229 protein-coding genes, 5 tRNA genes and 1 other annotated feature (2 of these 235 only partly in view) are annotated in these 228,786 nt (G+C 56.0%); of the genes, 98 read left to right on the plus strand and 136 right to left on the minus strand.

Annotation, left to right across the window (positions count from 1 at the left end):
- From pheT to B3041_RS09550, 8 genes are all read right to left on the minus strand, one after another.
- Positions 1-765 carry the start of a phenylalanine--tRNA ligase subunit beta gene (gene pheT, locus B3041_RS09515; protein WP_292971758.1) on the minus strand. The gene continues 1,623 nt to the left of window position 1, outside the view, so the window shows 765 of its 2,388 coding nt (coding positions 1-765); the start codon lies at positions 763-765; its stop codon lies beyond the left edge, outside the window.
- A 14-nt stretch (positions 766-779) separates the two neighbouring features.
- Positions 780-1,763: a phenylalanine--tRNA ligase subunit alpha gene (pheS, locus tag B3041_RS09520; RefSeq protein WP_065649489.1), complete on the minus strand. Its 984-nt coding sequence runs from the start codon at positions 1,761-1,763 to the stop codon at positions 780-782.
- Positions 1,764-1,833: 70 nt separating this feature from the next.
- Positions 1,834-1,959 (minus strand) — a sequence feature (Phe leader region).
- Entirely contained in the window at positions 1,910-1,954 is a 45-nt protein-coding gene (gene pheM / locus B3041_RS09525; protein ID WP_139074214.1) for a pheST operon leader peptide PheM, read from the minus strand. (Overlaps the previous feature by 45 nt.)
- A gap of 116 nt (positions 1,960-2,075) precedes the next feature.
- Entirely contained in the window at positions 2,076-2,432 is a 357-nt protein-coding gene (gene rplT / locus B3041_RS09530) for a 50S ribosomal protein L20 (protein WP_039384062.1), read from the minus strand.
- Positions 2,433-2,518: 86 nt separating this feature from the next.
- Positions 2,519-2,716, minus strand: coding sequence for a 50S ribosomal protein L35 (gene rpmI, locus B3041_RS09535; protein ID WP_010275699.1), 198 nt, complete (start codon positions 2,714-2,716; stop codon positions 2,519-2,521).
- Positions 2,717-2,814: 98 nt separating this feature from the next.
- On the minus strand, positions 2,815-3,366 hold the full coding sequence (gene infC / locus B3041_RS09540) for a translation initiation factor IF-3 (RefSeq protein WP_039384061.1): 552 nt from the start codon (positions 3,364-3,366) through the stop codon (positions 2,815-2,817).
- Between the two features lie 4 nt (positions 3,367-3,370).
- A complete protein-coding gene (thrS, locus tag B3041_RS09545; protein ID WP_065649490.1) occupies positions 3,371-5,299 on the minus strand; it encodes a threonine--tRNA ligase in 1,929 nt (642 codons plus the stop codon).
- A 241-nt stretch (positions 5,300-5,540) separates the two neighbouring features.
- Positions 5,541-6,302: a DUF481 domain-containing protein gene (locus B3041_RS09550; RefSeq protein WP_065649491.1), complete on the minus strand. Its 762-nt coding sequence runs from the start codon at positions 6,300-6,302 to the stop codon at positions 5,541-5,543.
- Between the two features lie 318 nt (positions 6,303-6,620).
- On the opposite strand from B3041_RS09550, the gene ghoS reads away from it, so the two are divergent.
- Together ghoS and B3041_RS09560 are read left to right on the plus strand one after the other, a co-directional pair.
- Positions 6,621-6,911, plus strand: coding sequence for a type V toxin-antitoxin system endoribonuclease antitoxin GhoS (ghoS, locus tag B3041_RS09555; protein WP_065649492.1), 291 nt, complete (start codon positions 6,621-6,623; stop codon positions 6,909-6,911).
- Between the two features lie 77 nt (positions 6,912-6,988).
- Positions 6,989-7,882 (plus strand): fructosamine kinase family protein, encoded by an 894-nt coding sequence (locus tag B3041_RS09560; protein ID WP_065649493.1) that lies wholly within the window; start codon positions 6,989-6,991, stop codon positions 7,880-7,882.
- A gap of 4 nt (positions 7,883-7,886) precedes the next feature.
- Here the strand turns inward: B3041_RS09560 and B3041_RS09565 are convergent, their stop codons facing one another.
- Positions 7,887-8,423, minus strand: coding sequence for a YniB family protein (locus B3041_RS09565; protein WP_292971898.1), 537 nt, complete (start codon positions 8,421-8,423; stop codon positions 7,887-7,889).
- Between the two features lie 145 nt (positions 8,424-8,568).
- Here B3041_RS09565 and hxpB point away from each other — a divergent pair, with 145 nt between their 5' ends.
- From hxpB to B3041_RS09580, 3 genes are all read left to right on the plus strand, one after another.
- Complete coding sequence (gene hxpB, locus B3041_RS09570; RefSeq protein ID WP_292971901.1) at positions 8,569-9,237, plus strand: hexitol phosphatase HxpB; 669 nt, start codon at positions 8,569-8,571, stop codon at positions 9,235-9,237.
- A gap of 141 nt (positions 9,238-9,378) precedes the next feature.
- The gene (locus B3041_RS09575) at positions 9,379-9,966 is read left to right on the plus strand and encodes a metal-dependent hydrolase (protein WP_065649496.1); all 588 of its coding nucleotides are present in this window, start codon (positions 9,379-9,381) and stop codon (positions 9,964-9,966) included.
- Between the two features lie 157 nt (positions 9,967-10,123).
- Positions 10,124-11,515 (plus strand): L-cystine transporter, encoded by a 1,392-nt coding sequence (locus B3041_RS09580; RefSeq protein WP_065649497.1) that lies wholly within the window; start codon positions 10,124-10,126, stop codon positions 11,513-11,515.
- A 65-nt stretch (positions 11,516-11,580) separates the two neighbouring features.
- Here the strand turns inward: B3041_RS09580 and osmE are convergent, their stop codons facing one another.
- Positions 11,581-11,916, minus strand: a complete 336-nt coding sequence (gene osmE, locus B3041_RS09585; protein ID WP_039384034.1) for an osmotically-inducible lipoprotein OsmE — start codon at positions 11,914-11,916, stop codon at positions 11,581-11,583.
- Between the two features lie 180 nt (positions 11,917-12,096).
- On the opposite strand from osmE, the gene B3041_RS09590 reads away from it, so the two are divergent.
- The 3 genes from B3041_RS09590 to cho all read left to right on the plus strand — a co-directional run bounded on the left by B3041_RS09590 (position 12,097) and on the right by cho (position 15,204).
- Positions 12,097-13,287 (plus strand): multidrug effflux MFS transporter, encoded by a 1,191-nt coding sequence (locus tag B3041_RS09590; protein WP_292971907.1) that lies wholly within the window; start codon positions 12,097-12,099, stop codon positions 13,285-13,287.
- 117 nt (positions 13,288-13,404) lie between these two features.
- Positions 13,405-14,232, plus strand: a complete 828-nt coding sequence (nadE, locus tag B3041_RS09595; protein WP_065649499.1) for an ammonia-dependent NAD(+) synthetase — start codon at positions 13,405-13,407, stop codon at positions 14,230-14,232.
- A gap of 111 nt (positions 14,233-14,343) precedes the next feature.
- Positions 14,344-15,204 carry an excinuclease Cho gene (cho, locus tag B3041_RS09600; protein ID WP_065649500.1) on the plus strand — a complete coding sequence of 287 codons (861 nt, stop codon included), beginning with the start codon at positions 14,344-14,346 and terminating at the stop codon, positions 15,202-15,204.
- A gap of 80 nt (positions 15,205-15,284) precedes the next feature.
- Here the strand turns inward: cho and spy are convergent, their stop codons facing one another.
- The 22 genes from spy to otsB form a co-directional block, all read right to left on the minus strand.
- Positions 15,285-15,776, minus strand: coding sequence for an ATP-independent periplasmic protein-refolding chaperone Spy (spy, locus tag B3041_RS09605; RefSeq protein ID WP_065649501.1), 492 nt, complete (start codon positions 15,774-15,776; stop codon positions 15,285-15,287).
- Positions 15,777-16,085: 309 nt separating this feature from the next.
- Positions 16,086-17,075, minus strand: a complete 990-nt coding sequence (astE, locus tag B3041_RS09610; RefSeq protein WP_292971915.1) for a succinylglutamate desuccinylase — start codon at positions 17,073-17,075, stop codon at positions 16,086-16,088.
- Between the two features lie 26 nt (positions 17,076-17,101).
- The gene (astB, locus tag B3041_RS09615; protein ID WP_065649503.1) at positions 17,102-18,430 is read right to left on the minus strand and encodes an N-succinylarginine dihydrolase; all 1,329 of its coding nucleotides are present in this window, start codon (positions 18,428-18,430) and stop codon (positions 17,102-17,104) included.
- Positions 18,417-19,895: a succinylglutamate-semialdehyde dehydrogenase gene (gene astD, locus B3041_RS09620; protein ID WP_292971919.1), complete on the minus strand. Its 1,479-nt coding sequence runs from the start codon at positions 19,893-19,895 to the stop codon at positions 18,417-18,419. The genes astB and astD overlap by 14 nt, the downstream gene beginning before the upstream one ends.
- Positions 19,892-20,923, minus strand: coding sequence for an arginine N-succinyltransferase (gene astA, locus B3041_RS09625; RefSeq protein ID WP_292971922.1), 1,032 nt, complete (start codon positions 20,921-20,923; stop codon positions 19,892-19,894). Before astA ends, astD begins: the two co-directional genes overlap by 4 nt.
- Positions 20,920-22,140, minus strand: coding sequence for an aspartate aminotransferase family protein (locus tag B3041_RS09630; protein ID WP_065649506.1), 1,221 nt, complete (start codon positions 22,138-22,140; stop codon positions 20,920-20,922). The genes astA and B3041_RS09630 overlap by 4 nt, the downstream gene beginning before the upstream one ends.
- A gap of 371 nt (positions 22,141-22,511) precedes the next feature.
- Positions 22,512-23,933 carry a YchO/YchP family invasin gene (locus B3041_RS09635; protein WP_065650481.1) on the minus strand — a complete coding sequence of 474 codons (1,422 nt, stop codon included), beginning with the start codon at positions 23,931-23,933 and terminating at the stop codon, positions 22,512-22,514.
- 171 nt (positions 23,934-24,104) lie between these two features.
- Positions 24,105-24,746 (minus strand): protein phosphatase CheZ, encoded by a 642-nt coding sequence (gene cheZ / locus B3041_RS09640; protein WP_065649507.1) that lies wholly within the window; start codon positions 24,744-24,746, stop codon positions 24,105-24,107.
- 9 nt (positions 24,747-24,755) lie between these two features.
- Entirely contained in the window at positions 24,756-25,145 is a 390-nt protein-coding gene (gene cheY, locus B3041_RS09645; RefSeq protein ID WP_039384013.1) for a chemotaxis response regulator CheY, read from the minus strand.
- 39 nt (positions 25,146-25,184) lie between these two features.
- Positions 25,185-26,234: a protein-glutamate methylesterase/protein-glutamine glutaminase gene (locus tag B3041_RS09650; protein WP_065649508.1), complete on the minus strand. Its 1,050-nt coding sequence runs from the start codon at positions 26,232-26,234 to the stop codon at positions 25,185-25,187.
- Positions 26,231-27,106, minus strand: coding sequence for a protein-glutamate O-methyltransferase CheR (gene cheR, locus B3041_RS09655; protein WP_065649509.1), 876 nt, complete (start codon positions 27,104-27,106; stop codon positions 26,231-26,233). Before cheR ends, B3041_RS09650 begins: the two co-directional genes overlap by 4 nt.
- A gap of 103 nt (positions 27,107-27,209) precedes the next feature.
- Entirely contained in the window at positions 27,210-28,889 is a 1,680-nt protein-coding gene (locus B3041_RS09660) for a methyl-accepting chemotaxis protein (RefSeq protein ID WP_292971930.1), read from the minus strand.
- Positions 28,890-29,006: 117 nt separating this feature from the next.
- A complete protein-coding gene (locus B3041_RS09665) occupies positions 29,007-30,686 on the minus strand; it encodes a methyl-accepting chemotaxis protein (RefSeq protein ID WP_292971933.1) in 1,680 nt (559 codons plus the stop codon).
- Positions 30,687-30,851: 165 nt separating this feature from the next.
- The gene (locus B3041_RS09670; RefSeq protein WP_065649512.1) at positions 30,852-32,522 is read right to left on the minus strand and encodes a methyl-accepting chemotaxis protein; all 1,671 of its coding nucleotides are present in this window, start codon (positions 32,520-32,522) and stop codon (positions 30,852-30,854) included.
- A 69-nt stretch (positions 32,523-32,591) separates the two neighbouring features.
- Positions 32,592-33,089 (minus strand): chemotaxis protein CheW, encoded by a 498-nt coding sequence (gene cheW, locus B3041_RS09675; RefSeq protein ID WP_065649513.1) that lies wholly within the window; start codon positions 33,087-33,089, stop codon positions 32,592-32,594.
- Between the two features lie 22 nt (positions 33,090-33,111).
- The gene (gene cheA / locus B3041_RS09680) at positions 33,112-35,097 is read right to left on the minus strand and encodes a chemotaxis protein CheA (protein WP_206099912.1); all 1,986 of its coding nucleotides are present in this window, start codon (positions 35,095-35,097) and stop codon (positions 33,112-33,114) included.
- Between the two features lie 10 nt (positions 35,098-35,107).
- Entirely contained in the window at positions 35,108-36,124 is a 1,017-nt protein-coding gene (gene motB / locus B3041_RS09685) for a flagellar motor protein MotB (protein WP_065649515.1), read from the minus strand.
- A complete protein-coding gene (motA, locus tag B3041_RS09690) occupies positions 36,121-37,008 on the minus strand; it encodes a flagellar motor stator protein MotA (protein ID WP_065649516.1) in 888 nt (295 codons plus the stop codon). Before motA ends, motB begins: the two co-directional genes overlap by 4 nt.
- A gap of 133 nt (positions 37,009-37,141) precedes the next feature.
- A complete protein-coding gene (gene flhC, locus B3041_RS09695) occupies positions 37,142-37,720 on the minus strand; it encodes a flagellar transcriptional regulator FlhC (RefSeq protein ID WP_065649517.1) in 579 nt (192 codons plus the stop codon).
- Complete coding sequence (gene flhD, locus B3041_RS09700) at positions 37,720-38,070, minus strand: flagellar transcriptional regulator FlhD (protein ID WP_065649518.1); 351 nt, start codon at positions 38,068-38,070, stop codon at positions 37,720-37,722. Before flhD ends, flhC begins: the two co-directional genes overlap by 1 nt.
- A 1,081-nt stretch (positions 38,071-39,151) precedes the next feature.
- Positions 39,152-40,588, minus strand: coding sequence for an alpha,alpha-trehalose-phosphate synthase (gene otsA, locus B3041_RS09705; RefSeq protein WP_065649519.1), 1,437 nt, complete (start codon positions 40,586-40,588; stop codon positions 39,152-39,154).
- Complete coding sequence (otsB, locus tag B3041_RS09710) at positions 40,585-41,373, minus strand: trehalose-phosphatase (RefSeq protein ID WP_065649520.1); 789 nt, start codon at positions 41,371-41,373, stop codon at positions 40,585-40,587. Before otsB ends, otsA begins: the two co-directional genes overlap by 4 nt.
- Before the next feature lie 529 nt (positions 41,374-41,902).
- Here otsB and B3041_RS09715 point away from each other — a divergent pair.
- The 5 genes from B3041_RS09715 to B3041_RS09735 all read left to right on the plus strand — a co-directional run bounded on the left by B3041_RS09715 (position 41,903) and on the right by B3041_RS09735 (position 44,770).
- On the plus strand, positions 41,903-42,193 hold the full coding sequence (locus tag B3041_RS09715; protein ID WP_065649522.1) for a DUF2913 family protein: 291 nt from the start codon (positions 41,903-41,905) through the stop codon (positions 42,191-42,193).
- Positions 42,194-42,563: 370 nt separating this feature from the next.
- Complete coding sequence (locus B3041_RS09720; RefSeq protein WP_292971944.1) at positions 42,564-43,076, plus strand: GNAT family N-acetyltransferase; 513 nt, start codon at positions 42,564-42,566, stop codon at positions 43,074-43,076.
- A 347-nt stretch (positions 43,077-43,423) separates the two neighbouring features.
- Complete coding sequence (locus B3041_RS09725) at positions 43,424-43,603, plus strand: KGG domain-containing protein (protein WP_039383978.1); 180 nt, start codon at positions 43,424-43,426, stop codon at positions 43,601-43,603.
- Positions 43,604-43,780: 177 nt separating this feature from the next.
- Positions 43,781-43,978, plus strand: coding sequence for a hypothetical protein (locus B3041_RS09730; RefSeq protein WP_065649524.1), 198 nt, complete (start codon positions 43,781-43,783; stop codon positions 43,976-43,978).
- Positions 43,979-44,770: a hypothetical protein gene (locus B3041_RS09735; RefSeq protein ID WP_065649525.1), complete on the plus strand. Its 792-nt coding sequence runs from the start codon at positions 43,979-43,981 to the stop codon at positions 44,768-44,770.
- Here the strand turns inward: B3041_RS09735 and B3041_RS09740 are convergent.
- Positions 44,757-47,141, minus strand: coding sequence for a phosphoketolase family protein (locus B3041_RS09740; RefSeq protein ID WP_292971949.1), 2,385 nt, complete (start codon positions 47,139-47,141; stop codon positions 44,757-44,759). The genes B3041_RS09735 and B3041_RS09740 overlap by 14 nt on opposite strands.
- Before the next feature lie 326 nt (positions 47,142-47,467).
- On the opposite strand from B3041_RS09740, the gene B3041_RS16905 reads away from it, so the two are divergent.
- The 4 genes from B3041_RS16905 to B3041_RS09760 all read left to right on the plus strand — a co-directional run bounded on the left by B3041_RS16905 (position 47,468) and on the right by B3041_RS09760 (position 49,875).
- Complete coding sequence (locus B3041_RS16905; RefSeq protein WP_414692374.1) at positions 47,468-47,740, plus strand: general stress protein; 273 nt, start codon at positions 47,468-47,470, stop codon at positions 47,738-47,740.
- Between the two features lie 63 nt (positions 47,741-47,803).
- A complete protein-coding gene (locus B3041_RS09750; RefSeq protein ID WP_065649527.1) occupies positions 47,804-48,289 on the plus strand; it encodes a ferritin-like domain-containing protein in 486 nt (161 codons plus the stop codon).
- Positions 48,290-48,332: 43 nt separating this feature from the next.
- Positions 48,333-49,205, plus strand: a complete 873-nt coding sequence (locus B3041_RS09755; protein ID WP_065649528.1) for a manganese catalase family protein — start codon at positions 48,333-48,335, stop codon at positions 49,203-49,205.
- A gap of 376 nt (positions 49,206-49,581) precedes the next feature.
- The gene (locus B3041_RS09760) at positions 49,582-49,875 is read left to right on the plus strand and encodes a hypothetical protein (protein ID WP_292971955.1); all 294 of its coding nucleotides are present in this window, start codon (positions 49,582-49,584) and stop codon (positions 49,873-49,875) included.
- Positions 49,876-50,072: 197 nt separating this feature from the next.
- On the opposite strand, the gene B3041_RS09765 is transcribed toward B3041_RS09760, so the two are convergent.
- From B3041_RS09765 to B3041_RS09780, 4 genes are all read right to left on the minus strand, one after another.
- Positions 50,073-50,339 carry a biofilm development regulator YmgB/AriR family protein gene (locus B3041_RS09765; protein ID WP_065650482.1) on the minus strand — a complete coding sequence of 89 codons (267 nt, stop codon included), beginning with the start codon at positions 50,337-50,339 and terminating at the stop codon, positions 50,073-50,075.
- 53 nt (positions 50,340-50,392) lie between these two features.
- Complete coding sequence (locus B3041_RS09770; protein ID WP_065649530.1) at positions 50,393-50,680, minus strand: hypothetical protein; 288 nt, start codon at positions 50,678-50,680, stop codon at positions 50,393-50,395.
- 156 nt (positions 50,681-50,836) lie between these two features.
- Entirely contained in the window at positions 50,837-51,082 is a 246-nt protein-coding gene (gene ycgZ / locus B3041_RS09775; RefSeq protein ID WP_065649531.1) for a regulatory protein YcgZ, read from the minus strand.
- 212 nt (positions 51,083-51,294) lie between these two features.
- Positions 51,295-51,576, minus strand: coding sequence for a hypothetical protein (locus B3041_RS09780; RefSeq protein ID WP_065649532.1), 282 nt, complete (start codon positions 51,574-51,576; stop codon positions 51,295-51,297).
- 389 nt (positions 51,577-51,965) lie between these two features.
- Here B3041_RS09780 and B3041_RS09785 point away from each other — a divergent pair, with 389 nt between their 5' ends.
- The 4 genes from B3041_RS09785 to dcuR all read left to right on the plus strand — a co-directional run bounded on the left by B3041_RS09785 (position 51,966) and on the right by dcuR (position 55,573).
- A complete protein-coding gene (locus tag B3041_RS09785) occupies positions 51,966-52,481 on the plus strand; it encodes a CinA family protein (RefSeq protein WP_065649533.1) in 516 nt (171 codons plus the stop codon).
- 102 nt (positions 52,482-52,583) lie between these two features.
- Entirely contained in the window at positions 52,584-53,120 is a 537-nt protein-coding gene (gene msrA / locus B3041_RS09790) for a peptide-methionine (S)-S-oxide reductase MsrA (RefSeq protein WP_065649534.1), read from the plus strand.
- 102 nt (positions 53,121-53,222) lie between these two features.
- The gene (locus B3041_RS09795) at positions 53,223-54,848 is read left to right on the plus strand and encodes a sensor histidine kinase (RefSeq protein WP_065649535.1); all 1,626 of its coding nucleotides are present in this window, start codon (positions 53,223-53,225) and stop codon (positions 54,846-54,848) included.
- Between the two features lie 5 nt (positions 54,849-54,853).
- Positions 54,854-55,573 (plus strand): two-component system response regulator DcuR, encoded by a 720-nt coding sequence (gene dcuR, locus B3041_RS09800; RefSeq protein ID WP_065649536.1) that lies wholly within the window; start codon positions 54,854-54,856, stop codon positions 55,571-55,573.
- On the opposite strand, the gene B3041_RS09805 is transcribed toward dcuR, so the two are convergent.
- Together B3041_RS09805 and B3041_RS09810 are read right to left on the minus strand one after the other, a co-directional pair.
- Positions 55,567-56,532 carry an FAD:protein FMN transferase gene (locus B3041_RS09805; RefSeq protein ID WP_292971964.1) on the minus strand — a complete coding sequence of 322 codons (966 nt, stop codon included), beginning with the start codon at positions 56,530-56,532 and terminating at the stop codon, positions 55,567-55,569. The genes dcuR and B3041_RS09805 overlap by 7 nt on opposite strands.
- A 48-nt stretch (positions 56,533-56,580) precedes the next feature.
- Positions 56,581-59,361, minus strand: a complete 2,781-nt coding sequence (locus tag B3041_RS09810) for a flavocytochrome c (protein WP_065649538.1) — start codon at positions 59,359-59,361, stop codon at positions 56,581-56,583.
- A gap of 589 nt (positions 59,362-59,950) precedes the next feature.
- Here B3041_RS09810 and B3041_RS09815 point away from each other — a divergent pair.
- Positions 59,951-61,462, plus strand: a complete 1,512-nt coding sequence (locus tag B3041_RS09815; RefSeq protein ID WP_065649540.1) for an anion permease — start codon at positions 59,951-59,953, stop codon at positions 61,460-61,462.
- 165 nt (positions 61,463-61,627) lie between these two features.
- Positions 61,628-63,271, plus strand: coding sequence for a class I fumarate hydratase FumA (gene fumA / locus B3041_RS09820; RefSeq protein WP_065649541.1), 1,644 nt, complete (start codon positions 61,628-61,630; stop codon positions 63,269-63,271).
- 74 nt (positions 63,272-63,345) lie between these two features.
- Here fumA and B3041_RS09825 read toward each other — a convergent pair whose 3' ends face one another.
- Both B3041_RS09825 and B3041_RS09830 read right to left on the minus strand, forming a co-directional pair.
- On the minus strand, positions 63,346-63,495 hold the full coding sequence (locus tag B3041_RS09825; RefSeq protein WP_292971970.1) for a hypothetical protein: 150 nt from the start codon (positions 63,493-63,495) through the stop codon (positions 63,346-63,348).
- Between the two features lie 97 nt (positions 63,496-63,592).
- Positions 63,593-65,113 (minus strand): aldehyde dehydrogenase family protein, encoded by a 1,521-nt coding sequence (locus B3041_RS09830; protein ID WP_292971973.1) that lies wholly within the window; start codon positions 65,111-65,113, stop codon positions 63,593-63,595.
- Between the two features lie 247 nt (positions 65,114-65,360).
- Here B3041_RS09830 and B3041_RS09835 point away from each other — a divergent pair, with 247 nt between their 5' ends.
- Entirely contained in the window at positions 65,361-65,924 is a 564-nt protein-coding gene (locus B3041_RS09835) for a class I SAM-dependent methyltransferase (protein ID WP_065649543.1), read from the plus strand.
- On the opposite strand, the gene B3041_RS09840 is transcribed toward B3041_RS09835, so the two are convergent.
- Entirely contained in the window at positions 65,903-66,622 is a 720-nt protein-coding gene (locus B3041_RS09840) for a glutamine amidotransferase (RefSeq protein ID WP_292971977.1), read from the minus strand. The genes B3041_RS09835 and B3041_RS09840 overlap by 22 nt on opposite strands.
- A 252-nt stretch (positions 66,623-66,874) precedes the next feature.
- Between B3041_RS09840 and B3041_RS09845 the strand changes: the two genes are divergently transcribed.
- Entirely contained in the window at positions 66,875-67,759 is an 885-nt protein-coding gene (locus tag B3041_RS09845) for a DMT family transporter (protein ID WP_065649545.1), read from the plus strand.
- Positions 67,760-67,888: 129 nt separating this feature from the next.
- On the opposite strand, the gene B3041_RS09850 is transcribed toward B3041_RS09845, so the two are convergent.
- From B3041_RS09850 to ghrA, 3 genes are read right to left on the minus strand one after another with little or no spacing between them, the layout of a single operon-like run.
- A complete protein-coding gene (locus B3041_RS09850; RefSeq protein WP_292971981.1) occupies positions 67,889-68,449 on the minus strand; it encodes a TorD/DmsD family molecular chaperone in 561 nt (186 codons plus the stop codon).
- Between the two features lie 24 nt (positions 68,450-68,473).
- Positions 68,474-69,211 carry a phosphatase gene (locus B3041_RS09855; protein WP_065649547.1) on the minus strand — a complete coding sequence of 246 codons (738 nt, stop codon included), beginning with the start codon at positions 69,209-69,211 and terminating at the stop codon, positions 68,474-68,476.
- A gap of 21 nt (positions 69,212-69,232) precedes the next feature.
- Complete coding sequence (gene ghrA / locus B3041_RS09860) at positions 69,233-70,171, minus strand: glyoxylate/hydroxypyruvate reductase GhrA (RefSeq protein WP_292971987.1); 939 nt, start codon at positions 70,169-70,171, stop codon at positions 69,233-69,235.
- A gap of 204 nt (positions 70,172-70,375) precedes the next feature.
- Here ghrA and treA point away from each other — a divergent pair, with 204 nt between their 5' ends.
- Entirely contained in the window at positions 70,376-72,055 is a 1,680-nt protein-coding gene (gene treA / locus B3041_RS09865) for an alpha,alpha-trehalase TreA (RefSeq protein ID WP_065649549.1), read from the plus strand.
- Positions 72,056-72,122: 67 nt separating this feature from the next.
- Here the strand turns inward: treA and B3041_RS09870 are convergent, their stop codons facing one another.
- Positions 72,123-72,371 carry a GlsB/YeaQ/YmgE family stress response membrane protein gene (locus B3041_RS09870; RefSeq protein ID WP_039383925.1) on the minus strand — a complete coding sequence of 83 codons (249 nt, stop codon included), beginning with the start codon at positions 72,369-72,371 and terminating at the stop codon, positions 72,123-72,125.
- Between the two features lie 171 nt (positions 72,372-72,542).
- Between B3041_RS09870 and B3041_RS09875 the strand changes: the two genes are divergently transcribed.
- Positions 72,543-73,274, plus strand: coding sequence for a flagellar brake protein (locus B3041_RS09875; RefSeq protein WP_292971992.1), 732 nt, complete (start codon positions 72,543-72,545; stop codon positions 73,272-73,274).
- Positions 73,275-73,363: 89 nt separating this feature from the next.
- Positions 73,364-74,491, plus strand: coding sequence for a mechanosensitive ion channel family protein (locus B3041_RS09880; RefSeq protein ID WP_065649551.1), 1,128 nt, complete (start codon positions 73,364-73,366; stop codon positions 74,489-74,491).
- 15 nt (positions 74,492-74,506) lie between these two features.
- On the opposite strand, the gene emtA is transcribed toward B3041_RS09880, so the two are convergent.
- Positions 74,507-75,136, minus strand: a complete 630-nt coding sequence (gene emtA, locus B3041_RS09885; RefSeq protein WP_075050745.1) for a membrane-bound lytic murein transglycosylase EmtA — start codon at positions 75,134-75,136, stop codon at positions 74,507-74,509.
- Between the two features lie 164 nt (positions 75,137-75,300).
- Between emtA and ldcA the strand changes: the two genes are divergently transcribed.
- Positions 75,301-76,224, plus strand: coding sequence for a muramoyltetrapeptide carboxypeptidase (gene ldcA, locus B3041_RS09890; RefSeq protein ID WP_292971997.1), 924 nt, complete (start codon positions 75,301-75,303; stop codon positions 76,222-76,224).
- A gap of 23 nt (positions 76,225-76,247) precedes the next feature.
- Positions 76,248-76,910, plus strand: a complete 663-nt coding sequence (locus B3041_RS09895; RefSeq protein WP_065650483.1) for an MBL fold metallo-hydrolase — start codon at positions 76,248-76,250, stop codon at positions 76,908-76,910.
- On the opposite strand, the gene B3041_RS09900 is transcribed toward B3041_RS09895, so the two are convergent.
- The 3 genes from B3041_RS09900 to B3041_RS09910 all read right to left on the minus strand — a co-directional run bounded on the left by B3041_RS09900 (position 76,911) and on the right by B3041_RS09910 (position 78,060).
- Entirely contained in the window at positions 76,911-77,324 is a 414-nt protein-coding gene (locus tag B3041_RS09900) for a GNAT family N-acetyltransferase (RefSeq protein ID WP_292971999.1), read from the minus strand.
- 20 nt (positions 77,325-77,344) lie between these two features.
- Entirely contained in the window at positions 77,345-77,728 is a 384-nt protein-coding gene (locus B3041_RS09905; protein ID WP_065649555.1) for a hypothetical protein, read from the minus strand.
- A 152-nt stretch (positions 77,729-77,880) separates the two neighbouring features.
- Positions 77,881-78,060, minus strand: coding sequence for a hypothetical protein (locus tag B3041_RS09910; protein WP_065649556.1), 180 nt, complete (start codon positions 78,058-78,060; stop codon positions 77,881-77,883).
- 205 nt (positions 78,061-78,265) lie between these two features.
- Here B3041_RS09910 and B3041_RS09915 point away from each other — a divergent pair, with 205 nt between their 5' ends.
- The 3 genes from B3041_RS09915 to B3041_RS09925 all read left to right on the plus strand — a co-directional run bounded on the left by B3041_RS09915 (position 78,266) and on the right by B3041_RS09925 (position 79,580).
- Positions 78,266-78,595 carry a hypothetical protein gene (locus B3041_RS09915; RefSeq protein ID WP_292972003.1) on the plus strand — a complete coding sequence of 110 codons (330 nt, stop codon included), beginning with the start codon at positions 78,266-78,268 and terminating at the stop codon, positions 78,593-78,595.
- A gap of 62 nt (positions 78,596-78,657) precedes the next feature.
- Positions 78,658-79,209 carry a hypothetical protein gene (locus tag B3041_RS09920; RefSeq protein WP_065649558.1) on the plus strand — a complete coding sequence of 184 codons (552 nt, stop codon included), beginning with the start codon at positions 78,658-78,660 and terminating at the stop codon, positions 79,207-79,209.
- A gap of 122 nt (positions 79,210-79,331) precedes the next feature.
- A complete protein-coding gene (locus B3041_RS09925; RefSeq protein ID WP_065649559.1) occupies positions 79,332-79,580 on the plus strand; it encodes a DUF883 family protein in 249 nt (82 codons plus the stop codon).
- Positions 79,581-79,617: 37 nt separating this feature from the next.
- Here the strand turns inward: B3041_RS09925 and B3041_RS09930 are convergent, their stop codons facing one another.
- Positions 79,618-79,815 (minus strand): DUF6404 family protein, encoded by a 198-nt coding sequence (locus B3041_RS09930; protein WP_065649560.1) that lies wholly within the window; start codon positions 79,813-79,815, stop codon positions 79,618-79,620.
- Positions 79,816-80,108: 293 nt separating this feature from the next.
- On the opposite strand from B3041_RS09930, the gene B3041_RS09935 reads away from it, so the two are divergent.
- A complete protein-coding gene (locus tag B3041_RS09935) occupies positions 80,109-81,365 on the plus strand; it encodes a mechanosensitive ion channel family protein (RefSeq protein ID WP_065649561.1) in 1,257 nt (418 codons plus the stop codon).
- Positions 81,366-81,412: 47 nt separating this feature from the next.
- Here the strand turns inward: B3041_RS09935 and icd are convergent, their stop codons facing one another.
- A complete protein-coding gene (gene icd, locus B3041_RS09940; RefSeq protein ID WP_039383903.1) occupies positions 81,413-82,663 on the minus strand; it encodes an NADP-dependent isocitrate dehydrogenase in 1,251 nt (416 codons plus the stop codon).
- A 131-nt stretch (positions 82,664-82,794) separates the two neighbouring features.
- Between icd and rluE the strand changes: the two genes are divergently transcribed.
- From rluE to B3041_RS09980, 8 genes are all read left to right on the plus strand, one after another.
- Entirely contained in the window at positions 82,795-83,433 is a 639-nt protein-coding gene (rluE, locus tag B3041_RS09945) for a 23S rRNA pseudouridine(2457) synthase RluE (RefSeq protein WP_412159128.1), read from the plus strand.
- Positions 83,434-83,460: 27 nt separating this feature from the next.
- Positions 83,461-83,934: an NUDIX domain-containing protein gene (locus tag B3041_RS09950; protein ID WP_065649563.1), complete on the plus strand. Its 474-nt coding sequence runs from the start codon at positions 83,461-83,463 to the stop codon at positions 83,932-83,934.
- Between the two features lie 40 nt (positions 83,935-83,974).
- Positions 83,975-85,087 (plus strand): tRNA 2-thiouridine(34) synthase MnmA, encoded by a 1,113-nt coding sequence (mnmA, locus tag B3041_RS09955; RefSeq protein ID WP_292972011.1) that lies wholly within the window; start codon positions 83,975-83,977, stop codon positions 85,085-85,087.
- A gap of 34 nt (positions 85,088-85,121) precedes the next feature.
- Positions 85,122-85,763, plus strand: a complete 642-nt coding sequence (gene hflD, locus B3041_RS09960) for a high frequency lysogenization protein HflD (protein WP_065649565.1) — start codon at positions 85,122-85,124, stop codon at positions 85,761-85,763.
- A gap of 44 nt (positions 85,764-85,807) precedes the next feature.
- Complete coding sequence (gene purB, locus B3041_RS09965) at positions 85,808-87,178, plus strand: adenylosuccinate lyase (protein ID WP_065649566.1); 1,371 nt, start codon at positions 85,808-85,810, stop codon at positions 87,176-87,178.
- Positions 87,179-87,286: 108 nt separating this feature from the next.
- Entirely contained in the window at positions 87,287-87,955 is a 669-nt protein-coding gene (phoP, locus tag B3041_RS09970; RefSeq protein WP_065649567.1) for a two-component system response regulator PhoP, read from the plus strand.
- A gap of 4 nt (positions 87,956-87,959) precedes the next feature.
- The gene (gene phoQ / locus B3041_RS09975; protein WP_065649568.1) at positions 87,960-89,420 is read left to right on the plus strand and encodes a two-component system sensor histidine kinase PhoQ; all 1,461 of its coding nucleotides are present in this window, start codon (positions 87,960-87,962) and stop codon (positions 89,418-89,420) included.
- 58 nt (positions 89,421-89,478) lie between these two features.
- Positions 89,479-90,600: a cupin domain-containing protein gene (locus B3041_RS09980; RefSeq protein ID WP_292972016.1), complete on the plus strand. Its 1,122-nt coding sequence runs from the start codon at positions 89,479-89,481 to the stop codon at positions 90,598-90,600.
- Between the two features lie 51 nt (positions 90,601-90,651).
- Here B3041_RS09980 and pepT read toward each other — a convergent pair whose 3' ends face one another.
- Positions 90,652-91,881 (minus strand): peptidase T, encoded by a 1,230-nt coding sequence (pepT, locus tag B3041_RS09985; protein WP_065649570.1) that lies wholly within the window; start codon positions 91,879-91,881, stop codon positions 90,652-90,654.
- A gap of 286 nt (positions 91,882-92,167) precedes the next feature.
- On the opposite strand from pepT, the gene potA reads away from it, so the two are divergent.
- Genes potA through potD form a run of 4 tightly spaced genes read left to right on the plus strand, consistent with a single transcriptional unit; the run spans position 92,168 to position 95,948 of the window.
- On the plus strand, positions 92,168-93,283 hold the full coding sequence (gene potA, locus B3041_RS09990) for a spermidine/putrescine ABC transporter ATP-binding protein PotA (RefSeq protein ID WP_065649571.1): 1,116 nt from the start codon (positions 92,168-92,170) through the stop codon (positions 93,281-93,283).
- A complete protein-coding gene (potB, locus tag B3041_RS09995; protein WP_167350687.1) occupies positions 93,276-94,127 on the plus strand; it encodes a spermidine/putrescine ABC transporter permease PotB in 852 nt (283 codons plus the stop codon). Before potA ends, potB begins: the two co-directional genes overlap by 8 nt.
- The gene (gene potC / locus B3041_RS10000) at positions 94,124-94,897 is read left to right on the plus strand and encodes a spermidine/putrescine ABC transporter permease PotC (RefSeq protein WP_065649573.1); all 774 of its coding nucleotides are present in this window, start codon (positions 94,124-94,126) and stop codon (positions 94,895-94,897) included. Before potB ends, potC begins: the two co-directional genes overlap by 4 nt.
- 10 nt (positions 94,898-94,907) lie before the next feature.
- Positions 94,908-95,948, plus strand: a complete 1,041-nt coding sequence (gene potD, locus B3041_RS10005) for a spermidine/putrescine ABC transporter substrate-binding protein PotD (RefSeq protein WP_065649574.1) — start codon at positions 94,908-94,910, stop codon at positions 95,946-95,948.
- Positions 95,949-95,980: 32 nt separating this feature from the next.
- On the opposite strand, the gene cobB is transcribed toward potD, so the two are convergent.
- From cobB to lolC, 4 genes are all read right to left on the minus strand, one after another.
- Positions 95,981-96,814: a Sir2 family NAD+-dependent deacetylase gene (gene cobB / locus B3041_RS10010; RefSeq protein WP_065649575.1), complete on the minus strand. Its 834-nt coding sequence runs from the start codon at positions 96,812-96,814 to the stop codon at positions 95,981-95,983.
- A 145-nt stretch (positions 96,815-96,959) separates the two neighbouring features.
- Positions 96,960-98,204: a lipoprotein-releasing ABC transporter permease subunit LolE gene (gene lolE / locus B3041_RS10015; RefSeq protein WP_292972022.1), complete on the minus strand. Its 1,245-nt coding sequence runs from the start codon at positions 98,202-98,204 to the stop codon at positions 96,960-96,962.
- Positions 98,201-98,905 carry a lipoprotein-releasing ABC transporter ATP-binding protein LolD gene (gene lolD, locus B3041_RS10020; RefSeq protein WP_292972025.1) on the minus strand — a complete coding sequence of 235 codons (705 nt, stop codon included), beginning with the start codon at positions 98,903-98,905 and terminating at the stop codon, positions 98,201-98,203. Before lolD ends, lolE begins: the two co-directional genes overlap by 4 nt.
- Positions 98,898-100,097 (minus strand): lipoprotein-releasing ABC transporter permease subunit LolC, encoded by a 1,200-nt coding sequence (lolC, locus tag B3041_RS10025; RefSeq protein WP_065649578.1) that lies wholly within the window; start codon positions 100,095-100,097, stop codon positions 98,898-98,900. The genes lolD and lolC overlap by 8 nt, the downstream gene beginning before the upstream one ends.
- 378 nt (positions 100,098-100,475) lie before the next feature.
- Between lolC and mfd the strand changes: the two genes are divergently transcribed.
- Entirely contained in the window at positions 100,476-103,928 is a 3,453-nt protein-coding gene (gene mfd / locus B3041_RS10030; protein WP_292972028.1) for a transcription-repair coupling factor, read from the plus strand.
- Between the two features lie 66 nt (positions 103,929-103,994).
- Here the strand turns inward: mfd and B3041_RS10035 are convergent, their stop codons facing one another.
- The 21 genes from B3041_RS10035 to yceD all read right to left on the minus strand — a co-directional run bounded on the left by B3041_RS10035 (position 103,995) and on the right by yceD (position 121,975).
- Positions 103,995-104,537, minus strand: a complete 543-nt coding sequence (locus B3041_RS10035; RefSeq protein ID WP_039383872.1) for a glycine zipper 2TM domain-containing protein — start codon at positions 104,535-104,537, stop codon at positions 103,995-103,997.
- A 289-nt stretch (positions 104,538-104,826) separates the two neighbouring features.
- Positions 104,827-106,131 (minus strand): NAD(P)/FAD-dependent oxidoreductase, encoded by a 1,305-nt coding sequence (locus B3041_RS10040; protein WP_065649580.1) that lies wholly within the window; start codon positions 106,129-106,131, stop codon positions 104,827-104,829.
- Positions 106,132-106,374: 243 nt separating this feature from the next.
- Positions 106,375-107,415 (minus strand): beta-N-acetylhexosaminidase, encoded by a 1,041-nt coding sequence (nagZ, locus tag B3041_RS10045; protein WP_065649581.1) that lies wholly within the window; start codon positions 107,413-107,415, stop codon positions 106,375-106,377.
- A gap of 15 nt (positions 107,416-107,430) precedes the next feature.
- Positions 107,431-108,252 (minus strand): thiamine kinase, encoded by an 822-nt coding sequence (gene thiK, locus B3041_RS10050; protein WP_292972035.1) that lies wholly within the window; start codon positions 108,250-108,252, stop codon positions 107,431-107,433.
- Positions 108,233-108,832 carry a penicillin-binding protein activator LpoB gene (gene lpoB / locus B3041_RS10055; RefSeq protein ID WP_065649583.1) on the minus strand — a complete coding sequence of 200 codons (600 nt, stop codon included), beginning with the start codon at positions 108,830-108,832 and terminating at the stop codon, positions 108,233-108,235. The genes thiK and lpoB overlap by 20 nt, the downstream gene beginning before the upstream one ends.
- Before the next feature lie 11 nt (positions 108,833-108,843).
- Complete coding sequence (locus B3041_RS10060; RefSeq protein WP_065649584.1) at positions 108,844-109,209, minus strand: YcfL family protein; 366 nt, start codon at positions 109,207-109,209, stop codon at positions 108,844-108,846.
- A gap of 17 nt (positions 109,210-109,226) precedes the next feature.
- On the minus strand, positions 109,227-109,577 hold the full coding sequence (gene hinT / locus B3041_RS10065; RefSeq protein ID WP_065649585.1) for a purine nucleoside phosphoramidase: 351 nt from the start codon (positions 109,575-109,577) through the stop codon (positions 109,227-109,229).
- 179 nt (positions 109,578-109,756) lie between these two features.
- The gene (ptsG, locus tag B3041_RS10070; protein WP_065649586.1) at positions 109,757-111,190 is read right to left on the minus strand and encodes a PTS glucose transporter subunit IIBC; all 1,434 of its coding nucleotides are present in this window, start codon (positions 111,188-111,190) and stop codon (positions 109,757-109,759) included.
- A gap of 281 nt (positions 111,191-111,471) precedes the next feature.
- The gene (locus B3041_RS10075; RefSeq protein ID WP_292972040.1) at positions 111,472-112,263 is read right to left on the minus strand and encodes a metal-dependent hydrolase; all 792 of its coding nucleotides are present in this window, start codon (positions 112,261-112,263) and stop codon (positions 111,472-111,474) included.
- Positions 112,264-112,278: 15 nt separating this feature from the next.
- Complete coding sequence (gene holB, locus B3041_RS10080; protein WP_065649588.1) at positions 112,279-113,271, minus strand: DNA polymerase III subunit delta'; 993 nt, start codon at positions 113,269-113,271, stop codon at positions 112,279-112,281.
- Positions 113,268-113,903: a dTMP kinase gene (gene tmk, locus B3041_RS10085; RefSeq protein ID WP_065649589.1), complete on the minus strand. Its 636-nt coding sequence runs from the start codon at positions 113,901-113,903 to the stop codon at positions 113,268-113,270. The genes holB and tmk overlap by 4 nt, the downstream gene beginning before the upstream one ends.
- Positions 113,893-114,912 carry an endolytic transglycosylase MltG gene (mltG, locus tag B3041_RS10090; RefSeq protein ID WP_065649590.1) on the minus strand — a complete coding sequence of 340 codons (1,020 nt, stop codon included), beginning with the start codon at positions 114,910-114,912 and terminating at the stop codon, positions 113,893-113,895. Before mltG ends, tmk begins: the two co-directional genes overlap by 11 nt.
- The gene (pabC, locus tag B3041_RS10095; protein ID WP_065649591.1) at positions 114,909-115,721 is read right to left on the minus strand and encodes an aminodeoxychorismate lyase; all 813 of its coding nucleotides are present in this window, start codon (positions 115,719-115,721) and stop codon (positions 114,909-114,911) included. The genes mltG and pabC overlap by 4 nt, the downstream gene beginning before the upstream one ends.
- A gap of 115 nt (positions 115,722-115,836) precedes the next feature.
- On the minus strand, positions 115,837-117,078 hold the full coding sequence (gene fabF / locus B3041_RS10100) for a beta-ketoacyl-ACP synthase II (protein ID WP_065649592.1): 1,242 nt from the start codon (positions 117,076-117,078) through the stop codon (positions 115,837-115,839).
- A gap of 84 nt (positions 117,079-117,162) precedes the next feature.
- On the minus strand, positions 117,163-117,399 hold the full coding sequence (gene acpP / locus B3041_RS10105) for an acyl carrier protein (RefSeq protein WP_039383843.1): 237 nt from the start codon (positions 117,397-117,399) through the stop codon (positions 117,163-117,165).
- Between the two features lie 153 nt (positions 117,400-117,552).
- Positions 117,553-118,287 (minus strand): 3-oxoacyl-ACP reductase FabG, encoded by a 735-nt coding sequence (gene fabG / locus B3041_RS10110; RefSeq protein WP_065649593.1) that lies wholly within the window; start codon positions 118,285-118,287, stop codon positions 117,553-117,555.
- A 10-nt stretch (positions 118,288-118,297) separates the two neighbouring features.
- On the minus strand, positions 118,298-119,230 hold the full coding sequence (fabD, locus tag B3041_RS10115; protein WP_292972052.1) for an ACP S-malonyltransferase: 933 nt from the start codon (positions 119,228-119,230) through the stop codon (positions 118,298-118,300).
- 16 nt (positions 119,231-119,246) lie between these two features.
- Entirely contained in the window at positions 119,247-120,200 is a 954-nt protein-coding gene (locus B3041_RS10120; RefSeq protein WP_292972055.1) for a beta-ketoacyl-ACP synthase III, read from the minus strand.
- Positions 120,201-121,241, minus strand: coding sequence for a phosphate acyltransferase PlsX (gene plsX, locus B3041_RS10125; RefSeq protein ID WP_065649596.1), 1,041 nt, complete (start codon positions 121,239-121,241; stop codon positions 120,201-120,203).
- 27 nt (positions 121,242-121,268) lie between these two features.
- Positions 121,269-121,439, minus strand: a complete 171-nt coding sequence (gene rpmF / locus B3041_RS10130) for a 50S ribosomal protein L32 (RefSeq protein WP_017348070.1) — start codon at positions 121,437-121,439, stop codon at positions 121,269-121,271.
- A gap of 14 nt (positions 121,440-121,453) precedes the next feature.
- A complete protein-coding gene (gene yceD, locus B3041_RS10135) occupies positions 121,454-121,975 on the minus strand; it encodes a 23S rRNA accumulation protein YceD (RefSeq protein ID WP_065649597.1) in 522 nt (173 codons plus the stop codon).
- A 140-nt stretch (positions 121,976-122,115) separates the two neighbouring features.
- Between yceD and B3041_RS10140 the strand changes: the two genes are divergently transcribed.
- Positions 122,116-122,700, plus strand: a complete 585-nt coding sequence (locus B3041_RS10140; RefSeq protein WP_065649598.1) for a Maf family protein — start codon at positions 122,116-122,118, stop codon at positions 122,698-122,700.
- Between the two features lie 11 nt (positions 122,701-122,711).
- Here the strand turns inward: B3041_RS10140 and rluC are convergent, their stop codons facing one another.
- Positions 122,712-123,668: a 23S rRNA pseudouridine(955/2504/2580) synthase RluC gene (gene rluC / locus B3041_RS10145; RefSeq protein ID WP_065649599.1), complete on the minus strand. Its 957-nt coding sequence runs from the start codon at positions 123,666-123,668 to the stop codon at positions 122,712-122,714.
- A gap of 299 nt (positions 123,669-123,967) precedes the next feature.
- On the opposite strand from rluC, the gene B3041_RS10150 reads away from it, so the two are divergent.
- The gene (locus tag B3041_RS10150) at positions 123,968-124,177 is read left to right on the plus strand and encodes a hypothetical protein (protein WP_139074200.1); all 210 of its coding nucleotides are present in this window, start codon (positions 123,968-123,970) and stop codon (positions 124,175-124,177) included.
- Between the two features lie 64 nt (positions 124,178-124,241).
- Positions 124,242-127,571 (plus strand): ribonuclease E, encoded by a 3,330-nt coding sequence (rne, locus tag B3041_RS10155; RefSeq protein ID WP_292972069.1) that lies wholly within the window; start codon positions 124,242-124,244, stop codon positions 127,569-127,571.
- A 176-nt stretch (positions 127,572-127,747) separates the two neighbouring features.
- Here rne and flgL read toward each other — a convergent pair whose 3' ends face one another.
- From flgL to flgB, 11 genes are all read right to left on the minus strand, one after another.
- Positions 127,748-128,710 carry a flagellar hook-associated protein FlgL gene (flgL, locus tag B3041_RS10160; protein ID WP_292972072.1) on the minus strand — a complete coding sequence of 321 codons (963 nt, stop codon included), beginning with the start codon at positions 128,708-128,710 and terminating at the stop codon, positions 127,748-127,750.
- A 17-nt stretch (positions 128,711-128,727) separates the two neighbouring features.
- A complete protein-coding gene (gene flgK / locus B3041_RS10165; RefSeq protein WP_292972075.1) occupies positions 128,728-130,362 on the minus strand; it encodes a flagellar hook-associated protein FlgK in 1,635 nt (544 codons plus the stop codon).
- A gap of 120 nt (positions 130,363-130,482) precedes the next feature.
- Entirely contained in the window at positions 130,483-131,430 is a 948-nt protein-coding gene (gene flgJ, locus B3041_RS10170) for a flagellar assembly peptidoglycan hydrolase FlgJ (RefSeq protein WP_065649603.1), read from the minus strand.
- Positions 131,430-132,479 (minus strand): flagellar basal body P-ring protein FlgI, encoded by a 1,050-nt coding sequence (locus B3041_RS10175; RefSeq protein WP_240484905.1) that lies wholly within the window; start codon positions 132,477-132,479, stop codon positions 131,430-131,432. Before B3041_RS10175 ends, flgJ begins: the two co-directional genes overlap by 1 nt.
- 69 nt (positions 132,480-132,548) lie before the next feature.
- Complete coding sequence (locus B3041_RS10180) at positions 132,549-133,259, minus strand: flagellar basal body L-ring protein FlgH (RefSeq protein ID WP_065649605.1); 711 nt, start codon at positions 133,257-133,259, stop codon at positions 132,549-132,551.
- 61 nt (positions 133,260-133,320) lie between these two features.
- Positions 133,321-134,103 carry a flagellar basal-body rod protein FlgG gene (flgG, locus tag B3041_RS10185; RefSeq protein WP_039383803.1) on the minus strand — a complete coding sequence of 261 codons (783 nt, stop codon included), beginning with the start codon at positions 134,101-134,103 and terminating at the stop codon, positions 133,321-133,323.
- Between the two features lie 17 nt (positions 134,104-134,120).
- Positions 134,121-134,879, minus strand: a complete 759-nt coding sequence (locus tag B3041_RS10190; RefSeq protein ID WP_065649606.1) for a flagellar basal body rod protein FlgF — start codon at positions 134,877-134,879, stop codon at positions 134,121-134,123.
- 20 nt (positions 134,880-134,899) lie between these two features.
- Positions 134,900-136,102: a flagellar hook protein FlgE gene (gene flgE / locus B3041_RS10195; RefSeq protein WP_292972083.1), complete on the minus strand. Its 1,203-nt coding sequence runs from the start codon at positions 136,100-136,102 to the stop codon at positions 134,900-134,902.
- Positions 136,103-136,127: 25 nt separating this feature from the next.
- On the minus strand, positions 136,128-136,799 hold the full coding sequence (gene flgD / locus B3041_RS10200) for a flagellar hook assembly protein FlgD (RefSeq protein WP_065649608.1): 672 nt from the start codon (positions 136,797-136,799) through the stop codon (positions 136,128-136,130).
- 12 nt (positions 136,800-136,811) lie between these two features.
- Complete coding sequence (gene flgC, locus B3041_RS10205; RefSeq protein WP_292972088.1) at positions 136,812-137,216, minus strand: flagellar basal body rod protein FlgC; 405 nt, start codon at positions 137,214-137,216, stop codon at positions 136,812-136,814.
- Positions 137,217-137,218: 2 nt separating this feature from the next.
- The gene (flgB, locus tag B3041_RS10210) at positions 137,219-137,632 is read right to left on the minus strand and encodes a flagellar basal body rod protein FlgB (RefSeq protein WP_039383791.1); all 414 of its coding nucleotides are present in this window, start codon (positions 137,630-137,632) and stop codon (positions 137,219-137,221) included.
- A 153-nt stretch (positions 137,633-137,785) separates the two neighbouring features.
- On the opposite strand from flgB, the gene flgA reads away from it, so the two are divergent.
- The 3 genes from flgA (at position 137,786) to flgN (ending at position 139,291) form a co-directional block, all read left to right on the plus strand.
- On the plus strand, positions 137,786-138,445 hold the full coding sequence (gene flgA / locus B3041_RS10215) for a flagellar basal body P-ring formation chaperone FlgA (RefSeq protein ID WP_065649609.1): 660 nt from the start codon (positions 137,786-137,788) through the stop codon (positions 138,443-138,445).
- Between the two features lie 103 nt (positions 138,446-138,548).
- On the plus strand, positions 138,549-138,854 hold the full coding sequence (gene flgM, locus B3041_RS10220) for a flagellar biosynthesis anti-sigma factor FlgM (protein ID WP_065649610.1): 306 nt from the start codon (positions 138,549-138,551) through the stop codon (positions 138,852-138,854).
- A 5-nt stretch (positions 138,855-138,859) separates the two neighbouring features.
- Positions 138,860-139,291, plus strand: coding sequence for a flagellar export chaperone FlgN (gene flgN / locus B3041_RS10225; RefSeq protein ID WP_292972095.1), 432 nt, complete (start codon positions 138,860-138,862; stop codon positions 139,289-139,291).
- A 41-nt stretch (positions 139,292-139,332) separates the two neighbouring features.
- Here the strand turns inward: flgN and murJ are convergent, their stop codons facing one another.
- From murJ to rimJ, 4 genes are all read right to left on the minus strand, one after another.
- Positions 139,333-140,871 carry a murein biosynthesis integral membrane protein MurJ gene (murJ, locus tag B3041_RS10230; protein WP_292972098.1) on the minus strand — a complete coding sequence of 513 codons (1,539 nt, stop codon included), beginning with the start codon at positions 140,869-140,871 and terminating at the stop codon, positions 139,333-139,335.
- Positions 140,872-140,989: 118 nt separating this feature from the next.
- Positions 140,990-141,910: a Gfo/Idh/MocA family protein gene (locus B3041_RS10235; RefSeq protein ID WP_065649613.1), complete on the minus strand. Its 921-nt coding sequence runs from the start codon at positions 141,908-141,910 to the stop codon at positions 140,990-140,992.
- 1 nt (position 141,911) lies between these two features.
- On the minus strand, positions 141,912-142,547 hold the full coding sequence (locus B3041_RS10240) for a YceH family protein (protein WP_292972101.1): 636 nt from the start codon (positions 142,545-142,547) through the stop codon (positions 141,912-141,914).
- Between the two features lie 14 nt (positions 142,548-142,561).
- Entirely contained in the window at positions 142,562-143,158 is a 597-nt protein-coding gene (rimJ, locus tag B3041_RS10245; RefSeq protein WP_292972104.1) for a ribosomal protein S5-alanine N-acetyltransferase, read from the minus strand.
- 194 nt (positions 143,159-143,352) lie between these two features.
- Between rimJ and grxB the strand changes: the two genes are divergently transcribed.
- The 9 genes from grxB (at position 143,353) to B3041_RS10290 (ending at position 149,764) form a co-directional block, all read left to right on the plus strand.
- Entirely contained in the window at positions 143,353-144,000 is a 648-nt protein-coding gene (gene grxB / locus B3041_RS10250; protein WP_292972107.1) for a glutaredoxin 2, read from the plus strand.
- A 108-nt stretch (positions 144,001-144,108) separates the two neighbouring features.
- Positions 144,109-144,672, plus strand: coding sequence for a lipoprotein (locus B3041_RS10255; RefSeq protein ID WP_065649617.1), 564 nt, complete (start codon positions 144,109-144,111; stop codon positions 144,670-144,672).
- 147 nt (positions 144,673-144,819) lie between these two features.
- Positions 144,820-145,866, plus strand: a complete 1,047-nt coding sequence (gene pyrC, locus B3041_RS10260; RefSeq protein WP_292972111.1) for a dihydroorotase — start codon at positions 144,820-144,822, stop codon at positions 145,864-145,866.
- Between the two features lie 68 nt (positions 145,867-145,934).
- Positions 145,935-146,180: a DNA damage-inducible protein I gene (dinI, locus tag B3041_RS10265; protein WP_065649619.1), complete on the plus strand. Its 246-nt coding sequence runs from the start codon at positions 145,935-145,937 to the stop codon at positions 146,178-146,180.
- Between the two features lie 142 nt (positions 146,181-146,322).
- Positions 146,323-146,592 (plus strand): hypothetical protein, encoded by a 270-nt coding sequence (locus B3041_RS10270; protein ID WP_292972115.1) that lies wholly within the window; start codon positions 146,323-146,325, stop codon positions 146,590-146,592.
- A gap of 282 nt (positions 146,593-146,874) precedes the next feature.
- On the plus strand, positions 146,875-147,129 hold the full coding sequence (gene bssS, locus B3041_RS10275) for a biofilm formation regulator BssS (protein WP_039383762.1): 255 nt from the start codon (positions 146,875-146,877) through the stop codon (positions 147,127-147,129).
- Between the two features lie 107 nt (positions 147,130-147,236).
- The gene (gene solA, locus B3041_RS10280) at positions 147,237-148,352 is read left to right on the plus strand and encodes an N-methyl-L-tryptophan oxidase (RefSeq protein ID WP_292972120.1); all 1,116 of its coding nucleotides are present in this window, start codon (positions 147,237-147,239) and stop codon (positions 148,350-148,352) included.
- A 264-nt stretch (positions 148,353-148,616) separates the two neighbouring features.
- Complete coding sequence (locus B3041_RS10285) at positions 148,617-149,192, plus strand: cytochrome b (RefSeq protein ID WP_292972122.1); 576 nt, start codon at positions 148,617-148,619, stop codon at positions 149,190-149,192.
- Positions 149,189-149,764, plus strand: a complete 576-nt coding sequence (locus B3041_RS10290) for a YceI family protein (protein WP_292972124.1) — start codon at positions 149,189-149,191, stop codon at positions 149,762-149,764. The genes B3041_RS10285 and B3041_RS10290 overlap by 4 nt, the downstream gene beginning before the upstream one ends.
- A gap of 43 nt (positions 149,765-149,807) precedes the next feature.
- Here B3041_RS10290 and B3041_RS10295 read toward each other — a convergent pair whose 3' ends face one another.
- Positions 149,808-150,863, minus strand: coding sequence for a rhodanese-related sulfurtransferase (locus B3041_RS10295; protein ID WP_065649624.1), 1,056 nt, complete (start codon positions 150,861-150,863; stop codon positions 149,808-149,810).
- A 260-nt stretch (positions 150,864-151,123) separates the two neighbouring features.
- Between B3041_RS10295 and B3041_RS10300 the strand changes: the two genes are divergently transcribed.
- The 3 genes from B3041_RS10300 to B3041_RS10310 all read left to right on the plus strand — a co-directional run bounded on the left by B3041_RS10300 (position 151,124) and on the right by B3041_RS10310 (position 153,333).
- The gene (locus B3041_RS10300; protein WP_065649625.1) at positions 151,124-152,047 is read left to right on the plus strand and encodes a Kdo(2)-lipid IV(A) acyltransferase; all 924 of its coding nucleotides are present in this window, start codon (positions 151,124-151,126) and stop codon (positions 152,045-152,047) included.
- A 501-nt stretch (positions 152,048-152,548) separates the two neighbouring features.
- Positions 152,549-152,815, plus strand: a complete 267-nt coding sequence (locus B3041_RS10305) for a hypothetical protein (RefSeq protein WP_065649626.1) — start codon at positions 152,549-152,551, stop codon at positions 152,813-152,815.
- 119 nt (positions 152,816-152,934) lie between these two features.
- Positions 152,935-153,333, plus strand: a complete 399-nt coding sequence (locus B3041_RS10310; RefSeq protein WP_065649627.1) for a MysB family protein — start codon at positions 152,935-152,937, stop codon at positions 153,331-153,333.
- Between the two features lie 2 nt (positions 153,334-153,335).
- Here B3041_RS10310 and B3041_RS10315 read toward each other — a convergent pair whose 3' ends face one another.
- The 3 genes from B3041_RS10315 to B3041_RS10325 all read right to left on the minus strand — a co-directional run bounded on the left by B3041_RS10315 (position 153,336) and on the right by B3041_RS10325 (position 157,759).
- Positions 153,336-153,572 (minus strand): YceK/YidQ family lipoprotein, encoded by a 237-nt coding sequence (locus tag B3041_RS10315; RefSeq protein WP_065649628.1) that lies wholly within the window; start codon positions 153,570-153,572, stop codon positions 153,336-153,338.
- A 106-nt stretch (positions 153,573-153,678) separates the two neighbouring features.
- Positions 153,679-156,231, minus strand: coding sequence for a glucans biosynthesis glucosyltransferase MdoH (gene mdoH, locus B3041_RS10320; protein WP_065649629.1), 2,553 nt, complete (start codon positions 156,229-156,231; stop codon positions 153,679-153,681).
- Positions 156,224-157,759, minus strand: a complete 1,536-nt coding sequence (locus tag B3041_RS10325; protein ID WP_206099914.1) for a glucan biosynthesis protein G — start codon at positions 157,757-157,759, stop codon at positions 156,224-156,226. The genes mdoH and B3041_RS10325 overlap by 8 nt, the downstream gene beginning before the upstream one ends.
- 277 nt (positions 157,760-158,036) lie before the next feature.
- On the opposite strand from B3041_RS10325, the gene mdoC reads away from it, so the two are divergent.
- On the plus strand, positions 158,037-159,167 hold the full coding sequence (gene mdoC / locus B3041_RS10330; protein ID WP_292972131.1) for a glucans biosynthesis protein MdoC: 1,131 nt from the start codon (positions 158,037-158,039) through the stop codon (positions 159,165-159,167).
- 31 nt (positions 159,168-159,198) lie between these two features.
- Here mdoC and B3041_RS10335 read toward each other — a convergent pair whose 3' ends face one another.
- The gene (locus tag B3041_RS10335) at positions 159,199-160,659 is read right to left on the minus strand and encodes a phospholipase D-like domain-containing protein (protein WP_065649631.1); all 1,461 of its coding nucleotides are present in this window, start codon (positions 160,657-160,659) and stop codon (positions 159,199-159,201) included.
- Positions 160,660-160,806: 147 nt separating this feature from the next.
- On the opposite strand from B3041_RS10335, the gene B3041_RS10340 reads away from it, so the two are divergent.
- Positions 160,807-161,949, plus strand: a complete 1,143-nt coding sequence (locus B3041_RS10340; protein ID WP_292972135.1) for a beta-glucosidase — start codon at positions 160,807-160,809, stop codon at positions 161,947-161,949.
- Here the strand turns inward: B3041_RS10340 and B3041_RS10345 are convergent.
- From B3041_RS10345 to B3041_RS10365, 5 genes are all read right to left on the minus strand, one after another.
- On the minus strand, positions 161,937-162,110 hold the full coding sequence (locus B3041_RS10345; protein WP_167350679.1) for a hypothetical protein: 174 nt from the start codon (positions 162,108-162,110) through the stop codon (positions 161,937-161,939). The two genes, B3041_RS10340 and B3041_RS10345, sit on opposite strands and share 13 nt — an antisense overlap.
- A gap of 326 nt (positions 162,111-162,436) precedes the next feature.
- Positions 162,437-163,810, minus strand: a complete 1,374-nt coding sequence (locus B3041_RS10350; protein WP_292972139.1) for an efflux transporter outer membrane subunit — start codon at positions 163,808-163,810, stop codon at positions 162,437-162,439.
- Positions 163,807-164,898: an HlyD family secretion protein gene (locus B3041_RS10355; protein ID WP_292972142.1), complete on the minus strand. Its 1,092-nt coding sequence runs from the start codon at positions 164,896-164,898 to the stop codon at positions 163,807-163,809. Before B3041_RS10355 ends, B3041_RS10350 begins: the two co-directional genes overlap by 4 nt.
- Positions 164,899-164,909: 11 nt before the next feature.
- Positions 164,910-166,580, minus strand: coding sequence for an MFS transporter (locus tag B3041_RS10360; protein ID WP_065649635.1), 1,671 nt, complete (start codon positions 166,578-166,580; stop codon positions 164,910-164,912).
- 2 nt (positions 166,581-166,582) lie between these two features.
- Positions 166,583-167,014, minus strand: a complete 432-nt coding sequence (locus B3041_RS10365; protein ID WP_065649636.1) for a MarR family winged helix-turn-helix transcriptional regulator — start codon at positions 167,012-167,014, stop codon at positions 166,583-166,585.
- 430 nt (positions 167,015-167,444) lie between these two features.
- Here B3041_RS10365 and B3041_RS10370 point away from each other — a divergent pair, with 430 nt between their 5' ends.
- Together B3041_RS10370 and B3041_RS10375 are read left to right on the plus strand one after the other, a co-directional pair.
- A complete protein-coding gene (locus B3041_RS10370; protein WP_292972147.1) occupies positions 167,445-168,944 on the plus strand; it encodes a SulP family inorganic anion transporter in 1,500 nt (499 codons plus the stop codon).
- A 153-nt stretch (positions 168,945-169,097) separates the two neighbouring features.
- Positions 169,098-169,268, plus strand: a complete 171-nt coding sequence (locus tag B3041_RS10375) for a hypothetical protein (RefSeq protein WP_292972150.1) — start codon at positions 169,098-169,100, stop codon at positions 169,266-169,268.
- A 104-nt stretch (positions 169,269-169,372) separates the two neighbouring features.
- Here B3041_RS10375 and B3041_RS10380 read toward each other — a convergent pair.
- The 6 genes from B3041_RS10380 to uvrY form a co-directional block, all read right to left on the minus strand.
- Positions 169,373-169,458, minus strand: a tRNA-Leu gene (locus B3041_RS10380).
- Between the two features lie 11 nt (positions 169,459-169,469).
- Positions 169,470-169,543, minus strand: a tRNA-Cys gene (locus B3041_RS10385).
- A gap of 42 nt (positions 169,544-169,585) precedes the next feature.
- A tRNA-Gly gene (locus B3041_RS10390) sits at positions 169,586-169,661 on the minus strand.
- 149 nt (positions 169,662-169,810) lie between these two features.
- Entirely contained in the window at positions 169,811-170,359 is a 549-nt protein-coding gene (gene pgsA, locus B3041_RS10395; RefSeq protein ID WP_065649638.1) for a CDP-diacylglycerol--glycerol-3-phosphate 3-phosphatidyltransferase, read from the minus strand.
- A 68-nt stretch (positions 170,360-170,427) separates the two neighbouring features.
- The gene (uvrC, locus tag B3041_RS10400; protein WP_065649639.1) at positions 170,428-172,260 is read right to left on the minus strand and encodes an excinuclease ABC subunit UvrC; all 1,833 of its coding nucleotides are present in this window, start codon (positions 172,258-172,260) and stop codon (positions 170,428-170,430) included.
- Entirely contained in the window at positions 172,253-172,912 is a 660-nt protein-coding gene (uvrY, locus tag B3041_RS10405; protein ID WP_039383715.1) for a UvrY/SirA/GacA family response regulator transcription factor, read from the minus strand. Before uvrY ends, uvrC begins: the two co-directional genes overlap by 8 nt.
- A gap of 400 nt (positions 172,913-173,312) precedes the next feature.
- Here uvrY and B3041_RS10410 point away from each other — a divergent pair, with 400 nt between their 5' ends.
- The gene (locus B3041_RS10410) at positions 173,313-173,540 is read left to right on the plus strand and encodes a DUF2594 family protein (protein WP_039383713.1); all 228 of its coding nucleotides are present in this window, start codon (positions 173,313-173,315) and stop codon (positions 173,538-173,540) included.
- 29 nt (positions 173,541-173,569) lie between these two features.
- Here B3041_RS10410 and B3041_RS10415 read toward each other — a convergent pair whose 3' ends face one another.
- From B3041_RS10415 to B3041_RS10425, 3 genes are all read right to left on the minus strand, one after another.
- Positions 173,570-174,181, minus strand: a complete 612-nt coding sequence (locus tag B3041_RS10415; protein ID WP_065649640.1) for an acyl-homoserine-lactone synthase — start codon at positions 174,179-174,181, stop codon at positions 173,570-173,572.
- Positions 174,182-174,304: 123 nt separating this feature from the next.
- On the minus strand, positions 174,305-175,027 hold the full coding sequence (sdiA, locus tag B3041_RS10420) for a transcriptional regulator SdiA (protein ID WP_065649641.1): 723 nt from the start codon (positions 175,025-175,027) through the stop codon (positions 174,305-174,307).
- 831 nt (positions 175,028-175,858) lie between these two features.
- A complete protein-coding gene (locus tag B3041_RS10425; RefSeq protein ID WP_292972163.1) occupies positions 175,859-176,557 on the minus strand; it encodes an extensin family protein in 699 nt (232 codons plus the stop codon).
- A 286-nt stretch (positions 176,558-176,843) separates the two neighbouring features.
- Between B3041_RS10425 and cycA the strand changes: the two genes are divergently transcribed.
- A complete protein-coding gene (gene cycA / locus B3041_RS10430; protein WP_065649643.1) occupies positions 176,844-178,235 on the plus strand; it encodes a D-serine/D-alanine/glycine transporter in 1,392 nt (463 codons plus the stop codon).
- 41 nt (positions 178,236-178,276) lie between these two features.
- Here cycA and B3041_RS10435 read toward each other — a convergent pair whose 3' ends face one another.
- A complete protein-coding gene (locus B3041_RS10435) occupies positions 178,277-179,251 on the minus strand; it encodes a metal-dependent hydrolase (protein ID WP_065649644.1) in 975 nt (324 codons plus the stop codon).
- Positions 179,252-179,270: 19 nt separating this feature from the next.
- Complete coding sequence (gene rutR, locus B3041_RS10440; protein ID WP_292972168.1) at positions 179,271-179,906, minus strand: HTH-type transcriptional regulator RutR; 636 nt, start codon at positions 179,904-179,906, stop codon at positions 179,271-179,273.
- Positions 179,907-180,200: 294 nt separating this feature from the next.
- Here rutR and rutA point away from each other — a divergent pair, with 294 nt between their 5' ends.
- From rutA to rutG, 6 genes are read left to right on the plus strand one after another with little or no spacing between them, the layout of a single operon-like run.
- Positions 180,201-181,292, plus strand: coding sequence for a pyrimidine utilization protein A (rutA, locus tag B3041_RS10445; RefSeq protein WP_065649646.1), 1,092 nt, complete (start codon positions 180,201-180,203; stop codon positions 181,290-181,292).
- Complete coding sequence (gene rutB / locus B3041_RS10450) at positions 181,292-182,005, plus strand: pyrimidine utilization protein B (RefSeq protein WP_292972504.1); 714 nt, start codon at positions 181,292-181,294, stop codon at positions 182,003-182,005. Before rutA ends, rutB begins: the two co-directional genes overlap by 1 nt.
- A 25-nt stretch (positions 182,006-182,030) precedes the next feature.
- Positions 182,031-182,426 (plus strand): pyrimidine utilization protein C, encoded by a 396-nt coding sequence (gene rutC, locus B3041_RS10455; RefSeq protein ID WP_065649647.1) that lies wholly within the window; start codon positions 182,031-182,033, stop codon positions 182,424-182,426.
- A complete protein-coding gene (gene rutD / locus B3041_RS10460; RefSeq protein ID WP_065649648.1) occupies positions 182,426-183,229 on the plus strand; it encodes a pyrimidine utilization protein D in 804 nt (267 codons plus the stop codon). The genes rutC and rutD overlap by 1 nt, the downstream gene beginning before the upstream one ends.
- 16 nt (positions 183,230-183,245) lie before the next feature.
- On the plus strand, positions 183,246-183,767 hold the full coding sequence (rutF, locus tag B3041_RS10465; protein ID WP_065649649.1) for an NADH-dependent FMN reductase RutF: 522 nt from the start codon (positions 183,246-183,248) through the stop codon (positions 183,765-183,767).
- Between the two features lie 45 nt (positions 183,768-183,812).
- On the plus strand, positions 183,813-185,138 hold the full coding sequence (rutG, locus tag B3041_RS10470) for a pyrimidine utilization transport protein G (RefSeq protein ID WP_065649650.1): 1,326 nt from the start codon (positions 183,813-183,815) through the stop codon (positions 185,136-185,138).
- On the opposite strand, the gene B3041_RS10475 is transcribed toward rutG, so the two are convergent.
- A complete protein-coding gene (locus B3041_RS10475) occupies positions 185,135-186,049 on the minus strand; it encodes a DMT family transporter (protein WP_292972175.1) in 915 nt (304 codons plus the stop codon). The genes rutG and B3041_RS10475 overlap by 4 nt on opposite strands.
- Positions 186,050-186,318: 269 nt before the next feature.
- Here B3041_RS10475 and wrbA point away from each other — a divergent pair, with 269 nt between their 5' ends.
- The 3 genes from wrbA to B3041_RS10490 are packed head-to-tail and all read left to right on the plus strand — an operon-like array spanning position 186,319 to position 188,595.
- The gene (gene wrbA, locus B3041_RS10480; protein ID WP_065649652.1) at positions 186,319-186,918 is read left to right on the plus strand and encodes an NAD(P)H:quinone oxidoreductase; all 600 of its coding nucleotides are present in this window, start codon (positions 186,319-186,321) and stop codon (positions 186,916-186,918) included.
- Positions 186,919-186,936: 18 nt separating this feature from the next.
- Positions 186,937-187,167 carry a YccJ family protein gene (locus B3041_RS10485; RefSeq protein ID WP_065649653.1) on the plus strand — a complete coding sequence of 77 codons (231 nt, stop codon included), beginning with the start codon at positions 186,937-186,939 and terminating at the stop codon, positions 187,165-187,167.
- A gap of 54 nt (positions 187,168-187,221) precedes the next feature.
- Entirely contained in the window at positions 187,222-188,595 is a 1,374-nt protein-coding gene (locus B3041_RS10490; RefSeq protein ID WP_292972180.1) for an NAD-dependent succinate-semialdehyde dehydrogenase, read from the plus strand.
- A 70-nt stretch (positions 188,596-188,665) separates the two neighbouring features.
- On the opposite strand, the gene agp is transcribed toward B3041_RS10490, so the two are convergent.
- From agp to B3041_RS10505, 3 genes are all read right to left on the minus strand, one after another.
- Positions 188,666-190,318: a bifunctional glucose-1-phosphatase/inositol phosphatase gene (gene agp / locus B3041_RS10495; protein ID WP_292972183.1), complete on the minus strand. Its 1,653-nt coding sequence runs from the start codon at positions 190,316-190,318 to the stop codon at positions 188,666-188,668.
- A 230-nt stretch (positions 190,319-190,548) separates the two neighbouring features.
- Positions 190,549-190,636: transfer RNA gene (locus tag B3041_RS10500), tRNA-Ser, on the minus strand.
- A 34-nt stretch (positions 190,637-190,670) separates the two neighbouring features.
- A tRNA-Ser gene (locus B3041_RS10505) sits at positions 190,671-190,758 on the minus strand.
- A 223-nt stretch (positions 190,759-190,981) separates the two neighbouring features.
- Between B3041_RS10505 and yccA the strand changes: the two genes are divergently transcribed.
- Together yccA and B3041_RS10515 are read left to right on the plus strand one after the other, a co-directional pair.
- The gene (gene yccA / locus B3041_RS10510; RefSeq protein WP_065649656.1) at positions 190,982-191,638 is read left to right on the plus strand and encodes an FtsH protease modulator YccA; all 657 of its coding nucleotides are present in this window, start codon (positions 190,982-190,984) and stop codon (positions 191,636-191,638) included.
- A gap of 99 nt (positions 191,639-191,737) precedes the next feature.
- Positions 191,738-192,064, plus strand: coding sequence for a TusE/DsrC/DsvC family sulfur relay protein (locus B3041_RS10515; protein WP_065649657.1), 327 nt, complete (start codon positions 191,738-191,740; stop codon positions 192,062-192,064).
- On the opposite strand, the gene yccX is transcribed toward B3041_RS10515, so the two are convergent.
- On the minus strand, positions 192,065-192,343 hold the full coding sequence (yccX, locus tag B3041_RS10520) for an acylphosphatase (RefSeq protein ID WP_292972187.1): 279 nt from the start codon (positions 192,341-192,343) through the stop codon (positions 192,065-192,067). It abuts the gene before it with no gap.
- An 85-nt stretch (positions 192,344-192,428) separates the two neighbouring features.
- Between yccX and rlmI the strand changes: the two genes are divergently transcribed.
- Together rlmI and hspQ are read left to right on the plus strand one after the other, a co-directional pair.
- Entirely contained in the window at positions 192,429-193,619 is a 1,191-nt protein-coding gene (gene rlmI / locus B3041_RS10525; protein WP_292972190.1) for a 23S rRNA (cytosine(1962)-C(5))-methyltransferase RlmI, read from the plus strand.
- 59 nt (positions 193,620-193,678) lie between these two features.
- Positions 193,679-193,996, plus strand: coding sequence for a heat shock protein HspQ (gene hspQ / locus B3041_RS10530; protein ID WP_039383664.1), 318 nt, complete (start codon positions 193,679-193,681; stop codon positions 193,994-193,996).
- A 38-nt stretch (positions 193,997-194,034) separates the two neighbouring features.
- On the opposite strand, the gene B3041_RS10535 is transcribed toward hspQ, so the two are convergent.
- Positions 194,035-194,451: a CoA-binding protein gene (locus tag B3041_RS10535; RefSeq protein WP_065649660.1), complete on the minus strand. Its 417-nt coding sequence runs from the start codon at positions 194,449-194,451 to the stop codon at positions 194,035-194,037.
- Between the two features lie 179 nt (positions 194,452-194,630).
- Between B3041_RS10535 and B3041_RS10540 the strand changes: the two genes are divergently transcribed.
- Entirely contained in the window at positions 194,631-195,251 is a 621-nt protein-coding gene (locus tag B3041_RS10540; RefSeq protein WP_292972196.1) for a DUF2057 family protein, read from the plus strand.
- A 39-nt stretch (positions 195,252-195,290) separates the two neighbouring features.
- On the opposite strand, the gene helD is transcribed toward B3041_RS10540, so the two are convergent.
- A complete protein-coding gene (helD, locus tag B3041_RS10545; RefSeq protein WP_292972199.1) occupies positions 195,291-197,345 on the minus strand; it encodes a DNA helicase IV in 2,055 nt (684 codons plus the stop codon).
- A gap of 123 nt (positions 197,346-197,468) precedes the next feature.
- Between helD and B3041_RS10550 the strand changes: the two genes are divergently transcribed.
- Both B3041_RS10550 and yccS read left to right on the plus strand, forming a co-directional pair.
- Complete coding sequence (locus B3041_RS10550) at positions 197,469-197,912, plus strand: YccF domain-containing protein (RefSeq protein WP_292972202.1); 444 nt, start codon at positions 197,469-197,471, stop codon at positions 197,910-197,912.
- 11 nt (positions 197,913-197,923) lie between these two features.
- Positions 197,924-200,059 carry a YccS family putative transporter gene (gene yccS / locus B3041_RS10555; RefSeq protein WP_292972205.1) on the plus strand — a complete coding sequence of 712 codons (2,136 nt, stop codon included), beginning with the start codon at positions 197,924-197,926 and terminating at the stop codon, positions 200,057-200,059.
- Between the two features lie 23 nt (positions 200,060-200,082).
- Here the strand turns inward: yccS and B3041_RS10560 are convergent, their stop codons facing one another.
- Positions 200,083-200,685: a TfoX/Sxy family DNA transformation protein gene (locus B3041_RS10560; protein WP_292972507.1), complete on the minus strand. Its 603-nt coding sequence runs from the start codon at positions 200,683-200,685 to the stop codon at positions 200,083-200,085.
- A 221-nt stretch (positions 200,686-200,906) separates the two neighbouring features.
- Between B3041_RS10560 and sulA the strand changes: the two genes are divergently transcribed.
- Positions 200,907-201,398, plus strand: a complete 492-nt coding sequence (gene sulA, locus B3041_RS10565) for an SOS-induced cell division inhibitor SulA (protein ID WP_065649665.1) — start codon at positions 200,907-200,909, stop codon at positions 201,396-201,398.
- A 349-nt stretch (positions 201,399-201,747) separates the two neighbouring features.
- The gene (ompA, locus tag B3041_RS10570; protein WP_039383647.1) at positions 201,748-202,821 is read left to right on the plus strand and encodes a porin OmpA; all 1,074 of its coding nucleotides are present in this window, start codon (positions 201,748-201,750) and stop codon (positions 202,819-202,821) included.
- A gap of 54 nt (positions 202,822-202,875) precedes the next feature.
- On the opposite strand, the gene matP is transcribed toward ompA, so the two are convergent.
- Positions 202,876-203,340: a macrodomain Ter protein MatP gene (matP, locus tag B3041_RS10575; RefSeq protein WP_139074201.1), complete on the minus strand. Its 465-nt coding sequence runs from the start codon at positions 203,338-203,340 to the stop codon at positions 202,876-202,878.
- 70 nt (positions 203,341-203,410) lie between these two features.
- Between matP and B3041_RS10580 the strand changes: the two genes are divergently transcribed.
- Together B3041_RS10580 and fabA are read left to right on the plus strand one after the other, a co-directional pair.
- Positions 203,411-205,255 (plus strand): Lon protease family protein, encoded by a 1,845-nt coding sequence (locus tag B3041_RS10580; protein ID WP_292972208.1) that lies wholly within the window; start codon positions 203,411-203,413, stop codon positions 205,253-205,255.
- Between the two features lie 67 nt (positions 205,256-205,322).
- Positions 205,323-205,841: a bifunctional 3-hydroxydecanoyl-ACP dehydratase/trans-2-decenoyl-ACP isomerase gene (fabA, locus tag B3041_RS10585; protein WP_039383641.1), complete on the plus strand. Its 519-nt coding sequence runs from the start codon at positions 205,323-205,325 to the stop codon at positions 205,839-205,841.
- A 60-nt stretch (positions 205,842-205,901) separates the two neighbouring features.
- Here fabA and rmf read toward each other — a convergent pair whose 3' ends face one another.
- The 6 genes from rmf to rlmKL form a co-directional block, all read right to left on the minus strand.
- Positions 205,902-206,069, minus strand: coding sequence for a ribosome modulation factor (gene rmf, locus B3041_RS10590; RefSeq protein WP_075050746.1), 168 nt, complete (start codon positions 206,067-206,069; stop codon positions 205,902-205,904).
- 267 nt (positions 206,070-206,336) lie between these two features.
- The gene (gene pqiC, locus B3041_RS10595) at positions 206,337-206,903 is read right to left on the minus strand and encodes a membrane integrity-associated transporter subunit PqiC (protein WP_292972213.1); all 567 of its coding nucleotides are present in this window, start codon (positions 206,901-206,903) and stop codon (positions 206,337-206,339) included.
- Entirely contained in the window at positions 206,900-208,543 is a 1,644-nt protein-coding gene (gene pqiB / locus B3041_RS10600; RefSeq protein WP_292972216.1) for an intermembrane transport protein PqiB, read from the minus strand. The genes pqiC and pqiB overlap by 4 nt, the downstream gene beginning before the upstream one ends.
- Complete coding sequence (pqiA, locus tag B3041_RS10605) at positions 208,515-209,801, minus strand: membrane integrity-associated transporter subunit PqiA (RefSeq protein WP_065649669.1); 1,287 nt, start codon at positions 209,799-209,801, stop codon at positions 208,515-208,517. The genes pqiB and pqiA overlap by 29 nt, the downstream gene beginning before the upstream one ends.
- 16 nt (positions 209,802-209,817) lie before the next feature.
- Positions 209,818-211,725, minus strand: a complete 1,908-nt coding sequence (locus B3041_RS10610; protein WP_065649670.1) for an ABC transporter ATP-binding protein — start codon at positions 211,723-211,725, stop codon at positions 209,818-209,820.
- 5 nt (positions 211,726-211,730) lie between these two features.
- Positions 211,731-213,848, minus strand: coding sequence for a bifunctional 23S rRNA (guanine(2069)-N(7))-methyltransferase RlmK/23S rRNA (guanine(2445)-N(2))-methyltransferase RlmL (gene rlmKL / locus B3041_RS10615; protein ID WP_292972220.1), 2,118 nt, complete (start codon positions 213,846-213,848; stop codon positions 211,731-211,733).
- Positions 213,849-213,944: 96 nt separating this feature from the next.
- Here rlmKL and B3041_RS10620 point away from each other — a divergent pair, with 96 nt between their 5' ends.
- On the plus strand, positions 213,945-215,054 hold the full coding sequence (locus B3041_RS10620; RefSeq protein WP_292972223.1) for a YcbX family protein: 1,110 nt from the start codon (positions 213,945-213,947) through the stop codon (positions 215,052-215,054).
- 3 nt (positions 215,055-215,057) lie between these two features.
- On the opposite strand, the gene B3041_RS10625 is transcribed toward B3041_RS10620, so the two are convergent.
- From B3041_RS10625 to B3041_RS10640, 4 genes are all read right to left on the minus strand, one after another.
- Positions 215,058-215,594, minus strand: coding sequence for a cell division protein ZapC (locus B3041_RS10625; RefSeq protein WP_065649673.1), 537 nt, complete (start codon positions 215,592-215,594; stop codon positions 215,058-215,060).
- A gap of 151 nt (positions 215,595-215,745) precedes the next feature.
- Positions 215,746-216,756, minus strand: coding sequence for a quinone-dependent dihydroorotate dehydrogenase (pyrD, locus tag B3041_RS10630; protein ID WP_292972227.1), 1,011 nt, complete (start codon positions 216,754-216,756; stop codon positions 215,746-215,748).
- 120 nt (positions 216,757-216,876) lie between these two features.
- On the minus strand, positions 216,877-217,875 hold the full coding sequence (locus B3041_RS10635) for a glycosyltransferase family 2 protein (protein ID WP_292972229.1): 999 nt from the start codon (positions 217,873-217,875) through the stop codon (positions 216,877-216,879).
- A 2-nt stretch (positions 217,876-217,877) separates the two neighbouring features.
- The gene (locus B3041_RS10640) at positions 217,878-219,398 is read right to left on the minus strand and encodes a lipopolysaccharide biosynthesis protein (RefSeq protein WP_065649676.1); all 1,521 of its coding nucleotides are present in this window, start codon (positions 219,396-219,398) and stop codon (positions 217,878-217,880) included.
- Between the two features lie 333 nt (positions 219,399-219,731).
- Between B3041_RS10640 and ssuE the strand changes: the two genes are divergently transcribed.
- Genes ssuE through ssuB form a run of 5 tightly spaced genes read left to right on the plus strand, consistent with a single transcriptional unit; the run spans position 219,732 to position 223,995 of the window.
- Positions 219,732-220,283 (plus strand): NADPH-dependent FMN reductase, encoded by a 552-nt coding sequence (ssuE, locus tag B3041_RS10645; protein WP_065649677.1) that lies wholly within the window; start codon positions 219,732-219,734, stop codon positions 220,281-220,283.
- A gap of 9 nt (positions 220,284-220,292) precedes the next feature.
- On the plus strand, positions 220,293-221,246 hold the full coding sequence (locus B3041_RS10650) for a sulfonate ABC transporter substrate-binding protein (protein ID WP_414692382.1): 954 nt from the start codon (positions 220,293-220,295) through the stop codon (positions 221,244-221,246).
- A gap of 14 nt (positions 221,247-221,260) precedes the next feature.
- Positions 221,261-222,406 (plus strand): FMNH2-dependent alkanesulfonate monooxygenase, encoded by a 1,146-nt coding sequence (ssuD, locus tag B3041_RS10655; protein WP_292972237.1) that lies wholly within the window; start codon positions 221,261-221,263, stop codon positions 222,404-222,406.
- Between the two features lie 9 nt (positions 222,407-222,415).
- Positions 222,416-223,207 (plus strand): aliphatic sulfonate ABC transporter permease SsuC, encoded by a 792-nt coding sequence (gene ssuC / locus B3041_RS10660; protein WP_065649680.1) that lies wholly within the window; start codon positions 222,416-222,418, stop codon positions 223,205-223,207.
- A complete protein-coding gene (ssuB, locus tag B3041_RS10665) occupies positions 223,204-223,995 on the plus strand; it encodes an aliphatic sulfonates ABC transporter ATP-binding protein (protein WP_292972240.1) in 792 nt (263 codons plus the stop codon). The genes ssuC and ssuB overlap by 4 nt, the downstream gene beginning before the upstream one ends.
- Before the next feature lie 44 nt (positions 223,996-224,039).
- Here ssuB and zinT read toward each other — a convergent pair whose 3' ends face one another.
- Positions 224,040-224,681 (minus strand): metal-binding protein ZinT, encoded by a 642-nt coding sequence (gene zinT / locus B3041_RS10670; protein ID WP_292972242.1) that lies wholly within the window; start codon positions 224,679-224,681, stop codon positions 224,040-224,042.
- Between the two features lie 179 nt (positions 224,682-224,860).
- The gene (gene pepN, locus B3041_RS10675) at positions 224,861-227,476 is read right to left on the minus strand and encodes an aminopeptidase N (RefSeq protein ID WP_292972244.1); all 2,616 of its coding nucleotides are present in this window, start codon (positions 227,474-227,476) and stop codon (positions 224,861-224,863) included.
- Positions 227,477-227,746: 270 nt separating this feature from the next.
- Between pepN and pncB the strand changes: the two genes are divergently transcribed.
- Positions 227,747-228,786: the 5' portion of a nicotinate phosphoribosyltransferase gene (gene pncB / locus B3041_RS10680; RefSeq protein ID WP_292972511.1), read on the plus strand. The gene runs 166 nt beyond the window's last position; the window shows 1,040 of its 1,206 coding nt (coding positions 1-1,040); its start codon is at positions 227,747-227,749; its stop codon lies off the right edge, out of view.

Here is a 228,786-nt window from a genome sequence, read left to right on the forward strand (position 1 = left end):
ATAGTTAGTAACATCCACTACCGGGTCAATTGAGCGAATGCCGCAGCGGCGCAGTTTCTCACGCATCCAGAGCGGCGTCTCCGCTTTCACGTTGATGCCTTTAACAACGCGTCCCAGGTAGCGCGGACAGGCGTCGGTAGCGTCAACCCGAATCGGGAACGTATCGGTAATCGTCGCCGCTACCGGTTCTGCAGCAGGTGCCGTCAGCGGCAGTCCGTTAACCACGGCCACATCACGCGCTACGCCGGCGATGCTCAGGCAGTCTGCGCGGTTTGGCGTCACGCTGATTTCAATAGTATTGTCATCCAGCTTCAGATAGTCGCGGATGTCGCACCCTACTGGCGCGTCAGCTGGCAGTTCGATAATCCCGTTGTGATCGTCGGAAATACCCAGTTCTGAGAAGGAGCAGAGCATGCCTTCAGAGGGTTCGCCGCGCAGTTTGGCCGCTTTGATTTTGAAATCACCGGGCAGTACAGCGCCCACGGTAGCGACGGCGACTTTTAATCCTTTGCGGCAGTTAGGCGCGCCACAGACGATATCCAGCAGGCGATCGCCACCGGTATTGATTTTGGTCACGCGCAGTTTATCTGCATTCGGGTGCTGGCCGCACTCCACCACTTCACCCACAACGACGCCATGAAACGCGCCGGCAACGGGATCAACACCATCAACCTCAAGGCCCGCCATGGTGATTTGTTCAGACAGCGCGGCGCTGTCCAGGGCTGGATTTACCCATTCGCGTAACCAGAGTTCACTGAATTTCATTGGATAACCTGCCCTTATTTAAATTGTTTGAGGAAACGTAAATCATTTTCGAAGAAAGCACGCAGATCGGTGACGCCATAGCGCAGCATGGTCAGACGTTCCATGCCCATACCAAAGGCGAAGCCGGAGTAAATTTCCGGATCGATGCCGACGTTACGCAGTACGTTAGGATGCACCATGCCGCAGCCCAGGACTTCCAGCCACTTGCCATTTTTGCCCATCACGTCAACTTCCGCTGAAGGCTCAGTAAAGGGAAAGTAGCTCGGCCGGAAGCGGATCTGCAGATCCTCTTCAAAGAAGTTGTTCAGAAAATCGTGCAGCGTTCCTTTGAGATTGGTAAAGCTGATGTCTTTGTCGACAATCAGTCCTTCCATCTGGTGAAACATCGGCGTATGGGTCTGATCGTAATCATTACGATATACGCGGCCTGGCGCGATAATGCGGATAGGCGGCTGCTGGGTTTTCATGGTGCGGATCTGCACGCCCGAGGTCTGCGTACGCAGCAGGCGCGTGGCATCGAACCAGAAGGTGTCATGATCGGCACGGGCCGGGTGATGGCCCGGAATATTCAGCGCATCAAAGTTATGATAGTCATCTTCAATTTCTGGTCCGGTCACGACTGCAAAACCCAGTTCGCCGAAAAAGTTTTCGATGCGGTCGATCGTGCGCGTTACCGGATGCAGACCGCCATTTTCACTGCGGCGTCCGGGCAGTGAGACATCGATGGTTTCTGCTGCCAGACGCGCATTCAGCGCCGCGCTCTCCAGCGTGTTTTTACGGGCGTTAAGATGATCCTGTACCTGCTGTTTTGCTTCGTTAATCACCGCACCTGCCGCCGGGCGCTCTTCAGCCGGCAGTTCACGCAGGGTAGTCATCTGCAGGGTAAGGTGCCCTTTTTTACCCAGAAATTCGACGCGTACAGCGTCCAGAGCGGCGATATCCGACGCCTCGTCGATGGCGGCCGTGGCACGGGCCACCAGGTCTGCGAGTTGGGACATGATTTCCTCTTCTTCCAGCCGGGCTGGTCAGTTCTTGTTGGGATCCGGGATCCGATTAAGTCTCGCCAGAAACAAAAAAGCCTCCACGAGGGAGGCTTTCAGCGCGATTTTTCGTTTCTTTTCTTATGCGCACAAGCCCCTGATGGTCAGGCGCTAAAGTAAAAAAAGAAACGGAAAAGAGCAGCGTGCATGCTTGCGTTACCTTACGAAAATTAAAAACCGCCCTATTGAAATGCGCGGCGGCTAAAATGTCAATCTTTTGCGTGAGTTGCAGGCAATAAAAAAGGGAGCAAGCTCCCTTTTTTACCTGACTTACGCCAGAGCTGATTTCGCTTTTTCTACCAGAGCAGCGAAGGCTGCTTTGTCGAATACAGCGATGTCAGCCAGGATTTTACGGTCAATTTCAATGGACGCTTTTTTCAGGCCATTGATGAAACGGCTGTAAGACATACCGTTCTGACGCGCCGCAGCGTTGATACGTGCGATCCACAGCTGACGGAACTGACGCTTACGCTGACGACGGTCGCGGTAAGCATACTGACCAGCTTTGATAACAGCCTGGAAAGCAACGCGGTAAACACGTGAACGTGCACCGTAGTAGCCTTTAGCTTGTTTTAAGATTTTTTTGTGACGTGCGCGAGCAATTACACCACGTTTTACGCGAGCCATGAGCTCTCCTTAATCATATTCTGTTTTGCCGTTGCTCTGCTGGCGATAAGCCTTACAGCGCGACAGGCGAATTAAAAAAAATTTACTTATGCGTACGGCAGGCAGGCAATAACCAGACCCAGATCGCCTTTAGACACCAGGCCTTTTGGACGCAGGTGACGTTTACGCTTGGTAGACTTTTTGGTCAGAATATGACGCAGGTTTGCGTGCTTACGCTTGAAGCCGCCAGAGGCGGTCTTCTTGAAGCGCTTAGCCGCGCCACGTACAGTTTTAATCTTTGGCATTTTTACAAATATCCACTTCGCATTGTTAAAAAAATGAACCAGACAGGCGAATAAATCCCGCACAGCGCGAACGCTGCGCGGCATCATTACTTGAAAGCCTACTGTTTCTTCTTGGGTGCGAGCACCATAATCATCTGGCGGCCTTCGATCTTCGAAGGGAAGGACTCGACCACTGCCAGATCGATATCTTCACACAGATCTTTACGGACGCGGTTAAGCACTTCCATACCGATCTGCTGGTGCGCCATCTCACGACCGCGGAAACGCAGCGTGATTTTGGCTTTATCGCCCTCTTCCAGAAAGCGCATCAGGCTGCGGAGTTTTACCTGATAGTCGCCATCATCGGTACCAGGACGGAATTTAATTTCCTTAACCTGGATAACTTTCTGCTTCTTCTTCTGTTCCTTAGAAGATTTACTCTTTTCATAAAGGAACTTGCCGTAATCCATAATACGGCATACCGGCGGTTCGGCGTTCGGGCTGATTTCAACTAAATCTACGCCAGCTTCTTCAGCTTTCTCAATCGCTTCGCGTAGAGAGACAATGCCAAGTTGCTCGCCGTCAACGCCAGTGAGGCGCACTTCGGTGGCTCGGATTTCGCCGTTAATACGGTTTGGACGCGTCGGTTGTACTCGTTTTCCGCCTTTAATAACCTTATTCCTCTAATTGGTGAAGATGTCGGCTGCGAATCTCTTGTTGCAGCTTCTCAACAAACACATCTACGTCCATGCTCCCGAGGTCTTTACCACGGCGGGTGCGCACGGCAACTTTGCCTGCTTCCACCTCTTTCTCACCGCAAACCAGCATATAAGGGACGCGACGCAATGTGTGCTCGCGGATTTTAAAGCCTATCTTCTCGTTTCTCAAGTCTGCTTTGACACGAATGCCAGCATTTTGCAGTTTCTTTGTCAGTTCACTGACATATTCTGCCTGACTGTCAGTGATATTCATCACTACAGCCTGTACCGGTGCCAGCCAGCTCGGGAAGAAACCGGCAAACTCTTCAGTCAGTATACCGATAAAGCGCTCCATGGAGCCCAGAATCGCACGGTGAATCATCACCGGGGTCTGACGGTCGTTGGTTTCACCCACATAGGTGGCATCAAGACGTTTTGGCAGAGAAAAGTCTAGCTGAACCGTGCCACACTGCCAGGCACGATCGAGACAATCATACAGGGTGAACTCAATTTTCGGGCCATAAAACGCCCCTTCACCCGGCTGATACTCAAAGGGGATCTCATTCTCTTTCAATGCTTCGGCCAGGTCAACCTCTGCGCGATCCCACATCTCATCAGTACCGATACGCTTTTCCGGACGGGTAGACAGCTTCACCACAATTTTTTCAAAACCGAAGGTGCTGTACATGTCATACACCATACGAATACAGCTGTTTACTTCGTCGCGAACCTGATCTTCAGTACAGAATACGTGGGCGTCATCCTGCGTAAAGCCGCGTACGCGCATCAGACCGTGGAGGGCACCTGATGGTTCGTTGCGATGGCAGCTACCGAACTCTGCCATACGCAGCGGCAGATCGCGATAGGATTTCAGACCCTGATTGAAGATCTGCACGTGACCCGGGCAGTTCATCGGTTTAATGCAATATTCGCGGTTTTCTGAAGAGGTCGTAAACATCGCCTCTTTGTAGTTTTCCCAGTGGCCGGTTTTTTCCCACAGCACGCGGTCCATCATAAACGGACCTTTCACTTCCTGGTAATCATACTCTTTCAGTTTGGTACGAACAAAAACTTCCAGCTCGCGGAAAATCGTCCAGCCGTCATTGTGCCAGAATACCATGCCCGGCGCCTCTTCCTGCATATGATAGAGGTCAAGCTGTTTACCGATTTTACGATGATCGCGTTTTGCTGCTTCTTCCAGACGCTGCAGATAGGCTGACAGCTGTTTCTTATCTGCCCATGCCGTGCCATAAATGCGCTGCAGCATTTTGTTATCACTGTTGCCACGCCAGTAGGCACCCGCAATTTTCTGCAGTTTAAAATGGTGGCAGAAGCGCATGTTTGGTACGTGCGGGCCGCGGCACATATCCACATACTCTTCATGATGATAGAGACCCGGACGATCATCGTGACTGATGTTCTCATCAAGGATAGTGGTTTTGTAGCTTTCGCCACGTGCAGCAAACACGTCGCGTGCTTCCTGCCAGCTGACCTTTTTCTTTACCACGGCGTAATTGGTTTCAGCCAGCTGGTGCATACGCTTTTCCAGCTGTTCCAGATCTTCCTGCGTCAGCGTGTGGTCGAGATCGACGTCATAATAGAAGCCGTTATCAATGACCGGGCCAATCGCCATTTTGGTATTGGGCCACAGCTGTTTGATGGCATGACCCAGCAGGTGCGCGCAGGAGTGACGGATGATCTCCAGACCAGCGTCATCTTTTGCTGTGATGATTGCGACCTGGGCATCGTCGGTGATGGGATCAACCGCATCCACCAGCTCACCGTTTACGCGACCGGCAATACAGGCTTTCGCCAGGCCGGGACCAATATCCAGCGCAATATCCATTACGCTGACCGGGTGGTCAAAAACGCGCTGGCTGCCGTCAGGAAGAGTAATTACTGGCATTTAATATCCTTAAATTGCAGTGGTAAGCCACACGAAAGCCTACATGCAACACTGTATTTGGTGTGTGTACCCGGCGTGATGTCAGACCCACATTGTCGGAATGACGCCAGGCGCATAAAGCGGCAAATATGATAACAGCTTTCGCTCTTCAGCAAAACCCGCCGTGCTGGCTAAGTCTAAGCAAGCACGAAAAAAAACCGCCGTGCGGCATAAGCCGGACGACGGTTTATTCGCATGGCAGTTACATTGCGTAGGAGAGCTGAATCGTGGTTTTGGTATCGGTACGATCGGGCGCAGACTCAGGTGGATTGTTATTCCAGGTCACGTTATAGCCCATTTTCAGCGCGAAGTGATCATTGATCGCGACCTGCAGTGCCGTTTCCGAGTTCACCGTGGTGTCTTCGCCAAAGCTGCTCAGCACGGAGACACCCTGAATGAATTTTGTCGTATCCGTGAGCTGCCATTGATAGCTGACTGCGCCATAGCCCAGCGCCTTGGTCTCATGACCACCGTCGTGGAAGTCATCATAGCGTACACCCGGACCAAATTCCGCACGCAGTGAGTGCACCGGGCCGTTAAGGAGCTGACGACCATAACCGGCAGTCAGCACGTCGCGTGAATCATAACCATTCAGACGATCGCTCAGCCAGCTTGCCTGACCAAACAGGTAATCAGCGCTGTTCATGTTGTAGCGGCTGCGACCACCAATGTTATACGTTTCAGATGAACGCTCATCGTTGGATGAGGTATTGGCCGCGTTGCCCCACAGGCTGTAAGCCATAGAAGTCTGATACCAGGTCATGCTGGTTGAAGCCGTCAGTGAAGAGCTGGTGGTGTTACCGGTCTGCGCAAGGTAACCGGCTGACGCGCTGCCTTCAAACGGTTGTTTGGCCGTTGAAGGATCATCCATAGACGTAAAGACAGCGTTATCAGCAAAAGCCTGGTGACAAAATGCTCCGGCAGAGAGCAAGAAAATAGCGGACAGCTTATTAAGAACTTTCATTAAAGGTTGATCCGTGCGGCAATTTAAAAACAGGTGAGTCTGCAGCGTTTTTACCGGCAATCAATGCAATTTACTGTAAGTTTTGTAAAAAATTATGAGACAGCCTTAGGCTGTTCCCTGCACCGGCCAGCTTTTTTACGTTGCAGACGCGTTTATTAACGGCGCGCATTATAGGTGCCGTTGAGAGAAATAACAGCCCGCCGCGGCCAGGAATTTTTAAGGCTGCTGACACAGCTTTACGTCGCTGCTGAACAAAATTCGCTCTACGGTGCGGGGTGAACTACGCTGAAATCTGTTTTGTTACAGTGAGGTGAGTAAATGAGCACGCTGGACGTTACGAGTTACGTTGTCACTTTTCACTATCAGGAGTCCGGGCTGGGCGATCTGCAGTCGCTGACCAGTGCCATGGTTAACAGCGGTTACAGCACCACCCTGCACGACGCCGAAGGCCATCCGCATGAACTGGGAACCAACAGTTTTGGCATTGTCAGCACCCTGAGCCCTGAAGCGGTATCAGAGCAGGCAGCGCGTATTGCAGAGGTTGCCCTGCATCAGTCCCCACAGACAGAGGTCACGACGCTGCAGCACTTTTTGCAGAAACCTGTCTGATGCGCCGGTAAAACTGGCTTTGCGTATTTTTTGCGCGCTACAATTGCAGCGGTATCGCGATTAACGAGGAGCCTGCCATGTGGTCAGCCATTAGCCGCCTGTTAAGCGAACAGACTCAGCCAGCAGAGATCACGCAGCGTGAGCCCCTGCCCGGCGGCGATATTCATCCCGCCTGGCGTATCCGCTATGGCGGGCTGGATGTCTTCGTGAAATGCAACACCCGTGACCGGCTGGAACTGTTCCGCTGGGAAGCCGATCAGCTCGATCTGCTGGCGCGTACGCAGACAGTCAGGGTGCCGGCCGTTTATGGTGTCGGTAGTACGCGTGACGCCAGTTTTCTGCTGCTGGAGTATATCCCACCACAGCCGCTCAGCGCGGAAGCGGGTTATCAGCTGGGGCAGCAGCTGGCACGCCTGCATCAGTGGAGTGAACAGCGCCAGTTCGGGCTCGATTTTGATAATAATATTACCACCACCCTGCAGCCCAATAGCTGGCTGCGGCGCTGGTCACTGTTTTTTGCTGAACAGCGTATCGGCTGGCAGCTGCAGCTGGCGGCCGAACGCGGTGTCACCTATGGCGATATGAACCAGATTATTGACCGCGTTCAGCAGGCGCTGGCTCATCATCATCCACAGCCCTCGCTGCTGCATGGCGATCTCTGGCCCGCCAACTGCGCAGATAGCAGCAGCGGCCCATGGATTTTCGATCCTGCCTGCTACTGGGGCGACCGCGAATGCGACCTCGCGATGATAAGTTATCACCATGAACTGCCGCGCGAAATTATGCAGGGCTATCACGCAGAATGGCCGCTGGCAGAGGGATTTTCGCAGCGCCAGCCGGTTTATCAGCTCTATTATCTGCTGAACCGCGCGAATGTGTTTTCCGGCCAGTGGCAGGAGGAGGCGCAGTTTGCCGTCAGTGAGCTGCTTAGCGACGACAAACTGGCGCAGGATGCGGTCAGACCGGCCTGATTATTTAAAGCATGCCCAGCAGCGTTAACAGGAAGTAGCCGGCAACAGCAATAATCACGGGCAGGATGTAGAGCGGGAAAATCTGCAGCAGAATCGTGTGGTTCGGGACGCGGATTTTTTCCTCAAGCTGCGTGCGCGTGCGCCCTTCGCTGCCCTTTGCCTGCTCCAGAATCAGCTGATCTTCAATGCCTTCTTTAACATGTCGCGACTGGCGCCACATACGCGCGCCAGAAGCCTGTAACGCCATTCCGATAAAAATCAGCGCATAAATGATCCAGAAACCGATATTTGCGCCGCCGTGAAAATCGGGCACCGGTGAGTGATGCCAGAATGAATTCAGAAATGACGTATTGAATTTAAGCATGTCCACCATGACGTGAATAAAATCCAGCAATACGGCATCCAGTCCGGGCTGCTTTACGCTGTGCTGGTATAAATAACCGAGCATGGAAACAATGGTCGACAGCAGTGCAGGAATGAAAATGATCCAGCCAGCCACGCGCTTAAGGATGGCGACCTGGCCAGCCTGTTGGTATGTCATGCAGACTTCCCTATACAGATAATTATTTTGCCCTAAGTCTACCTGCAGTCTGCGATTTTTTCCTGAAAAATGCGCGACCTGTCGCGGGCTGGTTTTCGCACGCCGACATGGTATGGTGGCGCAAACCGCTTAAAAGGAGACAGTCATGCGCTATCGTCGTCCGGTATACGCCGCTATTTTTGATATGGATGGTTTGCTGATTGATTCCGAGCCGCTGTGGGATCAGGCTGAAATGGAAGTACTGGCAAGCCTTGGCGTGGACGTCAGTCGTCGCGCAGACCTGCCTGATACGCTTGGCCTGCGTATCGATCAGACGGTGCGCATGTGGTATGAGGCGCAGCCGTGGCAGGGCGTAACGCAGGCCGGGGTTACGGCCCGTATTATCGACCGTACGCTCTCCCTGATAGAAACGCATCAGCCGCTGCTGCCAGGCGTTACTCAGGCGCTGCAGCTCTGTCAGCAGCAGGGACTGGTGATTGCGCTCGCTTCCGCTTCGCCGCTTGCCATGCTGGAGCGGGTGCTGGAGATGTTCCGGCTGCGGCCCTTCTTTTCTGCCCTCGCCTCAGCTGAAGCGCTGCCGCTGAGCAAACCTCATCCGCAGGTCTATCTGAATGCGGCGGCAGCACTTAATATCGATCCGCTTAACTGCGTGGCGCTGGAAGACTCCTTCAACGGGATGATCGCCTGTAAAGCGGCGCGCATGCGTTCTATAGTGGTGCCGGCCGCCGCACATTGTGCTGATGCCCGCTGGGCGCTGGCAGAGGTACAGCTGCAAAGCCTGACAGATTTGCGCGCAGAACATTTGTTTAACTGACCGCGCGTCGCCTTACGCTGTCTGCCAGGAGTGTCACTCATCGCACAAAATAATTCACTATTCGTTACAGCGTCACCGTTCTCATTTACTGGATAAATCCCTATACTGGATGCATTGACAGTTTTGCATCCAGGTTTAATCATGACGGCCGAAGGCCATATAATTTTTGCGATTGCCAGCGCTATTTTTGCTAAGCGTGCGGAGCTTACGCCAGTACTGGCTGCTGCAGACTGGTGGCATCTGGTGCCCGCTACGCTGCTGACCTGCCTGCTGCCGGATATTGACCATCCCCGATCCACACTGGGCCAGCGCTTCCGCTGGCTCTCGCAGCCCATAGCACGCGCATTTGGACATCGCGGTTTCACCCATAGCCTGCTGGCAGTAGCTATCAGTCTGTGGCTGTTTAAGGTAAACGTTCCGGCAGACTGGTTTCTGCCGGCGGATGTCCTGCAGGGACTGACGCTGGGCTATCTGAGCCATATTGTTGCTGACATGCTGACGCCGGCAGGGGTTCCGTTGCTGTGGCCCTGCCGCTGGCGCTTTCGCCTGCCGATTCTCAGGAGCCAGAGCGGAAATCAGCTGGAGCGTATGCTCTGTCTGGCACTGGTGGTGGCGGCACTCTGGTTTCCGGCTGGCATGCCTGCTTTTGGTGCAAACGGCTGGCCGCAGCAGCTGTTTGATACGCTGCAAACCAGCGTTAACCGGTTAATAAATCCGCAAAACGGCTAAACATTACGCCACATTAAACAAAAAGTTATAACCCATACTTTTTGGGTATAAGCCTGCACTTAATTGTGCTGCTAACATCCCTGACATTCTCTGATAGAAATTTACGTTACGCTATGCCGCCTGCACATTGCACGGCGGCATCTTTCTGGAGTTAAGTATGGATTTCCCTCTTATTATCAACATCGTGGTCTTTGCGGCACTGCTGGTGTTGCTTAACCGCATTGGCAACCAGAGCTGGAGCCTGTCGAAGCGTGTCCTGACTGGCCTGGTACTGGGCGTGCTGTTTGGCCTGGGACTTCAGGCGGTTTATGGTGAAAACAGCGACGTGGTTAAGGATTCAATCAGCTGGTTTAACCTGGTCGGTAATGGCTACGTACAGCTGCTGCAGATGATCGTCATGCCGCTGGTGTTCGCCTCAATACTGAGCGCGGTGGCGCGCCTGCATAATGCCTCTTCACTGGGCAAGATCAGCGTGCTGACTATCGGTGTATTGCTGTTTACCACGGCTATCTCTGCGCTGGTCGGCGTTATGGTTACCGGTCTCTTCCACCTTAGCGCAGAAGGTCTGGTGCAGGGTGCGCAGGAAACCGCGCGGCTGAATGCTATTCAGAGCAACTATGCAGGTAAAGTAGCCGATCTCAGCACGCCACAGCTGCTGCTCTCATTCATTCCTAAAAACCCGTTTGCCGATCTGGCAGGGGCTAATCCTACGTCGATTATCAGTGTCGTCATCTTTGCTGCTTTCCTCGGCGTCGCTGCGTTGCATCTGCTGCGCGATGACAAAGTAAAAGGCGAGCGTGTACTGGCAGCGATTGATACGCTGCAGTCCTGGGTGATGAAGCTGGTGCGCCTGATCATGAAGCTGACGCCGTATGGCGTGCTGGCTCTGATGACCAAAGTCGTAGCCGGTTCCAATCTGCACGATATCGTCAAGCTGGGCAGCTTTGTTCTCGCTTCTTATCTTGGCCTTGCCATTATGTTTGGCGTGCATGCCCTGCTGCTGTCGATCAACGGCATCAATCCGCTGCGCTTCTTCCGCAAAGTGTGGCCAGTGATCACCTTCGCTTTTACCAGCCGCTCCAGCGCGGCAAGCATTCCGCTGAATGTGGAAACGCAGACGCGCCGCCTCGGCGTGCCGGAAGCGATTGCCAGCTTCTCTGCCTCGTTTGGTGCCACTATTGGCCAGAACGGCTGCGCCGGGCTCTATCCGACAATGCTGGCAGTGATGATTGCCCCCACCGTCGGCATCAACCCGTTTGATCCGGTATGGATCGCCACGCTGGTCGGGATTGTTACCCTGAGTTCCGCTGGCGTAGCCGGTGTGGGTGGCGGTGCCACTTTTGCGGCGCTGATTGTGCTGCCGGCAATGGGTCTGCCGGTGACGCTGGTGGCCCTGCTGATTTCGATTGAGCCACTGATTGATATGGGCCGTACCGCGCTCAATGTGAATGGTTCCATGACGGCCGGTTCACTGACCAGCCGCTGGCTGGGCCAGACGGACAAAAAGATTCTGGAGAGCGATGAGCATGCCGAACTGGCGCACCGCTAAGTGCTGACTTCAGCATGAAAAAGGGCCCGTCTCAGACGGGCCCTTTTTTATTCTGCGAAACCGGATTACTGCGCAACCTGCGGATCGGTATCGTATTCTTTGCAGCTCTGGAAACCGTAGTTCATCACGCGACCGGTATCGTTGTAGCTGACAAAATAGGTCTGCATTTTGCCATCACGCTCGCCAATAACGTAAGTCTGACAGGTGCCGCGCGCGTGCGCCATGGTAACTTCGGTCGAAGCCGGACCAGCAATCTGACGTACCTGTTCACGCGTCATGCCTTTTTTCACATCTTTTACTACCGGTTTGGTGACATAACTTTCCGCGCGATCATAAGTGGTACAACCAGACAGAGCAGCCAGCGTCATAGCGGCAGCGATACATCCCAGCACTTTATTCATTTTTTGTTCCTCATACTTTGTCCATGTCCGAATAAGCCTGGAACACAAATTCAGATTTATCAACCTGGTGGCTACGTTTTAGATGCGCTTATCGGGATCTCTCTGGCGTAAAAAAGCTGTGCGGCTGCGCCCTGCTCCGTATAATCGCGCGGTTAACTTTTTACCCGGCTCAGAGGCCCCATGACATCTGCACACCCTAACCGGCTGGTTTACGCCATCACGCTCGGACTCCTCGCGGCGCTCAGACCGCTCTGCATCGATCTTTACCTGCCTGCGCTGCCTGAACTGGCGCGCGATCTTCAAACGCAGACCTCGACGGCTCAGCTTAGCCTGACCGCCGGCCTGCTGGGGCTGGGGGCGGGACAGCTGTTATTCGGGCCCATGAGCGATAAATTTGGCCGCATCCGGCCCCTGCTGCTGTCACTGCTGCTGCTGTTTATTGCCTCTGTGGGCTGTGCGCTGGCAAAAGATATTCATTCGCTACTGATTGCCCGTCTGTTTGAGGGGCTGGCCGGCGCTGGCGGTGCCGTGCTGTCACGGGCCATTGCCCGTGATATGTACAGCGGACACGAGCTGACGCGCTTTTTTGCACTGCTGATGCTGGTGAACGGCCTTGCACCGGTGGGTGCGCCAGTGCTGGGCGGCGCGCTGATGACGATCATGAGCTGGCGCGGTATTTTCATCGTGCTGGCGGCGATTGCTATTTTGCTGATTCTGCTGGCGCGCTGGCAGCTGCATGAGACGCTGCCGGCCGCGCGCCGTAGCCAGGGTTCTCTTTTTTCTGCCTGGGCGGCACTGGGCCAGGTCGTCATGCATCGCCCCTTTATGGGCTTTTGTCTGACGCAGGGCTTTATGATGTCGGGCATGTTTGCCTATATCGGCGCCTCGCCATTTGTGCTGCAGCAGATCTACGGCCTGTCGCCGCAGGCGTTCAGCCTCTGCTTTGCCGCCAACGGTTTTGGCCTGATTATCGCTTCACAAACCAGCGCGCGTCTCTGCCCGCTCTGGGGCGAATATCGGGTGCTTAAGGGCGGGCTGACGCTGGCGTTTGTGGCCTCTGCTACGCTGCTGACGGCCGCACTGAGCGGAGCCGCGCTGCCGGTTATCCTGGTCGCGCTGTTCTTCTCTATCGCCAGTAATGGTGTGATAGCAACCACCGCCGCATCGCTGGCAATGCAGAGTCAGGGACATCGCGCCGGCAGTGCTTCTGCGGTCATCGGCGTGACGATGTTTACGCTGGGCGCCATTAGCGTGCCGGTCAGCGGGGTGGGCGGGACCTCGGTTATCAGCATGAGCGCCACGATATTTGGCTGCTTTATGCTGGCGATCCTGATGTTTACCCTGCTGGCACAGCGTCCGAAAAGCGCCTGATTCAGCAGCAAACCGTCTGCACTCGCCGCCGTTTGGCTTGTTGTTTTGCGGCCAAGGCGTTAGCTTTAGCTGATGTTACGCATCATGCCGTCAGGCTTCCGACTTAAGGAGAGGTTCATGTCACTGCAGCAGGAAATCATTCAGGCCCTTGGTGTTAAACCCGCTATCGATCCGCAGCAGGAGATCCGCGTCAGCGTCGATTTTCTGAAAGCCTATCTGAAAGCGCATCCTTTTCTGAAAACGCTGATTCTGGGCATCAGCGGCGGGCAGGATTCAACGCTGGTCGGGAAGCTGGCGCAGACCGCGGTCAGCGAGCTGCGTCATGAGACCGGCGATAAAGAGTACGCCTTTATTGCCGTGCGCCTGCCGTACGGTAAACAGGCCGATGAGCAGGATTGTCAGGATGCTCTGGCATTTATTCAGCCTGACCGTACTCTGGTGGTTAATATCAAAGAGGCGGTACTGGCCAGCGAGCGCGCACTGCAGGAAGCGGGTATTGCGCTGTCAGATTTTGTACGCGGTAACGAAAAAGCGCGCGAGCGCATGAAGGCGCAGTACAGCATTGCCGGAATGACCAAAGGCATCGTGCTGGGCACCGATCACGCGGCGGAAGCGGTCACCGGTTTTTATACTAAATATGGCGACGGCGGCAGCGATGTAAACCCGATCTTCCGCCTTAACAAAGGCCAGGGTAAACAGCTGCTGAAAGCGCTGGGTTGCCCGGAACATCTCTGGATGAAACACCCGACGGCCGATTTGGAAGACGATCGTCCCGGCCTGCAGGATGAAGTGGCGCTTGGCGTCACCTACCAGCAGATCGATGATTATCTGGAAGGAAAAACCATTGATGCCGGGGCTGCGAAAACCATTGAGGGCTGGTACACCAAAACCGAGCATAAACGCCGTTTGCCGGTTACTGTTTTTGACGACTACTGGAAAAAGTAACCTCTCCCTGCGGCTCTCCCTCTGCGGAGAGAGAGTCGCGCCCCGCTTGCCACTGGCGATAAAAACAGCACGCTGATACACTGTATACAAAACCAGTAAGCGGAGCATTCTTTGGTCAGACGAGCAACCAGCCATCGCCTCGACTTTGACGCGGCGGCAATCTATCAATATCCCGAACACCTGCGCCAGTGGCTTGAAGGGCTGCCTAAAGTGCCCGGCGTCTACACCTTTCACGGCGAGAGCGAAAACCTGCCGCTTTATATCGGCAAAAGCATTAATTTGCGCAGCCGGGTTATGGCGCATTTTCGCACCACGGATGAAGCGAGCATGCTGCGTCAGGCGCGGCGCGTAAGCTGGATCCCTACCGCTGGCGATATTGGCGCACAGCTGCTGGAAGCGCAGATGATCAAAACGCAGCAACCGCTGTTCAATAAGCGCCTGCGTAAAAATCGTCAGCTCTGCTCACTCCAGCTGGGCGAAGGCGCGCCGGAAGTGGTTTATGCAAAAGATGTCGATTTCTCACGTTCGCCCGATCTTTACGGGCTGTTTCGCAGCCGTTTCGCCGCGCTGGAGAAGCTCAAAAGCATGGCAGACGATCTGCAGCTCTGTCACGGCCTGCTCGGGCTGGAGAGCCTGCGGCCGGGGCGCGGCTGCTTTCGCGCAGCGCTGAAGCGCTGTGCCGGTGCCTGCTGCGGAAAAGAGAGCGTGGAAGCGCATCAGCAGCGGCTCCGTGAGGGCCTGGAACGCTTTCGCGTGGTGTGCTGGCCGTGGGAAGGCCCGGTTGGCATGGTGGAGCGCGGTGCTGAGATGACGCAAATCCATGTAATCGATCACTGGTTCTGGCTGGGGTCTGTGGCCACTGAAGCGGAAGCGCGCCAGCTGCAGCGCGCGCGCCAGGGATTTGATCACGACGGCTATAAAATACTCTGCCGTCCGCTGCTTTCCGGCGAGTTCCCGCTGATAGAGCTGTAAAAAAACCGCCGACGCTGTTCAGGGCGGTACTCTGTCCTGAACAGCGCCGGCGGTCTTAATCCGGATCGGTTACGGTGTGTTTACTCACCGTCAGCAGGCGGTGGTGGCATTTTACCATCGTGTGGCGCTTTTTCCGTCAGGCGCGTTTCGAAATTGGCGTTGTACTGCTTTTTCTGTTCCGGCGTCAGTACGTTGTAGATTTTGTTCTGCGTTTCCATCATGCGTACCGCATTCTCTTTAGCATTCGCGGTCATTTTCTCAGCCTGTGCTTCAGCTTTGCTGCGATCAAAACTGTCGGCGGCAATAATGGCATGGTTCGCGCGGCGCGCTTCCGGCGACGGACGCTGCATCTCTTTATGACCATCCTGCATGATGGTGCGGATCTGCGTTTTCTGCGCATCGGTCAGCGTGATGCCTTTAAACATCTCCATACCGTGATGGCGCATTGGCTTATGCATCGGCTTTTCACTTCCGGCCGGCGGTGGCGTCAGGTTATCGGCCGCAGCGTGGACGATATTGGCGGCACCCAGTGCCATTGCGGTAGCCAGAAAAACAGAAGTCAGTTTACGCATAATATTGTCCTTTCTTGTCAGTTATATGACGACAGCCTGTGTCGCGTCTTCGGAAACAAGCATACGACGCTGAACGTCAACTACTCAGAACCTGAGTAAAGCCCTGAAAGCATAGAAGACAGATATCGTGCGATCATGGAGAGATTGCGAAGAATTACGTGAGAAAATGCAAAAGAGTATGACAACAGCGGGAAAATGGCAGGAATTAAGGAGGAGTGTAATGAGTTTGCCCGCAGCGGGAAAGCAAAATATTAAACGCTGCATATCAGCGGGCTGACGCCACCCACGCGTCAGCCGCGCCTCAGCCGTTTACTGCGCCGGCAGCTGTGCGTTCTCTTCCGTCAGCATCAGCCCGGCCCGCAGGCCCGGCGCCACCTGCGGATTGGGAAAGAGCACATATTCCCGCGCCTGTTGTACGTAATAGCGCGTATCGCCCTCTTCTGCCAGCAGCGTTCCCTGCGGGAAAGCGGTGAAATTCAGCGTGTCTGCGCTCATATGCAGCGTGAATCCCTCTCCCTGACGGGTGATCTGTTGTGAGACGTGATAGCGCCGCGGTTGTCTGAGCGGCTGCGGCCACGTTTCGCCTTCAAGCAGCGCAGCGAGTGCCTGCTGCACCGCGCTGAACTGCGACAGGTCATTGTCACCAAACGGCCGCGCCTTACCCAGTTCGAGCGTCGAGCTCGCCGCATGATGATGCTCGCAGCTGTAGTGGGTAAAGGTGCCGCCTGGCGCACGATGAAAAACCAGTGCCTCCAGATCAGCGGCGGCCAGCCATTGCATAAACGTATCCGGCCACGGCCGTTCGCTCGCGGGCATAACGGCAAAGCGCGGATAATACGAACCGCGGATGGCGGTATGCAGATCAAGATGCCAGCGCGACGTCTGCCTGTGACAGCTTCGCCAGAAGCGCTCCATGACCTGTTCCAGCTGCAGGGCGCGCTGCGCTTCACTGGTTTCACTGACCCTCTGCCAGCGGCCACCAAACAGCCGGTTGAGATCGTACTGCTGATAGCGACGGCCGCTGCGCAGCGCTGCCGGATTACCCAGTATCACCAGCAGCCGCACTGCCAGCGGTTTCTCTCCGCTCAGCAGCGGCGCCAGCAGCTGTTCCACTATTTCCACCGGCGCCGTTTCATTACCGTGGATCCCTGCTGACAGCACCAGTGCCCGATCGCAGTGCGTCAGCGGCGTCAGCGAGAGGATCCCTTCCGCCTGCCACTGCCAGCGCAGATACGCGGTCTCTCCCTGCGTAACGGCAGGCGGCGTGCCCGCCAGCGTCTGTTGTAAAAAACTGCGCATGCTTTCTCCTTTATCCTGCCTGAACGTCAGCGCTGAAAGGCGTAGACGCTGCCCAGCTTCAGCAGCTGCGTCAGCGCATCCAGAGCGTCACGCCCTTCCTGCAGCAGCGCCGGATCGGCCAAATCCGCCTGCGTGAGATGGTCGCGATAGTGGCGCCCGGCCCACTGGCTGAGCTGCGTAAACAGCTGCTCGTTCATCATGACTGCCGGGTTGACCGCCCGCTGCTCTTCTGCCGTCAACACGACCCGCAGGCGCAGGCAGGCTGGCCCGCCGCCGTTGCACATGCTTTCACGCAGATCGAATACCGTGAGCTCCCGGATCGGCCCGCCGCTCTCTGCCAGCTCCGTCAGATAAGCCCAGACACCCGGATGCTGTCGTGACTCTTCGGGCAAAACCAGCCGCATACCGCCATCGGGGTGCTGCAGCAGCTGGCTGTTGAACAGATAGGTCGCCACCGCATCGCTGACGGATACGCGCGCACGCGGCACCACGATGGCAGTAAAACCCGGCACCCGCTCTGCCAGCTGTTTCAGCAACGCAGGCTGATTGACAAAAGCGTCCTCATGGCAGAACAGCACCTGCTGATTACTGACGGCAATCACATCATTGTGGAAGACACCCTGATCGATCACCGCCGGGTTCTGCTGCGCGAAGATCGTCCGCGCCTCATCAAGCTGATGCAGACGCGCAACCGCTCTGCTCGCTTCCAGCGTCTGGCGTGCCGGATAGCGTTCAGGCGTAATGCCGGCGTGCTGTCCCTCGCGTCCATAGACAAACAGCTGCAGGCCGGCGTCGCCGTAGCGCGCCGCGAAGCGATTGTGATTCGCGGCCCCTTCGTCACCAAACAGCGCCACCTGCGGCAGCGCGTCATGCACGCAGAAACGCTGCGGGTCGCGGAAAATTGCCCGCAGCAGGTCAGCCGTTTCCGGCGCTTCAATGGCGCGGTGAAACGTATTATTCAGATTGGCAACGGTAAAGTGAACGCGTCCGTCACCGCTGTCTGCCGACGGCGAGACGGTCGCCGCGTTGGCAACCCACATTGCCGAAGCGGAGCTGGCGGCAGAGAGCAGCTGCGGTGCCTGCTGTGCAGCGCGCGCCAGCACCCGGGCATCACTGCCGTGAAAACCGAGCTGGCGCAGCAGCGGCAGATTAGGCCGCTCGTGCGGCGGGATCACCCCCTGCAGATAACCAAGATCGGCCAGCGCTTTCATTTTGCGCAGCCCCTGCAGCACCGCCAGCCTGGGATTAGAAGGCCGCAGCTGATTGCGGGTTGACGCCTCATTACCAAACGACAGGCCCGCGTAGTGGTGCGTCAGACCAACCAGGCCATCAAAATTCACTTCAGCTGCGTTCATCGCGTGCTCCCTGAGCAGAGAAGTCAAGACCCGGTGAGAGCGTGTCGGGCAGAGCCAGACTGCTGCTCTCAAGGGTTGCCATCGGCCACGCGCAATAGTCCGCGGCATACCATGCGCTGGCGCGGTGGTTGCCGGATGCGCCGATGCCGCCAAACGGCGCAGTGCTGGCCGCGCCGGTAAGCGGCTTGTTCCAGTTGACGATACCGGCACGCGCTTCCAGCAGCAGCTGATCAAACTGCGCGCGCTGCGGTGAGATCAGACCGCATGAGAGGCCATAGCGTGTGGCGTTAGCCAGCGTAATCGCCTCACTGTAGTCGTCATACCGGATGATTTGCAGCAGCGGTCCGAACACCTCTTCATCCGGCAGCGCGCTCACATGCGTCATATCAATGATGCCCGGGGTGATAAGCGCGCGCTGGCGATCCGGCCACTGCATATTCAGCAGCACTTCACCGCCCAGCGCCACGCGCTGCTGCCACGCCTGATAAATCTGTCCGGCAGCGGCAGGCGAAATCACGCTACCCATAAACGGCTGCGGCTCCGCATTCCACGCCGCGGGCTGCAGCCGGCTGCAGACGGCCACCAGCCGCTGCAGAAACGCGTCACCCGCCGCGCCCCGTTTTACCAGCAGGCGACGCGCGCAGGTGCAGCGCTGCCCGGCAGAAATAAAAGCTGACTGAATAGCAATATGTACGGCGCCATCAATATCTGCCGGATCTTCGACAATCAGCGCATTATTGCCGCCCATCTCCAGCGCCAGCATCTTCTCCGGCTGGCCGGCAAACTGCCGGTGCAGGTGGTACCCCGTGGCGGCGCTGCCGGTAAACAGCACCCCGTCAATCTGCTCTGCCTGTGCCAGCGCCTGGCCGCTTTCACGTCCGCCCTGCACCATATTGAGCACGCCCGCCGGCAGCGCTGCCTGCTGCCACAGCTGCACGGTTCGTTCCGCGGTCAGCGGCGTCAGCTCGCTGGGCTTAAACACCACGCAGTTTCCCGCCAGCAGCGCGGGCACAATGTGGCCATTTGGCAGATGCCCCGGAAAATTATAGGGCCCGAACACCGCCAGTACGCCGTGCGGACGATGGCGCAGTGCGCTTTCACCCGACTGCTGTTCGCCGGTACGGGCATGGTACGCTTTCACTGAAATGGCAATTTTATTGATCATCGCCTGCACTTCAGTCAGCGTCTCCCAGCGCGGCTTGCCGGTTTCCTGTGAGATGATTTCCGCCAGCTCTGTCTTATGCTGCTCCAGCAGAGCGGCAAAGGTTTCCACCCCCGCCTGGCGCGCCGTAAACGGCAGTCGCGCCCAGTGCGGAAACGCCGCGCGGGCTGCCGCACAGGCGGCGCTGACCTGAGCCACAGAGGCGGCGTTGCCCTGCCAAAGCGGTTCACCTGAAACCGGATCGGCTTTCGTGAAGGCGTCACCGTCGCCGCGCAGCCACTGATTATTAATAAAGTGCGTCATGCCTGTTTCTCCTCGCGGCAGAGTGTTACAACCCGTAGCGCATCACCATATTCACAGCACAGCGCCTGACGCTGGCTCTCACTGAGACAGACGTGACCGGTGGCGATATCCACCGGCAGCAGCGTGGCGCGAAAGCGCTGATAATTGCTGTTAGCAACCAGGCAGAGCGGCCAGTGCGCCTGCGCCTCACCGGCACCTGCCGGCAGCAGCGTGCTTTTACGAATCGCCCGGATACGATCAACTTCACACTCCAGCGTCGGTCCGCCATCAAAGATGTCGATATAGTTCTGATAGCGAAAACCCTCCGCCTCCAGCACCGCGCGCGCCGGAGCCGTTTTCGGGTGCACTTCACCAATGACGCGCTGCGCCGCCTCGCTGAGATAGTGAATATAGAGCGGATGTTTCGGCATCAGCTCCGCGATAAACGCTTTCTGACCGGTGCCGCTGAGAAAATCTGCCTGGCGAAACGGCATCGAGAAGAAATGGCTGCCTACGCTGTCCCAGAAAGGAGAGTGCCCGCTGTCATCGCTGACGCCGCGCATCTCTGCCACCACGTTACGCATAAAGCGATCGCGGAAGTTCGCCATAAAAAGAAAGCGTGATTTAGAGAGTAAATAGCCGTTCCTGCCGTCGCGGTAGTCGGGATCGAGAAACAGCGTACAGAGTTCGCTGCTGCCGGTATGGTCGTTACTGAGCGACAGCACCGGCAGACTGGCGTACACATTCAGCTCTCTGGAGGCGTGTACCTGCGTGCCGACCCGGAAGTTGTACCACGGCTCCTGTAACCCGACCGCCACTTCAATCGCGCAGATCCCCACGGCCCGGTTATCGTCACTGCTGGCCAGCACAAAGACATAACCCTGTTCAGCACGCGGCAGCGCACCCTGCCAGGTCAGCAGTGAACGCTCAATACGTGCCTGCAGTGTGGCGCTGTCTTCCGGCAGCGAGGTAAGCCCGCCGCCGGTTTTGCCCGCCAGCAGGAGCAGCTGCGCCAGGTCATCATGTTCAACCGGGCGGATCACCATCATGATGTGGCTCCTCTGAGAATACGTTCACAGGCACGTTCAAAGCGGGCCAGGCCCTGCTGCACGTCTTCCTGACTGATATTAAGCGCGGGCGCAAAGCGCACTACGCTGGCACCGGCAATCAGGACCATCACGCCCTCTTCGGCGGCCGTGAGATTGAACTGTTTGGCTTTTCCGGCGAAATCGTCGTTGAGTACGGCGCCAATCAGCAGCCCGAGGCCGCGGATGGTTTTAAACACCGGCAGCCGCTGGTTAATCGCCTGAAGCTGATCAACAAACCACTGATGCCGCTCGGTCACGCCAGCGAGAAAAGCGGGCTGGTTGACCAGCTCCAGCACTTTACCCGCCACCGCACCCGCCAGCGGGTTACCGCCATAGGTCGTACCGTGTGTGCCCACCCCCATCACCTGCGCCAGATCCTCACGCGTCAGCATGGCACCAATCGGGAAGCCGCCGCCCAGCGCTTTTGCGGTAGTGAGCACGTCCGGCGTAACGCCGTAGTGCATATAGGCGTAAAGCGATCCGGTACGCCCCACGCCGCTCTGCACTTCATCAAAAATCAGCAGCGCCTGATGACGATCGCACAGCTCACGCAGACCGCGCAGGAAGGCTGCATCGGCAGGCAATACGCCGCCCTCGCCCTGTATCGGTTCAACAATCACGGCACAGGTGCTGTCATTAATCAGCGCAGCGGCCGATTCCAGGTGATTAAACTGCGCATGCTGAATGGCCGGCGGCAGCGGCGCAAAGTCGCGCGAATAGGCGGGCTGTCCGCCAGCCGACACCGTAAACAGGGTGCGGCCATGAAAAGCGTTGGTGAACGCCACAATGCCGCTTTTTTGATCGCCAAAGCGGTCGTGCGCCACTTTGCGCGCCAGCTTAAGCGCGGCTTCATTCGCCTCGGCGCCGGAGTTGCAGAAGAAAACGCGATCGGCAAACGTTGCGTCAATCAGCTGTTTTGCCAGCCGCAATACCGGCTCGTTGGTATAGCCATTGCCGGTATGCCACAGCTTTGCCGCCTGCTCTGTCAGCGCCTGCTGCAGCGCGGGGTGTGCATGGCCCAGCGCGTTCACGGCGATCCCGCCAGCAAAATCGATATACTCTTTGCCCTGTTGATCCCACAACCGCGATCCTTCAGCCCGTACCGGTACAAAGGCTGCTGGCGCATAGACCGGCATCATCCATTGATCAAAATCGTGACGTGTAACCTGCAGTGACATAGCCGGATCTCCTGCCTCACCCCGGGTGAAGCTATTGTTTTAAAATTGTTAAGAGTGCGTAATCAGCAGCCCGACTATAAGGTGCAGCAAGCGTGCCAGCCAGAGGGCATAATGCATAAAAGGGAGTCAACAACGAAATTTCAATAAGTTACGGCAGGCTGTTATTCACTTATTTTGCATAAAAAGTGAATATTATGGTTGCGCCGCCGCTAAGGCAGCAAATTATTTAGCGGATTTATGCATTTATGGAAGGAAATGTTGCTTTTGTGATCGCACAGCAAATATTTCGCCATAACAGGGCACGTGGCGCGCGCTGGCAGCGCAGCACGCGCTAACGTGGTGCGAAAAAGTGCCTTCGCGTACGGGTGCGATCAGGGCGCCATGATATCGAAACTGTCACGGTTATGCGGTTCCAGGGCGACCGGCGGCTGCAGCTGGAGATCGATCCAGTTTGAAGTGACCCGCTGCTGTTTACTGTCTTCAACCGTCACCGACAGACGATAGTGATTCGTTGCGCCTGGCGAACTGTCCCAGGCGGGCATAATAATGCTCCAGCCCTGCGGATCGTCAGGCCGGGTACCCGGCGTCAGACTCAGCGCCTGCGTGTCGCCCTGCCAGCTTACTTTACGTACCGGATTCGCGCTGCGGATCTGCACTTTCAGCGGCAGACTCTCACCAGGATTCAGCTGCCACGGCGGCGTGGCGAGAAAAACAGAGAAGGTTTTTCGCTGGCGAAAAGCCAGCACCGGCGTCGAGCTGCGCGTCACCGTATCATAGCGGCTGCCGCGCAGCGAACGGGTGGCGGCAACGTTATCCGGGCTGAGCTGCTGACTGAGCGCCACGCCGAACCGGTAGTTAAGATGCAGCCCGAGCTGATCCTGACTCTCCCCTTCGCTGCTGGTTTTGTGGCTGGCGGAAACGGTAACCAGTGGCACCGGCGTATAGGAGAGACCCAGCGTCAGCGCAGAGGGATTGTGATACGTGTTGCCGGAGTTAAACAGATCAACATTGTTGCCCAGATACTGTTGCCAGCTGACCGAAACGCCCAGCTGACGATAAAACGGCAGATAGCCGCGCGTGGTGACATCATAGCCGCGCGCCAGCCGCTGCTGCTGAAACGGATTGCGGTTGCGCCAGCCTGAAAGCGGCGTGTAGTAGTTAGCGGAAAAGCGCAAAAAGTCAGACCAGGCTTCAGTACCTACCGACGCACGCTGCAGTCCGCTGTCGAACATACGATCCACAAATCCGTTATAACCGAGCAGCCAGTTACCCGCCACCCAGCGCTGTCCCAGGCCGGCATTACCTATTATCCCGTCATCCGTCTGATGAACACCCAGCTCGCTGAAGGTCAGGTAGTTATAGCGATCGGCCCACGGCGTCAGCAGTGACGCACCGCTGCCGCTGAAGTTGCCTTCCATGTCGACATTAAGATCGATCTGCGCCTGCCCGTAAGGCGACAGCAGCAGCTGGCCTTCATCCGCCACCCGGGTCGCGACCTCATCGCGAAAATGATTAAAGGCCCAGATCCCGGCCTGCTGCCCCAGTGAAGTATCACTGTCGCCGTTCTGGCTTGCTTCGCCAATACTCTTCGCGATAGTCGCCAGCTTTTTACTGAACACGTCGGTATCAGCGTTATAGCCCAGCGCCGGCAGGTTATCGGCGATTTGCCGGAAATGAGCAGGATCGGTAAAGGGGGCATCAGTGACGCGGGTAGCGGTTGTCAGCGCCAGCGCAGGCAGCGCTACGCCAGTCAGGCAGAATGGCAGAAGTGTGCGGATAAGCAGTGGCAACATAAAATCAGTTATCGTTTCGGTAATAAAGTAGATGGCGATCACAAAACGGCAGATCTAACCTTATCACACTCTGCTGATTCTGCTGGCTATTTAGGAGGATTCACGGAAAGCGGTGCAGGCGTATGGCAGAGCAGTGCAGAGACAGACCGGGTGCCTGTCTCTGCGCTGCGGTTAAAAACCTAAGCTGTCCAGCAGGTCATCAACCTGATCCTGACTGGAGACCACGCCAGGGGCGTTTGCGTGGATCTGTGGGCCGTTCAGCAGGCTGGTGGCATCTTTACGCGCCGTTGCGTTTGCTTCCGGCATGTTCTCCAGCAGCACCATCAGCAGCTGCCGTTCAATTTCCTGGATAACATCCATCATGCGCTTGATCACCTGACCCGTCAGGTCCTGAAAATCCTGCGCCATCATGATATCCAGCAGCTGCTTGTTGGTGAATGACGTGTGCTGCGGCACCTCAGCGAGAAACTCACGCGTATCCGAAACCAACTCGCGCGCATCAGCAAGCTCGATCGGGTTTTCAAACCACGCATCCCAGCGCCCTTTTAACTGGGTGGCGCCCGCTTCCATCTTATCCTGATGCGGCTGTGACGCTTCCACACTGTTCAGCGCGCGTTCTGCTGCCTGCGCCGTCATCTGTACTACGTAATCCAGACGATCGCGGGCATCCGGGATCGCTTCTGCGGCTTCGGCAATCGCCTGATCCAGCCCGAGTTCACGCAGGCTGTCGCGCAGCATACGCGTCAGCGAGCCAATTCGGGCAATAATGTCGTGTGCCGAGGCTTCTTCGGTTGATTTCGGAAGGTCGCTCATCACATCTCCTTACATGCCCAGTTTTTCAAAAATTTTACCCAGCTTCTCTTCCAGCGTGGCAGCGGTGAACGGTTTCACCACATAGCCGCTGGCGCCAGCCTGAGCGGCGGCAATAATGTTCTCTTTCTTCGCTTCTGCCGTGACCATCAGCACCGGCAGCTTGCTCAGCGTGGCGTCGGCGCGAATGGTCTGCAGCAGTTGCAGACCATCCATGTTTGGCATATTCCAGTCAGAAACCACGAAGTCGAAGCCGCCTGCGCGCAGTTTATTCAGCGCATCAACGCCATCCTCGGCCTCTTCAACATTATTAAAACCCAGCTCTTTCAGCAGGTTGCGGACGATGCGACGCATGGTGTTAAAGTCGTCCACTACCAAAAAGCGCATATTTTTATCAGCCATATCTACTCCTGTGTTGTCTCGTCCGGCAGGACGGGCTCGTTAAATTCGCAATGCCTGTCCGGCGCTAATTTTTGCCAGCATATGCTGGCTGATGTGGCCCAGATCGACCACTTCGCTGGCGCCGCCCATCGCTATCGCTTCGCGCGGCATGCCAAATACCACGCAGCTGGCTTCATCCTGCGCGATGGTCCAGGCGCCTGCGCGATGCATTTCCAGCATCCCGGCCGCGCCGTCATTTCCCATCCCGGTCAGAATGACGCCCACTGCATTTCGTCCTGCGTTAACGGCCACTGAGCGAAACAGCACATCTACGGAAGGTTTGTGCCGGTTAACCGGCGGGCCATCATTAAGTTTTACAACGTAGTTCGCCCCGCTACGCCCCAGCTCCATATGCATTGCGCCGGGCGCAATATAGGCGTGGCCTGGCAGAATACGTTCACCATCCTCCGCCTCTTTCACGGTGATCTGGCAGAGCTTGTTCAGCCGTTCGGCAAACGAGCGGGTAAAGCCCGGCGGCATATGCTGCGTGATCAGCAGCGCCGGACTGGTCGCCGGCAGCGGCTGCAGTACATGACGGATCGCTTCCGTACCGCCGGTGGAAGAGCCGATTGCAATCAGCTTTTCACTGCTGAGCAGCGGACCGGCTTTCAGCGTGACCGGCGCCGGCGACACGGTGCGCGTATGCAGCTTTGCCCGCGCCGCGCCGCGGATTTTGTCAGCGATCATCTGGCTGTAAGCCAGCATACCCTCGCGGATCCCCAGCTGCGGTTTCGTGACAAAATCCACCGCCCCCAGCTCCAGCGCGCGCAGCGTCACTTCCGAGCCCTTACCGGTGAGCGAGGAGACCATCACTACCGGCATCGGCCGCAGACGCATCAGCTTTTCCAGAAAATCGAGGCCATCCATACGCGGCATCTCGACATCCAGCGTCAGCACCTGCGGGTTGTACTGTTTGATCAAATCCCGCGCCACCAGCGGGTCCGGTGCCGTCGCGACCATCTCCATATCGGGATGGCTATTGATGATTTCCGTCATCAGCTGACGCATCAGCGCCGAGTCATCCACGCACATCACGGTGATTTTGCTCATCGTCTTTCCTTAGTCAGCCCATACACGGTCTGCCCGCGCAGCCAGAACTCTTTGCTGATCTGGCTGAAGTTTTCCGAATGCCCGGCAAACAGCACGCCACCCGGCTTCAGCAGCGGAACAAAGCGGCGCAGGATTTTTTCCTGAGTCTCTTTATCGAAATAGATCATTACGTTGCGGCAAAAAATAGCGTCAAACGGTCCGGGCAGTGCCCACTCATTGGCCAGCAGATTCAGCTGCGAGTAGTGCACCATGCCTGCCAGCTCGGAACGTACGCGCACCATGCCTTCATGCGGGCCGGTGCCGCGCAGAAAGAAGCGCTGCAGCTGTGACTGCGACAGCGTACGCAGCTCCTCCTGGCGATAGACGCCCGCCACCGCTTTTTCCAGCACCTGTGTATCGATGTCGCTGGCATGAACCTGAAATTTTCCCGGTCCGGTGCCCAGCGTTTCCGCCAGCGTCATCGCGATTGAATAAGGCTCTTCTCCGGTTGACGCGGCAGTACTCCAGACGCTGTAGCTTCCGCTGCGCTTCCGGGCATGTTCTGCCAGAATCGGGAAGTGATGCGCTTCGCGAAAAAACGAGGTCAGGTTAGTGGTCAGCGCATTGATAAACGCCTGCCATTCAGCGCTGTTAGGATCCTGCTCAAGCAGCGCCAGATAGCGGCCAAAATCGTCGATATTCAGCGTCCGCAGCCGCCGGACCAGGCGGTTGTAGACCATCTCACGTTTATGATCGGCCAGTACAATACCCGCACGCTGATAGATCAGCTGGCTGATACGACGAAAGTGCGTATCGGAGAGCGGCAGACGCTGTACCATCTGTGCAAGCAGCGTGGTCGGCTCATTTTGATCCAGGAACGTCGATTTCTTCATCTCGGGCCATCCGGCAACAAACTGTTAAGTGATTATTCTCTGATTGCTACGCTGCTGCCGGTACTTACCGGGTTAGCGGGCCGCCAGAAGCGGCCCGGCTGCGTTAAAAGGTTTCCCAGTTATCATCAGCGCCGCGTGCGCCAGGAGCGGGTGCCAGCGCTTTTTGTACAACCGGCGGTACCTTTTTCAACGCTGTAGATACGTTAACGGCCTGCGCGACAAATTCTTTACCAATATTGAACACAGCAACGGATTGTTTCAGGCGGCTGGCCTGCTCTTCCAGCGCCGCGGCGGCCGTCGCAGACTCTTCAACCAGCGCGGCGTTCTGCTGCGTGACCCGGTCCATTTCCGTCACGGCCACGCCAACCTGATCGATACCTTTGCTCTGCTCATCCGAAGCAGACGCGATTTCACCCATGATGTCGGTCACACGCGTAACGGCGCTGACGATCTCACTCATGGTTTCACCTGCGCTCTCCACCAGCACGGAGCCGGTATTAACGCGGCTGACAGAATCTTCGATCAGCGCTTTGATCTCTTTAGCCGCCTGAGCACTACGCTGTGCCAGACTGCGCACCTCACCCGCAACCACCGCAAATCCGCGGCCCTGCTCACCGGCGCGGGCCGCTTCTACCGCAGCGTTCAGCGCCAGAATATTGGTCTGGAAGGCGATCCCATCAATAACGCTGGTGATATCCGCAATTTTCTTTGAACTGCCGGCAATATCTTTCATGGTGCTCACCACGCCATCGACCACTTTGCCCCCCTGCTGCGCGGTCTCTGAGGCGTTAAGCGCCAGCTGCGATGCCTGACGGGCATTGTCTGCGTTCAGCTTCACCGTGGCAGTAAGCTGCTCCATGCTGGCAGCCGTCTGCTCCAGCGAAGCCGCCTGCTGTTCGGTACGTGAAGAGAGATCGTTATTACCCATCGCGATTTCACTCGCGCCGGTATAGATAGCGTCAGACCCATCGCGTACGGTACGCACCGTGCGCGCCAGCTCCTGCTGCATCTCGGCCAGCGAACGGAGCAGATCGCCCACTTCGTTACGCACGCTGACTTCAACACTCTGCGTTAAATCACCCCGCGCGATGTGACGGATATGTTCAATGCTCTGTTTCAGCGGCCGGATCAGCGCTGAGCGCATACCGCTCCAGACCAGCGTGATAACCAGCAGCGTCACCAGCAGGGTGCCCGCTACCAGCATGATGGCGTGACGATACGCGCGCTCATTGGCATCAATACCCTGTTGCGCCAGTCCCAGGTTGGTACTGAGCCAGGCGTTGTAATCCTTTTCAAATTTGTCCTGCAGACTCTGAGTCGGCTGATCAACAAAGCCTTTAAAGTTGCCTGACCCCAGGAATACCACCAGCTCAGCCAGCGCATCGCGATAGGCTTTATAGTTGGCCTGCAGCGCCAGTACATTCTGCGCACTCTTTCCCTGCTCCGAGAGGCTGGCATTAAAATCGGCAAAGCCCGCATCGGCGGTTTGCAGCTCATCATTGGCGAGCGCAACCAGCTCTTTCACCGTGGCACCCGATCCCGCCATCTGGCTATCCTGCAGATAGCGAATACCGGCGCGGTTCAGCGTATTACGCGCCTGCACCAGCGATACCCAGGAGGTGCCCATGGCGCGCTGCAGGGTACTGAGGCGCTGGTTATAGGCAAAATTATCTTTATCGGCTTTTACCGTTGAGAAGAACATCCCACCGGAAAAAATCTGCAGCAGCGCAAACAGCGCCAGCACGCAAAGCAGGCCGGAAACAACACGAATACGACTAAACATAAACACCTCATTGGTTGGCGAATCGCTGTAGTTATCGGCGCACCAGAGGCAATCTTTACAGGAGGGTAATAGCGGAAGTGGCCCTCTTCCTTTCAGCAGGAAGAGAGCCGGTTACTGTCAGAACGTTTCCCAGTTCGCATCGCCCGCGGTAGCGCTGGCGGTGGCAGTTTTACGCGCCGGGCTGCGCAGCGGCTGCGACTGCCTGGTTTCTGTCAGACGCTGGGTGGCCGGGGCTGCAGTACGCGGGATATGAAACACGGCGACCGACTGACTCAGGCGACTCGCCTGCGCTTCCAGCGACGCGGCGGCGGCGGCTGACTCCTCGACCAGGGCGGCGTTCTGCTGTGTCACCCGATCCATTTCAGTCACCGCGTGGCCCACCTGATCGATACCGCGACTCTGTTCATCTGACGCAGAGGCGATCTCGCCCATGATATCGGTGACGCGCGTGACGGCGCCGACGATATCGCTCATGGTGTCACCGGCGGTCCCGACCAGCTGCGAACCGGCATTAACCCGCGTGACCGACTCTTCAATCAGCCCTTTGATCTCTTTCGCCGCCTGGGCGCTGCGCTGTGCCAGACTGCGCACCTCACCCGCCACCACAGCAAAGCCGCGTCCCTGCTCACCGGCGCGTGCCGCTTCGACGGCGGCGTTGAGTGCCAGAATATTGGTCTGGAACGCAATACCATCAATAACGCTGATAATGTCGGCAATCTTTTTCGAACTGCCGGCAATATCGCTCATGGTACGTACCACGCCTTCCACCACGTCACCCCCTTTACGGGCCGTGTCAGAGGCGCTCAGCGCCAGCTGCGACGCCTGACGGGCATTTTCAGCGTTCTGTTTTACCGTGGCGGTAAGCTGTTCCATGCTGGCAGCCGTCTGTTCCAGTGAGGCTGCCTGCTCCTCAGTACGGGCAGACAGGTCATTATTACCGGCGGAGATTTCGCTGGCACCGGTGAAGATCGCATCAGAGCCATCGCGCACATCGCTGACGGTACGCACCAGTGACTGCTGCATCTCATGCAGACTGGCCGCCAGCTGGCTCATCTCATTGCGTCCTTCCACCTGAATCGGCTGGGTCAGGTCGCCGGAGGCGATATGACGGATATGCCCCAGCAGCGCGTGCAGCGGACGGATCAGCACCACCCGCAGGCCAAACCAGCAGCCGGCGATCACTGCAATGACCACCACCATCACGGCGGCCAGCAGCCACATCATGGTGGTAAAGGCGCGCTGATTCTGGACGACGCCTTTCGCCGCAAGTTCTGCCTGTGCAGTACGCCACTCTTCATAGGTCGCTTTCATTTTGACCTGGCGCGCCTCAATATTCTGCGCAAACATGCCCTGCAGATCGTTGGCTTTCAGGCGATCGAGCATCGCTTTCAGGCCGTCGTTAAAGGCGTTGTAGTCAGACTCCAGCCGTTCGGTTAACGCCTCCGGCAGACCCGGTGTGGATGGCAGGTTGTAGTAACGCTGGTAGTGATCGGCAGCCACGCTCAGCTGCTTCTCCGTCTGAGCAATCAGCGCGTTGAGCTGTCCGCCGTTGGTTTGCGTTGCCATACTGCCCTGCATACGCAGCATGGCGCGGTTAAGCACGGTACGGGTCTGATTAAGCTCAATCCACGCATCCGACATGGCGGCAACATTATTGGTAGAAGTCTGTGCGACGGCAAAAGCTTCTTTATCTTTGTTCAGCGCTGACCAGAACAGGCCGCCCGAGAGCAGCTGCAGCGCGCCAAAAATCAGCAGCACGGCGATCAGACTGGTAACGACGTTGATACGTTTTAACATGGTGTCTCCAGGAAGAATTTTGACACCCTGTTATCGACGCCAGCCGCAATTAATTGAGGTGGTTTACGCTTCTTTGTGCCTGTGCGGCCTTAATGAAGCTTTTGAGCCTGATTAATAACTAAAAAAACTGCCCTCTGTCACGTGTGACGGAGGGCATAACGGCAGTCAGAAGGTTTCCCAGTGGCTGTCCGCGCCTGCTGTAGTAGCGGCACGACGCGGCGCGGCTGCGACCGCAGGCGGGGCAATTTGCGGGTGGCGCACGCCGGCAGCCTGCGGCGTGCCACGCGTAATGCGGAACAGCGCCACCGACTGACTGAGGTGGCTGGCCTGCGCTTCGAGGGAAGCAGCAGCCGATGCGGACTCTTCAACCAGCGCAGCGTTCTGTTGAGTGACCCGGTCCATTTCGGTGACCGCCTCTCCCACCTGATCGATACCGCGACTCTGCTCATCAGATGCGGAAGCAATTTCGCCCATGATATCGGTCACACGCGTCACTGCATTCACTATTTCACCCATGGTTTCACCGGCGCTTTCTACCAGCACATAGCCACTGTTAACACGCTGGACCGAATCCTCAATCAGCCCTTTGATCTCTTTGGCCGCCTGAGCACTGCGCTGCGCCAGACTGCGTACTTCACCGGCTACTACGGCAAAACCGCGCCCCTGTTCGCCGGCACGTGCAGCTTCTACCGCTGCGTTAAGTGCCAGAATGTTGGTCTGGAAGGCAATGCCGTCAATCACACTGGTAATATCCGCGATTTTCTTCGAACTGCCGGCGATATCTTTCATGGTCGAAACCACGCCATTCACAACCGTACCGCCTTTCTGAGCCGTTTCTGAAGCGTTTCGCGCCAGCTGCGACGCCTGCCGCGCATTTTCAGCATTCTGTTTCACTGTTGCTGTCAGCTGCTCCATGCTGGCAGCCGTCTCTTCCAGTGAGGCAGCCTGCTGCTCGGTACGCGCCGAAAGGTCGTTATTACCGGCTGAAATCTCACTGGCACCGGTAAAGATCGCATCCGCTCCGTCGCGCACGTCGCTGACCGTGCGCGTCAGCGCCTGCTGCATCTCATGCAGGCTGGTCGCCAGCTGGCTCATCTCATTACGCCCTGTTACAACGATTGACTGGGTGAGATCGCCCTGCGCGATATGCCGGATATGCTGAATGCTCTGATTAAGCGGCTGAATAAGTACCCGGCGCAGCCCGGACCAGCACAGCAGGCTAACCGCAACCACTACGACCATGACGGCGCCAATCAGCCAGAGCATACGGGTATACGCCGTGCTATTTTCTTCTGCGCCCGCCTGCGTAAGACGGCTCTGATCGGCCCGCCAGCGCGTGTAATCAGCGTAGAAGGCGCTCTGACTCGGTGCTACCGGCGCTTTATACGCCTCGACCATATCCTTATTTTGCAGCGCGGCCTGCATAGCACTCAGCGCCTGACTGTAAGCGCCATAGCTCTGCTCCAGCTGCTGGTTAAGCTGTTTATCCAGTCCTGGCGTATCGGGCAGATTGTGGAATAGCGTAAAGTTGTCCGCTGCACGCTGCTGAAAATCGCGACTCTGTAAATAGAGCTCACTCACATCTGCCTCTTTCCCCTCCAGTTTGGCGGTGGTGATGCGCAGCAGCATACGCGTCAATACCACCCGGCTCTGGTTAAGGCTCATATAGGCATCGGTAATTGCCGCAAGATTTTGCGCGGAAAGCTGCGAGGCAGAAAAGCTGGTTTTGTCATGATACAGCGCCCGGATAAACAGCGATCCGGAGGTCAGTTGCAGAGCAGCAAAAAGTACCAGTACCACCAGCAGGCTGGTGACAACACGAATTCGGGTAAACATAATGGGGTCCATCGAAACAGGAAAGTGGGGATGAAAACGGGCCGCGCTGAGGCGGCCCGGCGGTAACGGTCAGACGCTGCGCAGCGTGTCCATCAGCGCCATTTCTTCGCTACTGAGCAGTTTTTCAATATCGACCAGGATCAGCATACGCTCGCCCAGCGCCCCCAGTCCGGTCAGATACTCTGTAGACATCGTCACGGCGAACTCCGGTGCCGGCCGAATCTGTTCGTGCATCAGCGACAGCACATCTGAAACGCCATCAACCACGATGCCGACCACGCGGTGTTCCAGGTTGAGCACAATCACTACGGTATTATCGTTGTACTCTACGTCCGGCTGCGAAAACTTCACGCGCAGGTCGATAATTGGCACGATTACGCCGCGCAGGTTAGTGACCCCTTTGATAAATTCCGGCGTGTTGGCGATGCGCGTGACCTGATCGTAGCCGCGGATCTCCTGTACTTTAAGAATATCGATGCCGTACTCTTCATCACCCAAAGTGAAAACCAGAAACTCCTGGCCGACGGTTTCGCCAGCGATTTTGGTCACGGTTGCCATGTCAGTCATATTTTTGCCCTTTATTTATCAGTTACGCTGCGGCACCGGCCACACGCTTTTCACGGTTCAGCGATTGCAGTGCGGACACATCCACAATCAGCGCTACGCTGCCATCCCCCAGAATGGTGGCAGCAGAGATACCCGGCACTTTGCGGTAGTTACTCTCCAGGTTTTTCACCACCACCTGATGCTGACCGATTAACTGATCGACCAGCAGCGCATAGCGGCGGCCCGCACTCTGCAGAATCACCACAATGCCCTGCGTTGCATCGGTTTTGGCATTCTGCACATCAAAGACGTTCCACAGCTCAACCAGCGGCAGATATTCGCCGCGGACTTCCAGTACACGCTCTCCGCCAGCCAGTGGCTTAAGCTCTTCTGCCGTTGGCTGCAGCGATTCCATGACGGCGTTCAGCGGCAGGATAAAGACCTCATCCGCTACGCGTACCGACATGCCGTCCAGGATTGCCAGCGTCAGCGGCAGCAGAATACGGATGGTTGTGCCTTTACCCTGTTTCGACGCAATCTCAACATGACCGCCCATCTCCTGGATATTACGCTTCACCACGTCCATACCCACGCCGCGCCCGGAGACATCGGTAACCTGCTCAGCGGTAGAGAAGCCGGGAGCAAAGATCAGCATGCCCACTTCTTCATCACTCATGCTGTCGCTGACCGGCAGACCTGAAGAGAGCGCTTTAGCCAGGATGCGCTCACGATTCAGGCCGGCTCCGTCATCGATCACCTCAATACAGATGTTGCCACCCTGGTGCTCAGCAGAAAGTGTCAGATTGCCGGTGGCCGTTTTATTGGTTGCCAGGCGTTTTTCCGGCGTTTCAATACCGTGATCCAGACTGTTGCGCACCAGGTGCGTTAACGGATCGATAATGCGTTCGATCAGGCTCTTATCCAGCTCCGTCGAGCTGCCCAGCAGCGTCAGCTCCACGTCTTTACCCAGCTTGCTCGCAAGGTCGCGCACCAGACGCGGGAAGCGGCTGAACACATACTCCATCGGCATCATACGGATCGACATCACCGACTCCTGCAGGTCGCGCGCGTTGCGCTCCAGCTGGCCCATGCTGTTGAGCAGATCGCCATGCGCGACCGGATCCAGTGCGCCGGAACGCTGCGCCAGCATCGACTGGGTAATCACCAGTTCGCCAACCAGGTTAATCAGCTGATCCACTTTCTCAACCGCAACGCGGATACTGCTGGATTCGCTCGATTTTGCTGGCGCCGCTGCCCGCTTGCTTTCGCGTTTTACGGCCGGCGTGATATCTGTCACCACTGCACTCTGCGGCTGAGCAGGTGTCGTTTCAGCAACAACGTCTGCGGCTACCGCGACCGGAGCTGCGGCCTCTGCCTGCGGGAAGCGGATCTGCGCTTCATCGATCACAAAGCAGAGCACTGCTACGATGTCATCTTTGTCGACACCTTCAATCGTGGCTTCCAGCGAGTGGGTACTTTTGACAACGTCGGTGACGCTGCCAAGGTTACTCAGCTCTTCCAGCATCAGATCTGGCTCTTTCTCTTTGAGATCGACCAGCTGCAGGCGCAGGCCGCGGCTGACAACCGTCGCCGCCGCAGGGGTATCGACTACCGCAGCAGCAGGGGCTTCAGGCACAATACCTTTCGCTTCCAGTGCCAGTTGACGCAGCGCCTCGCAGATGTAGTTAAAGCTTTCCGCATTAGGCTCCTGCGCAGTTTTATACGCATCGAGCTGTTCCTGCATAATATCTTTGGTTTCCAAAAACAGGTTGATGATGTCGGTGCTGAGCTGCATTTCGCCGCGGCGCGCACCATCCAGAATGTTCTCCAGGATATGGGTTGTCTCCTGTAAAACCGTAAAGCCAAACGTACCTGCTCCGCCCTTAATAGAGTGAGCGGCACGAAAAATGGCATTCAACTGTTCGGCATCGGGCTCCTGGGGATCCAGTCCCAACAGGTGTTGCTCCATGTCCGCTAACAGCTCATCGGCCTCGTCAAAAAACGTCTGGTAAAAATCGCTGATGTCCATGCTCACGGGATCACCTCGGCTGTGAGGGTTGGTCTGGTGTTACCGCACCCGCAGCGGGCGTTGCGGACGTGGCGGGCGCTGCCTGAGCCGCCGGAGCGGTCGGTGCGGTCGCCGCAGCCGCAGCCGGTCCGGCTGGTGCAGTGATAGTGGGAATCATGTGTGCCGGATCGCTGACCTGAACGGCATCGCTTTCGGCATTCTCTTTTTCAATGGCGGCTTCAGTATCATGGTTTAATACCAGCAGGCTGATACGGCGGTTGACCGCATCATCAGCGCCACGGTTCTTGAGCTTCATCGTGGCGGCCATCCCCACGACGCGCAGCATTTTGTTGCTATCCAGGCCCCCGATGACCAGCTCGCGCCGGGAGGCATTAGCACGATCGGCTGAGAGCTCCCAGTTACTGTAACCGCGTTCACCGCTGGCATACTGGAAGTCATCGGTATGGCCAGAAAGACTGATTTTATTCGGAATATCATTCAGCAGCGGCGCCACCGCGCGCAGAATATCGCGCATATAGGGTTCAACCTCCGCGCTGCCGGTTTTAAACATCGGGCGATTCTGGCTGTCGATAATCTGAATACGCAGCCCCTCCTGCACCATGTTGATAATCAGATGCGGACGCAGCGCTTTCAGGCGTGGATCGGCTTCAATCAGCTGATCGAGCTTTTCACGCAGCCGGTTAAGGCGGATCTCATCCAGCTGGCGTTTTTGTGCATCCATATCCACCTGTTTTCTGACTTCGCCCTTCTGCTGGGTCGGATCGTCTCCGCCCCCCGGAATCGGGCTCTCGCTATCGCTGCTGCGGGGTCCGCCTGTTACCGCCACTTTGAGCGGGGTTTTAAAATATTCTGCGATCTGAACCAGCTCCTGCGGATTCGCAATCGAGATGAGCCACATCACCATGAAAAATGCCATCATCGCCGTCATAAAGTCGGCATAGGCAATTTTCCATGAGCCGTGGCTGCCTTCATGCTTTTTATGTTTGCGCCGTTTAACCAGCACAATTGGGCGATTTTCATGCTTCATGAACTCTGGTCCGAAGTCTGTTTAGCCGGGTTTTTAGCGTTGCGCACGTGCTCTTCCAGTTCGGTAAACGAGGGACGCTCTGTGGAATAGAGCGTTTTGCGTCCGAACTCGACCGCGATCTGCGGGGCATACCCGTTCAGGCTGGAAAGCAGCGTGACTTTCACGCACTGCATCATTTTGGTGGTCTCAGCGCACTTCTGGCGCAATACCGAAGCCAGCGGTGAAATAAATCCGTAGGCCAGCAAGATGCCGAGGAACGTACCCACCATGGCGTGCGCAATCAGCGCCCCCAGCTCTGCAGCCGGACGATCGGCTGATGCCAGCGCATGCACGACACCCATTACCGCTGCAACGATGCCAAATGCCGGCAAACCATCGCCGATGGCGGATAAACTTTGCGCTGGTACTTCGCATTCATGCTCATAGGTCTCAATTTCTTCATCCATCAATGCTTCAATTTCAAAAGCATTCATATTTCCGCTGACCATCAGGCGCAGGTAGTCGGTAATAAAGTCCACTAACTGTTTATCGGTTAAAATACGCGGATAATTAGCGAAAATTTCGCTCTGCGAGGGATCTTCAATATCGCGTTCCAGCGACAGCATGCCCTGCTGACGGGATTTCGCCATCAGCCGGTAGAGCAGCGCCATTAAATCCATATAGACCGCTTTATTATATTTGGAACCACGCATCAGCAGCGGCAGTGCCTTTAGCGTTTTCTTAATGGACTTACCGTTATTACCGACCAGAAATGCGCCGACACCTGCCCCGCCAATGATCAGCAGTTCAGATGGCTGATAAAGTGCACCTAAATGGCCACCGACCATCAGATAACCGCCCAGCACGGAACCAAGGACCACGATATAACCCAGAATAATCAGCACAAAAACATCCTTACGTCCGTAACGTGTTGGTGGAAGTTAAGCCAGAGGGCCGCAGGCGATATTCACAAATCGGAGGCAAAAAAAAGCAGCGGGGGTAACCCGCTGCTGGATGGCTTCCACAATGCGAACATACTTAAACGGCGCGTTTAACCTGTTCATCCAGCAGTTGTGGAAAGGTATCGGCAGTATCTGCAGAAAGTTTACGTCTTTTTACGGCACGCGAAGGCGGCTGGCACAGGCTGCAGACAAAGCTGCCTGCGGGCTGATGTGCATGATTAATAAAGCTGCCGTGACAGCTTTTGCAGTCAGAGAGTTCCAGCATACCACTTTCAACGAATCGCACCAGGGTCCAGGCGCGCGTCAGCGCCAACAGCGGGCCCTCGTCCGATTGCGGACACTGCTCAAGGTAGAGACGGTAGGCCTGAATAACCGCCTCCACGCCGCAGCTTAAACCGGTTTTGAGTAAAAACTGCCAGGCGTTACAGAACATAGATGCGTGAATATTCTGTTCCCACGTCATGAACCAGTCGGTGGAGAACGGCAACATGCCTTTTGGCGGCGGCGCACCACGCAACTCTTTATACAATTTAATTAAGCGGCCGCGACTTAATTGCGTTTCACTCTCCAGCATCTGCAGACGGGCACCCAGCGTGATCAGTTCCATCGCCAGCTGAATATCGCGCGCTTCCTGAACGATACTTTTATCGCTCATTATACTGCCCTCTTTTTGGTGCTGGTTTCGGTTTTTGAAACGCTGCGCAGCAGACGGCTGGATAACAGGATACCGGTGTGAATTTGCTGCAAATCATCTACCCGTGATTCCTGGGTAAGACGATTAATTAAGTTATGGTCAGTAAAGCGGAACTGACATACAAGCTGATTCGTTTCAGCCAGCTTTACCATTTCAGGCAATGTTAACTGAGCCAGTGCATCTGCCATTGCTTCATCAATACCCAGACGAAACATAGCTGAAGGTTTTTCCTGGTTAATTAAGCGCTGCGCGAGCAGTAAATATGACAGATTGATGTCATATATATGTTTTAATAATTCTGATGTACCCATTTTTTCCATCCTGATAGACGCGGCATATATACGGCCACAGAATTTAATCTCTATGGTTCGGGTTGCTGGTTGGTAAATCTAAAGATGGCAAAAAATAAAATCAGTCATTAGCCAACATATATTTAAGTGTTTCATTTCCTACCGGGACATTCAGCAGTTTCAGTCAAAATTCCAGGCCATTCTTTTCCTGAGTCTTAACCTTCTTCCCTGATGTCTTTTTATCGTTTTTTAAGACTAATCCGAAAACAACGCAAATCTATATGGTCTCTATCCGACATACAACGTGAGTGGACCGGAATTTTAGATAAAGTGTGATATGGATCACACTTTTAAGGCAAATTTTTTAACCGAAGCATCAGGGATGCTTGCGTTTTGTATGTTTTTTAGTCAATTCCAATTTTTTTCGCTAATCTTTTCCTGGGAAATTTCCAGATTGTGATCGCGTCGTCATCTGTCAGGCTATACGGATCTTTTCGTTGTCATGTTGGGGTTAACTCATCACAACCCGCTACCCTGTGACTTTGCGGCAGCACAAAACACCGGAAAAGCACGGTTTTTATAAGTTTTAAATTAATCACTTACAGGGAATATTGCCGGAAGGCATCACTCTTACACCTTAAACGGTACGCGAAACGTGATGGCGCCTGAAAAATGGAGTGTCAAGACAATGTCAGCAAGATTGAGAAAACGAATATGGATGTAACCAGCTGTTACATTAACAAAATGAATGGGTGGTACAAAAAGCACACTGATGTATAACAAACATCGGCCTGGCCAGAGAAAACTTTAGCACTGATAACAAAACTTACAAAAATGCGGCTATTTTTGCTGCGAATCTCCCATAATGCTCGTTCATCAACTGGTTAGCGTTAAGCCTGATGAAATCGATTTTTTCTGTATTGCCGTTTCGGTTTCATTACCCTTTGCTGTGGCACATCCGGACGAGTGAATAAAAGTCAGTAAACGGGCTATGAAATATGCTTAGCCGGGTTTCTCTTTTCAATAAGGCTTTTTTGCTGGTGCCGGCAATAAAAAAGGGAGTGCATCAACGCACTCCCTCGTCATCGCTTTCAGTTATCCGTCATGCCAGCTTCTGAAACGTTGCAACTTTATTTTCCGTACCGTGATCGTCACTACGCGCGGACAGCGCATTGAGATCGTGCAGGAAGGTTTCGCGCCAGTGTGAGATATCCTGTTTACGCAGTACCGCCATCATATCGTTATAGCGGGTAATACGTTCCGTACGCGACATGGTCAGTGCTTTATCCAGCGCAGCAGCCACTTCGTCACGATCGTAAGGATTAACAATGAGTGCTGACGTCAGCTCATTCGCAGCCCCGGCAAAGCGTGAGAGAACCAGTACGCCCGGATCATCCGGATCCTGTGCCGCGACATACTCTTTGGCAACCAGATTCATGCCGTCGCGCAGAGGTGTGACCAGACCCACATCGGTAAGGCGGAAAATTTTCATCAGCAGTCGGCGATCAAAATGCTGGTTGAGATAATAGAGGGGGGTCCAGCCCAGCGTGCCATATTTACCATTGATGCGGCCCGCTTCTGTCTCCAGCTGATGCCGAATGTCCTGATAAGCCTGCACGTCGCCACGTGAAGTCGGTGCAATCTGCGAGTAACGAATTTTGCCGCGATGCTGCGGAAAGTTTTCCAGCAGCGCTTCGTAGGCCAGAAAACGCTCGGGCAGACCTTTGGAATAGTCGAGGCGCTCACAGGCGATAATGTTTTTAGCGTCACCCAGCTCACGCTTCATCGCGGCCATCTTGGGCGGCAGCGGCCCTTCTGCCATCTCTTTGATCGCATCAGGTTCAATACCGATTGGATAGACTTCGGTCATAAAGGTGTTGCCGAAAGCCCGATGCTTTTTCTCACCTTTGTTTTGCAGCTGCGTTTGCTGACTGAGGCTATCGAGAAACGCAACCCGATCGGATTCGGTCTGGAAGCCCAGCAGATCATAGTCGCTCAGCATCTCCAGCAACTCCTGATGCGGCGGCAGCGCATTGAAAATTTCCGGCGTCGGGAAAGGGATATGTAAAAAGAAACCGATACGGTTGGTCACGCCCAGTTTACGCAGCTCGGCAGCAAACGGCAGCAGATGGTAATCGTGGATCCACAACACGTCATCAGATTTAATCAGCGGCTTAAGACGATGAGCCAGCGCAGTATTGACCCGGCAATAGCCTTCCCAGGCTTCACGCTGATACTGCACCAGATCAAGCCGGTAGTGGAAAGCAGGCCAGATTACGGTGTTAGAAAACTGGCAGTAATATTGATCGTAATCATTCTGGTTAAGCGGGAACGAGGCGTAGGTGATCCCATCGTGCTCCAGCTTTGCGAGTGGCTCTTCTTCTTCACCCGCATATTCACTGATCTCGCCGTTCCAGCCAAACCATAAACCACCGGTGTTTTTTAGCGCATCAAGAATACCAACGGCCAGACCGCCTGCGCTGCTTTTACTTCCGTCGGGAATAGCAATACGGTTAGATACCACGACTAAACGACTCATAACCTGAACTCCTTACCAATATTGTCATGCTCTAATTGTAATAATAGTTGCTCCAGCCACTGCCAGACAGCTTCTGTGTCCGGCAGCCGGTAGCGCGCTTCAGTAGGGCCTTCGCCAACTTTGACAGAGAGACCCTGTAGCGCATTCACTGCAAGAAAGCCCTTTTCATCGGTCAGATCATCACCGACAAATACCGGAATACGTCCTGCAAAGGGAGCTTCCTGCATAAAGGTATTAATGGCTTCGCCCTTGTCGATTCCCCGGGGTTTGATTTCAACCACGCATTTGCCCGGCTGCAGCGTTAACTCAGAAAAACGGTTAACAATCTTTTCCGCCAGCTGCATGATGGCCGGCTCATGCTCAGGGGCATTGCGAAAATGCAGCGCAAATGCCATGCCTTTTGCCTCCAGCACGGCGCCTGGCCACTGACTGAATGCCTGCTCCAGTTCGTTCTGCAGCGCTGAGGCAACCGTATCTGGCAGAGCATGACGGTGTGTCTGACCGGTTGCATCGCGACGCTCTGCACCATGCACACCCGCCGCAGGCGCTTCAAGTGGCGCGGCCAGTTTATCCAGCTGGGCTATCGGCCGTCCGGACACCAGCGCCAGCGCACCGTGGCTGAGATTGGAGATTTGTTGCAGATGCTGACGAACACGGGCGGGAATAGTGACCTGATCGGGCTGTGCCTCAATCGCTGCCAGCGTGCCGTCAACGTCAAAAAAGAAGGCGTAAAGGCCGCCGCTTAACGACGGAAGGGTATTGATCTCGCTTACCACAGATGTCACGTCTCCTCCTTTTGTGAGTAATACATCAGGATGTTCAGAGGCGTGCAGCAGATAAAAATATTTAGGGTGAAACCACTAATAAATGCGCAACCTTTCCTGGTCAGCATCATGTATAACTGCATACCTGACGCACAATGAACATCGGCAGCAATAAGTGTAGACCTTATTCCGCTTTTCGCCATGAAAGTCGCTATCCGGAAAAATGGTTAGCGGTTTATCGCTTCGCCTTGCATCTGAATAACCACAGGAGGAATAATAAAAAAGAATAAATGTGTACAATGCCAGGAAATATGTATGACTTTTCCACCCTGCCAATTCAGAATATTCCTGTAGCCAGCGATAAAGTTTAACAGAAATTAAAAACAGGTTTTCTTTCAAAATGACAAAGGCTTGAAACCCCATAAAGAAATTCTTAAAAACGGGCCCGTAGCCCCCTTTTTTTACCGCTTCAGTTGCCGTGGAATTGACCTGCCTGATGCATTTATGCACACTGACCCGGGTCAGGGATATCAATGATAAGAGCGATAAGATGGTGCAAAATTACAGTCAGCGCGTCCATTTTTACTATTGCATTTTGGTTGCGCTTAAAATCCATGCTCAATCCAAAAAAAATGGCCATCTCCGGGGGAAAAATAATTTCCTGCTGAAGTGGTTACGTAACGCGCAGAACAATACGATTTTCCATCCGGATATCACCAGTGAAATTGAGTGGCTGCGCGGCAAGATCATCAGCGCCGGGCCCGATGCCGATCTGGAACCTATGCTGCAATACGTTTATGACACAGCAAAACGCGCAGAACGTTTACGTTATAATTTCTGAGCCCCCTGCTGATGTTAAGCGCAACGCAGTATCTCTTATTAACCCGCCCTTATAGACCGTTTCATTAATTCTGAAATGCGGATCTCCATTAAACAGGCTGTTCGATCTTTGCGTGGCTCTCTGCCTGAGCGTCCGCTGCACACTATGTATCACCTCCCGTTACGCTGGCCAGCGCTGTACGCAAACAACCATACCAGTTGCTCTTCCCCTGCTCCTGCTCCTGCATAACGTGTTATAGCGCTCAAACCCTTATTACACTGTTTCAGCAGATCGCTATCACATCCCGATCGTCAATCGCGTATTATCGGCCATCAGGAGCGTTTACCACGCTGCGCCCTATGTGGCGCAGACTTCATGGAGAATCTGCATAATGGCATTGACTATTCGTCACGCCCGGCCGGAAGACGCCGGTTTACTGCATCAGCTGGGGCGTATGACCTACAGCGCGCATTTCAAACACCTGTGGGTCTCTGCGGAAGAGATGGATGCTTTTATCAGCAAAGAGTACGGCATGGACGCACTTATCCATAGCCTGACAGACGCCAGTGAATGCTGGCTGATTGCCGAGTCAGCGCATCCTATTGGTTTTGCCAAAGTAAAATGGAGCGTGCCGGTTCCTGATTCCGGTATGCGGGGGGCTCAGCTTTGCAAACTTTATCTCGACCCTCATGAGACGGGCAAACACGTCGGAAGAGAGATGTTTGAAAGCATTATTGCCAGTGCGCGCCACCGTGAGGAAGGTTATCTGTGGCTGGAAGTGATGGACGCCAACGTCAGAGCCAGAAAATTTTATGAAGCGTTTGGCATGCAGCACATTAAAGATATTCCTTTTGTCACTGCCTCACAGCAGAGTATGTTGCAGATTCTGGGAATGTTAATTTAACCAGCCCTGCCTGCCCTGCGCATCCTGCCCAGGGCGAAAAGTCTCTCCTGCTCACATATCTGATTAATTTTGCCAATTATTCGGGATAACCGGGGCAAATATTCTCTTCGCCGGTATCCTGTTTAACTCGCTATGGTGCTAATTTAGCGAAGATTTTTACTCTTGTTGTTATCCGTTATATTTTACGCATAGTAAAACAAAACACAAAAATATATATAAAACAATAACTTAATTATATTAGCCGCTTCGCTTGCACAGACAGCATTCACCATTACGCTTTAAAACGTACCACGCACATGACTGCATTGATTCATCATGTTATTAAACACTCTTCAAGAGGCTATATCATGACTCAGCACAGAGGCGGTTCAGGTAACTTCGCAGACGATAAGCAGAAAGCATCTGACGCAGGTAAAAAAGGTGGACAGAAAAGCGGCAGCGGAAGCGGCGGCAGCTTTAAAGATGACCCTAAAAAAGCATCTGAAGCAGGCAAAAAAGGTGGCCAGAGCAGCCGTAAAGGTTCCTGATTAGCCGGACAGCACAGGGATGTGCTGCACTATTTTCCCCTCTCTGCTTTATTTCCTCCTGTTTAATCTGCCGTTACGCTTGCTGTTTCTCCCGCCGCAGACAACTCTTAAAGTCGTTTTACTTCCCTTATTTTGCTCCAGACTTACTGTTTAATACTGAAAGGATTTACACCCGTCATGAAACGTTTTATATGCTCGCTGTTCAGCAGTCCTGAATCCTTATTGCAGGTCATGACACAACAGGATGTTACTGAATCCATGGAGGAAGGAGACAGAATTATCATAGATGAAGATGGCAATGCCTCGGTCAATCCGCTTAGCCCCGAAGTGCATAAAGATTTTGCTGAGCACGTTTCAACTCTGAAGGAAATTTAAATGGGCACGGCTATTTTCATGGTGTTAATGGTATGCGGGTACTGGTATACCAGCCGCGATATGTCCAGCCGGCTAAAGATAAAACGTTCATTTGGCTGGGATGTCTATTTTCTTATCGCGCTTTACGGCTGCATTTTCGTTGTCCAGGGCGTACTGGCTACGGCGATTGTCTGGCTATTGCTGCTTGCCGCTTCATTTGCAAATAACACCTTTGGCCTGAGTGCCGATCACCACGCTAACTGGCATGTCGATTTTATGACCTGGAGCTTTCTGGGCATCCAGGCCCCGGTAGTCATCATGCTCACCTTTGCGGTGCTGTTTTGCGTTTACCGCTCCAACTGGGCTGGCAGCGCCCGCCTGACGCCTGGCAGCCGTAAAGAGTTGTATCAGCGCCTGTCCCGTTCTAACGGCATTGAACAGATGCTGCTGCACTGTATGGAAGAAGGTGAACTGGCCTGGGTAACGCTGAAATCCCGCCGGATTTACATTGGTATGATCCACGCCGCTACCTTTGAATTTCCTGGTACAGCGAATATCGTGATGATCCCGATGCTGAGCGGCTATCGCGATGCGCGCACCCTGAATCTGGCTATCGAGCACAACTACAGCCGCTGGTATCACGAGCATGAAATAAGCTTTCTCTCTTCACCCAAAAGCGCCCTCGATTTTCGTAAGGTGCTGATGGTTGATCAGATTGAGAGCCTGTCGCTGTTCGACCCGGCCAGCGCCTCTGCGCTGGCTCTGGGCAAAAAACGCTATCAGCGCCGCCGGATGCCGCTTAATCATTCCTGAGAGATGACGCTGAGGACGCAGCGGCCCGCCAGTGCCAGTTGCGTACCTCAGGCACATCTTCACCATACTCCCGCACCCAGGCGTGATGCGCAGCAATACGCGCCTGCAAATCCTCCAGCAAATCTGAATACCGATCGGCTTCTTCAGAAACGTGCAGCAGCGCAGCCTGCGCCAGATGATAGCGATCGAGCTTGTTCAGTACGGTCATATCAAAAGGCGTGGTGGTCGTGCCCTCTTCGTTAAAACCGTGTACATGGAAATTACGATGATTGTTGCGCTGATAAGTCAGACGATGGATCAGCCCCGGATAGCCGTGGAACGCAAAGATCACCGGTTTGCTGGTTGTAAACAGACGATCAAACTCCGCCTCACTCTTGCCATGCGGATGCTGTTCACAGGTCTGCAGCGCCATCAGGTCAACGACATTCACTACGCGTACGCGCAGCGACGGCAGTAATTCCCGCAGCAGATCAACTGCCGCCAGCGTTTCCATTGTAGGCACATCGCCCGCGCACGCCATGACCACGTCAGGTTCTCCCGTGCAGCTGGCCCATTGCCAGATGCCCATTCCCGCCTCACAGTGCGCAATCGCACTATCGATATCGAGCCACTGCGGAGAGGGCTGCTTGCCCGCTACAATGACATTAATGCGATCCCAGGTACGCAGGCAGTGATCGCCCGTCCAGAGCAGACAGTTCGCATCCGGCGGCAGATAGACGCGCACGATGTCCGCTTTTTTATTCACTACATGATCCAGAAAACCCGGGTCCTGATGACTGTAGCCATTGTGATCCTGACGCCAGACGTGAGAGGAAAGCAGATAGTTCAGGGATGAGACGGGCTGCCGCCACGGCAGTTTACGCGACACTTTCAGCCATTTAGCATGCTGGTTGAACATAGAGTCGACAATATGAATAAACGCTTCATAGCAGTTAAACAGGCCATGACGTCCGGTAAGCAGATAGCCTTCCAGCCAGCCCTGACACTGATGCTCGCTCAGAATTTCCATCACGCGCCCGTCGCGTCCCAGCTGTTCATCCCACGGCTCCAGCGGTGCCATCCAGCTGCGGCTGGTCGCGTCAAACACCGGCGATAACCGGTTTGAAGCGGTCTCATCCGGGCCAAACAGACGAAAATTATCCCTGTTGAGACGAAAAATTTCGCGCAGATAGAGGCCAAACTGGTGGGTCGCTTCTCCCTGCTGCGCGCCTGGTGCGCTGAGACCAGTCGCAAATTGCCGGATATCAGGTGTGACAAGCGGTCGCCGCAGCCGGCCGCCATTAGCGTAAGGCGTGGCACTCATACGTTTGTCACCTGCCGGAGCCAGCGCCCGCAGCTCAGCGTTTAAGCGCCCTCCGGCGTCAAAAAGCGTTTCAGGCTGATAACTGCGCAGCCATGTTTCGAGGATCTCCCGGTGCGCTTCATTCTCACGGCACCCGGCGACCGGCACCTGATGCGCGCGCCAGAAACCCTCTACTTTTTTGCCATCTACTTCTTTCGGTCCTGTCCAGCCCTTCGGCGTGCGCAGCACGATCATGGGCCAGCGCGGTATCGTCTCACTGCCGGCTGTCGTGCGTGCCTGCTGCTGGATAGAGGCAATAGTGTCAAACGCGCGATCCAGCGTAGCGGCCATCTGCTGATGCATTAGCTGTGGATCGTCACCACAGACAAAAAGCGGTTCATAACCATACCCGCTGAAAAGCTGCTGTAAGTCCTCGTCGCTGGTGCGTCCCAGCAGCGTTGGGTTAGCGATCTTATAGCCATTGAGGTGAAGAACAGGCAGCACAGCCCCATCACGCTGCGGATTAAGGAAATGGATACCGTGCCAGCTGGCAGCCAGGGGGCCAGTCTCTGCTTCACCGTCACCAATAACGCAGGGCACAATCAGGTTCGGGTGATCAAATACGGCACCAAAAGCGTGAGAAAGCGAATAGCCCAGCTCTCCCCCTTCGTTAATTGAGCCAGGCGTTTCAGGCGCCGCATGGCTCGGTATCCCGCCGGGAAAAGAGAACTGTTTGAACAGACGCTGCATACCCTGCTCATCTTCACTGACCTGCGGGTAAATTTCACTATAGGTCCCTTCCAGCCAGCTGTTAGCCACCATGCCGGGGCCGCCATGACCGGGTCCGCAGACATACAGCAGGTCAGCATTGCGCTGGCGAATAATGCGGTTAAGGTGGGCATAGATAAAATTGAGTCCGGGGGTGGTGCCCCAGTGTCCCAGCAGTCGTGGCTTGATATGCTCAGGCAGCAACGTTTCACGCAGCAGCGGGTTCGCCATCAGGTAGATTTGGCCCACTGACAGATAGTTAGCGGCGCGCCAGTAGCGATCAAGCAGTTCCAGTTCAGCCGTTGCGGCAGCGTCGGTCATCAGCTCGTCTCCTCATTTTTAGGGTAATAACTAACCTTAACTGAGAAAGCAGCATGCCGCGAATCAGCGCGCCAAAGATATTACGCTGACGCTTCAATAAATTAATTAATAACCGAAGCGCATACGTATATTTAAGCGATGCGGTAATTGTCGCTGCGCTTAAATATAAAAATATTGCAAAATCAAACTCTACAGATAAATCTTATAAGCAAGTATTTAAACCGCCCCGCTTGCAGAACATAGAAACACGATTACTATTAAATACGCAGCTCGCTTATAACTGGTTAGTTAGATCAGGTCATTATCATCTTATGATGAGACAATATATGTTGACTCAGCATCAAGGCGGTGCAGGTAATTTCGCGGAGGAAACACAGCGAATATCTGAAGCGGGTAAAAAAGGCGGAAAGAATAGCGGCACAGGCCTGAAGAATGATCGCGAAAAGTCTCTGACGCTGGCAAAAAAGGACTCAGAATGGCAATTATGGCGCCTGACAACAGGTTTTACGGATGAATCCTGCTGCACAGGGATTGCGCATATGATTCCTGTTCCGCACCAGAGCACAATAAGCTCTGCTGCCTTAAAAACCTCATCTTAATGAATAAACTGCATACGTCGTATGACGCCTGCTTTGCTGTTTATTATTGCACGGAGAACGCTTATGAAAGTTGAATCTCTGCTCGACCTTTTTATTCACGACCTCTCAGATGTTTATAGTGCAGAAAAACAGATAACCCGTGCGCTGCCCAAAATGGCGCGTGCCGCATCTGATGAAAGTTTAAAAGCAGCTTTTAAACAACATCTGGAGGAGACCCAGGGGCAAATTGAGCGTCTGGATCAGGTAGTGGAAGCCCACGACGAATTACGTATCAAACGCATGAAGTGCCATGCAATGGAAGGTCTGGTGGAAGAAGCGCAGGAACTTATCGATGCGACTGAAGCCGGCCCGGTGCGCGATGCAGGCCTGATAGGTGCGGCGCAAAAAGTTGAACACTACGAAATTGCTACCTACGGCACGCTGGTTGCTATGGCCAAAAAACTTGGTCTTGACCAGGCCGCCAGTTTACTGGCAGACACGCTGGCTGAAGAAAAATCTACCGATGAAAAACTCACAAGCATTGCAGAACAAGCAATAACACATGATTAAAAGGGCCAGCCCATCGGTCTGACTGTCAACACTGAGGTGAGCTATGTTTCGACACGTTAAAAAATTGCAGTACACCGTCAGGGTAAGCGAACCTAATCCCGGACTGGCTAATCTGCTGCTTGAACAGTTTGGAGGCCCGCAGGGCGAACTGGCAGCGGCCATGCGCTATTTTACGCAGGGATTAGGTGATGACGATCTCGGACGTCGTGACATGCTGATGGACATTGCGACCGAAGAACTGAGTCACCTTGAAATCATCGGTTCGCTGGTAGGAATGCTCAACAAAGGGGCGAAAGGTAAACTGGCTGAAGGCACGGAAGCAGAGGGCGATCTGTATCGCTCTATTACCGGTGCTGGTAATGACAGTCATCTTACCTCTATTCTCTACGGCGGTGGCCCGGCGCTGACTAATTCAGGTGGCGTACCCTGGACGGCTGCCTATATTGATACTATCGGAGAGGTGACGGCTGATTTGCGTTCTAATATTGCCGCGGAGTCCCGCGCCAAAATTATTTATGAACGCCTGATCAACGTTACTGACGACGTGGGTGTAAAAGATGCGCTGGGCTTTCTGATGACGCGTGAAGCCGCTCATCAGCTCTCCTTTGAAAAAGCGCTCTACTCTATCCGCAATAACTTCCCGCCGGGTAAACTGCCGCCGATCGAAGAGTATGCGCATACTTATTTCAGTATGTCCGACGGGGATGATGTGCGTGGTAGCTGGAATTCCGATGAGAACTTCAACTACGTCGCCGATCCTCAGCCAGCCGTTGATGGAGGTGATGGCCATGCATCAGTGGTTCTTGCCGAAGATGAAGCGGCAGCGCTGAAAGCCATGGCTGTCAGAACCGCCTCGAATCCTGATATTAATCCGGAAACAGGTGCTGAACTGGGCAGTGAAAAGCCACAGACGTAAATCCCAAGGAGAGATCAATGCATCTTAAACCTGTACAGCATGCTCGCGCAGGTCATCAGCCTGACAAAGATGAGCCTGATTTACCTGACGATGATACTGGCAGTGCGCCAGAATCGGGTGATAAGCAACCTGAATAAGCTCCCCTTCTTCTGACCGCCTTCGGGCGGTTTTTTCATCATAAGGGAAATTTTTTTAATGACGGGCACCAGCTTCAGCTCCTGTATAAATAAGCCAGACGGCAAAAGCCCGAGAATTAATGCAGCAAACTCAGAAAGTTATAATTTTTGTTTTTTATTCTGGCGTTTTTCTGATTCTGGTCTATGTTCCTTTAGTCAGGTTAGTACCAATAATCACTATAAGAAGTTAAGGAACTTTTATGGATTTCGCTCGTTTTAAAACACGTTTACAGCAATGGGAGCATTTGCACTTTACCAGCGTAGAATTACAGCAGCGCGATGGCAGATATGAAATCTATGCTACTGCAGCAGAGCACCAGACGCTGAGCCAGCTCTTTATCTGTAATGTCAGCAATGAATCTGCTGCGCAGGAAGAGATAAAACAGCTGCAAAGCTGGCTACAAAAGATTAAGTCCGGCCGAAGCAAACGTCTTAATGCGCGCCCGGCTCGTCAGGTAACGGTAAATGTCCCTGGCATGAGCATAAGCCGTTAAACCACGATTCAGACTCTTCAGCGCAAATAGCAGCATGTACAACTTTATCCTGAAATCTTTTAATAACGTAGAATTTCCCTGGTTAGCTGTACATGCCTGCAACTCATGTACAGAAATAAGGGCTGTTTCTTACCGGCAGAAGCGGAGCGGAAGCACAAGAATAAAAGCTCTTCACAGTGGAAGAGCAGAAGGTGTGGTCATGCGTCGTCTGGCGTGTAGCCAACCACTATTTCCAGTGTACGACGTAAAATGTCAGCCTCAGCGCTGTCACTGGTCGACTCCAGCGCCATGATAAGGTAAAGGATAATCGACTTATTGGTTACCCGTCCCTCGGTAGCAAGGATGCTACGTATCACCCCATCCAGCACCCGGGACTCATCGTTTAATGTGTGGCCAGCATCGCGAAAATGCGCAGCCAGTTCATTGTCAGGCAGCACATTGTATAGGTTTTGAAAATCTGCCATTTTGCGTCTCAAGCTGTTGTTGATAAGGCCGTCGTATGCAATACCTGGCTGCATCAATGTTTACGGCTGTTGCCCGATGATCGTTCGTTACCGAACAGGGGGTGGACATTATCCTTTTCCGGTTCATTTCGTTGTTGCTGACCAAGAGAAATGCTGGAGCGGACCTCTTTCAGGGCCATGCTGATTGCTGTGCGATATTCTTCATCGGTAGCCTGCATCTGCATATTCTGTAGCTCTGCCATCAGTGCATGCGTATTGACAGGCCCGGCGCGCTGAAGCAGCGTCAGGGCAGCTTCACCGATGATTTCGTCTATACTCTTCTGGTGTTTGCTCATCTTCATAGTGAATCTCTGTTTGCCGCCGCTTCCAGAGGAAGCGCGACAGTAAAACAGCGCCACGCAATGCGTGGCGCGATACAGCTCGTCACAGGTTATACATGAGATCGTGCACTCTTCCTGTTTGCTTAGACTGAATATAACCTGAACGTAAATCTGGTATTAACTTTCCCGCTCAAAAAGCAATCCGATAAGCTGATGATAATGCTGCTCTTCTTCTGCTTCTGTTGCCAGCTCAAGGCGACGCAGTAGCTTAGTACAGATTGATTTGCGATTCAGGTTGCGGCCTTCACGCAGGATCTCCACAACAACCTGTCCCAGCGTTTCCTGCTGAGAAGGCAGCGATGCTTTACTGAAGTAGTTGGCAATCGCCTCAACTGAGTTCGGAGCATATCCGTTCTGGCGCATAAGTGACTCCCGTAAATGTCAAAATTAACAATAAAAAGTGGAAATCTAACCTGTTGTACAGTATTTCCAAAAAAGTTGTACAGAGCATAATGAATGGGAGGGGCAGCTTTTTTTGCAAAAAGTGCTATCGTGGAGGGATTGAGATAACTTTACGCGCAATTTCAGACGGGTAATTGCTCATCGCCGTTACAGAGTGACGATGAGCAGGAAGCTTAATGACGGCGGGTGTCGTTACCAGAGCCGGTAACAGTGACGCTATCTGAACGCTGTAACATCTCTTTTAACGGCGAATCAGAGCGACGATCGGCCTGTTCTGTCGAGCGATGATCCAACAGCCACTGCTGCGCCTCATGGATCTGACTATCACGTTCCGCATCTGTTTCGCGGCAAGCCATATGTTGCAGTTCAGCCGTGAGTGATGCCAGAGTGACATCTGCGCGTCGCATCATTAGCGCCCAGGCCGCTTCCCCAATAACCGGATACTCATTCTTCATGCTTTACCTCCTGAGAATGTGAGCTTACGCCAGGTTCTCACATTTCAGTATAGACCAGTACTGGCAAATTTCGTTCGCTTTGGCTACCCTCCTTAGCCGCTTTTTACAGTATGATATTTACTATTCTGCCGGCGCTATATTCATCGCCCCGCTCTCACTCCGCTGCGCTTATATTTCTGGTGATTTTCCTAGTAATGCTGACAGAAAACCTTATACCTGCTGTTTAATTCTGCATATCATTCAAACCAGGATTTATTAATACCCGGCGTTGCTGCGCTTATATTAATCAGATAAAAAATATTCACCATCTATAATAAGCATAATCAGGTAGCGCTTATTTAAGCGAAGCATGACTAACTGACTCTCAAATAATATATCGGGATACTTTTATGGATCGGGAATTAATCGAAACGGCAAATACTCTGGGCGCTATTCTGCTTGACCGAAAACTGACTGTCACCACCGCAGAATCCTGTACGTCAGGCTGGGTCGGATCGACCCTGGCTGCCGTCAGCGACAGCAGCCAGTTTTACAGCAGCGGCTTTATTACGTATACCAATCAGGCGAAACAACGGGTACTGAACGTAAGTGAAGAGACGCTGGCTCGTGATAGCGCGGTCAGTGAAGCCGCCGTACGTGAAATGGCTGCAGGCGCTAAAGCGCTTTCAGGCGACGATAGCAGCATTGCCGTTAGCGGTTATGCCGGGCCGGATGGCGGCGAGGATGGTACACCCGCCGGCACCGTCTGGTTTGCCTGGGGCCTGCCTGATGGCAGTATCCAGGCCTGTCGTCAGCATTTCTCCGGTGAAAGCGAAGAGGTTGTCCGGCAGGCAACAAAATACAGTATTGAGCAGCTGACGGCCCGACTCAACGCCCTGTTCAGCCAGTCCGCTCCGGACAGATAAATCCGCTCTGGCTGAACAGGCTGTGCGGTCTGCGATTATCGGGTTGAATTCCGCCCCGTTCGCCCGCACTCTTAAGGTTTCGACCTGACAGGAGTAAATGTAATGGCAACCGAATATGCAATCGTTGCGGGCGGCTGTTTCTGGTGTACTGAAGCCGTTTTTAAAGATGTAATAGGTGTTGAATCGGTTGAAAGTGGTTATACCGGTGGCCAGCGGCCTGATCCGACCTATGAGCAGGTATGCAGCGGGGCAACCGGTCATGCTGAAGCTATTCGTATCGGGTTTGATCCGCAGCAGGTAAGCTACGGCGATCTGCTGGATATCAGCTTTGCCACGCATGATCCTACCCAGCTTAACCGTCAGGGAAATGATATCGGCACACAGTACCGCTCAGCGATTTTCCCTGCTAATGCTGAGCAGGAAGCAGAAGCGATCGCAGCCATTGCGCGCGCGCAGGAAGATCATGATGTGCCGGTGGTCACGACCGTTGAACCGCTGAAAGCCTGGTATCCGGCTGAAGCCTATCATCAGGACTACTGGGAAGGTGCGGGTCAGCGCAACGGCTACTGCATGGCAGTGATCCCACCTAAACTGCAGAAGCTGCGTAAAAGCTTCGCCAGTCGTGTAAAAACCGCGTAAGTTCTCTATCAGGCCATTATTCAGAATGGCCTGTTAATTTTCCGTAACCCTGTCGCCATTATCCGTCATAATAGGTCCCCTTTCCGCTAAGTGAGCGCCACCATGACGCCTTCAGTCCCTGCCACGCCGATGCGCCGGCGGACAATGAAACTTAATACGCTGGTCACGCTGATGCTGAGCGCCGTCATTGTGCTGGTACTGTTCACCGTACATATGTTCTATTTCTTTCAGATTGGCGCCTCCACCCGATCCCAGCTGGAAGATAAAGCGATGGCGGTGGCCCGTACGCTGGCCACCTCGCCAGATGTTCAGCGAGCGCTGCTGTTATCCCCTGCGGATGCCCATTTACAACCCGTCGCGAAAGCGGTGGAGACCAGCAACAATCTGCTGTTTATTACTATCACCAACATGGCAGGCATACGCTATTCCCATCGTAATCCGGAACTGGTTGGCCAGCATTTCATCGGCAGTGATATCCAGCCCGCCCTGCGCGGTCAGGAAAATGTTTCCGTGAATCAGGGCTCACTGGTTCGGGCGCTGCGCGTTTTCACCCCGGTTTTCAACGCACAGCATCAGCAGATCGGGGTAGTCGCTATTGGGATTTCGCTGGATGCTGTCACCGATCAGATTAACCAGAGTCGCTGGATCATTCTGTGGACTATCCTGATCGGCGCGCTGGCGGGCGCGCTGGGTACGCTGATCCTGGTGCGTGTGCTGAAACGCATCCTGTTTGGGCTGGAGCCCTATGAGATTTCCACGCTGTTTGAGCAGCGACAGGCCATCCTTAATTCGGTAAAAGAGGGCGTGGTGGCGATGGACGATCGGCATGACGTGACGCTGATCAATCAGGCCGCCTGCCATCTGCTGAGCGATGCGGCACAGGCGCATTATGCGGCTGATGAAACCTGGCGCGTTGACACCGCCGCGGTCGAACCGCAGCTGCGCAGCGTGTTGCAGAGCGGTCGGGCGCGGCGTGATGAAGAGATTAACGTTAATGGCCGGCTGCTGCTGACCAATACCGTTCCGGTACGTACAGCGGAACGCATTATTGGCGCGGTCTGTACTTTCAGGGATAAAACGGAAATCAGCCAGCTGATGCAGCGCTTAAGCGGCATGGTAAACTACGTCGACGCCCTGCGAGAACGCTCGCACGAGTTTATGAACAAGCTGCATGTGATCCTTGGCCTGCTGCATATGAAAAATTATGCTCAGGTCGAAGCGTACATCCTGAAAACCGCCAATAACTATCAGACAGAGATCGGCTTTTTGCTGGACAAGATTAAATCGCCTGTGATTGCGGGGATCCTGTTAAGTAAAATCAATCGCGCCTCAGACTGCGGGCATCGGCTTACTATCAGCGACGCCAGCTATCTGCCAGACAGCGGCAGCGAAGCGCAGATGGCCGCGCTGATTACCGTCACCGGCAATCTGGTAGAGAATGCGCTTGATGCGCTGCGCGATCAGACCGAAGGAGAGATCCACCTGATGCTCCATTATCAAAACGGCTGGGTGACCTGCGAAGTGAGCGATGATGGGCCGGGCATTGATGCTGCGCATCTTGCGACCATTTTTGATAAAGGGTTCTCCACCAAAGGCGAGAACCGCGGGGTCGGACTGTTTCTGCTTAAGCAGCAGGTGGAAAGCCTTGGCGGCAGCGTCAGCGCAGAGTCTGAACCCGGCGTATTTACGCAATTTTTAGTCCAGCTTCCCTGGGATAAAGGAAATTAAACCGCATGATTAATGTATTAGTGGTTGACGATGATGCCATGGTTGCCGAACTCAACCGCAGTTTTATCGGTCAGGTACCTGGTTTTCACTGCTGCGGCACTGCGGCGACGCTGCAGCAGGCGCGCGATTTTTTATTCAACAGCGACACGCCGATCGATCTGCTGCTGCTGGATATCTATATGCAGCAGGAGAATGGCCTGGATCTGCTGCCAGAGCTGCGTAAAGCGCAAAGCCCGACAGAAGTGATCATCATCTCCTCTGCGGCTGATGCCGAAAATATTAAAACCTCGCTGCACTACGGCGTGGTTGATTACCTTATCAAGCCGTTCCAGTTCCCGCGTTTTGAAGAGGCGCTGACCAGCTGGCAGCAGAAAAAATCGCTGATGGATAACCACCAGCACTATCAGCAGTCTGACGTCGACCTGCTGATCCACGGCAATCCGGCAACGCATCACGATAACAAGCGTCTGCCTAAAGGGCTGACGCCACAAACGCTGCGCACGCTCTGTCAGTGGATAGATGCACATCCGGGACAAGAGTTTTCAACCGATGAACTGGCCGCAGAGGTTAATATTTCGCGCGTCTCCTGCCGCAAATATTTAATCTGGCTGGCGCAGATTAATATCCTGTTTACCAGCATTCATTACGGCGCCACCGGCCGCCCGGTCTATCGCTATCGTCTGCAGCCGGAATATCGCTCGCTGCTGCAGCAGTATTGTCAGTAGCGCAGGTTCCACGTCGTATCGGTGAGCTGAAACCTGTAGTGGCGCGGGGAAGAGCAGATGATCTGCCGATCGCGGGTAACAAAGATGGCGTCAATGTCGGACTGGCTGGCGAGCCAGTTCAGTCCCTGCTCTGTTCCCATGCCATACAGCAGCGTGGTATAGATGTCGCCATCCAGCGAGCGATCGCTAATGACCGTCACGCTTAACAGCTCGTTATCCAGCGGATAGCCGGTACGCGGATCAAAAATATGGTGCCAGCAGCGCCCCTGTTGTTCAAAGTAACGCTCATAGATCCCGGACGTGACGACTGACTTCTCCTGCACCGCTATTACGCCGAGCAAAGTGTTATCATCAGCGAAAGGCTTTTTCAGCCCAATATGCCACCCCTGCGGTTCATGCGGGGGCGAACCCAGCGTCTGCACGTTGCCGCCCAGATTGATTAACGCCTGTGTGATCCCCTGCTGACGCAGCCACTGCTGTACCCGATCGGCAATATAGCCTTTAGCAATGGCACCCAGATCAATCTCCATACCGCGCTGCGGCAGATAGACCGTCTGCGCTGCTGCGTCCAGCACGACCTGATGCGGGTTGGTAAGGGGTAAGAGTGCGGTAATGTCAGCGGCAGGCGGCACGCTATTACCCTGAAAACCAATTTTCCAGCGCTTAACGATGGGACCAATGGCGAAGTTGAACGCGCTATCCGGTAGCGTGCTGACCGTATGGGCTATCTGGATCAGGTTAAAAACCGCCGGGCTGACCGCCACCGGCTGCTCGCCGGCGGCATGGTTAATCGCCATCACTTCTGACTGCGTCCGGTTAACGGTAAAGATCGTCTCCAGCTGCGCAATCAGACGAAACACCTGCCGGGCAAGTCCGGGATTATTTTCAAAGAGTTTAAGCAGAACAGGCGATCCCATCTGAACTGCAGAATAGCTGTAGACACCTGCCTCATTAGCCATAATTGCCTCATCACTGCCGGTGCCCGTACACACGGACACCGGTACAGGTTAGTTACCTAAGGCGAGTTTAGCGGCGTTACGCCCCGCTTTAATCCCGAAGATGATGATATCCGCTACGGCATTCCCGCCGATGCGGTTGGCACCGTGAATACCGCCGACCACTTCTCCGGCAGCCCAGGCGCCGGTGATCACCTGATTCTGTGCATCCAGGACTGCCGTATCCGTGTTAATGGTCACGCCGCCCATGGTGTGATGAACGCCGGGTGCCACGCGAATAGCGTAGTAAGGCCCCTGATTAAGCGGATGGCGCAGCGCGGTTTTCCGGCCAAAATCTTCGTCATGCTGGTTAATTACGCACTCATTGTAGCGACCCAGCGTACTCTGCAGCGACTCCTGATCCATATTGAGCTTAACAGCCAGCTCGTGCGGCGAAGGTGCGCTGATGACAAACCCTTTGGCAATGTATTCGTCAGCCGCTTTGTTATTGCGCCGTACCTGTTCATCAAAGATGATCCAGGCGCTCTTCTCCGGCAGTGCAATAATCTCCGCAGAGACTTTATCGCGCGTTTCCATTTCGTTATAGAAACGCTTGCCCGCCTGACTCACCAGAATCGCCCCGCCGCCGCGCATCGCTTCTGAAATCAGGTAGGAGGTCGTCTGTTCAACCGTGGGATGGATCTGAATTTCACCCATATCAACCGTACCGGCACCAATATGCTGCAGCATGGCGATACCGCTTCCGGTGGCGCCGGCGTGGTTGGTCGTAACAAAACCATCCAGCTCCGGCCGGTATTTCACCACCATTTCCCGATTGGCGCTGAAGCCGCCGGTCGCAACAATCACACTTTTTGCGTTGAGAATGCGGCTGTCGTTATATTCATCCACGACTTTAACCCCGGTAACCACGCCGTTTTCACACAGGATTTCAGCAACCGAGGTTTCGAGCAGTACCTCAATGTTGCGCTGATTCACGTTTTTCACCAGCCCGCTGATCAGGAAGCCCCCTACCGCCGAGCGATCTTCCGGCCGATGGGTGCGGTCAATGCTCATCCCGCCCGTGATGGTGATATCGCTGAGCTCTATCTGCTTCGCGGCCAGCCACTCAATCGCTTCGGGCGCGTGTTCGACAAACTCATGCAGCAGTTGCGGATTGTTTTTACCTTTACCGCCTTTCAGCGTCTCTTCATAAAACAGCGCCTTGCTGTCCTCAATACCTTTTAACTTCTGATAGCGCGTCTCAGCAGCGTTCATCCCCACTGACGCTTTAATGGTATTTCCGCCAATCGTGGGCATTTTCTCGATCAGCACCACGCGTGCGCCATCGTCATGCGCCTGAATAGCAGCAGCGAGACCGGCACCGCCGGTACCAATTACCACCACATCGTAATTGACCGGTGCATTCGGGTTGCCCCCTTCCTCAATCACATACTCTTTGCTGGAGGTCGCCAGCGCACGCGACACCGCTTTTTTCAGCGCCTCGCTTTGCGTAGTGGCCCCGGTAACCGCATCCACGTGCGGACTGTTTGCAACCAGAATGCGCTCGCGCAGGCTGTCAAACGTGCTGGTGAAGTCAACATCCAGCGCCGGATCCGGCACCAGTTCAATGTCAGTGATACGATCGGTATCCAGCGTGACGTTGATTTTCAGCTTCAGCGCTTCCGCCTCTACCTTCGCCTGATACACCCCGGCTTTATATTTACGATGGCCGTCGCTGACGTCGCGGATCATGGCGTCCACCAGCGAGAAGCGCCAGAGCGGTTCCGGAATTGTCAGCGCCTCACGTTTGGTGCTGTCGATGTAGAGTTCAAGGTGTTCATTATTAATAATGCGATCGGCCCAGTTGGGCCAGGCGATACAGGCTTTCCCGACGGCAACCAGATCGAAGCCCGATTCCAGCGCCAGCTCGGCATCCTCTTTATTCACCACGCCGCCGACGCCAATAACCGGAATGCGCGCCAGCTGAGCCGAGCGCTGCGCAATATATTTGGTAATCAGCGGCGTAGGGTCGCTGGTGTCGACAATGGAAGGACGCAGCAGCTGACCAACGGAGAAGTGCACGTAATCAAGGCCACGCGCGGCCAGTTTCTCCAGCAGATAAAGTGTGTCATCCCAGCGGATACCGGGCACCTCAATCTCTTCCGGTGAAAAGCGATAGCCGATAATAAAGTCTGCAGCAGCAAAGCGATCGGCCATCTGATGCGCAATCTCAAGGACTTCCAGCGGAAAGCGCGCCCGGTTATCGCGACTGCCGCCCCATTTGTCATCGCGCTGGTTAGAGTTGGGCGAATAGAACTGCTGGATAAGATAGGTATTGGCGCCGTGAATCTCCACGCCATCAAAACCCGCTTTAATGGCGCGGTTCACCGCATCACCAAATTTTTTGATCATGACATCGACTTCATCCGCGGTCAGCGCCCGGGGCGTGGTGGCCCCTTCGCGCGGCGCGGCGATGGCGCTGGGTGCGACAGGCGTTTTCCCGCCAATCAGCGCCGGCTCAACCATACGACCACCGTGGTAAATCTGCAGGATAGCTTTTGAACCCTGAGATTTGATCGCGTGCGCTATTCTGGCCAGGCCTGGGATTTTGTTATCACTATCAATAGCGATGGCACCAGGAAATGCCGGACCACGATTATCGATAAACGCACACTCTACAATAACGGTGCCGATTGTGCCGGCACGTACCCGGTAGTACTCAACCAGATCGCTGGTGACGCCACCGTCGTAATAGCCGGTACAGGTTGTCATGGGTGCCATTACCAGACGATTTTTCAGCACGGCACCTTTCGGCAAGGTAAGGGGTTTTAACAGCGGGGTAAGCGTGTTCATGATAAGTGACTCCGAAAATCAAAAATGAAATTCAATTCCTGGCAGTGCGACCCGTTTAATAATTAAAGTGGTCCGACTTCATGCTGTAAATATAACATTTAATTTAGTTACATAACTTAAATTATTAGTTTTAAAAATTAACAGTGAAAGAAGCGAAGTTTCAAAAAGAAGGCGCTAAATGCGTCATGCTAAGTTTCGTTCAAAAGTTGATTAAAATCAAAGATAATCTAAATAGCTTTAATAAATCATATTTTTCAGTTAGTTAAAAACCACACCCTGCCCGAAACCCTGAGAAAATCTTGCCAAATCCTGTTCAGCGCCTTTTCTCTTGTCTTGAAAAATCTGTCATAACACTCTGAAAGAAGCGCAGATAAAAATAAGCAAAATATTTTATTGATCTGGATCAAAATAGATATTTTAATTAATCGCATCATAGCGGCATAAATTAGATAATTCGCGAAACAAAATTGCTTTCTTTCTTTAGAAAAAGCGTCATGAAATTCCTGTACTGATGCCGCCATCAGGATCGCCCGGATAAAACGGCCGTCAGTACTGATATCGCATTCTTCTCAACGTGCAGACAAAAACTATGAAACTTTCAACGCAATCGCATGACCCTGCTAAAGCGCCGCCTGCGGCGCCGGGTAAAAAAAATCGCCTGCTGATGCTCTGCCTGCCGGTGCTGGTTTCACTCCTGCTGCTGCTGGTGCCTGCACCTGCCGGACTGGAGCCTTACGCCTGGCACTTTTTTGCTATCTTTGTCGGCGTGATTGTCGGTCTGATTTTTGAGCCATTGCCGGGCGCGGTGATAGGGCTGACCGGCGTGGTGGTCATCGCGCTATTTAGCCAGTGGGTGCTGTTTAGCCCGGCAGAACTGGCCGACCCGGCATTTAAAACGGCAGCGCAGTCGTTCAAATGGGCAGTCAGCGGCTTCGGCAACTCCACGGTCTGGCTGATTTTTGGCGCCTTTATGTTTGCAGCCGGCTACGATAAAACGCAGTTTGGCCGCCGGCTGGCGCTGATTCTGGTGAAATATCTGGGTCGCCGCAGCCTGACGCTGGGCTACGCCATTACGTTCGCTGACCTGCTGCTGGCTCCGTTTACGCCGTCTAACACCGCACGCAGCGGCGGGACCATCTATCCGATTATTGCCAACCTGCCGCCGCTCTATGGCTCTAAGCCTAATGATCCCAGCGCCCGCAAAATCGGCTCTTATCTGATGTGGGTTGCTATTACCGCAGCCTGTATCACCAGCTCGATGTTTCTCTCCGCGCTGGCCCCTAACCTGCTCGCTCTGGCCCTGGTTAAAAGCGTTACTGGCTTCGATATCAGCTGGGGTATGTGGTTCCTCGCTTTCCTGCCGCTGGGGATCCTGCTGATTCTCACCATGCCACTGCTGGCTTACTGGCTCTATCCGCCGGAAGTCAAAGTAAACGACGAGGTACCGCGCTGGGCTACCGCCGAGCTGGAAAAACTGGGCCGCCTGTCACGCAATGAGATCCTGCTGCTGCTGTTTGTCGTCGCGGCCCTGATGATGTGGATTTTCGCAACCGCCTGGATAGAACCGGCCATGGCCGCACTCCTGGTGATTGTGCTGATGCTCTGGACAGGCGTACTCAACTGGAACGATATCACCAGCAATAAAGCCGCATGGAATACCTTTGCGTGGTTTGCCACACTGGTTGCGCTGGCGGATGGCCTGGCACGCGTCGGCTTTATTGCCTGGCTGGGCAAAGAGGGTGCGGTGCTGCTGCAGGGTTACGATCCTCAGGTCTCCGCGGTGGTGCTGCTGGTTGCCTTTTATCTGCTGCACTATCTGTTTGCCAGCACCACAGCGCATACCACCGCCCTGCTGCCTGCCATGCTGACCATCGCCGCCTCAATCCCGGGCATCAATATGCCGGTGTTCTGCCTGATGATGTGTACCTCGCTGGGCGTGATGGGCATCATTACTCCTTATGGCACCGGTCCAAGCCCTATCTATTACGGCAGCGGCTATCTGCCGACGAAAGATTACTGGCGCCTTGGCACCATCTTCGGCGCCCTGTTCCTGGTGGCGCTGATGGTTATCGCTTACCCCTGGATGGTAATGATGTTCTGATGATGTTGCCTTGATGTTAAAAAACGCAGCCGCGTCAGCCTGTTTCAGTGTTACTATGCTCGCCAGTCAGCTCCTGTTACGGGCTGGCGAGAGAAAATTGCACCACAGATCGCCTAATTTGCCGCCCGCCGCGCAGGCGGGCAACACGAAGCTAAGTGAGCCAACATGTCGAACAAACCCTTCTATTACCAGAATCCCTTTCCTCTCGCCAAAGATGATACTGAATATTACCTGCTGAGCCGCGAGCACGTTTCGGTTGCCAGTTTTGAGGGTGAAGAGGTGCTGAAGGTTGCGCCGGAAGCACTGACGCTGCTGGCACAGCAGGCGTTTCATGACGCCTCTTTTATGCTGCGCGCCTCACACCAGCAGCAGGTTGCCGCCATCCTTGCGGATGATGAAGCGAGTCAGAATGATAAATATGTCGCGCTGCAGTTTCTGCGTAACTCAGAAATTGCCGCCAAGGGCGTATTACCGACCTGCCAGGATACCGGCACCGCCATTATCATGGGTAAAAAAGGCCAGCGTGTCTGGACCGGCGGCGGCGATGAAGCGGCGCTGTCGCAGGGTGTCTATAACACTTATATCGAAGATAACCTGCGCTATTCGCAGAACGCCCCGCTGGATATGTATAAAGAGGTTAATACCGGCACTAACCTGCCGGCTCAGATCGATCTCTATAGCGTGGATGGCGATGAGTATAAGTTTCTCTGCATCGCTAAAGGCGGCGGTTCAGCGAACAAGACTTACCTCTATCAGGAAACCAAGGCGTTAATCACGCCGGCAAAATTAAAAAACTATCTGATTGATAAGATGATGTCGCTCGGCACCGCTGCCTGCCCGCCCTACCATATTGCGTTTGTCATCGGCGGCACCTCTGCAGAAAGCACGCTGAAAACGGTTAAGCTCGCCTCAACGCACTACTATGACTCGCTGCCAACCGAAGGCAATGAGCACGGGCAGGCGTTTCGCGATACGGAACTGGAGCAGGAACTGCTGGAAGCGTCGCAGAAGCTCGGCCTTGGCGCGCAGTTTGGCGGTAAGTACTTTGCCCACGATATTCGTGTGGTCAGGCTGCCGCGTCACGGTGCCTCCTGTCCGGTAGGGATGGGCGTCTCCTGTTCTGCTGACCGTAACATCAAAGCTAAAATCAACCGTGATGGCATCTGGATTGAGAAGCTGGAAGATAATCCGGGCCGCTATATTCCGGAAGCGCTGCGCCAGCAGGGCGAAGGCGAGGTCGTCCAGGTCGATCTTAATCGCCCGATGCAGGATATTCTGGCGCAGCTCTCCGCTTATCCGGTGGCAACCCGCCTGTCGCTGAACGGCACCATTATTGTGGCGCGCGACATTGCTCATGCCAAACTGAAAGAGCGTATTGATAATGGCGAAGGGCTGCCACAGTACATTAAAGATCATCCGGTCTACTATGCCGGTCCGGCAAAAACGCCGGAAGGGCATGCGTCGGGTTCACTGGGTCCGACCACTGCGGGTCGTATGGACTCTTATGTCGATCTGCTGCAGTCGCACGGCGGCAGCATGGTAATGCTGGCTAAAGGTAACCGCAGCAAACAGGTCACTGACGCCTGCCATAAGCATGGCGGCTTTTATCTGGGCAGTATTGGCGGTCCGGCTGCGGTACTGGCGCAGCAGAGCATCAGAAGCCTTGAGTGCGTGGAGTATGCTGAACTGGGGATGGAAGCGATCTGGAAGATTGAAGTCGAAGATTTCCCGGCGTTTATTCTGGTGGATGACAAGGGTAATGACTTCTTCCAGCAGATCCACAATCAGTGCTCTGCCTGCGTAAAATAGCGCGCTGAAGCAGACCCTGTAAAAAATCCGCGGCGATATGCTGCGGATTTTTTTATTTTACAGAGAGCTGTTTGTTACGTGCGCAGCGGCATTTCCCGCGCGGCTTCGCGCTCGGTGCCATACTGTGACGCATCATAAGCGGGCAGATTGACGCTGATAATGTCCTGTTCGACCGCATCCAGCACCTCATCGTGCTGCTCCATAAAGTCATATCCTGCGTTCATGATCTCTCCTTTGCGCAGAGGCGTTTCTCATATCCTGCCCTGCAAAGATGACAGGTTTATGAAAATATAGCCTCTGCAGCAACTGCCGGCACGAAAATCAGAAGAACCCGAGCGGCTGCGTGCTGTAGCTCACCAGCAGATTTTTGGTTTGCTGATAGTGATCCAGCATCATTTTATGCGTCTCCCGTCCGATGCCTGATTTCTTATAGCCGCCAAATGCCGCATGAGCCGGATAGAGGTGGTAACAGTTAGTCCAGACGCGTCCGGCTTTAATTGCCCTTCCCATGCGGTAAGCGCGGTTGATATCACGCGTCCAGACGCCGGCGCCAAGTCCGTAAATCGAGTCATTAGCAATGGCCAGCGCCTCTGCTTCATCTTTGAAGGTCAGTATGCCTACCACCGGCCCGAAAATTTCTTCCTGAAATACGCGCATGCTGTTATTGCCTTTCAGCAGCGTTGGCTGAATGTAGTAGCCGCCGCTGAAGGCTTCACCAATCTGCTCAACGTTACCGCCGTGCAGCACTTCTGCCCCCTCCTGCTGTGCAATCTCAAGGTAAGAGAGGATCTTATCAAACTGCTGCTGCGATGCCTGGGCACCAATCATGGTTTCCGTATCCAGCGGATCGCCGCGTTTAATGGTTTTGATGCGCTTCATAACGGCCGCCATGAAGGGTTCAAAGATCGATTCCTGCACCAGCGCGCGCGACGGACAGGTACAGACTTCGCCCTGGTTCAGGAAGCCAAGCACAACGCCCTCCGCCGCTTTCTCAATAAAGCTCTCCTCCGCCTGCATGATATCTTCGAAAAAGATATTCGGCGATTTCCCGCCCAGCTCCACCGTCGACGGGATCAGGCTTTTTGCTGCCAGCTCCAGAATATGGCCGCCGGTCGCTGTTGAGCCGGTAAAGGCAATTTTGGCAATGCCCGGATGTGATGCCAGCGCTTCGCCCGCCTCTTTGCCATAGCCGTGCACCACGTTAATGACGCCTGGCGGGACCAGGTCTTTAATCAACTCAACAAACAGCGTGATGGAAAGCGGGGTCTGCTCGGCGGGTTTCAGCACCACACAGTTACCTGCGCCCAGCGCCGGCGCCAGCTTCCAGGCCGCCATCAACAGCGGGAAGTTCCAGGGAATGATCTGTCCCACTACGCCCAGCGGTTCATGAAAGTGATAGGCGGCCGTAAATTCATCAATCTCGGCGGCGCTGCCCTCCTGCGCCCGGACACAGCCGGCAAAATAGCGAAAATGATCTATCGCCAGTGGCAGGTCAGCGGCCAGCGTTTCGCGTACCGGCTTGCCGTTATCCCAGGTTTCGTTGACGGCAACATATTCCAGGTTCTGCTCAAGGCGATCGGCAATTTTCAGCAGCACCAGGGAGCGCGCCTGTGGCGAGGTCTTGCCCCACTGCTCTGCCGCCGCCTGAGCCGCCGCGACTGCATTATCAATATCTGCCCGGTCGGAACGCGGAAATTCGCCAATTGCACTGCCGTTAACCGGTGAGGTGTTGGTAAAATAGTGACCGTTGACCGGCGCGGCAAACTCGCCGTTGATAAAGTTGCCATACTGCGATTGCAGAGTGATCAGAGAACCCTGTTCTCCCGGAGCAGCGTAACGCATGATATTTCCCCTTACAGAGCGAATGAAATTTAACAACTTTTAAACCGTTAATTAACATTGCGCGATCGTGTCCAGCCTGTCAGGTATACAGGCAGGAAACTGTGAGCGGACGCGGGAAATGGTGTGATGGCAATGCACGATCGCACAGGCCGGAAAAGTCTGAGTTTGGCTTTTCTGCAGCGCAAAAGCGAAACCTGAACGTGATATGTGGTCAATACCCTGCAGACCACAGATTCAGGAGAGAAAGATGCTGGCTTCAGCCCTAACGGCAATGCGGTCCAAAGCAAACTTTGTGCAGCAGTTTATTCGCGATCCGCGCAGAATCGGCAGCGTTACCCCGTCATCAGCGGCACTATGTCGCTGTATGTGTAATGCAGTAGCGTGGGAAAAGAGCCTGCGCGTAGCTGAACTGGGCGCCGGTGATGGCGTGCTGACTCGCCATGTGCTGTCGCATATGGTACCGGCCGCGCAGCTTGACGTGTTTGAAATCAATCCGCAGCTGGCAGCAGAACTCCGTCAGTGGCACGATCCGCGCATGCGGGTTCAGGCACACTCAGCGGAGCTGCTGCAGGGGGAATACGACGCCATTTTTTCCGGCCTGCCGCTGCTGTCGCTGCCTGCAGCTACCCGTCATGCCATCCTGAGCGCGGTGCATAATGCACTGGCTCCTGGCGGGGTATTTGTCCAGTTTCAGTACACCTCGCTCACCCGGCACGATCTGTCACGCTATTTTGTCTGGCAGCGGCAGCGCGTGCTGAAAAATATGCCGCCCGCCTGGGTCTATCGCTGTCAGCGCTGCGACGTTTCCTGAGCCTGATCCTGAAGCCGTACCTGCTGCCAGAAGCGATGCAGCAGCGTACGTGCCCAGTCAGTATCACCCATTACCGCGCTATCTGGCTCTACGCCAGCCGGTGTACACGCCGTCATGATCTCGCGACTGAACTCCGGGTGAAACTGAACAGAAAATGCCTGCGGTGAATAGCGTAATACCTGACAATCATCCTGCGCTGAGCAGGCCAGAATAGTGGCCTGTGGCGGCGGTGCCAGTACCGACTGACGGTGCGACAGCCACGCGGAAAAGTGCGCCGGTAACCCGTCCAGCCAGGGATCAGAAGCCGTGCGCGTGACGGTCTGCAGTCCGCGTTCCCAGCCGCGAGGATTATCGCCGACCTCACCCCCCAGCGCATAGGCCATCAGCTGATGACCATAGCAGACGCCAAGCAGCGGCAGCTGCGCCTCCATTGCGCCGCGTATCCAGGCCGCAGTGCGCTCACTCCACCCGGCGTGGTCAGTGACCATCGCCCATGAGCCGCTGAGGATCGCCCCACCAATCTCCTGCCAGCCCGGCAGCGCCTCACCGCGGTGCGGGCGCACAATAATATAGTCGTCCGGCTGCAGCTGCAGCGCATCAATAAACCACGCAGGCTGTTCGCCAGTTTTTGCCACCACCTGCGGGGGCGGGACTTCAAGCTGTATTAACGCCAGGGGTAAAGCATAACGCTCCGTCATCGCTGGCAGGCTCCTCTGCTGCGTTCACTGTGAAGCGTTACTGTGACAGTAAATGCCCGCCCTGTCTTATGTTTTTCCGCACCATGCTTATGCAAAAGCGGAGGGCCGGAACAACGTACAGTTATTAGTATGTTGTAATTATAAAACAGCGCTTTTGCGGATGAGTGCTAAACCATCGGGTTCAGGTGTCCTGTGCCGCAGGCTTCATGCCATTATTAAGCGTAAGTTCATTTTTCTGGTAAGGATAACCGCGTGGCCGTACGGCATTTTTTTCTGATTCTGTTTGTAGTATCCATCTGGGCGTTTAACAACGTGGCGGTTAAATGGGGGCTGCTGGAGCTGCCGCCGCTGTTTCTGACGTGGATGCGCTTTGTTGTGGTCGCCCTGCTGCTGGTGCCCTTTTGCCGCATCACGCGCGCGCAGCTGCCCTGGCTTATTACGCTCGCGTTTACCTTTGGCTTTATGCACTTCTCTCTGCTGTTTGTCGGCATGCGCTATACCGATGCCGGCACGGCGGCTATCGTCGTGCAGCTGGGCACCCCTATTGCGATGCTGCTGGCGATGGCCATTCTGAAAGAGAAGCTGCGGCTGGTGCAGCTGTGCGGCATCGCTATCTCTCTGAGCGGCGTGGCCGTGCTCTCCGGCAGCCCGACTATTCCCGCCTGGTGGGTACTCTGTATCCTGCTGTGCAGCGCGTTTGGCTGGGCGGTCAGCAACATGATTGTCAAAAAGTCGCCGCCTATCAGTCCGCTGACGCTGACCGGCTGGATCTCATTTCTCGCCGTGCCGCTGGTCGGCGCCGCCTCATGGCTGACGGAATCACACCAGTTCAGCGCCCTTAAAGCGGCGGGCTGGCACGGCTGGTTCGGCATCCTTTATAGCGCTATCGCCTCTTCGATTGTTGCCTATACGCTGTGGTACGCCCTGCTGAAAAAATATAATGTCAATCTGATCATGCCCTACTCGCTGCTGACGCCGGTGCTGGCTGTGATCATGGGCGTGACGGTGCTGGGTGACAGTATGAACAGCTTTAAAGTGTTTGGCGCATCGCTGGTGGTGCTGGGCACCGCTATTGCCGTGCTTAACCTGCGCAATCTGCGTATGCACGCGCGTTTCCCGCGGCTGCGCCGGCGTTAGTGCTCTCTGCTGAGCCTGAAGCCGTCGGCATCTGCAGGCGTCGCCCAGGTTTCAGCAATACATCAGCGCGTCTGCCGGAGACGCGGCTTATCTGCACGAGCCTCCGGCAGCAGCGATCCCTGCCAGCGATTACGCCTGCGGCGTATCGTCTTCGCTCAGCTCGTCATACATCGCCTGAATCGCCTCGCGACTCAGCTCAGCCAGCGTGCGATAAAACGCCGTGGTGGCGTGCGCTTCAACTTTGCCAAGGAATGCGCCGCACCACGGCAGCAGATAAGATTCAAACAGCGCGCGCTGCGCGTCAGATTCATCTTCTGCAGACTGATCTTCAAGCCACGACGCCGCCAGCAGCAGTACGCCAAAGTGATCGGCGGGTGCGTCACTGAGCGGCATGCCGCGCGCGCTGAGAAATGCCCGGATCTCCGCTTCCGGTGCGCCTTCCGGCCACTGAGACGCATAAGGCGGCACGCTGCACTCCTGACCGACAAACAGCGCGTTGTAATCCGCTGCCAGCGCCTGCGGATCGCTACTCTGCTGCAGACGCGTCAGCAGCGCATCCTGCTCCAGCGGCCAATGTGCCTGCATTTTGCCTTCGCGCAGCAGCGTAAACAGCGGCATCAGCAGCGGATCCTGAGGCTGACGGTTAAACAGGGAGCCGATCACCCGGCAAAGCATAGAAAATTCATTCATCTGGCAGCATTCCTCACTACAACATTAAAAATCCAGTAATTCCGCGATCCGTTTACCGCTGCGCTGCTCCAGAAAGTCGAGCAGGCGGCGCGGCGTGACATTTAACACCCGATCTTCAGGGAAATCCACCTCGCGCGTAATGCGCAGGCAGTGCTCAAAATGCCCCAGCGTAAAGGCGGTATGGGAATCGGAGCCGAAGGCCAGCTGCCCGCCCGCGTCACGCACCGCCTCCGCAATCGCGCGGCAGTTGGGTTCGCTGCCCGGACGCGAATGGGTAAACGAGGAGTTATTGATCTCCAGCGCCACGTTGTAGTGGGCTGCGGCTTCGGCAATCGCGCGAATATCTACCGGGAATTTGGGATTGCCCGGATGGCTGATGATATGCACCAGCCCGCCTGCCATCGCGGCGATCATCGCCTCAGTATGGTGCGCTTTGTCGCGCGGCGTGTAGACCGGCTCGTGAAACCCCGCCACAATCAGATCCAAGGCATCCAGCATCGGTCCGCTGCAGTCGATCTCGCCCTGCTGATTCTTAATGTTCGCTTCAATTCCGCGCAGGATCCCCACGCCGTCAATAACCCGCGGCCAGATGCGCATATTGATGAAATGCCAGTGGTGCGGCGCATCTGCCATATCAGGGCCGTGGTCGGTAATGGCAAAGAGCTTCAGGCCAGTCTGTTTCGCCTGGGCGACATAGTCATGCAGCGTACTGTAGGCGTGCGTACTGGCTACGGTGTGCATATGCAGGTCAACGGGATACATATTTTGCTCCTCTGAGATAAATTAATAGCCGCGCTGGCGATCCACGCGCCCCGGGGGCTGCTGCCCTTTTTCCAGCTGCTGAATGGCGCTGGCAATAGCGTCCATTGCCTGCTCCGGCAGCGTAATAGCGGCACTGTGGGGCGTGATGGTGACGTGCGGATGCTGCCAGAGCGCATCGTCCGCTGGCAGCGGCTCCTGCTGAAAGACATCCAGCGCGGCGGCGGCAAGTTGCCCGCTGTTAAGCGCTGCCAGCAGGTCCGCTTCCACCACGTGCGCGCCGCGCGCCAGGTTGAGAAAGTGTGCGCCGTGCGGCAACGCGCGCAGGAAATCCGCGTTAATAAGATCGGTGGTTTCCGGCGTGGCGGGCAGCAGATCAATCACGACCTGGCAGCCGGCAAGAAAGTCGTGCAGCGCGGCGGCACCGTGGAAGGCGTGCACGCCAGGCAGGGTTTTCGGCGTGCGACTCCAGCAGCGCAGCGGAAACCCCCATTGCTGCAGGCTTTCCAGCACGCTGCGGCCCAGCACGCCCGCCCCGAGAACACCAATGGTGAAGGTGTCGCGCGCCGGCAGCGGCAGCGGCTGCCAGCAGCGCGCCTGCTGCTTGCGCTGATAGTCAGCAAAGCGACGATACCAGCCCAGCACGCACCAGTTCGCGTACTCCTGCATCTGCTGTGCCATGCCGGTATCCTCCAGGCGGTACAGCGGCACCTGGTCACTCAGCCTGTCAGGATGCTGACGCTGCTGCTGCAGAAGTTCGTCGACGCCCGCTCCCATCGCGAACAGTCCCTTCAGATTTCGCCCCGCCAGCATTTCCACCGGCGGCGAACGCACTATGGCATAATCTGCGCAGGCATCATCGCCTGGCTGCCACAGCCGGATTTCCGCGTCCGGCAGTCGACGGGCAAGTCCCGTAAGCCAGCACTGCGCGTCCATTGACGGGTGATACCAGATAATCTTCATACGCTTCCTCATTTTCTTTCAGCCTCCGGGAAACCACGCGGCGGAGCAAGTAAAAAACGCCAGCAGCAACAATTTCCTGCGCAATTACCCGGCAGCGCTTCACATTTCCATCGCCCTGCAGCGCCGGGCGGCGCGATAGCGACTAAAGTTGGTTGAGTGGTCAATACGTTAGCGAACCACGTTTTCGGACAAGGAGAAAAACCGATGAGAAAAAATGTCATATTTATGCCCGCGCGTCTCTCTCTGCTGCTTACCACTGCCCTGCTGGCAACCAGCACGCTGGCGCATGCCGAAACCGGGAGCCGGATGCTGAGCCAGCCGCCGCAGCCGCCCGATGTACGCCTGGGTCCGCTCTTCAGCGCCGTGCAGAAAGCGCAGTTCTATCCCGATCAGAAAACCTTTGCTGACGCGATCCCGAAATATGATCCTGCCTCGATACTTGCTGACTGGCAGATGCAAAAAAAGCAGCGCAATTTCGATCTCAAACGCTTTGTTGATATGAATTTCACCCTGCCCAAAGCGCAGGATAAGTATGTACCGCCTGCCGGGCAGAGCCTGCGTGAGCACATCAACGGCTTGTGGCCGGTGCTGACGCGCAGCACGCCGGATGCCGGCCAGTATGATTCGCTGCTGCCGCTGCCAAAACCTTACGTCGTGCCAGGCGGACGTTTCCGCGAGGTCTATTACTGGGACAGCTATTTTACCATGCTGGGCCTTGCAGAGAGCGGCAACTGGGATCGCGTACAGGACATGGTCGATAACTTTGCCACTGAGCTCGATCGCTACGGGCATATCCCTAACGGCAACCGCAGCTATTATCTCAGCCGGTCGCAGCCGCCGTTCTTTAGCCTGATGGTGGACCTGCTGGCAACGCATAAAGGCGATGAGGTTTACCGGCATTACCAGCCGCAGCTGCAGAAGGAGTATGACTACTGGATGGCGGACAGCGACAGCGTGGCGGCCGGTCATGCCAGCAAGCGGGTGGTGAAATTGTCTGATGGTACCCTGCTTAATCGCTACTGGGACGCACGCGACGTGCCGCGTACCGAATCCTGGCTGGATGATGTAAAGACAGCTGAAAAAACACCGGAACGTGACAAGCCGCAGCTCTGGCGCAACCTGCGCGCCGGCGCGGCGTCAGGCTGGGATTTCAGCTCGCGCTGGTTTACCGATGCGCATCATCTCGCCTCTATCCGTACCACAGAGCTGGTGCCGGTTGATCTCAACAGCCTGCTGTTTCATCTGGAACAGACGCTGTCAAAATCAGCCAGACTGGCAAAACAGGATGACAAAGCGAAAGCGTTTGCCGCGGCGGCTGAAAAACGCCAGGCAGCGATTAATCGTTACCTGTGGGATGAGAAACAGGGCTGGTATGCCGATTACGATTTCAGTAAAAAACAGGTTCATAACCAGCTGACGGCTGCTTCTCTTTTCCCGCTCTATATGCAGCTGGCCGGGGATAAACAGGCTGAGCGTACCGCTTCTGCTGTGGAAAAACAGTTGCTTAAACCCGGTGGTCTGGTGACAACCACGGTCAATAATGGCCAGCAGTGGGATGCACCCAATGGCTGGGCACCGCTGCAGTGGGTAGCAGTAGAAGGGCTGGAGCATTACAATCAGCCACAGCTGGCACGCCAGATTGGCCAGCGCTTCCTGCAAAACGTTCAGCAGACCTATGACAAAGAGCATAAGCTGGTGGAAAAATATGTGGTTGAGGGCGCGCAGCTGGGTGGCGGTGGCGGCGGTGAATACCCGCTGCAGGATGGCTTCGGCTGGACCAACGGCGTGACGCTGATGCTGCTGGATAAATATTGCCCGAAAGAAAAAACCTGTAACAGCGCCAGCGACATACCTGATATGCCGGCGCTGCAGCGCGCGAATTGATTTCGCGCTGGCTATAGCCGAAAAAAAACCGCGGCCCGGAGGCCGCGGTTTTTTTATACGGGCAGAGTTAACTGCGCACTTTGCGGTAGATAAACAGCACCACGATGGCACCGATCACCGCCACAACAAAGCTGCCGAAGTTAAACCCGTCAACTCTGCCGAAACCAAACAGGGTACTGATCCAGCCGCCGACAACCGCACCGATGATACCCAGTACCACGGTCAGGATGAAGCCGCCGCCATCTTTACCTGGCATAATCCACTTAGCGAGAATACCGGCGATCAGACCAAAAATAATCCATGAAAGAATACCCATTTGTTGCTCCTTACGTTATGAATCAAGGTGTTCACTGCGATAAGTATAGACGGGATTTTTTTACCTGCAGCGCGACTGCCGCTTTAATCAGCAGCCAGCCGCTAAAGCTTCAGCGCGTAACGCCGATAATCGTCACATAATGACGATAAGCGCAGCAGCGGGGAGCAGGATGTGAAAGACGCCGATAACGAACAGTATCTCAAGCGAGGTACGTTAGCGGTTTTGAATGTGATGAGGGATCTGTCGCGCTATCAAACTCCCCTGATGGTAACGTTTAATCGCGGACAGTTTATCAGCCGTCTGCTGGTTGCCGATGAAGAGTGCATTATTTTCGATCTGGGCAGCAATGCATTGAGCAATGAGTGGGTACTGGAGAGTCCCGACTTCAACGTTTGTGCAGAGACCTACGGTGCCAAAATTGAGTTCACCCTGGCCGCCCTGTCGCTGGTTGAATATGAAGGATTGCCCGCGTTCAGTGCCCCGCTGCCGGCGTGCGCCTGGCAAATCCAGCGCCGCGAATTTTTCCGCATTAACGCCCCGCTGGAGCCGGCTTTCTGGTGTTATACCCACTGGCCGGATGGCAGCCCGGCGCGCTTTCGCCTGCAGGATCTTTCGCTGGGCGGGGTCGGGGTATTACCGGAAGGGACACTGCCGGAAGACCTTGCCCGTGGTGATACGTTCCGCCAGCTGCGGGTCGAGCTGGGCGAGTTTGGTCAGTTTGAGGTCACCGCAGAGCTGCTGCATATTGGCGAGCGCAGCGTAGTACGCAAAGGCGAAGCCTGTGTCATACCGCGGCTGAGCTTTCGTTTCACGGCAATTGAACCGGTGCAGGAACGCCAGCTGCAGCAGGTGATCTTTGCCCTGGAACGCCTGGCACGCGATAAAATGAGTCGCTTTCAGTAACTGCCGCTGCGCCTGCAGGATATCTCAGCCAGGCTATGCTTCTCCTTGCCCTTTATTTTAACCAGCGCCCGGCAAGGAGAACCTCCCCCATGGAAAACTGGCTTTCAGCCTCTGGCTGGCAACGCATTTTTCTTAATCAAACCATCTGGATCAACAGCGCCATCATCCTCTTTGGCACCCTTATCGTCTGGTGGCTGTTGCGCACCGCTATCCGCTTTGTTTCTAACCGTATTGCGCACTACAGCGAACAGCGCCACGTGCGCTTCACCGCCATCCTGGTTGAGATCCTGCGCAGCACCAGCCAGTCGCTGCTGCTGATCTTTTCTCTGCTGATTTCGCTGAAATTTGCTGACCTGCCGGCAAACTGGAGCGTGGCAATTGCCCACAGCTGGTTCCTCGCCCTGATTCTGCAGTTCACGCTGTGGATTGACTGCGGCATCCGTCTATGGCTGAAAAGCATGCTGCGCGATCCGCTGCACGTGCGCAATCCGGTCACCACCGTGATCCTCGGCATTCTGCTGCGGGTGGTGGTATGGGTGATGATGCTGCTGGCGATCCTCTCCAACATGGGGATCGACATTACTGCGCTGGTGGCCAGTTTAGGCGTCGGCGGTATTGCCATTGCGCTGGCGATTCAGACCGTGCTGAGCGATGTGTTTGCGTCGCTGGCGATCGGCTTTGACAAACCGTTTGAGCACGGTGATTTTATTGTGTTTGGCGATATCGCGGGCTCCATTGAGCATATCGGTCTGAAAACCACGCGTCTGCGCAGCCTCGGCGGCGAGCAGATTGTCTGCTCAAACACCATTCTGTTACAGCAGACGATCCACAACTATAAACGTATGCAGCAGCGACGCATCGTGTTTAAGTTTGGTATTAACTACGGTACGCCAGCGGAGAAAGTGCGGCAGATTGGCGGCATGGTGAAAACCATCATTGAAGGCGTGCCGGATACCCGTTTTGACCGCGCGCATTTCCTCTCGTTTGATGAGTCGCAGCTTACGTTTGAAGTGGTCTACTTTGTGCTGAGTGCGGATTACAATGTCTATATGGATATTCAGCAGGAAATTAACCTGCAGCTGATGGCGCAGCTGGAGCAGAAGCAGATCCGCTTCGCCTTCCCGATGCGGCGCGTAGAGTTTACCGGTGGCGTGCTGCCGCGTATCAATCTCAGCGATGCGTCAAACGAAGCACCGGCACAGGGTGCGCAGCGTTAAGCTGCGCACCGCGCGCTAGCCAATCGTGCGGTAGGCCGTGGTCACTTTCCACAGATAGCGCGGTGCCTGCGCTGCCGGATGGTTGTTTTGTACATGCTGATAAAACTCATCCGGCGACATCGCGTTTATCATCGCAATGGCGCGCTCGCGATCGCGTGAGAACGTGCGCAGCAGCGCGCCGGCACCGTTGGCATAGGAGACAATGGTGGCGTAGCGTAGCGTCAGCGGATCGCGGATACCGGCCAGCGCAGACTCCTGCAAAATGCGCAGATAGGCGACACCAATATCGATGTTTCTGGCCGGATCGCGCAGCTCAGCTGTTGAGGGCTGCCCGTGACGTCCCTGCACGCGATAGACTTCGCGCCCCGCCGTCGAGGCTTTGATCTGCATCAGTCCTACCGCGTTAGAGCGGCTGACTGCCGCAGGATTGCCGCCCGATTCGACACTGATAATGGCGCTGATTAACTTCTCATCAACGCCATAATGAGTGGCAGCATCTTCTGTAAACAGCGCCCAGGCATCATTAATTTTCGAAGGCGGAGCCTGAGTGAGAGGCGTATTGCGCTCAGGCACTCTGGGTTTTTCCGGTTCACTGGCGCAGCCTGCCAGCAGTAAAGCAGAGAGCATAAGTAGTCGAAATTTCACTGTTTTTCAGGTTCCGCTATAAGAGAGGCGCAGGCTATCATAGCCATGACGGCCAGCAGTAAAATTACCGTTAATCTGAAAATAGCAAAATTCATTATGCTGTCGTGACGCTGTTCACGCAGTTTGTCACTATGAACCCTTCAGTACAGAGCAGGAAAAGCGCGATGCACCCAGCCCGTTCCTTTCGTTTGATCGCCCCTTCTGGCTATTGCCACAACCAGGACGCCGCCCGGCGCGGCATTGAGCGGCTTCAGCACGCAGGCCACCGGGTAGAGAATAGCGCAGTCGTTACCCGCCGCTTTCAGCGCTTTGCCGGTACGGACGCGGAACGGCTGGCGGATATCAATGCACTGGCCGCGCCAGACACGCTGACGGATATTATTCTGGCGGTGCGCGGCGGCTACGGTGCCACCCGCCTGCTGGATAAGCTGGATTATAGTGGTATTGCGCAGCGCCTGAGCGGTGAGCCGGTTGCGCTGTGCGGCCACAGTGACTTTACCGCTATTCAGCTGGCCCTGCTGGCTCAGACCGGTCTGATGAGCTTCAGCGGCCCGATGCTGGCCGGTAATTTTGGTGCGGATGACGTCTCAGCGTTTACCGACCATCATTTCTGGCAGGCAATCTCCGCTCCGGAACTGATGCTGAACTGGCGGAGTGAAAGCCCGGACCGCGGCCGCTGGCAGGGCCGCCTGTGGGGCGGCAATCTGGCGATGATCTGCACGCTGATTGGCACGCCCTGGCTGCCACAGATCGAAGGGGGCATTCTGGTAATTGAAGATGTTAATGAACACCCGTTTCGCATTGAACGCATGCTGCTGCAGCTGCAGCAGTGCGGTATTCTCGCGCGGCAGCAGGCAATTGTTACCGGTAGTTTTACCAGTACGTCACTCAGCGCCTATGATAACGGCTTCGGTTTCGACACTGTCTGGCAGCGTCTGCGCGATGAGTATCAGCTGCCGGTAATAAGCGATCTGGCGTTTGGTCATGCGCCCGATACCGTCACGCTGCCGCTGGGTGCACATGCTACGCTTGATATTGATGCCGGCGACGCGCGGCTCAGCATCACCGGACATCCGGTGCTGCGATAATATTGTCTGCAGGAGATCGCCCTCTGAAGCCGCTTTATGAAGACTTATGGATCTCCACGCCGGAATTCCCTGCCGAAGAGACCGCTAATGACCTGATGATGCATGGCTTTATGCTACGGCATCCGCGCGGCAACCTGCTGATTGGCCGGGTGGAAAATCCGCTCGACCATGAGTTTCTGGCAGAGGCAGGCGGCGTTATACGCCATTACCTTACGCACTGGCATGAAGCAGCACCCGGTGCACGGCTGATTCAGCAGCGCTTCAGCAGCGCGCTTTACTGCCACAGCCGATCGCTGGGACCCGTTAGCCTGGTGGTTGAACCGGATGAAACCTTTACCCGGCGGGAGGTGCATTTTGGTGATTTTCATCTGCTGCCCACGCCAGGTCACACGCCGGGCAGCAGCAGCTATCTCTATCACTCCCCGCTCGGACAGACCTATCTGTTTGTCGGCGATACCCTTACCTGCGACTACAACCGCTGGATCAGCGTATTAAAGCCTGACAGTAACCCGGCCGAGCTGCGGCAGTCGCTGGAACTTTACCGTACGCTGCGACCCGATGTGGTGCTGATGAGCACTACGCGCGGCCACCTCTCGTGGGTAAAAACGGATCTGTCCGGCTGGCTGGCGGCGATTGACGAAGCGGAGCAGTCGCCGCTGGATCTGCGACAGCAGCCGCTGCTGTAATCAGAGAACTTTGGTCAGGTAGTGGCGCTGGTGATGACGCGGATAGTTATTCAGGCTGAACCGGAGCTGATAACCCTGTTTTTCGTAGAACGGGCGCGCCTGAAAGCTTGCCGTATCCACCTGCGCATAGAGACAACCCCGCGCCCGCGCTTCGTTCTCTGCCGCCGTTATCAGCCGGGTGCCGGCACCCTGCCCGCGCAGCGCATCACTGACCCACAGCATGTCGATACGCAGCCAGTTACCACAGGTTGATCCTGTCAAACCTGCTATTTTCCCGCCATCTGCATCATGAATAAACACGCCCAGCGCTTTGATCTCGCTGACATCAATAAAGCGGCTGTTGAAAGCGTTGAGGCCCAGTCTGATGTCGTCGAGATCCTGCGCAGTAACGCTGTCGGTAACGCTGAGTGACATGGTGTTGTTCCTGTGCGATGTTAAGAAGAGGCGTGCTGACGATCGTCATAACGATCGAGAGAGACGATGGCGGCATCACGCTTCACTGAACGCTGACAGGGAACCAGTTTGTCGCTCTGCGCATAAACGAAAAAGGTTTCACCGCTCTCTTTATTGATGACCAGTCGATCCCCGTTGCGGAACCGCGTGATGGCCACGCTGTCGCCACCCTCAAGGTGGAGACGCTGTTGTCCGGCGGCCACCTGAAAATGTCGCTGCGGCCACATCAGCGTGCTGAGTCCGTAACTGGCGCGGGATACCGTCATGGTGGCCCGCCCCGCACAGGTGATCTGAAATTCACTTTCGCTCCAGGCCGGAGCAATCTGACAGGCCATCAGGCCCGCGGCTATGACCAGAATTTTCATGCTGTTTTTCGCCTGAGTGTGATGTAGTGGTTCGCAGGGTAACACAGCGGGAAGCAGATTAATGCGTGGCGTGCTGCGACTCAGGGCTGGCGCGCTGAGTCGAAGCATAGCCATAAAGCAGGAGTAAAGCCGATATCGCATCGGCCTGACGTTTACTCAGCGGCCACCTGAGCCGCCACCAGCATCAATGCCAGTCCGGCATCTTCTGGATCGAATTTATGCATAACATCGTGGATCGCCGTGACACAGTTCATGACCTGTTTTTTCTTATCGGCATCCAGCTGATCTATCGCCTGCTGAAGAATCATTAAGCTGGCTTCTTCTTCTCTCATTAATTTACCCTATCTTATACTTGCCTGGTGCACTGCGCTGGCAAGAATACCGTTTATCTGCTACCAAAGTCACCCCCTTAACTTGCCTACCGCTTAACACTTAAACAAATCCCAAATGGGAAGTGCAGCCAGACCTGCTATGCTCATAGCAGCGTTAGGCATTGTCGTGCCACTGTCAGACAGGGAAAGAACCAGGATCAGGACCATGTTAAGACTGACTTATTGCATCATTATTATTGCGCTGACGGGCTGCAGTTCGACCCCGAAAGGAATCGATTGTCCCGGTGAAGTGACCACGATTTATGGTCAGTCACTGGGCAATACGCACGCCTGGATCTTCGACCTGGCTAACGCCTTTTCTGTTCAACGTGACAACGTCACGGTCAGCAGCGGCCCTCTTCGCTCCACTGACCGCTTTCGCTATGTCCCCTCTGCGATTACTGCTGAAGGTTTTTACGCCCAGCGCCTGAGCGACAAACAGTTCCGCCTTATTAATCCCTATGAAAACACGATGATCACCTGGCAGTGTCCATAGCCCGTGCACCCCGCAGCGGGATAGTTTATTGTCAGGGTTTATGCTTCCGGCAGATACCGAAAATGGAAAAGAGTCTCGATAACAACGGCTACATCGATTTCCCCTTCCCGGCCACAACCAATGAAGATGGCTCAGTTAACCCCAGCGGCTTTGATCTGACGCAGCAGCCTGAGCGGATTGATGAAATCAAAGCGGGTAAAGATTCTGAAAATATGCGCCGGCTGCTGGAAGAGGTGAACCTGCAGGAAGGGCTTTTTATGACGCTCGCCTGCGATCGTCAGCAGCGTCCGGACCGCGTATGCGGATTTATCGACATCGCCTTTCGTCCGGATGTGGTGCATACGCATGACGAAGCAGAAGAGCTGGAAGCGCGGTTTGAGCACTACCTCGGCTGTCAGGAGAACCAGCATGAGATGCCTGCCGGCACGCTGGTTAACTATGCGCGCGCCGTGCTGGACTGGGGCTGGTCACCGCTGCATCTGCGCCAGCAACACTATGAGAAAATCACCGTCCGGTTTTACTGTCAGCAACCCGAGGATGCTGAATGGTGTTTCGACCATTTGCGCCATTTTCTGGTGAGCTGGTATCCCGCCTGGCGCTGCCGTCAGAGATAAACTGTACCTAAACAAACGCCTCGCTACAGAGATTGTTACATAACCTTTACCGCTGTCAGGTTGCCGGTCCGTCATTCTCTGACTACGCTGAAAGTGACATTCACCACTATCAGGGAGTCAACATGACTGACAAAGCGGAAGCAAAATTGAATGAAGCAGCAGGTGCAGTTCAGGAAAAATTTGGCGAACTGACGGGTTCCTCCCGTCATCAGGCAAAAGGTGCAGCACGGCGCTATCCGGCGCAGGCCAGCTATGCCGTACAGGATGCAGCTGACTGCGTGGTGAGGTCGGTCCGTGATAACCCGACTACGGGTCTGGCGGTGGCTGCCAGCATCGGCGTAATCGTCGGTTTCCTGCTGGGCCGCAAATAATCTGGTCAGCGGGGTCCCGGCCCCGCTGCTCCTGCCGTCACGCGGCCGCGCGCCGCGCTTTAAAACGGGCAACCATCGTACGCAGCGCCTGATAAATCAATCCCGCATACAGACTCATCACCACCGCCATACCGGGCTCTTTTCCCTGCGCCTGCCATGAGACAAACCACATAAATACGCCCCACAGCAGTGAAAAAATCAGCCAGCCTTTAACAAACTTCACAATACCCTGCATAGTGTCTCCCCCGAAACTGAGCGCTGACGATAGCGGCTTCTTCGGCAAAAGGCACGGCCATCAGGCTCAGGATGTTAACTGCTTCAAACTATGCGACTGGCTGACACCAATGTTGCCCGGGTAATTACCTGATGCCGCTCGTCAGTCAGGCGGGCTTAGTGGTATAACTGCAGCCGGCAGTCAGCGGTACTGAACTATTTTCTGACTGACACCGCAATTGCGCACGCGTCGCTTATCGCCCCGTACGGCTTTATGCTTGAATTCCCGCCACCCCGGACCGGCTACTGATTAACATGAGCTACTTCTATACATTCCAGAATTTTCTTGCCGGTGACACGGCGCTTGCGGCCACGGTCAGTCTGCTACTGTTGATAGCGGCGGCGATGATTGCGCACTTTATCTGCAAATTCTTTATCGTAAAGATAGTGCGTAACGTCTTTTTCAGTGCGCATAAAAACCAGGTGCCGCTGGATAAAGATGTCCGCCTGTCGGAAAAACTCTCAAATTTTATCCCGGTTATCATTGTTTACTATCTGCTGCAGTTTATGCCGGGCCTGCCGCAGCATCTGCAGATTGCAGTCAAAACCATCTGCGGCATTCTGTTTTTTATCTATCTCTCGCTGTTCTTTACAGAAATACTGGAGATCATCAACATCTCCTATACCAAAAAGTCGCGGCGTAAAAATCACTCGATCAAGGGCTATATTCAGGTCGGTAAAATCCTGGTGCATATCCTCTCGGCGATCATGATCCTGGCGATTATGTCGAATAAGTCGCCTGTGATTATTATCTCCAGTCTGGGTGCAGTGGCAGCCGTATTGATGCTGGTATTTCAGCACACGCTGCTGTCGCTGGTGGCCAACATTCAGGTGTCATCAAATGATGTGTTGCAGCTGGGCGACTGGATTGAAATGCCGGATAACGGTATCAGCGGGGAAGTCATCGACATTGCGCTGCACACCATTACTATCCGCAACTGGGATAACACGCTGTCGCGCATTCCCACGAAGAATTTCCTGACCGAGACGTATACCAACTGGCAGGCGATGTTCTCCTCCGGCGCGCGGCGCATCATGCGCAGCTTCTATCTCGATCAGACCTCAATTCGCTTTCTGGACCATGAGCTGATACAGCAGATGATGCAGATACGCGGTGTCAGTGAGCAGCTTTCTGTGCTGATGGATGGACGTGAACCCAGCGCACCCGGCGACCGCTGGTTTGCCGAAAATGGCCTGACAAACCTCACCGTTTTTCGTAAGTATCTGACCGCCTGGCTGACGCAGCGCGATGATATTAAGAAAGATATGTATATTGTGGTTCGGGCACTTAAACCCTCGCCGGAAGGGTTACCGGTTGAGGTCTACTGCTTTACCTCTTCCGTCATGTGGGCTGATTATGAGGATTCACAGTCAGCGATATTTGAATACATTTATGCCATTGTCGGACAGTTCGCACTGCGGATTTATCAGCATCCGGGCGGCCACGATTTCTGGCGACTGTCGCAGGCGCGTGATGAGACGCTGCGTCCGGGCGATGCTGCAGGCGAATAAAAAAACGGGAGCCAGTGGCTCCCGTTTTATGCTCTGCCTGAAGCAGATTACATGTTGCTGATGATCGCGTCACCAAACTCTGAACATTTCAGCAGTTTAGCGCCATCCATCAGACGCTCGAAGTCGTAGGTCACGGTTTTAGCCGCGATTGCGCCTTCCATACCTTTGACAATCAGGTCTGCGGCTTCAAACCATTCCATATGACGCAGCATCATTTCTGCCGACAGGATCACTGAACCCGGGTTCACTTTATCCTGACCCGCATATTTTGGTGCGGTCCCGTGCGTGGCTTCAAACAGCGCGCACTCGTCACCGATGTTTGCGCCAGGGGCGATACCGATACCGCCAACCTGTGCCGCCAGGGCGTCAGAGATGTAGTCACCGTTCAGGTTCATACAGGCAATAACATCATATTCGGCCGGACGCAGCAGGATCTGCTGCAGGAAGGCATCTGCAATCACATCTTTAACAATGATCTCTTTGCCGGTGTTTGGATTGTTGAATTTCATCCACGGGCCACCGTCGATCAGCTCACCACCAAACTCCTCTTTCACCAGCTGGTAGCCCCAGTCTTTGAAAGAACCTTCGGTGAACTTCATGATGTTGCCTTTGTGGACCAGCGTCAGCGAATCACGATCGTTAGTGATGGTGTATTCAAGCGCGGCACGCACCAGGCGTTTAGTACCCTCTTCTGAGCACGGCTTCACGCCGATACCACACTGCTGCGGGAAGCGAATTTTCTTCACGCCCATCTCTTCGCGCAGGAATTTGATCACTTTGTCCGCTTCCGGCGTACCCGCTTTCCATTCGATACCCGCGTAGATATCTTCGGAGTTCTCGCGGAAGATCACCATATCGGTCTCTTCCGGGCGTTTCACCGGGCTTGGCGTGCCTTTGTAGTAGCGTACCGGACGCAGGCAGACGTAGAGATCCAGCTCCTGACGCAGCGCTACGTTCAGCGAGCGAATACCGCCGCCAACTGGCGTGGTCAGCGGGCCTTTGATGGCTACGCGATACTCTTTGATTAAATCCAGAGTTTCCTGCGGCAGCCAGACATCCTGGCCGTAAAGTTCTGTTGATTTCTCACCAGTAAAGATTTCCATCCAGGAAATTTTACGCTCGCCGTTGTAGGCTTTCTTCACGGCAGCATCAACCACTTTCAGCATGACCGGGGAAACGTCAACGCCGATACCATCACCCTCGATATAAGGAATGATTGGGTTATGCGGGACATTCAGTTTGCCCTGATCAAGGGTGATTTTCTGACCTTCTGCCGGAACAACTACTTTGCTTTCCATTAACCTCTCCTTCGAGCGATTTTTTGTTAATGATTTGTAAGATGCGGGTCAATACTACTTGAATATTTCCCCTACGCCAATCACCGTAGTTTCGCGTTATAATGCGCCGATTGTTACTTACTGCAAAGCTCATGCGAAAAACATCTCAGAAAATTCACCCACCTAAACGCACCGCGGTCTCCCGCCATGCTACACGCCGCCCGACACGTGCGGCCGGCCCGCGCCGTGTAATTTTATTTAACAAACCCTTTGATGTGCTGCCACAATTCAGCGATGACGCCGGGCGCCGCACGCTAAAAGACTTTATTCCGGTCAGTGACGTCTACGCTGCAGGCCGTCTGGATCGTGACAGCGAGGGGCTGATGCTGCTGACCAATGATGGCGCGCTGCAGGCGCAGCTCACCCAGCCCGGCAGACGTACGGGTAAAATCTACTTTGTTCAGGTCGAGGGCGTGCCGCAGGAATCAGATTTATCCCTGCTGCGCAGCGGCGTTGTGCTTAACGACGGCACAACGCTGCCAGCAGGTATTGAGCAGGTCAGCGAGCCGGACTGGCTCTGGCCGCGCACGCCACCAGTGCGCGAGCGCAAAACGATCCCGACCAGCTGGCTGAAAATCACCCTGTACGAAGGGCGTAACCGGCAGGTACGACGCATGACGGCGCATATCGGTTTCCCGACCCTGCGCCTGATCCGCTTTGCGCTGGGAGACCATCAGCTTAACGGTCTTGCTCCCGGCGAGTGGCGCGATATCAGCGCTGAATTTCAATAACCGCAGGTTAATCAAAGCGAGTGAACGATGTTTAAACCTCATGTAACCGTTGCCTGTCTGGTGCAGGCGCAGGGTAAACTGCTGGTAGTCGAGGAGCGTGTCGCCGGACGCATTACCTGGAATCAGCCAGCGGGTCATCTGGAAGCGGATGAGACGCTGCAGGAAGCGGCACGGCGTGAGCTGTATGAAGAGACCGGCATCCGCGCGGAGCTGGACTATTTTCTCGGCGTGCAGCAGTGGATTGCGCCGGACAAGACACCTTTTGTGCGTTTTCTCTTTGGCATTGATTTGCCAGTACCCTGCGTGACCACGCCGCTCGACAGCGATATCGATTGCTGCTGGTGGCTGGCTCCGGAGCAAATTCTTACGTCCGATCAGTTACGTTCGCCGCTGGTCGCGGAGAGCATACGGCTGTGGCAACAGGGTGCGCGCTACCCGCTGCAGCTGGTGGCGCCGTTCAACTGGCCGTTTCACAAGGGTGCGCATACCGTGACTCCATGATAGAATGCGCCGCCTGTTTTACTGTAATTAAGAGTGCGTCATGTCTGACAACAGCCAGAAAAAAGTAATCGTCGGAATGTCCGGCGGCGTCGATTCTTCCGTTTCCGCGTGGCTACTGCAGCAGCAGGGCTATCAGGTTGAAGGCCTGTTCATGAAGAACTGGGAGGAGGATGACGGCGAGGAGTATTGCACCGCCGCAGACGATCTGGCTGACGCACAAGCCGTGTGTGACAAGCTCGGCATAAAACTGCACAAAATTAACTTTGCGGCTGAATACTGGGACAATGTGTTTGAGCATTTTCTCGACGAATACAAAGCGGGGCGCACGCCCAATCCCGATATTCTCTGCAACAAAGAGATCAAATTTAAGGCGTTTCTTGAATTCGCTGCCGACGACCTTGGCGCAGATTATATCGCTACCGGCCACTATGTGCGTCGGGCCGATGTGGCAGGCAAAAGTCAGCTGCTGCGCGGACTTGATGGCAACAAAGACCAGAGCTATTTCCTCTACACCCTGAGCCACCAGCAGATCGCCCAGAGCCTGTTCCCGGTCGGGGAACTGGAAAAACCGGAAGTGCGCCGCATTGCCGAACAGCTGGATCTGATTACCGCGAAGAAAAAAGATTCGACCGGTATCTGCTTTATCGGTGAGCGTAAATTCCGCGATTTCCTCGGGCGTTATCTGCCTGCGCAACCAGGCGAGATTGAGACAGTTGACGGTGACATTGTCGGTGAGCATCAGGGGCTGATGTATCATACGCTCGGCCAGCGTAAAGGTCTGGGCATTGGCGGCCGTAAAGAGAGCAATGACGATCCCTGGTATGTGGTGGACAAAGATGTCGCGCGCAACCGGCTGATTGTCGCACAGGGTGGTGACCATCCGCGCCTGATGTCAGTCGGCCTGATTGCCCAGCAGCTGCACTGGGTCGATCGTCAGCCTGTAACCGCCCCGCTGCGCTGCACGGTTAAAACCCGCTACCGCCAGAGCGATATCCCGTGTGAAATCCTGCCGCTTGGCGACGATCGCATTGAGGTGCGTTTTGATGAAGCGGTTGCTGCGGTGACGCCGGGCCAGTCTGCGGTGTTCTATCTGGACGACGTCTGCCTCGGTGGCGGTATTATTGAGCAGCGTCTGCCGCTGCCAGACGCCTGAAACGGCGCCGCTGATTTTTCTGCAGGAGTAGAGCGTGGCTAAAAATTTTTATGATATTACGCTGGCGCTGGCGGGCATTTGCCAGGCCGCACAGCTGACGCAGCAGCTGGCACATCAGGGTCAGTGCGACAGCGCAGCGCTGCAGGTGTCCATGCGCAGCCTGCTTGATCTCAATCCCGCTTCCACGCTGGCGGTGTATGGTAACGACGAAGCCAATCTGCGCCTGGGTCTGGAGACGTTAATGGCGGTGCTGAACAGCGGCAGCCGCCAGGGTGCCAGTGCTGAAATGACGCGCTACACGCTGGGTCTGATGGTGCTGGAGCGCAAGCTCAGCGGCAACAAAACAGCGCTGGCGACGCTGGCACAGCGCATTAGCCAGCTCGATCGCCAGCTGGCGCACTACGGCCCCGAATCCGATACCATCACCAGCGCCATGGCGGGTATCTATGTCGATGTTATCAGCCCGCTGGGTCCGCGCATACAGGTTACCGGCTCACCGCAGGTGCTGCAGAATACTCAGGTACAGAACAAAGTACGCGCTGCGCTGCTGGCGGGGATCCGTTCTGCGGTGCTCTGGCAGCAGTGTGGCGGTGGCCGCCTGCAGCTGATGTTCTCACGCCAGCGTCTGCTGAATGAAGCCAACGCTATTTTATCCCGGCTGGGTCCGGCGTATTAAGCGCCGCCCTGCCCTCATCTGTTAACGTTTCAGGAGTTGCACTGATGGAATTATCCTCTCTGACCGCCGTCTCACCCGTTGATGGCCGTTACGGCGATAAAGTCAGCCCGCTGCGCGCTATTTTCAGTGAGTTTGGTTTACTGAAATTCCGCGTGGAAGTGGAAGTTCGCTGGTTACAGAAACTGGCTGCGACCGCAGAGATCAGGGAAGTTCCTGCATTTGATGCCGACGCAAACGCTTTCCTTGATGCGATTGTCAGCAATTTTAACGAAACTGACGCCGCACGCATCAAAACGATAGAGCGCACCACCAATCATGATGTGAAAGCGGTTGAGTACTTTCTGAAAGAGAAAGTGGCTGATGTCCCTGCGCTGCAGGCGGTCTCTGAGTTCATCCACTTTGCCTGCACCTCTGAAGATATCAACAACCTCTCCCATGCGCTGATGCTGGAAACCGCCCGCCGCGACGTCATCATGCCTTACTGGCAGAAGATCATCACCGCGGTGAAAGGACTGGCGCAGGAGTATCGCGACATCCCGCTGCTTTCCCGTACGCATGGCCAGCCTGCTACGCCGTCAACCATGGGCAAAGAGATGGCCAACGTGGCCTACCGCATGGAGCGTCAGCTGCGTCAGCTGGGCAACATTGAGGTGCTGGGCAAAATCAACGGCGCCGTCGGCAACTACAATGCGCACATTGCGGCTTATCCGGAAGCGGACTGGCATCAGATCAGCGAAGACTTTGTGACCTCGCTTGGCATCACCTGGAACCCTTACACCACGCAGATTGAGCCGCACGACTACATTGCAGAGCTGTTTGACTGTATGGCGCGTTTCAACACTATCCTGATCGATTTTGATCGCGATATCTGGGGCTATGTTGCGCTGAACCACTTTAAACAGAAAACCATTGCCGGCGAAATTGGCTCCTCGACGATGCCGCACAAGGTCAACCCCATCGATTTTGAAAACTCTGAAGGTAATCTGGGTCTGGCAAACGCGGTGATGCAGCACCTCGCCAGCAAGCTGCCGGTTTCGCGGTGGCAGCGCGATCTCACCGACTCAACCGTTCTGCGCAACCTCGGCGTCGGCGTCGGCTATGCGCTGATCGCTTACCAGTCCACGCTGAAAGGCATCTCCAAACTGGAGGTGAATCGCGATCGCCTGCTGGATGAGCTGGATCACAACTGGGAAGTGCTTGCCGAACCGATTCAGACCGTGATGCGCCGTTACGGCATCGAAAAACCTTATGAAAAGCTAAAAGAGCTGACGCGCGGCAAGCGCGTGGACGCGGCCGGCATGCAGGCCTTTATCGACAGCCTGGCGCTGCCGGAAGAAGAGAAAGTGCGCCTGAAGCAGATGACGCCGGCTAACTATCTGGGCCGCGCGGTACAGATGGTCGATGATCTGAAGTAATCCCGTCCGCACAGGCGCGCGCCGCGCGCCTGTTGCGTTGTTCTCTGGTTTAGCTCCCTTCACGTATACTCACTTTATTATCACTGAGTTTGCAGGTAAGGAAAAAGTATGCGTGTTCTGGTTGTGGAAGATAATGCTCTGCTGCGCCATCATCTCGCCGTTCAGCTGCGTGATATGGGGCATCAGGTTGATGCCGCTGAAGATGCGAAAGAAGCTGACTACTTTCTTCAGGAACATCTGCCTGACATTGCGCTGGTTGATCTTGGCCTGCCAGACGAAGATGGCATGTCGCTGATTCGCCGCTGGCGCAGTGACGCGGTACGCCAGCCAATTCTGGTGCTGACGGCGCGCGAAGGCTGGCAGGCAAAAGTTGAAGCCCTGGAAGCAGGCGCGGACGACTACGTTACCAAGCCTTTTCATATTGAAGAGGTTGCTGCCCGCCTGCAGGCGCTGATGCGGCGCAATAGCGGACACGCTTCGCAGATCATCTCCCTGCCGCCGTTTCAGGTCGATCTCTCCCGTCGCGAGCTCTCAGTAAATGAGGTGCCGGTAAAGCTGACGGCGTTTGAATACACGATTGCGGAAACGCTGATCCGCAACGCGGGAAAAGTGGTCAGCAAAGATTCGCTGATGCTGCAGCTCTATCCCGATGCCGAACTGCGCGAGAGCCATACCATTGATGTGCTGATGGGCCGCCTGCGTAAGAAAATCCTTGCACTGCATCCGACCGAAGTGATCAACACGGTACGCGGTCAGGGCTACCGCTTCGATCTCTGACTGTATGAACTGGTTTCGCCGGCTGCGCCCGCTCTCGCTCCGTACCCGCTTTCTGCTGGCGACGGCCGCCGTAGTGCTGGTTATCTCACTCTCTTATGGCATGGTCGCGGTTATCGGCTACGTCGTGAGTTTTGATAAAAATACCTACCGCGTGCTGCGCGGCGAGAGCAATCTCTTTTTTACCCTGGCGCAGTGGCAGGACAACAAACTCACCATCGCGCAGCCGGAGCGCATGACGCTGAATTTCCCGACGCTGGTCTTTATCTATGATGAGCGCGGCAAGCTGCTGTGGCAGCAGCGCGACGTGCCGGAGATCCGGGATAAAATTCAGCCAGAGTGGCTGCTGAAACCTGACTTTTACGAAATTGACACCAGCAACCGCACCAGCCTGACGGCATTAGGCGATAACATACAGGCGCAGCAGCAGCTGCACGCACTGGACAGTAACAGTAACGACACCTTTACCCATTCGGTGGCGGTGAATCGCTACGACGCGACGGTGAACCTGCCGGCGCTGACCATTGTGGTGGTTGACTCCATTCCGCAGGAGCTGCAGCACTCAGACGTGGTGTGGTCATGGTTCAGCTATGTGCTGGCAGCCAATCTGCTGCTGGTGATCCCGCTGCTCTGGCTGGCCGCACACTGGAGCCTGCGCCCGATTGGCGATCTCACCGCGCAGGTGCGCGAGCTGGAAACCGGTCAGCGGGAAAACCTGGGCGACAACCCGCCACAGGAGCTGAAAAGCCTGGTGCGCAATCTTAACCTGCTGCTGACCAATGAACGCCAGCGCTACACCCGCTACCGCACCACGCTCTCTGATTTAACCCACAGCCTGAAAACTCCGCTGGCGGTGCTGCAGAGTACGCTGCGATCGCTGCGCAACGGTAAATCGCTGACGATTGAACAGGCGGAGCCGGTGATGCTGGAGCAGATCAGCCGTATTTCACAGCAGACGGGTTACTATCTGCATCGCGCCAGTATGCAGGCCGATCACAACCCGCTGCAGCGCGATTTTCATTCGGTTTCAGCCCTGCTGGACAGCCTCTGCTCTGCGCTCAACAAGGTTTACCAGCGCAAGGGGGTGGAGATCACCCTCGACATCCCGCCCGAGCTGGTTTTTGTCGGCGATCAGAATGATTTTATGGAAGTGCTGGGCAACGTACTGGATAACGCCTGTAAATATTGCCTGGAGTTTATTGAAGTGAGCACGCGCCAGACTGACCAGGCGCTGCATCTGTTTATCGACGATGACGGACCGGGTATTCCTGAAAGCAAGCGCGACCTGATTTTTGTACGCGGCCAGCGGGCCGATACGCTGCGGCCGGGACAGGGACTGGGGCTTGCGGTGGTGCGGGATATTCTTGAACAGTATGCCGGAACCGTGATCGCCTCTGCCAGCCCGCTGGGCGGCACGCGCATGGAAGTGGTGTTCCGGCGGCAGGAAGTTACACATCACCGCGAGTAGAACCGGCTGCAGACTGTTATACTTGCCAGCAATTATTGCTCCAACCGGAATGCTTCGTATGGATTATCAGCTCGATATCAACCAGGCCGACTTTATTCAGCGCTACTGGCAGAAACGCCCGGTCGTGCTTAAACGCGGCTTTAAAAATTTTGTGGATCCCCTCTCTCCGGATGAGCTGGCGGGTCTGGCGATGGAAAACGAGGTGGACAGCCGCCTCGTCAGCCATCAAAACGACAAATGGCAGGTCAGCCACGGCCCGTTTGAAAGCTACGACCATCTGGGTGAAAACAACTGGTCACTGCTGGTTCAGGCGGTTAACCACTGGCATGAGGGCTCTGCTGCCCTGATGCGCCCGTTCCGCTTTCTGCCCGACTGGCGCATCGACGATCTGATGATCTCGTTTTCAGTACCGGGCGGTGGCGTGGGGCCGCACTTCGATCAATATGATGTCTTTATCATTCAGGGCACCGGCCGCCGGCGCTGGCGCGTGGGTGAAAAGGTGCCGATGAAGCAGCACTGCCCGCACCCCGATCTGCTCCAGGTTGCGCCGTTTGACGCCATCATTGATGAAGAGCTGGAGCCGGGCGATATCCTCTATATTCCGCCGGGTTTCCCGCATGAGGGCTACTCACTGGACAATGCGCTCAACTATTCAGTCGGGTTTCGTGCGCCTAATGGCCGCGAGTTAATCAGCGGCTTTGCGGACTATATGCTGGCCCATGAGCTGGGCAGCTATCGCTACAGCGATCCGGAGGTGCCTCCGCGCAGCTGTCCGTCGCAGATCCTGCCTTCTGAAGTGGAAGGCATTCGCCAGGTCATGCTGGACGTGATCAATCAGCCGGAGCAGTTCAGCCAGTGGTTTGGCGAATTTATTTCGCAGTCGCGCCATGAGCTGGACGTTGCGCCACCGGAGCCGCCTTATCAGCCGGATGAAATTTATGATGCGCTGCAGCAGGGCGATACGCTGACGCGCCTTGGCGGTCTGCGCGTGCTGACGCTGGGCGAGGCCGTCTACGTTAATGGCGAGCAGATCACCAGCCAGCATCCGCAGGTGCTGGCCGCGCTGGCGCACCGGCACGAACTCGCTCTGGCAGATTTTGGTGACGCGCTGGATGACCCGTCACTGCTGGCCCAGCTGGCCGGCCTGGTGAACAGCGGCTACTGGTTCTTTGCTGATTAAGATCTTTTCCCGCGCCTCTCCTGCAAGCAGGAGAGGCGCGATGCGCCACCGTTACGCCTTCTTCTCTGCCGCCAGCGCAGAGAGCCGCACAATCACTTCTGTCGCTTTTTGCATCACATTCAGTGAGGCAAACTCATGTTTGCCGTGGTAGTTATAGCCACCGGTAAAGATATTCGGACAGGGCAGCCCTTTCCACGACAGCGCAGAACCGTCAGTGCCGCCGCGAATCGGCTTCACGTCAGGCTCAATGCCGCAGTCGCGCATCGCCTGCAGCGCCAGCTCAATAATATGCGGATGCGGCTCCACTTTTTCGCGCATATTGCGATAGCTGTCGCTGATCTCTACTTTAACCGAACATTCGCTCTGCAGCCCTTTGCCCACCCGCTGTCCGATATTCTCCAGCAGCTGTTTGCGCTGTTCATAGCTGTCTGCATCAAAATCGCGGATCAGGTACATCAGCTCAGCGTGCTCCACCGTGCCTTTGATGGAGTGCAGATGGAAAAAGCCTTCGTAGCCGTCAGTGAACTGCGGCTTCTCTTTAGCAGGCAGCTCGGCATGAAAGCGCATCGCCAGATCCAGCGCATTCACCATGACGTTCTTTGCGCTGCCCGGATGCACATTATTACCGGTGATATAGACCATTGCGGTTGCGGCGTTGAAATTCTCAAACTCAAACTCACCCAGCCCGCTGCCATCCATCGTATAGGCCCAGTCGGCCGCAAACCCTTCTACGTCGAAGTGCGACGTGCCGCGGCCGATCTCTTCATCCGGCGTAAAGGCAACCCGGATAGCGCCGTGCGGCACGTCGCCCTTCGCCAGCTCCGCCATTGCCGTCATAATTTCTGCAATGCCCGCTTTATCATCCGCGCCCAGCAGCGTTTTGCCATCGGTGGTAATCAGCGTATGTCCGGTCAGCTTATGCAGCACCGGGAACATCACCGGCGACAGCACTTCGTCACCGTTCCCCAGGGCAATGTCGCCGCCGCGATAGTTTTCCACGATCTGCGGATTAACATTTTTCGCCGTGTAGTCTGGTGAGGTATCCATATGAGAGATAAAGCCGATAACCGGCACCGGCCAGTCGACGTTGGCCGGCAGCGTACCCATTACGCAGCAGTGGTCACTCAGTGATACATCAACAAAGCCCAGCGCAATCAGCTCTTCCTGTAGCTGACGCGCCAGGATCCACTGCCCCTCACTGCTGGGCACCTGCCGCGCCTGCGGTTTAGCCTGCGTCTCTATCGCTACATAGCGCAGAAAACGCTCCAGTAACTGTTCCATCTGTTATCCCCCTGTTTAAGCCGGTGTTATTATGGTGGCGGCAACTGTACGCCGCGTTGCGTTATATCACTCTTCTTTAGGTTAGCCTGCCTGCCGGGTACTGTACCAGGTAAATTATTGCCGGCTGACGTGCCATGCATAGTTCGGTAATTTGCCCTCTTTTCCAGGTAATTCAGCGGTAAACCATGGCATTACATAAATTTTCAGGTATTATCCCGCCTTCACTACGGCTCGCTGTCGCCGGCAGCGAGGCGGTATCCTGCTCCCTTCAGACTGAGTGACTAAAATGACGCAAACATGCGCACAACAGGCGCTGGTTACGCTTTCTGGCATCAGTAAAGCTTTCGATGGGAAAACCATCATCTCAGATTTCGACCTGCATATCGGACACGGGGAGTTTATTACCCTGCTCGGTCCGTCAGGCTGCGGGAAAACCACCATTTTGCGCCTGCTTGCCGGACTGGAAACCACCGACAGCGGCCGTATCACACTGGATGGCAGCGATATTACCGATACGCCCGCCGAACAGCGTCATATCAATACCGTGTTTCAGAGCTACGCGCTGTTTCCGCATATGTCCGTGTTTGAAAACGTCGCATTTGGTCTGCGCATGCAGAAGCGCCCCGCCGGTGAAATCGTGCAGCGTGTTGATGAAGTGCTGGCTATGGTGCAGCTGGAGCGTTTTGCCGACCGGCGCCCGCACCAGCTCTCAGGGGGACAGCAGCAGCGGGTGGCTATTGCCCGCGCCGTGGTCAACCGGCCAAAAGTGCTGCTGCTGGATGAGTCTCTCTCGGCACTGGATTATAAGCTGCGTCGTCAGATGCAGAACGAGCTGAAAGCGCTGCAGCGCAAACTGGGTATCACCTTTGTCTTTGTCACCCACGATCAGGAAGAGGCGCTCTCCATGTCAGACCGCATCGTGGTGATGCGCGATGGTCGCATTGAGCAGGATGGCACGCCGCGTGAAATTTATGAAGAGCCGGGCAATCTGTTTGTGGCGCGTTTTATCGGTGAAATCAACGTCTTTGACGCCGAGGTGATCGCGTGCGACCGCGCGCCCAGGATCCGCGCGCGCGTTGAAGGCATCGCCTGCGATCTGCACTGCCCGTTCCCGGTGGCGCCCGGTGATAAACTGCACGTACTGCTGCGCCCGGAAGATCTGCGCGTTGAAGAGATTGCCCATGACAGCCGCAGCGAGTATCTGACCGGTTTTGTTCGCGACCGCAGCTATAAAGGCATGACCCTGGAGTCCTCGGTGGAACTGGAGAACGGCAAGCTGCTGACGGTCAGCGAGTTCTTTAACGAAGATGACCCCGATTTTGACCACTCGCTGAATCAAAAAATGGCCATCCGCTGGGTGCCGGACTGGGAGGTGGTACTGCCCTATGAAACTGATGCGTAATCGTCTGCAGAAAGCGATTGTTGCCCTGATTGTCAGCTGGCTGGCGCTGTTTGTGCTGTTACCTAATCTGATGATTATCGCCACCAGCTTTCTGACGCGCGATGATGCGCATTTTGTCAGCATGGTATGGACCTTTGATAACTATCGCCGCCTGCTCGACCCGCTCTACGCCAGCGTGCTGCTGCATTCGCTGAACATGGCGTTTATCGCCACCCTGTGCTGTCTGCTGCTGGGCTATCCGTTTGCCTGGTGCCTGACCCGGCTCTCGCCGCGGCTGCGTCCGCTGATGCTTTTTTTGCTGATTGTACCCTTCTGGACCAACTCGCTGATCCGCATCTATGGGCTGAAGATCTTTCTCAGCACCCGCGGCTGGCTGAACGACGTTCTGCTCTGGCTTGGCGTGACAGACAAACCTTTTCGTATCATGTTCACCTCTGAAGCGGTGATCCTGGGTTTAATCTATATTCTGCTGCCGTTCATGGTGCTGCCGCTCTACTCCAGCCTGGAGAAGCTCGACCGATCGTATCTTGAAGCAGCGCGCGATCTCGGTGCCAGTAAGCTACAGACGGTTGTACGCATTATTCTGCCGCTGACCCTGCCTGGCATCGTCGCCGGCTGCCTGCTGGTGTTTATCCCGGCGATGGGCATGTTTTACGTGGCGGATCTTATGGGCGGTGCCCGAAATCTGCTGATTGGTAACATTATCAAGAGCCAGTTTCTGAACATCCGCGACTGGCCGTTTGGTGCAGCAACCAGCGTGGTGATGACGCTGCTGATGGGCATTATGCTGCTGTTCTACTGGCGTGCGGCGCGGCTGCTGAATAACCGGGTGGATCTCTCATGATGACGCGTCTGCTACGCGGTGGCTTTATGACCGCGATTTACGCCTGGCTCTATATTCCGATGATTATCCTGATCGTGAACTCTTTTAATGCTTCGCGCTTCGGCATTAACTGGCAGGGATTCAGCATGCGCTGGTATCAGCTGCTGCTGAATAACGACAGTCTGATTCAGGCAGCACAGCACTCGCTTATCATGGGTGTGCTATCCGCAACCTGCGCCACGCTGATCGGGGCGCTGACGGCAGTCGCGCTCTACCGCTACCGTTTTCGCGGTAAACCTTTCGTCAGCGGCATGCTGTTTGTGGTGATGATGTCGCCGGATATTGTCATGGCAATCTCCCTGCTGGTGCTGTTTATGCTGCTGGGTATCTCGCTCGGCTTCTGGTCGCTGCTGTTTTCGCATATCACCTTCTGCCTGCCTTTTGTGGTGATTACCGTTTACTCGCGCCTGAAAGGATTTGATGTCCGTATGCTGGAGGCGGCAAAAGATCTCGGTGCCAGCGAAATGACCATTTTGCGTAAAATCCTGCTGCCGCTGGCGATGCCGGCCGTAGCGGCGGGCTGGCTGCTGAGTTTTACCCTCTCTATGGATGACGTGGTGGTCTCGTCATTCGTTACCGGACCGGGGTTTGAGATCCTGCCGCTGAAGATCTACTCCATGGTGAAGGTCGGTGTTTCACCCGAAGTGAACGCGCTGGCGACGATCCTGCTGCTACTGTCGCTGCTGCTGGTGGCGGTGAGTCAGTTACTGCTCCGTGATAAAACCCAATAGAGGATACCCCATGAAAAGACAATCTTGCTGGCTGGTCGCCGGAGCGCTGGCGCTGTGTATGCAGAGCGCGCAGGCTGATGACAAGACGCTCTACTTCTACAACTGGACGGAATATGTGCCGCCGGGTCTGCTGGAGCAGTTTACCAAAGAGACCGGGATCAAAGTGATCTACTCCACCTATGAATCCAATGAGAGCATGTACGCCAAGCTGAAAACCTGGAAAGATGGCGCTTACGATCTGGTGGTGCCCTCAACCTATTTTGTGGCCAAAATGCGTAATGAGGGGATGCTGCAGAAGATCGACAAAGCGCAGCTGAGCAACTTTAAGAATCTCGATCCCGACCTGCTTAACAAGCCGTTTGATCCCGGTAACGACTACTCTGTTCCCTATATCTGGGGCGCGACTGCCATCGGTGTCAACAGCGATGAGATCGATCCCAAAACGATCACCCGCTGGGCTGATCTCTGGAAACCGGAGTATAAGCAGAGTCTGCTGCTGACGGATGATGCGCGCGAAGTGTTCCAGATGGCGCTGCGCAAGCTCGGGTATTCCGGCAATACGCAGGACCCGGCGCAGATCACCGCTGCCTGGGAGGAGCTGAAAAAGCTGATGCCCAACGTACTGGCGTTTAACTCCGATAATCCGGGCAACCCGTTTATGGAGGGCGAAGTGAACGTCGGGATGATCTGGAACGGCTCCGCTTATGTGGCGCGTCAGGCGGGCACCCCGCTGAGCATAGTCTGGCCGGCAGAAGGCGGCATTTTCTGGATGGATAATCTGGCGATCCCGGCCAACGCGAAAAACCGGGAGGGGGCGCTGAAGTTGATCAACTTCCTGCTGCGCCCTGAGGTGGCAGCTCAGGTGGCAGAAACCATTGGCTACCCGACGCCTAATCTGGCAGCGAAGAAGCTGCTGCCTGCGGCCGTAGCGCAGGATCCGTCACTCTACCCGCCAGCTGATGTGATCAGAAAAGGCGAATGGCAGAATGACGTCGGGGCCGCCAGCGTACAGTATGAAACGCTGTTTCAGAAGCTGAAAGCCGGCCGCTGATGGCTCAGCCGGGCGCCGCACGGGCGCCCGGTTTAGTGCACCAGGCTCTCCAGCAGGCGCTGCACAAATGCCGGTACCACTTCGCTTGCCAGACCATACTTTCCTTCAGCAAACTCATTGCCCACCTGACTCGGCTCCAGGTTCAGCTCAACCGTGTGCGCACCCTGCAGCGTGGCTTCATGCACAAAGCCGGCGGCGGGATAGACATGCCCTGAGGTGCCGATGGCGATAAACAGATCGACCTGCTGCATCGCCTCATAGATCTCTTCCATGCCGAGCGGCATTTCGCCAAACCATACTACATGCGGCCGCAGCCGGGCCGGAAACTGACAGCAGGTGCAGCGATCGTCTGCAGTGACGTCGCTATACCACGTCACCACCTGGCCGCTCTCTTCACAGCGTACTTTCAGCAGTTCACCATGCATATGCAGCACGCGCTGGCTGCCGGCACGCTCGTGCAGATTGTCGATGTTCTGTGTGACCAGCAGAAAATTATCGCCCAGCGCCTGCTCCAGTTCTGCCAGCGCCAGGTGCGCGGCGTTAGGCTGGATCTCCGGCTGCTGCAGCTGCTGGCGGCGAATATTATAAAAGCGCTGAACCAGCGCCGGATCGCGACGGAATCCTTCCGGGGTGGCGACATCTTCAATGCGATGCTCTTCCCACAGGCCGTCAGAGGCGCGAAAAGTCCGGATACCTGATTCGGCCGAAATGCCGGCACCGGTCAGCACCACAACGCGCGGCAGCGGATGCGCGGCGAGTTCAGCGCTGCGATCGCGCTCAAAAATGCGCTGGCGAAAGCGCTGATGCACTTTACGGCGGTTTTTCCTGTCGCGGGCGAGTCGTAGGCGGCGGCGCTGTATGCGCATAAAAACTCCTTGATCTGCGGCGCGGTACGCCGTGTTTCGGGTGTTGTAGTGGGCAATGTTGTCCCGATAATAACGACTGCGCGGCGATACCGCCCTGCGCAGACGCTGAATCTGTACGCAGCCGCCGGAGCGGCTGCCAGGATGGCTACTGACCGCTCAGCACACGGGCCGGGTCGAGGCGGCTGGCGCGCCGGGCCGGATACCAGCTGGCAATCAGGCTCAGCACGATAGCGGTTGCCAGTACAGTGACAACATCAAGCCAGTGCAGTTCCGATGGCAGGAAGTCGATAAAGTAGATATCGCCTGCCAGCAGCGTATGCCCGGTCAGATGTTCGATGCCGCGCATCACCGGCGTCAGGTTCAGCGCCACCAGCACGCCGGTGACCACGCCGCTGACGCTGCCCAGCAGACCCGCCAGCAGCCCGTACCAGATAAAGATAGCGCGGATAAGCCCATCTTTCGCCCCCAGGGTACGCAGCACGGCAATATCTGCGCTCTTATCTTTGACCGCCATCACCAGGGTGGAAACGATATTGAAACAGGCGACGCCAATCACCAGCACCATCGCCAGATACATAATGGCGCGGATCATCTGGATATCGCGATACATGTAGCCGTAGGTGCCAATCCAGCTTTTGATGTAAACATAGGCGTGGGCTACCTCACCGGCCGAGCGCACCAGCTTTTGCGCCTGAAACGGATCGTGCATCTTCAGCGCGATACCGCTGACGCTGTCGCCCAGACCCAGATAACGCTGCGCATCCGCCAGCGGCACCAGCGCCAGGCTGTGATCGAGCATACCGCTCAGCTGCAGAATACCGCTGACCTGCAGCCGGATGCGCTTCGGCTGCTGCAGCTTATTGTCCGCGCTGCTGTTCGGGATCATGATGGTGATCCAGCTGCCCTGCTTCACGTTCAGCGATTTGGCAATGCCGCCGCCTAAAATAATCTGCTGTTTGCCGGCAGCAAACTGTGACCAGGCGTCGCCAGCGACAAACTGCGGCAGTGCGCTGAGTCGCGACTCCTGCTGCGGATCAACCCCTTTTACCTGCAGCGCCTGCAGCCTGGCCCCGCTCTCGATCAAGCCGGTAAAGTTAACATAGGGCGCCGCCGCCGCGATGCCGGACACCTGCTCCATCGGAGCTATCAGGGATTGCCAGTCGCGCAGCGGTCCGTCGACCGGCTCAATTTCACCGTGCGGAACGACAGCCAGAATGCGGTTATTCAGCTCACGCTCAAAACCGTTCATCGCGCTGAGGCCGATGATCAGTACGGCCACGCCCAGCGCGATCCCCACGGTGGAGATCACTGAAATCAGCGATACCATGCCGCCACGCCGCCGGCCCCGGCTGAAACGCAGCCCCAGCAACAGTGAGAGAGAAGAGGTCATGCCTCAGCTCCCAGCGTCAGGCGATCGCTCAGCTGTCCGTCACGCATTTCCATCTGCCGCGTCAGGCGTTTTGCCAGCTGCAGATCGTGTGTTACCACCAGAAAAGCGGTGCCCTGACGCACGTTAAGCTCGCCCAGCAGTTCAAATATTGCATCGGCGTTGCGCGCGTCGAGGTTACCGGTTGGCTCATCCGCCATCACCAGACGCGGACGGTTGACCAGCGCCCGGGCTATCGCCACACGCTGCCGCTCGCCGCCTGACAGCTCAGAGGGACGATGCGCGGCGCGCTTCTCCAGTCCGACCGCCGCCAGCATTTCACGTGCGCGGCTCTCTGCTTCCGCTTTGGCCGTTTTGCCAATCAGCAGCGGCATCGCCACGTTTTCCAGCGCGCTGAAGTCAGGCAACAGGTGGTGGAACTGATAGATAAAGCCCAGCTCGCGGTTGCGCAGCTCTGCTTTCGCGGAAGCGCTCATGGCATTCAGCGAGCGGCCATCAAACACCACGTCGCCCGAGGTAGGCGCATCCAGCCCGCCCAGCAGATGCAGGAGCGTACTTTTACCTGAGCCGGAGCTGCCGACAATCGCCGTCAGCTCACCGGGCTGCAGGCTGAAAGCCACGTTGCGCAGCACATCGGTCTGCACGCTGCCTTCCTGATAGCGTTTGCACAGGTCGCGACACTGCAACAAAGGGGTATTACTCATAACGTAGAGCCTCAGCGGGTTGAACGGCGGCAGCGCGCCAGGAGGGATAAAGGGTTGAGAGCAGCGCAACCGTCATGGAGACCAGAGCGATAATCACCACCTGCCAGGGATTAATGTCCACCGGCAGCGCCGCGCCCTCAAGAAACAAACCGATGACCGGCATCAGCGTATTCAGCTGGCTGGCCAGCAGCACGCCCAGCAGCGCACCCAGCAGCGCACCAATGATCCCGGCACTCGCGCCCTGCACCATAAAGACCGCGACGATCTGCCGCCGGGTCAGGCCCTGCGTCTGCAGTATCGCCACCTCGCCCTGCTTCTCCATAATCAGCAGACCCAGCGAGGTAATGATATTGAACGCCGCTACGGCAATAATCAGACTCAGCAGCAGCCCCATCATATTTTTTTCCATGCGTACCGCCTGGAAAAGATCGCCTTTGCGCTCGCGCCAGTCTTTCCACACCGTGCCCTGCGGCAGCGGCTGGGTGCTCAGCGTATCCACGCTCAGCGGCTTTTCCAGCCAGAGCCGCCAGCCGGTGATGTTGCCTGCCGGATAGCGCATAACGCGTGACGCATCCTGCTGGTTGACCAGGATCTGATAGCCATCTACTTCACTATTCGCCGCATAAGTGCCGGCAACGGTAAAGATGCGCTGGCTGGGCAGGCGCCCGACCGGAGTAAACTGGCTCACCGACGGCACCATCAGACGCAGCGCGTCGCCCCGCTTCACGCCAAGCTGTGAAGCGAGCTGCTCACCGAGGATCACATTATAGTGGCCCGCCTGCAGCACCTGCTGCTGCGTGTTGACCAGGTAAGGCGTGAGCGGATCGGGTTCGTCCGGGTTTATTCCCAGCATCACGCCAACCGACACATTGTGCGCACTCTGCAGCACCACATCAGCGGTGGTCAGGGGCGCAACGCGCGTGACGCCCTGCAGCTTCAGGCTGTCAGCCGGCAGCTGCTGCGGATCGATACTGCCTTTGTCGCTGGTAATGAGCGCCTGCGGCATCAGCCCCAGGATATTTCCCTCCAGCTCACGCTCAAAGCCGTTCATCACCGACAGCACGGTCACCAGCGCCATCACGCCCAGGGTAATGCCGATAGTGGAAAGCCAGGAGACGAAGCGACCAAAGCGGTCTGAAGCCCGTCCACGCATGTAGCGTAAACCGATAAATAGCGCAACTGGTTGATACATGAGTTCCGTTCTGGCCATTGCCTGATAATAAGGTAGAGGGATGATAATGGAGCCGCCTGCTTTATGAAACCTCTAACCCACTGAGTGATGAGCGAAGTTGCATCAAAATGCGTCCCTGCCGCGTCACAGGCCAGATTTCTCTCGCAGCGGCCGGCGCGGCCGGTCACACGGGCGAACAAAAGCTGTACGAACGGCTGCAGCGGGCGGCGCGCGCATACCATCACTGGCATATCGGGACTATTATATCTGTCAGGCTGATAGCGCGGAGTCGCTGTCGCTCCCTTCCGGCCTGCCTGCGGGCACAATGGAGAGATGATCATCAGGGCGGTTTATGGAATGATGACGCCCTGAAATACAAGGAGAGCACGTCGAGACCCTATGTCGGAACAGCATCGTTATACCCTGCCTGCCAAAGCAGGAGACCATCGTCAGCTCGGCCAGCTGGTCGGCGCCGCGCAGGCGGTTGAGTGCGCCAGTATCACCGAACGCCATCAGGGTCCGGTGTTGATGATCACCCCGGATATGCAATCCGCGCTGCGGCTGCAGGAGGAGATCCGTCAGTTTACCGACCTGCCGGTCATTAACCTGCCGGACTGGGAAACGCTGCCTTACGACAGCTTTTCGCCCCACCAGGATATTATTTCAGCACGCCTCTCTACGCTTTATCAGCTGCCGATGCTGGCACGCGGCATGCTGATCCTGCCCGTGAATACGCTGATGCAGCGCGTCTGCCCGCATAGTTTTCTGCACGGGCATGCGCTGGTGATGCAGCAGGGACAAAAACTGTCACGCGACGCGCTACGCGATCAGCTGGAGCAGGCGGGTTATCGCCACGTCGATCAGGTGATGGAGCACGGCGAATACGCCACGCGCGGTGCCCTGCTCGATCTCTTCCCGATGGGCAGCGACCAGCCCTATCGCATCGACTTTTTTGATGATGAAATCGACAGCCTGCGCCTGTTCGACGTTGACAGCCAGCGCACGCTGGAATCAGTGGACGCAATCAACCTCCTGCCGGCGCACGAATTTCCCACTGACAAAGCGGCGATTGAGCTGTTTCGCACCCGCTGGCGCGAGATTTTCGACGTGCGCCGCGAGCCGGAGCATATCTATCAGCAGGTCAGTAAAGGCACGCTGCCCTCCGGCATCGAATACTGGCAGCCGCTGTTTTTTGAGCAGCCGCTGCCCACGCTGTTCAGCTACCTGCCCGCCAGCACGCTGGTGCTGAACTGTGGCGATCTGCCCGGCAGCGCGGAGCGCTTCTGGCAGGATGCGCACGCGCGCTTTGAAAACCGGCGCATCGATCCGATGCGTCCGCTGCTGGAGCCGGCCACGCTCTGGCTGCGACCCGATGCGCTGCTCAGCGAACTGAAAGACTGGCCGCGCATGCAGCTCACGGCAGAAACGCTGCCGGAAAAAGCGGCCAATACCAACCTGGCGTATGAACCGCTGCCGGAACTGACCGTGCAGGCCCAGGCGAAAGCCCCACTCGATCTGCTGCGCCAGTTTCTGGAGCAGTTTAGCGGCCAGGTGATTTTCTCGGTAGAGAGCGAAGGCCGGCGGGAAAGCCTGCAGGAGCTGCTGGCGCGCATTAAGCTACGCCCTCAGCCGGTTGAGCACTTCAGCGAAGCAGCGGCTCAGCCCTACAGCCTGATGATAGGCGCCAGCGAGCGTGGCTTTATTGATACGTTACGCGGCCGCGCGCTGATCTGTGAAAGCGATCTGCTGGGCGAGCGCGTCAGCCGACGCCGGCAGGATAACCGCCGCACCATCAATCCGGACGTGCTGATCCGCAACCTGGCGGAGCTGCATCCCGGGCAGCCGGTGGTGCACCTGGAGCACGGCGTCGGACGCTATATCGGACTCACCACGCTTGAGGCCGGCGGGATTGTGGCGGAGTACCTGATGCTCTCCTACGCCGGCGACGCCAAACTTTATGTGCCGGTCTCCTCACTGCATCTGATCAGCCGCTACGCCGGCGGCGCCGATGACAATGCGCCACTGCACAAGCTTGGCAGTGATGCCTGGTCACGCGCGCGGCAGAAAGCGGCAGAAAAAGTGCGCGATGTGGCGGCGGAACTGCTGGATATCTACGCCCAGCGTGCCGCGAAGAGCGGCTACGCCTTTAAGCACGATCGCGAACAGTACCGGCTGTTCTGCGAAGGCTTTCCGTTTGAAACCACGCCGGATCAGGCGCAAGCGATTAACGCCGTGTTGAGTGATATGTGCCAGCCGCTGGCGATGGATCGCCTGGTGTGTGGCGACGTGGGCTTTGGTAAAACGGAAGTGGCGATGCGCGCGGCGTTTCTGGCCGTAGAGAACACCAAGCAGGTGGCGGTGCTGGTTCCCACCACCCTGCTGGCGCAGCAGCACTATGATAACTTCCGCGATCGCTTTGCCAACTGGCCGGTGCGTATCGAGATGCTGTCACGCTTCCGCAGCGCTAAAGAGCAGGCGCAGGTACTGGAGCAGGCGAGCGAAGGCAAAATCGATATTCTGATCGGCACGCACAAACTGCTGATGAGCGATCTCAAATGGCGCGACCTCGGGCTGCTGATTGTGGATGAAGAGCACCGCTTTGGCGTGCGGCATAAAGAGCGCATCAAGGCGATGCGCGCCGACGTCGATATCCTGACGCTGACCGCCACACCGATTCCGCGTACGCTGAATATGGCGATGAGCGGAATGCGCGATCTGTCGATTATCGCCACGCCGCCCGCCCGCCGCCTGGCGGTAAAAACCTTTGTGCGTGAATATGACAGTCTGGTGGTGCGTGAAGCGATTCTGCGCGAAGTGCTGCGCGGTGGCCAGGTTTACTACCTCTATAATGATGTGGAAAACATTGAGAAAGCGGCGCAGCGGCTGGCGGATCTGGTGCCGGAAGCGCGTATCGCAATTGGTCACGGCCAGATGCGCGAGCGCGATCTGGAGCGGGTGATGAACGATTTCCATCACCAGCGTTTTAATGTGCTGGTCTGTACCACCATTATTGAAACCGGTATTGATGTACCCAGCGCCAACACCATTATCATTGAGCGTGCCGATCACTTTGGTCTGGCACAGCTGCATCAGCTGCGTGGCCGCGTGGGTCGTTCGCACCACCAGGCCTACGCCTGGCTGCTGACCCCCCACCCCAAAGCGATGACCACCGATGCCCAGAAGCGGCTGGAAGCGATCGCTTCGCTGGAAGATCTTGGCGCCGGCTTTGCGCTGGCGACGCACGATCTTGAAATTCGCGGCGCCGGTGAGCTGCTGGGTGAAGATCAAAGCGGTCAGATGGAGAGCATCGGCTTTACGCTCTATATGGAGCTGCTGGAAAACGCGGTGGATGCGCTGAAAGCGGGACGTGAGCCGTCGCTGGAAGATCTGACCAGCAATCAGACCGAGATAGAACTGCGGATGCCGGCGCTGCTGCCGGATGATTTCATTCCCGATGTCAGCACCCGTCTTTCACTCTATAAACGGATTGCCAGCGCCGCCGACGAGCAGGACCTGGCTGAACTGCGGGTAGAGATGATTGACCGCTTCGGTAAACTGCCTGACGCCGCGCGCAATCTGCTGGATATTGCCGCGCTGCGCCTCGCCGCGCGCGAGCTGGGCGTGCGCAAAATTGAAGCCAGTGACAAAGGCGGCTTCTTTGAGTTTGCCCCACAGAACCAGATCGATCCCGGCTGGCTGATTAGCCTGCTGCAGAAAGAACCGGCACAGTGGAAGCTGGATGGCCCGACGCGGCTGCGCTTCACGCGCGATCTGACTGAACGCAAGCTGCGCATGGAGTGGGTTCAGGAGTTTATTACCGAACTGGCAAAGCACCGGCTGCCGGCAGGCTGATACACAATAAAAAAGCGCCTTACGGCGCTTTTTTTATCTGGTTTGCTGTGAAATAGCTTTGCCCAATCAGGCCTGATTCGAATTCAGGATGAGCTGACCATTACGGTCAAGCGGGATGCGGGTGCCAGGGTCATTCTCCATGCGGATTTTGCCCTGCTGGTCGCCTATTTTATAGGTCACATCATAACCCAGCATCTTTTCCTGTTTACTGTATACCGTTCTGCAGCGCTGTTCGCTGGTGGTGTAGGTATCCCGCTCCTGCAGCGCGCCCTGCACCTGATTACCGCCGTAGCCGCCGGCCAGCGCACCCGCTACGGTAGCCACATCGCGACCGCGACCGCCGCCGAACTGATGACCCAGCACGCCGCCAGCGACGGCACCCAGCACAGAACCGGCAATGCGGTTCTCATCCTGTACCGGACGACGGTGCGTCAGCGTAACGTTACGGCACTCCTGACGCGGCTGTTTAATACTCTCTTTAATCGGGGTGGCTGACAGCACCTGAGCAAATTGCGGACCGCGATCAAACACGTTCATGCTGGCGACCGCCGCCACGCCCAGCGCTGCTGCTACGCCGATTCCGATACCCGCAAGCATTGATTTATTCACAGGAATATCCTCCTGACAGTGTTACCGCGCATTCCCGTCGCTACAGGCTGTAGCGGAGGCATAACCGGCGTGCGCGCCGCGCCGTGTTCCTGAAGATAAGTTTTGCAGATGGTCCGGAATTGCAACATCAGATTAATGGAGGAAACGCAGCATAAGCGCAGCAGGGCCAGCTTTTAGGAGAGTTCCGAGCAGCAGGCTGAAGGCAGGTATTCTTACGGTGAACTGATGATTTGCAGCGATGTAATGACGGTAAAACAGGCGCGGGCGACATCATGTCGCCCGCGATTAATTAGTGCAGTTTAAGTCGCGGACGCAGTACGCGGTTCAGACTGCCGACCAGCATCATTAACCCGGTCTTGAAGTATCCATGGAGCGCAATCTGATGCATACGATACAAAGAGATATAGACAAAGCGCGCAATACGCCCTTCCACCATCATTGAGCCGCGCATCAGGTTACCCATCAGGCTGCCTACCGTGGTAAAGCGCGACAGCGAAACCAGCGAGCCGTGATCTTTATAAACATACGCTTTCAGCGGCTTACCTTTACGCTGCGCCAGGATGTTATCCAGCACGCGCGACGCCATCTGATGTGCCGACTGCGCGCGCGGCGGTACGAAGCCACCATTGGGCAGCGCACAGGAGGCGCAGTCGCCAAGCGCATAGATATTTTCATCGCGCGTGGTCTGCAGCGTCTCTTTTACCACCAGCTGGTTAATGCGGTTGGTCTCCAGACCGCCAATCTCTTTCATAAAGTCAGGCGCTTTGATGCCTGCTGCCCACACCATCAGATCGGCAGCAATATACTCACCCTCTTTGGTGTTAAGCCCTTTAGCATCGGCGCTGGTCACCATGGTCTGCGTCAGAACGCGCACGCCCAGTTTGGTCAGCTCCTGATGCGCCGCTGCAGAGATACGCGGCGGCAGCGCGGGCAGAATGCGTTCACCCGCTTCCACCAGCGTGACGTTGAGCGCGCTGCTGTCGAGGCCTTTGTAGCCGTAGCTGTGCAGCTGCTTCACCGCATTGTAGAGTTCAGCGGAGAGCTCCACGCCGGTGGCGCCGCCGCCAACAATGGCGATATTCACTTTCTGCAATTCGCCTTCGCTGGCGGAAAAACGCAGGAACTGATTCAGCATCTCATTATGGAAGCGACGCGCCTGATGCGGATTGTCGAGGAAGATGCAGTGATCTTTCACGCCCGGCGTACCAAAATCGTTGGACGTACTGCCCAGCGCCACCACCAGACGGTCCCACGCCAGCTCACGCTGTGGCACCAGAATCTCACCCTGAGCGTCGCGGATTTCTGCCAGTTCAATGGTTTTGCGGTCGCGGTGGATCTGCGTCAGCGATCCCAGCTGAAACTGAAAGCCGTGGTTACGGGCATGGGCCAGATAGCTCAGCGCATCGATGCCCTCATCCATAGAACCGGTCGCCACCTCATGCAGCAGCGGTTTCCAGAGATGACTGTGGTTACGGTCAACCAGAATAATCTCCGCTTTTTTGCTGCGGCCCAGCTTATGCCCCAGCTGCGTTGCCAGCTCCAGGCCGCCGGCACCTCCGCCAATAATGACGATCTTTTCCACGGTTGTAGTCAATGCAGACCCCTCAAAGTTGTAAACCAAAGGTTAATTAATGGTTAAATAAAACCTTAATAAACATAGGGTTGGCGATAGTTAATCGCGTGCTGAGGGCAGAATATCACGCCGGCAGAACCAGATCATAAGGAAATTGATGCAGATCAATCTTTCACGGGGATTATCAGAATGTTACACATTTTGTGAATAGCATCACACGACAAACGCCGCATTCACAGAGCGGAACGCGGCGTTTCGACATGCTTACGGCTGCGCGTTATGTGCCAGCCAGCGCGTCTGCAGATCGCTGAGCTGACGCTGATTCTGGCGCCAGCGCGCGCTGTCCTGTAGCGCATCCAGCGAGTGCCGGCCGCGATGCCAGAGCCGCGCAATACGCTCTGCCGGACCCGCCTGCAGATTATCCAGTACGCTGATTGCGCCCGCCCGCTGGTTGCAGACCAGGATCATATCGCACCCGGCATCCAGCGACTGCTGCGCCCTTTCGGCATAGCTGCCCATCACGGCAGCCCCCTCCATCGACAGATCGTCGGAGAATATCACGCCGTCAAAGGCGAGCTCCTGACGCAGTACCTGCTGCAGCCAGTAAGGCGAGCCGCTGGCGGGCAGCGGATCCACATCGGTATAGATAACGTGGGCTGGCATCACCGCATCCAGCAGCTGTTCACTGATGAGCTGCTGAAAAATAGCCATATCGTGCTGGCGCAGCGTGGCTGCATCGCGCGTGTCGCGCGGTGTCTCTTTATGCGAATCCGCGCTGACCGCGCCGTGGCCGGGAAAATGTTTACCGGTGGTTTTCATACCGGCTTCGCGCATGCCATTAATAAAGCGCCGTGCGATCTGCAGCGCAATGGCAGGGTCAGCATGAAACGCCCGATCGCCTATCGCAGCGCTGATGTGTCCGATATCCAGTACCGGAGCAAAACTGATATCAATATCAAGCCCGGTCATTTCTGCCGCCATCTGCCAGCCCGCCTGCTGCGCCAGTTCGCCTGCCGTAGTCAGATCGTGCAGGGCAGCAAAGGATTGCATTGCCGGCAGCTGTGTAAAGCCTTCACGGAAACGCTGCACGCGTCCGCCTTCCTGATCAACCGCCACCACCAGCCGGTTGCGGGAAGCAGCGCGGATCTGACGCACCAGCTCGCGGAGCTGAGCAACGTCATGAAAGTTGCGCGTAAACAGAATAAGTCCGCCCACCAGCGGGTGCTGCAGTATTTCGCGCTCTTCGGCGTCCAGCGTGTAGCCCGCAACGTCCAGCATCAGCGGGCCGGGTGCATTGATTGTCATAGCTCTGTTCCTGAGTTAAATATCCTGCCAGCTGGCCTGCGCCAGCTGCTGTAAAGTTGCCTCTCCGCTCTGCTCGGCGCGCAGCTGATACCAGCTCGCCATCAGCAGCTGCAGCCACGGCTGCCAGCGCGCTATCTGACGCGCCAGCACGGCGCCATCCATTTGCGTCAGTGCGGCATACTCTTCTGTCCACGCCGCGGCCTGCGCCGGTGCCCCTGCGCAGAGGGCAGCCAGTTCCAGCGCCACGTCGCCATCGGCCGCATACTCCCAGTCAATCAGCCTTAGTCCGGCCGGCGTGGCGATCACATTACCCGGGTGGACGTCCATATGCAGCGGCGCAAGGCGCAGCGGGCGCGGTTCACCCTGTCGCTGCAGCCGCTGCAGCCGCTTCAGCCAGCGCCAGTGCCGCTGACGGCAGCGCTGCCAGTAGTGCTGCAGCAGAGGCAGCAGCCGCAACGGATAACCGGTCAGCGGCTGCCGGTGCAGCGTACTGATCAGCGTCACTATTTGGCTGCGCTGCGCGTCAAAGCCGGCAGGCGTCAGCGCCTCGCCCGACAGCCAGCGCTGCAGCAGCCAGGGAGTCTGCCAGCTGAGCGGTTCAGGCCCAAGGCCGGCCTCGCGCAGCTGGCGCAAAATACGGTACTCGCGCTGCCGGTTAACAAAGGGTATGGGCTGCAGGGGTATGCGCCGCGCCAGCAGCGTATCCTGCTCGCCCGTGATTTTAAAACTGTTGCCGCTCAGCCCGGGCAGCGCGAAAAAATTGCCGGCGGCGGATGCCGTCGGCCACTGTTGCTGCACCAGATGAACCAGCGCGGGATCAGGGTTGTGTTGCACCATTACCTGACCAGATGATTTCGCCGGTCTGTACCAGCATCAGCTGCATCTGCAGCGTGGGTGACTTCACCTCGCCTTTCGCATTGCTGTAAAGCACATACTGCGCATTGACGATGCGCGCCAGGCCAATCGCTTTGCTGCGCGAATTCAGACTGTCTTCCGGTGAGAGGCCCAGCGTCTGCCGCGCCTGATTCAGCTGGTCATCAGACACCAGGGTGAATTTGCCGTTATTTGCCAGCGCGTTCTGAATCGCACTGGTGGCTTTTTCTGTCTGCAGCGCGCCATTGGTGCTGTTTTTAAGGCGATCAACCAGCAGCACGCTGCCCGGATTCACCCCGGCAGACTGTACCATGTTTGCCACCAGCGGCGAGACGCTGGCGCTCCAGTTAATGGTCTTTAACTTAGGCGGCTGCGGCACATTTTGCGGCGGCGGCACGGGTTGCGGTTCCGGCTGCGGCTCCGGCTGAACCGGGGTCGTCGGCTGTGTCGGTTCGACCGGTGCCGGCGTCTGCTGTTTTACCACACAGCCGGTAAGCATCAGCGCAAACAGTAGCGCGCCAGAACGTTGAACACTGCGGATCACGGGGTTACTCCTTAGAGATAAAGATAAAGCCGCACTTTGCTGGCGGTGAGATTGCCCATTTGCGAAGCCACCACTACGCTGCCGTGTGCGGGAACAGTTTGCGTCTGTGCCGGCTCCTGTGGCTCAATTTCCAGTCCTTTATCGTCATACCAGTAAAAACGATAATGCACCGTAACAGGCGCTTCACGCAGATTTTGCAGCGTGCTGGCCGCCTGCAGCTGTCCGTCGCGGCTGGTAAGCTCTGGCTCGTCAGTAATGATCCCCGCAGACAGCACGGATGACTCCATCACCAGCGATTGCGAGGTATTGATCATCGGTTTATCACTACTGCAGCCTGCCAGAGTCAATAATAGCAGGCCACTCAGCCATTGACGCATATCAGGTCCGCCTGAGGTTATTGAGCAAGCATCGGGCCCAGGGGTTCACCACCCACCAGGTGCATATGTATATGATAGACCTCCTGACCGCCGTGGCGATTGCAGTTCATGATCAGGCGGTAGCCATCTTCAGCAATACCTTCATCGCGGGCAATTTTCGCCGCCACGGTGATCATCCGTCCCAGCGCATGTTCATGTGCTGGCTTAACATCGTTTGCCGTGGGGATCAGCACATTAGGGATAATCAGTACATGAACCGGCGCTTTCGGTGCAATATCGCGAAAAGCAGTGACCAGTTCATCCTGGTAGATAATATCGGCCGGAATTTCACGGCGAATGATTTTACTGAAAATAGTCTCTTCAGCCATGGTGCGGTTCCTTTTTACCTGAGTCAGTCTGGCAGTATGCGCGAGAAAATCCGTTTCGTTCAACCTTCTCCGGGCTTTTCTTCACTGACTGACTGCTTTTACAGCGTCATGCTGAAAAACAAAAACCCCCTCACGGGAGGGGGTTTTTAGTGACTGCACATACTGTCGCTGCAAAGGTGTTACATACTGCGGATGTAATCATCCATTTCTGTTTTCAGGTTATCTGATTTAGTGCCAAAGATAGCCTGTACACCGGAACCGGCCACCACCACGCCGCGGGCACCGAGGTTTTTCAGTTCAGCCTGATCAACCTTCGCCACATCGGCTACGCTGACGCGCAGACGGGTAATACAGGCGTCCAGGTTGGTAATGTTCTCTTTGCCGCCAAAGGCGCTGACCAGCTTGCCCGCCATTTCGCTGCCGGTAACGCTGCTCTGCTCAATCGCGGTATCTTCACGACCCGGCGTTTTCAGATTCAGTTTTGTAATCAGCACGCGGAAGACGGTGTAGTAAACCAGGCCGTAGATGATGCCAACAATCGGGAACAGCCAGATTTTGCTGCTGTTGCCGCTCAGGACGATAAAATCGATCAGGCCGTGTGAGAAGCTGGTACCGTCACGCATGCCCAGCAGGATACAGATAGGGAACGCCAGACCGGCCAGAATCGCGTGGATCACGTAGAGGATCGGTGCCACGAACATGAAAGAGAACTCAATCGGTTCGGTGATCCCGGTCAGGAACGAAGTCAGCGCGGCAGAGATCATGATACCGCCGACTTTGGCGCGGTTCTCAGGCTTCGCCGAATGCCAGATAGCGATAGCCGCAGCCGGCAGACCATACATTTTAAACAGGAAGCCACCAGAGAGTTTACCGGCAGTAGGATCTCCCGCCATATAGCGCGGAATATCACCGTGGAATACCTGGCCGGCCGCATTGGTGAACTCACCAATCTGCATCTGGAAAGGAACGTTCCAGATATGATGCAGGCCGAAAGGCACCAGCGCACGCTCAATCACACCGTAGATGCCGAAGGCCACAACCGGATTCTGATACGCCGCCCACTGCGAGAAGTCCTGAATCGCGGTACCAACCGGCGGCCAGATAAACGACAGCACAATACCGGTAAAGATCGCGGTCAGACCCGAAATAATAGGGACAAAGCGTTTACCCGCAAAGAAGCCGAGGTACTCAGGCAGCTTGATGCGGTAAAAACGGTTAAACATATAGGCAGCGATCGCACCGGCAATGATCCCGCCCAGTACGCCGGTGTCCGCCAGATGTTTCGCTTCTATCTCGGCAGCAGGGAGATGCAGCACCAGCGGTGCCACAACGGCCAGCGTTTTGACCATGATGCCGTAGGCGACAACCGCCGCCAGTGCTGACACGCCGTCGTTATTGGTAAAGCCCAGCGCCACACCAATCGCAAAAATCAGCGGCATGTTGGCAAAAACGGACCCGCCTGCCTCGGCCATGACGTGGGAGACCACTGCCGGCAGCCAGCTAAAGTTTGCAGAACCAACACCTAACAAAATACCGGCAATCGGCAGAACCGATACCGGCAACATCAGCGATTTACCTACTTTCTGCAGGTTCGCAAATGCGTTCTTGAACATAGAAGCTCCTGAGTATGAGTGCATAGTTGCGCGATGCGCGTGGCTGCGGGGGAGGTTCCGCAGCCGGATGACGCTGAGCGTCTTTTGATTTATTACGAAGAGTAAAATAAATGGGTGCGCGTTACTTTGACGGCTATCACGTTTCCTCAATGATAGCGCGCAGCTTTCAGCACTTTCTGACTGACCTGCCGGATAATAGCGCAATAAAACACTGCCTGTTTCGGGTTTAACCTGATACAGGCAGTTCGTTACGGATTAATTACAGCGTTTGAAATAAAGGCTCAGGCACCCAGACGCGCCATAGGGATATGAAACAGGCGTGAGAAATTCTGCGTGGTAGCAGCCGCCAGGGTCTTAATATCCACCCCTTTCAGCACTGCCATATAATCGGCCACGTCACGCGTAAAGGCAGGCTGATTCTCTTTGCCGCGATGCGGCACCGGAGCCAGATAGGGCGAATCCGTCTCAACCAGCATACGATCCAGCGGCACAAAGCGCGCGGCGTCGCGGATCTGCTCTGCATTACGGAATGTCAGAATGCCGGAGAAAGAGATATAAAAACCGAGATCCAGAAGTTTTGCTGCGGTTGCACGATCTTCGGTAAAACAGTGCAGCACGCCGCCACACTTCTCAACCTGCTCTTCGCGCAGGATCGCCAGCGTATCATCGCGGGCTTCCCGGGTGTGCACAATGATCGGCTTATTCAGTGCAATACCGGTGCGAATATGTTCGCGAAAAGCAGCCTGCTGCTGCGCTTTGGTCTCCTGCTGATAGAAGTAGTCGAGGCCGGTTTCCCCCAGCGCCACTACCTGCTCCTCTGCGGCCAGGCGGCGGAACTCCGCCACATCCCAGGGTTCCTCCTGGTTCAGCGGATGAACGCCGCAGGCCAGCGCAATATTCTGCCGCTCGCCCACCAGCGCTTTGATGCGATAGTAGTCCGGCAGCGTGGTGGCAATCGCCAGCATAAATTTTACGTCGCGCGCGGCGGCTTTGGCGATAACGTCATCCAGGTCGCGGTGCTGGTTTTCATAGTCAAGGCCATCGAGGTGGCAATGGGAATCAACAATAAACATAATTTTCTCAGATAATTACGGGCTGATGACAGGCGGTGCCAGTAAACGGCTCCAGGCCAGCAGCCGGTCGGTCAGAATAAGTTCGCGGTTAAGCGATGCAACGTGCAGCAGCTGTTCGCGACAGGCTATCCACTGCTGCACACTGCTGTTCAGGGCGTTGCTGTTCAGCTGACGGGCCAGCGCGGTCACAACATCAGGCCGATCGCCATTACTCAGCCACGCCGCTGCACCCTGCTGCATTTTCATGGCGTCCACCAGCAGCGAGATGAGCCAGCCCAGACGATCGGCCACGTCGTCACTGTTCAGCGCAGGCAGCAGCTGCAGAATGTCGTCATTCAGCGCCGTGAGCAGCGTATCGCATAGCGTCTGACGCATCTGCCAGCGGGCGGGCTGCAGCAGCGCCAGCGCTGCGGCAGGCGCCCCCCCGCTCAGTCGCAGCGCAGCGCGCAGCGCCGCTTCCGGCTGTGTCACTTCACGGCCCAGCCAGGCGAGGCTCTGCGACTCCTCCGGCGGGATCAGCGGCCAGCTGAGACAGCGGCTGCGCAGCGTGGCCAGCAGCCTGGATGACTCCCGCACGCTCAGGAAGAACCAGCAGTTTGCGGGTGGCTCTTCCAGCGTTTTCAGCAGCGCACTGGCAGCCGCTTCCGTCAGCTGGGCAGCATCCGGCAGCCAGACCACCTTCGCACCCCCCTGCTGCGCAAAATGATAGAGCTTTTCCGTCACGTCGCGCACGGCATCAACACCCAGCGACGCTTTTCCTTTTTCTGCTTCCAGCCGGTACCAGTCCGGATGCGTATGCGCCTGCATCAGTTCACAGCCGTGACATGCGCCGCAGCTTTTAGCCCCTTCACGCTGCTGGCACATCAGCCAGCGGCTGATGCCCCATACCAGCGCATCGTCTCCCATGCCCTCAGGTGCCTGCAGCAGCAGCGCATGATGCGCCACGCCCTCCTGATGGCGGGCAATAATCTGCCGGTAGGGCTGATTCAGCCACGGATACCAGTTCATGGGCGCTGCCCGGCCAGCCAGCGATGCAGGGCAGCTTTAAGTGACGTTGTCACCTCATCAATAGGCTGCGTTGCATCGACAGTCACGATGCTGGTGTCCGCCTGCGCCAGCGCCAGATAGCGTGCACGGGTGCGTTCGAAAAAGCGCAGCGACTCCTGCTCAATGCGATCCAGCGCGCCACGGGCCCGGGCGCGCTGCAGTCCGATTTCCGGCGTCACATCAAGGTAGAGCGTCAGGTCGGGACGAAAATCGCCCAGCACCGCATCACGCAGCGTGGTCATCAGCGCGGCATCCATTTCACGTCCGCCGCCCTGATAAGCCTGCGAGGAGAGATCGTGACGATCGCCCACTACCCACGCGCCGCGCGCCAGCGCCGGCTTGATCACGTTTTCTACCAGCTGCACCCGGGCAGCATAGAGCATCAGCAGCTCAGCTTTGTCGGTAACCTGTTCGCCTTCAATACCCTGCTTCACCAGCACCCTAAGCTGTTCGGCCAGCGGTGTGCCGCCCGGCTCGCGGGTGAATACGATGTCGCTGATGCCGTGCTGCTGTAAAACGTCCACTACCGCATCGCGCGCCGTGGTTTTACCCGCGCCTTCCAGTCCTTCAATGACAATAAACTTACTCTTCATTTTTTTCCTTCAGCGCCTGGCGGTAAGCCTGCACCGCCCGGTTATGGCTGGCGAGATTCGTGGTAAAAGTATGCCCGCCCTTGCCATCCGCGACAAAATAGAGATAGCTGCTCTTTTCCGGATGCGCAGCGGCTTCCAGCGAGGCGCGCCCCGGCATCGCAATCGGTCCGGGCGGCAGGCCGCTGATGCTGTAGGTATTATAGGCGGTCGGCGTATCGAGATCTTTGCGCGTCAGCGTGCCGGTATAGCGCTCGCCCATTCCGTAGATCACGGTGGGATCGGTCTGGAGCTTCATCCCGGTGCGCAGACGATTAATAAACACAGACGCTACCCGCGCGCGCTCTTCGCTTACGCCCGTCTCTTTCTCGATAATTGACGCCATTGTCACCAGCTCCCGCGGATCTTTATAGGGCAGATTCGCCATACGCTTCTGCCAGACCTCATCGACCAGCTTGTTCATGCGGGTGTGTGCACGCGTCAGTACTGCAACGTCCGTGGTATTGGCAGTATAGAGATAAGTATCGGGATAGAAGCTGCCCTCGAGCTGTGCAGCCTCCAGCTTCAGCGCTGCCGCCACGCTGGCAAAACTGTCATCTGCGAGCGTATGCTTCAGATAAGGCGCTTTACGCAGCTCGCTCAGCCACTCACTGAGGCGTGAACCTTCGATAAAACGGAGCGGGAACTGCGCCTCTTTACCGCTGGCCAGAAGCTGCAGCAGCTGACGCACGGTCATGCCCTGCTCCAGCCGGTAAGTACCCGCTTTGAACTCTGCCAGCGCCGGATGCAGCTTCAGCAGCGGTCCAAACCAGATACTGCGCGGAATAATATGCTGACTCTCCAGCTGCGCTTCCAGCACTACGCGTCCGCTACCCGCCGGCAGCGTATAAAGAGTTTCCTGGTGAATGGTCAGCGGCGCGTCTGCCAGGCGCTCTGTCTGCCAGTAGCTAAACGCGGCAGCGGCAGCAGCGATCGCTGCCACACCCGCAATAATTTTTTTGGTTCGACTCATGTTACGTCCATTTTCTGGCAACAGGTAAAAAGTTGCTGATACAGCGTGCGTTCAGTGAAAACGATGTCATCGATTTGCCGCACCGGCAGCACCGGCATCAGTGCATTACAGATCACGACTTCGTCAGCGCCGAGGACCGCTTCACGCGGCGCGCTGACTTCCTGGCAAGCCTGGCCGCTGGCCGCCAGCTGTGCCATCAGAAAACGTCGCATAATGCCGTTTACGCCCGCCTGATCCAGATGGGGAGTAAAAATCCGGGTGCCGCTGCGCCAGAACAGATTGGCAGCGCAGCATTCTACCACGCATCCCGCGGTGTCCAGTACCAGCGCCTCGTCTGCATCGGTTTCATCAAGGTGGTGGCGAATCATCACCTGCTCCAGCCGGTTGAGGTGTTTGATGCCTGCCAGCAGCGGATTACGGGCCAGGGGCACCGGACTGGTGACCAGGCTCGCACCCTGCTGCTGCAGTGTAGCGTAATGCTGTGGCCAGGGTGACAGTGAGAGGATGCGCACAGGAGCCTGACAGCCGCGCCGGCTGTAGCCCCGTCCGCCGGAGCCCGGCGTGAGGATGATCTTGAGCACCGCCCGGGCATGCCCCTGCGCAATACGCCGCATTTCATCCGCCAGCAGCGACAGATCAGGCATCGGCAGCAGAAGCTGCCTGCACCCCTGTTCCAGACGCTGCAGGTGCGCCTCAGCCATCACGACTCTGCCGTTATGCACGGCGGCCGTGGTAAAACAGCCATCGCCAAACTGAACGGCACGATCGCTGGCCGGCAGCATTGTTTGCGGAATACCGTTAATCCACACCGCGCTCTCCTCAGACAGTCAGCCCTGAAATGATCTCATCAGCCCGGATAGGTGCGCTGAAGAGCAGATCAGAAAAAAGGCCCGCATTGCGGGCCTCTGTTCGGCAGAATAGCGATTATACCTTGCGGAAAATCAGCGAGCCGTTTGTGCCGCCAAATCCAAAGGAGTTACACAATGTATACTCCAGACCGCTAACCTGGCGCGCCGTATGCGGCACAAAGTCCAGGTCACATCCCTCATCCGGATTATCCAGGTTGATGGTTGGCGGAACGACCTGATCGCGCAGTGCCAGAACCGAATAAATCGCTTCTACAGCACCGGCAGCACCTAACAGGTGACCGGTCATTGATTTGGTCGAGCTGACCATAACGCTGTGTGCTGACGCACCAAATACGGATTTCACCGCCTGCGCTTCTGCTTTATCACCGGCTGGCGTAGAGGTGCCGTGCGCGTTGACATAGCCGATCTGTGACGGATCGAGTCGCGCATCACGCAGCGCGTTGATCATCGCTGCAGCGGCGCCTGAGCCATCTTCCGGCGGTGATGTCATATGGTAAGCATCGCTGCTCATGCCAAAACCAATGATTTCAGCATAGATTTTCGCACCGCGCTTTTTGGCGTGTTCATACTCTTCCAGTACCACAATACCGGCACCGTCACCCAGTACAAACCCGTCACGATCTTTATCCCACGGACGGCTGGCCGCCTGCGGATTGTCGTTTCGCGTTGAAAGCGCACGTGCCGCACCAAAACCGCCCACGCCCAGAGGCGTACTGGCTTTTTCCGCGCCACCTGCCAGCATCACATCAGCATCATCATAAGCGATAATACGTGCAGCGTGGCCGATGTTATGTACGCCTGAGGTGCAGGCCGTAGCGATCGAAATACTTGGGCCTTTCAGGCCGTACATAATGGTGAGATGACCGGCGACCATATTAACAATGGTAGAAGGTACAAAGAATGGACTGATTTTGCGCGGGCCGCCTTTAACCAGCGAGCTGTGGTTCTCTTCAATCAGACCCAGTCCGCCAATACCAGAACCAATAGCCGCGCCAATACGTCCGGCGTTCTCATCAGTTACGACCAGACCGGAGTCCGCCATAGCCTGAATGCCAGCCGCAATACCATACTGGATGAAATCGTCCATCTTGCGCTGATCTTTCCGCGAGATGTACTCATCACAATTAAAATCTTTCACCAGGCCCGCAAAACGCGTTGCATAAGCACTGGCATCAAAATGGTCGATCAGGGTAATGCCGCTCTGACCGGCAAGGAGAGCACTCCAGGTAGACTCTACGGTATTGCCGACAGGAGACAACATGCCAAGACCGGTCACAACTACACGACGCTTAGACACGTTCGTCCTCCAGGGAGGGAAAAATAACGCAATGTGGGGCAAACATAAAACTCAGGCGGTCATAAGACCGCCTGAAGATATTCATTAGCCTTGATGGCTAGTGACGTAATCGATCGCTGCCTGAACGGTAGTGATTTTCTCAGCTTCTTCGTCTGGAATTTCAGTATCAAACTCTTCTTCCAGAGCCATTACCAGCTCAACGGTGTCAAGAGAATCTGCACCCAGGTCTTCAACGAAAGAAGCAGTGTTAACCACTTCGTCTTCTTTAACGCCCAGCTGCTCAGCTACGATTTTCTTAACGCGTTGTTCGATATCGCTCATACTATTTAATTTCCTATCAAAACTCGCTTTCGCGATGGTTTTCGTAGTGTATAAAATGGTGAAAAAGATGCAACAAAATCCCGGCTGGTCGAACCACGATTTTGCGCTATTCTGCGGTGTTTACCGCAAATAATGCAAATGATTTCGTGATTATCAGACCATGTACATGCCGCCATTGACGTGCAGCGTTTCACCTGTGATGTAGGCTGCTTCGTCAGAGGCTAAGAATGCAACAGCATTAGCAATTTCCTGCGGGTCGCCTAAACGGCCTGCAGGCACTTCTGCCAGAATGCCCGAGCGCTGATCTTCATTCAGTGCACGCGTCATGTCCGTCTCAATAAAGCCCGGTGCCACGACGTTTACGGTAATGCCACGTGACGCGACTTCACGCGCCAGTGATTTGCTAAAGCCAATCAAACCCGCCTTTGCTGCAGCGTAGTTAGCCTGACCCGCGTTACCCATGGTTCCAACTACAGAACCGATGGTGATGATACGGCCCACACGTTTTTTCATCATGGCACGCATGACCGCCTTGGACAGACGGAAAACTGATGTCAGGTTGGTATTAAGAATATCATCCCACTCATCATCTTTCATGCGCATCAGCAGATTGTCACGCGTGATGCCTGCATTATTGACTAAAATGTCCACTTCGCCAAATTCAGCACGTACTTTTGCCAGCACTTCATCGATAGAGGCTGCATCCGTGACGTTCAGCGCCAGACCTTTACCGTTGTCGCCGAGATAGGCGCTGATGGCTTCAGCACCGCTTTCGCTGGTCGCTGTACCAATAACTTTTGCACCGCGTGCCGCCAGCGTCTCTGCAATGGCCCGGCCAATACCGCGGCTTGCGCCCGTTACCAGCGCAACTTTACCTTCAAAATTCATGATTATCCTCTTATTCCTGAGAGAGTGCTGCAGATAGCGATGCAGGATCGTTGACTGCAGCTGCCGTCAGGCTATCAGCAATACGCTTCGTCAGACCGGTCAGGACTTTGCCCGGACCCATCTCCAGCAGCTGGGTAACACCCTGCTCTGCTATAAATTGTACTGATTCGGTCCAGCGTACCGGGCTGTAAAGCTGACGTACCAGGGCATTACGGATAGCCGCAGCATCACTTTCGCATTTAACGTCAACGTTATTCACGACCGGCACATCTGGCGCGTTAAAGGTAATCTCTTCAAGCGCTACGGCGAGCTTTACAGCGGCGGGCTTCATCAGCGCACAGTGCGAGGGCACGCTAACCGGCAGAGGCAGCGCACGTTTCGCACCGGCTGCTTTACAGGCCGCGCCAGCACGTTCAACCGCGTCTTTGTTACCGGCAATCACCACCTGGCCCGGCGAGTTGAAGTTCACCGGCGAGACCACTTCATCCTGTGCGCTCTCTTCACAGGCTTTGCGAATCGCTTCATCATCAAGACCGATAATCGCCTGCATGGCGCCCGTGCCTTCCGGGACCGCCTCCTGCATCAGTTTGCCGCGCAGTTCGACCAGTTTAATGGCATCAGCAAACGCCAGCACGCCCGCACAAACCAGCGCCGAGTACTCACCCAGGCTGTGACCTGCCAGCAGCACCGGCTGAGCGCCCTGCTTCTGCTGCCAGACGCGGTAAATAGCGACTGAGGCCGCCAGCAATGCTGGCTGTGTCTGCCAGGTTTTGTTCAGCTCTTCAGCGGGTCCCTGCTGAACCAGCTGCCACAGATCGTAACCCAGCGCATCAGACGCTTCGCGAAAAGTCGCCTCAATCTGAGGGTTATCAGCAGCGAGCTCAGCCAGCATGCCAACGGTCTGAGATCCCTGTCCCGGGAAAACAAAAGCTAATTGCGTCATCTGTCCTTCCTGTCAATCAAAAGCGTACCAGTGCAGAACCCCAGGTAAAACCACCACCAAAGGCTTCCAGCAAAATCAGTTGTCCCGGCTTGATCCGGCCATCGCGCACCGCTTCATCCAGCGCGCTGGGGACCGAAGCCGCAGAGGTGTTGCCGTGTCGGTCAAGCGTCACTACCACTTTATCCATGCCCATGCCGAGCTTGCGAGCGGTTGCGCTGATAATGCGCAGATTTGCCTGATGCGGCACCAGCCAGTCAAGCGCGCTGCGATCGAGGTTATTCGCCTGCAGCGTCTCATCAACGATGTGTGCCAGCTCTGTTACCGCCACTTTAAACACTTCATTACCCGCCATGGTGAGATAGGCAGGTTCATCCTGCCGCGCGCGATCCTGATAAGGCAGGGTCAGCAGCTGGCCATAGCGGCCATCGGCGTGCAGATGAGTTGAGAGAATACCCGGCTCGCTGCTCTGTCCCAGCACCACCGCGCCCGCGCCGTCGCCAAACAGAATAATCGTCCCGCGATCGCTGGGATCAAGCGTGCGCGCCAGCACATCGGCACCAATCACCAGCGCATGCTTAACCGCACCGTTTTTAATGTATTGATCGGCAACGCTCAGCGCGTAGGTAAAACCGGCACAGGCGGCACCGAGGTCGAATGCCGCGCAGTCGTTGATCTCCAGCATCTGCTGGATCATGCATGCGGAGCTGGGGAACGCGTGGCTGGATGAGGTTGTGGCAACGATAATCAGGCCAATGTCGCTGGCGGCAACGCCTGCCATTTCCAGCGCGCGCTGTGCGGCGTTAAAGCCCATGCTGGCAACCGTTTCATCGGGTGCAGCAATACGACGTTCGCGAATGCCGGTACGGGTGACAATCCACTCGTCTGAGGTTTCCACCATTTTTTCCAGATCGGCATTGGTGCGGATCTGCTCAGGCAGATAGCTGCCTGTTCCGATAATTTTGGTATACATCTACGCTTTGTCACTCCTGGCTAATACAGCGTCAAGGCGCGCGGCAATTCTTTCGGGAACTTGCTTACGCACCGCCTGCTCTGCCTGTTCTATTGCCACAGCGAATGCCTGAATATTGGCAGCGCCATGGCTTTTGATCACTGTTCCGCGCAATCCTAACAGACAAGCGCCGTTATACTGGTCGGGGTTTAGATGACCGAAACGCCTGATCATACGCTTTTTCAGCCAGCGTCCCAGCAGTTTCAGCCACCACGTCCCTTTATTACTTTCGCCTGACGATTTCAGCAGCGACAAAAACAGCCGCACCACGCCTTCCATCGTTTTTAGCGTTACATTACCGGCAAAGCCATCACAGACCAGCACATCTGTTTTGCCGGTCAGCAGGTCATTACCTTCAAGATAACCAATATAGTTGATCTGAGGGCTTGCTCGCAGAACCGCAGATGCGGTGCGAATCGATTCAAGCCCTTTGGTCTCTTCCTGGCCAATATTGAGCAGCGCAACGCGTGGTTGCCGGATTTCCAGCACCTCTTCCGCCATGACAGCCCCCATGATGGCAAACTGCACCAGCATATCGCTGTCAGAATCGACGTTAGCCCCCAGATCAAGAATGACCGTTTTGCCCTGCTGTTGATGGGGCAGAACGGTCATCAGTGCCGGCCGCGCAATGCCGTCCAGCGGTTTTAACAGGAGTTTAGCCAGCCCCATCAGCGCACCCGTATTACCGGCACTGATGCAGGCCTGCGCTTTGCCATCCACAACCAGCTCCAGCGCCACGCGCATAGAACTGCCACGGCTCTGACGGATAGCCTGTGAAGGCTTCGCATCACTTGCAATAACCGATTCGGCAGGGATAACCTGCACACGCCTCAAAAGTGAGGAATCCGCTTTGGCAAGAAATGACGAGATTGTGTCGGGATCGCCGACCAGAAGAAGAACCAGCTGCGAATGAGAGGCCAGTGCCTGCAAGGCTGCAGGCACTGTCACGCAGGGACCGAAGTCCCCGCCCATGGCATCAACTGCCAGGGTCAAACGTGTCAAGGTATCGCCTTGCGTAACCGCAAAGAATTACTTGGTGATAACCTTGCGACCGCGGTAGTAACCATCCGCAGTGATATGGTGACGCAGATGAGTTTCACCAGAAACTTTATCTACTGACAGAGTGGCAGTGGTCAGGGCATCGTGCGAACGACGCATGCCACGCTTGGAACGGGTTGGTTTATTCTGTTGTACGGCCATGGACCTTACTCCTATTACTTACGCTTTAAACTGGCTAATACGGCAAATGGATTTGGTTTTTCTGCCTCTTCAGGCAGCTTACCAAAGACCATGTCCGCGTCGGACACTTCACAGTGTTCAGAATCATGCACCGGAACCACCGGCAGCGCGAGGATGAGCTCATCTTCTATCACTGCCAGCAGGTCGATCTCACCGAAATCGTTGACATCAACCGGCTCGTAGGCTTCCGGTAGTGCTTCAGCCTGATCGTCAGAAGAGACCGGACTAAAGCAATAGCTTACGTGTACAGCTTGCGGAAATGGCTGGTTGCAGCGTTGACACATTAACGTCACCTGCACATCCGCTGTTCCCTGAAGAACCGCGAGGCGCTGGTTGTCAACCGCAAACGACATGGCACATTCCACATCACTGTCCACACTCACGACCGTTTCGGCCAGGCGCGCCACCAATTCAGGTGCATAAACACCATGATAATCCAGGCGTTTTTGCGCGGCGCGGACCGGATCGAGCGTCAGGGGTAATTTTACCTTTTGCATAGGGCGCGCATATTAACTTTGTAACGTCTTAGAGTCAAAGAAAAAGGCCGTTTTACAGCATCTTTCACCAGCTAGTCGCATCCAGTGCGGCGCATAGTTTAAAATGCCCGTCATGTTTACGCTATCTATTCTGTAAAAAAATGATGATGCCACTGGTTTTAGCCTCAACGTCCCCGTTTCGTCAGGCGCTGCTCAGCAAGCTTGGCGTGCCTTTTATTACTGCCGCGCCTGCATGCGATGAGACCCCGCTGCCCGAAGAAACCGCGCCTGAACTGGTGCAGCGTCTCGCGCTGGCCAAAGCGCAGGCACTGGCCGGGCAGTTCCCGGATCGCTGGATCATTGGCTCTGACCAGGTGTGCGTACTTAATGGCGCGATCGCCGGGAAGCCGCACACTCGCGAAAACGCCTGCCGGCAGCTGGCGCAGGCAAGCGGTAAAGCCATTGTGTTTTATACCGGACTGGCGCTGCTGCAGCCTGCCACCCGTCAGCAGTTTGTGCTCTGTGAGCCTTTTACGGTGCACTTCCGTACGCTGAGCAGCCAGGAGATTGCGCGCTACGTTGAGCGGGAGCAGCCGCTGGCGTGCGCCGGCAGTTTTAAAAGCGAAGGGTTGGGGATTTGTCTGTTTGATCGGCTCGAAGGACGCGACCCGAATACGCTGGTCGGGCTGCCGCTGATTGCGCTTAATCAGCTGCTGATTAAGGCCGGCATCAACCCGCTGGGCTGATGCCGGTATATTCAGCTTTTCTTCTGCCGCAGTCTGGTCAGGCAGTGTTTGAGTGCCGCATCCAGCGGCGCTTCCATGCGTAATGTTTCGCCGGTTGCGGGATGCGTAAATGTCAGCGCTGCCGCGTGCAGAAACAGGCGCGATAACCCTGTGCCGGCCAGCTGACGATCAAATTCGCGATCGCCATAGCGATCGTCAAAAGCAATCGGATGACCGCCATGCAGAGTATGCACGCGGATCTGATGCGTGCGTCCGGTCACCGGGCTGGCTTTAACCAGCGTCGCCAGCTCAAACCGCTCTTCCACTTTGAACCGGGTTTCTGAAGGCTTGCCTTCTGCACTGACGCGCACTATCCGCTCTCCGCTCTGCAGAATATTTTTCAGCAGCGGCGCCTGCACCACTTTCAGATGAGAGGGCCAGTCGCCGCGTACCAGCGCCAGATAATCTTTTTGCATCCCCTTCTCACGCAGCTGCTCATGCAGCGAACGCAGGGCCGAGCGCTTTTTAGCGACCAGCAACACGCCCGAGGTGTCGCGATCCAGCCGGTGCACCAGCTCCAGAAAGCGCGCCTCCGGACGCAGTGCCCGCAACCCTTCAATCACACCAAAACTCAGACCGCTGCCGCCATGTACCGCCGTGCCGGACGGCTTATTCAGCACCAGCAGATGGTCATCCTCATACAGAATGGCATCCGCTAACGCTGCAACTTTATCGAGTTTAGGCGACACCGCCTGCTCTTCGCGCTCTGCGACCCGTACCGGTGGCACGCGCACTTCGTCGCCATCCTCGAGTTTATATTCAGGCTTGACGCGTTTTTTATTTACCCGTACTTCGCCTTTACGCAGAATGCGATAAATCATGCTTTTTGGTACCCCTTTGAGCTGGGTACGCAAAAAGTTGTCTATACGTTGTCCGGCATTTTCAGCCGTGATGGCGACAAAATGTACGCCGGGATTCTCTGTTTTCATGCCGGCGATTCTAAATAGTGTCCCCTGATAGCGCCACCCCTTTTTCTGTGCTTAACTCACTCTTGTTTCAGGCGTCTGACCGCTTAAAACGGTGGCTTTTTCAGCAATCTGCTGATTAGCCCCGCAAATGAACAGGTTAAGGGCGTACAAACTTCACAGCTCGACAAAAGTCGCCTTGCTATATGCGGGTGAGCAGTGGAATAATGCTGCTGTTTCTGCATCGGAAAGATTCGGGCAGAAAAAGAGCGAAATTAAGGTAATTTGCCGGATAAAACGAGCACGCAGCAATGGCGTAAGACGTGATGCTTTATCAGGCACTTAGCGGGCTGCGGGTTGCGGCCTGGACAACAGACTGGGATGTGTGGATTTTCAAAAATTTTGTATTATTTCCACCTTCAGGCGCTGGTTTTCCTTATGAAAAGCAGGCCACCGACAAGATTTGCGCCCCTTTAGCCGCCGACAACCGTGAGGTTGACGTCAGTGCATGCAGACACGGGGCCATCGGTTGATTCTCGTCCAGGGTAACGATGCCCGCAGCTTTATCACTCATGTGAGAATAACGAGTAAGTCACGATGAAAAGAATGTTAATTAACGCAACTCAGCAGGAGGAGTTGCGCGTTGCCCTTGTTGACGGTCAGCGTCTGTACGATCTGGATATCGAAAGTCCCGGACACGAGCAGAAAAAAGCCAATATCTACAAAGGTAAAATCACCCGCGTTGAACCCAGCCTTGAAGCGGCATTTGTCGATTATGGCGCTGAGCGTCACGGTTTCCTCCCTCTGAAAGAAATTTCCCGCGAATACTTCCCAGCTAACTATAACGCGCATGGCCGTCCTAACATCAAAGATGTGCTGCGTGAAGGTCAGGAAGTGATCGTTCAGATTGATAAAGAAGAGCGCGGCAATAAAGGCGCTGCACTTACGACCTTTATCTCTCTTGCAGGCAGCTACCTGGTTCTGATGCCTAATAACCCGCGCGCCGGAGGCATTTCCCGCCGGATTGAGGGTGATGACCGCACTGAACTGAAAGAAGCCCTGTCGGCGCTGGAATTGCCGGAAGGCATGGGTCTGATTGTACGCACGGCAGGCGTGGGTAAATCAGCGGAGTCGTTGCAGTGGGATCTGAGCTTCCGTCTTAAGCACTGGGAAGCGATCAAAAAAGCTGCAGACAGCCGTTCCGCCCCGTTCCTGATCCATCAGGAGAGCAACGTTATTGTGCGTGCTTTCCGCGACTATCTGCGTCAGGACATTGGTGAAATTCTTATCGATAATCCTAAAGTCCTGGAGCTGGCGCGTCAGCATATCGCTGCGCTGGGCCGCCCTGACTTTAGCAGTAAGATCAAACTCTATACCGGTGAAATTCCGCTGTTCAGCCACTACCAGATTGAGTCGCAGATCGAGTCCGCCTTCCAGCGTGAAGTTCGTCTGCCTTCTGGCGGCTCAATTGTTATAGACAGCACCGAAGCGTTAACCGCGATCGACATTAACTCTGCCCGCGCAACCCGCGGCGGCGATATCGAAGAAACGGCATTCAATACCAACCTTGAAGCAGCCGATGAGATTGCCCGCCAGCTGCGCCTGCGTGACCTCGGTGGCCTGATCGTTATCGACTTTATCGATATGACGCCGGTACGTCACCAGCGCGCCGTAGAGAACCGGCTGCGCGAAGCGGTGCGTCAGGATCGTGCACGCATTCAGATTAGCCATATCTCCCGTTTTGGTCTGCTGGAGATGTCGCGTCAGCGTCTCAGCCCGTCACTGGGTGAGTCGAGCCACCACGTCTGCCCGCGCTGTAGCGGTACGGGTACCATCCGCGATAACGAATCACTGTCGCTCTCTATTCTGCGCCTGATTGAAGAAGAAGCGCTGAAAGACAACACCAAAGAAGTGCACGCCATTGTGCCGGTGCCGGTTGCCTCTTACCTGCTGAACGAAAAACGCGAAGCGGTCAGTGCAATTGAGAAGCGTCAGGGTGGCGTACGCGCCATTATCGTGCCTAACGATCAGATGGAAACGCCGCACTACTCCGTGCTGCGCGTGCGCAAAGGTGAAGAGACACAAACCCTCTCTTATCATCTGCCGAAGCTGCATGAAGCTGAAATGGCACTGCCATCAGAAGAAGAGCACGCTGAACGTCGTCGTCCGGAGCAGCCTGCGCTGGCAGCCTTTGTGATGCCGGATGCCCCGCCGGCACCGGTTGAAGTCGCTGCCGAAACACCTGCGGCGAAGAGCGAGACAAGCGCTCAGGCCGCAGCACGTCCTGCGGCAGCGCCGGCCACGGTCAGCACGGGTCTGGTGGGTCGCCTGCTTAACGGTCTGAAAAAGCTGTTTGCGAGCGATACCCCGGCAGCAGCTCCTGCGGAAGCGCCCTCTCAGCAGGAGAGTAAGCCAGCAGAAGAAGAGAACAACACGCAGCAGCGTGGCGAACGCCGTAATAACCGTCGCAACAATAATCGTCGTGAACGCACGCCGCGCAATGGTGAGCAGGTTCAGAACCGCGAAGCTCGTGAGCCGCGCGAACCGCGTGAACCACGCGAACCACGTGAAGCACGCGAGCCGCGTGAAAATCGTGAACCGCGTGATAACCGCGAACCGCGCAACGATCAGGACAATCGCCGCAACAAGCGTCAGAACGAGCCGCGTGCCGAGCGCCCGGCTCTGACTGAAGAGCAGCAGCAGCAGCGTGATGAACAGCAGCAGCAGCGCCGTGAACAGCGTGCCGAGCGTCAGCGTCGTCGTCAGGAAGAGAAGCGTGCTCAGCAGCAGGAAGAGAAAGCCGTTGAGACCGTCGCGACTGAAGAGATCCCTGCGGTGGACGCAGCGGTACAGGAAGAAGAACGCGTTCAGGTCATGCCCCGTCGCAAGCCGCGTCAGCTGACTCAGCGTATCCGCAGTGGCGAGACACCGGAAGCATCATCAGTTGCCGCGCAGCCAGAAGCAGCAGCGGACATCGCACAGCCGGTGAACGCCGCTGAACAGCCGGAAATGAGTGATGAGCAGGATGATAACGAGAACCGCGAAGGCGCGAACATGCCACGCCGTTCACGTCGCTCGCCGCGTCACCTGCGCGTAAGCGGTCAGCGCCGCCGTCGCTATCGCGATGAGCGCTATCCGCTGCAGTCGCCGATGCCGCTTGAAGCGGCAGCCGCCTCACCGGAGATGGCATCTGGTAAAGTCTGGGTATCCTATCCGGTTGCTCAGACGCACGAGCAGTTCACCTCTCAGGAGGCGCTGAACGAAATGCCAGACTACGGCTATCAGGATGCAGACGCGCTGCCGGCAGCTGCCGAAGCCGCCTCAGCGGTTGCGCCACAGCCAGAAACGTCAGAAGTGGTACATCAGGCTGAACCGCAGGCGCACACCGAGGTGCCCGTGGTAAACACCGATGATCTGACCCCTGTTGCCGCGCCGGTTAATCATGAGCCTGCGGTTATCTCTGCAGCCGATGAAGCGGTGGCGCAGGAGACGGCGGCGGAAGCCGGTCCTGCGACCGTGACAGAAGAGGCGCCACAGCCTGCTACGCAGGAAGAGGTACAGCCCGCGGTAACCGAAGCCGTTGCCACAGCAGAACAGGCACCAGCGGATGTTACCCCGGTTGTCGAAACGCAGGTTGAAAACGTGCTGTCAGCGCCGGTCGCGGCGGAAGCGCCTGTCGCGCCGGTCACTGAACCTCATGCGCCGGTTCCGGCTCGCGATGTGTCAGTCGAACAATCAGAGTCACGCTTTAAGCTGCACGCCACGGCACCGATGACCCGCGCCCCGGCACCAGCGTGGGAACCGGAGCCGGCACGTCACAGCGACTGGGTACGTCCGCCGTTCAGCTTTGATGGCCGCGGCTCTGCCGGTGGTCACAGCGCGACGCACCAGGCTACCGCTCCGGCCACCCGTCCGGACAGCGTGTAACCCTGCGCGGATAAAAAAAATAAAACCCCGGCTGTTCCGGGGTTTTTTATTGCCTGCTGTTTACCGTGGTCACCGCGCCAGCTGTGGCCTGAACCGCAGACAAAAAAAACCCATCGCCCGCGAAGGCGATGGGAAAAACAAGCATACCCGGTTAAGTACGCTGAACGTCTGGTCAGTTACGAATTCAGCTGGAACAGCGACATCTTCGACATATCACTAAAGGTTTTGTATGACGCCTGCAGCGCCGTCTGCTGCATGGTGTAGCTGGAGATTGCCTGGGTATAGTCCACCTGCACCAGATCGCTCATCTGCGTGTTCATGATGGTTTTGCGATCGTCACCCTGCTGATTCAAGGTACCCACCTCTGCCATCTGGATCCCCACTGCAGAACGCACTGTCAGCACGTTATTGAGTGAGTTACTCAGTCCGCGGTTGGTTTTATCCATCGCAGCCTGAAACGCCTGCTTTGTGGCGTCGTCCGCGTTATCCTGCGGTGTTTTAAGCGCGGCAATTGCACTGTCGAGCATGCTGAACAGGCTGGTCTCGCTGGTGCCGTTATCAGGTTCTGGCTTTGCGTTGCTGGTGATAGCCATAAATACTGATTTACCGGTACTGCTCACCTGCATGGTACGGCTTTCGTCAACTTTCTGAGTGATCGGCTCATCCCCGCCCACATAGGCCACACCGGTACTGCTGTCGCTGAACGGCGGGGCGTCTGTCTTATAACCGGCAAAAATGTAGCGTCCGTTGCCATCCTGACTGTTCGCCTGGTTCAGCAACTGCGCACGCAGCCCTTCCAGCTGGGTCGCCAGCGAGGCGCGATCGTCATCGCTCAGCGTGCCGGTGGACGCATTGACAATGGTGGTCTGCGCATCCTGTATGGTGCCGATCACGCCGGAAAGCGCGTTCTCTTCCATTGACAGGCTCTGATTAGCAAAACTGCGCGCCGTGGCGTACTGGCTGCTTTTTACCTGCGACTGTGACAGCACGACCGCGCGTGAAGCCGCGATAGGATCGTCAGAGGGATTACTGACCCGCAGCCCGGTTGCCAGCTGCTGGCCTACCTTCAGCCAGGAGGATTGCGAATCGGTGATCCCGCGCACCTGCTGGTCAAAAATCATACTTGAGCTAAGACGCACTTTCTTCTCTCCTCTGCTTAGCTGCGAATGCCCATCAGCGCGTTGAATACCGCGCTGGCGGTCTGCAATACCTGCGCATTCGCCATATAAAACTGCTGATATTTCGTCAGGTTGGCGTACTCTTCATCAAGGTTGACACCAGAGACAGACTGCTGCCGGTCACTCAGCTGCGCCACCACGTTTTTCTGCGTGGTGCTGGCCGTTTCCAGCGAGTTGGTTTTGTTGCCCACGCTGCTGACAAGGCTGGCATAAGCCTGCGCGATAGTTGCGTTTCCGTTAACCAGCTTGCTGTCCTGCAGATCGAGCAGCTTCTGCGCATTGCGGTTATCGCTTTCGCCGCTGCCTTTCACGGCTGCCGCTGCAATCTCTGATTCGCTGGTGATGGCAACCGACATACCGCCAATCACATTCTGTACCGGCTTGACCAGAAAACTGTCACCGCTATTCGCACTGCCGCTGACCGTCAGCTGCAGACCATCAAAATTCAGCGTGCCGTCAGCAGCCGGCGCAACGTCGAAGCGCACATTATCGGCAGCACGGGTAACGGACCATGTGCCGCTGTCATAGCTGACGGTGTAGTTTGAGGCTTTCAGTGCGCTGGCATCACTCCAGCTGGCGCTAACGGAAGCCGCAGAGCTGTTTTTCAGATTGCTGAGCACATCCGGAGTACCGATAGTGAAAAAGTCCTCTCCCGGGTTGCCCTTACTGTCAAAGCCGCCTTTGTGCACGTCATTAAACGCGGTGGTAAACGCTGCGGCCAGCTGGCCCAGCTGGTTCTGTGCACCGTCCAGATCCTGACTGCGAAACGCCAGCAACCCTGCCAGCGAACCGGTGGTCAGCGTTTTTTCCGGGATTGCTACGTTACCGGCCTGTTTGTCGCTGTAGCCAACGGTAATGCGCGTGGGATCGGCGCTGGAAGGCATCGCCACCAGGCTGGTGGCATTGCGGCCATTAACCAGGGTAATGTTGCCTGCTGAGACGATATAGCTGCCATCCTGCTGCGCAACTTTCACGCCCACCACATTGTTCAGACTGTTTACCAGCTGGTCGCGCTGATCCAGCAGGTCGTTAGGGGCTGCGCCGCCGCCGGTGGTCAGCTTCGCAATCTGCGTATTGAGATCGGCAATCTGGCGCGTAAAGGTATTGACCTGATCGACGCTGGCGGTGATATCGGTATTGACGCTGGTCTGCATGTTATTGAGATATTGCGCCGTGGTCTGGAACTGATTGACCAGCCCCTGGGCATAACTCAGCATCGACTGACGCGCGGACGGATCGTTAGCGTTACTGACCACGTTCTGTACGTTGGTAAAAAAGCTCTGAATGGACGTTGAGAGGCTGGTCGTAGAGGTCGAAAGCAGATCGTCAATATTGGAGATCTGATTATGCTGGGTATTGACCGCGCTGTAGCTGGCGCTGGATCCGCGCAGCTGCGTCGTGATGAACTCATCATATTCGCGCTGTACGCCGCTGACATTTACGCCGTTGCCATAATAGCTGTTGCCCTGCAGCGTACTGCCGGCCTGCGACAGCAGAGTAGTCTGCCGTGAATAGCCCGCCACAGTGTAGTTACTGATGTTATTGCTGGTGGTGCTTAATGCGGCCTGTGCGGCGCTCAGCCCGCTCATTGCGGAGTTAATTATACTGGACATCTCGGTTCCTTTCTTTCCCGTTAACCGGGCTGGCAGTCATCAGTGCAGTTGTGCGGACGGCAGGCGCCCGCAACATATGAAGGTTATCGGCGTGCTTAAGGGAAACTTGAGGCTAAGACGTCAGAACAGATCGGTGATATCCTGGCCATAAGCTTTTACAACTTTTTCGCCCATGTTTTTGAATTGCTGGATCATTCCCACCAGTTTCTGCGCATATTTCGGATCGGTGGCGTAGCCCGCCGCCTGCAGCGCGCGCGCGCCCTGCTCGGCACTTGGCGCGCTGGTGACCGCCGCATAGCGCGGATTTTTCGACAGCAGGCGCACATAGTCAGTCAGCGCCTCAAGGTAGGAGCCATAGACACGGAAGCTGGCCCGCACTTTCTTCGCCTCACCCGCCTCATATTCAGTGGTCATGATATCCGTGGTTTCGCCTTTCCAGTCGCCGCTCGCTTTAATGCCAAACACGTTATAGCTTGGCTTGCCGTCGCGGGTCAGGATTTGACGCTGGCCCCAGCCCGACTCCAGCGCCGCCTGCGCCAGAATCAGATGGTGCGGGATACCGCTCTGCTGGCTGGCGAGCTTCGCCGGCTGCGCCAGCTGGGCGATAAACTCACTGCTGTCAGAAGGAAGATTCACAGGCGTAACCGGCAGACGCGGTACCGCTTTGCGCACAATCTGTTCCAGCTGCATCGGCACGCTGTTGCTGCTGCTGTAGATAAAGCTGTTATCCAGCTTCATCGGAACCGTGCCGGCACGCTCATCGGGCTCCTGCGGGGGCTGCATCTGTTTGACAATGGTGTCAGCCAGACCCAGTCCGCGCTTGCCTATCTCCTGCGCAATCTGCTGATCGTAGAGCGAGGTGTAGAGTCGGGTCTGGTCGTTGCTCAGTGCGCCATCCTGCGGCAGCGCGTCGCGCATGCTTTTCAGCATCATCTGCACGAACATGCCCTCTACCTGTTTCGCCACCTGCAGCGCTTTTCCTTTGGGATCGGCAGCGGCCTGGCGTTTCAGCTCGTTCAGCGAGCGGCTGTCATACGCCGCATTATTCAGCGATTGCATATCGGTCATCAGATGATTTCCAGCTTCGCGCGCAGACAGCCTGCGCTCTCCATCGATTGCAGAATCGACATCAGCTCAATCGGCGTCGCACCCAGCGCATTCAGGGCGCGTACCACGTTGTTCAGGTTTGCACTGGCGTTAACGCGCTGCAGCGCACCACCGCTCTGCCGCAGATCGATCTGCGTCTGCGTTGTCGCCACCGTCTGCCCGCCGGCCAGCGGCGTATCAGGCTGACTGACGTTCTGCTGCTGATTCACCGTGACCGACAGGTTCCCCTGCGCAACGGCACAGGTGTTCAGCGTGACCTCACGGTTCATCACCACCGAGCCGGTGCGTGAGTTGATGATCACTTTTGCATCTTCCAGCGGTACAGAGACGTCAATGTTCTGGATCTCCGCCAGCGCCCGTACCTGAGAGCTGTTGTTTGGTGAAACGCGGATCTGTACGGTGCGCGCATCCAGCGGCAGTGCCGATCCAACGCCGCGGCTGTTGATGGCATCCGCGATACGCTGCGCCATGGTAAAATCTTCGCTGTTCAGCTGCAGGTTAATGGTGTTCTGGCTGCCAAAGTTGCTCTGCAGCTCGCGCTCCACGGTGGCGCCGCCGGTAATCCGGCCGCCGTTAAGCTGATTGACCTGCACGCTGCTGCCGCCGGCCGAGGCACCAGCGCCGCCGACCAGAATATTTCCCTGCGCCAGCGCGTATACCTGGTTATCCACCCCTTTCATCGGCGTCATCAGCAGCGTACCGCCGCGCAGGCTTTTGGCGTTACCCAGCGAAGAGACCACCACGTCCAGCGTCTGTCCCTGACGGGCAAACGAGGGCAGTTTTGCTGTCACCATAACCGCCGCCACGTTTTTCAGCTGCATATTGGTGCCAGCCGGGACAGTGATCCCCAGCTGAGAGAGCATGTTACTGACCGTCTGGGTGGTAAACGGTGTCTGGGTGGTCTGGTCGCCGGTGCCGTCCAGCCCCACGACCAGCCCATAGCCAATCAGCTGGTTTTCGCGCACGCCCTGGATGCTGGTTAAATCGCGAATGCGGTCCGCCTGCGCCATCAGGCTGCTGACGGCGAGCAGTAATCCCAGACCTGCCCGCAGCAAAATACTTTTTTTCATAATATCCTCTTACATCGGCGAGATGTTCAGGAAGAAGCGCTGGAACCAGCCCATGGTCTGCGCCTCATTGATATAACCGTTACCGACGTACTCAATACGCGCATCGGCCACCTGGGTAGACAGCACCGCGTTGCTGGCACTGATGGTGCGCGGGTTCACCACGCCAGAGAAACGAATAAATTCGGTTCCCTGATTAATCTCAATCTGTTTCTCACCCACGACGCGCAGGTTGCCGTTAGAGAGCACCTGATTCACGGTCACGGTGATGGTCCCGGTAAAGGTATTGTTGGCGGTTGCGCCCCCTTTACCTGCAAAATCGTTTTTACCGCCGGCGCTCAGTGCAGCTTTCTCACCGCCTGCGCCCAGTAATCCTTCCAGCCCGGTCGGCACACCGGTTACCCCAAAGCTGTTGCTGCCGTTGCGGTTGGCGCTGGCGGAAGAGCTTTTGCTCGCGCTGACGTTCTCCTGCAGCGTGATGGTCAGCGTGTCGCCGATATTACGTGGACGACGATCCTCAAACAGCGGCTGGTAGCCGTAGTTCAGCGGTGCCACGCCCTGAAAAATAGAGCCGTTCACCACCGGTGGTGCAGACGGCGTTGGCTCTGCCGTGGTTGCCCCCTGAACCAGTGGCGTGCGCGGCACCAGTGCACAACCGTTGAGCGTCAGTAGCAGCGTGGCTACCAACCAATGACCAGGCTTGAGAATCGCTTGCTTCGCCACGGAGTTCTGACCTTCTGTATGTTCTTAATCGGGCCAGCGGAGTGGCCCGGCGATCCCGGCGTTAAAGCTGGGTAAGTTTCTGCAGCATCTGATCGGACGTACTGATCGCTTTGCTGTTAATTTCATACGCGCGCTGCGTCTGGATCATGGTCACCAGCTCTTCCGCCACGTTGACGTTGGAGGTTTCCACATATCCCTGATAGAGCAGACCGGCGCCGTTCTGACCGGGCGTGCTCTCAGTGGGCGCACCGGAAGCCTGCGTCTCCTGATAGAGGTTCTCGCCCACGCTGTCGAGACCGGCATCGTTCATAAAGGTGCTCAGCGTTAGCTGGCCCACCTGCGCTGGCTGCGCCTGCCCCTGCTGCGTCACCGTGACCACACCGTCGCGGGCAATCGTGATGCTGGTGGCGTTTGCCGGGATGGTAATACCCGGCTGTACCGGGAAGCCGGCGTTGGTCACCAGCTGACCATTCTGGTCCACCTGGAAAGAGCCATCGCGCGTATAGGCCGAGGTGCCATCCGGCATCTGCACCTGGAAGTAACCCTGTCCGTTGACCGCCACATCTTTGGAGTTGCTGGTCTGCGACAGGTTGCCCTGGTTATGCAGCCGCTCGGTAGTGACCGGGCGGACACCGGTACCGATCTGCAGACCAGACGGCAGCGTAGTCTGCTCAGACGATTGCGCGCCAGGCTGACGCAGCGTCTGATACATCAGATCTTCGAAGACCGCGCGCGAACGTTTAAAGCCGTTGGTGCTGACGTTTGCCAGGTTGTTGGCAATCACGTCCATATTGGTTTGCTGTGCGTCAAGACCGGTTTTCGCGATCCATAAAGAACGAATCATTCTGTTTTCCTTACGCTTTAGCTGTTCATGTTGAGCAGCTGGTTAGCGCGCTGTTCGTTTTCATCAACGTTTGAGATCACTTTCATCTGCATCTCGAAACGTCGGGCGTTGGCGATCATATCGACCATGGTTTCAACCGGCTTAACGTTGCTGCCTTCCAGCACGCCCGGCATCACCTGTACCGTGGCGTCGTTAGCCAGCGCAGCACCGCGCTGCGCCTGCGTCGCCGCGCTGGGACGAAACATGCCGTCGTCACCGCGCGTCAGCTCCTGCCCGGTAGCGCGCACCAGCTTCAGGCGGCCCAGCTGAACCGTGGCGTTGGGCGCGTCACCCGCATTGAGCGCGGTGATAGAGCCATCCGCCGCGATGGTAAGTTGTGCCCCCTGCGGCACCGCGATCGGTCCGCCGTCGCCCATGACGGGATTGCCCTGAATGGTCAGCTGACCGGTCGGGCTGATCTGCATATTCCCGTTACGGGTATAGGCTTCACTGCCGTCGGCGGTGCGAACTGCCAGCCAGCCATCCTGCTGGACCGCCACATCCAGCGGACGCTCGGTATAGTCGAGCGATCCCTGTGTCATATCGGCACCCGGCGTTGAGGCGGCAACCAGCGTACGCGTTGGCAGAGACCAGCCGCTGACCGGCACCGCGCGCAGCGCGTTCAGCTGCGCCCGGAAGCCCGGTGTTGAAGCATTCGCGAGGTTGCTGGCGGTAACAGACTGCTGCTCCATCGTCTGACTGGCCGCGCCCATTGCGGTATATATTGCGTGATCCATAAAGCAATCCCGTTAGCGTATTAGCGAAGGTTAACCAGGGTGTTGAGGATCTGATCCTGGGTTTTAATGGTCTGGCTGTTCGCCTGATAGTTACGCTGCGCCACGATCATATTCACCAGCTCTTTACTCAGATCAACGTTGGAGGCTTCCAGCGCGCCTGAGGTCAGATTGCCGTAAGTACCGGTACCGGCAAGGCCGATAGCCGCCTGCCCGGATGAACTTGAGGCTGACCAGACGTTATCCCCTTCCGACTTCAGCCCTTCCGGGTTAGAGAAGCTCGCCAGCACGATCTGACCCAGCAGCTGGGTTTTACGGTTGGAGTAAGTCCCGCTAATGGTGCCGTCATCGTTAATGGTGTAGCCGGTGAGGTCGCCAGGCGAATAGCCATCCTGCGTCGGGTTACCAAAGTTGGTCGCGCCGGTGTTCTGCTGCAGGCTGCCCAGTACGCTCAGATCAATCGGCTGGTTTGCTGCCGCGCCGTTGGAGCCGTCAATGGTCAGACGGATGGTGTTAGCTGAAGTCAGCTTGCCGCTGGTGTCAAAGGTCATCGTAAAGTCACCGGCGGCCTTACCGGTGGTGGAGTCAATCGCGTGTACCGCCCAGGTATTATCCGCGCTCTTGGCGTAGTAGAGATCCAGCGCGTGATCGTTACCCTGCGAGTCATACACAGTCACGGTGCTTTTGGCGTTATAGCTGTCCACTTTGCTGGTATCGAACGGCGTGACGGTCGGGACCGCATCGGTTGAGTTCAGGTTTGACACCAGGGTCGCCGCGGTAGTGGCGCGCGCTGACATCTGCGTGGTAGGAATGCTCAGCGCAATCGGGTTCGCACCGTTCTGAATGGTCGGCGGAGTGCCGTTTGCCGGGTAACCGGTGACCTTCATCCCCTGGGTGTTCACCAGGTTACGGTTTTCATCCAGCGTAAACTGGCCGTTGCGTGAATAGAACACGCCGCCGCTGGCGTCGGTCATACGGAAGAAGCCGTTACCGCTCAGCGCCACATCCAGCCCGCGGCTGGTTGAGGTGGTGGTGCCGTCGTTGAAGTTCTGGATCACCGCCGCCACTTTGGTACCCATACCCACGTTAGAGCCCGCGAACATATCGGCAAACGCGATGGTGCTTGACTTAAAGCCCGCCGTGGCGGAGTTGGCGATGTTGTTACCAATGACATCAAGGTTGCTGGAAGCAGCACCCAGGCCGCTCACCGCTTGTGAAAAAGACATGTAATCTCTCCTGCTAAGGGGTTAGTCAGAGAATCTGACGAATTTCATCGAGGGTCGCGGAGCCCATGGTGCCGAGATCCAGTTTCGCGGTGTTGTTCACGGTGCTGACGCCATTGACATAGGCGTAGTTCAGCGGTTGTGCCACCAGCTGTGTGCTGCCATTGCTGGCGGCGAGTGCTACAGAATATTTGCCATCCGGCGCGACGCTGCCGTCATCCAGTTTGCCGTCCCAGGAGAAGGTGTGTACCCCTGCGGTCAGGCCGCCCAGATCGATGTTGCGTACCACGTTGCCGTTGGCATCTTTAACCGTCACGCTGGTGCCGGTTGACGCCGTGCCCAGCTCCACGCCAAACGGCGTCGTGGTGCCTTTGCCAACCAGAACCTGATCGCCTTTGACCATCACGCCATGCCCGATCAGCGTGGAGCTCTGCAGCGACTGGCTGGTGCTGATCTGGCCGGAAATCGATCCCAGCGTGGTGTTCAGCTTCTCAATACCGCTCAGGGTGTTGATCTGCGCCAGCTGTGTGGTGAGCTGGCTGTTATCCATCGGATTAGTAGGGTCCTGATTCTGCATCTGCGTCACCAGCATGTTCAGAAACTGATTCTGCAGCTCCTGCGCGCTGTTACCGGTGCCGGCCGAGCCGGAACTCAGGATCGTCGGGTCGAGATTGTCTTTAATGCCTACGGTTAAGCTCATCGTGTCTCTCCGTTACTGCCCGATGGTGAGCGTTTTCATCATCATCGACTTCACTGTATTCAGGACTTCGACGTTGGCCTGATAGCTGCGCGACGCAGACATGGTGTTGACCGTTTCAGCGACCACATCCACATTGGGCATTTTGACGTAGCCTTTCTGATCGGCCATCGGATTGCCCGGGTCATAAACCAGTTTTGCAGGCGTTGGGTCGTTGACCACGCCGGCCACTTTAACGCCGCCGGTAGCCGCGCCCTGGACGGCATTGGTCTGGAAAATCACCTGCTTTGCCACGTAGGGCTGTCCATCCGGTCCGGTTACGCTGTCGGCGTTGGCCAGGTTACTGGCGCTGACGTTAAGCCGTTGCGACTGCGCCGTCATCGCCGAGCCGGCGATATCAAAAATATTCAGCAATGCCATGCTTATTGCCCCTGCAGTACGCTCATCATGCCTTTAATCTGGCTGCTGATGAGGGTGAGATCGGTTTGATACTTCAGGCTGTTATCTGCGAACTGCGTACGCTCACGATCCATATCAACCGTGTTGCCATCTGCAGCAGGCTGGTCGGGAATGCGATACAGCAGATCCATCGCGGGCTGCGCCTGCGTTTGTGCTTCAATATGGCGCGATGAGGTCACATTCAGCGCCAGACCGCTGCCCTGCGCGCGTCCGTTCTGCATCACTTTGTTCAGCTGGCTGGCAAAGTCGATATCGCGCGCCTGATACCCGGGGGTATCCGCATTGGCAATATTTGACGCCAGAATCTCCTGACGCTGTGCACGCAGGTTTAACGCTTCGGTACCGAATCGCAGTGCGGCATCGAGTTTGTCGAGCATGCTTCCTCCGCGAATGAAAATTTTGAGCTGACAGCTTAATCGGAGGATTGCAAGGGCGATCGTCTGAATAACAGCAAAAATCACAGCTATTTTTAGCCTTGATTTTTTTTTGCAGCGGGTAGACTCATCAGCAACTTTCAGTCAGGAGGCGTTATGCGCAGAGCAACACATGGGCTGATTCTGTCGGTACTGCTGCTGGCGCTGCCAGGCTATGCAGCCGATCTGAATGCGCAGCTGACATCCTATTTTAAAGCGCGCGATCCGCAGCACGCCGCTGGCATGGTGGTGATTGTTCGTACACCGCCCGCGCAGTGGCCCGACTGCGAGACGCCGCAGCTGCAGCTGCCCGGCAACAGCCGCCAGTGGGGCAATCTGAGCATTGCCGCCAGCTGCGGACAGAATCGTCGCTATCTGCAGGTGCAGGTACAGGTGACGGGTGACTATCTGGTGGCGAATCACCAGCTCACGCGCGGCACCGTTGTCAGCGCGGCGGATTTCAGAACGGAAACGGGCCGGCTCGATACGCTGCCAGCCCGCGCGCTGGTTGACGGCACGCCTCTGGCCGAGGCAATTGCCCTGCGGGATATTCCGCCTGGTCAGCCGGTTACGGCCTCAATGCTGCGCCAGCCGTGGCGGGTTAAAACCGGCCAGTCGGTGATGGTCACGGCGAGCGGCGACGGCTTTAATGCCAGCAGCGAAGGCCGGGCGCTGAGCAACGCCGGCGTGGCACAGACGGTTCGGGTACGCATGGGAAATGGTCAGGTGGTAAGCGGTCGCGTCGGCGAGGATGGGAATATTCTGATATCACTCTAAAGCGCTAAAGAACAGAGGTGTTCAGCCGATAGAGATAACAGCTAAAATATAACCCTATGCCGATTCAGTGGGCGCATCCCACTGTACTTACAGGAGCCAAGCCATGAGCATCGACAAAACCCAACCGCTGAAACCGGTCAGCACGGTACAGCCCCGTGACGCCAGTGACAACGCAGGCAAAGTGCGTCAGAACCCTGCGCCGGCCGCCCCTGCCGCCAGCGAAAAGAGTGCCGAAGTCAGCCTGAGCTCGCTTAAGGCGCAGCTGAAGGAGTCAGGCAGCCACGATATCAATACCGCTCGCGTTGAGCAGTTAAAAACCGCCATCCGCAATGGCGATCTGAAAATGGATACCGGCAAAATTGCGGATGCATTAATCGCTGATACCCGGAAATATTTAGAAGGCAACTGATCCCGATGGATAATCTGCTGACCACCCTGGATAAAATGCAGGACGTACTGGCTTCACTGACTCAGATCATTGAGGAAGAGCAGCAGCAGCTCGCAGCCGGTCAGGTTAACGGCAACCTGCTGCAGCGCATTACTGAAGATAAAGCCGCGCTGCTGACAACCTTACATTATCTGGATGAAATGCGTCACAGCACGGAGAAAGCGCTCGGTACAGAGGCGCCCTATCGCGGTCAGCAGGATATCGCCCGGAGCTGGGCCAGTATTACGCGCGTCACGCAGCAGCTGCGCGACGCCAATCAGCATAACGGACTGTTATTGCAGCATCAGGTCGCGTTTACCCGCGATGCGCTGCAGGTGCTGAAGCCGCATCAGACCCAGGCATTTTATGGCCCGGACGGACGCGGACTGGGACAGGCCACGCTGCGCAGCAAAGGCTGACGCAGCGGCCAGGGCAGCCCGGCTGCCCTGGCAATGTGCACTCAGGCAACGGTGCGGCGGGCAAAATCGCGCGGCCGGAATCCCAGTGCGCCCAGCACCACAAAGTAGGCTCCCCCGCCCACGGCACAGACCGCCGCCAGGCGCACCAGCCGCCAGCCCATCTCGCCCTCTTCCCAGGCAGGCATCACCTGCAGCATGCCCAGCAGCGCGGCGGCCATGACCGCAACCGCGATAAACAGGCGTAACAAAAAGCCCATCCAGCCCGGCTGCGGCTGGAAAATATTCTGTTTGCGCAGCTGCCAGTAGAGCAGTGCGGCGTTCAGGCAGGCTGCCAGCCCAATGGAGAGCGACAGGCCCGCATGCTTCAGCGGACCGATAAACGCCAGATTCATCAGCTGCGTCATAATCAGCGTGACTATGGCTATCTTCACTGGCGTTTTAATATCCTGCCGCGAGTAGAAACCTGGCGCCAGCACCTTGACCACAATCAGCCCCATCAGCCCCACGGAATAGGCGATCAGCGCGCGCTGCGTCATTGCCGCATCAAAAGCAGTGAATTTTCCGTACTGAAACAGCGCAATCGTCAGCGGTCCGGCCAGAATGCCCAGCGCCACCGCGCAGGGCAGCGCCAGCAGAAAACAGAGGCGCAATCCCCAGTCCATCAGCCGCGAATACTCGGCCTGATTACCGCTGGAGAAACTCTTCGCCAGCGACGGCAGCAGAATGGTCCCCAGCGCCACGCCCAGCACGCCGGAGGGAAACTCCATCAGGCGGTCAGCGTAGTACATCCACGAGACGGAACCTGACACCAGAAAGGAGGCGAAAATGGTATTGATGATGAGTGAGATCTGGCTCACCGATACGCCGAGGATCGCCGGGCCCATCTGGCGCATCACGCGCCAGACGCCGGCATCGCGCAGATTGATGCGCGGCAGCACCAGCATGCCAATCTTTTTCAGGTGCGGCAGCTGATAGCCAAGCTGCAGCACGCCGCCCACGACCACTGCCCACGCCAGCGCCATAATCGGCGGATTAAAGTGCGGCGCGGCAAACAGCGCAAAGCCGAGCATGCTGATATTCAGCAGCGTGGGCGCAAACGCCGGAACCGAAAAGCGATTCCAGGTGTTGAGGATCGCGCCCGCCAGCGACGCCAGCGAGATCAGCATAATATAGGGAAAAGTCACCCGCAGCAGCGCGCTGGTGAGTGCAAATTTATCGGCGGTATCCGCAAAGCCGGGGGCCGTAAGCATAATCACCCAGGGCGCGGCAAACATGCCCAGCACCGTGACCACAGCCAGCGCCAGCGTCAGTAAACCTGACACATACGCCACAAAAACCCGGGTGGCCTCTTCGCCCTGCTTCGCTTTGTACTCAGCCAGAATCGGGACAAACGCCTGCGAGAACGCGCCTTCGGCAAAAATACGGCGCAGCAGATTCGGCAGTTTAAACGCCACAAAAAACGCATCCGTCGCCATCCCGGCGCCAAATACGCGCGCCACAATGGCATCGCGGGCAAAGCCCAGCACGCGGGAAAACAGGGTCATCGAACTGACCGCAGCCAGCGATTTTAACAAATTCATAATGAAGGGTGCGTCCTGAAAAGTCGGGAAAAAGCGTCACACAGCACGGGCATCCGCGATGCCCGGCGTTAGTCTACTGAGGTCGCGGCAAATGACCAGCACGGAGTGTTACAAGGCGTTATTCCCGCTCCACCTCGCGGATCAGTTTTTCCGTGATACGCTGCGCCACCAGCGCCTGCTCGCCGCTGGTTTCAGGCATAGTCTGATTTTCCACACAGCGGATAAAGTGATGCGCCGCACCGGTAAAACCGCGCTGGGTCAGATGACTCTGCCACGCAGGCGGCACCTCGCGCAGCAGCCCGCGGCTGTTCTCCTGCTGCCAGTCGCGCATCTCCTCAATCTGGTAGTAATCTCCGTCACAGACCGCGGTGACCACCTCCCGCTGCGTGCCGGCGCGCCGGTGCATACTGGTAGAAATCTGCAGCGCACCGGCGCTGAAATGGTGCTCTGCGTAGAGCAGAGCCCCCTCATCGGTGGTGCGGATATGGCCCTCACCCGGCTGCAGTTTGCCCCCGGCCAGCCACAGGGCGGTATCCACTACGTGCAGGTAATCATCCAGCAGCGTAAAGCGCACTCCCTGCGGCCCGACGCTATCCATACGATGCTTTTCGATCCGCAGCGAAGCGGCGCGCGGCATTTCCTGCTTCAGCTGCTGATAACGCGGGGCAAAGCGCCGGTTAAATGCCACCATGAGTTTGCGCTGGCGTTTTTCTGCCAGTGCAACCAGCGCTTCCGCCTGCTGCAGCGTCTCTGCCAGCGGTTTATCCACGCAGACATCTTTGCCCGCCAGCAGCAGCGCCTGCACCACGTCAAAGTGCGAGGCGGTGCTGCTGTGTACAAACACGGCATCGCAGGCCGCGGCCAGCGCGTCAAGCCGGTCAAAACAGGGAATGCGATAGCGGGCGCATAGCGCCTGCGCCTTAACCTGGTTGGGTGAAAACGCGCCCGCCAGCTGCCAGTTATCTGCCTGTGAGAGCACCGGCAGCCAGGCTTTCTGCGCAATCCCGCCTAACCCGGCAATACCAATTCGCAGCGTCATCTTAATGCTCCTGTGCCAGCAGCTGAGTCAGCTGTATTTGTAGTTCGGCCACCTGCTGCTCCAGCACGGCAACGCGATCGCTGAGTTCCGCTTCGCCGGCGGCAGGTGCCGGAGAGAACGTCGCCTCCTCTGCGGCAAGCAGATGCCGGTAACGACTTTCGCGACGGCCCGGCTCTCGCGCCATTTTCGCGACTACAGGCCCGTCCGTCCGGCTCAGCAGCCTCTCCAGCGTCTGCTCAACTTCATTGACATCGCTGAATTCATACAGCCTGCCGCTGCGGGTGCGCAGCTCGCCTGGCGTTTGTGCTCCGCGCAGCAGCAGCAGCGTCATTACGGCGACTTCGGCGGCGCTGAGTTGCAGATGGCCAAACGCAGAGTTACAGAAGCGCTGCGCATATTTGCTGACCCGCTGGCTGGCACCGCTGCTGGCGGTAACCAGGTGCTTTTTAACCAGCTCATCCAGCTGTGTCTGCACCTCCTCTTCGCTGAGCGTCATAACCGGCTCACGATTCGATTTCTGATTACAGGCGGCCACCACGCCGTTCAGCGATAGCGGATAATATTCAGGCGTAGTGATCTGCTTTTCCAGCAGCGCACCCAGCACGCGCAGCGCCTGGGAAGAGAGCGCAATTTTCATAAGTCCGTTTCCTTTTAAAAGGGTGTGCGCTTATCCGGCGTCCACGGATGCCACGTCAGCGCGGTCAGTACGTGATCCTGCCAGCGGCCATCAATGAGCAGATAGTTTTTTGCATAGCCTTCCTGCTCAAAACCGAGACGCGCCAGCAGGTCACCGCTGCGCTGATTGTGGGGCATATAGTTAGCCATAATGCGGTGCATCCGCTGCTGTCGCTGCATATAGCGGATTGCCGACTGCAGCGCTTCAAACATCATGCCCTGCCCCTGCCACTTTTCGCCCAGCGAATAGCCGAGATAGCAGGCGTGAAAGGAGCCACGCAGAACATTGCTGAAATTTGCCACGCCGCGGATTTCATGTTCATCGGGATCCATCAGCACAAAATAGAAAGCGGAGCCCTGCTTATGCAGATCGCCAATCAGGCCCAGTCGCGCCTGCCAGCCGGAGGGGTAGCAGTGGCTGTCATCGCGCACCGGCTCCCACGGCTTGAGAAACGCGCGGTTTTCCGCGTAATAGTCTGCCAGCCGCCAGGCGTCGCGTTCATGCACCAGACGCACCACCAGACGATCGGTTGTAAGCCGCACGCGCGGGCCTGCAGAGCGATAGCCAAACATCAAATCTCCTGAAATCCTTAGCGAAAGAGCGCGGAATGCCGCTGACATTTTCTTCACTATAACCGCCCCGCAGGCTGCGACACAACGTTGCTGAATAAGCGCGTGGTTTGCCCCTTCCACGGTTCTCTTCCATACTTCCGGCAGGATCGGAAAAAGGGTGAATACCTCACCCGGAAAACCACAGGAGAAACGGGATGAAACTTTACATCTACGATCACTGCCCCTTCTGCGTAAAAGCGCGCATGATTTTCGGCTTAAAGAATCTGCCGATAGAACTGGTGGTTATGCTGAATGATGACGAAGCGACGCCGGTAAAACTGATTGGCCAGAAAATGGCACCGGTATTACAAAAAGCAGACGGCAGCGCCATGCCGGAGAGTATGGAGATTGTGCACTGGGTAGACAGGCAGGATGGCGAACCGCTGCTGACCGGCAAAACTAATCCGGCCATCTCTGACTGGCTGCGCCACGTCAACAGCTATATCAACAAGCTTTTAATTCCCCGTATCGCCGACGCCGCGTTTGCCGAATTTGCCACTCCGGAGGCGCGACGCTATTTTCACGACAAAAAAGAGGCAAGCCTTGGTGATTTCACCGAGCTGCGCAAGCATGCCCCCGGCCTGATCAAAAAGATCAGTGACGATCTGCGCCAGCTGGATCGGCTGATCGTGAAGCCCAACGCCGTTAACGGTGAGCTCTCAGAGGATGATATTCACCTGTTCCCGCTGCTGCGCTCGCTGACGCTGGTATCAGGCATCGACTGGCCAAGCCGTGTCACCGATTACCGCGATAACATGGCGAAACAGACGCAGGTCAATCTGCTCTCTTCTATTGCCGCCTGAATGCTAAACAGAGAGAAACCCGGCCCCGGGTTTCTCATCTTATCTGATGACACCTCGCGCCGATTCAGGCAGGCTTAGCGCTGTTTGCCACACCGGAATGAGGATCCAATGAAAAAGAAATTCTGTGGAATCGCGGCGCTGCTTGGCATGCTGCTGCTCAGCGGCTGTAATCAGCTGACGCAATACACCATCACGGAACAGGAAGTGAATCAGGCGCTGCAAAAGCGCAACAATTTTGAAAAAGAGATTGGCGTCTCCGGCCTTATCAATGCGCATATCGTGCTTAGCGATCTCAGCAGCGAAATCGGGCGTGAAGAACCCGATCGCGTAACCCTTTCCGGTAAAGCGAAAATTGATGTGACCTCACTGTTTGGTCCGCAGCAGGCTGAGATGCTGCTGAAAATGAAGGCGCAGCCGGTTTATAACGCGCAGGAAGGTGCTATCTACCTGCACAACCTCTCGATTGTTGATGCACAGGTGGTGCCGGAAAAAATGGCGTCGATTGTAAAAACACTGACGCCCTATCTTAATCAGTCTCTGCAGCACTATTTCAACGAGCGTCCGGCCTATCTGCTGAGCGCGGACCGCAGCAAAGGCGAAGCGCTGGCGAAAAAGCTGGCGAAAGGACTGGAAGTCAAACCGGGCCAGCTGGTGATCCCTTTTACCGACTGATGTAATCCCATGCGGCCAGCGTTTGCCTGGCCGCCTGCATCACCGCTCTCCGGCGATAAAAAGCCGTGCAAACGGTTGCCTGCCCGCTTAAGATATCGCCCCGGCCTGAATGCGCCATTCTGTTTTCACTTAAGCCGGAGCCTGACCATGACCTCTCAACCACAGCACATCACTATTCGCCGCCCTGATGACTGGCATATTCACCTGCGCGACGGCGTGATGCTTGAAAGCGTTCTGCCCTATACCAGCGCTGTAAATGGCCGGGCAATTGTCATGCCTAATCTGGTGCCGCCGGTTACCAGCGTGGCGGCGGCCAGCGCATATCGCGCGCGCATTCTTGCCGCCCTGCCCGCCGCGCACAACTTTACGCCACTGATGACCTGCTATCTGACCGATTCACTCGATCCGGATGAAATTGAAGCGGGTTTTCGCGCCGGCGTATTTACGGCTGCTAAGCTCTATCCGGCACATGCCACCACTAACTCAAGCCACGGCGTAACAAATACCGCAGCGATTGCCAGCGTGCTGGAACGCATGCAGGAGATAGGCATGCCGATGCTGGTGCATGGCGAAGTCACTGATTCCCACATTGATATTTTTGATCGCGAAGCGCGCTTTATTGAAACCGTGCTGCATCCGCTGCGCCAGCAGTTTTCCGGCCTGAAAGTGGTCATGGAGCACATCACCACAAAAGAGGCGGCTGACTATGTGGCTGACGGTAACGCGCTGCTGGCAGCCACCATCACCCCGCAGCATCTGATGTTTAACCGTAACCATATGCTGGTGGGCGGGATCCGGCCTCACCTCTACTGCCTGCCTGTTCTGAAGCGCAATACGCATCAGCAGGCGCTGCGTCAGCTGGTAGCCAGCGGCCATCCGCGCGTTTTTCTCGGCACGGATACTGCGCCCCATCTGCGGCATGCCAAAGAAGCAAGCTGCGGCTGTGCAGGCGTCTTCAATGCGCCGACCTCTCTGCCCGCTTACCTTACCGTGTTTGAAGAGCTCAACGCACTGGATCACTTTGAAGCGTTCTGCTCAGAAAATGGTCCGAATTTTTATGGACTGCCGCTTAACGAGGAAACGCTGACGCTGGTCCGCGAGCCCTGGCAGGTTGCTGAAAGCGTCACCGCAGGCGACGATACGCTGGTGCCCTTCCTCGCGGGTGAAACGCTTAACTGGCGCATCAAAGAATAAGCGATTACTGCTTGCCTTCGGCATGACTATACTGTACAAATAACCAGTATATTAAACCGGAGGCGTCTATGCGTATCGATATTACCGTAGCGAAAAATCGCCCGCTGCCTGCAGGTGCCCTGGATGCGCTTGGCGCAGAGCTTTCACGTCGTATTGCGCAGGATTTCCCGGAGGGCGAACATCACGTTAATGTGCGTTATGCCACCGGTAACCAGCTGAGCGTAACCGGCGGCTGTAAAACCTCGCGCGATCGCATTACCGATATTTTACAGGAAACCTGGGAAAGCGCCGACGACTGGTTTACGCACGATTAACCGCCAATGTGCCGTTTTTGCCGGGTTTCGCCCCGGCTTTTTTTGTTTCATTTTCCCTCGCCAGAAAAACAGCCGCCATCTAGACTCAGGTTTACCGATCCCCTATTCTTGCCTCGCCATGCTTACAGGAGGTGTTTGACAGATGATCACAGATAAACCCGAAGAGGCGATGACCTTTGGCGAACTGCTGGCGCTCATTGGCGAGCAGCAGCGCCGTTTAACCGTACTTGAAAGCGCCTTTACCAGCCTGACGCTCTCGCTTGACGCGTCCGCTGTCCAGCAACTTGCACAGAACCTGACGCTTGAAGCACAAAACCAGCAACACGATGCGTCGCTGCAGCAGCAATTCTTCCGCCTGGCGGAAACACTCCGGCAGCGCACAGTTCCGCTTTCTGCTGAAGCACAGCCCTGATATAACAGGACAGCGTCCGGCATGTTACGCTAAAGTTTCGGCCATTTTTGCCGATAAAACAGATAACGTGCCGGACCGGCTGCATCAGTCATAATAAGTAAAACCGTCGTCTGACGGCGCTTTTACAGCATTTTCTGGTGCTTTTCGCAGTTATATAGCTGCATTTCCATACTGTTCGCCTGTCTGACCGCTATTTCATGTTATAATTAGCTCGCTAGTGCATGTAGCAGCCGCATTGAACCTCAAGAAGCACTTCGTTTAACGAGTAATAAGGAGGTTATAATGGACAGTAATAAAGACGTCATCCAGACTCATCCCCTGATTGGATGGGACATCAGCACCGTAGACAGCTATGACGCCATGATGATACGCCTGCACTCGCTCTCCTCGCAGGATCAAAAAGAAGAAGAAGCTGACGTCGGTTTGACCTACTGGTTAACCACTGACGTTGCCAGACAGTTTATTTCTATACTGGAAGCTGGCATCGCTAAAATAGAATCTACTGAGCAAAACCTGCGCGATAGTCGCAAGCACTGATTGTTCCTGTTGCGCGAAAAAGGCACCCGTCGGGTGCCTTTTTCATATCGCTCCCGCTTTTGGTATGCTGTTGAAAAATTTCGCCGTTTTGCAGGAGTGTTCGTGTCATGGTTTACGATCTGATTATCGTGGGCAGTGGTTCAGTCGGGGCCGCTGCGGGTTTCTACGCTACGCAGGCTGGCTTATCAGTGCTAATGATCGACAGCGCTCATCCCCCTCACCAGCAGGGAACACACCACGGAGAGACCCGACTGATTCGCCATGCCTATGGTGAAGGAGAGCGTTATGTGCCGCTGATATTGCGGGCCCAGTCGCTGTGGGATGCGCTGGAACAGCAGAGCGGCGAGCGTATCATGCATCGCAGCGGTATCCTCAACCTCGCACCCGTTAACTCACCCTTTATTCAGAATGTTATTCACAGCGCAAAAACCTGGCAGCTGGATGTTCAGCTGCTGCAGGCAGATGAGGTACGACAGCGCTGGCCACAGTTTACCGTGCCGGATGACTATATCGGGGTCTTTGAGCCGGCGTCGGGCTATCTGAAATGTGAAGAGGCGGTGCGCAGCTGGATTAAACTGGCTGAACAGGCTGGCTGTGCCCAGCTGTTCAATTGTCCGGTCAGCGATATCGGCCGCGACGGTGAACTGCAGCAGGTCACCACGCTTGATGGGATTTATCGCGCGCGCAAGCTGCTGGTCAGCGCCGGTACCTGGCTCAGCGAGCTGATAGCCGATCTGCCGGTTACACCAGTACGCAAAGTGTTTGCCTGGTATCAGGCTGACGGCCGCTACAGTGAGAACAATCAGTTTCCTGGCTTTGCCGTTGAGATGCCGGATGGCAGTCAGTTTTACGGATTCCCGGCGGATAATAACGCGCTTAAAGTGGGACGACATGATGGAGGTCAGGTCATGCAGCGCCCGCAGGATCGCAAACCTTTTGGGGCTATTGCCTCAGATGGCAGCGAAGCATTTGGTTTTCTGCGGCAGTTTTTGCCTGGCGTTGGCGTCTGTTTGCACGGCGAAGCGTGCAGTTATGACAACACTCCCGATGAAGATTTTATCATCGATACCCTGCCGGATGACCCTGACCGCTTAATCATTACTGGCCTCAGCGGTCATGGCTTTAAATTTGCCAGCGTTCTGGGAGAACTCGCCAGCGAATTTGCTCAGGATAAACCTTTTAGCTTTGATCTTACGCCCTTTTCTCTGCGTCGCTTTTCATAATGTTCAGGCTGGCAGCGTCACTGCCAGCCCTCCCTTTACATTTGTTTACGCCTGATGCGCATTAATGACTCATCACGTGTAGCAATGATATTTATTCCCTGGACGCTGATAACTTTTAGTCAATATTACTGAAGCAGTAGCGCTCTGCTATTTTAATATTTTGATAACGTCCTGCTTTTTTTTATAGAAAAGTAAGGCACATTGCTTTTAGTTAACAAATTAAGGATGCTTGCAACACTTATTTCATGGACAGGAATAAACGTTATGTGGCGCAATACGGCAGATCGCTTCGGCCTGCTCTCTATTATTATTCACTGGAGTATGGCGGTCGCCCTCTACGCGATGTTTGCCCTGGGATTATGGATGACAGGGCTGGGCTATTATGACAGCTGGTACCATACTGCGCCGGACATTCATAAAAGCGTCGGAATAATACTGTTCATCCTGCTGCTGGTGCGCCTGCTCTGGCGCTGGCATTCCCCTGTACCGGCCCCACTTGCCAGCTATTCTGTCGCGGTACGCCGTACCGCCCGTGGGGCGCATGCCCTGCTTTATCTGCTGTTGCTTCTGCTGCTTGTTAGCGGCTATCTGATTTCTACTGCTGACGGCAAACCCGTCTCTGTGTTTGGCTGGTTTAGCCTGCCTGTCCTCGCTGCTGGCGGGCCACAGCAGGCAGACCTGGCCGGCACGCTGCATTTATGGCTGGCCTGGAGCCTGGTTCTGCTTTCAGCGCTGCATGCCCTGGGTGCGGTTAAGCATCATATTATCGATCGGGACGCGACGCTCAGGCGCATGCTCGGTTTACGCTCACGTTTACTCTCTCAAAAGGATGTCTCATGATCAGGAAAACATTTCTGGCCGTCAGTGCCGCCGCGCTGTTTGCCACCAGCCTCCACGCCAGCGCCGCAGAGTATAAAATTGATAAAGAGGGGCAGCATGCGTTTGTACAGTTCCGCATTCAGCACCTCGGTTACAGCTGGTTATATGGCACATTCAAAGATTTCGACGGCGGATTCACGTTTGATGAGGCTAATCCGTCTGCCGATAAAGTGACTGTCACGATCGATACCGGAAGTCTGGATACTAACCATGCCGAGCGCGACAAGCACCTGCGCAGCGCGGACTTCCTTAACAGCAGTAAATATCCTCAGGCGACATTTACTTCTACTGAGATTAAAAAAGAGGGCGAGCGTTATAAAGTCACCGGCGATCTGACGCTGAACGGCGTAACAAAACCGGTTACGCTGGATGCGCGCCTGATGGGTGAAGGGAAAGATCCCTGGGGCGGTTACCGGGCAGGTTTTGAAGCCAGCGGTGAAGTGGTCCTGAAAGAGTTTAATATCAGCAAGGATCTTGGCCCTGCTTCACAGAAGGCTGAGCTGATTATCTCTGTAGAGGGAGTACGTCAGTAAGCTGCAAGCCGCCTGAGATGACTCTCTCAGGCGGCGCCTGCCATTATGACTTATCGGGTGCAGGGATAGTCATGGTCATATTCAGCAGACCACGCGATTTGTTAAACACCTTATTGCCGTTTTCGCGTCCGGCACGCCGTGCGCGCTGCTCTTCAGGCGACAGTTTTGCTTCTTCCATGCAGATTGGGCTACAGCAATTCTGGTATTTTTCAGCGCAGGCGGGGCACTGAATAAACAGCAGATGGCAGCCATCATTAACACAGTTAGTATGGCTATCGCACGGTGTACCGCACTGGTGGCAGCTGGAAAGGATATCATCAGAAATACGCTCGCCCATACGCTCATCAAAGACAAAATTTTTGCCTTTGAAACGTACCGGTAACCCCTGCTCGCGCGCACGACGCGTATATTCAATGATGCCGCCTTCAATGTGATAGACATCATCAAAGCCGTTATGCTTCATCCAGGCACTCGCTTTTTCACAGCGAATACCGCCGGTGCAGTACATCACAATTTTTTTATCTTTCTTATCCTGCAGCATATCAACCGCCATAGGCAGCTGATCGCGGAAAGTATCCGCAGGCACTTCCAGCGCATTGTCAAAATGGCCCACTTCAAACTCATAGTGGTTACGCATGTCGACAAACACGGCATCAGGATCGTCCAGCATCGCATTCACGTCTGCTGCTTTCAGATAGCTGCCTACATCGCTGGCATCAAAAGTGCCATCGTCGATGCCATCGGCAACAATACGGTCGCGCACTTTCAGGCGCAGCACCCAGAATGATTTACCGTCATCATCCAGTGCAATATTCATGCGCAGATTATTCAGCGCCGGATCAAAAGCGTACAGCATCGCTTTCATCGCTTCATATTTCCCGGCCGGCACGCTGATCTGCGCGTTAATTCCTTCCCGGGCCACATAGACACGACCAAATACGCTGAGCGCTGTCAGCGCAATATAGAGGCGATCGCGGAACGCCTTAGGATCGTTGATCTGGAAATATTTATAAAAAGAGACTGTCGTACGCGGCTCGGTTTCCGCCAGCATGCGATCTTTCAGCTCTTTATTGGAAACGAGGTTATGTAACACTGGCATGGTGAACACCTGTTAGCAATGAGAGAATTTCAGGGCGCACATGATACCTGAATTCACAGCTGTGCCTAGTCCCCGGACCAAATTGACGGGACGCATTTGTACTGGCTCTCTATGCTGAACTGTCTGTTATTCCGGCAAACGCCAGCCTGACAGCCGCTGTGAACGCGGTGTGATTACAGTTAACGACAAAAAATGGCATAATTGCGTTATATAACAGAAACCGGACTCTCTGGTACAGAACGCAGGATACTGATTCTTCCATGACCCAACTTCCGCAATTTACCCGTGAACTGCTTCATCCGCGCTACTGGCTCACCTGGCTGGGCATTGGATTTTTATACGTGCTGGTCTTACTTCCCTACCCGCTTTTGTATGCATTTGGCTGCAGTCTGGGACGTATTGCTATGCGTTTTATGAAACGACGCACAGAGGTTGCCCGACGCAATCTGGCGCTCTGCTTTCCTGATATGCCCGCCAGCGACCGCGAGGCGATGGTTAAACATAACTTTGAATCGGTCGGAATGGGGCTGATTGAAACCGGTATGGCCTGGTTCTGGCCCGACTGGCGTATTCGCAAATGGGTTAAGCCAGAAGGACTGGAGAATGTGACGCAGGCGCTGGCAGAGAAGCGCGGAATTCTGCTGATCGGCATGCATTTTCTGACCCTTGAGCTGGGGGCTCGCGTGTTTGGCATGTACAACCCGGGTATTGGTGTTTATCGTCCGAACGATAACCGACTGCTCGACTGGCTGCAGACCTGGGGCCGGATGCGCTCCAATAAAAGTATGCTGGATCGCAAAGATCTCAAAGGCATGATCCGGGCGCTCAAAAATAATGACATCATCTGGTACGCGCCGGATCACGATTACGGCCCGCGCAGCAGCGTGTTTGCGCCTTTCTTTGCCGTCAAAGAGGCCGCCACAACGACCGGAACCCATATGCTGATTCGCCTGGCTAATCCCAGCGTGGTGCCTTTCCTGGCGCGTCGTCTGCCGGACGGACGCGGCTACGAGCTGAAACTGATGCCGGATATTCGCCATCAGTTCTCACTGGAGAGTGAGCTGGATACGGCAACGGTAATGAACCGCGTGGTTGAAGAGACCGTGTTGCTCGCGCCTGAGCAATATATGTGGCTGCACCGCCGCTTTAAAACCCGCCCGGAAGGCCAGCCGTCGCGTTACTGAAGCAGCATAGCGTTCAGGCTATCAGCCCTGTCTCTGATAGCCTGAACCGCACCTGATATGTCCATCAGATCCAGCGTTATATCCGGTTTTGTCTTAAAAGCATTAACTCCGGTAACAGGTTACGTGGCCGAACCGGGCTGCTTTAACGCGCATTACCAGACAGATTCCCGCCCCATCTCTGGTTTCTGCGCCAGACTTATCAATTAAAAGAGTGCAATCTGGTCCTGATCATCTATAATTCCAGGCCTAATCCTATTTATTTTTTTCAAAATCGTTTGACTTACTTATCAATGCAGAAAAATTGACTTATTTTACAATGCGTTGTCGATAAAACAGGCTGCTTATTCCATATCATTGCTTTAAAAGTTTTTTTAATTACTTTATTACGCTGGTTCACTCTGCTGATTCCGGTTAATTTCGTTTGCAACAGTTAACCAATTAGCTGTTCTCAGAAAAATAAAAAAGATTACACACAGCAAATCTCATGCAGGACAAAATAATATGAACAAAGGTCATTATTATTACGTTACGATCGGTACCGATCAGGAAGGCTATCATCTGCTGCATCGCAAAGAGTGCAAACGGATGCCGCTTAAAGAAGATATGGTGTTTATCGGCACCCTTTATAATCTGAATCAGGCGCTGGCCACCGCGCGTATTAACTTTAAGAAAGTGAAACCGTGTATCAAATGCTGTATTCGTTACTCTGCACCGGTGATGCGCGAAACTGTCCGGCCGGTCCTGCACTTCCCGCAAAAAATGCTCTGAAGCGTACGGGCAGGTGATTTTTCCCTCACCTGCCCGTACTGCTCGCCTCCCTGACTGCGTTCTGCAAATTTTCGTCTATCCTTCTGTAAAATCCCCTTTTTACAGTCAAGGAGTCATTGATGGATCTGTTCAGCACTTTAGAAGAAGCAATTGAAGCCGCACGCGAAGAGTTTATGACCAGCCAGCAGGGTGTGTCTGAAGAGGATGTCAACGTCAGCCAGTTTGGTCTGCAGAAATATGTTATGCAGGATGGCGACATCATGTGGCAGGCAGAGTTCTTTGCAAACGAAGATGAACAGGGTGACTGCCTGCCGCTGCTGAGTGGTGAAGCAGCACAGGCGGTATTTGACGGCAATTTTGATGAAATTGAGATGCGTCAGGAGTGGCAGTCTGAAAACACCCTGCATGAGTGGGATGATGGTGAATTTCAGCTGGCACCACAGCGCGATCTCGAAGAGGGCGAAGTGGCCGCAGAAGAGTGGGAAGACGACAACACCGATTCAGATAATCTGGCGTAATCTCACTCATAAGGCCCATGCTGCGCGTCAACCGGCAACAGCAGCGTGTCCACTATCAGCGACAGCGGCAGATCGAGAATGGTGACGATGCGCCACGGGCCGTCGCGGACATCCCACTGCACGCCGGGATAATAGTGGTTGCCGTGCCCCTGTCCGGGCACGGTACGGCTGATGATGCTGCCGCACCCGCTCAGTATCAGCACACTGCCTGAGAGTACGACTGCCAGAACGCTTTTCACATCGCTTATCCTCACTGATTGAACTGCCACTATACCTGCCCTGCCCGGCTTTAGCACCGGCAATAAAAAAGCGGCATCGCTGCCGCTTTTCTTATTTTACTGCTGTTCAGACACGCGGTGGCAGTGCCTGCGGATTCAGCGTCAGCTTCTGATAACTCTCCAGCCACTGATGATACTTATCCGCGTTTTCCCACAGCCGGGTATGCACACGCGCCAGAACCACAGGATCGCTAATCAGCTGCAAACGCTGTTCACGATTCAGTTTTTCCGGTGCATCGCTCAGCGCCTGATCCACGTGCCGATCGCGCGCGTGATCCAGCAGCGTACTCTGTTTATGACGCGACGTGGCCAGCGCGGTCGCCAGCGCATTGAACGCCGGGTTAAACAGCGCATGCATAAAGCCATGCTTCAGCGCCCGCTCGCGGTTGATCTGCAGATAGTGGTCTGTATCAACCAGCTCTTTTGGCGGCTCATACTCTTCCGGGATCAGGAACAGTTTCGCACGCCGGCTTTTCAGCCCCACGGTTGCACGACTCGACATCACTGAAACAAACGGCGACAGGATCAGCGAGAAGACAATCGGTGCCAGCCACCACAGGAAGTTAAGGTCCAGCACGCCCATGCCTGCGGCCCAGACAATGCCAAGCAGCATCTGGGAGCCGTGGCGGCGAAACGCTTCACTCCAGGGAGTGGCATCATCATCACGCTGCGGCGAATTCCAGACCACTTCCCAGCCCAGGAACGCGCTGACCACAAATACGGTGTGGAACAGCATACGCACCGGCGCCAGCAGCACCGAGAACAGCATTTCCAGCATCAGCGAAATGAACAGACGCAGCGCGCCGCCATAAGCCTTAGCTCCTTTGCACCAGATTAGCACCACGCTCAGCAGCTTCGGCAGGAACAGCAGCACCAGCGTGGTGGAAAAGAGCGCAATGGCCAGATCGGGACGCCATTGCGGCCAGACCGGGAAGAGCTGACGGGGTTGCAGGAAGTAGGTCGGCTCCATCAGGGTATGGACCACCTGCAGGGCGGTGGAAAGCGCAAGGAACATAAACCAGAGCGGCGCTGAGAGATAAGACATCACGCCGGTCAGGAAGACGGCACGGTGCACCGGGTGCATACCTTTGACCAGGAACAGGCGGAAGTTCATCAGGTTACCGTGACACCAGCGACGGTCGCGCTTCAGCTCATCCAGCAGGTTAGGCGGCAGCTCTTCATAAGAACCCGGCAGATCGTAAGCGATCCAGACGCCCCAGCCGGCACGGCGCATCAGCGCAGCTTCAACAAAGTCATGCGACAGAATTGATCCGGCAAATGAGCCTTCGCCCGGCAGCGGCGCCAGCGCACAGTGCTCAATAAAGGGCTGCACGCGAATAATGGCGTTATGTCCCCAGTAGTGCGATTCGCCCAGCTGCCAGAAGTGCAGCCCTGCGGTAAACAGCGGCCCGTAAACGCGGGTGGCAAACTGCTGGCAGCGCGCATAGAGCGTATCCATACCCGATGCTTTTGGCGAAGACTGGATAATCCCGGCGTTCGGGTTCGCTTCCATCATGCGTACCAGACCGGTCAGACACTCACCGCTCATTACGCTGTCAGCATCCAGCACCACCATGTAGCTGTAGTTGCTGCCCCAGCGGCGACAGAAGTCATCGATGTTGCCGCTTTTACGCTTCACGCGGCGGCGGCGACGACGGTAAAAAATCTTGCCCGCTCCGCCCACGTCGCGAACCAGCTCCATCCACGCTTTTTGCTCGGCAATCGCAATATCTGCATCGTAGCTGTCGCTGAGAATGTAAACATCAAAATGCTCAGCATTCCCGGTGCGCTTTACCGATTCCCAGGTCGCGCGCAGTCCGGCAAAGACACGCTCCACATCCTCGTTACAGATAGGCATGATAAGCGCGGTACGGTGCGCAGGATCCAGCGGCTCATCACCCGTGGTGGAGTAAGAGATACTGTATTTATCGCGTCCGATCAGCAGCTGCAGGAAGCCCATCAGCGCTGTCCAGAAGCCGGCTGATACCCAGCAGAACAGAATCGCAAACAGAAACAGAATACCGGTTTGCAGAATATAAGGCAGGACCAGCTTAACCGACTCGACCCAGTTCTGCTGAAACTGCCCGACAGGATCGAGCAGGGTCCAGCCCTGATAAGGCAGAATGGTTTTCATATACCAGGTTGCCACCACGGTCTGCGCGATGGTCAGGATCAGCAGCGTATAGCGGCGCATTGAACCGACATGACGCCACTTATCCTCAGCGCGCTGCTCTTCCGCCGTGGCGTAACGCGGGTGCGTTTTCTGCCCGCGCAGAGAGTTCCATGCGCGCGCCAGCGGATTGGTACGCCAGGCTTCCGGGAACATCAGCGAGCGCTTAACCGGCGGCATCGCTTTTAACGTCGTGCGATCGAGATAATCTTTACTGAACTGCTGGCCATCCGCAACCGCATCCGGCCACGTCATCGCTATGCGTGATGAAACGGACTTTAGCGGTGCGTCGTCAGGCCGGTCGCTGGCGGCATTATCCTGCCCCAGTACTGTGTGAATAGCGTGGAAAGCGGGCGCATTTTGCAGCGATGTGCTGAGTCGCGCGCGACCTGCCGCATCAAGCGGCAGCGCCTCCACATAAGATTGAGGTAAAAAAGTCGATTTATTCATTGGCAGGTAACTGATAGCTCCAGGTTTCCGTCAATGTCTTGTCACCGCTTACCAGCGCGGCGCGCATTTCGGTTGATTGCTTGCTGTCTTTCACGCGCAGACGCAGCACCAGACGCCAGCCTTTGGTCACCGGATTGTAGCGTACGCTCTGCTCAACCACTTCGGCGTTATCACCAACGCTGACCTGCGGCGCGACCTGCGTATCCTCCGGCAGCATGCTCATCGCTTTACCGGTGAAATCAACGGTAAAGGCGATAGAACCGTCAGGCTGGCGAACCAGATTAGACTGTTTCACATCACCCGCAGAACGCAGAGTATCTTTAACCCAGGCAACGTCATCCTGGTGCAGCTGGTTTTCATCACGGGTGAAGTGCAGACGATAGTTGAAATGCATCTCTTTGCCCGCGTCAGGCAGTTTTTCTGGTGTCCAGAAGGCAACGATGTTGTCATTGGTCTCATCTGCGGTCGGGATCTCAACCAGCTCAACGCGACCTTTACCCCAGTCACCCTGCGGTTCAACCCAGGCGCTTGGGCGCATGTCATAGCGATCGTCCAGATCCTGGTAGTGGCTGAAATCGCGTCCGCGCTGCAGCAGACCAAAACCTTTCGGGTTTTCAATGGTAAACGTGCTGACCGCCAGATGACGTGGATTGTTCAGCGGACGCCAGATCCACTCGCCGTTTCCGGCGTGAATCGAGAGACCACTGGAGTCGTGCAGCTCCTGACGGAAATTGCTGACCGGGGAAGGCTGATTCGCACCAAACAGGAACATACTGGTCAGCGGTGCCACGCCCAGTTTACCCACGTTGTCGCGCAGATAGACTTTAGACTGCACATCGACCACCGAGGCTTTGCCTGGCTTCAGTACAAAACGGTACGCGCCCGCAGCGCGAGGTGAATCAAGCAGTGCGTAAATGACCAGCTGCTTCGCCTGAGGTTTCGGGCGTTCGATCCAGAACTCTTTAAAGCGCGGGAACTCTTCGCCAGAGGGCAGCGCGGTGTCAATCGCCAGACCGCGCGCTGAAAGACCATATACCTGGTCTTGCCCGATTACGCGGAAGTAGCTGGCACCAAGGAAGCTGCTGATCTCATCCTGCTTGCCTTTGTTATTCAGCGGATAGAGCACCTTGAATCCGGCAAAGCCGAGATTTTTTACTGCGTCAGCGTCATGTTTGACGTTGCCGAAATTGAAATAGGCCGGATCGTATTTGATTTCACGCACCGAGGAGGCAGTGACTTCATTGATCTTCACCGGTGTATCGAAATACATCCCCTGATGGTAAAACTCGAGCTTAAACGGCGTACGCAGTTTGCCCCAGTATGCCTTGTCGTGGTTAAACTGGATCTGCTGATAATCCGCAAATTTCATTTCACGAAATTGAGAGGGTAAATTACTTTTTGGCGCTTCAAAACCTTTGTCTGCCAGTGCCTTAGCCTGTTTTGCCACATCATCAATGTTAAACGCCCAGCTATTATTTGCGTACAGCGCCAGCAGTACTGCTGCGCTGGTCCAGCGCATCTTCACCAGCCCGCTATTATTTTTCACTTTATTTAGCACATCCCCCCCTTTCGTGTGCTCAGATCAAACCCACTCATCTTAATGGATTATTCGGTTTTCCGACAGCTTATGTAAAACATTGTTCCGCGCAGCGCCAAGCCTCCAGAGCACTTTTCGGAATATTAAACCCGGCGGTTTAAGAAACAGAATCAACTGATAGTATAGGCTGTTAACCGGCAACAGAATGTTCTGCTGCACGATCTGGTTTCAGGGTGAAACCAGCCTGTATAGGATGAACCGGAAGCTTATGAGCGCTGTAAAACCTGAACGCGAATATTTTCTCGACTCGATTCGAGCTTACCTGATGCTACTGGGGGTGCCGTTTCACGTCTCGCTGATCTACTCGACACAGCGCTGGTCCGTAAACAGTCAGGATGCCACGCTGTGGCTGACCCTTTTCAACGATTTCATCCATGCATTTCGCATGCAGGTGTTTTTTGTTATCTCCGGCTATTTTTCCTACATGCTTTATCTGCGCTATCAGCCGGCTCGCTGGCTCAGGGTCAGGCTGGAACGCGTGGGTATTCCGCTGCTCGCGGCTGTGCCGCTGATTACGCTGCCGCAGTTCTTCTTACTGAAATATCTCACTCATAAACTTGATGGCTGGGATCGCTTTTCAGCGTATGACAAATATAACGCCCTGGTATGGGATCTGATCTCGCACCTCTGGTTTCTGCTGGTGCTGGTGATCCTGACGGCGCTGGGAATGCTGACGTTTCGCTGGCTGCACAACCAGCGAAGCACGCGTGACTATCAGCAGACAGGCTGGGGCAGCGTGACGCTGGCACTGCTGGGCTATGCGTTACTGTGGTGCGTGCTGCGCCGCACGCTGCTGCTGCTGACGCCGGGCATCATGATGGATGGACTCTTTACCATTGCGGTCATGCAGACGCTGACGTATCTGCCGTTCTTTATGCTGGGCGCGCTGAGCTGGAAACATCCGCCGCTGAAGGCGCTGTTTGTGCGGTTCAACCCGCTGGTCTGCTTTGGCACCGTGCCGGTCTTTATCGCCTATTACCTGAACCAGCGTTATGGCAACGGCGACGGCTGGCTTTATGAGACCGATATGCTGCTCTCAACGCTGATGGGCGTATGCATGCTGAATGTCTGCTATAGCGTCGGGCACCGCCTGCTGAACAGCCACTCTCCCCGCATCGTTTATCTGGTAAACGCCTCGTTGTTTATCTATCTCGTCCATCATCCGCTTACCATTCTGTATGGGATATATGTGACGCCACACATCAGCAATAATACGCTGGGTTTCTTTGCCGGGCTGATAACGGTATTTGCGGCAGCCTTTGCGCTGTATGAAATCCACCTGCGTATTCCGCTGCTGCGCTTTCTGTTTTCCGGTAAAAAAGCCGCGCAGAAAGGATGATGCTGCACCGGCGGCGCGTCTCAGCGCGCCGCTACAGCAGCCACTCTACCGGCAGCCGCCACACCAGCCGCACCAGCAGTCGCTGCAGCAGCGTCGACTGCGGTTCATGTTTATGTACCACTTCTGCGCCCTGCTCATCCTGTTCTATCCAGTTAACGCGGCCCCACTTGTCCAGCCGCAGCGTCCAGGCACGATGTTGCATGCCGCGACTGAAGCGCTGATGCGTCTGGCGCGCCAGGGTTTCGCTCTCAATCACCAGTCCCATTTCGGTGTTGAGTACCGCTGAGCGGGGATCAAAATTAAAAGAGCCCACAAACACTTTGCGTTGATCAACGGTGAACGTTTTCGCATGCAGGCTGGAGCCAGAGTTACCCGTCAGTCCGCGATCGTGCGGCGGGTCGCCGGCGTGTGCCTGAGGTTTCAGCTCATACAGCGCAATACCGTGGCGCAGCAGCTTTTTTCGCCAGCGTGCATATCCGGCATGCACCACGGTGACATCATTAGCGGCCAGTGAGTTTGTCAGCACGGCGATACGTACGCCGCGCCGGCGTAGTGACAATAGCTGTGCGACGCCGGCGCGGGTCGGTACAAAATAGGCTGAGATAATATCGAACTGCTGCTGCGGCGTGCCAATTACCTCCAGCATCCGCTGCGGCAGCAGGCTGCTACGCCTGGCTTTGCCCAGCCCTTTTCGCGGGTCGTCGCTTAGCAGGCGTGCCTGTGCCCAGGTCATCTCCAGCGCGCCCTGCTCCAGCTGGCTGACAAAGGTAGAGTGGTCAAGGCGTGCCAGATAACGCTGCACTGCCTCACTCTGCTGCCATTCCGGCGGCAGGCGCACCGCTTCGCCCTCATCGCTGCGTACGTCCACTACGCTGCGTAACGGCGATACCGCCTGACTATGCCAGTAGCGCTCAAAATCCGCTGTGACCTCATCGACAACCGGCCCGATGGCCAGCACGTCGAGGTCGGTAAACAGCGGCTCATTGCCGGTGCCAAAGTATTCATCACCAACGTTGCGCCCTCCCACCAGCGTTGCGGCGCCATCAACCGTAAGACTTTTGTTGTGCATACGGCGATTCAGGCGGGCGAAGTCCGTCAGGTAGCCCAGCGCACGCAGCGTGCGGAAGGAAAACGGGTTAAACAGCCTTACTGCAATATTCGGATGACGATCCAGTTCCGCCAGCGTGTTATCCAGCCCTGGCGTATTATTATCATCCAGCAGTAAGCGCACCCTGATGCCGCGTCCGGCAGCATCCAGCAGCGCGCTGAACAGCAGGCGGCCGGACATGTCGTTATGCCAGATGTAATACTGCACATCGATAGTGTGTCGCGCCATGCTCATCAGCAGGTAACGCGCTGCAAACGCGTCCAATCCATCGTTAAGCGGATGGATGCCGCTCAGACCGGGATGCTGTGCGCACTGCTGCGCCACGCTTTGCCGTAACTCACCGCCCGCGGCCAACTGGCCGGGCAGCGCTGCTGCTTCGCTCATACTGGATCCCTGAATACGTAATCACGCTTATTATTGGCATTGTCGCTATGGCAGGCAACCTGCACGGCTGATCGGCAGAGCCGGCTGCTAATTTAGTCTAGACTTAGCCCGTGGTTCTGCATCAGGCGTTTACCTGAGGAGTGAAATATGACCGCGTTACTGCCTCGTTATCAACCCCGGCTTTTTCGCAGTTTTTTTCAGGGCAGCTTTCCCTGCTCTACCGCCTGCCGCAGCGGTGGCCGCCGTCTGGATATGGTTGTCAGTAGCGGACACGATATGCTGCTGGACAAAGACTACGCCGCGCTGGCGCGGGAAGGCCTGCACACGGCACGTGATGGTGCGCGCTGGCATCTGATTGAAGCCACGCCTGGCCAGTACGACTGGCGCTCCTTTCTGCCGATGATCCACGCGGCCGCACGCCATAATATGCAGATTATCTGGGAACTGGCTCACTTTGGTTATCCGGCACATCTTGATATCTGGAAACCGGCGTTTGTTGAACACTTTGCCCGCTATGCACGCGCTATGGCACAGCTGATGCGCGATGAAGGCGTAGAGCAGCCTTTTTTTACCCCGATCAATCAAATCTCATTCTGGGCCTGGGCCGGTGCGGATGTTTCATGGCTCGATCCTTATGCCAGCGAGCGCGGACGCGATCTGAAGCGTCAGCTGGTGCGCGCCTCTCTGGCGGCCATGCACGCGATCCGCGACGTCTATCCTGAAGCACGCTTTGTGCTGACCGATCCGCTGGTACAAATCGCCGCAGATGCGGGTAAGCCAGAGAGTGCAGAGCATGCTGCCCGACAGCATGAGATGCAGTTTGAAGCGTGGGACTGGCTGGCAGGACGCGCTGAACCCGGACTCGGCGGACAGACGGACTTTCTCGATATACTGGGCCTGAACTACTATCCCGATAATCACTGGTTCTGTTCAGGTGATACTCTGCCCCCCGACCATCCGCAACATCAGCCTCTGCATCAGCTGCTGCTGGCGTGCTGGCAGCGTTATCAGCGTCCGCTGCTGCTGGCGGAAACGGGGGCTGAAGGCGAGGCGCGTGCGCCCTGGCTGCGGCACGTCAGTGCTGAAGCGCGGCTGGCACTGGCGCAGGGCGTTGCGCTGGAGGGAATTTCACTCTATCCCGTGGTGGAATATCCGGCCTGGGCAGATGACCGCCGTTCGCCCGGCGCCCTGTTCGGGCTTGGCGATCCCAACGGTAACCGTACTCTCCATGAGGGACTGGCACTGGAGTTGCGCAGTCAGCAAATCAAATGGCAGCGTCAGGAGTGCTGAGCACGATGAGGTCCCGGCGCACAGGTTTTTGCGTCCTGCAGCGGGTCGACAGGCCGGCGTACATCGGTAAGCCAGGCCATGGTAACCAGAAAGATCACGCCAATCAGACAGGCGCAGAGTAAGCCGATAATAGCGATCAGTTTATCGTCGCGGGCGTCCATTTAGCACTCCTTGCGGGCGTTGCAGCTGCGTTGCAGGCGTTAGCTCATCCACAGAGTGAGCATCAGGACGAATATTATAAGCGTTACCGAAGTGACCGCAAGAACCACAATGGCGAAGTGGGCATCGTCAAGCGGCTGACGATGAGACTCGTCGTGATCGTCAGGTGGAGCCGGCAAACTCATGGAAACTCAATAGCATAAGCAGGATAAAGGCGGAATTGCGCATTGAGTGTAATAGAAAGTGATAAAGATTTCACGACTATTTCCCTGCGAAACAGATGCCGTGCGTGACTTTATCACCCTCCCGTTACTGCTAAAATCCCGCCTCAGGCAGCGTGCCAGCCGCCACCCAGCGCCCGATAGAGATCGATCTGTGCCTGCAGCAGATTGTTTTTCACTGAAACAATATTCAGTTGCGTGGTAAACAGCGTACGCTGCGCATCAAGCTCATCAAGATAAGAGGCATAACCATTCTGATAACGATTGCGGGCAATCCGATACGCTTCCGCCACAAACTCCTCCTGTTTTTGCAGTTCTGCCAGCTGTTCCTGATTACGACGAATCGCATCCAGCGCGTCATCTGTTTCTGAGAAAGCGTTACGCACCGTTTTTTCATAGCTGTAGAGCGCCTGATTACGCGTCGCCATCTGCACATCAACCTGTGCCGTCAGCGCTTCGCGATTAAGCAAAGGCGCAAGGATGCTGCCACCCAGACTCCAGAGACGAAACGGATTATCCAGTAATGTATGCAGTTCACTGCTCTGCAGCGTGCCGCTGGCGGTGAGGTTAAGTGAAGGCAGCAGTCTGGCGCGTGCGGACGCCAGAGAGGCATCTGCCGCCAGCAGCGCACGCTGCGCCTGGACGATATCGGGACGCCGGTTCAGCAGCTGCGAGGGCAGCAGCGCGGGCAGCTTATGCGGCCGGATGTTATCAAAGCGATGACTGCGTGCGATCTCACGCGGGTTCATGCCCGCCAGTACGCTCAATGCGTTCTCCTGCTGTGCAATCTGATGCTGCAGCTGCGGAATTTGCGCGCTGGCCGTCTGATACTCTGACTCCGCCTGCATCCACTCCAGTCGCGACGTATAGCCGGTTTCAAACTGGCACCGGGCAAGCTGGCGGGAGTTTTCGCGGGTTGCCAGCGTCGCCTGCGTCACGCGCAGCTGTTCATCCAGCGAGGCAAGCATAACGTAGCCCGATGCCACTGAGCTGGCCACCGTAAGCTCAGCCGCCACCGCCGCCGCGCGCTGCGCCTCCAGCGTAGCCTCCGCCGCGCGTATGCTGTTACTGCGGCTGCCCCAGAGATCGACTTCATAATTAGCCTGAAGCAACCCCTGAAATATGGCGCTTTCATTAGGCTGGCCGGTTGCTGCCGAGAGCGAACGCTGTCGGCTGGCGGCCACCCCGGCCGAGATCACCGGAAAGTTATCGCCCTGCGCTGCGCGCACCTGCGCCCGGTACTGATCGACCCGCGCCCGGGCAAGAAGAATATCGCTGTTATGTTCCAGTGCCTGACTGACCAGACGATTCAGATCGCTGTCGCCAAAAGTACGCCACCACGCGGCTTCCGGGGGTGCCTGTGGCCCGGTCTGGTCACGCCACTGCGCCGGGATCGGAAGCGATGCCGGGGCTTTTTCCACTTCAGTAGCACAACCGCTGAGCAGCAGTAGCGCAAGTGAGAGAGTTAACAGCGGCTTCACGGCGTCTCCTTCACCGGTTCTGCGGCAGTATCGATACTGACCTCCACTGACATGCCCGGACGCAGCAGCTGCTGCGCATCGGGATCAAGGCCGATCCGTACCGGAATGCGCTGCGCAATCTTCACAAAGTTTCCGGTGGCGTTGTCGGGGGAGATAGCACTGAACTCTGAGCCAGCCGCAGGGGAGATAAACTCCACCCTGCCGCTGAAGCGCCGGCCATTAAGCGCATCAACGCTAAACGTCACCGGTAAGCCCGGACGAATATGCGCCAGCTGCGTCTCTTTAAAATTGGCAATCACCCACTTTTTATCCGGCACCACCGAGGTGAGACGCGTACCGGCGGTAACATAGGTTCCTTTGCGCACAGAGAGCTGCCCCAGCTGACCGCTGTCAGGCGCCACAATGCGGGTGTTGGCAAGGTCGATATTCGCCAGCTCCAGCGCCGCGCGGGCGTTAGTCACATCCGCTTCAAGCGAAGCACGATTCACCACCACCGTTTGCAGATTCTGTTGCGCCACGGCAACCTGCGCTTCGGCCTGTCGCATCTGCGCCTGCGCCTGCGCATCAGCTGCACGCGCGGCGTCACGCTCGCGCACCGAAAGCGACCCATCCGACGCCAGATTTTCTACCCGTTTTAAGTCAAGCCCGCTTTTCTGCCGCTGTGCCCGGGCATTTTCCAGCGCGGCTTTGTTACTAAGAATGGTCGCTTCAGCACTTTTCCGCTGCTGCTGATTATTCTTCAGTGCCGCCACTTTCATCTCCAGCTGCGCCTGTGCCTGATGCACACGCTGACGATAAATACGATCGTCAATGGTCATCAGTAGCTCACCCCGGCTCACCGGCTGCAGATCCACGACCTCAACACCGGTCAGATAGCCGCTGACCTGCGGACTGATAAAGGTGATCTGGCCGCGTACATAAGCGTTTTCGGTGGTCTGCACGCTGCTGGTAAACGGCCAGAGCTGCCACGCATAAAGAATTACCAGCACGCCCACAATCACAATGCCCGCGCCGGCAGCGATAGAAAGCGTGCGGCGGCGATGCGTGCGTTCGCGCTCAGCTACCTGCAGATCATCCTGTTGACTCATCTTTTCTCCGTTTAGTTCGCTGAGGGCGCAGTCTGACGCGGCTCATCCTGATGATTTTTCGCCTGCCGCCACGCGAGATAACGCTGACGCGACAGCCGCCATAATACCCACAGCAGCGTGCACATCGCCAGGGCTGCCGTGAGCAGATAAGTGTCATTATAGGCAAGGACATTCGCCTGCAGCGTGGCGACTGTCTGTAGCTGGCTGCTGCTCTGGGCACTCAGCAGTACGCTGTCTGTCAGCTGGCTGTTAAACAGCGCACGGTACTGATCCAGCCGTTCGGTAACGTTAGGATCAAGCTGCGAGAGTCTGTCGGCCAGTAAGCTGGAATGGTACTTCTCCCGCCAGGTCTGAAAGGTTCCGAGGATGGCTGACCCGATCAGCCCGCCCAGATTCTGGCTCATACCAAAGAGTACAACAAAGCTGACCAGGTTTTTCGGCTGTGTCACCACGCTGCCTATCCCCAGCAGCATAGCTGGCGCAAGGAAAAAGGCGCTGCTGAAGCCCAGCAGAAACTGACTAAAATAGAGATTGTGCGCGCGCGTCAGCGGATTTGACTGCGCATCCATCAGCGAGGCCACAATCATAATGGCCAGTGAGGTCACAATGGGCCAGTTAAGCTGGCCAGGCTTAATAGTCAGCGCACTGGCGATAATGCCGCAGATGACGCCGGCGATAATGGCCAGCGCCAGGCCGTGCAGCTGATCGTTGAGTAGCCCCAGCTGTTGCAAAAAGCCGATCGCGCCGGTGTTCTGCTCAGCCAGTACGATACGGATCATGATCATGGCGATACCCAGCCGGACAATCATACCGCTGCTCAGCCAGCGGGTGTTGATAAGCGGGTTGGTCCGGTTATGCTCCAGTACCACAGCTGAAACAATCAGCACCAGCGCCAGCGCCAGACAGACGCCCAGCCAGGGCGTAGTAAACCACCACTCAATTCGCCCCAGTGAGAGAACGCCACACAGCAGCGCCATACCGGGTGCCAGCAGCAGAAACGTCACAAAATCGAGTTTTTCAAACGCTTTAATGCGGTCACCCGGGGGCAGTCTCACCACCAGCACGCAGCCAAGCGCAATCAGCGCCAGCCCGAGTTCAAACAGATAGAGCCCGCGCCACTCCTCCAGCTGCAGTAGCTCAGTAGAAAAGAGCCGCGCCAGCGGGATCGCCAGCTGCGAAGCGGTAATGCCAATCACCAGCGCCTTGAGCCGGTGCTTTGCCGGCCACGCCTGTACCTGATAGTAGATACCCAGCGAGCTGAGCGCGGCGGCGACCATTCCGTGTGCGGTGCGCACAATAATTGCGGAGCTGAGATCGTTGGCAAACAGATGAAAAAACGCCACGATGACATACAGCACCAGAAACGCTTCAGTAAACAGCCGCAGACCAAACTGCTGGCGAAATTTCACCAGCAGCAGGTTGATCGATATATTTCCCATCACGTATACCGCCGGCAGCCAGGCAATTTCATTGCTATACGCGGCAAACGTGCCCTGCAGATTTGTCAGATTCGCCGTGACCAGCGCGTTACTCAGCGCGCCGGTCAGCGTAATCAGCAAGCCGATCAGACCAAACGCGACGCGTTTGCCTGGTGAATGCAGCGGCGTGGAGGGTGAGCCTGGCAGCATCGGCTTTTCATGCGGCAGCCACTCCCGCTGCGCGTAAGGATTACGCCTGGCCATACTCAGGCACTACCCAGACGGTTAAGCAACTGCTGCAGTACCGTTTCCGTCACAGCCAGCGCAGCGGGATCGATATCAGCCAGCAGCTGACTGCGCAGGGCATCTGCCTGCGCTTTGACCTGGGTAAACGCCTGTTCGCCCTGCGTGGTAAGCACCAGCAGACGCTTACGCCGATCTTCCGGCGTTTGCAGACGAGCCAGCAGCTGCTGCTTCACAAGCCGATCCACCAGCGGCACTACGCTCGCATCCTCCAGACCCAGCTGCTGCGCCAGCGCTTTCTGCGTCAGCGGCTGGCTGGCGGTAGCGACGCTGGCAATGGCCATCCAGCTGCTCATACTCAAATCATTCTCTTTCAGCCGGCGATCGACCGCCAGCCGCCATGCATGAGCCGTCTGATGTAAAAGCCGGGAAAAAGGCTGCGGATAGTCAACCAAACTTAGCCACCTAATGGTTAGATACCTAACTAAAAGAAGGCGTAATTATAATCCACGCAGATATAAAAAGGAAAAGGTTGTATCGATTTGAGATAAAAACCTGTACATGTCAGACCACAGCCTGCGGAGAGCGCAGCTAAAAGCTTAATATCGCACAAAATGCTTAAGAAATTAGTTGTACAGTAACGCTGTTTTTGTATAACTTTAGCGCCATGAATCGGCTGACGATTCAGTAACGAATGATGCTTTTGCGTCGCCTCTGCAGGTGTTTTTTGGATTTCCACCTGCAGAGGTTATTTTTTTACCCTGCCGCTCTCTCTCTTTCGCTGGCCTGGGCCATCAATGCCCGGTAACATTCACACGTCACACACCCTGTTTTCCAGCTGCATCGCTGCTGCATACGCCTTACAACTTAGAGTCCACACACGTTATGAATTCACAAACCGATCGCACCACAGCTGACGCTGGCGATTTAACGGTCGCCCGCGTTTTGCGTTCGCCGGCCCTGCTCACCCGCGAGTGTCTGGCCGGGGTTATCACTGCCCTGGCGCTCATTCCTGAAGTTATCTCTTTCTCTGTTATTGCGGGCGTTGATCCCAAAGTCAGTCTGATCGCTTCGGTCGTACTCTGTCTGACGCTTTCACTGCTGGGTGGACGCCCGGCGATGGTGACCGCGGCGGCGGGTTCAGTGGCGCTGGTTATCGGCCCGATGGTCCACGCGCACGGCGTGGCCTATATTCTGCCTGCCGTCATTCTGGCAGGCATTATTCAGATTCTGTTTGGCGTTACCGGCCTTTCGCGCATGATGCGTTATATCCCGCGCTCGGTGATGCTGGGCTTTGTAAACGCGCTGGGCGTACTGATTTTCTTTGCACAGGTACCGCACGTCTGGGGCCACTCTCCGCTGGTCTGGGGCCTGTTTGCCGCCACGCTGGCCATTGTACTGCTGCTGCCGCGCGTGCTGAAAAGTGTTCCGTCGCCGCTGGTTGCTATTGTTGTGGTGACCGCCGTTGCCCTGCTGCTCGGTTATCGCGTACCCAGCGTGGGCGATGAAGGTCCGATGAGCGCCGGGCTGCCCGGCTTTACCGAACTGCTGGTGCCGCTGAACCTGCAGACGCTGCAGATCGTCTGGCCTGCCGCGCTTTCCGTCGCATTTGTCGGCCTGATGGAGTCGCTGCTGACGGCAAAACTGGTGGATGATCTTACCGATACTCCGTCAGGCAAACGGCGGGAATCCTGGGCACTGGGTATTGGCAATATTCTCGCCGGTTTTTATGGCGGTATTGCGGGCTGCGCCATGATCGGTCAGACGATTGTTAACGTTGAACTGGGTCGCGCACGCACCCGGATTTCAACCGTAGCGGCTGCACTGGTACTGCTGCTGCTGGTCACTGGCCTGAGCCATATCATGGCACAGATCCCGATGGTGGTTCTGGCGGGGATTATGATGGTGGTGGCGGTTAAAACCGTTAACTGGCACAGCCTGCAACCCGCAACGCTGAAACGGATGCCGTGGTCAGAAACGCTGGTCATGGTGGTGACCGTTGCGATCACCGTCTGGACCAGCAACCTGGCGATTGGCGTACTGCTCGGCGTGATCCTTGCCATGATGCTGTTTGCCCGGCGTATCGCCCACGTTATCCATGCCGAGCGCACGCTCAGCCCGGACGGGGATCAGGTTCACTACACCGTACGCGGTCCGCTGTTTTTCGCCAGCAGTAATGACCTGTTCGAGCACTTTGATTATGGCCACGATCCGAGCCAGGTCACTATCGACCTGACTCACGCCCAGATTTGGGACGCCTCCAGCGTTGCCGCACTGGATGCTATCGAATACCGTTATCAGCGTCACGGAGCTACCGTGACCTTTACCGGTCTGGATAACCGCAGCAGCGATTTTCGCGATCGTCTGAGCGGTAATCTCGGTTAACCCGCCTGCCAGCAGGGCGCCCTCTGCGCGCCCTGCCCGTCCGGAATCCTAAAATCCCCCGTCTCGCTTGCAAGTTAGCCTTTCAGCGGCTTTGCTTAACGGCGCAACGCGCTGAATGGCAAGCGTATAAAAGCAGTTTATTAAGGGGATTGTATGTCGTGGATTATAAAAGCAGGTCTGATAGCGGTTACGCTTCTTTCACTGGCAGGCTGCATGCAGCACAGTGATGCCGTGGGTGCCGACGGTCGTCCGCACGCGCCAAGTAATCAGCCGGTGCCAGGCGCCAGCGAAGGGGAAGGCCCGGTCGGCCAGCCGCAGGGATAATGCCCGCTACCCGGCTGTGCCGGGTAGTTATTGCAGACACAAAAAAACCGCCTGAGGGCGGTTACGACATTGCTTATAGTGCTTTTTTAATTCGGTTTTTTGTATGGTGCCCGGGGCGGGACTTGAACCCGCACGACCATAAGCCGAGGGATTTTAAATCCCTTGTGTCTACCGATTTCACCACCCGGGCAGGGTGTAAACTGGAGGCGCGTCCCGGAGTCGAACCGAGGTAGACGGATTTGCAATCCGTTGCATGGCCACTCTGCCAACGCGCCTTTATTCTGATGTGCAACCGGTCAGTGACCCATTGCTGAAACTGGAGCGGGAAACGAGACTCGAACTCGCGACCCCGACCTTGGCAAGGTCGTGCTCTACCAACTGAGCTATTCCCGCATAACTGCTGTTTTACCGAACTTGCTGTTTTTATTCAGCTTCTTGCAGCTGTGCTGCCGTTCGATGCGATGCATTCTACTTATCTCACGCAGTGAGTCAATAAAATTATTACCCACTGCGTCTGTTTGCTGCTTTTTGAATCGTATCGATCAGCTATCGAGCAGATCGCCGCGTGCTGCGCTCAGATACTGAAACATCGACCAGAATGTCAGCACTGCCGCGATATAGAGTGCGACCACGCCCACACCTATCACCGTATCATCAGGACGCCACAGCAGCGCAACCAGTGAGAGCATTTGCGCGGTGGTTTTGACTTTACCAATCCAGGAGACAGCAACGCTGCTGCGCTTGCCAATTTCTGCCATCCATTCACGCAGCGCGGAGATAATGATCTCACGCGCAATCATGGTGGCAGCAGGCAGAGTAATCCACCATGCGTGGAAATATTCCGCTACCAGCACCAGCGCCATGGCTACCATTACCTTATCCGCTACCGGATCGAGAAATGCACCAAAGCGCGTGGTTTGTTTCCAGCGACGCGCCAGAAAGCCATCAAACCAGTCCGTTATGGCGGCAATAACAAAAATCAGTGCGGTTGCAAAAGGCGCCCAGTAAAACGGCAGGTAGAACGCCAGTACAAAAAAAGGAATCAAAAAAACGCGAAACAGGGTAAGACACGTTGGGATGTTATATTGCATATGCCAGTAACTGTCTGGTGTGTGTAGGGTTTAACGTATGTTCCTACATTGCCCCCCCTGTTTCAATGTTAGTGTTTCAGCGAGTGGTATATTTTTTCAGCCAGTGCAAAAGAGATCCCGGGCACGCGGGCGATTTCATCCACGCTGGCGTTCATCAGCGGCTGCAGGCCGCCCATATACTTCAGCAGCTGCTGGCGCCGTTTAGGTCCGATACCTTCAATACTTTCCAGTGCACTAGTGTTCTTCACTTTGGCGCGTTTTTTACGATGGCCTGAAATTGCATGATTGTGAGCATCATCACGAATATGCTGAATCACATGCAGGGCTGGCGAATCCGGCGGCAGAGAAACGCCCTCTCCTTCCGCTTCGAAAAACAGCGTTTCCAGTCCCGCCTTACGATCGCTGCCTTTTGCCACGCCAAGCAGAATCGGATGGTGTTTATCCCAGCTGACATCCAGCTCCGCAAAGACCTCTTTCGCCTGCGCCAGCTGACCTTTACCGCCATCAATCAAAATGACATCCGGAATTTTATCCTGCTCCAGCGCTTTGCCGTAACGACGGCGCAGAACCTGATTCATCGCCGCGTAATCATCACCTGGCGTGATCCCTTCAATATTGTAACGCCGGTAATCAGAACGCAGCGGACCATCCTGGTTAAATACCACGCAGGAGGCGATGGTTTGCTCGCCCATGGTATGACTGATATCAAAACACTCCATGCGCCGGATGCTCTCCAGCTCCAGCCAGGAGGCCAGCGCCGCAAGCCGCTGCTGAATGGTCGAGTGCTGCGACAGCTTAGTGGTCAGCGCTGTCGCCGCATTAGTGCGCGCCAGCTTGAGATAGCGAGCCCGATCGCCGCGCGGTTTGGTCTGTATATTGACTTTGCGGCCGGCCAGCGTACTCAGTGACTCAGCCAGCAGGTTGCGTTCCGCCAGGTTGAAATCCAGCAGAATTTCGCCCGGCAGGGTACGTGCCTCACTCCCCTGCAGATAAAACTGCCCGACAAAAGTCTGCACCACTTCCGTCAGCTCAGTGTCAGCCGGGACTTTTGGGAAATAGCTGCGGCTGCCCAGTACTTTTCCCTGCCGGATAAACAGCACGTGCAGACAGGCCATGCCCGCATCATACGCGACGCCCATAACATCGAGATCGTCACCCTGATTTGAGACAAACTGTTTTTCAGTAATACGGCGTACGGCCTGAATCTGATCGCGCAGACGCCCCGCCTCTTCAAAACGCAGCCCCTGGCTTGCTGCCTCCATGCGTGCCACCAGCTGGTTAATCACCTGATCATCTTTGCCGGCGAGAAACAGCCGCACATAATCAGTCTGCTGCGCATACTCCTCTTCACTGACCAGACCGGCTACGCACGGACCGAGGCAGCGTCCAATCTGATACTGCAAACAGGGCCGCGAGCGATTGCGATAGACGCTGTTCTCACACTGACGAATAGGAAAGACTTTCTGCAACAGGCCCAGCGTTTCGCGTACTGCATAGCCATTAGGGAACGGACCGAAATACTCACCTTTGGCATGTTTCGCACCGCGATGCATCGCCAGCCGGGGATGCGTATCGCCGCTGAGAAAAATGTAAGGATACGATTTGTCATCACGGAGCAGCACGTTATAGCGTGGCTGGTAAAGCTTGATGTAGTTATGCTCCAGCAGCAGCGCTTCGGTTTCAGTATGCGTAACCGTGACATCAATATTACGGATGTTACTGACCAGCACATCCGTTTTACGGCTGCCGGTCTGTGCACGGAAGTAGCTGCTCAGGCGTTTTTTGAGATCTTTGGCTTTACCGACATAGATCACCGTACCGGCCGCATCATACATTCGGTAGACGCCGGGCTGGCTGGTTACGGTGCTGAGAAAGGCTTTGGGATTAAAGAGTTCACTCACTACTGATTAATGGCTCCGCGTTGAACAGACCATGACGAATGGCCAGATGCGTTAACTCTACATCACCGCTGATGTTTAACTTGCTGAACATACGGTAGCGGTAGCTATTAACGGTTTTCGGACTCAGGTTCAACTGTTCGGATATCTCCGTAACTTTTTGTCCCCGGGTAATCATCAGCATAATCTGCAATTCCCGTTCCGACAAACAGCTGAAGGGGGATTCCGCTTTCTGCGGCTCAATCTGACTTAACGCCATCTGCTGAGCGATATCTGAGGCGATATAGCGCTGCCCTGCATGCACGGCGCGAATGGCGCTCACCACCTCCTGAGGTGCGGCACCCTTACTCAGATAGCCCGAAGCACCCGCCTGCATTACCCGGGCAGGCAGCGGATTTTCGGTGTGGATAGTCAGCATAATGATACGTATATCCGGGTTGTAGCGCACAATTTTGCGCGTCGCTTCCAGCCCACCGATGCCCGGCATATTCATGTCCATCAGAACGACATTCACCGTATGCTGGCGGCACCATTTTACTGCGTCTTCTCCGCACGCTGCTTCGCCGGCGATGACCAGTCCTTTGATATCTTCCAGAATGCGACGAATGCCGGCACGCACCAGTTCATGGTCATCAACAAGCAGCAGGCTGATCAACGGGACATACTCCGCAGGTTAGAAAGATAATTAAAAAAAGAGCGTAATCTTAACGTTTTTTACGCGTATTGAACATCAGACATACAAGAACAACCTGCGACGCAATGACTTATATCAAATAATTAAATCTTTTCAGGAAAAATCCATTTTCTGCAAACTAAAAAGCTGGCTGATTTAAGATTTCATTTAATAACAGCATGTTGTAATAAACCGGCCTGTTTTCTCTTTTTAAAACAAAAAATCACGACGTCAGCCACGCGGTCTGCAGTGATCTGCTTGTGACTGGATCGAATAAGGATTTTTCTGGTCTCTGAAAGAGAAAGCAAACCTATGATATACTCTCTGTTTTATACACGGAAAGATACAATCTGTGTCAATCAATACCACCAGGGAGTTGAAGATGAGTGATGAAGATTTCGTAACGTCGCGTGATACTCAGGCACTGGCTGACGAAGTTGCCTGCCTCAAAATGATGATTACTCTGATTCTCAAGGGCATGGGACAGGCAGACGCCGGTAAAGTTATCATCAATATGGAACGCTATGTGCAAAATGCGCTGGCTGATAAACCCCAGGCTGAAGTGTTCAGCAACACGATCCGCCAGATCAAAACCGCTTACCGTCAGTAAGCGGTCAACCCCGTGCAGCGCACGGGGTCTTAATTATGCGCCTGCCAGTTAACCGAAACACCCAGCGAAGGCAGAACCTCTTCCGGACTAAACCGACGCGTTCCGCGATATTTTTCCGCCAGTGCAGGCTGTTCAACCGGAATACGGATAGCGAAAAGATTATCTTCCGACTGAATTAACCCTGGTGTCAGCGGCTCATAAACGACGTTATGCTGCGCGAACATCTTCTCCAGCATCGGCGTGGCTGAGCTAATCAGGTACTCCATGCCGCTCAGCTCTGCCAGCTGCACCGAGTGCCACAGGATATTCAGCGGCAACTCCGCATCCACTTCCAGCCGGGCGGAATAGCGCGACATCTCCCAGACTTTATCCTGCGCAAACGGCAAAATGATACCTTCAGCCAGTTCCGGCTCGTGCCACGGCAGTAACCGCGCGCAGCCGCAAATGCCTTTACGCGCAGTCCAGGCGATGAGCCAGGTCACGTCTGAACGGTCGTAGCGATCATACTCCTGCCCCGGTGTGCTCAGCCGCGGAGGAATTGACCAGCCTTCGCCACGCGCAAACACGCTGTAACGATAGGTACCCAGTTCGGCTAGCAGTGAGGAAGGCATATCCTTTAGCTGTGTTTGAATTATTTTCATCATGCGCCTCTGACATCCCCATGTGTGCAATGATTTTTTTCGTGCCAGCCTGGCTAAGTTTCCGGCGCAGGGTAGACAACTCAATACGGATAGGGAACTACCAGTATTAGTAGTTGCCTTTTGCTATATCAGACCTGTCGCTGCGGCATAACACGCTATCTGCGTTTTATTTGAAACGTTAAAACGTTTTTGCATGTTTTTTTGATGAAAATTCACCGTATGTTCTGATATTGCCAAAATAAGCGAAATCTCTGCTGAGGTTTTTCCTTCAGCTGTCCATTTCAAAATTTCCAGCTCGCGCTCACTAAACCCCTTAGCCAGCACCACCATTGAGCTATCTTTTAAGCGTTCAAGAACCCGTAAGCTCAGGTCCGCCAGAAAGTTTATCTGAACTTCAAGCTCAACGTGGCGGTGCCTGGAGCGTCCGGGCTGACGTGATGCTATTGATAATATACCAATGGCACGATTTGATGCCATCGCTGAGCAAGAAAAGCCGCTGTGGAGTCCTGCTGCCTGCGCATCTGGCCAAAGATTAGCCGCCCCGGCGAAAATCTCAGCGCGCCACTCAATCCCTTTTCCGGACTGCTGACAAAGCTGCAGCACAGGATCGATGGCATAGTAGTTATGCCGCTCATAATGCTGGATCCAGGATTCAGGATAAGTGCTGAACAGGAAAAAACGCGGGCGGGTAAAGGGAACGGGCTGCTGCACGAGAAATGCAAAGAAGTCGAACCCCAGAGCGATGACTTGCTTTTGCAACAGTGCTTTTAATTGCACCACCTCCGTCAACGCCTGAAACGCTTTTTCTGTTTCGGCTCGCCAGACAAAATAATTATCGGTAGTCATTATTATCCTGACGTATTTAACGTCTTTTATTACCCTGATGCTTGTCCGATTATTTCGGTGCAGCGTAATCTGAACGAAATGAATAAAAAGGATCCTGCTGAAATTTGCGTTATACAGCGGGAAAGTTATCGATTTGTTGCCCCCTGGCGAGAGCCGCAGTGACATGCCTGTCAGGTCTCGGGCGTGAAAAGATACGTGAAACCAGCATAGGATTTTTCTGATAAAGTTTCAATCTTCTGGCCATCAAAATTAATAATTAGATGGATAAAAGTTTAGCATCGATTTTAAGTAAAATAATGATTAGCGGTAAGATTCGCGTTCTATTAAAAGTGCTGAATGATTTAGTCATGGACTATTTTTAATCCCACTAATAATTAAAGTTATGACCGGTAACCTGTAAGCCTGAGCTGCCTGAACAAGCCCGGGGATGACGCCAGCGCTATACCCGGCTACGCCAGTCTATCGGCAAATATGTCTGACAGGATTGCATAAACGGCAAACAGCGGCTGAAATGAAAACGTATTGAGGTGGCTAATAAATATAATTGTTCTTCGCTGCGATGAAATCTACTGCCGGGCCGTCTGACGAATCAACGTTGAGACGCAATCCTGCCCGCTCTCAATGACAGAACATACCGGCGAATATCTCATCATCAACGCAGACAAACATTATTTAAAGACAACTTATTTCAACTATAAAAATTAGTAAGGTAATAATTCTCATTTGTAAACACCCATGCCGCTTCTCTAATGTAATGGATCTAAAATAGTTTTCCCGAAAATTGAGTATTATGCCGCTCTGGTGCTGAAAAAATTAACTACCCCCGTCAGATCAGCGGCAAAATCCGCCCCCGCGCATTCCCAGATGAAAGTGTGTGGTATGGGCAGCATTGTAATCCGGTCCGAGTGCATTTCCAAAACTGGCACAGCCGTTACGCCAGAGTGCATGCAAGCCGGCAGCGCTACTGGCTGGCTGCTGCCAGTTTTTAGCGACCCGTAACCAGCGGCCATCAGCCAGCTGAAAAGCGGTCACATCCCACGCCTCTGCCGTAGCGTGTTCGCTGCGGCGTCCCTGCTGACGATGATAGACGTTGCGGCAGGCGTAGCTGCCAACATGCTCAATACGCCGCAGCGGACTGGCAATACCCGCCTGCCGCAGGGCAGCATTACTGCGTGTAACATACATCGTACTTGCCACGGCCATCGGGCAGCTGGCAAGAAAACTGCTGCTGAGCGTGACCGGTCCAAATTTGCTGATGCGTACCGGCTGTTCAATGGTGCAGTTACCTTGTACCGGGGGCGTTGTGCGATAGCTCACCCGTCCCTGCGCGCTGGCGCGCTCCAGCACCGCCAGGCAGGCGGCGGGATCGTGACGCAATTTTTCCAGCTTGTAACGGGTTATCCAGCCTGGCGCATCAGTGACATCAAGCGGGATAAAGGGGTTCCACTGCGCCGGAAGATGCGATTTCAGCCATGGCAATCCCCACCACCCTGCCAGAGCAATTATTCCTGTCGCGATGAGTGCGCGCACTGTCTCTGCCTTATCACATTGTAAACCTGTGACTAAGTGTAGCTGGCCTGTTTCATCTGCCTGTTCTTCCATGAAAAAGCGCTGCTTATTTACGCAAAGTGACTAAAAGTGCAACCATGTAAATTTTTACTGACAGAGTAAAAAACGCAAAAGGTCATAAAGGTTAAAAAACAATTACCAGACCCGGCAGCCTTTCCTCTATCTTATGCGCTCTTGCCCTGTGCAAAGGCACGTATTTCAACAGCCATCAGAGCTGACACAACATCAAGACAGGAAAGCTATCTTTATGGTTGATCAATCCAAAGCAGCCCTCAGTGAGGCTGAACAGCCGGAAAAACTCCGGCGCAACCTGCATAACCGTCACATTCAGCTGATTGCGATTGGCGGCGCTATCGGGACCGGGCTCTTTATGGGGTCAGGCAAAACCATCAGCCTGGCCGGCCCGTCGATCGTTTTTGTCTATATGATCATCGGTTTCATGCTGTTTTTTGTGATGCGCGCGATGGGAGAGCTGCTGCTCTCTAATCTGGAATATAAATCGTTTAGTGATTTCGCGGCCGATCTGCTCGGTCCGTGGGCGGGCTATTTCACCGGCTGGACCTACTGGTTTTGCTGGGTCGTCACCGGTATCGCTGACGTGGTTGCCATCAGCGCCTATTTTCAGCTCTGGTTCCCCGGATTCTCTATCTGGATGAGCGCGCTGCTGTGCGTGTTTGTCTTTCTGGCGCTGAATATCGCCACGGTCAAACTGTTTGGTGAAATGGAGTTCTGGTTTGCGATTATCAAAATTGTCGCCATTGTCGCCCTGATCATTACCGGTATTGTACTGGTCAGCACGCACTATCCTTCACCTGGCGGCAGCACAGCCTCTCTCAGTAATATCTGGCAGCATGGCGGCATGTTCCCGAAAGGACTGAGCGGCTTTTTTGCCGGCTTCCAGATTGCCGTGTTTGCCTTTGTCGGTATTGAGCTGGTAGGCACCGCCGCGGCGGAAACCAAAGATCCGCACAAGGTTCTGCCCCGTGCCATCAATGCCATACCGCTGCGCATTATTATGTTTTACGTTCTGGCGCTGCTGGTGATCATGGCGGTTACGCCATGGAATCAGGTCATGCCGGATCGCAGCCCGTTTGTGGAGATGTTTGTACTGATTGGCCTGCCCGCTGCGGCCAGCATTGTTAACTTTGTGGTACTGACCTCAGCGGCGTCTTCCGCCAACAGCGGCATCTTTTCTACCAGTCGCATGCTGTATGGTCTGGCAGAACAGGGCGTGGCGCACAAGGCGTTTGGTCGCCTCTCCGCACGCGCCGTGCCTACTACCGGCCTGTTTTTCTCCTGCTTCTGCCTGCTGGGCGGCGTTGCGCTGATCTACCTGATCCCCGATGTGATGACGGTATTTACCATGGTGACAACGGTATCTGCCATTCTGTTTATGTTTGTCTGGACCATCATTCTTTGCAGCTATCTGGCCTACCGTAAACAGCATCCGCAGCGTCATGCGTCATCAACGTTTAAGATGCCGCTGGGTAAGATTATGTGCTGGGTCTGCATGGCATTTTTTGCTTTCGTGCTGGTGCTGCTCACGCTGCAGGAGGATACCCGTCAGGCACTGATGGTTACACCGCTGTGGTTTATGCTGCTCACCATGGGCTGGCTGCTGCGACGCCGTAAAGCCTGATCCCGCTCCGTTTAAGGCCCGCACCAGCGGGCCTTTTTCGTTTATAACCGCTGCCGGAACTGATGCCAGGCACGCTGGAGTGACGGACGCGCAGCGGGCTCGCGCTGCGGCGCCGCTGCCGGAGCCTCCGGCCTGCCCAGATTAAAGGTAAAGGTGTAATCGGGCGCCTCCCCCATGCGCAAATCGCTGATCAGCGTATTGCCACCCTGCTGGCGCAGCGCATAAAAACCGTGGCTGAACCAGACAACCCGCTCTGCATGCCACTGCCCTTTGAAAGGCGTCAGCAGCGCCATCTGACGATCGTGCCACGTAATCTGCAACGGCCGCTGGGGTGAAAACAGCGACCAGTATGCTTCACCATAGCGATCGGGTGTGATGATGACCGTGCGCCAGACCAGCGTGTTAAACGCCGTCGGCGTGACCAGCAGCCGCTGCGGGACGATAGGCTGCTGTGCCAGCTGCTGTTTAATCTGCTGCGTGGCGACGCCCTGTATCACCATACTCCAGCCCAGATAAAGCGTGCTGATTAACAGGCCCAGACGAGTCCAGCGCACGCCGGCTGCATCGCGCCGCCATAATGCCACGCCCAGCGCGACAAGCAGCGGCAGCGTATAGAGGGGATCGACAATAAACATACTGCCGATGGCAAACGGATAGTCAGTGATCGGCAGCCCAAGCTGCGTACCATAAACCGTAGTGAGATCGAGCAGTGGATGGGTAATCAGCGCCAGCCAGAGCGCCAGGCACCAGCTGCGCCAGTGCTGTCTGCTGCGGGTGACCCCGGCCACCAGCCAGCCGGCCAGCGGCGCCAGCAGCGTCAGGATCAGCAGCGCGTGGCTCTCTGTACGGTGCAGCGTCATATTTCGTATCGCGTCGCCGTGATCGACGAACACATCCAGATCCGGCAGCGTGCCGGCTACAGCTCCCGCCAGGGCCGCCTGCCATACCGGTACGCGGCGGTTCATGACGGCAACGGTAACGGCAGCGCCCAGCGCCAGTTGCGACAGCGAATCCATGCCTCTCCTCCATCAATCGTTAGCGCACGCGAATGCCTTCAATAATCATCCGCTCTACGTTATGCAGCGTTTGCACAAAAAAGTCGGGATCCTGCAGCGTCTGACCCGTGACCGCTTCAACCTGCGAGGCAAAATCCGCATAGTGCTGCGTGGTAGCCCAGAGCATAAAGAAGAGATGCTGCGGCTGAACGGCAGCCAGCTGCCCGGCGCTGATCCACTGCTCGACAATAGCCGCCTTGCTCTCTACCAGCGCTTTCAGATCGCCCGCCAGTTCACCCCGCAGCAGCGGGGCTCCCTGCAGCATCTCCAGACAGAAGAGCCGGGATGCCTGGGGATGATCGCGGGAGACCTCAAGCTTCAGGCGAATATAGTGGCGAATGGCCGTCAGGGGATCCTGGTCGGCGCGCAGCGCGCGCAGCGGTGCCAGCCAGACATCCAGAATCTCTTTCAGCACTGCGACATACAACACTTCCTTTGAAGGGTAATAGTAGAGCAGATTCGTTTTTGACACCTCCGCGCCTTCAGCCACCCGGTCAAGGCTGGTGCCATGAATACCGAACTGAGAAAATAGCGCCAGCGCCGCCTGCAGGATAGCGGCGCGTTTTGCGGTTGCTGCCTGCGAACGACGCCGCGGTTTTTTCTCATCATTTTTCATGCTGTTACCTCTCCCTGTCGTGAATTCACATCATAACACAGCTGGCAGATATGGCGGCCTGCACCTTTTTTGCACGACGGCTGCCTGATTGCTGTGCATTTGTTTTGACCAAATGGTCTGAAAATCGCGACGCCGTTCCGGCTGGCCAATGGGCTGTTTATATCTCAATGATAAATATAAACATTATTTATGTGGCACGCGGCTTGCAATCTTGTCAGAGAGCGCCGCCCGCAGGATGCGTGCAGGAAGCAGCGCAGCGCGTGAAAACGTCCTATCAATGCAAAGAGGTGTCACATGAAAATTGGTGTCTTTGTTCCGATTGGTAATAATGGCTGGCTGATCTCCACGCATGCGCCGCAGTACATGCCTACCTTTGAACTCAACAAAGCGATTGTGCAGCGTGCGGAGCACTATCACTTCGATTTTGCCCTTTCGATGATCAAGCTGCGCGGCTTCGGCGGAAAAACAGAATTCTGGGACCACAATATGGAGTCCTTTACGCTGATGGCAGGCCTGGCGGCAGTCACCTCGCGAATTGAGATCTACGCCACGGCAGCCACCCTGACGCTGCCGCCCGCTATTGTGGCGCGTATGGCCGCGACCATCGACTCTATTTCTGGCGGACGCTTTGGCGTTAACCTCGTCACCGGCTGGCAGAAACCGGAGTATGAGCAGATGGGGATCTGGCCGGGCGATGACTATTTTGCCAGCCGTTACCAGTATCTGACTGAATACGTCACGGTACTGCGCGATTTATGGGGCACCGGTAAGAGCGACTTCAAAGGCGATTTTTTCACTATGAACGACTGTCGCGTCAGCCCGCAGCCGCAGAAGCCCATGAAAGTGATCTGCGCCGGACAGAGCGATGCGGGCATGGCGTTTTCAGCTCAGCACGCCGACTATAACTTTTGCTTCGGCAAAGGCGTTAATACGCCGGCCGCTTTTGCACCGACTGCGGCCCGGATGAAGCTCGCCGCTGAGCAGGCGGGGCGTGATGTCGGCTCCTATGTCCTGTTTATGATCATCGCAGCTGAGAGTGATGAAGCGGCCCGGGCAAAATGGGAGCACTACAAGGCCGGTGCCGACGAAGAGGCGCTTGCGTGGCTCACTACCCAGAGCCAGCAGGATACCCGTTCCGGCAGTGACACCAACGTGCGTCAGATGGCTGACCCCACCTCTGCCGTTAACATCAATATGGGGACGTTAGTCGGCTCTTACGCCAGCGTGGCGCGCATGCTCGATGACGTTGCCCGGGTTGAAGGGACACACGGCGTGCTGCTGACTTTTGATGATTTCCTTGAAGGTATTGAAGCCTTCGGCCAGCGCATTCAGCCGCTGATGGAGTGTCGTCGCGACGTGATTACCGCGGCACAGGAGGTGGCATGATGAAAACCGTCACCTGCGCGCATACCGGCTCCACACCACACATCACCCTGCCCGCGCGTCCGGAGGCGATCGCCCTGCCACCGGCACAAAGCGCGCTGATTGTAGTCGATATGCAGAATGCTTACGCCACCGAAGGCGGCTATCTCGACCTGGCGGGTTTTGACGTCTCTGCTACCCAGCCGGTTATCGCCCGCATTCATCAGGCGGTAACCGCTGCACGGGCCGCTGGCGTGCAGATCATCTGGTTCCAGAACGGCTGGGACAGCGATTACACAGAGGCGGGCGACGCGGGCTCGCCAAACTTTCACAAATCCAATGCGCTGAAAACCATGCGGCGCCGGCCTGAGCTGCAGGGCACCCTGCTGGCGAAAGGCACCTGGGATTATGCGCTGGTAGACGCGCTGACGCCCGAACCGGGCGATATCGTGCTGCCAAAACCGCGCTACAGCGGCTTTTTCAATACGCCGCTCGACAGCATGCTGCGCAGCCGCGGGATCCGCCACCTGATCTTTACCGGCATCGCCACCAACGTCTGCGTGGAGTCCACGCTGCGTGACGGTTTCTTCCTGGAGTATTTCGGCGTGGTACTGGCTGACGCCACGCATCAGGCCGGACCTGATTTCGCGCAGCAGGCTGCGCTGTTCAATATCGAAACGTTTTTCGGCTGGGTCAGCGATACACAAACGTTCTGCGAAGCCCTGCAGGGCCAGTAACTTTTCGCTATCAGGAGATCAGACTATGCCCAAACGCGTCATTATCCCGGCCGGCAGCACTACGCCGATCGCCCCGTTCGTACCCGGCACGCTGGCTGACGGCGTGGTGTATGTTTCCGGTACCCTGCCGTTCGATGCGGACAACAATGTGGTTCACGTCGGCGATGCGGCCGCGCAGACACGTCACGTGCTGGAGACGATAAAAAACGTCATTGAGACCGCCGGCGGCTGTATGGCGGATGTCACATTTAACTCTATTTTTATCACCGACTGGCAGCACTACGCTGCCGTAAATCAGGTCTATGCCGACTATTTTCCCGGCGATAAGCCCGCGCGCTTCTGTATTCAGTGCGGGCTGGTAAAACCTGACGCGCTGGTTGAGATCGCGTCGGTTGCCCACATCGGACAGGCGGAGGCGTGATGAAGCTGGATATCCAGGGGTTAACCGCCGCCGATGCGCCCACGCTGGTTCTCGCATCAGGTCTCGGCGGCGTAGCGGGATTCTGGCAGCCGCAGCTGGCGGCGCTCGCCTCACGCTACCGCGTTGTTACGTACGATCAGCGCGGTACCGGACGCAGCGCAGCGACTCTGCCTGAAGACTACAGCCTGGCGAGGATGGCAGCTGAACTGGCGGAAGCGCTGGCACAGCATCACATCACGCGCTACAGCGTGGCCGGCCATGCGCTCGGGGGCCTGATTGGTCTGCAACTGGCGCTGGATCATCCCGATCGGGTTGAACGCGTGGTAGTGATCAACGGCTGGCTGACGCTTAATCCCCATACCGCCCGCTGCTTTAAGGTCAGAGAGGATTTGCTGCTGCAGTCGGGTACTGAAGCCTTTGTCCGCGCCCAGCCGCTGTTTCTCTACCCTGCTGAATGGCTGGCGCAGCATCAGGCGCGCGCTGAGGCTGAAGAGAGGCATCACCAGCAGCACTTTCAGGGCGCAGAGAACCTGCTGCGTCGTCTGCACGCGCTGAAGGCCGCAGATTTTCGTGCCTGCGCCGCGCGCATTACTCAGCCGGTGCTGGCGATCTGCAGCCAGGACGATCTTCTGGTGCCATGGAGCTGTTCAGCGCAGCTGGCGGCAGCGCTGCCACAGGGTCAGCTGCTGACAATGCCGTGGGGAGGCCACGCCATGAGCGTGACCGATAGCGATAACTTTAACACGCTGCTGCTGCGCTGGCTGACTGAGACCGCTCAGTCCGCCTGCCTGGCGGCAGGCTGAGCACAGGAGTCTGAACATGAGTCTGCATGCCCTTCCGGCTTTACCCGCTGTTGATCGCGACACCTTTCGCAACGCGATGGCGCAGCTGGGTGCTGCCGTCAATGTTATCACCACGGATGGTCCGGCAGGACTGGCCGGTTTTACGGCCTCCGCCGTCTGCAGCGTCACCGACTCTCCGCCCACGCTGCTGGTCTGCCTGAACCGCTCCGCCTCAGCCTGGCCGGCGTTTCGCGATAACCGTGCACTCTGTGTCAATACCCTTACGGCAGAGCAGCATGCCCTCTCCACGCTGTTCGGTGGCAAAACCGCAATGGCAGATCGTTTTGCCGCTGCACAGTGGCAGACGCTTGCCAGCGGCGCCCCGCTGCTGGATGCCGCACTGATCTCTTTTGACTGCGAGATAACGCAGCGGGTCAGCGTGGGCACCCACGATATTCTGTTCTGTACGGTGCTGGCCGTGGCCCAGGGCGAGGCGCGTCAGGGGCTCGCCTGGTTTGATCGCGGTTATCACACGTTCTCCCGGCAGGATGCCCGCTGATACCGCATAACGCGGCCTGTTCTATTCACTCTCAGGAGATGATCTATGGCGAGTACCTGGTTTCCACGCTGGCGCGTTAAGTCAGCCATGACAGACAACGGATTGATTGCCCCGGACGAGACGCTGCCGTTCGGGCAGACGCTGGTGCTTGGGCTGCAGCATGCGGTCGCAATGTTTGGCGCAACGGTACTGATGCCGCTGCTGATGGGGCTGGATGCCAATCTCGCTGTGCTGCTCTCCGGGATCGGAACGCTGCTGTTCTTCTTCATCACCGGCGGGCGCGTGCCGAGCTATCTCGGTTCCAGCGCCGCTTTTGTGGGCGTCGTGATTGCCGTCACCGGTTTTACCGGCCAGGGCATCAATACTCATCTCTCTGTGGCGCTGGGCGGCATTATCGCCTGTGGCGCAATCTATACCCTGATTGGGCTGATTGTGATGAAAGCCGGCACCGGCTGGATTGAGCGCCTGATGCCGCCTGTGGTCACAGGAGCCGTCGTTATGGCGATTGGCCTGAACCTGGCACCGATTGCGGTCCACAGCGTTTCTGCCACCCTGTTTGACAGCTGGATGGCAGTGCTGACCGTGCTCTGTATCGGGCTGGTGGCGGTGATGACGCGCGGGCTGGTACAGCGCCTGCTGATCCTGGTAGGGCTGATTGTGGCCTGGGCGTTTTATGCATTGCTGACGAATGGCTTTGGCCTGGGCAAACCGGTTGATTTCAGCGGCGTGGCCCGTGCCGCCTGGTTTGGCGTGCCGCACACCACCGCCCCGGTGTTCGACCTGCAGGCGATAGTGATGATTGCGCCGGTCGCAATTATTCTGGTGGCTGAAAACCTGGGGCATATAAAAGCGGTGGCGGCCATGACCGGCCGCAATCTCGATCCGTGGATGGGCCGGGCGTTTGTCGGTGACGGGCTGGCCACCATGCTCTCAGGCTCCGCCGGCGGCAGCGGCGTGACAACCTACGCCGAAAATATCGGCGTGATGGCGGTCACGCGCGTCTACTCTACGCTGGCGTTTGTCGCCGCGGCCGTAATCGCGATACTGCTCGGTTTCTCACCGAAGTTTGGTGCTCTCATCCACACCGTGCCAGCCCCGGTGATAGGCGGCGCGTCTATCGTGGTATTTGGCCTGATTGCGGTGGCAGGTGCCCGTATCTGGCTGCAGAATCAGGTTGATCTCGGGCAGAACGGTAACCTGATTATGGTGGCCACCACGCTGGTTCTGGGCGCAGGGGATTTCGCCCTTAAGATTGGCAGTTTCACGCTCGGCGGCATCGGCACCGCGACCTTTGGTGCCATTATCCTGAATGCGATTCTGCAGCGCCGTCACCGCACGCCAGCCGGTTCCACTGCTCAGCCACACGCTTAAGGCTTCTGCGGTGCCTGATCGGGCACCGCTTTTCTGCGCCGCAGCCGCAGCTCACTGACAATCACGCCGCAGACAATCAGCGCACCGCCCAGCAGCGCTGCCGCTGGCAGTCGCTCCCCGGCCAGACGTCCGACAATCCCCGCCCAGACCGGCTCTCCGGCATAAATCACCGTGGCGCGCACCGGTGAGACGCTACGCTGGGCCCAGTTCATCGTCACCTGAATCAGGGCGCTGGCGGCGCCCAGGCCCGCAGCGCTCAGCACCAGTGGCAGAGAAAACGACGGCAGCGCTTCACCATTAGGGATCATAAACAGAAAGGCGCAAGCGGAGGCGACCAGCAGCTGCACCAGTGTTACCCGCCGCACATCCACCTGTCCGGCATAACGGCTAATCAGAATGATCTCGGCAGCAATCGCCAGCGTGCTCAGCAGGGTAGCGCTTTCCCCGGCGCTGAGTGCCAGGCCGCTCTCCTGTGGCCCTGCCACCAGCAGCAGACCGCTGAACGCCAGCGCAATGCCCAGCCACGCCATAATGCCCGGAGGCCGGCGCAGCACCAGCCACTGCAGCAGCGGCACCACCGGCACATAGAGCGCCGTCAGAAAGGCAGACTGGCTGCTGGAGATGGTCTGCATCCCCCAGGTCTGGAGGCCATAACCGCCCGCAATAGCCAGGCCAATCATCGTGCCCGCCCTGACCTCCGGCCAGGTCAGTGCGCGCAGATAGCGCCAGAAAAAACAGGCCAGCAGCAGTGACGCCGTGGCGAACCGCACGCCGACAAAGAAAAACGGACCGGAGTACATCATGGCGCGGTGCACCACCAGAAAGGTGCCGCCCCAGACCAGGGTGATAAAAATCAGCACCAGCTCCTGACGGGTAATGCGCAGATAAGGACGTGCAGGTAAAGCAGACATAAAACACCTGATAAGTAGCCAGGCGCCATTCTGGCGTAACCCGTACTGAAGGCGCAATAACTGGCCAGCGTTATCTGCTCAGTATGCAACGCAGGCTTTAATACTCAGAATTACGACTCATCTGAAAATCAGGGTATTTTATCATAAAAATCAATAAATTAATTTTACAGGCGTACGGATCCCTGGCTGGCTGCAAAGCCATTTTCCGGCAGCCTGCGTATGCTCTTCTATACTGTTTTTACTTATCTTACCGGGAGGTTAGAACCACGATGGCAAAAGTTCTGGTGCTCTATTACTCAATGTATGGACATGTGGAAACCATGGCGCAGGCGGTTGCGGAAGGTGTGCAGCGCGTCAGCGGAGCCGAAGTGACTATTTTGCGCGTGCCGGAAAGTATGGATGCGGCGCGTTTTGCTGAGGTGGGCGGCAAGGTCGATCAGCAGGCAGCTGAGGCAACGCCGGACGATCTGACGCAGTACGATGCGATTATCGTCGGTACGCCGACCCGCTTTGGCAATATGTCAGGCCAGATGCGTAACTTCTGGGATCGTACCGGCGGTCTGTGGGCCTCCGGGGCACTGCATGGAAAACTGGCCAGCGTATTTACTTCCACCGGTACCGGCGGGGGTCAGGAACTGACCATCACATCTGTATGGACCACGCTTGCCCATCACGGCATGGTTATTATTCCGATTGGCTACGGCACCAAAGAGATGTTCGATATCTCGCAGGTGCGCGGCGGAACGCCTTACGGGGCGTCGACGCTGGCAGGCGGCGATGGCTCACGCCAGCCCACGCCTGAAGAACTGCAAATTGCCCGCTATCAGGGCGAACATGTCGCCACTCTGGCGGTGAAACTTAAAGGATAAACTCAACAGGAGATCATTATGGCTACAGACCAGTCCAGGGCACATCACGTCGGCGAGTGGGCGAAAATTCGCCAGACCTCTCCTGAAATTGCAGAAGCGATCTTTGAAGTTGCCAATTACGATGAAAAACTGGCAGAGCAGATCTGGGAGCAGCAGGGCAGCGATGACGTACTGATGCGTGCCTTTGATAAGACCGATCAGGATGTTCTGACATGGGACAATATCCCTGTCGAGCGTAAAAACGTGTGAGTACCGGCGGGCATAGCCCGCCTTTTTTTATGGTAATACCAACAGGGGGACGCGATGACGGCTTATCAGAGCATCAATCCGGCAAACAATCAGCTGCTGAAAAACTGGGAGACACATGATGACGCCCGGGTGCAACAGGCGCTCAATACCGCAGATGCACTCTATCACTCAGCCTGGAGCAAAGGTGACATTCAGCCGCGTCTTCAGGTCCTGAACCGGCTGGCAGATTTAATGGAGCAGCGTAAAGAGGAGCTGGCTACCATCGCAAGTCGCGAAATGGGCAAGCTGATTGGTCAGAGCCGGGGGGAAGTCAGTATCTGCATCAGCATTGCGCGCTACTACGCTAAGCACGCCGCAGATTTTCTGCAGCCGCAGCCCTGTCCCAGCGACATCGGGGAAGCCTGGGTGGAATATCACCCGATTGGCGTTATCGTTGCAGTTGAGCCCTGGAACTTTCCTTACTATCAGCTGATGCGTGTTCTGGCGCCTAACCTGGCGCTGGGTAACCCGGTGCTGGCAAAACATGCCAATATTGTGCCGCACTGTGCGGATATTTTTGATCGGCTGGTACGGGAAGCGGGTGCGCCAGAAGGTGCATGGACGAATCTGTTTATCTCTAATGAGCAGGTGGCAGATCTTATCGCTGACAATCGCGTGCAGGGCGTGGCGCTGACCGGCTCTGAACGCGCCGGCAGTGCGGTTGCGCAGCAGGCGGGCAAACATCTGAAAAAATCCACGCTTGAGCTGGGGGGCAACGATGTCTTTATTGTTCTGGACGATGCGGACCTGGATGAAGCAGTGCGCCAGGGCGTGCAGGCGCGTCTGAGCAACTGCGGGCAGGTCTGCACTGCGGCTAAACGGTTTATTGTGCATGCGCAGATTGCCGAGGCGTTTACGGCCAGATTCAGCGCCGCGCTGCAGTCCGCCGTGCCGGGCGATCCGCTGGATGAGAAAACCACGCTCGGACCACTCTCTTCGCGTGATGCGCGCGATCGGCTGGCCCGCCAGGTTGAAGAAGCGGTAGAACATGGCGCAGAACTGCGTTTTGGCGGGCGCATCATCGAAGGCGTCGGATGTTATTATCAGCCTACACTGCTGACCGGTCTGACGCCTGACAATCCCGCTTATTATCAGGAGTTTTTTGGCCCGGTTGCCCAGCTCTATATCGCAGAGAGTGACGATGCTGCCGTGGCGCTGGCGAACGACTCGCACTACGGTCTTGGCGGCTCCATCTGGACGCAGGATATAGCGCGCGCGCGCCGGCTGGCGTCACAGATTGAGACCGGGATGGTATTCATTAATTCGCAGAGCGATACCGCTGCTGAACTTCCTTTTGGCGGAGTAAAGCGCTCCGGCTACGGGCGTGAGCTGTCCGACCTTGGTCTGAAAGAGTTTGCCAATCAGAAACTGGTGGTTATTGCCGGCTAACGGGCAATAAAAAACCCCGCCACGGCGGGGTTTTTGTATAGCCTGCTGCAGATTAACCCGCCGTAGCGGATTACTGAGCTGGCTTAGCCTCTGCGGCTGCGTTCCCGGATGCCGGCTGCGCGTTTTGCGCTGCAGCTTCACCCGCTTTCGTTTTATCTTCAGCTGCTTTGCCGGCTTGTGCTTTATCTGCAGCGGCTTTCTCTGCTGCTGCTTTGTCTGCTTTCGCTTTATCCGCAGCGGCCTTCTCTGCTGCTGCTTTGTCTGCTTTCGCTTTATCCGCAGCGGCCTTCTCTGCTGCTGCGTTGTCTGCTTTCGCTTTATCCGCAGCGGCTTTCTCTGCTGCTGCTTTGTCTGCGGTTGCCTGTTCAGCTTTGGCGTTGGCGTCGGCAGGTTTCTCTGCGGCAGCTTTCGCGTCCGGCGCCTTATCTGCACTCTGCTGAGGCTTCGCTTCCTGCGCTACTGCAGCCTGCATAGGGGTCCCCTGCAGGGCACTGTTCAGCGCCGCAGAGAACTGATCCCAGCTGCAATAGCCATTGGCATCGGTATCACAGCCGGCGAGCTGCAGCGTGACACGCTTAGGCGGATTTTTCAGGCTCAGCACATCAGCATTGCGTAACTGCTCGGCGGTTTGATAGACATACTCCACTTTCAGCAGATCTTTGTTATTTTTGCCATCATGCCAGCGCTCAAATACAACTTGCCCGCCGATAGGCGTTTTCTCGTCGTTGCCCGGCAGATCGTAAGGTTTGATCTGCAGTGCGCTGAGCAGCGAGGCAATATTCGAGTCGTGCCCTACCATCAGCGTCACTTTAGGTGCGCTGGCCTTATCTTCATCAACCAGCTGGCTGCGGATATAATCCACCAGCGGTGCCGCAACTTCGCGTGCAACCTCTGACGAACTGAACAGCGCATCCTGATAACCATTTTTAACTGATGCCAGCTCTTTCCACTGTTCAGGCGTTTTAATCTGACCCCAGGCCACCTGCTCTGCCGGGAAGCCCTCGTAATATTGCAGCGTGAACGCGTCAACAAGTGAATTACCGATTTTCAGCGGGCCGCTGACGCCTGGCTCTTTGCCGTTTTCGGCGCTGAAACTATTGTCGCCGCTGTCCAGCGTGCACTGTTTTTTACCCTTGCAGGCAGGCGACGATTTATAATCAACAATCTTTTCCAGACGCTGCAGCGCAGGTTTCAGCGCCAGCTTCTCATTTTCTGCCGTCATCGCCGCCAGCGCTTTTTTGTTAAACGCTTCGCTGTCATCGGTAATAACCGGATTAAAAATAGGATCCATGGTGCCCATGGCATCCTGATGCGTTACCGCAACATCGCAGCCAGGAAAGGCACCGGCGGCAAAAAACTGTGCAGTTGCAACAGTGCGCTGCAGGCTATTTGCATAGATGAAAACATCGTTGCTGTCCGGGCAGGTGCCGCCAGCCAGCACGCCCTGCTGCGTCAGCCACTGGCGGGTATATTGACCCATGTAGACTTCCAGCACGCCACCTTTTGTGGTGAGTTCACCGCCCGGCACATCCCATTGCGGCCAGCTCTTTTTAGTGGCTTGCTCCAGTGCGCTACCGTTCGTTGCCAGCGGCGCACGCAGGTTGTGACGGCTCAGCATCAGCACCTGCTGCAGCTGCATATCCCCTTCTGCTGCGGTCGCTGACAGGCTTACCGGCAGCGCCGCAACAACTGACAACGCGCAAAGACTCAGTTTTTTGATCATTGTGCCCATTCCATAATTCATCAGTGAAACACTCTGGCATTCAAACGATTAGCCCGCCAAAGAGCGAATTACCGCACAGTGTAACTCAGCTTGCTGACGAAAATCGCCCGCTGTTTATAAAAACTGTGAATGGACTATAGCAGTAAACGTCAGGGTTGTAGCAGCAGGAAGGATCAGGAAGATAAAGTGTGAAAAGCAAAAAGCCCGCATAAATGCGGGCTTCTTTAATTTGGCGGAGGAAGAGAGATTCGAACTCTCGGATGGTTTCCCATCGGCGGTTTTCAAGACCGCTGCCTTAAGCCACTCGGCCATCCCTCCGGATACAGATTGTACTTTACCTGCAGAGATAAAGTGGCGGAGGAGGAGAGATTCGAACTCTCGGATGGTTTCCCATCGGCGGTTTTCAAGACCGCTGCCTTAAGCCACTCGGCCACCCCTCCGCAATGAGGCGCACTATAAACATCCCCCAGGATGATGTAAAGCAGTGAATGAATCGTTCGCCTGAAAAACAGCCAAATTTATTTTTTTCGCCGTCAAAAACAGCATTCTGCTCAACGAAACAGCGGTTTATCGCGTAAAGAAGGGTAAAACGCCTTTGCTGTTCTGATCCCGCTGCGTATTCTCAGCGCATGTAAGGTGTCCTCTCTCTTTAAGGAGTAAATGATGGACAAAATTATCAGCTCATCGCAGCAGCAATCCCTGATCAGCACCCATAAAGTCCTGCGTAATACCTACTTTCTGCTGGGTCTGACGCTGGCGTTCTCCGCGGTTACGGCCACGCTAAGCACTGTGTATGCGCTCCCCTCACCCGGCTTAATTCTGATGCTGGTCGGGTTTTATGGTTTGATGTTTCTGACCTACCGTCTGGCAAATAGTCCGGCCGGAATAGCAGCAGCGTTCGCCTTCACCGGTTTTCTTGGCTACTGCCTGGGTCCTATCCTCAGCTCGTTTCTGAGTGCGGGCATGGGCGATGTTATTGCCATGGCGCTGGGCGGCACGGCGCTGGTGTTCTTCTGCTGTTCGGCCTATGTACTTACTACCCGCCGCGATATGTCATTCCTTGGCGGTATGATGATGGCAGGCTTTGTGGTTCTGCTGGTTGCGGTCGTGGCGAACCTGTTCCTGCAGCTGCCTGCCCTGCATCTGGCTATCAGTGCTCTTTTCATTCTTTTCTCTGCAGGTGCCATTCTGTGGGAGACCAGTAACATTATCCATGGCGGCGAGACTAACTATATTCGCGCTACCGTTGGGCTCTATGTCTCTCTCTATAATATCTTTGTCAGCCTGCTGAGCCTGCTGGGTTTCGCTAACCGCGATTAAGCCGCAGCGCACAAAAAGTAAACCCCGCTCCGGCGGGGTTTTTGCTTTTTTATAGGGCGGGAATTTACAATAAGCGCAGATAACAGATGAGGAAAAGATGTGATTGTTAACGGCAGTGAGATTGTAACCGATGCAGAAGGTTATCTGACTAACCACGCGGACTGGCGTGAAGAGGTGGCGCTGGCAATTGCCCGGCAGGAAAATATCGAGATGAGCGACGCTCACTGGGAGGTTGTCCATTTTGTACGCGACTTTTACCGGGAATTTAATACCTCTCCCGCCGTGCGCATGCTGGTGAAGGCGATGGCGAAAAAGTATGGTGAAGAGAAAGGTAACAGCCGCTATCTGTTCCGCCTGTTTCCGGACGGCCCGGCAAAGCAGGCGACAAAAATCGCCGGCCTGCCGAAACCTGCGAAATGTCTCTGATCAGCCCGTGGTAAAGCTGTCTGGTAATTCTGTCAGCTGACAGGGCTCGGTCAGGACGTTATCCACCCGCGCACTGTGCGGCCCGCCTGCCTGAAGCCAGCTGATAAGCGTCCCGACCTGCTGTTCGTTACCACAGGCCAGCACCTCAACGCTGCCATCAGGCAGATTGCGGGCATGACCGGTCAGACCCAGCGTTTGCGCCTGCTGCTGGGTGTAATAACGGAAACCGACGCCCTGTACCATGCCATATACCCGGATTGTGCAGCTGCGATCAGCCATTGTACCTTTCCCCTATTCTGCGTTGCAATTTGACGCTTTCCACCGGAAAATGGCGCCTCATTTTTTCAGGTAAGCATAGCAAACTATGACCGTTCGATTGATTCTCACTAAGGGACGTGAAAAATCCCTGCTCCGCCGTCATCCCTGGGTCTTTTCCGGCGCCGTTGCGCGTATGGAAGGGAAAGCGCAGTCTGGCGAAACGATTGATATTTGCGACAGCAATGGCAAATGGCTGGCTCGCGCCGCTTATTCACCGGAGTCGCAAATTCGTGCGCGCGTCTGGAGCTGGCAACAGGATGAGTCAATCGATATCGCCTTCTTTGTACGCCGCTTAGAGCAGGCGCAACAGTGGCGCGACTGGCTGGCGACCCGTGACGGACTCGACAGCTATCGTCTGATCGCCGGCGAATCGGATGGTATGCCCGGCGTGACCATCGATCGCTTTGGGCATTTTCTGGTGCTGCAGCTACTCTCTGCAGGAGCAGAGTATCAGCGGCCTGCCATTGTTTCTGCGCTGCAGCAGTGCTATCCGGACTGCGCTATTTACGATCGTTCCGACGTCGCCGTGCGTAAAAAAGAGGGGCTGCCGCTGGCTCAGGGCCCGGTCAGTGGTGAACTGCCACCTGCCCTGCAGCCTATTACCGAGCACGGTATGAAACTGCTGGTGGACATTCAGGGCGGTCATAAAACCGGTTACTACCTTGATCAGCGTGATAGCCGTTTTGCCACCCGCCGCTATGCGCAGGATGCCCGCGTGCTGAACTGCTTCTCTTATACCGGCGGATTCGCCGTCTCGGCGCTGCTTGGCGGCTGTCGCGAAGTGGTGAGCGTGGATACGTCGCAGGATGCGCTGGACGTAGCAAAACAGAATGTTGAGCTGAACGGGCTTGATGTCTCGCGGGCGCAGTTTCTGCGGGATGACGTCTTTAAACTGCTGCGCCGCTACCGCGATGCGGGCGAAAAGTTTGATCTGATTATTATGGATCCGCCGAAATTCGTTGAGAACAAAAATCAGCTGATGGGCGCCTGTCGTGGTTACAAAGATATCAATATGCTGGCGATGCAGCTGCTTAATCCAGGCGGTATTCTGCTGACGTTCTCCTGCTCCGGCCTGATGGCAACGGATTTATTTCAGAAGATTGTGGCTGATGCGGCGCTGGATGCCGGACGTGATGTACAATTTATAGAGCAGTTCCGTCAGGCGGCCGATCATCCGGTAATAGCCAGCTATCCGGAAGGTCTCTATCTGAAAGGTTTTGCCTGCCGCGTACTGTGACTTGAAAACCAGATCCCTGCCCCCATATTCAGTGGCAGGTAAAGTTTTGGGAGGTCGCAATGATTGCCAGTAAATTTGGAATTGGACAGCAGGTCCGGCATCGTCTGTCAGGTGTGCTGGGTGTCATCGTCGATGTTGACCCTGAGTATTCGCTGGATGAACCGGAACTGGATGAAGTTGGTGCAACGGAAACGCTGCGTGCCGCCCCCTGGTATCATGTAGTGATGGAAGATGAAGAGGGCGAACAGGTGCACACCTATGTTGCAGAAGTGCAGCTGGCGGGGGAAACACTGTTCGAGCATCCGGAGCAGCCCTCTATGGATGAGCTGGCCGCCTCTATCCGGCAACAGCTGCAGGCACCCAGCCTGCGACACTAATTATATCGGCGACGCAGGTCGCCGTTTTATTATCTGATTTATGCTGGCGTAATATTGAGACGCGGGATCTCGATTTTTGGACAGCGATCCATAATCACCGTCAGCCCAGCATCACTTGCCAGTACTGCCGCCTGCTCATTGATCACACCGAGCTGCAGCCACAATGTTTTCGCCCCAATCGCGATAGCATCCTGTGCCACCTCCCATGCTGCCTCAGCATTACGAAATACATCCACCATATCGACTTTTCCCGGTATCTCCGCCAGTGAAGCATAGGCGGTCTGCCCCATCAGCTGCTGCCCGGCGAGTTTTGGACTCACCGGAATAACCTCATATCCCTGGTCCAGTAAATAACGCATCACGCCATAACTGGGACGAGTGGGTTTATCGCTGGCCCCTACCAGTGCAATACGACGGGTGTTCATCAGCACATCACGGATCACTTGATCGTTCATTCTCTTCCCCCTCTCTCTCTGTTGCCAGAGTGTAGCTGCCCTATCTGCACGCGATGCAAGCAGCAAAGATGAAATGTTTGCACCAGAACACGAATAAATATGTTTAAATGTAACTTTAGTGCCATAATGAAATACTTTGCTACACATCACTGATTACCCGCCATGTTTCGGGAGTAGAAATGAAGCTGTCTCCGGCTGTTACAGGCATTATTGCGCTGCTTGTCACAGCATCCTGCCCCGCTATTACGCTTAAACTCGATCCGCAGATTGATTTACTGGTGCTGGACGGGCGTAAAATTGCCGGCTCACTGCTGAAAGGCGCAGATAGCCTTGAGCTGGAGAAAGGGCAGCATCAGTTTCTGTTTCGCGTCGAAAAACCCTGTCCTGACGCAACCCATTTTCAGTCGGTGCCGATGATTGTTACGTTCACCGCTGCAGCACACTCTGTGGCGATCCACCTGCCCTCACTGAATAGCCGGCGTGAACGCAGTACATTTAACAAACTTCTGAACTTCAGGCTGGTTGATGAACGGGGCATGGAGATCGCCAGCCTTCGCGATCGTCTGCCGCAGAGCGGCGGCAGCGACATGGCGCAGGCCATGATGGTTTATAACCGCGCAGCACAGATGGCATCAGTACCACGCTTTGCCTCTCCTGCAGCCACAGCTGTAAGCGAAAACCCCGATTTTGCCTGGCAGGATGCCAGCGATTTGCCCTCAATACAGCGCTGGTTTAAACGCTTTGACGCAGCAACCCGGCAGAAATTGCTCAGCTGGATGAAAACCCTGCGTACCAGCTAGTGACTTGCCCAGTTTTCCGCTGATGCGCTGCTACCAGACTCAGGCTTTACGCGCCACTGGTACACCCAGCTCACGCAGCTGATCGACAAAAGGTGACGGAGAGGCTTTATTAAACAGCAGCCACAGCTGCTCACGTGCCCGCGTCATAGCCACATAAGCGAGGCGCCGCTCTTCCGCATCGGGGAAATCCTCCACAGGGGGCAGCAGTCCCTGCTCCAGCACTGACTCGCGCGCCGGCGCCGGAAAGCCGTCGGCTCCCTGATGGAGCCCGGTCAGGATGACGTACTCTGCCTGCTGGCCTTTACTGGCGTGGATTGTCATAAACTCCAGCTGTAAGCCGGGCCAGCGCGTTTTTGCCCGGTCCAGCAGCGCCGGACGCAGATGATGGTAGCGTGCCAGCAGCAGGATCCTCTCCTCCGGTTGCGCAAATCCGCTGAGTTTATCCAGCAGCCCTTCCAGCTGATCGTCTGGCAGCAGCGTCACCGCTTTTTTACTTCCCTTGCTCAGACTGGTAAGCATTTTTTTTATCTGATGCGGATTTTGCTGAATAAACCGGTTAGCGATGTCACCAATACGGGCATTAAAGCGATAAGTGGTATCCAGCACGCAGCTGTCGCCCCTGCCAAAATAGTGATGAAAAGCCGTCGTCAGATTGAGCTTAGCGCCGCTAAAGCGATAGATTGCCTGCCAGTCATCTCCTGCAGCAAACAGGCTGGTACGGGCATTCTGCGCACGCAGTGCCATCAACAGTGCAGCACGCTGTGGCGAGATATCCTGAAATTCATCAACCAGGATATGTTTCCAGGGACTGATAAAGCGCCTTTTTTCCAGCACATCTGTTGCCTGCTGGATCAGACCGGTAAAATCAACGGCGCCCTCTGCTTTTAGCGCACTTTTCCACGCTTTCAGCAGCGGTGCCATTAATTTCACCTGCTTACTGAAGCTGTCGCGCCACGCTTCCGGAACGGCCGCGATCGTTTCCGCCTGCGTACCGCTCTGCATGCGCAGCAGGCTCAGCCACTGCTCGAGACGCGGTGCCAGTCGTTGTGCAATAGCGCTATCCTGCCAGAATGCGCCTTCCGGCAGCGTCCACGCCAGATCGTCCTCCAGCCACTGACGCCAGCCGCTGGCCTGGGTCTTTTTAGCCGCGCACTGCTCGCGCCAGCTCTCCAGCAGCAGCTGGCGACGGGCAGCGCTGTCACTCTCCAGCTGGCTGATGACTGGCGGTTTGCGGCCCCCCTCGCGAATGATATGCAGCGCCAGCGCATGAAAGGTACGCGCCTGCATATCCTGTACGTTGAGCCGCGCGGCTATGCGTTCATTTATCTCTTCCGCAGCTTCGCGGCCAAATGCCAGCAGCAAAATCTGGTCCGGATGAGCCAGCCGGCGCTGCAGCAGCCAGCCAGCACGTGCTACCAGCACAGAGGTTTTACCGCTGCCTGCCCCCGCCAGTACCAGCAACGTCTCTTCACCATTAACCACGGCCTCTGCCTGCGCCCCGTTAAGCGGCATGCGCTCAACCGTAGCAAAAAAATCGGGGTTTTCCTGAATCACCCGCTCGCTCCAGCGGCGATTACGCTGGCGAATGGTTGCTTCCCCCTTTTCCAGCCACTGCCGGCAGCGATGCCAGCGTTCACGACAGTTATCCAGCGTTTCCAGGCGCGCCAGCGGCAGCGGCAGCGCCGCGATCGTCTCATCAACCCGGGCAAGGATAGCCGCCAGCTCACGTCGCTTCAGCCAGCGATCCTCTTCAGTCAGCTGCGAAATATGCTGCAGTAGCTCATCCAGTACGCCTGCGCTGATATGACTCATTTCAGTGCTCCACTGCTGCCAGGTGTGCTGCAGGTGGTGATAAAAACGCTGCGTCTCCTGCCACTCCGTGCCGTGCAGCCGCACCACCTGATTTTCCGCCAGCAGGAACTCCAGCTCCCCCCATACCAGACCGCGTTTACAGCTGATATCCAGCAGCTGATTAAACGGAATAAGATATTCATGGCGGTCACCGCTGACTTCAACTCCGGCGGTCAGCAAACGCACCCGATTATAAGGATGCTGCGCAAGACGTTTACCCATTGCTGTTGCTTTCAGTTCCATGTCCGCATCATCAGGTGAAATTCAGTTATTGCGCAGTTTACCTGTCAGACTCTTGGCGCTCCAGCCTTAAAACAGGCTAAACTTGGCGGCACATATTGCGGATTACAAAAGGAAAATCGCGTTATGCGCACCGTACTTAATATTCTGAATTTTATCCTGGGCGGCTTTCTCACCACGCTTAGCTGGCTCTTTGCCACGCTGGTCAGCATTGTGCTGATTTTTACGCTACCGCTGACGCGTTCCTGCTGGGAAATCACAAAACTCTCGCTGGTCCCGTTCGGCAATGAAGCGGTTCACGTTGATGTGCTGCGTCCTGACAGCAAAAGTGCGATTCTTAACGCAGGCGGTACATTCCTGAATATCTTCTGGCTGATTTTCTTTGGCTGGTGGCTCTGCGTAATGCATATCTCCACCGGGATTGTGCAGTGTCTGAGCATTATCGGTATTCCCACCGGGCTGGCGCATTTTAAGCTGGCTGCGATTTCACTCTGGCCGGTTGGCCGCAGGGTGGTCAGCGTTGAAGAGGCACAGGCGGCGCGGGACGCTAACGCGCGTCGCCGCTACTGAGGATCCGGTTTATGTCCGACGCTATGCCCGCCTGGCGCCGCTATCTGTTTAACAGCAGCCTGCGCTATCTGCTGCGTATTTTTCTGGCGCTGTCGGGCTGTGCCGCCTTTCCCTGGTGGCTGCAGCAGGTAGAGTGGACCATTCCGCTTACGCTGGGGGTGGTCGCTGCCGCGCTGGCCGATCTTGACGATCGCTGGACAGGTCGCCTGCGCAATCTGATCATTACCCTGTGCTGCTTCTGTATAGCGTCGGTCTCCGTAGAGCTGCTTTTCCCCGTTCCGTGGGCATTCGCTGCCGGTCTGGCGCTCTCAAGCTGGGGATTTATCCTGCTTGGCGCACTCGGCCAGCGTTACGCTACCATTGCATTTGGTGCCCTGCTGATTGCCGTCTACACCATGCTGGGTATTGGTCTCTTTTCACAGTGGTGGATGCAGCCTGCTCTGCTGCTAACAGGCGCGCTCTGGTACAACCTGCTGACCTTTATCGGTCACCTGATGTTCCCGGTTCGGCCGGTTCAGGAACAGCTTGCTGCCAGCTTTTCCCAGCTGGCGCGTTATCTGGAAGCGAAAGCGAACCTGTTTGATCCGGACGGCGGTGAGCAGGATGATGCCGCTCTGATTGACACCGCAATGGCTAACAGCCAGTTAGTCGCGCAGCTTAATCAGACGAAAAATACGATTCAAAGCCGGCTGCGTGGCGATCGGGGCTCACGCAGCACACGGCGCAGTCTGCATTACTATTTTGTGGCGCAGGATATTCATGAACGCGCCAGCTCTTCGCACATACAGTATCATCAGCTGCGTAATAACTGGCGTTACAACGAAATCCTGTTCCGTTTTCAGCGCCTGCTTAATATGCAGGCGCAGGCGTGTCGCCAGCTGGCCGAAACGATCGTACTGCGCCAGCGCTGGCACCATAGCAGCCATTTTGAGCGTGCTTTTGCGCGCCTTGAAACAGCTCTTGAGCGACTGCAGCAAAGCGATCCGGATGCCGGGCATACCGCCCCGCTCTACTGGCTACTGCGTAATCTGCGTGCCATTGATGCACAGCTTGCTTCAGTGGCTTCAGAACAGCAGCTGTTTGAGACGCCGCTGCAGAGTGAGCACCATCTTTCGCGTGATACGCTGCGTGGCTGGCCTGACATACGTCTGCGTCTGAGCCGTCACCTTACACCCGCGTCTCCGCTGTTTCGCCATGCTATCCGTATGTCGCTGGTGCTCTGTATTGGCTATGCCTTTATTCAGATTACCGGATTGCAGCGTGGTTACTGGATCCTGCTCACCAGCCTGTTTGTCTGTCAGCCTAACTATAATGCCACGCGTCGCCGGCTGGCGCTGCGTATCGGCGGGACGCTGGCAGGCGTGGCTATCGGGCTGCCGGTGCTCTGGCTGGTTCCTTCTGTAGAGGGGCAGCTGCTGCTGATTGTCCTCAGCGGCGTCCTGTTTTTTGCTTTCCGTCAGATTCAGTATGCGCAGGCCACGCTGTTTATTACCCTGCTGGTACTGCTGTGCTTTAATTTGCTGGGCGAAGGCTTTGACGTTGCCCTGCCGCGTATTGTTGATACGCTGCTGGGGTGCGGACTCGCCTGGCTGGCGGTGGCGTTTGTCTGGCCTGACTGGCGCTTTCGCAAGCTCACCACGATAGCCGACCGCGCGCTGCATGCTAACTGCCGCTATCTGGATGCCATTATGGAACAATATCATCAGGGTAAAGATAACCGGCTGGCTTACCGGGTAGCTCGCCGGGATGCGCATAACGCTGACGCCGAACTCGCCTCTGTGGTATCGAACATAAATAGTGAGCGCCGGGCAGAGCAGCCGCTGCGGGATCACGCCTTCAGGCTGCTTTGTCTTAATCACTCGTTTCTGAGCTATATCTCAGCACTGGGTGCACATCGCACACGTTTATCGCCGGGAAGCCTGCTTACGCTACTTGATGATGCCGTCTGTTTTGTTGAGGATGTTTTGCAGATTGAGTGTGTGTCGGATGACCAGGTCACCATGATGCAGCATACGCTTCAGCAACGCATCGGCGCGCTGAAAACCAGCACTGAAGCCCAGGCGCCTTTGATTTTGCAACAGCTCGATTTACTGATAACGCTGCTGCCTGAGATTGCGCGCCTGCGCCGTGCCCTGGCGCAGGCCTGAAACAACAGCCATGGCTTACCAGTTTATCGGCGTAGCCGCTCCTGATACCAGCTGCTCAGTGCCTCTTTTACCTCTGCCGGGAGCGCCGCCTGATGATGACCCGAGATCGCCCCTTCAAGCGCCAGCTGCGTTTTTAAACCGACATGTTTATTTACGCTGCGCAGCTTAAGCCAGCTTTGTCGCGATCCCATCTCCTGCAGCGATTGTACTGAGCTGATCCCCGCTTTATGCAGCATCAGCTCCATGCGCAAACTGAGATTAGGCAGATCTTTGAGCCGCAGCGAGACATTTTTCGCCGCGGCTTCAGCCTGTGCCGCCTGCAGAGAGCTGGCCGACAAACGGATGAGTTGCCCCCTGTCCTGCCAGAGATGCTGATCAACTTTGAAGTAACTCAGGGTGACAGGAATGCCACGCTTGCGGTAAACCAGCGGCTCCAGCGGGCGCTGAACCGCATACAGCCGCAGCGCCTCGCTGGCGCGCAGATAGAGCGTATCATCATCAATATAGGCAAATACCACTCGCTCAATGGCCAGTGCGTAGCCACCAAATTGCGTACGCGACTCTATGTCACCCAGAATCGACAGGGCGTCAATTGATTGTTCTACAACCTCATTTCTTCGCTTCATCATGTCCCTTTTCCTCATTCCTTGTGCAGGGTATTTCCTATAAAACAGTGACTATTCATTTAGTTAGAAGATAAAAAAAACAATTTACTGATTCAATGAATAAAACTGTTTTAGCGCTATCTTCTGCCAGTTTTGAGAGACATTTTCAGAAAATGCAGTTGATCTCTGTTAATTTAAACAGTACTGTACATTCATCCAGTTCACTACTGAGCGAGTATATTATGCGCACGCATTTCTCTGGCCCTGTTGATCGTTCCTCCTGGTTAGCGCCTTCCACCGCAGTTCAGCCGTCAATGGGCGGCATAACGGAATTACGCTACAGTGAGCATCCTGGCATGATGCAATTGCTTCTGCTTCCGGTGCTTAAACAGTTGAGTGAACAGTCACGCTGGCAGCTCTGGCTGACGCCAGCGCACAAAGTCAGCCGTCGCTGGATCCAGCAGTCTGGTCTGCCGCTTGAGAAAAGTATGCATATTACTGAATCAGATCGGCTCAGTACGGTTGAAAATATGGTGAAAGCCCTGCGAACCGGAAATTACAGCGTGGTGCTGGCCTGGATACCTTATGAGCTGCACGAAAATGAACGTCAGATGCTTCAGCAGGCAGCTGAAGAAGGTGAGGCATTGGGTCTGATTATGCGACCGGAAGAAGCCAATCTTATTTCTGCCAGACAACCCAGAAGCACAAAAATTCCCTCAGATTTGTTTCATTAAGTAAAAAGTGGGATTTATCTCAGCTTTTTTTTCCGGCCAGTTGCCGCTAAGCTACTGATAATGTTCCTGCCAGTCAGGACAAGGGCTTAGCTGCAATTCTCTGTTTACAGAACGAAAATTTTGCCCCGTCAATTGTTAAAATGTGTGTATTTACACCTGTTTTTTTACCTGCTCGCCTCACATCATACTTGTAAGTTTTCAATCTCGTTGTAGACTTTAGCTCGCCAGGGTGCTCAATAACCTCCGTTTTTTCGGTAGAGTCATAAGCGAGCGTTCAGACCCGGCGAAGGATTACAACCAAGAGCAACCTTTTTGCTCATTGCCTATTTGGATGATAACGAGGCGCAAAATGAAAAAGACAGCTATCGCAATTGCAGTGGCACTGGCTGGCTTCGCTACCGTAGCGCAGGCCGCTCCTAAAGATGACACCTGGTACACCGGTGCTAAACTGGGCTGGTCTCAGTATCACGATACTGGTTACTACGGTAACGGTTACGCGAACAACGACGGTCCAACTCACGAATCTCAGCTGGGCGCAGGTGCCTTCCTGGGTTACCAGGCGAACCCATACCTGGGCTTCGAGCTGGGCTATGACTGGCTGGGCCGTATGCCTAACAAAGGCGACAACATCAACGGCGCATTCAAAGCACAGGGCGTTCAGCTGGCTGCTAAACTGAGCTACCCAATTGCTGATGATCTGGACGTGTACACCCGTCTGGGCGGCATGGTATGGCGTGCAGATTCTACCCAGAACAACACCCTGACCGGCGAGCGCCGCAGCGACCACGACACCGGCGTTTCTCCGCTGGCTGCAGTGGGTGTTGAATATGCAGTGACCAAAAACTGGGCAACCCGTCTGGATTACCAGTGGGTTAACAACATCGGTGATGCAGGTACCGTTGGCGCGCGTCCAGACAACGGCATGCTGAGCGTAGGCGTTGCATACCGCTTCGGTCAGGATGAAGCTGCTGCACCAATCGCTGCACCAGCTCCGGCACCGGCTCCGGTTGTTGAAACCAAGCGTTTCACCCTGAAGTCTGATGTGCTGTTCACCTTCAACAAATCTACCCTGAAGCCAGAAGGCCAGCAGGCTCTGGATCAGCTGTACAGCCAGCTGAGCTCAATGGATCCAAAAGATGGTTCTGTTGTGGTTCTGGGCTTTACCGACCGCATCGGTTCAGACCAGTACAACCAGAAACTGTCTGAGAAACGTGCTCAGTCTGTTGTCGACTACCTGGTATCTAAAGGTATCCCGGCTAACAAAATCTCTGCACGTGGCATGGGCGAATCCAACCCGGTTACTGGTAACACCTGTGACAGCGTGAAAGGCCGTAATGCCCTGATCGACTGCCTGGGTCCAGACCGTCGCGTTGAGATCGACGTGAAAGGCATCAAAGACGTTGTAACTCAGCCACAGGCTTAAGTTATCGCGTAAAAAAACCCCGCTTCGGCGGGGTTTTTTGTTTCTGCTGTTCGCTTACTTTTTGTTCTCTTCACTGCCTAAAATGGCCTGCAGATCCTGTTTCAACGTAGACATCTGACTGGCATACTTTTCTTTCCGCTCGGCATCTTCAATCAGCTGCACAATGGTTTCCGAAAGCGTGCAGTGGCGGCGCTGCGCCAGACCCGCCAGCCGCTGCCACACCAGATACTCTAAATCGATCGATTTTTTACGCGTATGCTGGTGTTCAGCATTAAAGTGACGTTTGCGACGGGCACGTATGGTTTGCTTCAGGCGGTTTTCCAGACCGGGATGAATATGCTGCGCAATCCACTGGTTAACCTCAACGGGCGTGTTTTCCAGCGCAAGCAGCGCGTCCACCGCAGCCTGTGCCGCGCTGAGCTCCAGATAACGGGTGATAAGCTCCCCCTCCCGATGTTTTTTCACCAGGTATTTCCATTTCCATCCACTTTCCAGGTTTTCAAGTTGCTGGTATTTCATCGGAATCCCACCGTGACCACGTAACAACTTAAGAATAACAGCTTTTTTGCGCGATGCAGCAACGAAAAACATGTTGTTCCTGTCACACTCACTACCGGAACTCGCCGTGATAAACCCGGTTGTATCCTGTATAATCACGCTTTTCCTAAATCAGACTAATGCGAATATTTTGACCAGCAACCAACTTACGTGGCAAGCCCTGCAGCCAGATAGCACTTCCTGGCAGACCCTTTTTTCAACGGTTTCTCTGAAAGATAGCGATAGCCTTGCCGCGGTTCAGCCGCGTTTGCTGAATGCGCTGGCGCATTTACACCATCAGTCCGCGGGTTTCCCGCTGTTGCTGTTACGCAGCCAGGAAAATAGCGACTATCTCGCCTGGATCGCAACGGCAGCACAACGTTTTCAGCCCGATACCGGGCAGCTGTATGGTGGTGACTACCACGTGATGGGCGACACCGTCACGCTGCTGCCGCCTGCCGATATCAACCGCCCTTTTACCGGTAGCGGCGGGGTATTTTATGCTGACTGGATCGAAGCTGAGCAGCTGTTTGGCTGCGTGCGTCAGTACAAAGATCGCGTAATGCCTGAGCCGGGGCTGCTGCATCGCGCCAATGGCGGGACGCTGATCCTGTCAATCAACACGCTGCTGGCCCAGCCCCTGCTCTGGCTGCGACTGCGCCGGTGTATCGAACTGCAGCGGTTTGAGTGGTATTCACAGGATGAGCGTCAGCCCCTGCCGGTAGCTATTCCTGCTCTGCCGCTCAGCGTCCGGCTGGTGCTGTGTGGCGACCGTGATGCGCTGGCCAGTTTTCAGGAACTGGATGCCGAAGTGCATGAAATGGCGCTCTACAGTGAGTTTGAAGAGCACCTGCAGATTGTTGATGAAAGCGATATGCTCAACTGGTGTCAGTGGGTTCTGACACAGGCAGCACAGGCTGACATCAATGCCCCGGAAGCGGATTTCTGGCCACCGCTGGTGACGGAAGCGGTACGCTTTACCGGCGATCAGGATACGCTGCCGCTCTGTCCGCGCTGGCTGAGGCGACAGCTGCATGAGACCGCTCTGCACGGCGATATTATTAATGGCGAAGCACTGAAAGAGGCGCTTGAAGCACGCCAGTGGCGGGAAAACTACCTGACTGAACGCATGCGCGATGAGATCCTGCTGAATCAGATCATGATTGAAACAGAGGGTGAGGTTATCGGGCAGATCAACGGGCTGTCGGTTGTTGAGTTTCCCGGGCATCCGCGCGCCTGGGGTGAGCCGTCGCGTATTACCTGCGTGGTGCATCCCGGCGATGGCGAACTTAACGATGTGGAACGCAAAGCGGAGCTGGGCGGTAATATTCATGCCAAAGGCATGATGATTATGCAGGCCTATCTGATTGCTGAGCTGGAACTCGATCAGCCACTGCCCTTCTCCGCCTCAATGGTGTTTGAGCAATCTTACTCTGAAGTGGATGGTGACAGCGCCTCTCTGGCAGAGCTGTGCGCATTAATCAGCGCGCTGGCTAATCAGCCGCTGAGCCAGCAGATTGCGGTGACTGGCTCTGTTGATCAGTTTGGTAATGTGCAGCCGGTCGGTGGTCTGAACGAGAAGATTGAAGGCTTTTTCCATGTCTGTCAGGCGCGTGAACTCACCGGTAAGCAGGGCGTCATTCTGCCCGCGTCTAACGTGCGTCATCTCAGTCTTAGTCAGGAAATTGTTGATGCAGTGAAAGCGGGAGAATTTCATCTGTGGGCCATTGAGCGCATTGATGAAGCCCTGCCGTTGCTGACAGGTGTGGTGTGGCAGAGTGAGAGCGGAGAATCACTGCTAACGATGATTCAGGCACGCATTACGCAGTTTAATCAGCAGGAATCTTCACCCCGTCCATGGCCCTTACGCTGGCTTAACTGGTTTAACCACAGATAGGGGCATTGCCCGGCGTACAACTGTTCGCTAATATTCGGGCTTCACTAAAAGAAGGCATATTGAGAACATGGTAGATAAACGCGAATCCTATAGCAAAGAAGACCTGGTTGCCTCAGGTCGCGGCGAACTGTTCGGCGAAAACGGGCCACCGCTGCCCTCTGACAACATGTTGATGATGGACCGTGTGGTCAAAATGACCGAAGATGGCGGTAACTTCGATAAAGGTTTTGTAGAAGCTGAACTGGATATCCGCCCTGACCTCTGGTTCTTCGATTGCCATTTCAAAGGCGATCCGGTCATGCCTGGCTGTCTGGGCCTGGATGCGATGTGGCAGCTGGTTGGTTTCTATCTCGGCTGGTTAGGCGCGGAAGGCAAAGGCCGTGCGCTGGGCGTAGGCGAAGTGAAGTTTACCGGTCAGGTGCTGCCAACAGCGAAAAAAGTGACCTATAAAATTCACTTCAAGCGCGTGATTAACCGCAAGCTGGTAATGGGTGTGGCGGATGGTGAAGTCTTTGTTGACGGTAACCTGATCTACACCGCTACCGATCTGAAAGTAGGCCTGTTTAAAGATACGTCTGCATTCTGATTCTGCTTAACAAAACCTCCGCCGCGGCGGAGGTTTTCCCTTTGCTGACATCCGGCAGGGCTAGACCACCGCCGACCTGTCCTCCATGGCCTGACGCCAGCCTCCCAGCCAGTGAGACCGCGCATCGATCAGTTGATAGGGGCATAGCTCCTTAGAGCGACCGGTAATGCCGGCCTGATAACCACGTGAATGTGCACGTTCCAGACGGTCTCTCTTCTGTCTCTTCATACCGCGTTTCCCTCATTTCAGGTCTGGTGGAATCTGGTGGAAAGAAAGAGTGGCGAATTTATGTTCAGCCACAGTAAAGTTCTAACCCCAATGCGCAGAAAAAGCAATGCGCAAAATTCACGCCAGCGTCACGGTTTTGCCGTTAAAACGACATAAAGAAATGTCAAAGGCGTGTCTATGTTTCTGATTAGGCAAAAAAAAGCCCCTGATTGGCTGAGCAGTGTTGCTACAGAAAATCAGGGACTTAGCGAACGCTTAAAACTATTCCTAATTTAGCGAAGCTACATTATTTGCGATCTGCTGCGCGGTTTGCTGCCAGCCTGCGGCCAGCGTACGCACCATCGCATCATACCCATCTTCGTTTTGAGGCAACGTCAGGTTAAAGCTGCGCTTGATAAGCTGATCCTGATGCTGCAGCAGCCATTCACCGCTCACCACCACCCGCCCGTCGTATCGTCCCTGAAAACCACTTACGCTAACGTTGAGCGTATCGTAGCCCTCTCCATGTGGCGATGAGGCGACAATGCGGCCCGGCAGCGCCCGGCTCAGATTAGCAACCAGGGTCTGCTGCAGCTGCTGATCGAGCGGACTGGCCCAGAGATTATTAGCGGCAATAACATATTTAACATCGCTGGTCTGATAAACCAGCCCGTTGCCTGCCAGATAGTCAGGTACGTTTACATGTTCTACCCAGAGCATCGGCTGGCTGCTGCCCGCGCTGCTGGCGACACGCGCCGTACTGCTGCCTGCCGGCAGCTGATAGTACGTGGTATCGATTGTTGTGCTGCACCCTGCCAGCAGTAACATGGCTCCTGCGATGATGGCTTTTCTCACTGTTTCGCCCTCTTTGGCTGCGGATCCTGCCCTGGCTTCGCTTCAAAGACCAGAGCATTACTTTTCGCATTCAGCGTTTTCAGTACCGGCTGCAGTTCACGCAGCACCTGATCGAGCCGCTGCATGTCACCCACCAGCTTGTTATACGCTGGCGATCCCGGCTGCAGCCCTTTCATGCTGCGGTTGAGTTCACGCAGCGTCTGCTGCATATCGGCAGGCAATGTTTTCATTGCCGGGCTGCCGGTGATCTGGTTCAGATTATTCAGCGTATTCTGCAGCTGACGCAGCGTGCGCTGGCTCTCTTTCAGGGTATCGGTCGCCTCGCTGATCATCGGATTAAGCGGCAGTGCGTTGATCTTATCCAGCGCCGCCATCAGCTTCTGCTGGATCTGGCTGAGCCCACCGCTGACGGTTGGGATCACTTCCAGACCTGCTACGGTATTCGGCCCTTTGTAAGCCGGCGCTTTATCATAGAAATCGAGATCAACAAACAGCGCGCCGGAGAGCAGGTTGCCGGTTTTCAGCGTGCCGCGCAGACCACGTTTCTTCCCATCCTGAAGATGCTGCTCCAGATTGAAATCGCTTCCCAGTCGCGCGGTAAAGCGATCGGGTTCGATGCGAATCAGCACCGGCACGCGATAATCTGTATTCAGCGCCTGATCCATGCCCGGGATCATATAAGGCACCTGCGCCACGGTTCCCAGACGGATACCACGGAACTCAACCGGTGCGCCTGGCTGCAGGCCGCGAATCGAATCGCTGAAGAACATCAGGAAATCAGTGTGTCGGGTATAGAGCGAATCCTGAATGCTGCGCTGATCGTCATACAGATGATAATCCGCTTTATTCTGCGCTACCTCACCCAGATCCCAGCCATCCGGCACGTCAAAGCTGACACCGCCGCTAAACAGCGTGGTCAGTGAACCCATCTCAACGCGCATACCGGAAGCCGACATATCAACGGCAATGCCGCTGTCTTTCCAGAAACGCACGTTGGTGGTCACCAGCCGGTCGTACGGCGCACTGATAAATAGCTGATAGGTCATCATACGTTTATCAGTATTAAAGGTGCTGGTTTCCACCGTGCCTACGCGGTAACCGCGGAACAGCACCGGATCGCCCGGGTTGAGCTGACCCGCTTTATTGCTGTCGAGTACAATGCGGACCCCTTTCGCATCCGGCGGTGCCAGCGGCGGTGAATCAAGCAGCTGATACTGCTCCGGCTGTTCGCCTTTTGCACCGGGCTGCAGCTCGATATAAGCCCCTGAAAGCAGTGTGCCAAGACCCGTAATACCTTCGCGCCCGACCTGCGGTTTGACCACCCAGAACACGCTGTCTTTATAGAGCAGCTTCTCCATACCGGCATTCAGGCGGGCTGTGATCTCGACGTGATGCAAATCATCCGTCAGCACCGCACTCTCTACGGTTCCCACATCCACGCTGCGGCTTTTAATGGTGGTTTTACCCGCCACAATCCCTTCGGCGTTCTCGGTGATCAGCGTCACCAGCGGCCCCTGATGGCTGAAGTGATAAAAAAGGATCCACCCGCCGATCAATAGCGTGACGATAGGTACGATCCAGACTGGCGACCAGCGTTTGATCTGATCGACCTTAGCAGTCCCGTGATTGTTGTCCGTCAAGACGCGACTCCTTACGTTCAGTTTCCTGTTGGCGATCCCAAATCAGACGCGGATCGAATGTAATAGCGGCAAACATTGTCAAGATCACCACCAGGGCAAACAGCAGTGCTCCCGGCGCAGGGTAGACATTCATCAGCTGGCCCATACGCACCAGCGCTGAGAGCACGGCGATAACAAATACATCGATCATCGACCAGCGGCCGACAAACTCCACCACTTCATAAATCAGATGCATTTTTTCGCCATCGCGCTGCCCGCGCCCGCTGGCGTGCCAGCAGAGCCAGCCAATAGCGACCATCTTCAGTGAGGGCACCATAATACTGGCGATAAAAATCACCAGCGCGACGGGCCATGAGCCATCACTCATCAGCAAAATCACGCCGCCCATGATCGTTGAGGGATACTGTGAACCCAGCGTCTCAGTGACCATGATCGGCATAACATTCGAAGGGATATAGAGCATAACGGAGGTTAGCAGCAGCGCCAGCGTCCATTGCAGACTATGCCTGCGACGGGGTGTTGCTGTGACCCCGCAGCGACCACAGCGCAGCTGCGTCGCCGGCAAAATAGCCGTGCAGCAGGGACAGCTGCGCAGCCCCTGCTGCAGACCACTCTTCCCCGCCTGCGGCGTAAACGGCAGCGCAGGCAGTGCATCAATGCGTTGCCAGACCCAGCGCCGATCCACACACTGGAATGCACGTAGCTGCAGCAGGCAGAACAGACACCAGGGCCAGAAGCTGCTGCCCAGGCCAATTTCACCATACGCCATCAGCTTGACGAAGCTGACCAGCACGCCTGCCATGAAGATCTCTGCCATGCCCCAGCTGCGCAGCTGAAAAAGAATACGCGCCAGCCCCCGCCGCAGCGGGTGCGGCAGAGCGATCCGGTTGACCAGCAGCACAATCGTAATCATGCAGAAAGCCGGAATACCCTGCACAAACAGCAGGAACAGGGAGGCCAGGCTGCGGTAATCCTCCCGCACCATCACGCGCGGGATCTCCGGCAGCGTAATGCGACTGGAGAGGCCGGCAACGTGCATATCGATAAACGGAAAGAGATTAGCCAGCACCAGCATAAACAGCGCCGCCAGCGCATAGCCGGTTGGACGCTTACGCGGTTCATGCCAGTTAGCCAGCAGCTGCGTATGGCAGCGCGGGCAACGGGCACGGCTGCCCGCCGGCACAGCGGGCAGCCTGACGGTTAAATCACACTGTGGACAGAGCATCCACTGCTGCGCCTGTGGCGACGTTGCGCACATGCCCTTTTCCTCTGTGTTATGCGCCGTTTTTCAGCGCTTCCAGCTCTTCCCAGCGGGCAAAGGCAGTTTCCAGCTCCTGCTCCGTCTGCGCCAGCGTATCCAGAACCGGCTGCGTTTTTTCATGCGGCTGACTGAAGAAATCGGGATGGCTCATCTGCGCCTGCAGCTCACCAATCCGCGCCTCCAGCTGCTCCAGCTTTTGCGGCAGCTGTTCCAGTTCGCGCGTCAGGTTATAGCTTAGCTTGCCTGCGCTGCGTTTGGCGGTTTCATTTTTTTCTGCCGTTTTCACCGGCGCGGAGACCGCTGGTGCAACACGCGTCTGTTTGTACGCCGCGCGCTGCTGCTGCGCATCATGATAGCCGCCCACAAACGCGCCCACTTCGCCGTTGCCTTCAAAAATCCAGCATTCGGTAACGGTGTTGTCAACAAACTGACGATCGTGGCTGACCAGCAGTACGGTGCCCTGGTATCCATCGACCAGCTCTTCCAGCAGCTCCAGCGTTTCAACGTCCAGATCGTTGGTCGGTTCATCGAGGATCAGCAGGTTGCTGGGCTTCAGGAACAGCCGCGCCAGCAGCAGGCGGTTGCGCTCTCCGCCCGACAGCGCACGTACCGGCGTCATGGCACGCTTAGGATGGAACAGAAAGTCCTGCAGGTAACCCAGTACGTGACGCGGTTTACCGTTGACCATTACTTCCTGTTTACCTTCCGCGAGGTTATCCATCACGGTCCGGTCCGGATCGAGTTCAGCGCGATGCTGATCGAAATAGGCAATTTCAAGCTTGGTGCCGCAGTGAACCCGTCCGCTGTCCGCTTTCAGCTGACCCAGCATCAGGCGCAGCAGCGTGGTTTTGCCGCAGCCGTTAGGGCCAATCAGCGCAATCTTATCGCCGCGCTGGACCTGGGCTGAAAAGTCTTTAACCAGCGTTTTGCCTTCCACGCCGTAGTGCACGTTCTCCAGCTCAAAGACAATTTTACCGGAGCGCGCGGCTTCACCGACCTGCATGTTGGCTTTGCCCATCACGTCACGACGTTCAGAGCGTTCACGGCGCAGCGCCTTCAGTGCCCGCACGCGACCTTCATTACGGGTGCGACGCGCCTTGATCCCCTGACGGATCCACACTTCTTCCTGCGCCAGCTTGCGGTCAAATTCAGCATTCTGCATCTCTTCAACCCGCAGCGCCTCCTCTTTCCCCACCAGGAACTGATCGTAATCTCCCGGCCAGGAGACCAGCTTGCCGCGGTCAAGATCGACAATGCGCGTTGCCATGTTGCGGATAAACGAGCGGTCATGCGAAATAAACACGATGCTGCCGGTAAAGGTTTTCAGGAACGTTTCCAGCCAGTCGATGGTTTCAATATCGAGGTGGTTAGTAGGCTCATCCAGCATCAGCACGCGCGGATTACTGACCAGCGCGCGGCCGAGTGCGGCTTTGCGCAGCCAGCCACCGGAGAGCGAAGAGAGTTCCGTGTCGGCCTGCAGACCAATCTGCTGCAGAACATCGTTGATACGGCTGTCGAGCTGCCAGAGATTCTGGTGATCAAGAATCGTCTGCAGCCGGCCCATTTCATTGAGGTTTTTCTCGCTCGGATCCTCCATCACTTTATGCGAAATCGCGTGATAGGCTTTCAGATGCTCAGCCTGCTCGGCCACGCCTTCAGCAACGAAATCATACACCGAGCCGGTGATATTGCGCGGCGGATCCTGCTGCAGCCGCGACACGATCAGGTCCTGTTCATAGATGATACGTCCATCATCCAGCGGCTGTTCGCCGTTGATGATTTTCATTAATGTGGATTTACCGGCACCGTTGCGGCCCACCAGACAGACGCGCTCGCCCTCTTCGATGTGCAGTTCGGTATTATCCAGCAGCGGCGCATCACTGAACGAGAGGTACGCACCATGGATACTGATCAACGACATATAAATTATTCCTTACCGGCGTGGCTGACCAGCCAGCAGTTGTGAATTTGACGATTACGGGCAAAGTCCTGAGACAATGTTTTTTGCGTGATCTCCTGCGCCTGCAGGCCGAGCCGTTGCAGGCCCTCCAGATCCATTTTAAAACCGCGCTTATTGTTAGAGAACATAATAGTGCCGCCGCGACGCAGCATACGCTTCAGATTTTGCAGCAGCATCAGATGGTCGCGCTGCACATCAAAATCAGCTTCCATTCGCTTGGAGTTGGAGAACGTCGGCGGATCGATAAAGATCAGGTCAAACTGCTCATCACTCTCACGCAGCCAGCTCAGGCAGTCGGCGTGCAGCAGCCGATGCTGGCGGCCGGTCAGGCCATTGATGCGCAGATTGCGCTCGGCCCACTCAAGATAGGTGCGCGACATATCAACCGTGGTGGTGGATTTAGCTCCGCCCAGTCCGGCATGCACGCTGGCGCTGCCGGTGTAGGAGAACAGGTTCAGGAAGTCTTTTCCTTTACTCATTTCTCCGAGCATCCGTCGCGCGATACGGTGATCGAGGAACAGGCCGGTATCAAGATAGTCAGTCAGGTTTACCAGCAGCCGGGCGTTAAACTCCTGCACTTCAAAGAATTCGCCTTTTTCACCCAGCTTTTGATACTGATTTTTGCCTTTCTGTCGCTCGCGGGTTTTCAGCACCAGCCGGTTAGCCGGGATCTCCAGCACGCTGAGCGTAGCGCTGATGACATCAAACAGCCGCTGACGCGCTTTCGCCGCATCAATGGTTTTCGGTGGCGCATACTCCTGTACCACTACCCAGTCGGCGTAACGATCGACCGCGACATTATATTCCGGCAGATCGGCATCATAGAGGCGATAGCACTCAATGCCCGACTGACGCGCCCACTTCTCCAGCTTCTTCAGGTTTTTGCGCAGGCGGTTCGCGAAATCCTCTGCAATCTGCGCGCTGCCAGCCGCACCGGAGGCCGCCAGCTGATAGTTTTTCTGCACGCACTCCAGCGGGCCATTTTTCGCTTTAAACTGGCGCTCCGCGCGCAGCTGCAGGCAGCTCAGCAGATCGGGTGAGGCGCTGAACAGCGACAGATTCCAGCCGCCAAACTGCTGCTTCATAATGCGGCCCAGCTGGCTGTGCAGCGCAATCAGCGCCGGCTCGCTCTCCAGGCGCTCACCATACGGCGGGTTACTCAGCACCGTTCCGGTCGCGGTTTTATCGTCAAGCGGATTGCTCAGCTTCAGTACATCCTGCTGCGCAAAGGTGAAGAGCTCAAAGACGCCGGCACGACGTGCGTTAGCGCGCGCCCACTCCAGCACGCGGCCATCGTTATCATAACCAAAGAAGCGTGCCTGGGTGGCCGCGGTGCCAGCCCGCGCGCGCTGCAGCGCTTCGCTGCGAAGATCCTGCCACAGCGCTGCATTGTGCTGCTTCCAGCGGCTAAAGCCCCAGTGGCTGCGCAGCAGACCCGGCGCGCGATCGCAGGCAATCAGGGCAGCTTCAATCAGCAGCGTGCCGGAACCGCACATGGGATCCAGCAGCGGCGTTTCCGGCTGCCAGCCGGAACGCATAACAATGGCTGCCGCCAGATTCTCTTTCAGCGGGGCCTGACCGGTCTGCTGGCGATAGCCGCGCTGATGCAGCGCGGTGCCGCTCAGATCCAGCGCGATGCTGACGCGATCTTTATTCAGCCAGGCGTTGATGCGAATACCGGGCTGCTCGCGATCCACGCTCGGACGCGGCAGATCCTGACGGGTAAAACAGTCAACGATCGCATCTTTGATACGCAGTGCACCAAACTGGCTGTTGCGGATGACGTCGTTAGTGCCGCTGAAATGGATGGCAAAGGTGGTTTCGCTGTCAAACAGCTCAGCCCAGGGGATACTCTGCGCGCCGACATAGAGATCGAGGTCACTCCAGACACCGAATTCTCCCAGCGGCAGCAAAATACGTGAAGCCAGACGGCTCCACAGCAGGCTTTGATACATAACGCGATCGTCGGCACGGAAGTGGACGCCGCCCTGCACCACCTGCAAATCCTGCGCGCCCAGCGCGTCCAGCTCAGTTTTCAACAGCTCTTCGAGCCCACGCGCCGTACTGGCAAACAGAGAATTCATATCGTCACTTATACTCTTGCTAAAATTGTTGCGCATTATAGCGAATCAGCGTCCTATGTCATAAAGTTAGCTTCTTTTTGTCTGCATGGAACGATGATGATTACCTTATCCCGTCTTTATATTCACCCGGTCAAATCGATGCGCGGCCAGCAGCAGTCGCACGCACAGGTGCTGCAGAGCGGCCTGGTGTTCGATCGCATCTTTATGATTGCAGAGCCAGACGGGACATTCATCACCGCCCGTCAGTTTCCGCAGCTGGTACGTTTTACGCCGGTTATGCTGCCGGATGGCCTGCTGATTAACGCGCCGGACGGCCAGCAGGCGCTGATCCGCTATGCCGACTTTGCGGCAGAAGAGAGTGAAACCGTTGTCTGGGGTAACACCTTTACTGCCCGCACCGCGCCGGAAACGATCAACCGCTGGCTGAGCGACTATTTTCCGCGCCCGGTACAGCTGCGCTGGGTGGGCGAAACGCCGACACGTCGCGTAAAGCGTTTTGACGCCGTGCCGCTCGGCTTTGCCGACGGCTATCCGTTTCTGCTGGTCAATATGGCGTCTCTGCAGGATCTGCAGCAGCGCTGCCCGGCTGGCGTACGCGTGGAGCAGTTTCGCCCTAACCTGGTGGTCAGCGGTGCCGCGGCCTGGGATGAGGATAGCTGGAAGCGGCTGAAAATCGGTGACGTTGAGTTTATCGTGCCGAAACCGTGCAGCCGCTGCGTATTCACCACTATCGGAACGGAAAGCGGAGAAAAACACCGCGCGGGTGAGCCGCTGACCACGCTGCAGGGCTTTCGCAGCGCGCAGGATGGCAGCGGGGATATCGATTTTGGCCTGAATCTGGTTGCCCTGAACAGCGGGCTGATCCGCAGCGGCGACAGCGTGACTATTCTGGAACGTCATACCCCGCGCGGCTACGGGGCCGGCGAAATTGCGGCGCCGCTGAACGCAGAGGCAGGCACGCCTGCCAGCGTTACCATTACCTGTCAGGGCCGGCGCTTTGAGGGAGATAATCAGCAGGTATTACTGGAACAGCTGGAGATGGCAGGGTTTCGCATTCCCTATTCCTGCCGGGCCGGGCTGTGCGGCAGCTGTAAAGTGACGCTGGTGTCCGGCACCGTCAGGCCGTTAAAACAGAGCGCCGTACGCGCTGACGGCACGATTCTGAGCTGCAGCTGTATTCCGGCCAGTGATATTGACCTGGCGTAAGGGTTAAACCGCGCGCGCGTACCAGGTCGCCAGCTGCAGCGGCTGCAGGCGATCGTTCATGATTTTGATCGCATCGCCCAGCTGCATACTTTTTCCCGCCACGCTCAGTCCTGGCTGTGCAACCAGACAGAGTGCCGCGTTTTCACTGCTCTCTACCACCAGCAGCTGCGCCTGCTCACCACTCTCTGCCAGCGTAGCCGTGACCATATCGCCCGCGACCGGCTGCCAGCTGTGTTTGTGGCTGATAAAGTGCCAGCTTTTCGGCATCAGCGGCTTAAGAAAGCGGCTTGCCACCAGCGCATTCAGGATCAGCTCGGCTCGCTGATGAGCGGATAATTCACACTCACGACAGCGATCGTCGAAACTGAAATAGAGTGCGGCGTCATCGACGCAGAAGCCGCTGCTGTTAAACGCGTCGGGGGTCAGCATTTTGCGGGAGAAGCGGGAGCGGAAGAGTGTGCCATCAGCCAAATCAAGCATCATACGGTCATGCTCGGCGTCGTAATACCAGCGCCAGTTGTCATCGGGTTTGATTTTCATGATGTGCCCTGTTGGGTTCTGCTGCGCTAAATGGCGCCTAAAAAATAAAATATCGCTTTAAGCAAAAAGCTGAAAAATAGAACAACAGGGGAAAATATAAACGAGCCAGAGGGAGAAATAAACCCCCTGGCCGGGGAAAGTGAGATATGTCTTAGAGGTGGGTCACGATATCTTTAATTAAAGCCGGTCCCTGATAAATAAATCCGGAGTATATCTGCACCAGCGTGGCGCCCGCGGCAATTTTTTCCCGGGCGGCGATCAGTGAATCTATTCCCCCTGCACCAATAACCGGTAAGCGCCCCTGCAGCTCCAGTGCCAGTCGGCGGATCACCTCGGTGCTGCGCGCCTGCACCGGGCGCCCGCTCAGGCCGCCCGCTTCATCCGCATATTTAAGCCCGCTGACCAGCGTACGATCCAGCGTGGTATTGGTTGCAATTACTCCGTCAATTTGGTGGCGCACCAGACTGTCAGCGACCTGGATTAATTCCTCCTCAGACAGATCCGGCGCAATCTTTACTGCCACCGGAACATATTTAAGGTGTCGCTGCTGTAATTCCTGCTGTTTTAATTTAACGGCTGCCAGCAAATCGTCCAGCGCATCGCCATATTGCAGCGTACGCAGCCCCGGCGTGTTAGGTGAAGAGATATTTATCGCAATATAACCCGCGTGGGCATAGACCTTCTCCATGCAGATCAGGTAATCCTCTTTCCCCTGCTCTACCGGAGTATCTTTATTTTTGCCAATATTGATCCCCAGCACGCCTTTAAATCGCGCTTTTTTAACGTTCTCTACCAGGTGATCAACCCCGTGGTTATTAAATCCCATCCGGTTAATGATGCCGCCCGCCTCAACCAGACGAAACATGCGCGGTTTATCATTGCCCGGCTGTGCACGCGGCGTCACGGTTCCCACCTCGATAAAGCCAAACCCCATTGCGCCGAATGCATCGATACACTCCGCGTTTTTATCCAGACCGGCTGCCAGACCCAGCGCGTTGGGAAACGTAAGGCCCATACAGCTGACCGGACGCGCCGGCAGCGACTGCCGAATCAGCCCTTCCAGCGGCGTACCGCTGATAAAACGCAGCTGCTGGAAGGTGAGTTCATGCGCGCGCTCGGGATCGAGTTTAAACAAGGCGGGCCGGACGATGGGATATAACATGCACTCTCCTGAATGGCAGTAAACGAAGAAACAGCGGGTGCACGGGATGACGTGCGCCAGAATGGTAAGGTGCTCTGGCGCAAAAGTAAATTGGTGACGAAACGCAGAATACGATCGCGATCAACGGCGGGACGAATAACGACTCAGGCGATTACGGCACGCCTGCAGACCGTGATAGAGCGGCGGACAATACCACAGCAGTTTCAGTCGGGTATTATGGCGTAAGACGCGCCGGACCAGTGCATTCACCCGCGGCTGCCACTCTGCAGGTACCCTGATGCGGTGTTTGCGGATCTGCGCCAGGCAGCCATGCATAATGGTCTGATAGTAGTCATCCAGTAATGCGTCATCCTGCGGCAGCTGATGCGCACGCAAAAAGGCTTCGCTGCTGTCGCGGGCGATAAAATAGTTTTTGATCCATGAGAAGTCGCGGGTGCTTTGCGACAGTGAGCTCAGCATAAAACGCTTGTAGTAATAACTCTCGCTGGTGCAGTAAAAGCTGTGCGCCTGCATATACAGCGCAAACATAAAGGGCGCATCTTCATGGTTCTGAATCGGCAGGAAACTCAGCCCCAGCCGCTCAATCAGCTGCCGGGAAATAATACTGCTCCAGATCACCCGATGCGCCGACTGATGCTGGATCAGCGTACGCAGACTTTCGCTGCCGCCGGAAAACAGGCCGCTGACGTGACGCTGATGTATCGTCTGATAGTGGCGCTGCGGCTCCGGCACATCAAAAAACATTTTTGCACCGAAGCAGAACAGCTCGAGTTCGTTATGCTGCGCCTGCGCGCGCCGGAAGTCAGCGAAGAGCTCGGCAGAGATAAAGTCATCGGCATCCATAAAGTAGATAAAATCGCCGGTAGCGACCGCCATCCCTTTCATCCGCGCCGCGCTGACGCCGCCACGGTTGCCGCTCAGCAGGGTGACCTGCGGATGCGCAGCGGCGAACGCCGTAAGCCAGCTCACGCTCTCATCCGTTGAGCCATCGTCGATAATAATGATCTCATCTGCCGGCGACGTCTGCTGCAGCAGCGACTGCATCGTCTCCGGCAGCCACGGGGCGCAGTTCCAGTTAGGAATAATGACCGATACAGTCGGTGCGTGACGCGACGTCATACTTATCCTCTTTCTTCAGCATTAACAACAGGGGTGCGGCGCAGGCGCTTCAGCACCAGGCTGTGCAGCAGACAGCAGACACCGAGATTCACGGCACCAATCAATGCCAGCCAGAGCAGGTTGATCCAGCGATTCTGATTCCACTCAATAGGCAGCAGCGTGCTCAGGCCAGCAATCAGGCCCGATACGGCCCAGATCAGCGCCACATCGCGCGTGAGCCAGGTAAAGTGAATACCCGGCGCAAAGCGACGGTGTACCAGCCATGCCCAGCCAGCCAGGTAGAAAATGTTCTGCGCCAGCCACAGCCAGCCGGTTCCCAGCGCGCCGTAGTGAATCGCACACCAGATGTTAAGCGGCACCAGCAGAATGGCAAACAGGGTAAAGCCCTGCATATGCAGCTTGAGGTTGCCATTGACGTATTGCAGGTGATAGAGCAAGCCACAGATCGCCTGAATCCCGCTGCCTAACGCATAAAGCGTCAGGACAAAAGCCATCTCATCGACAATCTGCGTTTTTTGCGTCCACGCCCAGAGCAGCGGGCCTGAATAGCAGGCGATAGTGATGCTGAGCGGAGCCATAAAGATGGCGACAGCCTGCGTAGTGTAACGGTAGAGCCGCAGTGATTCCGCATCGCCCTGTTGCTGCGTTTTCATGCCGGTCATACGCGGCACAATCGCCTGCATAATCGGGCTGCTGAGCAGCAGGATACCGGTTGCCGCCGTGGCCACGACGGTAAATGATCCGTACTCGCTCAGCGGCAAAGTTTTGGACAGTACCAGTCGGTCAATCTGCGAGATAAACGTCCAGATTGCGCTGGAAAACGCGGCGCTCAGCGCAAAACGGATAAAAGGCCTCAGCACCGCTTTCAGGTCGCTGCGCTTCTCTTTACGCGCCGCGCGCGGAATGAGCTGGTGCGCCTTCCAGATACAGCATCCCGCCTCAGCAACAGAGACCAGCAGCTGCCAGATAAAGAACGTCAGTACTGCATTAGCGAAGAGCTGGATCACCAGCACCGCACCAAACGTGCGCAGCGTGGTGATAGTCAGGTTAACGCCATTCAGCCAGACCTGATGTTCGAAGCCGATGATCACGCTGCGATAGGGGCTGGTGCGCCAGCGAATGGCTGCGGTGATCACCATAATGGCCACGGCGATAACCACATCGCCGGCCGGCAGATGACGTGCATCCAGCCAGTGGGTTGCTATCCACGGCGTTGCCAGCCAGCCCAGCACCACCAGAACCAGCGTGGAAAAAAGGAAAAAGCGCGTCAGCGTGGTAAACAGCGCCGGAAACCAGACAAATTCCGCCTGATTGGCGCGGTAGCGTGCGGCTTCCCGCATCAGCGTGGTGGAAACGCCCGCATCCAGCAGCTGCAGCCAGGTCAGTAAAATAGAAAAGAAGCCAACCAGGCCATACGCTTCCATACCCAGATGCTGAATATAGAGCGGCACCACTAAAATACCTGACAGCGTCAGGTAGATCTGCCCGACATAGTTGGCAATCGCATTACGTTTGATAGACATAAAAGTAAGGGGGTCTGGGTATTTTTCTCAATGTCTTCAAGCGTGACACAAAAATGTGACAGCGCCCACAGGAGTAATTCTTAAAAACCGCCGGCGTCAATGCCGCCGCTTTTTCTTATTTTCATTAATAAAAAACAGAAATCGGGCCATTTTATCTGCCGCCGTTCATCTCCTCTCCCTGTGTGCAACATATGCAGGACGGGATTCATTTGCCGTTTTAATGCTTTTGATTGCCGGATAAATCATTTACCCCTTTTCCGCTGCTCTGGCAGGATTAACTCAATCAGTTCTCAATTACATAAAATCGATAACTTTTTGATATAAGGAGCAGGTATGCGGATTCTTACGCTGGCGGGCAGCCCCCGTTTTCCTTCACGTTCCACGGCGCTGCTGACGCACTGCCAGCGCAAGCTCGAAGCCCGGGGGGCGGACGTTGTTGCATGGAATATTCACAATTTTCCGCCAGAAGAGCTGATCCATGCCCGTTTTGACTCACCGGCGCTGAAGGCGTTCAGCGCTGACGTCGCCAGCGCAACCGGCATCATCGTTTCCACGCCTGTTTATAAAGCGTCATTTTCAGGTGCGTTAAAAACCGTGCTGGACCTGCTGCCGGAGCGGGCGCTGGAAGAGAAAGTCGTGCTGCCGCTGGCAAGTGGCGGCAGTGTGGCACATATGCTGGCGCTGGATTACGGGCTCAAACCGGTACTGAGTGCGCTGAAAGCGCAGGAAGTGTTACAGGGGGTATTTGCGCAGGATCTGCAGATTACGCACTACGACCGCCAGCCGGAGTTTGCCGGCGATCTCACCTCCCGCATCGATGATGCGCTGGAGAGCTTCTGGCTCGCGCTGCAGCGCCGTCATCTGCCCTTTGCCCGGGCTGTCTGAGGAGACACTATCGTGAAACGACTTATAACGGCTCTGCTGCTGCCGGCGCTGGCTGCTCTGTTTACCCTGACGGCCAGCGCAGCGGACGCGCCTGCTCAAATCCGCATCGGCTATCAGAAAGGTTCGGTCAGCATGGTGCTGGCAAAATCGCATCGGCTGCTGGAGCAGCGTTTTCCGGCAATGGCAATTAAGTGGATTGAATTTCCTGCCGGCCCGCAGATGCTGGAAGCGCTTAATATCGGCAGTATCGATTTAGGCAGCACCGGGGATATTCCTCCGCTGTTTGCGCAGGCCGCCGGCGCCGATTTGCTTTATGTCGGATCGGAACCCGCAAAACCTAAAGCAGAAGTGATCCTGGTGCCGCAGAACAGCCTCATCCACAGCGTGGCCGACCTGAAAGGCCGCAAAGTTGCCTTTCAGAAAGGCTCCAGCTCGCACAATCTGCTGCTGCGCGCGCTGCAGCAGGCGGGTCTGAGTTTCACCGATATTCAGCCGGTCTATCTGACGCCAGCCGATGCCCGCGCGGCGTTTCAGCAGGGTAACGTTGACGCCTGGGCGATCTGGGATCCCTATTACTCAGCCGCCCTGCAGCAGGGCAACGTACGCGTCCTCACTGACGGCAGCACGCTGAACCTGACCGGCTCTTTCTATCTGGCGACCCGACAGTTTGCTGAAGCCAGCCCCGACACCCTCAGCCAGGTGCTGGCCACCTTCAGTGAGGCGGATGCGCTGACGCAGAGCCAGCGCGCGCAGAGTATCGACCTGCTGGCGCAGGCGATGGGCCTGCCAGAACCGGTGCTGGCGAGCTATCTCGACCATCGCCCGCCCACCACGATCACACCCGTCAGTGAACGCACCGCCGCCGCGCAGCAGCAGACTGCCGACCTGTTTTATAGCAGCCATCTGTTGCCGGTCAAACTCACCATCGCCGATCGCATCTGGCAGCCCCGTACGGCCCACTAATAAGGAATAACACAATGAGCGTATCTGTTTTCTGGTTTCTTCCCACGCACGGCGATGGCCACTATCTGGGGACCGCTGATGGCGCCCGACCGGTTGATCACGGTTATCTGCAGCAGATAGCACAGGCCGCTGACCGGCTGGGTTTTGGCGGCGTCCTGATCCCGACCGGACGCTCCTGCGAAGATGCCTGGCTGGTCGCAGCCTCGCTGATCCCGGTTACGCAGCGCCTGCGCTTTCTGGTGGCACTGCGTCCCGGCGTGATCTCGCCGACCCAGGCCGCACGCCAGGCGGCAACGCTGGATCGCCTCTCTAACGGCCGCGCGCTGTTTAACCTGGTGACCGGGGGCGATCCGGAAGAGCTGGCGGGCGATGGCGTGTTTCTCGACCATCGCGAGCGCTACGCAGAGTCGGCGGAGTTTACCCGCATCTGGCGACGCGTTTCTGAAGGTGAAACGGTGGACTATGAGGGCAAACACGTCAAAGTGCGCGGTGCCCGCCTGATGTTCCGTTCGGTACAGCAACCGCGCCCGCCACTCTGGTTCGGTGGCTCTTCTGATGCTGCGCAGGATCTGGCTGCTGAACAGGTTGATGTTTATCTCACCTGGGGCGAGCCGCCCGCGCTGGTCAAAGAGAAAATTGAGCAGGTTCGCGCCAAAGCCGCAGCGCAGGGGCGCACGGTGCGCTTCGGTATTCGTCTGCATGTGATTGTGCGCGAAACCAATGAAGAGGCGTGGCAGGCAGCGGATCGGCTCATTTCACATCTGGATGACGCCACGATTGCCAAAGCACAGGCGGCGTTTGCCCGCACGGATTCGGTCGGGCAGCAGCGGATGGCTGCGCTGCACGGCGGCCAGCGCGATAAGCTGGAGATCAGTCCAAACCTCTGGGCAGGGGTCGGCCTGGTACGCGGCGGAGCCGGTACCGCGCTGGTGGGCGACGGGCCTACTGTTGCAGAGCGCATGCGCGAATATCAGGCGCTGGGCATTGAAACCTTTATTCTCTCTGGCTATCCGCATCTGGAGGAAGCGTATCGCGTTGGCGAGCTGCTGTTTCCCCATCTTGACCTGGCCGTGCCGGAGGTGCCCAAACCCCGCGTCGTGCAGGCGCACGGTGAAGCCGTGGCCAATGATTTTACGCCGCAGAAAGTTGCGCAGAGCTAAGGGGACACGATGTCTGAGCAGATAAAAAGGCTGCGCAATGCGCTGCTGCCCTGGCTGCTGCCGGTGGGAGTGATTGCGGTATGGCAGCTTTCATCATCACAGGGCTGGCTCTCCACGCGGATTTTACCGGCGCCGGAGAAAATTGTGACCACCTTCTGGCAGCTGACCGCCAGCGGCGAACTGTGGCAGCACCTGGCGATCAGCAGCTGGCGCGCGCTGCTGGGTTTTGCTATCGGCGGCTCGCTCGGGCTGGTGCTGGGGCTTATCACCGGCACATCGCGTACCGGTGAGCGCCTGCTGGATACCTCACTTCAGATGCTGCGCAATGTGCCGCATCTGGCGCTGATCCCGCTGGTGATCCTCTGGTTCGGCATTGATGAATCGGCCAAAATTTTCCTGGTCGCGCTTGGTACGCTGTTTCCGATCTATCTCAATACCTATCACGGGATCCGAAATATCGATCGCGGCCTGATAGAGATGGCGCGCAGCTATGGCCTCTCCGGCTGGTCGCTGTTCACGCAGGTTATCCTGCCTGGTGCCCTGCCCGGCATCATGGTCGGCGTGCGCTTTGCGCTGGGTCTGATGTGGCTGACGCTGATTGTGGCTGAAACAATTTCAGCTAACTCCGGCATCGGCTATCTGGCGATGAACGCGCGCGAATTTCTGCAAACTGACGTGGTCGTGGTGGCCATTATTCTGTATGCCCTGCTGGGTAAACTGGCAGACGTGGCGGCGCAGCTGCTGGAGCGTATCTGGCTGCGCTGGCACCCGGCCTGGCAACTGAAGGAGAGCAACGCATGAGCAATGCCGTACAGCACCCGCCGCGCCTGATCAGCGGCACGCCGGTCGCCATCAGTAATCTGTCTAAGCACTATGGCAACCGTACTATTCTCGACCAGGTCAGTCTGCATATTCCGGCCGAGCAGTTTGTTGCCGTGGTCGGACGCAGCGGCTGCGGCAAAAGCACTCTGCTGCGGCTGCTGGCCGGACTGGAAGTGGCCAGCCAGGGCGAGTTGCTGGCGGGTCACGCGCCGCTGGCCGCGGCGCGCGACGATACGCGACTGATGTTTCAGGATGCGCGCCTGCTGCCGTGGAAGAAAGTGATCGATAACGTCGGACTCGGCTTACGTGGTCGCGAATGGCGCAGCGCTGCGCAGGCGGCACTTGAGGCGGTAGGCCTTGCCGATCGCGCAAATGAGTGGCCTGCTGCCCTTTCGGGCGGACAGAAGCAGCGCGTGGCGCTGGCGCGGGCGCTGATCCACCGCCCTGGCTTACTGCTGCTGGATGAGCCGCTGGGCGCGCTGGATGCCTTAACCCGTATTGAGATGCAGGAGCTGATTGAATCACTCTGGCAGCAGCATAACTTTACGGTACTGCTGGTGACGCATGATGTCAGCGAGGCGGTGGCACTCGCCGATCGGGTCTTACTGATTGAAGAGGGTAAAATTGGCCTTGATCTGACGATTGATGTGCCGCGCCCGCGCCGCAAAGGGTCAGCACGGCTGGCTGAGCTGGAAGCAGGCGTGCTGGATCGGATAATGAAGCGCAGCGCCGCTGAACAGCCGCTGCGCTTTGCCCGGCAGCGCTAAACGCCCTGCCCGCTGGCCGTCAGATTCGCCAGCGGGCGGCGACATCAGTGATGCAGCAGGTCATCCACCACCTGTGCTTTGGTCAGCTGGTAAGGAAAGAAAGTGGGCCAGTTTTCCAGTTCATCAAACAGTGCGGTCTGCGATACGTTGCCTGTAAAAATGTGAAAATGCGACGATTTTCGCGGGCTGATAATATGGTCGCTGAACTGCACAAAATGCGGCGCTTTACTGGCTTTATCGGTGCACTCAAACAGATAGCGCACGCCTCTTTTACCGGAAACGTAGTTGAGCACCTTGTAGCCTTTGTACGCATATTTACAGCTGCTGACTTCGCCTTTTTCGGTAAACTCCATGACGTCGTTTTCAATGCCGATATCAGTGATATCGCTGGCATAGCCGGTGAGATAATAGTGTTTAATGTCGCTGAATGAGCGCGTTTTATCAGCTGCCGCCTTTTTACGAAATACCGGATCCAGCGCGCCATCTTTGGCATACGGATACACTGACTGCCATACGCCTTCCCAGTCAGAAAGCGGTCGATCTTTGATGTCGGCATCGGCAAAAATGCCGTTTGCCGCGCTGACTTCTTTTGCACTTAACGGAGCCCCGTGCGAATGACCACCGTGTGCAAACACCGGTGAACTGCAGGCTATTCCCAGAAATAGTGTCCAATACGCTACTTTCATCTTACTCTACTCACGTCCTGTTTTATTGATGTTATAACATAACACATAAATCAGCACAGTACACCCTGACAGATGGCTGACAAAAGCAGCTGTTTGAGCGTGAGCGTCTTGCCAGAATTCATGCCCGCGGAGCCGCAGAATGGGCCGCCGCGATCGGTGACGATCGCGGCGGCTGAGGATTACGCGTTCAGCGCTTTGGTGATTTTCTCATAGAGATCGCCGGAGAGATTATCCAGCGCTTTTAGCTGCTGCAGCGCCTGACGCATGAGCGCCTGACGTCCCGCATCGTAGCGTTTCAGGCGGATCAGGGGCTCAATCATGCGTGCGGCCACCTGCGGGTTACGCGTGTTGAGATCGGTCAGCATCTCAACCAGGAACTGATAGCCGCTGCCATCCTGTGCATGAAACGCCGCCGGGTTACCCGCCGCGAATGCGCCAATCAGCGCCCGGATGCGGTTAGGGTTACCCATGGTAAAGGAGCGATGGTTCAGCAGCGCCCGTACGTTGCGTAACACCTCTGGCGCCGGGCTGGTCGCCTGCAGCATAAACCATTTATCCATTACCAGACCGTCCTGATGCCAGCGCTCATCCCAGGCAGCCAGCAGCGCATCGCGGCACGGCAGCTGCGCCATCACCGCAGCTGAAAGTGCTGCCAGCGCATCGGTCATATTCGTGGCGTGCGCATACTGCGCCTGAACCAGCCGATCGGCTTGCGTCGTATCGCCCAGCGCCAGATAGCTCAGGCAGACATTTTTCAGCGCGCGCCGGCCAATTTCTGCATGCTCAACGCGATATTCACTGCTCTGGCTGGCCAGATAGAGCGCATAGCACTCATCGTTCAGCTCGTTTGCCAGCGTGCGCATCAGCGCATGGCGTACGGCGGCAATCGCCTGTGGATCGATGATGTCGAACAGCTCTGCCATCTCATTTTCTGATGGCAGAGTCAGGATCAGCGCCATCAGCGCCGGATCGCCCTGCTCATCCAGCAGCACCGCGCGGAAAGCGTCAGCGACGTGCAGAGGCAGCGACAGCGGCTGGCCCTGCTGGTAACGCGCAACGTTGAGACGTATATAGGTTGCCAGCAGACTCTGCGCCGCATCCCAGCGGGAGAATTCATTGCGCGCGTGACGCATCAGGAAGGTAAGCTGTGCGTCGCTCCACTTATAGTCCAGTTTTACCGGTGCAGAGAATTCCCGCAGCAGCGATGGCACCGGCTGAAAATAGACGTTATCAAAGACAAAGGTCTGAAACGCCTGCGTCACGTTCAGCACATGATGCACCGGCTGGCCGTTATGCTGCAGCGGGATCACTTTGCCTTCGTTATCGTAGAGTTCAATATCCAGCGGAATGTGCAGCGGCAGCTTCTCCTGACCATCTGCGGTTGGCGGCGTATGCTGGGTGACATGCAGGGTATACTGCTCCAGCTCCGGATTATAATCATCGCGCACGCTCACTACCGGCGTACCTGACTGGCTGTACCAGCGGCGGAACTGCGTTAAGTCTACGCCAGAGGCATCTTCCATCGCCTGGACAAAATCGTCGCAGGTTGCCGCACTGCCGTCGTGACGTTCAAAGTAGCACTGCATGCCCTGCTGGAACTTCTCTTCACCCAGCAGCGTATGCATCATGCGGATCACTTCCGATCCCTTCTCATACACCGTCAGGGTATAGAAGTTGTTCATCTCAATCACCTGATCCGGACGGATCGGATGCGCCATCGGGCTGGCATCTTCGGCAAACTGCGCACCGCGCATCACCCGCACGTTATCAATACGGTTCACCGCGCGGGAGCCGAGATCGGAGCTGAACTCCTGATCGCGGAACACCGTCAGACCTTCTTTCAGGCTGAGCTGGAACCAGTCGCGACAGGTCACGCGGTTACCGGTCCAGTTATGGAAATACTCATGACCGATCACCGCCTCAATGCCGAGATAATCTTTATCGGTCGCGGTTTCCGCTTTTGCCAGCACATATTTGGAGTTGAAGACGTTAAGGCCTTTGTTCTCCATTGCGCCCATATTGAAGAAATCCACCGCGACAATCATAAAGATATCGAGGTCATATTCGAGACCGAAGCGCTCCTCATCCCATTTCATGCTGGCTTTCAGGGAGGTCATCGCCCAGTCGGCCCGATCGAGGTTCCCGCGGTCAACAAAGATCTCCAGCGCGACGTCGCGTCCTGAACGGGTGGTAAAACTGTCGCGCAGCACATCGAAGTCGCCTGCCACCAGCGCAAACAGATAGCAGGGTTTCGGGAACGGATCCTGCCACGTTACCCAGTGACGCCCGTCGTCCAGCTCGCCGCTCTTTAGCTTGTTACCGTTGGAGAGCAGATACGGGTAGCGCACCGGATCGGCCCGGAGCGTGGTGGTAAAGCGCGCCAGCACATCGGGACGATCCAGATACCAGGTAATGTGCCGGAAACCTTCCGCCTCACACTGGGTGCAGAGCGCTTCTCCTGACTGATACAGTCCTTCCAGCGCGCTGTTTTTAGCCGGATGGATCAGGTTTACAATGCGCAGCGTAAAATTGTCAGGCAGCTGGCTGAGGATCAGCGTACCCGCCTCTTCGCGATAGTGCGGCCAGGGCGCGCCATCTACCGTCAGCTCAACCAGCGTCAGCGCTTCGCCATCAAGATGCAGACTGGCATCGGCTGTGCCGAGACGTTTCACCTGGCTGATGGCCGTCACGCGTGTTTCTGTGGCATCCAGATCAAATGTCAGGTCGATGTCTGTAATGGTGTAATCAGGCGCCCGGTAGTCGTGGCGATATTTAATGTGCGGCTGTTGCGTCATATATCCTTCTCGCATCGTTGTTATGTTGAGGCCATCCTGTTGCGGTGGCGCAAATATCTCAAAGTCTAAGCGGCCTGGCGGAGAGTTGCCATGCGCAATGCGCGCCGGCGCAGAAAAGGCTACAATTCAGTAACAATGGCACAATTGACCCTCGACCCGCCACCTGCAAATGTGGTGTGATCGCAGAGATTACTGTTTTATACTCCTGCGTCTTTAGGATTTTGTTAAACACCGGGCTCTGCTCCGCGGAAGAGGATGCTGAAACGCACCATGACTGGACACGCTTCCCCGATTTTGACCACGCTGCTTGATACCGATGCGTACAAGCTTCATATGCAGCAGGCCGTATATCATCGTTACTACGATGTCCCGGTTACCGCAGAATTTCGCTGTCGCAGCGATGAACAGCTTGGCCAGTATGCCGGCGAGATTCGCGCGCAAATTGATACCCTGCAAGAGTTAACCCTGAGCGATGATGAATTTGCCTGGCTCAGTAACCTGCCTTTTTTCCAGCACGACTATCTGACCTGGCTACGCGCCTTTCGCTTCAACCCGGCGCAGGTTGAGGTGCAGGACGAACGCGGCCAGCTGCGCATTCAGATCCGCGGCCCGTGGCGCGAGGTTATTCTGTGGGAAGTGCCGCTGCTGGCGCTGATCAGTGAAGTGGTACACCGCCACCGCACGCCGCAGATCGCCGCAGAGCAGGCGGTCGCACATCTGCAGCAAAAGCTCTCGGCGTTTCGGGCTCAGGTGGCCGATCTCGATATGTCCCGCTTTCAGCTGATGGATTTCGGCACGCGCCGCCGCTATTCGCAGGAAGTGCAGGAGACGATTGTCAGTACGCTAAAAGCAGACTTTCCGTGGCTGGTTGGCACCAGTAATTACGATCTGGCGCGTCGCCTGCAGCTGACGCCGGTTGGCACTCAGGCACACGAGTGGTTCCAGGCACATCAGCAGATCAGCCCGGTACTGGCCAACAGCCAGCGCGCGGCGCTGCAGTCGTGGCTGGATGAATATGATGACCAGCTGGGCATTGCGCTCACTGACTGCATCACCATGGACGCCTTTTTACGCGACTTTGGTCCCGGCTTTGCGCATCGCTATCAGGGGCTGCGCCACGACTCCGGCGATCCGGTTGAGTGGGGTGAAAAAGCCGTTGCGCACTATGAGCGGCTCGGCATTGATCCGCGCAGCAAAACGCTGGTGTTCTCTGACAATCTCAACCTGGATAAAGCGCTGGCGCTTTATCGTCATTTTGGCCAGCGTGCCAACGTGGTGTTTGGTATTGGCACGCGCCTGACCTGCGATAT

It is taken from the genome of Pantoea sp. UBA4549 (genome assembly GCF_002387285.1).
Taxonomy (GTDB): domain Bacteria; phylum Pseudomonadota; class Gammaproteobacteria; order Enterobacterales; family Enterobacteriaceae; genus Pantoea; species Pantoea borealis.

Bases quoted from the DNA above. Each gene is read 5' to 3' on its own strand.
- pheS (WP_065649489.1), bottom strand. From the start codon at position 1,763: ATGTCCCAACTCGCAGACCTGGTGGCCCGTGCCACGGCCGCCATCGAC.
- rplT (WP_039384062.1), bottom strand. From the start codon at position 2,432: ATGGCTCGCGTAAAACGTGGTGTAATTGCTCGCGCACGTCACAAAAAA.
- rpmI (WP_010275699.1), bottom strand. From the start codon at position 2,716: ATGCCAAAGATTAAAACTGTACGTGGCGCGGCTAAGCGCTTCAAGAAG.
- thrS (WP_065649490.1), bottom strand. From the start codon at position 5,299: ATGCCAGTAATTACTCTTCCTGACGGCAGCCAGCGCGTTTTTGACCAC.
- B3041_RS09550 (WP_065649491.1), bottom strand. From the start codon at position 6,302: ATGAAAGTTCTTAATAAGCTGTCCGCTATTTTCTTGCTCTCTGCCGGA.
- ghoS (WP_065649492.1), top strand. From the start codon at position 6,621: ATGAGCACGCTGGACGTTACGAGTTACGTTGTCACTTTTCACTATCAG.
- B3041_RS09560 (WP_065649493.1), top strand. From the start codon at position 6,989: ATGTGGTCAGCCATTAGCCGCCTGTTAAGCGAACAGACTCAGCCAGCA.
- B3041_RS09565 (WP_292971898.1), bottom strand. From the start codon at position 8,423: ATGACATACCAACAGGCTGGCCAGGTCGCCATCCTTAAGCGCGTGGCT.
- hxpB (WP_292971901.1), top strand. From the start codon at position 8,569: ATGCGCTATCGTCGTCCGGTATACGCCGCTATTTTTGATATGGATGGT.
- B3041_RS09575 (WP_065649496.1), top strand. From the start codon at position 9,379: ATGACGGCCGAAGGCCATATAATTTTTGCGATTGCCAGCGCTATTTTT.
- B3041_RS09580 (WP_065649497.1), top strand. From the start codon at position 10,124: ATGGATTTCCCTCTTATTATCAACATCGTGGTCTTTGCGGCACTGCTG.
- osmE (WP_039384034.1), bottom strand. From the start codon at position 11,916: ATGAATAAAGTGCTGGGATGTATCGCTGCCGCTATGACGCTGGCTGCT.
- B3041_RS09590 (WP_292971907.1), top strand. From the start codon at position 12,097: ATGACATCTGCACACCCTAACCGGCTGGTTTACGCCATCACGCTCGGA.
- nadE (WP_065649499.1), top strand. From the start codon at position 13,405: ATGTCACTGCAGCAGGAAATCATTCAGGCCCTTGGTGTTAAACCCGCT.
- spy (WP_065649501.1), bottom strand. From the start codon at position 15,776: ATGCGTAAACTGACTTCTGTTTTTCTGGCTACCGCAATGGCACTGGGT.
- astE (WP_292971915.1), bottom strand. From the start codon at position 17,075: ATGCGCAGTTTTTTACAACAGACGCTGGCGGGCACGCCGCCTGCCGTT.
- astB (WP_065649503.1), bottom strand. From the start codon at position 18,430: ATGAACGCAGCTGAAGTGAATTTTGATGGCCTGGTTGGTCTGACGCAC.
- astD (WP_292971919.1), bottom strand. From the start codon at position 19,895: ATGACGCACTTTATTAATAATCAGTGGCTGCGCGGCGACGGTGACGCC.
- astA (WP_292971922.1), bottom strand. From the start codon at position 20,923: ATGATGGTGATCCGCCCGGTTGAACATGATGACCTGGCGCAGCTGCTC.
- B3041_RS09630 (WP_065649506.1), bottom strand. From the start codon at position 22,140: ATGTCACTGCAGGTTACACGTCACGATTTTGATCAATGGATGATGCCG.
- B3041_RS09635 (WP_065650481.1), bottom strand. From the start codon at position 23,933: ATGTTGCCACTGCTTATCCGCACACTTCTGCCATTCTGCCTGACTGGC.
- cheZ (WP_065649507.1), bottom strand. From the start codon at position 24,746: ATGAGCGACCTTCCGAAATCAACCGAAGAAGCCTCGGCACACGACATT.
- cheY (WP_039384013.1), bottom strand. From the start codon at position 25,145: ATGGCTGATAAAAATATGCGCTTTTTGGTAGTGGACGACTTTAACACC.
- B3041_RS09650 (WP_065649508.1), bottom strand. From the start codon at position 26,234: ATGAGCAAAATCACCGTGATGTGCGTGGATGACTCGGCGCTGATGCGT.
- cheR (WP_065649509.1), bottom strand. From the start codon at position 27,106: ATGAAGAAATCGACGTTCCTGGATCAAAATGAGCCGACCACGCTGCTT.
- B3041_RS09660 (WP_292971930.1), bottom strand. From the start codon at position 28,889: ATGTTTAGTCGTATTCGTGTTGTTTCCGGCCTGCTTTGCGTGCTGGCG.
- B3041_RS09665 (WP_292971933.1), bottom strand. From the start codon at position 30,686: ATGTTAAAACGTATCAACGTCGTTACCAGTCTGATCGCCGTGCTGCTG.
- B3041_RS09670 (WP_065649512.1), bottom strand. From the start codon at position 32,522: ATGTTTACCCGAATTCGTGTTGTCACCAGCCTGCTGGTGGTACTGGTA.
- cheW (WP_065649513.1), bottom strand. From the start codon at position 33,089: ATGACTGACATGGCAACCGTGACCAAAATCGCTGGCGAAACCGTCGGC.
- cheA (WP_206099912.1), bottom strand. From the start codon at position 35,097: ATGGACATCAGCGATTTTTACCAGACGTTTTTTGACGAGGCCGATGAG.
- motB (WP_065649515.1), bottom strand. From the start codon at position 36,124: ATGAAGCATGAAAATCGCCCAATTGTGCTGGTTAAACGGCGCAAACAT.
- flhC (WP_065649517.1), bottom strand. From the start codon at position 37,720: ATGAGCGATAAAAGTATCGTTCAGGAAGCGCGCGATATTCAGCTGGCG.
- flhD (WP_065649518.1), bottom strand. From the start codon at position 38,070: ATGGGTACATCAGAATTATTAAAACATATATATGACATCAATCTGTCA.
- otsA (WP_065649519.1), bottom strand. From the start codon at position 40,588: ATGAGTCGTTTAGTCGTGGTATCTAACCGTATTGCTATTCCCGACGGA.
- B3041_RS09715 (WP_065649522.1), top strand. From the start codon at position 41,903: ATGGTGCAAAATTACAGTCAGCGCGTCCATTTTTACTATTGCATTTTG.
- B3041_RS09720 (WP_292971944.1), top strand. From the start codon at position 42,564: ATGGCATTGACTATTCGTCACGCCCGGCCGGAAGACGCCGGTTTACTG.
- B3041_RS09725 (WP_039383978.1), top strand. From the start codon at position 43,424: ATGACTCAGCACAGAGGCGGTTCAGGTAACTTCGCAGACGATAAGCAG.
- B3041_RS09730 (WP_065649524.1), top strand. From the start codon at position 43,781: ATGAAACGTTTTATATGCTCGCTGTTCAGCAGTCCTGAATCCTTATTG.
- B3041_RS09735 (WP_065649525.1), top strand. From the start codon at position 43,979: ATGGGCACGGCTATTTTCATGGTGTTAATGGTATGCGGGTACTGGTAT.
- B3041_RS09740 (WP_292971949.1), bottom strand. From the start codon at position 47,141: ATGACCGACGCTGCCGCAACGGCTGAACTGGAACTGCTTGATCGCTAC.
- B3041_RS16905 (WP_414692374.1), top strand. From the start codon at position 47,468: ATGTTGACTCAGCATCAAGGCGGTGCAGGTAATTTCGCGGAGGAAACA.
- B3041_RS09750 (WP_065649527.1), top strand. From the start codon at position 47,804: ATGAAAGTTGAATCTCTGCTCGACCTTTTTATTCACGACCTCTCAGAT.
- B3041_RS09755 (WP_065649528.1), top strand. From the start codon at position 48,333: ATGTTTCGACACGTTAAAAAATTGCAGTACACCGTCAGGGTAAGCGAA.
- B3041_RS09760 (WP_292971955.1), top strand. From the start codon at position 49,582: ATGGATTTCGCTCGTTTTAAAACACGTTTACAGCAATGGGAGCATTTG.
- B3041_RS09765 (WP_065650482.1), bottom strand. From the start codon at position 50,339: ATGGCAGATTTTCAAAACCTATACAATGTGCTGCCTGACAATGAACTG.
- B3041_RS09770 (WP_065649530.1), bottom strand. From the start codon at position 50,680: ATGAAGATGAGCAAACACCAGAAGAGTATAGACGAAATCATCGGTGAA.
- ycgZ (WP_065649531.1), bottom strand. From the start codon at position 51,082: ATGCGCCAGAACGGATATGCTCCGAACTCAGTTGAGGCGATTGCCAAC.
- B3041_RS09780 (WP_065649532.1), bottom strand. From the start codon at position 51,576: ATGAAGAATGAGTATCCGGTTATTGGGGAAGCGGCCTGGGCGCTAATG.
- B3041_RS09785 (WP_065649533.1), top strand. From the start codon at position 51,966: ATGGATCGGGAATTAATCGAAACGGCAAATACTCTGGGCGCTATTCTG.
- msrA (WP_065649534.1), top strand. From the start codon at position 52,584: ATGGCAACCGAATATGCAATCGTTGCGGGCGGCTGTTTCTGGTGTACT.
- B3041_RS09795 (WP_065649535.1), top strand. From the start codon at position 53,223: ATGACGCCTTCAGTCCCTGCCACGCCGATGCGCCGGCGGACAATGAAA.
- dcuR (WP_065649536.1), top strand. From the start codon at position 54,854: ATGATTAATGTATTAGTGGTTGACGATGATGCCATGGTTGCCGAACTC.
- B3041_RS09805 (WP_292971964.1), bottom strand. From the start codon at position 56,532: ATGGCTAATGAGGCAGGTGTCTACAGCTATTCTGCAGTTCAGATGGGA.
- B3041_RS09810 (WP_065649538.1), bottom strand. From the start codon at position 59,361: ATGAACACGCTTACCCCGCTGTTAAAACCCCTTACCTTGCCGAAAGGT.
- B3041_RS09815 (WP_065649540.1), top strand. From the start codon at position 59,951: ATGAAACTTTCAACGCAATCGCATGACCCTGCTAAAGCGCCGCCTGCG.
- fumA (WP_065649541.1), top strand. From the start codon at position 61,628: ATGTCGAACAAACCCTTCTATTACCAGAATCCCTTTCCTCTCGCCAAA.
- B3041_RS09825 (WP_292971970.1), bottom strand. From the start codon at position 63,495: ATGAACGCAGGATATGACTTTATGGAGCAGCACGATGAGGTGCTGGAT.
- B3041_RS09830 (WP_292971973.1), bottom strand. From the start codon at position 65,113: ATGCGTTACGCTGCTCCGGGAGAACAGGGTTCTCTGATCACTCTGCAA.
- B3041_RS09835 (WP_065649543.1), top strand. From the start codon at position 65,361: ATGCTGGCTTCAGCCCTAACGGCAATGCGGTCCAAAGCAAACTTTGTG.
- B3041_RS09840 (WP_292971977.1), bottom strand. From the start codon at position 66,622: ATGACGGAGCGTTATGCTTTACCCCTGGCGTTAATACAGCTTGAAGTC.
- B3041_RS09850 (WP_292971981.1), bottom strand. From the start codon at position 68,449: ATGAATGAATTTTCTATGCTTTGCCGGGTGATCGGCTCCCTGTTTAAC.
- B3041_RS09855 (WP_065649547.1), bottom strand. From the start codon at position 69,211: ATGTATCCCGTTGACCTGCATATGCACACCGTAGCCAGTACGCACGCC.
- ghrA (WP_292971987.1), bottom strand. From the start codon at position 70,171: ATGAAGATTATCTGGTATCACCCGTCAATGGACGCGCAGTGCTGGCTT.
- treA (WP_065649549.1), top strand. From the start codon at position 70,376: ATGAGAAAAAATGTCATATTTATGCCCGCGCGTCTCTCTCTGCTGCTT.
- B3041_RS09870 (WP_039383925.1), bottom strand. From the start codon at position 72,371: ATGGGTATTCTTTCATGGATTATTTTTGGTCTGATCGCCGGTATTCTC.
- B3041_RS09880 (WP_065649551.1), top strand. From the start codon at position 73,364: ATGGAAAACTGGCTTTCAGCCTCTGGCTGGCAACGCATTTTTCTTAAT.
- ldcA (WP_292971997.1), top strand. From the start codon at position 75,301: ATGCACCCAGCCCGTTCCTTTCGTTTGATCGCCCCTTCTGGCTATTGC.
- B3041_RS09900 (WP_292971999.1), bottom strand. From the start codon at position 77,324: ATGTCACTCAGCGTTACCGACAGCGTTACTGCGCAGGATCTCGACGAC.
- B3041_RS09905 (WP_065649555.1), bottom strand. From the start codon at position 77,728: ATGAAAATTCTGGTCATAGCCGCGGGCCTGATGGCCTGTCAGATTGCT.
- B3041_RS09910 (WP_065649556.1), bottom strand. From the start codon at position 78,060: ATGAGAGAAGAAGAAGCCAGCTTAATGATTCTTCAGCAGGCGATAGAT.
- B3041_RS09915 (WP_292972003.1), top strand. From the start codon at position 78,266: ATGTTAAGACTGACTTATTGCATCATTATTATTGCGCTGACGGGCTGC.
- B3041_RS09920 (WP_065649558.1), top strand. From the start codon at position 78,658: ATGGAAAAGAGTCTCGATAACAACGGCTACATCGATTTCCCCTTCCCG.
- B3041_RS09925 (WP_065649559.1), top strand. From the start codon at position 79,332: ATGACTGACAAAGCGGAAGCAAAATTGAATGAAGCAGCAGGTGCAGTT.
- B3041_RS09930 (WP_065649560.1), bottom strand. From the start codon at position 79,815: ATGCAGGGTATTGTGAAGTTTGTTAAAGGCTGGCTGATTTTTTCACTG.
- B3041_RS09935 (WP_065649561.1), top strand. From the start codon at position 80,109: ATGAGCTACTTCTATACATTCCAGAATTTTCTTGCCGGTGACACGGCG.
- icd (WP_039383903.1), bottom strand. From the start codon at position 82,663: ATGGAAAGCAAAGTAGTTGTTCCGGCAGAAGGTCAGAAAATCACCCTT.
- rluE (WP_412159128.1), top strand. From the start codon at position 82,795: ATGCGAAAAACATCTCAGAAAATTCACCCACCTAAACGCACCGCGGTC.
- B3041_RS09950 (WP_065649563.1), top strand. From the start codon at position 83,461: ATGTTTAAACCTCATGTAACCGTTGCCTGTCTGGTGCAGGCGCAGGGT.
- mnmA (WP_292972011.1), top strand. From the start codon at position 83,975: ATGTCTGACAACAGCCAGAAAAAAGTAATCGTCGGAATGTCCGGCGGC.
- purB (WP_065649566.1), top strand. From the start codon at position 85,808: ATGGAATTATCCTCTCTGACCGCCGTCTCACCCGTTGATGGCCGTTAC.
- phoP (WP_065649567.1), top strand. From the start codon at position 87,287: ATGCGTGTTCTGGTTGTGGAAGATAATGCTCTGCTGCGCCATCATCTC.
- phoQ (WP_065649568.1), top strand. From the start codon at position 87,960: ATGAACTGGTTTCGCCGGCTGCGCCCGCTCTCGCTCCGTACCCGCTTT.
- B3041_RS09980 (WP_292972016.1), top strand. From the start codon at position 89,479: ATGGATTATCAGCTCGATATCAACCAGGCCGACTTTATTCAGCGCTAC.
- pepT (WP_065649570.1), bottom strand. From the start codon at position 91,881: ATGGAACAGTTACTGGAGCGTTTTCTGCGCTATGTAGCGATAGAGACG.
- potA (WP_065649571.1), top strand. From the start codon at position 92,168: ATGACGCAAACATGCGCACAACAGGCGCTGGTTACGCTTTCTGGCATC.
- potB (WP_167350687.1), top strand. From the start codon at position 93,276: ATGCGTAATCGTCTGCAGAAAGCGATTGTTGCCCTGATTGTCAGCTGG.
- potC (WP_065649573.1), top strand. From the start codon at position 94,124: ATGATGACGCGTCTGCTACGCGGTGGCTTTATGACCGCGATTTACGCC.
- potD (WP_065649574.1), top strand. From the start codon at position 94,908: ATGAAAAGACAATCTTGCTGGCTGGTCGCCGGAGCGCTGGCGCTGTGT.
- cobB (WP_065649575.1), bottom strand. From the start codon at position 96,814: ATGCGCATACAGCGCCGCCGCCTACGACTCGCCCGCGACAGGAAAAAC.
- lolE (WP_292972022.1), bottom strand. From the start codon at position 98,204: ATGACCTCTTCTCTCTCACTGTTGCTGGGGCTGCGTTTCAGCCGGGGC.
- lolD (WP_292972025.1), bottom strand. From the start codon at position 98,905: ATGAGTAATACCCCTTTGTTGCAGTGTCGCGACCTGTGCAAACGCTAT.
- lolC (WP_065649578.1), bottom strand. From the start codon at position 100,097: ATGTATCAACCAGTTGCGCTATTTATCGGTTTACGCTACATGCGTGGA.
- mfd (WP_292972028.1), top strand. From the start codon at position 100,476: ATGTCGGAACAGCATCGTTATACCCTGCCTGCCAAAGCAGGAGACCAT.
- nagZ (WP_065649581.1), bottom strand. From the start codon at position 107,415: ATGACAATCAATGCACCCGGCCCGCTGATGCTGGACGTTGCGGGCTAC.
- thiK (WP_292972035.1), bottom strand. From the start codon at position 108,252: ATGGTGCAACACAACCCTGATCCCGCGCTGGTTCATCTGGTGCAGCAA.
- B3041_RS10060 (WP_065649584.1), bottom strand. From the start codon at position 109,209: ATGCGTCAATGGCTGAGTGGCCTGCTATTATTGACTCTGGCAGGCTGC.
- hinT (WP_065649585.1), bottom strand. From the start codon at position 109,577: ATGGCTGAAGAGACTATTTTCAGTAAAATCATTCGCCGTGAAATTCCG.
- ptsG (WP_065649586.1), bottom strand. From the start codon at position 111,190: ATGTTCAAGAACGCATTTGCGAACCTGCAGAAAGTAGGTAAATCGCTG.
- B3041_RS10075 (WP_292972040.1), bottom strand. From the start codon at position 112,263: ATGTTTATTGTTGATTCCCATTGCCACCTCGATGGCCTTGACTATGAA.
- holB (WP_065649588.1), bottom strand. From the start codon at position 113,271: ATGAACTGGTATCCGTGGCTGAATCAGCCCTACCGGCAGATTATTGCC.
- tmk (WP_065649589.1), bottom strand. From the start codon at position 113,903: ATGAAGAGTAAGTTTATTGTCATTGAAGGACTGGAAGGCGCGGGTAAA.
- mltG (WP_065649590.1), bottom strand. From the start codon at position 114,912: ATGAGTCGAACCAAAAAAATTATTGCGGGTGTGGCAGCGATCGCTGCT.
- acpP (WP_039383843.1), bottom strand. From the start codon at position 117,399: ATGAGCGATATCGAACAACGCGTTAAGAAAATCGTAGCTGAGCAGCTG.
- fabG (WP_065649593.1), bottom strand. From the start codon at position 118,287: ATGAATTTTGAAGGTAAAGTTGCGCTGGTAACGGGCGCAAGCCGCGGT.
- fabD (WP_292972052.1), bottom strand. From the start codon at position 119,230: ATGACGCAATTAGCTTTTGTTTTCCCGGGACAGGGATCTCAGACCGTT.
- B3041_RS10120 (WP_292972055.1), bottom strand. From the start codon at position 120,200: ATGTATACCAAAATTATCGGAACAGGCAGCTATCTGCCTGAGCAGATC.
- rpmF (WP_017348070.1), bottom strand. From the start codon at position 121,439: ATGGCCGTACAACAGAATAAACCAACCCGTTCCAAGCGTGGCATGCGT.
- yceD (WP_065649597.1), bottom strand. From the start codon at position 121,975: ATGCAAAAGGTAAAATTACCCCTGACGCTCGATCCGGTCCGCGCCGCG.
- B3041_RS10140 (WP_065649598.1), top strand. From the start codon at position 122,116: ATGATGATGCCACTGGTTTTAGCCTCAACGTCCCCGTTTCGTCAGGCG.
- rluC (WP_065649599.1), bottom strand. From the start codon at position 123,668: ATGAAAACAGAGAATCCCGGCGTACATTTTGTCGCCATCACGGCTGAA.
- rne (WP_292972069.1), top strand. From the start codon at position 124,242: ATGAAAAGAATGTTAATTAACGCAACTCAGCAGGAGGAGTTGCGCGTT.
- flgK (WP_292972075.1), bottom strand. From the start codon at position 130,362: ATGTCCAGTATAATTAACTCCGCAATGAGCGGGCTGAGCGCCGCACAG.
- flgJ (WP_065649603.1), bottom strand. From the start codon at position 131,430: ATGACCGATATGCAATCGCTGAATAATGCGGCGTATGACAGCCGCTCG.
- B3041_RS10175 (WP_240484905.1), bottom strand. From the start codon at position 132,479: ATGGCGCAGGCGGACCGCATTCGCGATTTAACCAGCATCCAGGGCGTG.
- flgG (WP_039383803.1), bottom strand. From the start codon at position 134,103: ATGATTCGTTCTTTATGGATCGCGAAAACCGGTCTTGACGCACAGCAA.
- B3041_RS10190 (WP_065649606.1), bottom strand. From the start codon at position 134,879: ATGGATCACGCAATATATACCGCAATGGGCGCGGCCAGTCAGACGATG.
- flgE (WP_292972083.1), bottom strand. From the start codon at position 136,102: ATGTCTTTTTCACAAGCGGTGAGCGGCCTGGGTGCTGCTTCCAGCAAC.
- flgD (WP_065649608.1), bottom strand. From the start codon at position 136,799: ATGAGCTTAACCGTAGGCATTAAAGACAATCTCGACCCGACGATCCTG.
- flgC (WP_292972088.1), bottom strand. From the start codon at position 137,216: ATGGCATTGCTGAATATTTTTGATATCGCCGGCTCGGCGATGACGGCG.
- flgB (WP_039383791.1), bottom strand. From the start codon at position 137,632: ATGCTCGACAAACTCGATGCCGCACTGCGATTCGGTACCGAAGCGTTA.
- flgA (WP_065649609.1), top strand. From the start codon at position 137,786: ATGCGCAGAGCAACACATGGGCTGATTCTGTCGGTACTGCTGCTGGCG.
- flgM (WP_065649610.1), top strand. From the start codon at position 138,549: ATGAGCATCGACAAAACCCAACCGCTGAAACCGGTCAGCACGGTACAG.
- flgN (WP_292972095.1), top strand. From the start codon at position 138,860: ATGGATAATCTGCTGACCACCCTGGATAAAATGCAGGACGTACTGGCT.
- murJ (WP_292972098.1), bottom strand. From the start codon at position 140,871: ATGAATTTGTTAAAATCGCTGGCTGCGGTCAGTTCGATGACCCTGTTT.
- B3041_RS10235 (WP_065649613.1), bottom strand. From the start codon at position 141,910: ATGACGCTGCGAATTGGTATTGCCGGGTTAGGCGGGATTGCGCAGAAA.
- B3041_RS10240 (WP_292972101.1), bottom strand. From the start codon at position 142,547: ATGAAAATTGCGCTCTCTTCCCAGGCGCTGCGCGTGCTGGGTGCGCTG.
- rimJ (WP_292972104.1), bottom strand. From the start codon at position 143,158: ATGTTTGGCTATCGCTCTGCAGGCCCGCGCGTGCGGCTTACAACCGAT.
- grxB (WP_292972107.1), top strand. From the start codon at position 143,353: ATGAAACTTTACATCTACGATCACTGCCCCTTCTGCGTAAAAGCGCGC.
- B3041_RS10255 (WP_065649617.1), top strand. From the start codon at position 144,109: ATGAAAAAGAAATTCTGTGGAATCGCGGCGCTGCTTGGCATGCTGCTG.
- pyrC (WP_292972111.1), top strand. From the start codon at position 144,820: ATGACCTCTCAACCACAGCACATCACTATTCGCCGCCCTGATGACTGG.
- dinI (WP_065649619.1), top strand. From the start codon at position 145,935: ATGCGTATCGATATTACCGTAGCGAAAAATCGCCCGCTGCCTGCAGGT.
- B3041_RS10270 (WP_292972115.1), top strand. From the start codon at position 146,323: ATGATCACAGATAAACCCGAAGAGGCGATGACCTTTGGCGAACTGCTG.
- bssS (WP_039383762.1), top strand. From the start codon at position 146,875: ATGGACAGTAATAAAGACGTCATCCAGACTCATCCCCTGATTGGATGG.
- solA (WP_292972120.1), top strand. From the start codon at position 147,237: ATGGTTTACGATCTGATTATCGTGGGCAGTGGTTCAGTCGGGGCCGCT.
- B3041_RS10285 (WP_292972122.1), top strand. From the start codon at position 148,617: ATGTGGCGCAATACGGCAGATCGCTTCGGCCTGCTCTCTATTATTATT.
- B3041_RS10290 (WP_292972124.1), top strand. From the start codon at position 149,189: ATGATCAGGAAAACATTTCTGGCCGTCAGTGCCGCCGCGCTGTTTGCC.
- B3041_RS10295 (WP_065649624.1), bottom strand. From the start codon at position 150,863: ATGCCAGTGTTACATAACCTCGTTTCCAATAAAGAGCTGAAAGATCGC.
- B3041_RS10300 (WP_065649625.1), top strand. From the start codon at position 151,124: ATGACCCAACTTCCGCAATTTACCCGTGAACTGCTTCATCCGCGCTAC.
- B3041_RS10305 (WP_065649626.1), top strand. From the start codon at position 152,549: ATGAACAAAGGTCATTATTATTACGTTACGATCGGTACCGATCAGGAA.
- B3041_RS10310 (WP_065649627.1), top strand. From the start codon at position 152,935: ATGGATCTGTTCAGCACTTTAGAAGAAGCAATTGAAGCCGCACGCGAA.
- mdoH (WP_065649629.1), bottom strand. From the start codon at position 156,231: ATGAATAAATCGACTTTTTTACCTCAATCTTATGTGGAGGCGCTGCCG.
- mdoC (WP_292972131.1), top strand. From the start codon at position 158,037: ATGAGCGCTGTAAAACCTGAACGCGAATATTTTCTCGACTCGATTCGA.
- B3041_RS10335 (WP_065649631.1), bottom strand. From the start codon at position 160,659: ATGAGCGAAGCAGCAGCGCTGCCCGGCCAGTTGGCCGCGGGCGGTGAG.
- B3041_RS10340 (WP_292972135.1), top strand. From the start codon at position 160,807: ATGACCGCGTTACTGCCTCGTTATCAACCCCGGCTTTTTCGCAGTTTT.
- B3041_RS10345 (WP_167350679.1), bottom strand. From the start codon at position 162,110: ATGGACGCCCGCGACGATAAACTGATCGCTATTATCGGCTTACTCTGC.
- B3041_RS10355 (WP_292972142.1), bottom strand. From the start codon at position 164,898: ATGAGTCAACAGGATGATCTGCAGGTAGCTGAGCGCGAACGCACGCAT.
- B3041_RS10360 (WP_065649635.1), bottom strand. From the start codon at position 166,580: ATGGCCAGGCGTAATCCTTACGCGCAGCGGGAGTGGCTGCCGCATGAA.
- B3041_RS10370 (WP_292972147.1), top strand. From the start codon at position 167,445: ATGAATTCACAAACCGATCGCACCACAGCTGACGCTGGCGATTTAACG.
- B3041_RS10375 (WP_292972150.1), top strand. From the start codon at position 169,098: ATGTCGTGGATTATAAAAGCAGGTCTGATAGCGGTTACGCTTCTTTCA.
- pgsA (WP_065649638.1), bottom strand. From the start codon at position 170,359: ATGCAATATAACATCCCAACGTGTCTTACCCTGTTTCGCGTTTTTTTG.
- B3041_RS10410 (WP_039383713.1), top strand. From the start codon at position 173,313: ATGAGTGATGAAGATTTCGTAACGTCGCGTGATACTCAGGCACTGGCT.
- B3041_RS10415 (WP_065649640.1), bottom strand. From the start codon at position 174,181: ATGAAAATAATTCAAACACAGCTAAAGGATATGCCTTCCTCACTGCTA.
- sdiA (WP_065649641.1), bottom strand. From the start codon at position 175,027: ATGACTACCGATAATTATTTTGTCTGGCGAGCCGAAACAGAAAAAGCG.
- cycA (WP_065649643.1), top strand. From the start codon at position 176,844: ATGGTTGATCAATCCAAAGCAGCCCTCAGTGAGGCTGAACAGCCGGAA.
- B3041_RS10435 (WP_065649644.1), bottom strand. From the start codon at position 179,251: ATGGATTCGCTGTCGCAACTGGCGCTGGGCGCTGCCGTTACCGTTGCC.
- rutR (WP_292972168.1), bottom strand. From the start codon at position 179,906: ATGAAAAATGATGAGAAAAAACCGCGGCGTCGTTCGCAGGCAGCAACC.
- rutA (WP_065649646.1), top strand. From the start codon at position 180,201: ATGAAAATTGGTGTCTTTGTTCCGATTGGTAATAATGGCTGGCTGATC.
- rutB (WP_292972504.1), top strand. From the start codon at position 181,292: ATGAAAACCGTCACCTGCGCGCATACCGGCTCCACACCACACATCACC.
- rutC (WP_065649647.1), top strand. From the start codon at position 182,031: ATGCCCAAACGCGTCATTATCCCGGCCGGCAGCACTACGCCGATCGCC.
- rutD (WP_065649648.1), top strand. From the start codon at position 182,426: ATGAAGCTGGATATCCAGGGGTTAACCGCCGCCGATGCGCCCACGCTG.
- rutF (WP_065649649.1), top strand. From the start codon at position 183,246: ATGAGTCTGCATGCCCTTCCGGCTTTACCCGCTGTTGATCGCGACACC.
- rutG (WP_065649650.1), top strand. From the start codon at position 183,813: ATGGCGAGTACCTGGTTTCCACGCTGGCGCGTTAAGTCAGCCATGACA.
- B3041_RS10475 (WP_292972175.1), bottom strand. From the start codon at position 186,049: ATGTCTGCTTTACCTGCACGTCCTTATCTGCGCATTACCCGTCAGGAG.
- wrbA (WP_065649652.1), top strand. From the start codon at position 186,319: ATGGCAAAAGTTCTGGTGCTCTATTACTCAATGTATGGACATGTGGAA.
- B3041_RS10485 (WP_065649653.1), top strand. From the start codon at position 186,937: ATGGCTACAGACCAGTCCAGGGCACATCACGTCGGCGAGTGGGCGAAA.
- B3041_RS10490 (WP_292972180.1), top strand. From the start codon at position 187,222: ATGACGGCTTATCAGAGCATCAATCCGGCAAACAATCAGCTGCTGAAA.
- agp (WP_292972183.1), bottom strand. From the start codon at position 190,318: ATGATCAAAAAACTGAGTCTTTGCGCGTTGTCAGTTGTTGCGGCGCTG.
- yccA (WP_065649656.1), top strand. From the start codon at position 190,982: ATGGACAAAATTATCAGCTCATCGCAGCAGCAATCCCTGATCAGCACC.
- yccX (WP_292972187.1), bottom strand. From the start codon at position 192,343: ATGGCTGATCGCAGCTGCACAATCCGGGTATATGGCATGGTACAGGGC.
- rlmI (WP_292972190.1), top strand. From the start codon at position 192,429: ATGACCGTTCGATTGATTCTCACTAAGGGACGTGAAAAATCCCTGCTC.
- hspQ (WP_039383664.1), top strand. From the start codon at position 193,679: ATGATTGCCAGTAAATTTGGAATTGGACAGCAGGTCCGGCATCGTCTG.
- B3041_RS10535 (WP_065649660.1), bottom strand. From the start codon at position 194,451: ATGAACGATCAAGTGATCCGTGATGTGCTGATGAACACCCGTCGTATT.
- B3041_RS10540 (WP_292972196.1), top strand. From the start codon at position 194,631: ATGAAGCTGTCTCCGGCTGTTACAGGCATTATTGCGCTGCTTGTCACA.
- helD (WP_292972199.1), bottom strand. From the start codon at position 197,345: ATGGAACTGAAAGCAACAGCAATGGGTAAACGTCTTGCGCAGCATCCT.
- B3041_RS10550 (WP_292972202.1), top strand. From the start codon at position 197,469: ATGCGCACCGTACTTAATATTCTGAATTTTATCCTGGGCGGCTTTCTC.
- yccS (WP_292972205.1), top strand. From the start codon at position 197,924: ATGTCCGACGCTATGCCCGCCTGGCGCCGCTATCTGTTTAACAGCAGC.
- B3041_RS10560 (WP_292972507.1), bottom strand. From the start codon at position 200,685: ATGAAGCGAAGAAATGAGGTTGTAGAACAATCAATTGACGCCCTGTCG.
- sulA (WP_065649665.1), top strand. From the start codon at position 200,907: ATGCGCACGCATTTCTCTGGCCCTGTTGATCGTTCCTCCTGGTTAGCG.
- ompA (WP_039383647.1), top strand. From the start codon at position 201,748: ATGAAAAAGACAGCTATCGCAATTGCAGTGGCACTGGCTGGCTTCGCT.
- matP (WP_139074201.1), bottom strand. From the start codon at position 203,340: ATGAAATACCAGCAACTTGAAAACCTGGAAAGTGGATGGAAATGGAAA.
- B3041_RS10580 (WP_292972208.1), top strand. From the start codon at position 203,411: ATGTTGTTCCTGTCACACTCACTACCGGAACTCGCCGTGATAAACCCG.
- fabA (WP_039383641.1), top strand. From the start codon at position 205,323: ATGGTAGATAAACGCGAATCCTATAGCAAAGAAGACCTGGTTGCCTCA.
- rmf (WP_075050746.1), bottom strand. From the start codon at position 206,069: ATGAAGAGACAGAAGAGAGACCGTCTGGAACGTGCACATTCACGTGGT.
- pqiA (WP_065649669.1), bottom strand. From the start codon at position 209,801: ATGTGCGCAACGTCGCCACAGGCGCAGCAGTGGATGCTCTGTCCACAG.
- B3041_RS10610 (WP_065649670.1), bottom strand. From the start codon at position 211,725: ATGTCGTTGATCAGTATCCATGGTGCGTACCTCTCGTTCAGTGATGCG.
- rlmKL (WP_292972220.1), bottom strand. From the start codon at position 213,848: ATGAATTCTCTGTTTGCCAGTACGGCGCGTGGGCTCGAAGAGCTGTTG.
- B3041_RS10620 (WP_292972223.1), top strand. From the start codon at position 213,945: ATGATTACCTTATCCCGTCTTTATATTCACCCGGTCAAATCGATGCGC.
- B3041_RS10625 (WP_065649673.1), bottom strand. From the start codon at position 215,594: ATGAAAATCAAACCCGATGACAACTGGCGCTGGTATTACGACGCCGAG.
- pyrD (WP_292972227.1), bottom strand. From the start codon at position 216,756: ATGTTATATCCCATCGTCCGGCCCGCCTTGTTTAAACTCGATCCCGAG.
- B3041_RS10635 (WP_292972229.1), bottom strand. From the start codon at position 217,875: ATGACGTCGCGTCACGCACCGACTGTATCGGTCATTATTCCTAACTGG.
- B3041_RS10640 (WP_065649676.1), bottom strand. From the start codon at position 219,398: ATGTCTATCAAACGTAATGCGATTGCCAACTATGTCGGGCAGATCTAC.
- ssuE (WP_065649677.1), top strand. From the start codon at position 219,732: ATGCGGATTCTTACGCTGGCGGGCAGCCCCCGTTTTCCTTCACGTTCC.
- ssuD (WP_292972237.1), top strand. From the start codon at position 221,261: ATGAGCGTATCTGTTTTCTGGTTTCTTCCCACGCACGGCGATGGCCAC.
- ssuC (WP_065649680.1), top strand. From the start codon at position 222,416: ATGTCTGAGCAGATAAAAAGGCTGCGCAATGCGCTGCTGCCCTGGCTG.
- ssuB (WP_292972240.1), top strand. From the start codon at position 223,204: ATGAGCAATGCCGTACAGCACCCGCCGCGCCTGATCAGCGGCACGCCG.
- zinT (WP_292972242.1), bottom strand. From the start codon at position 224,681: ATGAAAGTAGCGTATTGGACACTATTTCTGGGAATAGCCTGCAGTTCA.
- pepN (WP_292972244.1), bottom strand. From the start codon at position 227,476: ATGACGCAACAGCCGCACATTAAATATCGCCACGACTACCGGGCGCCT.